Annotated in this window: 204 protein-coding genes (1 of these 204 running past the window's edge); 115 read left to right on the top strand and 89 right to left on the bottom strand. The window is 64.4% G+C overall.

What is annotated here, in order from left to right; all coding sequences use genetic code 11:
* Nucleotides 1–9: the 5' end (the start) of a formate/nitrite transporter family protein gene (locus tag VSR82_RS10390; RefSeq protein WP_410850321.1), read on the bottom strand. Its footprint begins 864 nt before the window's first position; 9 of the gene's 873 nt are visible here — the first part of the coding sequence; its start codon is at nt 7–9; the stop codon falls past the left edge of the window.
* Nucleotides 10–153: 144 nt separating this feature from the next.
* Nucleotides 154–813 carry a DUF892 family protein gene (locus VSR82_RS10385; RefSeq protein WP_429457231.1) on the bottom strand — a complete coding sequence of 220 codons (660 nt, stop codon included), beginning with the start codon at nt 811–813 and terminating at the stop codon, nt 154–156.
* A 555-nt stretch (nt 814–1,368) separates the two neighbouring features.
* On the opposite strand from VSR82_RS10385, the gene gltS reads away from it, so the two are divergent.
* The 9 genes from gltS to phaC all read left to right on the top strand — a co-directional run bounded on the left by gltS (nt 1,369) and on the right by phaC (nt 11,180).
* The gene (gene gltS / locus VSR82_RS10380; RefSeq protein ID WP_429457233.1) at nt 1,369–2,571 is read left to right on the top strand and encodes a sodium/glutamate symporter; all 1,203 of its coding nucleotides are present in this window, start codon (nt 1,369–1,371) and stop codon (nt 2,569–2,571) included.
* 25 nt (nt 2,572–2,596) lie between these two features.
* Nucleotides 2,597–3,457 (top strand): class I SAM-dependent methyltransferase, encoded by an 861-nt coding sequence (locus tag VSR82_RS10375; protein ID WP_429457235.1) that lies wholly within the window; start codon nt 2,597–2,599, stop codon nt 3,455–3,457.
* Between the two features lie 83 nt (nt 3,458–3,540).
* Nucleotides 3,541–4,005 carry a hypothetical protein gene (locus VSR82_RS10370; protein ID WP_368584708.1) on the top strand — a complete coding sequence of 155 codons (465 nt, stop codon included), beginning with the start codon at nt 3,541–3,543 and terminating at the stop codon, nt 4,003–4,005.
* A gap of 123 nt (nt 4,006–4,128) precedes the next feature.
* Nucleotides 4,129–5,133, top strand: a complete 1,005-nt coding sequence (locus tag VSR82_RS10365; RefSeq protein WP_429457237.1) for an AraC family transcriptional regulator — start codon at nt 4,129–4,131, stop codon at nt 5,131–5,133.
* Between the two features lie 212 nt (nt 5,134–5,345).
* Entirely contained in the window at nt 5,346–7,148 is a 1,803-nt protein-coding gene (locus VSR82_RS10360; protein ID WP_498857668.1) for an acyl-CoA dehydrogenase, read from the top strand.
* Between the two features lie 69 nt (nt 7,149–7,217).
* A complete protein-coding gene (locus tag VSR82_RS10355) occupies nt 7,218–7,967 on the top strand; it encodes an electron transfer flavoprotein subunit beta/FixA family protein (RefSeq protein ID WP_368624054.1) in 750 nt (249 codons plus the stop codon).
* Nucleotides 7,968–7,980: 13 nt separating this feature from the next.
* A complete protein-coding gene (locus tag VSR82_RS10350; protein ID WP_429457242.1) occupies nt 7,981–8,928 on the top strand; it encodes an electron transfer flavoprotein subunit alpha/FixB family protein in 948 nt (315 codons plus the stop codon).
* Nucleotides 8,929–8,952: 24 nt separating this feature from the next.
* Nucleotides 8,953–9,423 carry a MaoC family dehydratase gene (locus VSR82_RS10345; RefSeq protein ID WP_368587144.1) on the top strand — a complete coding sequence of 157 codons (471 nt, stop codon included), beginning with the start codon at nt 8,953–8,955 and terminating at the stop codon, nt 9,421–9,423.
* A gap of 14 nt (nt 9,424–9,437) precedes the next feature.
* Nucleotides 9,438–11,180: a class I poly(R)-hydroxyalkanoic acid synthase gene (gene phaC, locus VSR82_RS10340; protein ID WP_429457244.1), complete on the top strand. Its 1,743-nt coding sequence runs from the start codon at nt 9,438–9,440 to the stop codon at nt 11,178–11,180.
* 72 nt (nt 11,181–11,252) lie between these two features.
* Here phaC and VSR82_RS10335 read toward each other — a convergent pair whose 3' ends face one another.
* Nucleotides 11,253–12,254: an AraC family transcriptional regulator gene (locus VSR82_RS10335; RefSeq protein WP_368587142.1), complete on the bottom strand. Its 1,002-nt coding sequence runs from the start codon at nt 12,252–12,254 to the stop codon at nt 11,253–11,255.
* A 241-nt stretch (nt 12,255–12,495) separates the two neighbouring features.
* On the opposite strand from VSR82_RS10335, the gene VSR82_RS10330 reads away from it, so the two are divergent.
* The 9 genes from VSR82_RS10330 to VSR82_RS10290 all read left to right on the top strand — a co-directional run bounded on the left by VSR82_RS10330 (nt 12,496) and on the right by VSR82_RS10290 (nt 21,317).
* The gene (locus tag VSR82_RS10330) at nt 12,496–13,551 is read left to right on the top strand and encodes a beta-keto acid cleavage family enzyme (protein ID WP_368587141.1); all 1,056 of its coding nucleotides are present in this window, start codon (nt 12,496–12,498) and stop codon (nt 13,549–13,551) included.
* Between the two features lie 154 nt (nt 13,552–13,705).
* Nucleotides 13,706–15,028, top strand: a complete 1,323-nt coding sequence (locus VSR82_RS10325) for an MFS transporter (protein ID WP_410850327.1) — start codon at nt 13,706–13,708, stop codon at nt 15,026–15,028.
* A gap of 107 nt (nt 15,029–15,135) precedes the next feature.
* The gene (locus VSR82_RS10320; RefSeq protein WP_368587139.1) at nt 15,136–16,116 is read left to right on the top strand and encodes a quinone oxidoreductase family protein; all 981 of its coding nucleotides are present in this window, start codon (nt 15,136–15,138) and stop codon (nt 16,114–16,116) included.
* 10 nt (nt 16,117–16,126) lie between these two features.
* Nucleotides 16,127–16,975, top strand: coding sequence for a TauD/TfdA dioxygenase family protein (locus VSR82_RS10315; protein WP_368587138.1), 849 nt, complete (start codon nt 16,127–16,129; stop codon nt 16,973–16,975).
* Between the two features lie 18 nt (nt 16,976–16,993).
* On the top strand, nt 16,994–17,560 hold the full coding sequence (locus VSR82_RS10310; RefSeq protein ID WP_410850329.1) for an RBBP9/YdeN family alpha/beta hydrolase: 567 nt from the start codon (nt 16,994–16,996) through the stop codon (nt 17,558–17,560).
* 32 nt (nt 17,561–17,592) lie between these two features.
* On the top strand, nt 17,593–17,949 hold the full coding sequence (locus VSR82_RS10305; RefSeq protein WP_429457250.1) for a Rieske (2Fe-2S) protein: 357 nt from the start codon (nt 17,593–17,595) through the stop codon (nt 17,947–17,949).
* A gap of 50 nt (nt 17,950–17,999) precedes the next feature.
* Entirely contained in the window at nt 18,000–19,625 is a 1,626-nt protein-coding gene (locus VSR82_RS10300) for a 3-(methylthio)propionyl-CoA ligase (RefSeq protein WP_368587135.1), read from the top strand.
* Between the two features lie 138 nt (nt 19,626–19,763).
* Entirely contained in the window at nt 19,764–20,909 is a 1,146-nt protein-coding gene (locus VSR82_RS10295; RefSeq protein ID WP_429457252.1) for a porin, read from the top strand.
* Between the two features lie 30 nt (nt 20,910–20,939).
* Nucleotides 20,940–21,317: a BON domain-containing protein gene (locus VSR82_RS10290; RefSeq protein WP_410850332.1), complete on the top strand. Its 378-nt coding sequence runs from the start codon at nt 20,940–20,942 to the stop codon at nt 21,315–21,317.
* 54 nt (nt 21,318–21,371) lie between these two features.
* Here the strand turns inward: VSR82_RS10290 and VSR82_RS10285 are convergent, their stop codons facing one another.
* On the bottom strand, nt 21,372–21,815 hold the full coding sequence (locus tag VSR82_RS10285) for a VOC family protein (RefSeq protein ID WP_429457254.1): 444 nt from the start codon (nt 21,813–21,815) through the stop codon (nt 21,372–21,374).
* A 241-nt stretch (nt 21,816–22,056) separates the two neighbouring features.
* On the opposite strand from VSR82_RS10285, the gene VSR82_RS10280 reads away from it, so the two are divergent.
* From VSR82_RS10280 to VSR82_RS10265, 4 genes are all read left to right on the top strand, one after another.
* Complete coding sequence (locus VSR82_RS10280; RefSeq protein WP_429457256.1) at nt 22,057–22,848, top strand: DUF899 domain-containing protein; 792 nt, start codon at nt 22,057–22,059, stop codon at nt 22,846–22,848.
* Between the two features lie 142 nt (nt 22,849–22,990).
* Complete coding sequence (locus VSR82_RS10275; protein WP_429457258.1) at nt 22,991–23,845, top strand: CPBP family intramembrane glutamic endopeptidase; 855 nt, start codon at nt 22,991–22,993, stop codon at nt 23,843–23,845.
* A gap of 91 nt (nt 23,846–23,936) precedes the next feature.
* Nucleotides 23,937–24,362, top strand: coding sequence for a DUF1801 domain-containing protein (locus tag VSR82_RS10270; RefSeq protein ID WP_429457260.1), 426 nt, complete (start codon nt 23,937–23,939; stop codon nt 24,360–24,362).
* 225 nt (nt 24,363–24,587) lie between these two features.
* A complete protein-coding gene (locus VSR82_RS10265) occupies nt 24,588–26,321 on the top strand; it encodes an IlvD/Edd family dehydratase (protein ID WP_368587129.1) in 1,734 nt (577 codons plus the stop codon).
* A 91-nt stretch (nt 26,322–26,412) separates the two neighbouring features.
* On the opposite strand, the gene VSR82_RS10260 is transcribed toward VSR82_RS10265, so the two are convergent.
* The 5 genes from VSR82_RS10260 to VSR82_RS10240 all read right to left on the bottom strand — a co-directional run bounded on the left by VSR82_RS10260 (nt 26,413) and on the right by VSR82_RS10240 (nt 32,763).
* A complete protein-coding gene (locus tag VSR82_RS10260; RefSeq protein ID WP_429457262.1) occupies nt 26,413–27,468 on the bottom strand; it encodes a serine hydrolase domain-containing protein in 1,056 nt (351 codons plus the stop codon).
* A 43-nt stretch (nt 27,469–27,511) separates the two neighbouring features.
* Nucleotides 27,512–28,804: an MFS transporter gene (locus VSR82_RS10255; protein WP_368587127.1), complete on the bottom strand. Its 1,293-nt coding sequence runs from the start codon at nt 28,802–28,804 to the stop codon at nt 27,512–27,514.
* 281 nt (nt 28,805–29,085) lie between these two features.
* A complete protein-coding gene (locus VSR82_RS10250; protein ID WP_429457264.1) occupies nt 29,086–30,267 on the bottom strand; it encodes a porin in 1,182 nt (393 codons plus the stop codon).
* A 331-nt stretch (nt 30,268–30,598) separates the two neighbouring features.
* The gene (locus VSR82_RS10245) at nt 30,599–31,714 is read right to left on the bottom strand and encodes a succinylglutamate desuccinylase/aspartoacylase family protein (RefSeq protein WP_368587126.1); all 1,116 of its coding nucleotides are present in this window, start codon (nt 31,712–31,714) and stop codon (nt 30,599–30,601) included.
* A 266-nt stretch (nt 31,715–31,980) separates the two neighbouring features.
* Nucleotides 31,981–32,763: an ABC transporter substrate-binding protein gene (locus VSR82_RS10240; protein ID WP_013091296.1), complete on the bottom strand. Its 783-nt coding sequence runs from the start codon at nt 32,761–32,763 to the stop codon at nt 31,981–31,983.
* Between the two features lie 650 nt (nt 32,764–33,413).
* Between VSR82_RS10240 and VSR82_RS10235 the strand changes: the two genes are divergently transcribed.
* Together VSR82_RS10235 and VSR82_RS10230 are read left to right on the top strand one after the other, a co-directional pair.
* Complete coding sequence (locus VSR82_RS10235) at nt 33,414–34,643, top strand: extracellular solute-binding protein (RefSeq protein WP_429457267.1); 1,230 nt, start codon at nt 33,414–33,416, stop codon at nt 34,641–34,643.
* Nucleotides 34,643–36,481 carry a diguanylate cyclase domain-containing protein gene (locus VSR82_RS10230; RefSeq protein ID WP_368587124.1) on the top strand — a complete coding sequence of 613 codons (1,839 nt, stop codon included), beginning with the start codon at nt 34,643–34,645 and terminating at the stop codon, nt 36,479–36,481. Before VSR82_RS10235 ends, VSR82_RS10230 begins: the two co-directional genes overlap by 1 nt.
* Before the next feature lie 10 nt (nt 36,482–36,491).
* Here VSR82_RS10230 and VSR82_RS10225 read toward each other — a convergent pair whose 3' ends face one another.
* From VSR82_RS10225 to phnG, 7 genes are read right to left on the bottom strand one after another with little or no spacing between them, the layout of a single operon-like run.
* Entirely contained in the window at nt 36,492–37,625 is a 1,134-nt protein-coding gene (locus VSR82_RS10225) for an alpha-D-ribose 1-methylphosphonate 5-triphosphate diphosphatase (RefSeq protein ID WP_368587123.1), read from the bottom strand.
* A gap of 36 nt (nt 37,626–37,661) precedes the next feature.
* The gene (phnL, locus tag VSR82_RS10220) at nt 37,662–38,438 is read right to left on the bottom strand and encodes a phosphonate C-P lyase system protein PhnL (RefSeq protein ID WP_368587122.1); all 777 of its coding nucleotides are present in this window, start codon (nt 38,436–38,438) and stop codon (nt 37,662–37,664) included.
* An 8-nt stretch (nt 38,439–38,446) separates the two neighbouring features.
* The gene (gene phnK / locus VSR82_RS10215; RefSeq protein WP_429457270.1) at nt 38,447–39,217 is read right to left on the bottom strand and encodes a phosphonate C-P lyase system protein PhnK; all 771 of its coding nucleotides are present in this window, start codon (nt 39,215–39,217) and stop codon (nt 38,447–38,449) included.
* Nucleotides 39,214–40,146, bottom strand: a complete 933-nt coding sequence (locus VSR82_RS10210; RefSeq protein WP_184227340.1) for an alpha-D-ribose 1-methylphosphonate 5-phosphate C-P-lyase PhnJ — start codon at nt 40,144–40,146, stop codon at nt 39,214–39,216. The genes phnK and VSR82_RS10210 overlap by 4 nt, the downstream gene beginning before the upstream one ends.
* Nucleotides 40,143–41,279 (bottom strand): carbon-phosphorus lyase complex subunit, encoded by a 1,137-nt coding sequence (locus VSR82_RS10205; protein WP_429457272.1) that lies wholly within the window; start codon nt 41,277–41,279, stop codon nt 40,143–40,145. Before VSR82_RS10205 ends, VSR82_RS10210 begins: the two co-directional genes overlap by 4 nt.
* Nucleotides 41,279–41,890 (bottom strand): phosphonate C-P lyase system protein PhnH, encoded by a 612-nt coding sequence (gene phnH / locus VSR82_RS10200; RefSeq protein WP_410850344.1) that lies wholly within the window; start codon nt 41,888–41,890, stop codon nt 41,279–41,281. The genes VSR82_RS10205 and phnH overlap by 1 nt, the downstream gene beginning before the upstream one ends.
* A complete protein-coding gene (phnG, locus tag VSR82_RS10195) occupies nt 41,890–42,396 on the bottom strand; it encodes a phosphonate C-P lyase system protein PhnG (RefSeq protein ID WP_429457275.1) in 507 nt (168 codons plus the stop codon). The genes phnH and phnG overlap by 1 nt, the downstream gene beginning before the upstream one ends.
* Before the next feature lie 180 nt (nt 42,397–42,576).
* Between phnG and phnF the strand changes: the two genes are divergently transcribed.
* The 3 genes from phnF to phnN are packed head-to-tail and all read left to right on the top strand — an operon-like array spanning nt 42,577 to nt 44,644.
* Entirely contained in the window at nt 42,577–43,335 is a 759-nt protein-coding gene (gene phnF, locus VSR82_RS10190) for a phosphonate metabolism transcriptional regulator PhnF (protein ID WP_429457277.1), read from the top strand.
* Nucleotides 43,332–44,096: a DUF1045 domain-containing protein gene (locus VSR82_RS10185; protein ID WP_429457279.1), complete on the top strand. Its 765-nt coding sequence runs from the start codon at nt 43,332–43,334 to the stop codon at nt 44,094–44,096. Before phnF ends, VSR82_RS10185 begins: the two co-directional genes overlap by 4 nt.
* Entirely contained in the window at nt 44,093–44,644 is a 552-nt protein-coding gene (gene phnN / locus VSR82_RS10180) for a phosphonate metabolism protein/1,5-bisphosphokinase (PRPP-forming) PhnN (RefSeq protein WP_368587114.1), read from the top strand. Before VSR82_RS10185 ends, phnN begins: the two co-directional genes overlap by 4 nt.
* A 15-nt stretch (nt 44,645–44,659) precedes the next feature.
* Here the strand turns inward: phnN and VSR82_RS10175 are convergent, their stop codons facing one another.
* Nucleotides 44,660–45,568 (bottom strand): LysR family transcriptional regulator, encoded by a 909-nt coding sequence (locus VSR82_RS10175; protein ID WP_498857667.1) that lies wholly within the window; start codon nt 45,566–45,568, stop codon nt 44,660–44,662.
* 111 nt (nt 45,569–45,679) lie between these two features.
* Here VSR82_RS10175 and VSR82_RS10170 point away from each other — a divergent pair, with 111 nt between their 5' ends.
* Nucleotides 45,680–46,870 (top strand): M20 aminoacylase family protein, encoded by a 1,191-nt coding sequence (locus tag VSR82_RS10170; RefSeq protein WP_410850349.1) that lies wholly within the window; start codon nt 45,680–45,682, stop codon nt 46,868–46,870.
* A gap of 59 nt (nt 46,871–46,929) precedes the next feature.
* Here VSR82_RS10170 and VSR82_RS10165 read toward each other — a convergent pair whose 3' ends face one another.
* Nucleotides 46,930–47,754 carry an IclR family transcriptional regulator gene (locus VSR82_RS10165; RefSeq protein WP_176124671.1) on the bottom strand — a complete coding sequence of 275 codons (825 nt, stop codon included), beginning with the start codon at nt 47,752–47,754 and terminating at the stop codon, nt 46,930–46,932.
* A 250-nt stretch (nt 47,755–48,004) separates the two neighbouring features.
* Between VSR82_RS10165 and VSR82_RS10160 the strand changes: the two genes are divergently transcribed.
* The 10 genes from VSR82_RS10160 (at nt 48,005) to VSR82_RS10115 (ending at nt 57,664) form a co-directional block, all read left to right on the top strand.
* Nucleotides 48,005–48,709, top strand: coding sequence for a FadR/GntR family transcriptional regulator (locus VSR82_RS10160; RefSeq protein WP_368587110.1), 705 nt, complete (start codon nt 48,005–48,007; stop codon nt 48,707–48,709).
* A gap of 72 nt (nt 48,710–48,781) precedes the next feature.
* Entirely contained in the window at nt 48,782–49,672 is an 891-nt protein-coding gene (gene ltnD, locus VSR82_RS10155; protein ID WP_429457286.1) for an L-threonate dehydrogenase, read from the top strand.
* A gap of 15 nt (nt 49,673–49,687) precedes the next feature.
* Nucleotides 49,688–51,061 carry a 3-oxo-tetronate kinase gene (gene otnK / locus VSR82_RS10150; RefSeq protein WP_498857666.1) on the top strand — a complete coding sequence of 458 codons (1,374 nt, stop codon included), beginning with the start codon at nt 49,688–49,690 and terminating at the stop codon, nt 51,059–51,061.
* Nucleotides 51,058–51,720, top strand: a complete 663-nt coding sequence (otnC, locus tag VSR82_RS10145; RefSeq protein WP_410850351.1) for a 3-oxo-tetronate 4-phosphate decarboxylase — start codon at nt 51,058–51,060, stop codon at nt 51,718–51,720. The genes otnK and otnC overlap by 4 nt, the downstream gene beginning before the upstream one ends.
* 61 nt (nt 51,721–51,781) lie before the next feature.
* The gene (gene otnI / locus VSR82_RS10140; RefSeq protein ID WP_429457290.1) at nt 51,782–52,582 is read left to right on the top strand and encodes a 2-oxo-tetronate isomerase; all 801 of its coding nucleotides are present in this window, start codon (nt 51,782–51,784) and stop codon (nt 52,580–52,582) included.
* A gap of 33 nt (nt 52,583–52,615) precedes the next feature.
* The gene (gene denD / locus VSR82_RS10135) at nt 52,616–53,596 is read left to right on the top strand and encodes a D-erythronate dehydrogenase (protein WP_429457292.1); all 981 of its coding nucleotides are present in this window, start codon (nt 52,616–52,618) and stop codon (nt 53,594–53,596) included.
* A gap of 369 nt (nt 53,597–53,965) precedes the next feature.
* Nucleotides 53,966–55,168 carry a 3-oxoadipyl-CoA thiolase gene (gene pcaF / locus VSR82_RS10130; RefSeq protein WP_410850354.1) on the top strand — a complete coding sequence of 401 codons (1,203 nt, stop codon included), beginning with the start codon at nt 53,966–53,968 and terminating at the stop codon, nt 55,166–55,168.
* Between the two features lie 254 nt (nt 55,169–55,422).
* Nucleotides 55,423–56,001, top strand: a complete 579-nt coding sequence (locus VSR82_RS10125) for a hypothetical protein (RefSeq protein WP_429457295.1) — start codon at nt 55,423–55,425, stop codon at nt 55,999–56,001.
* Nucleotides 56,002–56,273: 272 nt separating this feature from the next.
* Nucleotides 56,274–57,221, top strand: coding sequence for a hypothetical protein (locus tag VSR82_RS10120; protein ID WP_429457773.1), 948 nt, complete (start codon nt 56,274–56,276; stop codon nt 57,219–57,221).
* 14 nt (nt 57,222–57,235) lie between these two features.
* Nucleotides 57,236–57,664 carry a hypothetical protein gene (locus VSR82_RS10115; RefSeq protein ID WP_429457297.1) on the top strand — a complete coding sequence of 143 codons (429 nt, stop codon included), beginning with the start codon at nt 57,236–57,238 and terminating at the stop codon, nt 57,662–57,664.
* On the opposite strand, the gene VSR82_RS10110 is transcribed toward VSR82_RS10115, so the two are convergent.
* Nucleotides 57,656–58,153 (bottom strand): GNAT family N-acetyltransferase, encoded by a 498-nt coding sequence (locus VSR82_RS10110; RefSeq protein ID WP_410850356.1) that lies wholly within the window; start codon nt 58,151–58,153, stop codon nt 57,656–57,658. The genes VSR82_RS10115 and VSR82_RS10110 overlap by 9 nt on opposite strands.
* A gap of 13 nt (nt 58,154–58,166) precedes the next feature.
* On the bottom strand, nt 58,167–59,375 hold the full coding sequence (locus VSR82_RS10105; RefSeq protein WP_429457299.1) for a sensor histidine kinase: 1,209 nt from the start codon (nt 59,373–59,375) through the stop codon (nt 58,167–58,169).
* Nucleotides 59,376–59,593: 218 nt separating this feature from the next.
* On the opposite strand from VSR82_RS10105, the gene VSR82_RS10100 reads away from it, so the two are divergent.
* Nucleotides 59,594–59,953, top strand: coding sequence for a response regulator (locus VSR82_RS10100; protein WP_410850357.1), 360 nt, complete (start codon nt 59,594–59,596; stop codon nt 59,951–59,953).
* Between the two features lie 29 nt (nt 59,954–59,982).
* Here the strand turns inward: VSR82_RS10100 and VSR82_RS10095 are convergent, their stop codons facing one another.
* Nucleotides 59,983–60,885, bottom strand: coding sequence for a LysR family transcriptional regulator (locus VSR82_RS10095; RefSeq protein WP_410850358.1), 903 nt, complete (start codon nt 60,883–60,885; stop codon nt 59,983–59,985).
* Nucleotides 60,886–60,992: 107 nt separating this feature from the next.
* Here VSR82_RS10095 and VSR82_RS10090 point away from each other — a divergent pair, with 107 nt between their 5' ends.
* The gene (locus tag VSR82_RS10090) at nt 60,993–61,868 is read left to right on the top strand and encodes an aldo/keto reductase family oxidoreductase (protein ID WP_429457302.1); all 876 of its coding nucleotides are present in this window, start codon (nt 60,993–60,995) and stop codon (nt 61,866–61,868) included.
* Here VSR82_RS10090 and VSR82_RS10085 read toward each other — a convergent pair whose 3' ends face one another.
* Nucleotides 61,869–62,777, bottom strand: coding sequence for a LysR family transcriptional regulator (locus tag VSR82_RS10085; protein ID WP_429457304.1), 909 nt, complete (start codon nt 62,775–62,777; stop codon nt 61,869–61,871). It abuts the gene before it with no gap.
* 70 nt (nt 62,778–62,847) lie between these two features.
* Between VSR82_RS10085 and VSR82_RS10080 the strand changes: the two genes are divergently transcribed.
* On the top strand, nt 62,848–63,672 hold the full coding sequence (locus VSR82_RS10080) for an NAD(P)H-dependent oxidoreductase (RefSeq protein WP_368585841.1): 825 nt from the start codon (nt 62,848–62,850) through the stop codon (nt 63,670–63,672).
* 155 nt (nt 63,673–63,827) lie between these two features.
* On the top strand, nt 63,828–64,688 hold the full coding sequence (locus tag VSR82_RS10075; protein WP_368585840.1) for an alpha/beta hydrolase: 861 nt from the start codon (nt 63,828–63,830) through the stop codon (nt 64,686–64,688).
* 22 nt (nt 64,689–64,710) lie between these two features.
* On the opposite strand, the gene VSR82_RS10070 is transcribed toward VSR82_RS10075, so the two are convergent.
* Nucleotides 64,711–66,003, bottom strand: a complete 1,293-nt coding sequence (locus VSR82_RS10070) for an aspartate carbamoyltransferase (protein WP_013091330.1) — start codon at nt 66,001–66,003, stop codon at nt 64,711–64,713.
* 435 nt (nt 66,004–66,438) lie between these two features.
* Here VSR82_RS10070 and dapA point away from each other — a divergent pair, with 435 nt between their 5' ends.
* Entirely contained in the window at nt 66,439–67,332 is an 894-nt protein-coding gene (gene dapA, locus VSR82_RS10065) for a 4-hydroxy-tetrahydrodipicolinate synthase (protein ID WP_429457307.1), read from the top strand.
* Here dapA and VSR82_RS10060 read toward each other — a convergent pair.
* Nucleotides 67,325–69,409 carry a putative bifunctional diguanylate cyclase/phosphodiesterase gene (locus tag VSR82_RS10060; protein ID WP_429457309.1) on the bottom strand — a complete coding sequence of 695 codons (2,085 nt, stop codon included), beginning with the start codon at nt 69,407–69,409 and terminating at the stop codon, nt 67,325–67,327. The genes dapA and VSR82_RS10060 overlap by 8 nt on opposite strands.
* A 153-nt stretch (nt 69,410–69,562) precedes the next feature.
* Nucleotides 69,563–70,018: a rhodanese-like domain-containing protein gene (locus VSR82_RS10055; protein WP_429457311.1), complete on the bottom strand. Its 456-nt coding sequence runs from the start codon at nt 70,016–70,018 to the stop codon at nt 69,563–69,565.
* A 108-nt stretch (nt 70,019–70,126) separates the two neighbouring features.
* Here VSR82_RS10055 and ftrA point away from each other — a divergent pair, with 108 nt between their 5' ends.
* The 3 genes from ftrA (at nt 70,127) to VSR82_RS10040 (ending at nt 72,552) form a co-directional block, all read left to right on the top strand.
* Complete coding sequence (gene ftrA / locus VSR82_RS10050) at nt 70,127–71,086, top strand: transcriptional regulator FtrA (protein ID WP_410850363.1); 960 nt, start codon at nt 70,127–70,129, stop codon at nt 71,084–71,086.
* Nucleotides 71,083–71,259, top strand: a complete 177-nt coding sequence (locus VSR82_RS10045; RefSeq protein WP_368585835.1) for a hypothetical protein — start codon at nt 71,083–71,085, stop codon at nt 71,257–71,259. The genes ftrA and VSR82_RS10045 overlap by 4 nt, the downstream gene beginning before the upstream one ends.
* Before the next feature lie 75 nt (nt 71,260–71,334).
* Nucleotides 71,335–72,552 carry a DUF2252 domain-containing protein gene (locus VSR82_RS10040; protein ID WP_429457314.1) on the top strand — a complete coding sequence of 406 codons (1,218 nt, stop codon included), beginning with the start codon at nt 71,335–71,337 and terminating at the stop codon, nt 72,550–72,552.
* 186 nt (nt 72,553–72,738) lie between these two features.
* Here VSR82_RS10040 and VSR82_RS10035 read toward each other — a convergent pair whose 3' ends face one another.
* The 3 genes from VSR82_RS10035 to VSR82_RS10025 form a co-directional block, all read right to left on the bottom strand.
* Nucleotides 72,739–74,217, bottom strand: a complete 1,479-nt coding sequence (locus tag VSR82_RS10035) for a DASS family sodium-coupled anion symporter (RefSeq protein ID WP_429457316.1) — start codon at nt 74,215–74,217, stop codon at nt 72,739–72,741.
* 52 nt (nt 74,218–74,269) lie between these two features.
* Nucleotides 74,270–75,217, bottom strand: coding sequence for a lactate/malate family dehydrogenase (locus VSR82_RS10030; protein ID WP_368585832.1), 948 nt, complete (start codon nt 75,215–75,217; stop codon nt 74,270–74,272).
* Between the two features lie 128 nt (nt 75,218–75,345).
* Entirely contained in the window at nt 75,346–76,338 is a 993-nt protein-coding gene (locus VSR82_RS10025; RefSeq protein ID WP_429457318.1) for a cupin domain-containing protein, read from the bottom strand.
* Between the two features lie 96 nt (nt 76,339–76,434).
* On the opposite strand from VSR82_RS10025, the gene VSR82_RS10020 reads away from it, so the two are divergent.
* Nucleotides 76,435–77,679: a DUF1479 domain-containing protein gene (locus tag VSR82_RS10020; RefSeq protein ID WP_429457320.1), complete on the top strand. Its 1,245-nt coding sequence runs from the start codon at nt 76,435–76,437 to the stop codon at nt 77,677–77,679.
* 82 nt (nt 77,680–77,761) lie between these two features.
* Complete coding sequence (locus VSR82_RS10015; RefSeq protein WP_368585829.1) at nt 77,762–77,917, top strand: hypothetical protein; 156 nt, start codon at nt 77,762–77,764, stop codon at nt 77,915–77,917.
* Between the two features lie 787 nt (nt 77,918–78,704).
* Here VSR82_RS10015 and VSR82_RS10010 read toward each other — a convergent pair.
* The 3 genes from VSR82_RS10010 to VSR82_RS10000 are packed head-to-tail and all read right to left on the bottom strand — an operon-like array spanning nt 78,705 to nt 79,970.
* Nucleotides 78,705–78,974 (bottom strand): hypothetical protein, encoded by a 270-nt coding sequence (locus tag VSR82_RS10010; protein WP_368585828.1) that lies wholly within the window; start codon nt 78,972–78,974, stop codon nt 78,705–78,707.
* Nucleotides 78,955–79,473 carry a DUF2778 domain-containing protein gene (locus tag VSR82_RS10005; protein WP_429457324.1) on the bottom strand — a complete coding sequence of 173 codons (519 nt, stop codon included), beginning with the start codon at nt 79,471–79,473 and terminating at the stop codon, nt 78,955–78,957. The genes VSR82_RS10010 and VSR82_RS10005 overlap by 20 nt, the downstream gene beginning before the upstream one ends.
* An 11-nt stretch (nt 79,474–79,484) precedes the next feature.
* Nucleotides 79,485–79,970, bottom strand: a complete 486-nt coding sequence (locus VSR82_RS10000) for an Hcp family type VI secretion system effector (protein WP_429457326.1) — start codon at nt 79,968–79,970, stop codon at nt 79,485–79,487.
* Between the two features lie 489 nt (nt 79,971–80,459).
* On the opposite strand from VSR82_RS10000, the gene VSR82_RS09995 reads away from it, so the two are divergent.
* From VSR82_RS09995 to glnA, 15 genes are all read left to right on the top strand, one after another.
* A complete protein-coding gene (locus VSR82_RS09995; protein WP_429457328.1) occupies nt 80,460–81,878 on the top strand; it encodes a GH1 family beta-glucosidase in 1,419 nt (472 codons plus the stop codon).
* A gap of 94 nt (nt 81,879–81,972) precedes the next feature.
* The gene (locus tag VSR82_RS09990; RefSeq protein WP_368585825.1) at nt 81,973–83,211 is read left to right on the top strand and encodes an ABC transporter substrate-binding protein; all 1,239 of its coding nucleotides are present in this window, start codon (nt 81,973–81,975) and stop codon (nt 83,209–83,211) included.
* A gap of 8 nt (nt 83,212–83,219) precedes the next feature.
* Nucleotides 83,220–84,176 (top strand): carbohydrate ABC transporter permease, encoded by a 957-nt coding sequence (locus VSR82_RS09985; protein WP_368585824.1) that lies wholly within the window; start codon nt 83,220–83,222, stop codon nt 84,174–84,176.
* The gene (locus VSR82_RS09980; protein ID WP_410850371.1) at nt 84,173–85,090 is read left to right on the top strand and encodes a carbohydrate ABC transporter permease; all 918 of its coding nucleotides are present in this window, start codon (nt 84,173–84,175) and stop codon (nt 85,088–85,090) included. The genes VSR82_RS09985 and VSR82_RS09980 overlap by 4 nt, the downstream gene beginning before the upstream one ends.
* A 3-nt stretch (nt 85,091–85,093) precedes the next feature.
* Entirely contained in the window at nt 85,094–86,254 is a 1,161-nt protein-coding gene (locus VSR82_RS09975) for an ABC transporter ATP-binding protein (RefSeq protein ID WP_498857665.1), read from the top strand.
* A 45-nt stretch (nt 86,255–86,299) separates the two neighbouring features.
* On the top strand, nt 86,300–87,352 hold the full coding sequence (locus tag VSR82_RS09970) for a LacI family DNA-binding transcriptional regulator (protein ID WP_410850373.1): 1,053 nt from the start codon (nt 86,300–86,302) through the stop codon (nt 87,350–87,352).
* 659 nt (nt 87,353–88,011) lie between these two features.
* Nucleotides 88,012–89,724 (top strand): SulP family inorganic anion transporter, encoded by a 1,713-nt coding sequence (locus VSR82_RS09965; RefSeq protein ID WP_429457332.1) that lies wholly within the window; start codon nt 88,012–88,014, stop codon nt 89,722–89,724.
* Between the two features lie 130 nt (nt 89,725–89,854).
* Complete coding sequence (locus VSR82_RS09960) at nt 89,855–90,547, top strand: phosphatase PAP2 family protein (protein ID WP_429457775.1); 693 nt, start codon at nt 89,855–89,857, stop codon at nt 90,545–90,547.
* A gap of 141 nt (nt 90,548–90,688) precedes the next feature.
* Nucleotides 90,689–92,290: a methyl-accepting chemotaxis protein gene (locus VSR82_RS09955; protein ID WP_429457334.1), complete on the top strand. Its 1,602-nt coding sequence runs from the start codon at nt 90,689–90,691 to the stop codon at nt 92,288–92,290.
* Entirely contained in the window at nt 92,244–92,615 is a 372-nt protein-coding gene (locus VSR82_RS09950; RefSeq protein ID WP_498857664.1) for an FmdB family zinc ribbon protein, read from the top strand. The genes VSR82_RS09955 and VSR82_RS09950 overlap by 47 nt, the downstream gene beginning before the upstream one ends.
* Before the next feature lie 473 nt (nt 92,616–93,088).
* Nucleotides 93,089–93,715, top strand: coding sequence for a hypothetical protein (locus VSR82_RS09945; RefSeq protein ID WP_498857663.1), 627 nt, complete (start codon nt 93,089–93,091; stop codon nt 93,713–93,715).
* Nucleotides 93,716–94,057: 342 nt separating this feature from the next.
* Nucleotides 94,058–94,222 carry a hypothetical protein gene (locus tag VSR82_RS09940; RefSeq protein WP_429457338.1) on the top strand — a complete coding sequence of 55 codons (165 nt, stop codon included), beginning with the start codon at nt 94,058–94,060 and terminating at the stop codon, nt 94,220–94,222.
* Between the two features lie 76 nt (nt 94,223–94,298).
* Nucleotides 94,299–95,465 carry a radical SAM protein gene (locus VSR82_RS09935; protein WP_429457340.1) on the top strand — a complete coding sequence of 389 codons (1,167 nt, stop codon included), beginning with the start codon at nt 94,299–94,301 and terminating at the stop codon, nt 95,463–95,465.
* Between the two features lie 203 nt (nt 95,466–95,668).
* Nucleotides 95,669–95,872, top strand: coding sequence for a hypothetical protein (locus VSR82_RS09930; protein ID WP_013091358.1), 204 nt, complete (start codon nt 95,669–95,671; stop codon nt 95,870–95,872).
* Between the two features lie 94 nt (nt 95,873–95,966).
* Nucleotides 95,967–97,472 carry a type I glutamate--ammonia ligase gene (glnA, locus tag VSR82_RS09925; protein ID WP_368585813.1) on the top strand — a complete coding sequence of 502 codons (1,506 nt, stop codon included), beginning with the start codon at nt 95,967–95,969 and terminating at the stop codon, nt 97,470–97,472.
* A gap of 18 nt (nt 97,473–97,490) precedes the next feature.
* On the opposite strand, the gene VSR82_RS09920 is transcribed toward glnA, so the two are convergent.
* Complete coding sequence (locus VSR82_RS09920) at nt 97,491–98,933, bottom strand: anion permease (protein WP_368585812.1); 1,443 nt, start codon at nt 98,931–98,933, stop codon at nt 97,491–97,493.
* Between the two features lie 103 nt (nt 98,934–99,036).
* On the opposite strand from VSR82_RS09920, the gene VSR82_RS09915 reads away from it, so the two are divergent.
* The 3 genes from VSR82_RS09915 to VSR82_RS09905 are packed head-to-tail and all read left to right on the top strand — an operon-like array spanning nt 99,037 to nt 102,605.
* Nucleotides 99,037–99,675: a 2Fe-2S iron-sulfur cluster-binding protein gene (locus VSR82_RS09915; RefSeq protein WP_410850379.1), complete on the top strand. Its 639-nt coding sequence runs from the start codon at nt 99,037–99,039 to the stop codon at nt 99,673–99,675.
* A 15-nt stretch (nt 99,676–99,690) separates the two neighbouring features.
* Complete coding sequence (locus tag VSR82_RS09910; RefSeq protein WP_429457343.1) at nt 99,691–101,340, top strand: FAD-binding protein; 1,650 nt, start codon at nt 99,691–99,693, stop codon at nt 101,338–101,340.
* A 20-nt stretch (nt 101,341–101,360) separates the two neighbouring features.
* The gene (locus VSR82_RS09905) at nt 101,361–102,605 is read left to right on the top strand and encodes a complex I 51 kDa subunit family protein (RefSeq protein WP_429457345.1); all 1,245 of its coding nucleotides are present in this window, start codon (nt 101,361–101,363) and stop codon (nt 102,603–102,605) included.
* A 23-nt stretch (nt 102,606–102,628) separates the two neighbouring features.
* Here the strand turns inward: VSR82_RS09905 and VSR82_RS09900 are convergent, their stop codons facing one another.
* The 7 genes from VSR82_RS09900 to VSR82_RS09870 form a co-directional block, all read right to left on the bottom strand.
* The gene (locus VSR82_RS09900) at nt 102,629–104,437 is read right to left on the bottom strand and encodes an SLC13 family permease (protein ID WP_429457347.1); all 1,809 of its coding nucleotides are present in this window, start codon (nt 104,435–104,437) and stop codon (nt 102,629–102,631) included.
* Between the two features lie 86 nt (nt 104,438–104,523).
* On the bottom strand, nt 104,524–106,185 hold the full coding sequence (ggt, locus tag VSR82_RS09895; protein ID WP_429457349.1) for a gamma-glutamyltransferase: 1,662 nt from the start codon (nt 106,183–106,185) through the stop codon (nt 104,524–104,526).
* Nucleotides 106,186–106,297: 112 nt separating this feature from the next.
* Nucleotides 106,298–106,516, bottom strand: coding sequence for an EmrB/QacA subfamily drug resistance transporter (locus VSR82_RS09890; RefSeq protein WP_176124777.1), 219 nt, complete (start codon nt 106,514–106,516; stop codon nt 106,298–106,300).
* A gap of 10 nt (nt 106,517–106,526) precedes the next feature.
* Entirely contained in the window at nt 106,527–108,161 is a 1,635-nt protein-coding gene (locus VSR82_RS09885) for an L-lactate permease (RefSeq protein ID WP_429457351.1), read from the bottom strand.
* Between the two features lie 247 nt (nt 108,162–108,408).
* Nucleotides 108,409–108,759 (bottom strand): hypothetical protein, encoded by a 351-nt coding sequence (locus VSR82_RS09880; RefSeq protein ID WP_429457353.1) that lies wholly within the window; start codon nt 108,757–108,759, stop codon nt 108,409–108,411.
* Between the two features lie 99 nt (nt 108,760–108,858).
* Entirely contained in the window at nt 108,859–109,497 is a 639-nt protein-coding gene (locus VSR82_RS09875; RefSeq protein ID WP_368585804.1) for a LysE family translocator, read from the bottom strand.
* Nucleotides 109,498–109,684: 187 nt separating this feature from the next.
* A complete protein-coding gene (locus VSR82_RS09870) occupies nt 109,685–110,560 on the bottom strand; it encodes a LysR family transcriptional regulator (protein WP_429457355.1) in 876 nt (291 codons plus the stop codon).
* A 159-nt stretch (nt 110,561–110,719) separates the two neighbouring features.
* On the opposite strand from VSR82_RS09870, the gene VSR82_RS09865 reads away from it, so the two are divergent.
* The 6 genes from VSR82_RS09865 to VSR82_RS09840 all read left to right on the top strand — a co-directional run bounded on the left by VSR82_RS09865 (nt 110,720) and on the right by VSR82_RS09840 (nt 119,942).
* The gene (locus VSR82_RS09865) at nt 110,720–111,154 is read left to right on the top strand and encodes a VOC family protein (protein ID WP_008918388.1); all 435 of its coding nucleotides are present in this window, start codon (nt 110,720–110,722) and stop codon (nt 111,152–111,154) included.
* A 411-nt stretch (nt 111,155–111,565) separates the two neighbouring features.
* Nucleotides 111,566–114,844 (top strand): efflux RND transporter permease subunit, encoded by a 3,279-nt coding sequence (locus VSR82_RS09860; protein WP_429457357.1) that lies wholly within the window; start codon nt 111,566–111,568, stop codon nt 114,842–114,844.
* 23 nt (nt 114,845–114,867) lie between these two features.
* Nucleotides 114,868–116,094: an efflux RND transporter periplasmic adaptor subunit gene (locus VSR82_RS09855; RefSeq protein WP_368585801.1), complete on the top strand. Its 1,227-nt coding sequence runs from the start codon at nt 114,868–114,870 to the stop codon at nt 116,092–116,094.
* The gene (locus VSR82_RS09850) at nt 116,094–117,659 is read left to right on the top strand and encodes an efflux transporter outer membrane subunit (RefSeq protein ID WP_429457360.1); all 1,566 of its coding nucleotides are present in this window, start codon (nt 116,094–116,096) and stop codon (nt 117,657–117,659) included. The genes VSR82_RS09855 and VSR82_RS09850 overlap by 1 nt, the downstream gene beginning before the upstream one ends.
* A 103-nt stretch (nt 117,660–117,762) precedes the next feature.
* Nucleotides 117,763–118,449 (top strand): heavy metal response regulator transcription factor, encoded by a 687-nt coding sequence (locus tag VSR82_RS09845; protein WP_013091374.1) that lies wholly within the window; start codon nt 117,763–117,765, stop codon nt 118,447–118,449.
* Complete coding sequence (locus VSR82_RS09840) at nt 118,446–119,942, top strand: heavy metal sensor histidine kinase (protein WP_429457362.1); 1,497 nt, start codon at nt 118,446–118,448, stop codon at nt 119,940–119,942. Before VSR82_RS09845 ends, VSR82_RS09840 begins: the two co-directional genes overlap by 4 nt.
* On the opposite strand, the gene dinB is transcribed toward VSR82_RS09840, so the two are convergent.
* The gene (gene dinB, locus VSR82_RS09835; protein ID WP_429457364.1) at nt 119,909–121,075 is read right to left on the bottom strand and encodes a DNA polymerase IV; all 1,167 of its coding nucleotides are present in this window, start codon (nt 121,073–121,075) and stop codon (nt 119,909–119,911) included. The two genes, VSR82_RS09840 and dinB, sit on opposite strands and share 34 nt — an antisense overlap.
* Nucleotides 121,076–121,353: 278 nt before the next feature.
* Between dinB and VSR82_RS09830 the strand changes: the two genes are divergently transcribed.
* The gene (locus VSR82_RS09830) at nt 121,354–122,934 is read left to right on the top strand and encodes an EAL domain-containing protein (RefSeq protein ID WP_498857662.1); all 1,581 of its coding nucleotides are present in this window, start codon (nt 121,354–121,356) and stop codon (nt 122,932–122,934) included.
* A 32-nt stretch (nt 122,935–122,966) separates the two neighbouring features.
* On the opposite strand, the gene VSR82_RS09825 is transcribed toward VSR82_RS09830, so the two are convergent.
* The 3 genes from VSR82_RS09825 to VSR82_RS09815 form a co-directional block, all read right to left on the bottom strand.
* Nucleotides 122,967–123,548, bottom strand: coding sequence for a YceI family protein (locus VSR82_RS09825; protein WP_368585796.1), 582 nt, complete (start codon nt 123,546–123,548; stop codon nt 122,967–122,969).
* Nucleotides 123,549–123,596: 48 nt separating this feature from the next.
* Nucleotides 123,597–124,172 (bottom strand): YceI family protein, encoded by a 576-nt coding sequence (locus tag VSR82_RS09820; RefSeq protein ID WP_429457368.1) that lies wholly within the window; start codon nt 124,170–124,172, stop codon nt 123,597–123,599.
* Between the two features lie 116 nt (nt 124,173–124,288).
* On the bottom strand, nt 124,289–124,852 hold the full coding sequence (locus VSR82_RS09815) for a cytochrome b (RefSeq protein ID WP_429457370.1): 564 nt from the start codon (nt 124,850–124,852) through the stop codon (nt 124,289–124,291).
* A gap of 262 nt (nt 124,853–125,114) precedes the next feature.
* Between VSR82_RS09815 and VSR82_RS09810 the strand changes: the two genes are divergently transcribed.
* Nucleotides 125,115–126,365: an arsenic transporter gene (locus VSR82_RS09810; protein ID WP_368585793.1), complete on the top strand. Its 1,251-nt coding sequence runs from the start codon at nt 125,115–125,117 to the stop codon at nt 126,363–126,365.
* Here the strand turns inward: VSR82_RS09810 and VSR82_RS09805 are convergent.
* Together VSR82_RS09805 and VSR82_RS09800 are read right to left on the bottom strand one after the other, a co-directional pair.
* A complete protein-coding gene (locus VSR82_RS09805) occupies nt 126,354–126,632 on the bottom strand; it encodes a hypothetical protein (RefSeq protein WP_368585792.1) in 279 nt (92 codons plus the stop codon). The genes VSR82_RS09810 and VSR82_RS09805 overlap by 12 nt on opposite strands.
* A gap of 336 nt (nt 126,633–126,968) precedes the next feature.
* A complete protein-coding gene (locus VSR82_RS09800; RefSeq protein ID WP_429457372.1) occupies nt 126,969–127,304 on the bottom strand; it encodes a hypothetical protein in 336 nt (111 codons plus the stop codon).
* 247 nt (nt 127,305–127,551) lie between these two features.
* Between VSR82_RS09800 and VSR82_RS09795 the strand changes: the two genes are divergently transcribed.
* From VSR82_RS09795 to VSR82_RS09785, 3 genes are read left to right on the top strand one after another with little or no spacing between them, the layout of a single operon-like run.
* Nucleotides 127,552–127,845, top strand: coding sequence for an EF-hand domain-containing protein (locus VSR82_RS09795; RefSeq protein WP_368585790.1), 294 nt, complete (start codon nt 127,552–127,554; stop codon nt 127,843–127,845).
* A gap of 23 nt (nt 127,846–127,868) precedes the next feature.
* Nucleotides 127,869–128,582: a response regulator gene (locus VSR82_RS09790; RefSeq protein ID WP_368585789.1), complete on the top strand. Its 714-nt coding sequence runs from the start codon at nt 127,869–127,871 to the stop codon at nt 128,580–128,582.
* Nucleotides 128,579–129,949, top strand: coding sequence for an ATP-binding protein (locus VSR82_RS09785; protein ID WP_429457376.1), 1,371 nt, complete (start codon nt 128,579–128,581; stop codon nt 129,947–129,949). Before VSR82_RS09790 ends, VSR82_RS09785 begins: the two co-directional genes overlap by 4 nt.
* A 36-nt stretch (nt 129,950–129,985) precedes the next feature.
* Here the strand turns inward: VSR82_RS09785 and VSR82_RS09780 are convergent, their stop codons facing one another.
* The 3 genes from VSR82_RS09780 to VSR82_RS09770 form a co-directional block, all read right to left on the bottom strand.
* Entirely contained in the window at nt 129,986–130,252 is a 267-nt protein-coding gene (locus VSR82_RS09780; RefSeq protein WP_368585787.1) for a hypothetical protein, read from the bottom strand.
* 151 nt (nt 130,253–130,403) lie between these two features.
* The gene (locus VSR82_RS09775; RefSeq protein ID WP_429457378.1) at nt 130,404–130,730 is read right to left on the bottom strand and encodes a transposase; all 327 of its coding nucleotides are present in this window, start codon (nt 130,728–130,730) and stop codon (nt 130,404–130,406) included.
* Nucleotides 130,731–130,869: 139 nt separating this feature from the next.
* Nucleotides 130,870–132,702 carry a sigma 54-interacting transcriptional regulator gene (locus VSR82_RS09770; RefSeq protein WP_429457380.1) on the bottom strand — a complete coding sequence of 611 codons (1,833 nt, stop codon included), beginning with the start codon at nt 132,700–132,702 and terminating at the stop codon, nt 130,870–130,872.
* A 391-nt stretch (nt 132,703–133,093) separates the two neighbouring features.
* Between VSR82_RS09770 and VSR82_RS09765 the strand changes: the two genes are divergently transcribed.
* Genes VSR82_RS09765 through VSR82_RS09740 form a run of 6 tightly spaced genes read left to right on the top strand, consistent with a single transcriptional unit; the run spans nt 133,094 to nt 137,886 of the window.
* Nucleotides 133,094–133,369: a phenol hydroxylase subunit gene (locus VSR82_RS09765; protein WP_368585784.1), complete on the top strand. Its 276-nt coding sequence runs from the start codon at nt 133,094–133,096 to the stop codon at nt 133,367–133,369.
* A gap of 49 nt (nt 133,370–133,418) precedes the next feature.
* Nucleotides 133,419–134,465, top strand: a complete 1,047-nt coding sequence (locus VSR82_RS09760) for an aromatic/alkene monooxygenase hydroxylase subunit beta (protein ID WP_498857661.1) — start codon at nt 133,419–133,421, stop codon at nt 134,463–134,465.
* Nucleotides 134,458–134,730, top strand: a complete 273-nt coding sequence (locus VSR82_RS09755; RefSeq protein WP_129957605.1) for an MmoB/DmpM family protein — start codon at nt 134,458–134,460, stop codon at nt 134,728–134,730. Before VSR82_RS09760 ends, VSR82_RS09755 begins: the two co-directional genes overlap by 8 nt.
* Nucleotides 134,731–134,762: 32 nt before the next feature.
* A complete protein-coding gene (locus tag VSR82_RS09750) occupies nt 134,763–136,382 on the top strand; it encodes an aromatic/alkene/methane monooxygenase hydroxylase/oxygenase subunit alpha (RefSeq protein WP_429457384.1) in 1,620 nt (539 codons plus the stop codon).
* Between the two features lie 36 nt (nt 136,383–136,418).
* Nucleotides 136,419–136,781 carry a phenol hydroxylase subunit P4 gene (locus VSR82_RS09745; protein ID WP_410851765.1) on the top strand — a complete coding sequence of 121 codons (363 nt, stop codon included), beginning with the start codon at nt 136,419–136,421 and terminating at the stop codon, nt 136,779–136,781.
* 40 nt (nt 136,782–136,821) lie between these two features.
* Nucleotides 136,822–137,886, top strand: coding sequence for an NADH:ubiquinone reductase (Na(+)-transporting) subunit F (locus VSR82_RS09740; RefSeq protein WP_429457387.1), 1,065 nt, complete (start codon nt 136,822–136,824; stop codon nt 137,884–137,886).
* Between the two features lie 49 nt (nt 137,887–137,935).
* On the opposite strand, the gene VSR82_RS09735 is transcribed toward VSR82_RS09740, so the two are convergent.
* The 8 genes from VSR82_RS09735 to bcsD all read right to left on the bottom strand — a co-directional run bounded on the left by VSR82_RS09735 (nt 137,936) and on the right by bcsD (nt 153,816).
* Complete coding sequence (locus VSR82_RS09735; protein ID WP_429457389.1) at nt 137,936–140,596, bottom strand: response regulator; 2,661 nt, start codon at nt 140,594–140,596, stop codon at nt 137,936–137,938.
* Between the two features lie 321 nt (nt 140,597–140,917).
* A complete protein-coding gene (locus tag VSR82_RS09730; protein WP_429457391.1) occupies nt 140,918–145,564 on the bottom strand; it encodes a cellulose synthase subunit BcsC-related outer membrane protein in 4,647 nt (1,548 codons plus the stop codon).
* Nucleotides 145,555–146,742 (bottom strand): cellulose synthase complex periplasmic endoglucanase BcsZ, encoded by a 1,188-nt coding sequence (gene bcsZ / locus VSR82_RS09725; RefSeq protein WP_429457777.1) that lies wholly within the window; start codon nt 146,740–146,742, stop codon nt 145,555–145,557. Before bcsZ ends, VSR82_RS09730 begins: the two co-directional genes overlap by 10 nt.
* A gap of 19 nt (nt 146,743–146,761) precedes the next feature.
* A complete protein-coding gene (bcsB, locus tag VSR82_RS09720) occupies nt 146,762–149,329 on the bottom strand; it encodes a cellulose biosynthesis cyclic di-GMP-binding regulatory protein BcsB (protein ID WP_429457393.1) in 2,568 nt (855 codons plus the stop codon).
* A gap of 3 nt (nt 149,330–149,332) precedes the next feature.
* Nucleotides 149,333–151,540: a UDP-forming cellulose synthase catalytic subunit gene (gene bcsA / locus VSR82_RS09715; RefSeq protein WP_368585978.1), complete on the bottom strand. Its 2,208-nt coding sequence runs from the start codon at nt 151,538–151,540 to the stop codon at nt 149,333–149,335.
* Complete coding sequence (gene bcsQ / locus VSR82_RS09710; protein WP_368585979.1) at nt 151,537–152,325, bottom strand: cellulose biosynthesis protein BcsQ; 789 nt, start codon at nt 152,323–152,325, stop codon at nt 151,537–151,539. Before bcsQ ends, bcsA begins: the two co-directional genes overlap by 4 nt.
* Nucleotides 152,322–153,188, bottom strand: coding sequence for a cellulose biosynthesis protein BcsP (bcsP, locus tag VSR82_RS09705; protein ID WP_498857660.1), 867 nt, complete (start codon nt 153,186–153,188; stop codon nt 152,322–152,324). Before bcsP ends, bcsQ begins: the two co-directional genes overlap by 4 nt.
* Nucleotides 153,189–153,360: 172 nt before the next feature.
* Complete coding sequence (gene bcsD / locus VSR82_RS09700; protein ID WP_429457397.1) at nt 153,361–153,816, bottom strand: cellulose biosynthesis protein BcsD; 456 nt, start codon at nt 153,814–153,816, stop codon at nt 153,361–153,363.
* Between the two features lie 626 nt (nt 153,817–154,442).
* Here bcsD and VSR82_RS09695 point away from each other — a divergent pair.
* A complete protein-coding gene (locus VSR82_RS09695) occupies nt 154,443–156,758 on the top strand; it encodes an EAL domain-containing protein (RefSeq protein ID WP_368585982.1) in 2,316 nt (771 codons plus the stop codon).
* Between the two features lie 51 nt (nt 156,759–156,809).
* On the opposite strand, the gene hpaI is transcribed toward VSR82_RS09695, so the two are convergent.
* Genes hpaI through VSR82_RS09660 form a run of 7 tightly spaced genes read right to left on the bottom strand, consistent with a single transcriptional unit; the run spans nt 156,810 to nt 162,769 of the window.
* Nucleotides 156,810–157,613, bottom strand: a complete 804-nt coding sequence (gene hpaI / locus VSR82_RS09690) for a 4-hydroxy-2-oxoheptanedioate aldolase (RefSeq protein ID WP_429457399.1) — start codon at nt 157,611–157,613, stop codon at nt 156,810–156,812.
* 10 nt (nt 157,614–157,623) lie between these two features.
* Nucleotides 157,624–158,427 (bottom strand): 2-oxo-hept-4-ene-1,7-dioate hydratase, encoded by an 804-nt coding sequence (gene hpaH / locus VSR82_RS09685; protein ID WP_429457401.1) that lies wholly within the window; start codon nt 158,425–158,427, stop codon nt 157,624–157,626.
* A 6-nt stretch (nt 158,428–158,433) separates the two neighbouring features.
* Nucleotides 158,434–158,832 (bottom strand): 5-carboxymethyl-2-hydroxymuconate Delta-isomerase, encoded by a 399-nt coding sequence (locus VSR82_RS09680; RefSeq protein ID WP_368585985.1) that lies wholly within the window; start codon nt 158,830–158,832, stop codon nt 158,434–158,436.
* An 18-nt stretch (nt 158,833–158,850) separates the two neighbouring features.
* Nucleotides 158,851–159,714: a 3,4-dihydroxyphenylacetate 2,3-dioxygenase gene (hpaD, locus tag VSR82_RS09675; protein WP_368585986.1), complete on the bottom strand. Its 864-nt coding sequence runs from the start codon at nt 159,712–159,714 to the stop codon at nt 158,851–158,853.
* A gap of 31 nt (nt 159,715–159,745) precedes the next feature.
* Nucleotides 159,746–161,203, bottom strand: coding sequence for a 5-carboxymethyl-2-hydroxymuconate semialdehyde dehydrogenase (gene hpaE, locus VSR82_RS09670; RefSeq protein ID WP_429457405.1), 1,458 nt, complete (start codon nt 161,201–161,203; stop codon nt 159,746–159,748).
* A 40-nt stretch (nt 161,204–161,243) separates the two neighbouring features.
* The gene (locus VSR82_RS09665; protein WP_429457407.1) at nt 161,244–161,999 is read right to left on the bottom strand and encodes a fumarylacetoacetate hydrolase family protein; all 756 of its coding nucleotides are present in this window, start codon (nt 161,997–161,999) and stop codon (nt 161,244–161,246) included.
* On the bottom strand, nt 161,996–162,769 hold the full coding sequence (locus tag VSR82_RS09660) for a fumarylacetoacetate hydrolase family protein (protein WP_429457409.1): 774 nt from the start codon (nt 162,767–162,769) through the stop codon (nt 161,996–161,998). The genes VSR82_RS09665 and VSR82_RS09660 overlap by 4 nt, the downstream gene beginning before the upstream one ends.
* Nucleotides 162,770–162,959: 190 nt before the next feature.
* Here VSR82_RS09660 and hpaR point away from each other — a divergent pair, with 190 nt between their 5' ends.
* The gene (hpaR, locus tag VSR82_RS09655) at nt 162,960–163,367 is read left to right on the top strand and encodes a homoprotocatechuate degradation operon regulator HpaR (RefSeq protein WP_176124839.1); all 408 of its coding nucleotides are present in this window, start codon (nt 162,960–162,962) and stop codon (nt 163,365–163,367) included.
* Between the two features lie 9 nt (nt 163,368–163,376).
* Here hpaR and VSR82_RS09650 read toward each other — a convergent pair whose 3' ends face one another.
* The 3 genes from VSR82_RS09650 to VSR82_RS09640 all read right to left on the bottom strand — a co-directional run bounded on the left by VSR82_RS09650 (nt 163,377) and on the right by VSR82_RS09640 (nt 166,239).
* Entirely contained in the window at nt 163,377–164,525 is a 1,149-nt protein-coding gene (locus VSR82_RS09650) for a DSD1 family PLP-dependent enzyme (protein WP_410851779.1), read from the bottom strand.
* Between the two features lie 34 nt (nt 164,526–164,559).
* The gene (locus tag VSR82_RS09645; RefSeq protein ID WP_429457411.1) at nt 164,560–165,234 is read right to left on the bottom strand and encodes an HAD-IA family hydrolase; all 675 of its coding nucleotides are present in this window, start codon (nt 165,232–165,234) and stop codon (nt 164,560–164,562) included.
* Between the two features lie 99 nt (nt 165,235–165,333).
* Nucleotides 165,334–166,239, bottom strand: coding sequence for a LysR family transcriptional regulator (locus VSR82_RS09640; protein ID WP_498857659.1), 906 nt, complete (start codon nt 166,237–166,239; stop codon nt 165,334–165,336).
* 118 nt (nt 166,240–166,357) lie between these two features.
* On the opposite strand from VSR82_RS09640, the gene VSR82_RS09635 reads away from it, so the two are divergent.
* Entirely contained in the window at nt 166,358–167,437 is a 1,080-nt protein-coding gene (locus tag VSR82_RS09635) for a hypothetical protein (RefSeq protein WP_368585993.1), read from the top strand.
* On the opposite strand, the gene aroQ is transcribed toward VSR82_RS09635, so the two are convergent.
* From aroQ to VSR82_RS09620, 3 genes are read right to left on the bottom strand one after another with little or no spacing between them, the layout of a single operon-like run.
* Nucleotides 167,434–167,871, bottom strand: a complete 438-nt coding sequence (gene aroQ, locus VSR82_RS09630; RefSeq protein WP_368585994.1) for a type II 3-dehydroquinate dehydratase — start codon at nt 167,869–167,871, stop codon at nt 167,434–167,436. The two genes, VSR82_RS09635 and aroQ, sit on opposite strands and share 4 nt — an antisense overlap.
* A 52-nt stretch (nt 167,872–167,923) precedes the next feature.
* Nucleotides 167,924–168,994, bottom strand: coding sequence for a Gfo/Idh/MocA family protein (locus tag VSR82_RS09625; RefSeq protein WP_429457416.1), 1,071 nt, complete (start codon nt 168,992–168,994; stop codon nt 167,924–167,926).
* 51 nt (nt 168,995–169,045) lie between these two features.
* The gene (locus VSR82_RS09620; protein WP_368585996.1) at nt 169,046–170,449 is read right to left on the bottom strand and encodes an MFS transporter; all 1,404 of its coding nucleotides are present in this window, start codon (nt 170,447–170,449) and stop codon (nt 169,046–169,048) included.
* A 283-nt stretch (nt 170,450–170,732) separates the two neighbouring features.
* Here VSR82_RS09620 and VSR82_RS09615 point away from each other — a divergent pair, with 283 nt between their 5' ends.
* The gene (locus VSR82_RS09615) at nt 170,733–171,689 is read left to right on the top strand and encodes a LysR family transcriptional regulator (protein WP_368585997.1); all 957 of its coding nucleotides are present in this window, start codon (nt 170,733–170,735) and stop codon (nt 171,687–171,689) included.
* Nucleotides 171,690–171,736: 47 nt separating this feature from the next.
* Here the strand turns inward: VSR82_RS09615 and VSR82_RS09610 are convergent, their stop codons facing one another.
* From VSR82_RS09610 to VSR82_RS09595, 4 genes are all read right to left on the bottom strand, one after another.
* Nucleotides 171,737–173,086 carry an MFS transporter gene (locus VSR82_RS09610; protein ID WP_429457419.1) on the bottom strand — a complete coding sequence of 450 codons (1,350 nt, stop codon included), beginning with the start codon at nt 173,084–173,086 and terminating at the stop codon, nt 171,737–171,739.
* 51 nt (nt 173,087–173,137) lie between these two features.
* Entirely contained in the window at nt 173,138–173,716 is a 579-nt protein-coding gene (locus tag VSR82_RS09605; RefSeq protein ID WP_429457421.1) for an isochorismatase family protein, read from the bottom strand.
* A gap of 45 nt (nt 173,717–173,761) precedes the next feature.
* On the bottom strand, nt 173,762–174,214 hold the full coding sequence (locus VSR82_RS09600) for a MarR family winged helix-turn-helix transcriptional regulator (RefSeq protein ID WP_410851785.1): 453 nt from the start codon (nt 174,212–174,214) through the stop codon (nt 173,762–173,764).
* Between the two features lie 121 nt (nt 174,215–174,335).
* Nucleotides 174,336–174,983 carry a VTT domain-containing protein gene (locus VSR82_RS09595; RefSeq protein ID WP_368586001.1) on the bottom strand — a complete coding sequence of 216 codons (648 nt, stop codon included), beginning with the start codon at nt 174,981–174,983 and terminating at the stop codon, nt 174,336–174,338.
* A gap of 153 nt (nt 174,984–175,136) precedes the next feature.
* On the opposite strand from VSR82_RS09595, the gene VSR82_RS09590 reads away from it, so the two are divergent.
* On the top strand, nt 175,137–175,664 hold the full coding sequence (locus VSR82_RS09590; RefSeq protein WP_368586002.1) for a GNAT family N-acetyltransferase: 528 nt from the start codon (nt 175,137–175,139) through the stop codon (nt 175,662–175,664).
* 92 nt (nt 175,665–175,756) lie between these two features.
* Here the strand turns inward: VSR82_RS09590 and VSR82_RS09585 are convergent, their stop codons facing one another.
* Together VSR82_RS09585 and VSR82_RS09580 are read right to left on the bottom strand one after the other, a co-directional pair.
* Nucleotides 175,757–176,815, bottom strand: a complete 1,059-nt coding sequence (locus VSR82_RS09585) for an alkene reductase (RefSeq protein WP_429457424.1) — start codon at nt 176,813–176,815, stop codon at nt 175,757–175,759.
* Between the two features lie 83 nt (nt 176,816–176,898).
* Nucleotides 176,899–177,201 (bottom strand): ArsR/SmtB family transcription factor, encoded by a 303-nt coding sequence (locus tag VSR82_RS09580; RefSeq protein ID WP_176107853.1) that lies wholly within the window; start codon nt 177,199–177,201, stop codon nt 176,899–176,901.
* A gap of 404 nt (nt 177,202–177,605) precedes the next feature.
* Between VSR82_RS09580 and VSR82_RS09575 the strand changes: the two genes are divergently transcribed.
* The 3 genes from VSR82_RS09575 to VSR82_RS09565 all read left to right on the top strand — a co-directional run bounded on the left by VSR82_RS09575 (nt 177,606) and on the right by VSR82_RS09565 (nt 186,908).
* A complete protein-coding gene (locus VSR82_RS09575) occupies nt 177,606–177,944 on the top strand; it encodes a hypothetical protein (protein ID WP_368586004.1) in 339 nt (112 codons plus the stop codon).
* A 451-nt stretch (nt 177,945–178,395) separates the two neighbouring features.
* Nucleotides 178,396–179,097 (top strand): DUF2968 domain-containing protein, encoded by a 702-nt coding sequence (locus tag VSR82_RS09570; RefSeq protein ID WP_368586005.1) that lies wholly within the window; start codon nt 178,396–178,398, stop codon nt 179,095–179,097.
* Between the two features lie 4,007 nt (nt 179,098–183,104).
* A complete protein-coding gene (locus VSR82_RS09565) occupies nt 183,105–186,908 on the top strand; it encodes a response regulator (RefSeq protein ID WP_498857658.1) in 3,804 nt (1,267 codons plus the stop codon).
* Between the two features lie 95 nt (nt 186,909–187,003).
* Here the strand turns inward: VSR82_RS09565 and VSR82_RS09560 are convergent, their stop codons facing one another.
* Nucleotides 187,004–187,792: an IclR family transcriptional regulator gene (locus VSR82_RS09560; RefSeq protein ID WP_429457428.1), complete on the bottom strand. Its 789-nt coding sequence runs from the start codon at nt 187,790–187,792 to the stop codon at nt 187,004–187,006.
* Between the two features lie 141 nt (nt 187,793–187,933).
* Here VSR82_RS09560 and VSR82_RS09555 point away from each other — a divergent pair, with 141 nt between their 5' ends.
* From VSR82_RS09555 to VSR82_RS09535, 5 genes are all read left to right on the top strand, one after another.
* A complete protein-coding gene (locus VSR82_RS09555) occupies nt 187,934–189,208 on the top strand; it encodes a Rieske 2Fe-2S domain-containing protein (RefSeq protein WP_498857657.1) in 1,275 nt (424 codons plus the stop codon).
* A 105-nt stretch (nt 189,209–189,313) separates the two neighbouring features.
* On the top strand, nt 189,314–190,096 hold the full coding sequence (locus VSR82_RS09550) for an SDR family NAD(P)-dependent oxidoreductase (protein WP_429457432.1): 783 nt from the start codon (nt 189,314–189,316) through the stop codon (nt 190,094–190,096).
* A 16-nt stretch (nt 190,097–190,112) separates the two neighbouring features.
* Nucleotides 190,113–191,072 carry a PDR/VanB family oxidoreductase gene (locus tag VSR82_RS09545; RefSeq protein ID WP_429457434.1) on the top strand — a complete coding sequence of 320 codons (960 nt, stop codon included), beginning with the start codon at nt 190,113–190,115 and terminating at the stop codon, nt 191,070–191,072.
* Between the two features lie 99 nt (nt 191,073–191,171).
* Entirely contained in the window at nt 191,172–192,431 is a 1,260-nt protein-coding gene (locus tag VSR82_RS09540; protein ID WP_429457436.1) for an MFS transporter, read from the top strand.
* A gap of 109 nt (nt 192,432–192,540) precedes the next feature.
* Nucleotides 192,541–193,647 (top strand): porin, encoded by a 1,107-nt coding sequence (locus VSR82_RS09535; RefSeq protein ID WP_429457438.1) that lies wholly within the window; start codon nt 192,541–192,543, stop codon nt 193,645–193,647.
* Nucleotides 193,648–193,665: 18 nt separating this feature from the next.
* Here the strand turns inward: VSR82_RS09535 and VSR82_RS09530 are convergent, their stop codons facing one another.
* The 5 genes from VSR82_RS09530 to VSR82_RS09510 form a co-directional block, all read right to left on the bottom strand.
* Nucleotides 193,666–196,269 carry an ATP-binding response regulator gene (locus VSR82_RS09530; RefSeq protein ID WP_429457440.1) on the bottom strand — a complete coding sequence of 868 codons (2,604 nt, stop codon included), beginning with the start codon at nt 196,267–196,269 and terminating at the stop codon, nt 193,666–193,668.
* Nucleotides 196,270–196,285: 16 nt separating this feature from the next.
* Nucleotides 196,286–197,518: a hypothetical protein gene (locus tag VSR82_RS09525; protein ID WP_498857656.1), complete on the bottom strand. Its 1,233-nt coding sequence runs from the start codon at nt 197,516–197,518 to the stop codon at nt 196,286–196,288.
* Between the two features lie 299 nt (nt 197,519–197,817).
* A complete protein-coding gene (locus VSR82_RS09520; protein ID WP_429457444.1) occupies nt 197,818–199,080 on the bottom strand; it encodes a phospholipase A in 1,263 nt (420 codons plus the stop codon).
* A 524-nt stretch (nt 199,081–199,604) separates the two neighbouring features.
* Entirely contained in the window at nt 199,605–200,396 is a 792-nt protein-coding gene (locus VSR82_RS09515; protein ID WP_498857655.1) for a phytanoyl-CoA dioxygenase family protein, read from the bottom strand.
* A gap of 60 nt (nt 200,397–200,456) precedes the next feature.
* The gene (locus VSR82_RS09510) at nt 200,457–202,460 is read right to left on the bottom strand and encodes a bifunctional DedA family/phosphatase PAP2 family protein (protein ID WP_429457448.1); all 2,004 of its coding nucleotides are present in this window, start codon (nt 202,458–202,460) and stop codon (nt 200,457–200,459) included.
* Nucleotides 202,461–202,607: 147 nt separating this feature from the next.
* Here VSR82_RS09510 and VSR82_RS09505 point away from each other — a divergent pair, with 147 nt between their 5' ends.
* Nucleotides 202,608–202,979: a hypothetical protein gene (locus VSR82_RS09505; RefSeq protein WP_429457450.1), complete on the top strand. Its 372-nt coding sequence runs from the start codon at nt 202,608–202,610 to the stop codon at nt 202,977–202,979.
* Between the two features lie 46 nt (nt 202,980–203,025).
* The gene (locus tag VSR82_RS09500) at nt 203,026–203,502 is read left to right on the top strand and encodes an OsmC family protein (protein WP_429457452.1); all 477 of its coding nucleotides are present in this window, start codon (nt 203,026–203,028) and stop codon (nt 203,500–203,502) included.
* 70 nt (nt 203,503–203,572) lie between these two features.
* Here VSR82_RS09500 and VSR82_RS09495 read toward each other — a convergent pair whose 3' ends face one another.
* Nucleotides 203,573–203,806, bottom strand: a complete 234-nt coding sequence (locus tag VSR82_RS09495; RefSeq protein ID WP_013091435.1) for a hypothetical protein — start codon at nt 203,804–203,806, stop codon at nt 203,573–203,575.
* A gap of 86 nt (nt 203,807–203,892) precedes the next feature.
* Nucleotides 203,893–204,363: an Lrp/AsnC family transcriptional regulator gene (locus VSR82_RS09490; RefSeq protein ID WP_368586022.1), complete on the bottom strand. Its 471-nt coding sequence runs from the start codon at nt 204,361–204,363 to the stop codon at nt 203,893–203,895.
* A gap of 156 nt (nt 204,364–204,519) precedes the next feature.
* On the opposite strand from VSR82_RS09490, the gene VSR82_RS09485 reads away from it, so the two are divergent.
* Nucleotides 204,520–205,200, top strand: a complete 681-nt coding sequence (locus VSR82_RS09485) for a LysE family translocator (RefSeq protein ID WP_410852252.1) — start codon at nt 204,520–204,522, stop codon at nt 205,198–205,200.
* A 53-nt stretch (nt 205,201–205,253) separates the two neighbouring features.
* Here the strand turns inward: VSR82_RS09485 and VSR82_RS09480 are convergent, their stop codons facing one another.
* The gene (locus tag VSR82_RS09480; protein WP_013091438.1) at nt 205,254–205,427 is read right to left on the bottom strand and encodes a DUF1289 domain-containing protein; all 174 of its coding nucleotides are present in this window, start codon (nt 205,425–205,427) and stop codon (nt 205,254–205,256) included.
* 139 nt (nt 205,428–205,566) lie between these two features.
* Between VSR82_RS09480 and VSR82_RS09475 the strand changes: the two genes are divergently transcribed.
* Nucleotides 205,567–205,893, top strand: a complete 327-nt coding sequence (locus tag VSR82_RS09475) for a YnfA family protein (protein ID WP_368586024.1) — start codon at nt 205,567–205,569, stop codon at nt 205,891–205,893.
* Between the two features lie 35 nt (nt 205,894–205,928).
* Here the strand turns inward: VSR82_RS09475 and VSR82_RS09470 are convergent, their stop codons facing one another.
* Nucleotides 205,929–206,441 (bottom strand): DUF1993 domain-containing protein, encoded by a 513-nt coding sequence (locus VSR82_RS09470; RefSeq protein WP_410852253.1) that lies wholly within the window; start codon nt 206,439–206,441, stop codon nt 205,929–205,931.
* A gap of 306 nt (nt 206,442–206,747) precedes the next feature.
* Here VSR82_RS09470 and VSR82_RS09465 point away from each other — a divergent pair, with 306 nt between their 5' ends.
* From VSR82_RS09465 to VSR82_RS09445, 5 genes are all read left to right on the top strand, one after another.
* Complete coding sequence (locus VSR82_RS09465) at nt 206,748–208,307, top strand: S53 family peptidase (RefSeq protein WP_429457456.1); 1,560 nt, start codon at nt 206,748–206,750, stop codon at nt 208,305–208,307.
* A gap of 79 nt (nt 208,308–208,386) precedes the next feature.
* Nucleotides 208,387–210,051 (top strand): S10 family peptidase, encoded by a 1,665-nt coding sequence (locus VSR82_RS09460; RefSeq protein WP_410852254.1) that lies wholly within the window; start codon nt 208,387–208,389, stop codon nt 210,049–210,051.
* A gap of 187 nt (nt 210,052–210,238) precedes the next feature.
* A complete protein-coding gene (locus VSR82_RS09455; RefSeq protein WP_498857654.1) occupies nt 210,239–210,910 on the top strand; it encodes a hypothetical protein in 672 nt (223 codons plus the stop codon).
* A gap of 71 nt (nt 210,911–210,981) precedes the next feature.
* Nucleotides 210,982–211,341: a hypothetical protein gene (locus VSR82_RS09450; RefSeq protein WP_429457460.1), complete on the top strand. Its 360-nt coding sequence runs from the start codon at nt 210,982–210,984 to the stop codon at nt 211,339–211,341.
* A gap of 393 nt (nt 211,342–211,734) precedes the next feature.
* Nucleotides 211,735–212,010 (top strand): RNA-binding protein, encoded by a 276-nt coding sequence (locus tag VSR82_RS09445; RefSeq protein WP_368586029.1) that lies wholly within the window; start codon nt 211,735–211,737, stop codon nt 212,008–212,010.
* 102 nt (nt 212,011–212,112) lie between these two features.
* Here VSR82_RS09445 and nadE read toward each other — a convergent pair whose 3' ends face one another.
* Nucleotides 212,113–212,973 carry an NAD(+) synthase gene (gene nadE / locus VSR82_RS09440; RefSeq protein ID WP_498857653.1) on the bottom strand — a complete coding sequence of 287 codons (861 nt, stop codon included), beginning with the start codon at nt 212,971–212,973 and terminating at the stop codon, nt 212,113–212,115.
* A gap of 417 nt (nt 212,974–213,390) precedes the next feature.
* On the opposite strand from nadE, the gene VSR82_RS09435 reads away from it, so the two are divergent.
* The gene (locus tag VSR82_RS09435) at nt 213,391–214,374 is read left to right on the top strand and encodes a L,D-transpeptidase (RefSeq protein WP_429457464.1); all 984 of its coding nucleotides are present in this window, start codon (nt 213,391–213,393) and stop codon (nt 214,372–214,374) included.
* A 42-nt stretch (nt 214,375–214,416) separates the two neighbouring features.
* Here the strand turns inward: VSR82_RS09435 and VSR82_RS09430 are convergent, their stop codons facing one another.
* Nucleotides 214,417–215,286, bottom strand: a complete 870-nt coding sequence (locus VSR82_RS09430; protein ID WP_368586032.1) for a DMT family transporter — start codon at nt 215,284–215,286, stop codon at nt 214,417–214,419.
* Nucleotides 215,287–215,372: 86 nt separating this feature from the next.
* Entirely contained in the window at nt 215,373–216,929 is a 1,557-nt protein-coding gene (locus tag VSR82_RS09425; RefSeq protein WP_429457467.1) for an ABC1 kinase family protein, read from the bottom strand.
* 256 nt (nt 216,930–217,185) lie between these two features.
* On the opposite strand from VSR82_RS09425, the gene VSR82_RS09420 reads away from it, so the two are divergent.
* Nucleotides 217,186–217,941 (top strand): DeoR/GlpR family DNA-binding transcription regulator, encoded by a 756-nt coding sequence (locus VSR82_RS09420; RefSeq protein ID WP_368586034.1) that lies wholly within the window; start codon nt 217,186–217,188, stop codon nt 217,939–217,941.
* A gap of 46 nt (nt 217,942–217,987) precedes the next feature.
* Here the strand turns inward: VSR82_RS09420 and VSR82_RS09415 are convergent, their stop codons facing one another.
* Nucleotides 217,988–218,194, bottom strand: coding sequence for a hypothetical protein (locus VSR82_RS09415; protein ID WP_410852262.1), 207 nt, complete (start codon nt 218,192–218,194; stop codon nt 217,988–217,990).
* 362 nt (nt 218,195–218,556) lie between these two features.
* Here VSR82_RS09415 and phnS point away from each other — a divergent pair, with 362 nt between their 5' ends.
* From phnS to VSR82_RS09375, 8 genes are all read left to right on the top strand, one after another.
* Entirely contained in the window at nt 218,557–219,648 is a 1,092-nt protein-coding gene (phnS, locus tag VSR82_RS09410; RefSeq protein ID WP_368586035.1) for a 2-aminoethylphosphonate ABC transporter substrate-binding protein, read from the top strand.
* Between the two features lie 101 nt (nt 219,649–219,749).
* Nucleotides 219,750–220,850, top strand: coding sequence for a 2-aminoethylphosphonate ABC transport system ATP-binding subunit PhnT (phnT, locus tag VSR82_RS09405; protein WP_368586036.1), 1,101 nt, complete (start codon nt 219,750–219,752; stop codon nt 220,848–220,850).
* The gene (locus tag VSR82_RS09400; RefSeq protein ID WP_368586037.1) at nt 220,828–221,790 is read left to right on the top strand and encodes a 2-aminoethylphosphonate ABC transporter permease subunit; all 963 of its coding nucleotides are present in this window, start codon (nt 220,828–220,830) and stop codon (nt 221,788–221,790) included. The genes phnT and VSR82_RS09400 overlap by 23 nt, the downstream gene beginning before the upstream one ends.
* A complete protein-coding gene (gene phnV, locus VSR82_RS09395) occupies nt 221,780–222,643 on the top strand; it encodes a 2-aminoethylphosphonate ABC transport system, membrane component PhnV (protein WP_368586038.1) in 864 nt (287 codons plus the stop codon). The genes VSR82_RS09400 and phnV overlap by 11 nt, the downstream gene beginning before the upstream one ends.
* Nucleotides 222,644–222,751: 108 nt before the next feature.
* Nucleotides 222,752–223,483: a phosphonate utilization associated transcriptional regulator gene (locus tag VSR82_RS09390; protein ID WP_429457474.1), complete on the top strand. Its 732-nt coding sequence runs from the start codon at nt 222,752–222,754 to the stop codon at nt 223,481–223,483.
* A 25-nt stretch (nt 223,484–223,508) separates the two neighbouring features.
* Nucleotides 223,509–224,789, top strand: a complete 1,281-nt coding sequence (gene phnA, locus VSR82_RS09385; RefSeq protein ID WP_429457780.1) for a phosphonoacetate hydrolase — start codon at nt 223,509–223,511, stop codon at nt 224,787–224,789.
* On the top strand, nt 224,786–226,237 hold the full coding sequence (gene phnY, locus VSR82_RS09380; RefSeq protein WP_429457476.1) for a phosphonoacetaldehyde dehydrogenase: 1,452 nt from the start codon (nt 224,786–224,788) through the stop codon (nt 226,235–226,237). Before phnA ends, phnY begins: the two co-directional genes overlap by 4 nt.
* Before the next feature lie 3 nt (nt 226,238–226,240).
* A complete protein-coding gene (locus VSR82_RS09375; RefSeq protein WP_368586041.1) occupies nt 226,241–226,801 on the top strand; it encodes a phosphonate degradation HD-domain oxygenase in 561 nt (186 codons plus the stop codon).
* Nucleotides 226,802–227,132: the final 331 nt, after the last annotated feature.

Below are 227,132 nucleotides of genomic sequence, written 5' to 3'. Positions count from 1 at the left end.
GCTTGCCATTCGCAATGCTCCAGGTTGATTGTCGCGATCGCCTTGCCGATAACGCTGACGGCGAAGCCACTCCGCTGTCCGATGCGGACCGCGCCGCAAAGGCCAAAGTGCTCACTTGGCGACGCGATTGCGCGTCTCGAATCCCACGTGTGTCTACCTTTTCGCTTCGTCGCGGTCCGCAGCAGAGCGGCCAAGGAATTGCGTGACCGTCTCCGGCAGGTGCTCAAGCAGCCACTTCGCCATTTCGATTTCCTGCGGCAGAATCTGCTCGCAAACCTGGCGGGTCTCGATGTCGCCCGCCGCGTTGGCTGCCGCGTCGGTGACGTTGATCAGCCGTTCATAGATGATCTTCGCGCGCGCTTCGGCCGCGATGTTCGAGCGCAGGTCCGCGGTCGGCTCGCCGATCGTGTCGATGTACGCGGCACTCCACGGGACGCCGCCGGAGTTCGTCAGCGGCGGTCCGCCGCCGTATAGCACCTGGGTCAGGTGACTGTCGTTGCCCGCGCCGTTGAGCTTGCGATAAAGCCCGGCTTGCTGCTCGACCGCTTCGGCGAGTTCCCCTTTCGCGCCGCGATTCAACATCGCGACGATCGAGCCGATGATCTCGAGATGGCTCAGCTCTTCGGTGGCGATATCGAACAGCATGTCCTTGCGCCCGGGGTCTTCTTCCGCAACGGCCTGGGTGAAGTAGCGCATCGCGGCGGGCAGTTCGCCTTGCGGACCGCCGAACTGCTCCAGCATCAGATTCGCGAGCCCGGGATTGGTCGTGCCGACGCGAACCGTGTACTGCAGGCGTTTGTCGTGCATGAACATCCGGACCTCCATTGGAGTTGGTAGTTGGGTCTTCCCTCCGCCGTGCCACGCATGCGGAGCGCCGTCGGCTGGACGGCGCGAATCTGTCTGCGCATGCCGCGTTCCTGCCCGCCTGACACGGGCTGCCAGGGCTTGCCCAAAGCAGGCGGGAAGCGTTGTAACAGGCTAGAGGTCCGCAGACCAACGTTGCGCGCACGTGCGAGCCGGCGCCCGCAGGAGGCGGTTCGCGAAGAGGACCATCGCATTGCGGGATTGCCGACCGCGCCTGAGCGTAGGGGGTTTACTCGTAGCGCCGATCGGCACTGATGCCATGCACGCAGCCAGCGGAGCCCTGTATGCGGGTGTTCTGGACGTTTTGCCACGCTCGGTCCCTGGTGCCAGAACCCACTCCCGGACCTCGCCGGATCCGCGAGCGTAGATAGCGCGGATAGAGGTTCGGTTCATTTCTCCCGTTGTGGCGCGACGTCATCGGCCGACTGCATTGCGTCAAGGAAAATCATACTTAGCCTGGACGGATTGGCTAAGATGTCGCAGGTTCGCGCTCGGAGGCCATTCATGACTGTCGGCGTATATGCCACGCTGGTCGCGACGTCGCTCGTGCTGCTGCTCGGCGAAAAGCTCGTGCAATGGATCGGCGTGCTGCGAACCTATTCGATTCCGGCGCCGGTGGCAGGCGGGCTCATCGTTGCGATCTGCGTGCTGATCACACGCATCACCACGCAAGTGCAGGTCAGGTTCGATTCGACGCTGCAGGCGCCGCTGATGCTCGCGTTCTTCTCGACGATCGGTCTGAATGCGCATCTGTCGAATCTGAAGGCGGGCGGGCCGGTGTTGATCCGCTTTCTGGCGGTGGTCAGCGGGCTGCTGATCCTGCAGAACGTGATCGGCATCCTGCTCGCGTTCGCGCTCGGCGTCGATCCGCTGCTCGGCATTCTCGGCGGCTCGGTCACGATGTCGGGCGGGCACGGCACCGGCGCCGCGTGGAGCCAGGTCTTCACCGAACGCCACGGGCTGGAGTCGGCGACCGAGATCGCGATCGGCTGCGCGACCTTTGGACTCGTGATGGGCGGCGTGCTCGGCGGTCCGGTCGCCCGTGTGCTGATGCGGCGGATCAGCGCCGACGAATTGCTGCGCGTGCAGCAGCTAGCGGACGAAACGCTGGTCTTCGAAGAGCCGAAGGCGGAGCAGGCCACCACGCCCGCCGCGATCATCACGACACTCGCGCTGATCTCGATCTGCCTCGCGGGCGGCGAAGTGTTTGCCGACTGGATCGCGGACACCGTGTTCGAATTGCCGACCTTCGTCTGCACGCTGTTCATCGGCGTGATCCTGAACAACGTGCTCGCGCTCATGCGTGTGCGGATCGACCAGCACGCGGTCGCGCTGGTCGGCAACGTCGCGCTCGCGCTCTTTCTCGCGATGGCGCTGATGCGGCTCGACCTATGGGAGCTTGCCGCGCTCGCGTTGCCGATCATCTCGATCCTCGCGGCGCAAACGCTGCTGATGGCGCTCTACGCGATCTTCATCACGTTCCCCGCGATGGGCCGCAACTACGACGCGGTCGTGTTGTGCGCGGCGCAATGCGGGCTCGGACTTGGCGCGACGCCGACCGCGATCGCGAACATGCAGGCGATCACGAACCGCTTCGGCCACTCCCATATCGCGTTCCTGATCGTGCCGATGACCGGTGCGTTTTTCATGGACATCGTCAATGCGATCGTGATCAAACTGTTTCTCACGCTGCCGTTTTTTCATTGAGTCCAGGCGAATACAGGCAAATATCATGAGCAATCAACCCCACATCGCACCCGACAGCACCGCCGCGCGCGTCGCGCTATGGCGTGCGCTGCACGTGCAGGCCGACGCGCCGCCGCACGTGCTCGAAGACGAAGTCGGCTTGCAATTGCTGGCTCCCGCCGAAGACTGGCTCAGCCGCGGCGACATGGACCTTCGGTTCACGCGGCCGTTTCGTGCGTCGATCGTCGCGCGCGCACGCTTTATCGAGGATCTGGTCGTCGAGCAGGCCGGGCGCGGTGTGGATCAATACGTGATCCTCGGCGCCGGTCTCGACAGCTTCGCGCAACGCCGGCCCGACATCGCGTCGCGGCTCACCGTGTTCGAGGTCGATCCGCCGGGACCGCAAACGTGGAAGCGTCAGCGGCTCAGCGAACTGGGTTACGGCCTGCCGGACTGGCTGCGTTTCGTGCCGGTCGATTTCGAAGCGGGCGACAGCTGGCGGCAGCGTCTGGTCGCCGAAGGCTTCGACGAAAGCAGGCCAGCCGTGGTCGTGTCGACCGGCGTCAGCATGTATCTGACCAGGGAGGCGAATGCGGCGACGTTGCGTGAAGTTGCCGGGCTCGCGCGCGGCTCGACGTTCGCGATGACGTTTCTGTTGCCGCTGGAGATGGCGGACCCGGACGTGCGCCCCGGACTCGAAATGGCGGAGAAGGGCGCGCGTGCGAGCGGTACGCCGTTCATCAGCTTCTTCATGCCGCAGCAGATGATCGACATGGCGCGTGAAGCAGGCTTTGACGACGCGCGGCATGTGTCCGCGGCCGATCTGACGCAGCGCTACTTCGCGGCTCGCACGGATGGGCTGCGCCCGCCGGGCAATGCGGAGGAACTGCTGGTGGCGAATAGTTAGGGGCCTCTGCGGTGGGTTGAATGCGTGACCGCGTTCCTCACGCGGCTATAATCGCGCTCGAACATGGCCTTCGAAGTCTACTCATGAAAAAGATCGCAGCCTTCGCACTCGTCGCATGCGCACTCGCCGCCTGCTCGTCGTCCCCGGAAAAGCAGGCGCAGCGCGCCCAGCAGGAAATCCTTCATAGCGAGCCGAACCTCCGCGCCGCGCAACGCGACGCGGTGATCGACTGCACACCGGCGAATTGCGATGCCGCGTGGGCGGCGACCAAACGCTATATCGAGCAGCATTCCGACACGCACGTGATCCGCGCGGACGCGGTCGCGATCGATACCGACGTGCCCGACGATTCGGGCAAAGCCGCTTTCTCAGCGACCCGCGCGAACAAGAGCACGGGCGGCGCGACACTGTCGCTGTTCGCGCAGTGCCGCGGCATGTATGGGCCCGACAGCGCGAAGGGCGACGACTATGACGAGTGCGCCGAGAAGATCCTGAAGACCCAGAACGGCTACCTGCCGTATCTGCGCTCGCACGCATCGGCGCAATAGGCGACCCGCTAGCGGAAAGCGCCAGGCCGCAAACCCGGCACTCGCGTAGCGATTCGCCGAACCCTCGCCACGATGCGGCGGGAGGCGCTATGCTGATGCGTCTTCGCCTCGCGGAACCCTGTCATGCAAGCTCCTGGCGCCACCGTACCGATCTCGCTCGTCAATGGGTTCGTCGGCAGCGTCGGGACGCGGCCTGATATCGTCGACCGGCATTTGTCCGGCGCGAATATCCCGCGCGCGCTGCTGAGCCAGCCTGGCGCGCGCGTCACCGAGGAACAGTTCTCGACGCTCTACCGCTCGCTCGCGATCGAACTCGACGACGAGATGCCCGGCGTTTTCTCGCGCCCGCTGCGCAGCGGTGCGCTCAAGTTTCTGTGTCTGAGCCTGCTGGATGCGCCGAACCTCGAAACCGCGATGCATCGGTTCGGCCAGTTCTTCCATCTGGTGCTCGACGACTTCCGTTTCGAATCGCGCCGCAGCGACCTCGTTGCGACGCTGGCCTTGCATCCGGGAAGCACGGGCGCGCAACCCAGCATGCTGGGCCAGGAGCTGATGCTGAAGCTCGCGCACGGGATCGCGTCCTGGCTGATCGGTCAGCGCATTGCGTTGCTCCAGGTGCAGTTCGCCTTCCCCCGTCCTGCTCACGCGCTCGAGTATCTTTATCTGTTTCCCGGACCGGCGAAGTTCGACTGCAATCAGACCTCGATGCAGTTCAGCAGTAGCTATTTCGATCTGCCCGTGCGCCAGCGCAAGGCGAACCTGCGCAGGTTTCTCGCTCGCGCGCCGGAAGACTGGATCTTCGTGTCGTTCAACGAGCAGCTGTTCAGTCATCGCGTGCGGGAACATCTCGCGTCCCGGCTGCCCGACATCCCGTCTATCGAAGAGGCGGCGGAAGGCCTGCACTGTTCGGTCAGAACGCTGTGCCGTCATCTTGCCGCCGAGGGCACGGCGTTCCAGGTGCTCAAGGACGAATTGCGCCGCGACATCGCGATCCAGCGCCTGACCGGCACCCACGAGCCGATCGCCATCATCGCGGGCGACGTCGGCTTCGGCGACCCCACCGCATTCCATCGAGCGTTCCGTCACTGGACCGGCAGCACCCCGGCGGCCTATCGCCGGGGTGGCTGATCTCGTCGTATCAATGCGTCGATAGCACCCGCCGACGCACTTCCCACGGGGCGCTTACTTCCTCCGACGTGGCCAGAGATGTCAATAGATCGTCCGGTTTGGACAACCGGGCAGGGCCTCTCCGACGCTACGATTCAGCCATACGTTACCCCGGCCGCATCGGTGCCACACGGGTGACTTTCCCTACGGACTATCTGATCGGAAGAATGGTAATGAGCTACGTCGCGCCTCTCAAAGACATGCTGTTTGCAATCACGGAACTGGCCGGAATCGACCAACTGGCGGGCCTGCCCGGCTGCGAGGACGCGACCGCCGATACCGCCCGTGCGGTGCTCGAAGAGGCCGCGCGCCTGCACGAAGGCGTGCTCGCGCCGCTGAACGTCGACGGCGACCGCAACCCGAGCACCTGGAAGGACGGCGCGGTGACCGCCACGGCCGGTTTCAAGGATGCGTTTCGTCAATTCAGCGAAGGCGGCTGGCAGGGTTTGCAACATCCGTCTGAATACGGCGGCCAGGATCTGCCCAAGCTGCTGTCGACGCCCTGCATCGAAATGCTCAACGCCGCCAACCTGTCGCTCGGGCTGTGCCCGCTCTTGACCGACGGCGCGATCGAAGCGCTGCTGACGGCGGGTAGCGACGAACTGAAGCAACGCTACGTGCCGAAGATGATCTCCGGCGAGTGGACCGGCACGATGAACCTGACCGAGCCGCAGGCGGGCTCCGACCTGTCGCTGGTGCGCACCCGCGCCGAGCCGCAGGGCGACGGCTCGTACCGGATCTTCGGCACGAAGATTTTCATCACCTGGGGCGAGCACGATATGACGGAAAACATCGTGCATCTGGTGCTCGCACGTACGCCGAACGCACCGGAAGGCGTGAAAGGCATTTCGCTGTTCGTCGTGCCGAAGTTCCTCGTCAATGAAGACGGTACGCTCGGCGAGCGCAACGACGTGCACTGCGTATCGATCGAACACAAGCTCGGCATCAAGGCGAGCCCGACGGCCGTGCTGCAGTTCGGCGATCACGGCGGCGCGATCGGGCAGCTCGTCGGCGAGGAGAACCGCGGTCTGGAGTACATGTTCATCATGATGAACGCGGCGCGTTTCGCGGTGGGCGTGCAGGGCGTGGCGATCTCGGATCGCGCGTACCAGCAGGCTGTTGCGTATGCGAAGGAGCGCGTGCAGAGCCGTCCCGTGGATGGCTCCGCGAAGCAGTCTGTCGCGATCATCCAGCACCCGGACGTGCGCCGCATGCTGTCGACGATGCGCGCGCTGACCGAAGGCGCACGCGCGCTGGCCTATGTGTCGGCGTCGCATTGCGATCTCGCGCATCGTCATCCGGACGGCGCGACGCGTGCGAATCATCAGGCGATCTACGAATACCTGGTGCCGATCGTGAAGGGCTGGAGCACGGAGATGTCGCTGGAGGTGACGAGTCTCGGCGTGCAGGTGCACGGCGGCATGGGCTTCATCGAGGAAACCGGCGCCGCGCAGTTCTACCGCGACGCGCGCATTCTGCCGATCTACGAAGGCACGACGGCGATCCAGGCGAATGACCTCGTCGGCCGCAAGACCATGCGCGACAACGGCGAGGTGGCCGGGACGCTGCTCGCGCAGATCGACGCGACGCTGGCCGCGGTGCAAGGGCACCCCTCGTATGGTTCGAGCGCGGCTTTCCAGGCGATGCACCGTCATCTGTCCGCCGGCCGCAACGCGTTGCACAGCGCGGTGCGTTACGTGGTCGAGAACGTCAAGCGCGATCCGAATGCGGTGTTCGCGGGCAGTGTCTCTTATCTGATGCTCGCGGGCATCGTGCTCGCGGGTTGGCAAGTCGCCCGCTCGCTCGTGCTCGCCGCCGACAAGCGCGATGAAGACCCGGGCTTCTACGACGCGAAGATCGCGACCGCGCACACCTACGCGACGCAGGTGCTGCCTCGTGCAATCGCGCTCGAAGCGACGCTTCGCGGCGCTCGCGATGGCGAAGGCGCGCTGGCGCTGCGCGAAGACCAGTTCTGATCGATCAACGGACGTAATGTCATTCAAGACGATAGGGCTCGGCCCTATCGGTGTGGGAAGGAGAGTGTTGTGAGAGTTCTTGTAGCAGTCAAGCGAGTGGTCGACTACAACGTGAAGGTCCGCGTGAAATCGGACGGTACGGGCGTCGATATTGCGAACGTGAAAATGTCGATGAATCCGTTCGACGAAATCGCGGTTGAAGAAGCCGTGCGTCTGAAGGAAGCGGGCGTCGCGACCGAGGTGATCGCCGTGTCGGCCGGTGTGACGCAGTCGCAGGAAACGCTGCGCACCGCGCTCGCAATCGGCGCGGACCGCGCGATCCTGATCGAATCGAACGAAGACCTGCAGCCGCTGGCCGTTGCCAAGCTGCTCAAGGCGCTGGTCGACAAGGAACAGCCGCAGCTGGTGATCCTCGGCAAGCAGGCCATCGACGACGACTCCAACCAGACCGGCCAGATGCTCGCCGCGCTCGCGAACCTGCCGCAGGCGACGTTCGCGTCGAAGGTGGTCGTGGCGGACGGCAAGGCAACGGTGTCGCGCGAAGTGGATGGCGGCGCGGAAACGCTGTCGCTGACGCTGCCGGCCGTGGTCACGACCGATCTGCGCCTGAACGAGCCGCGCTACGTGACGCTGCCGAACATCATGAAGGCCAAGAAAAAGCCGCTCGAAACGGTGAAGCCCGAAGACCTCGGCGTGGATGTCACGCCGCGTCTGAAGACGCTGAAAGTCGCCGAGCCTCCGAAGCGCTCCGCCGGTGTGAAGGTGCCGGACGTAAAGACGCTGGTCGAGAAGCTGAAGAACGAAGCCAAGGTGCTGTGAGGAGACGCAAGAAATGACGAATCTGGTAATTGCAGAACACGATAACGCGTCGATCAAGGCCGCGACGCTGAATACGATCGCAGCGGCACAGAAGATCGGCGGTGAGATTCACGTGCTGGTCGCGGGGCATAACGCGCAGGCTGCTGCCGATGCCGCAGCGAAGATCGCCGGCGTCAGCAAGGTACTGCTCGCCGACGCGCCGCAACTCGAAGCGGGTCTCGCGGAAAACGTCGAAGCGACGGTGCTGACGCTTGTGCAGGATGCGGCCAGGAACTACACGCACATCCTTGCGCCGGCTACCGCGTACGGCAAGAACGTCGCGCCGCGTATCGCCGCGAAGCTCGACGTCGCGCAGATCAGCGACATCACCGCGGTGGACAGCGCCGACACGTTCGAGCGTCCTATATACGCGGGCAACGCGGTCGCAACGGTTCAATCTCAAGACCCGATCAAGGTGATCACGGTACGCTCGACCGGCTTCGACGCCGTCGCGGCCGTTGGCGGCAGCGCAGCGGTCGAGAAGATCGAAGCCGCAGCCGACGCCGGCATCTCGCAGTTCGTGAGCCGCGAAGTGACGAAGCTCGATCGTCCGGAACTGACGAGCGCGAAGATCATCGTGTCGGGTGGCCGGGGTCTCGGCAATGGCGAGAACTACACGAAGGTGCTCGAGCCGTTGGCCGACAAGCTCGGCGCGGCACTGGGCGCATCGCGCGCAGCCGTCGACGCGGGCTTCGTGCCGAACGACTATCAGGTCGGCCAGACCGGCAAGATCGTCGCGCCGCAACTGTACGTCGCGGTCGGCATCTCGGGTGCGATCCAGCATCTCGCCGGTATGAAGGACTCGAAGGTCATCGTCGCGATCAACAAGGACGAAGAAGCGCCGATCTTTAGCGTGGCCGACTACGGCCTCGTCGGCGATCTGTTCACCCTCGTGCCGGAACTCGAGCAGGCGCTCGGCTAACCGCCCCCAGCAAGCGGAATAATCATGAATGAGCTTAACGGATACGATTTCGAAGACCTGCAACTGGGCATGAGTGGCCGGTTCGCCAAGACCATCACGGAGGCGGACATTCTGTTCTTCGCGAGCGCGTCGGGAGACATCAACGCGGTTCACATCAACGAGCAGTTTGCGCAAACCACACCCTTCAAGGGGCGCATCGCCCACGGCATGCTGACCGCCAGCATCATCTCCGCGGCGCTCGCGGGCCAGCTGCCCGGTCCGGGCACGATCTATCTCGGCCAGAACCTGCGCTTCAAGGCGCCGGTCCGACCCGGCGATACCGTGCAGGCCGAAGTGACCGTCAAGGAACTGATCCACGACAAGCGCCGCGTGGTGCTGTCCACCGTTTGCACGGTCGGCGGCAAGGTGGTGGTCGACGGCGAGGCGACGGTGATGCCGACAAGCTGCCGCGACCGTGTCGTCGAGGACGCGGCTTGCGTCGCCAGCGAAGCATGATAGCGAGCCCCGCCATGAGAATGCCATTCAGCATGCCACACGAGTTTTCCACGGGCTGGGTCAAGGCCGGCTTCGATTTCTGGCGTTTTTCGCCGCTCAAGGAAGAATTCGATGCGTCGGTGCCTGACACCGACGGCTCCGGCTTCGATTTCGCCGGGCCGTTCGCGCGAGGCTCCGTGACCCACACGAGCGCCCACTACCTTCAAAAGCAGGCGCAACTGTGGAGCGATGCCGTCGCCGGATTGATCGGCGGGCGCACGGAGTTGAAGGCGGTCGCCGAACCCGAGCAGGGAGACCGGCGCTTTCACGCCGACGACTGGTCCAGCAACGGCTGGTACAGTCTTCTGAAACAGAGCTATCTGATCAATGCGAGGGCGCTCGCGGACTTCGTCGAAGCGAGTACGCTCGACGAAAAAGGCAAGCACAAGCTGCGCTTTTTGATGCGCCAGTTCATCGACTGCGCCAGCCCCGCGAATTTCCTCGCGACGAATCCCGAGGTCCTCCGGGAGGCGGTGGAATCGGGTGGCTCGAGCCTGCTGTCGGGCGTCACGCATCTGCTCGACGATCTGGGCAGCGGCTCGATTTCGATCACCGACCGAAGCGCATTCGAAGTGGGCCGCAGCGTGGCCACGTCCAGCGGCGCGGTGGTCTATGAAAACGATCTGTTTCAGCTGATCCAGTACGATCCGTTGACGCCGAAGGTCGCCGCGCGGCCGCTCGTGATCATTCCGCCGTGCATCAACAAGTTCTACATTCTGGATCTGCAGCCCGAGAATTCGTTCGTGCGCTTCGCCTCCGAGCAAGGCCTGACGGTGTTCGTCGTGTCGTGGCGCAACCCGCAGCAGGACATGGCGCAGACCACGTGGGACGCCTACCTCGAGGACGGCGTGATGCAGGCGCTCAAGGTGGCGCGTGAGATTAGCCGGGCCGACCAGGTCAATGCGTTGGGCTGGTGCGTGGGCGGCACGATGCTGTCGTCGGCGCTGGCGGTCATGCGTGCGAACGGCGAGGACTCGGTGGCGAGCCTGACACTGTTGACGGCATTGCTCGACTTCACCGACCCGGGCGATCTCGGCGTGTTCATCGACGAGCAGGGCGTGGCGATGCGCGAGCACACGATCGGTCGCGGCGGCCTTTATCCTGGCCGCGAACTCGGCTTCGTATTCCAGGCGCTGCGTGCCAACGATCTGATCTGGCCGTATGTCGTGAACAATTACCTGAAAGGCAAAGCCCCAGCCGCGTTCGACCTGCTGTACTGGAACGCGGACACGACCAATCTGCCCGGCCCGATGTACAGCTTCTATCTGCGCAACATGTACCTCGAAAACAGTCTGCGCGTGCCGAACAAACTGACGTTCTGCAACACGCCGGTGGATCTCGGCAACGTCGATATCCCAAGCTATCTGATGGCGGCCGAGGAAGATCACATCGTGCCGTGGCGATCCGCCTATCAGTCGACGCAACTACTTGGTGGTCAAACCGAGTTCGTGCTCGGGGCAAGCGGCCATATCGCGGGTGTGGTCAATCCAGCGTCGAAGAACAAGCGCAGCTACCGGACCAACGATACCTGCAACGAGAACGCCGACGAGTGGCTCGCGACGTCGGTTCAGCAGCGCGGCAGCTGGTGGAATCACTGGATCGAATGGGTCAAGCAGCATTCCGGAGAGCAGGTCGAGGCGCGCACCAAGCTCGGCAATCGGAAGTACAAGCCTATCGAGAGCGCGCCGGGCCGCTATGTGAAGCTTCGCGCGGAATGAGCGGATGGCGACAGCGCGTGCGGCAATGACGGAGTGTGATGTTCAGTGCATCACACTCCTTTTTTTTCGTCGTCACTTCGCATGGCTCGCGCGCCAGTCGCGCGGCGTCATATGGAAGCGCGACACGAACCAGTTCGTGAACGATCCCTGTTGCGCATAGCCGAGCAGCGCCGACACACGTCCGATCGGGTAGGTCGGATTGCTCATGTAGCGCACGGCGAGTTCGCCGCGGACTTCCTCGACCTGATCCGAAAAGCTGGTGCCGGCCGAACTCAACTGCCGTTGCATGGTGCGCACGCTCAGATGCAGATAACGTGCGACCAGCTCGGCGTTCGCCTGTTCGAGCGGCAGCAGCAGGTAGATCGCCTTGCGCACTTCGAGCGCGGCCGATTCCGCGGCGCTCGCGTTCTTCGGAGAGGCGAGGCTCTCCGCATAGCGCACGAGTTCAGGATCGGCCAGCGGATTCGGGTAGTCGAGATCGGCGCTCGCGCAGACGAAGCCATTGAAGTCGCTGCCGAACTGCAGCGGACAGCCGAAGAAGCGTCGATGGAACGTCAGGTCCTTCGGTGCGGCGTGTGTGAAATGGAGCTCGCGCGGTTTCCAGAACTTGCCGAGCAGAGCACTGGAGTGCCGCGCGAGCACGGCGAGCGCCAGTTCGATCGCCTGCTTCGTCGGGGTACCCGGTTCGACGACGAGTTCCTCCCGAATGGTGACCGTTTTGTCCGCGTCCTCGACGTACACCGCCAGCGCTTCGTTGAGCAGATGACGGTATTCGGCCGCGGCCAGCAAGACTTCGCGCAGCGTGCGTTTGTGCGCGAGCAGGACATTGATTACGCCGCTGCCGAAGGTCTGCCGCGTTTCCGCCATTTGCAGCGCGAGGGTCGGGCACGACGCCTTTTCGGCCGTCATTTCGAGCAGCCGGCAACAGGCGGTGGCCGATACGCGATCGTCCGGATTCGCGAGCGCGCCGGCATCGATGCCGGCCTGTTTCGCGAGCTCGACCGGATTCAGTCCGAGCCGTCGCGCCACTTCGAAATAACCGCTCATGGCCACCGACGTCACCATCGTTTCCATCGTAGTTTCTCCGGACGATTCAAACGCTGAGTCTTTTTCTTGTCATTAAACGCTTGCTTCGCGCAATTATTGGTGTTAACGCGCAGTGGCACGAATCGCTAAAAGGATGGCGTCCAATCATAAAAGTGTAGCGCTTGATTCCCGTATCGTGTGCACATGTCGTTCGATGTGTTCCAGCAAATTTTCATGCGACCTCGCGATAGCGGAACACCGTCACTCACAACTGGATGGAGGCAATCAAATGCAATTTCTCGACGATTCGCTGCACCCTGAGAATCAGGACAAGGTAGTCATCACCACCGCCCCTTACGGCCCGGAATGGATGCCCGCGGACTTCCCGGAAGACATCCCCGTGACGATGGACCAGCAGATCCAGAAGGCCGTCGATTGCTACAACGCCGGCGCCACGGTACTGCACCTGCACGTGCGCGAACTGGACGGCAAGGGCTCGAAGCGCCTGTCGAAGTTCAATGAACTGATCGCGGGTGTGCGCGCCGCTGTGCCCGACATGATCATTCAGGTCGGTGGCTCGATCTCGTTCGCACCGGAAGACGACGGACAGGCCGCGAAGTGGCTGTCCGACGATACCCGCCATATGCTGGCCGAGCTCGATCCGAAGCCCGATCAGGTGACGGTCGCGATCAATACCACGCAGATGAACATCATGGAGTTGCTCTATCCCGAGTATCTGGCGGGCACCTCGCTTTCCAACCCTGCGTTCATGGCCGCCTACAGCGAAATGACGGTTCCGGCCGGTCCCGCATGGGTCGAGGAGCATCTGCGCCGCCTGCAGGCTGCGGGCATCCAGCCGCACTTCCAGCTCACCGGCATTCACGCGCTCGAAACGCTCGAGCGCCTCGTGCGCAAGGGCGTCTACAAGGGCCCGCTGAACCTGACGTGGATCGGCATCGGCGGTGGCTTCGACGGCCCGAACCCGTTCAACTTCTTCAACTTCGTGCATCGCGCGCCGGATGGCTGCACGCTGACCGCCGAGTCGCTGCTGAAGAACGTGCTGCCGTTCAACATGATGGCGATGTCGATGGGCCTGCATCCGCGCTGCGGCATCGAGGACACGATCATCGATCAGCACGGTAAGCGCTTCACGTCGGTACAGCAGATCGAACAGTGCGTGCGCGTCGCGCGCGAACTGGGCCGCGAAATTGCCACTGGTAAAGAAGCCCGCGAGATCTATCGTATTGGTGTGCAGTACGAGACGGTCGAAGAAACGCTCAGCGCCAACGGCATGGCGCCGAACCGCCAGGCCGGCGTCAGGAACCTGCCGCTTCGCGCGGCGTGAATGCCAGGAGCCCGGGCCGACGCGTTGGCCGAGGCCGGGCTTCATGGGTAACGCTCCCGCTGGATAGCGGGAGCAGATAGCTGAATCCATAACAGGTCGTCGGCCCAAGCGGGCAAGGCGGCCGCCACGGAGTCAGCGTGGAAGGAGACTAAACATGCTCGTTCAGCATGCAGCGCCCACGGCGGGCGAAGTTAAGGCAGCAAAGACGGATGTGCGCGCTTATGCGTGGGTGGTGTTTGCGTTGACGGTCGGATTGTTGCTTTCCGACTATATGTCGCGGCAGGTGTTGAATGCCGTGTTTCCGCCGCTCAAGGCGGCATGGAATTTGTCCGATGCGCAGCTGGGTTCGCTCAGCAGCGTGGTCGCGCTGATGGTCGGTGTGCTCACATTTCCACTGTCGGTGCTGGCCGACCGCTGGGGCCGCGTGAAGAGCATCGTGCTGATGGCGGCGATGTGGAGTCTCGCGACGGTGGGCTGCGCGATCTCGGCGAACTACGGACAGTTGCTGCTGGCGCGTGCCTTCGTCGGAATCGGTGAAGCGGCTTATGGCAGTGTCGGCATCGCAGTTGTCCTGAGCATCTTTCCGGTGCGGCTGCGCTCCACGCTGACCGGCACCTTCATGGCCGGCGGCGCGTTCGGCTCGGTGCTGGGCATGGCGCTCGGCGGCGCGGTGGCGGCTCACCTCGGCTGGCGCTCCGCATTCGGCGCGATGGCGGCGATGGGGATCGTGCTGGTCGTGATCTACCGCCTCGTCGTCACCGAAAAGCGTCTTGCGCCGCTGCAGCCGGCGAGCGTGACGAAGCAGACGCAAACGCGCGGCATGCGCATGAGCCTGCGCGAACTGATGAAGGGTTTGTTTTCGACGAAGTCCGTGGTGTGCGCCTATGTGGGCAGCGGTTTGCATCTGATGGTTCCCGCCGCTGTGTGGGCATGGATGCCGAGCTTCCTGAACCGCTACTACGGCATGGCCACCGGCAAGGCTGCGATGTGCGCGGCGGTGTTCGTGCTGGTGACCGGGGTGGGCATGGTGGTGTGCGGAAACCTCGCCGACCGGCTCAGCAAGAACGTGCGGGAACGCAAGTGGAGTGCCGCGATCACCTACTGCCTCGCCTGTTTCGTTCTGCTCGCGATCGGCTTCCACATGACGGCGGGGCCGTGGCAACTGGTCGTGATCGGCGTCGGCATGTTCTTCTGCGCCGGTGCGAGCGGCCCGTCGGGTGCGATGGTGGCAAACCTCACGCCGCCGACCATTCACGCCTCGGCGTTTGCGACGCTGACGCTCGCGAACAACCTGCTGGGCCTCGCACCGGCGGCTGTTCTGACGGGGATCATCGCCGATCGGATCGGATTGCTGGGCGCGTTGCAACTGGTGCCGTTCGCACCGCTCGTCGCGGCCGCCGCATTCATGATCGGCAAACGGAACTACTCGGGCGATCTCGATCGGCTGAACACGCTGCGCGAACAGGCCGCACGCTGACATCGGATGGTGCCGCGCGGACGGCGCGGAGAACGGAACCTGTAACTGCGCCGCGGGCGCAATGAATTCTGCGAAGTGCAGATCAAGCAAAGAATTGGAGAGTCAACATGGCAAAGGCAGTGCGCTTTCATGAAACCGGTGGTCCCGAGGTCCTGCGCTACGAGGACGTCGAAGTGGGCAACCCGGGTCCCGGTCAGGTTCGCCTGCGCCATCAGGCAGTGGGCCTCAATTTCGCCGACACCTACTTCCGCAGCGGCCTGTATCCGGTGCCGCTGCCCGCGGGGATGGGCGTGGAGGCCGCGGGCGTGGTCGAGGCCGTGGGCCCCGACGTCACGAACGTCGCGGTGGGTGACCGTGTGACCTACACGGGCTTCATCAACACGCTCGGCGCGTACAGCACCGAACGCCTGATTCCGGCCGCGCCGCTGATCCGGCTGCCCGATGCGATCGACTGCGAAACGGCTGCCGGCATGACCATGCGCGGCCTGACCGCCGCGTACCTGATGCGCCGCATTCACGACTTCAAGGTCGGCGACACGATCCTTCTGCATGCCGCCGCCGGCGGTGTCGGCCTGATCGTTTCGCAGTGGGCGAAGCTGCTGGGTCTGACCGTGATCGGCACGGTGTCGAGTGAGGCGAAGGGCGAGGTGGCCCGCGCGCACGGCTGCGATCACGTCATCAACTACAGCCGCGAAGACGTCGCGAAGCGCGTACGCGAACTGACCGATGGCGTCGGCGTGAACGTCGTGTTCGACAGCGTCGGCAAGGACACCTTCGAGGCTTCGCTCGATTCGCTGAAACGTCGCGGTCTGCTGGTTTGCGTCGGCACGGCCTCCGGCCCGATCCCGCCGTTCAATCCGCAACTGCTGGCAATGAAAGGCTCGCTGTATCTGACCCGCCCGGCTCTGGCCGACTACATCGCCGATCCGGCCGAGAAGGACGAGCTTGCCGGCGAAATCTTCGGGCTCATCGCGTCGGGACGCATCAAGATCGAGTTGAATCAGCGCTATGCGCTCGAGGACGCGGCGCAAGCGCATCGTGATCTGGAATCGCGCAAGACGACGGGTTCGTCGGTCTTCGTTATCTAAGGAGCTGGCCATGCGAGTCGAACAACTGACGTACTCGATCGGCGCGGAACTGACCGGCGTGAATCTCGCTCATGCGATCCATGACGACGGCCTGTTTGCGGAGATCCGCTCCGCGCTGCTGAAGCACCGGGTGCTGTTCCTGCGCGACCAGGACATCACGCGCGCCGAACACGTGGCGTTCGCGCGCCGCTTCGGCGAACTGGAAGACCATCCGGTCGCGGGCAGCGATCCGGAAAATCCGGGCCTCGTGCGTATCTACAAGACCCCGGACCAGCCCAACGACCGTTACGAAAACGCGTGGCATGCCGACGCCACGTGGCGCGAAAACCCGCAGTTCGGTGCCGTGCTGCGTTGCGTGGAATGTCCGCCCGTCGGTGGCGACACGATGTGGGCGAACATGGTCCTCGCCTACGAGAATCTGCCGGCGTACGTGAAGACGCAGATCGCGGACCTGCGCGCGCGCCACAGCATCGAGGCGAGCTTTGGTGCGGCGATGCCGATCGAAAAGCGTCTGGCGTTGAAGGCGCAGTTTCCGGACGCGGAGCATCCGGTCGTGCGCACGCATCCGGAAACGGAAGAGAAGGTGCTGTTTGTGAGCGCTTTCACGAGCCATTTCACGAACTTTCATACGCCGGAGCGGGTGCGCTTCGGTCAGGACGCGAATCCGGGCGCGGGCGATCTGCTGCGCTATCTGATCAGCCAGGCGTACATCCCCGAGTACCAGGTGCGCTGGCGCTGGCAGAAGAACAGCATCGCGATCTGGGACAACCGCAGCACGCAGCACTATGCGGTGATGGATTACCCGCCGTGCCATCGCAAGATGGAACGCGCCGGCATTATCGGCGACAAGCCGTACTGAACCAGTAAGTAGCTTCCCATGAATTACGAATTGAAACCGACCATTCTGATGGTCCCGGGTTTGCGCGACCACGTCGCCGAGCATTGGCAAACCCTGTTGCAGCAACGGCTGCCGAAAGCGCTGTCGGTGCCGCCGCTCGAGCACGACAAGCTCAGTTGCGAGGCACGGGTTGCGGCGCTCGATGCCGCGCTCGCGAGAATCGACGGCCCGGTCATTCTGGTCGCGCATAGCGCGGGTGTGATGATCACCGTGCAGTGGGCGGCGCGGCACCAGCGCGAGATTCACGGTGCGCTGCTCGCGGCGCCGGCGGACCTCGAGACGCCGATGCCGGCGGGCTATCCGGAGCTGGATACGCTCGAGCAGCACGGCTGGCTGCCGATTCCGCGCAAGCGTCTGCCGTTTCCGAGCATCGTCGGCGCGAGCCGCAACGATCCGCTCGCACGGTTCGAGCGGGTGCAGGAAATGGCGCAGGACTGGGGCAGCCGCCTCGTCGATCTCGGCGAAGTCGGGCACCTCAATCCCGCTTCGGGCTTTGGCGAATGGCCGATGGCGGAGACGCTGATTCGCCGGCTGGTGCTGATGTGACGCGGCCGGCGCCGGATCAGAAGGAGCCTGGGATGTCGCGTCGGATCGAGGTGGGTGTCGCCGGTGAACTCGCGCCGGGCCAGCGCAAGCTGGCCTTCATCGATGGCCGCAGCATCGTGCTGTTCAACATCGCAGGCACGCTTCACGCCATCGACAACACCTGTCCGCACAACGGGGCCGCGCTTTCGGGCGGTCAGCTGGAAGGCTGCATGTTGCGCTGTCCGGCGCACGGTCTGCGCTTCGACGTGCGCACCGGCTGCATGGCGGGAGCAGGCGGATTGAGTGTGACGACCTTCCCGGTCGAAATAGTGGATTCAAAGGTGGTGGTGAGTCTCGACGAGCCGAACGCGACGCCCTCGCATGAGCGAGCGGGCAGCGCGGCAACGTAAGGCCGGGTAGGCGAGATTCGAGACGCCACCACCAATCAGGAGACGGAAAAATGCAAGGCTTGATGATGCAGCAGTCGCTGCTGGTTTCCGCGCTGCTCACGCACGCGGAGCGCCATCACGGCGAACAGGAGATCGTGTCGCGACGCGTGGAAGGAGACATCCATCGTTATTCGTATCGGCACCTCGCGCAGCGCGCGCGCCGCATGGCCAACGCGCTGGCAACGCTCGGCGTCGGCCAGGGCGAGCGGGTCGCGACGCTCGCGTGGAACGGCTATCGCCACATGGAACTGTACTTCGCGGTGTCGGGCTCCGGGTCGGTGCTGCATACGCTGAACCCGCGACTGCACGTCGACCAGCTCGAATACATCATCGAGCATGCGCAAGATCGCGTGGTGTTCTTCGACCTGACGTTTCTGCCGCTGATCGAGAGCGTCGCGCCCCGGGTGAAGAGCCCGAAGGTATTCGTGGCGATGACCGATCGCGCGCACATGCCGCAAGCGGACGAGCTGGGCGGCATGCTGATGTGCTACGAAGACCTGCTCGAGCTGCACGACGACGTCTTTGAATGGCCGCTGCTCGACGAAAACAGCGCGTCGTCGCTGTGCTACACGTCGGGCACCACCGGCAATCCGAAAGGCGTGCTGTACAGCCATCGCTCTACCGTGCTGCACACCTACGCGGCGGCGCTGCCCGATGCGCTGAACTGTTCCGCGCGCGACGTGATCCTGCCGGTCGTGCCGATGTTCCATGTGAACGCGTGGGGACTGCCCTATATCGCGTGCATGGTCGGCGCGAAGCTGGTGTTTCCGGGTCCGGCGCTCGACGGCAAGTCGCTCTATGAACTGATCGAAACGGAACACGTGACACTGTCGGCCGGGGTGCCGACCGTGTGGCAGGGACTCCTCACGCATGTCGATGCGATGGGCGGCACCTTCTCGTCGATGCGACGCACGGTGATCGGCGGCGCGCCGTGTCCGACCGCGATGACCGAAGCGTTCCAGAAGCGCCATCGGGTCGAGGTGCTGCACGCGTGGGGCATGACCGAATTGAGCCCGATCGGCACGGTCTGTAGCTTCAAGGCGCATCAGCAGTCGCTGCCGATGGACGAGCAGTACCAGGTGCAGGCGAAGCAGGGACGTGCGCTGTTCGGCATCGATATGCGGATCGTCGGCACGCACGGCAATGAATTGCCGTGGGACGGCGATAGCGCTGGCGATCTGCAGGTGCGCGGCCACTGGGTCACGCAACAGTATTTCGGCGCCGACGTCGAGTCGCCGCTGTGCGACGGCTGGTTTCCGACCGGCGACATCGCGACCATCGACCGGCACGGCTTCATGCAGATCACCGATCGCAGCAAGGACGTGATCAAGTCGGGCGGCGAATGGATCAGTTCGGCGGCCATCGAAAACGTCGCGTATCTGCATCCGGAAGTCGCGACGGCAGTGTGTATCGCAGCACGGCATCCGAAGTGGGACGAACGGCCGCTGCTGCTGGTCGTGAAAAAGCCGGGCAGCGAGCTGGCCGGCGACGAACTGCTGTCCTTCTTCAACGGGCGGGTCGCGCGCTGGTGGACCCCCGATGCCGTGGTGTTCGTCGACACGGTGCCTATCGGCGCAACGGGCAAGGTGCTGAAGAACCAGTTACGCGATCAATACGGGAACTACTACCTGCCCTGACGCACGGCTTGCGCAGCAACGCAGTTCGATTCACGCAACAACGCGGCCGGGTACGCCCGGCGCACACAAAATCACCAATCGATTGAAGCGACCGCAGCATGGGCTTTGGCGCCACCGCCGGTACGCGAAGGAGACACAATGAAGTTAAAGACATGCAGCGCTATCGTGTTGGCCATTTTCGCCACCGCAGCTCATGCGCAGTCGTCAGTGACGCTTTATGGCGTGATCGATACGGGCTTCCTGTATCAGAGCACGTCGGCGGCCACCTTCCTGCCGCACGCGCCGAACACGGGCAAGATTTATCAGCTGAAGGACGGCGGTATCTATGCGAGCTTCTGGGGTTTGAAAGGCAGCGAGGACATCGGCGGCGGCTATAAGGTCAATTTCAAGCTGCAGGGCGTATTCAACTCCACGAACGGCAAGTTCGGTCTGTCCGATACGCCGGGCACCACCGCGATCTTCAACCAGTTCGCGACGATCGGCGTGTCCGGGCCCTTCGGTACCTTCGACGCCGGCCGGCAGATCATTCCGATGATCTACGCGATGGCGGAAACCGACGTGCGCGGCGCGCAGTATTTCGGCAGTATTCTGACCGCGTGGCTGGGCATCAATCAGGCGGCCGGCTGGCCGGGTACGAGCACGAACGCGCCGATCGGCGCGCTGTACGACAGCAACGCGCTCGTCTATAACTCGCCGAAATTCCACGGCGCGTCGCTTGCGCTCGAGTACGCGCCGGGCGGCGTCGCCGGTCATTTCCAGGGCGGCACGCGCGAGTCTGCCGTGGCCAGGTATTCGAACTACGGTCTGAATCTGTCCGCGGTGTATTACAACGGCCACGATACCAACCCGTTCCCGATCACGTACCCGGCGGCACCCGCCATCCCTGCGACCGGGCTGGCGAACAACCGTTTCTACTATTTCGGTGCGATGTACACGATCGCCGGATTTTCGGTGTCGGCCTCGTACGGCGCAGGCAAGAACCCGGCGCATAGCAACACCGCGGACTTCGAAATGATTTCGGGGGGCCTTGGCTACCAGTTCAATCCGCGTTTCAAGGTCACGTCGGGGTACTACTACCTGAAAGACAAGAACAACTCGGCGAACCATTCGAGCGAATTCGCGGTGGGTGCGGAATACAACCTGTCCCAGCGCACCAAGGCATACGCGCAGGTGGGTTATGTGGCCAACAAGGGGACCATGAACCAGACCATCATCTATGGCGCGCCGGTTGCGCCTGGCGTGTCCACCACGGCGGCCATGGTCGGCATCCGCCACAACTTCTGATTACGTCATCTATAACAACTGGAGTATTCGATGAAAAGCATTCAGGCACGCGCGTTGGCGATTGCCACATTGATTCTGGCCGCGTCGGGCAGCGCATGGTCGCAGTCGGGTCAGACGGCCAGCGCAGCTTCGGGTGCGCCCGCGATGTCAGCCAGCGCAGCCGCTCCCGTCAGCCCGAGGCAAGCGAATCGCGCGCTGCGTCGGCAGGTGTATGCCGCGATCGGCAAGCACAAGGAGATCAGCGCCGGCAATATCAGCGTCATCGCAAAGGGCGGTGCGGTGACGCTGAGCGGCACGGTCACCGACGCTTCCCAGATCAATCAGGTCGCGGAGATCGCGAAGGGCGTTCCGGGCGTGACTTCGGTGACCAACAAGCTCACCGTGCAAAAGCCGTTCGGCGGGCAGTAAAAAGAGCTCACGCAATCGGGGGGCCAAGCGCGAGCAGCCCACTGTCACAACCCGCTAGTTGTCGAACAGCGCCGTGTAACGGCGCTGCATCTCTTCAGGCGTGAGCGCTTCGATCTGCGCGCCGAGCTGCCATTCGTGGCCGAACGGATCGCGCACGGTCGCGGAGCGCTCGCCATAAAAATGATCGGTTAGCGGGAGGACCACGGTTGCGCCCGCTTTGACCGCTTGTGCGAATAGCTGGTCGACGTCGTCGCAGTGGATATGCAGCAGCACGCCCGGCCGGCTGTCGCCGCTCGGGCCGAGCATATCGTGCTTTGGATATTCATCGGACAGCATCACGATGGCGGGACCGATCTTCACTTCGGCATGGCCGATGCGGCCGCCCGGTTCGGTCAGGCGAAACTGTTCGACGCCGCCGAATGCCTGTGCGTAGAACTCAATCGCCTGCGCGGCATTGCGCACGCGCAGATAGGGGTAGACCTCATGGATCGCGCTCATCGTCACCTCCAGGTGGTGGGCGAATGATTCGTGGGACGTCATGGTCGTTGAGGCAGATTACATTAGAAACAGACAGCCGGGTTTGGCCCACCGTGAATCCGGAATCGCGTCACATTTGTCACTCCCATCAGTCGATGACCGGCGGCGTAAACTGAACCTTCATCAACAGCGAGCGATGCAAGGTGAGCGAATCGCCTTCCGACCCGAACGCACAGGACATCGCTCTAACCCGGAGGTTGCGATGACGACGAACAAGTCACCTGAGAAGAGTGGGAAAGATGGACAGCCTGCGATGAAGACGCCGCCGGTTGTGTCGCGGCAAGAGTGGGAGGCCGCGCGCGAGCAGTTGCTCGTCAAGGAGAAAGCCTTGACACGTGCCCGCGACGCGCTGGCCGCCGAGCGGCGTCGGATGCCATGGCTTGCCGTGGAAAAAACGTATGCGTTCGACGGGCCGCAAGGCAAAGTGAGCCTGCTCGATCTCTTCGAAGGCCGCCGTCAGCTGGTCATTTATCGCGCCTTTTTCGAGCCCGGCGTGCACGGATGGCCAGAGCATGCGTGCATTGGCTGCTCGCTGGGGGCCGATCAGGTCTCCCACCTTGCGCATTTGCACGCTCGCGACACGACCCTCGTGTACGCGTCCCGCGCACCGCAAGCCGACATCGCGCGGCTGAAGGCCCGGATGGGCTGGGAGATGATTCCCTGGTACACGATCACCGACAGTTTCGACGCCGACTTCGGCGTGGACGAATGGCACGGCCACAACGCGTTCATCCGGGACGGCGAGCGCGTGTTCCGAACATACTTGATTAACGGGCGTGGCGACGAGGCGATGGGCACGGTCTGGAGTTACCTCGACATGACGGCGCTCGGGCGTCAGGAGACGTGGGAGGATTCGCCGGAAGGCTACCCACAGAGCCGGCCGTACAAGTGGTGGAACTGGAACGACATGTACGTCCCCGGCGCGGCACCCGATCCGAAGTGGGTCGAGGTGTCGGATGCCGGCGAGGCCGCATTTCGGAAGCAAGACGAGTAGCGCCTGCGAATCGTCGCTCGGAGAAACGGCGTTCGCCAACGTACGGGCACGGCGGTTCTCGCGGTCCAGCGATACTTGAATGCTAGAGTCACGCTCGCACGCAAAGACAGCAATCACTGCAAGCCTGACTTCGAGCCTATCTATGTTCGCACTACCGTGGATCGCGATTTTTCTCGCCGCGCCGGCAACGTGGGCCAGCACGTTTCGCTGGCTCGGCGTCGGCCTGCTCGTGATCGGATACGGCACGGCGTTGGCGACCGGGCAGCTCGGCCCCTTGGCGAGCGTCGCCATTGGGCTGCTCGGCGTGGCCGCGTACGCGGTGTCGCCAACTCGCCCGCGTTACGTTCGATACGCTGGTCATCTGCTATTCGTCGCGCTCGCAATTGCGCTCAGCCTGCATTGGCTGCCAGGCTTTCATAACCCGCGCGTGATCGGCCCCGTGCATTTCACGCCGGATGCCGTGCCCTTCACGATGTACCTCAATTTCGACAAGCCGCTGATCGGCTTCTGGCTGTTGCTCGCCTTGCCGTGGATCCGGCCTTCGCACGCGCTGCGCACGTGGTTAGTCGCCGGCGTCGCCGGTTGGCTGGTCACGGTCGCGGCCTGCATGGCCGTTGCGTTGTCGCTGGGGATCGTCGGATCGGCGCCGAAGCGGCCCGCCGACAGCGTGCTGTGGTTGGTGAACAATCTCTTTCTCGTCACGCTGACTGAAGAGGCGTTGTTTCGCGGCTATCTGCAAGGCGGTCTCACGCGACTCTTCGCGCGCTGGCAAAGGGCGGACCTGCTCGCGCTATGCGTGGCGGCCGCGCTGTTCGGGCTCGCACATGGCGCGGGCGGATGGCAGTGGATCGTGCTCGGAGGTGTGGCGGGCATCGGCTATGGGCTTACGTATCGCTTCGGCGGATTATCTGCGGCGGTGCTCGCACATTTCGGGCTGAACGTGGTCCACTTTTTCTTCTTCACGTATCCGATGCTGCAGCCCGCGGGCAAGGTGTGAAACTACGCGGATCGGCCGTGCGCCAACCGCAAATCCAGGCGAAGATTATCAATGACTGGATCGTTTCTCCGTTTGCGAGGGCCACACTCCGATGAACGCATCCGAACGTATCGACGAACTGATCGCAGGACTCACCGACTGGCGCGGCGCGACCTTCGCTCGCATCCGTCAATGCGTGCTGGCGGCCGACCCGGCGATCGTCGAGGAATTCAAGTGGATGGGTAGCCCAGTCTGGTCGCGCGACGGCATGATCGCGGTCGCCAACGCGCACAAGGGTAAGGTCAAGCTGACCTTCGCGCATGGGGCGGGCCTGGCCGATCCGGACGGTTTGTTCAACGCGGGCCTCGAAGGCAACGCGCGGCGCGCGATCGACTTCTTCGAGCGCGACGAGGTCGACGAGCGCGCACTGAAAGCGCTGATCCGCGCCGCGATCGACTATAACCAAAGTCATCTGAAGAAGAACACGCGCGGCGCATTACCGAAAGCCGGCCGTAAGCAGGCGGCCGGCGAGGCCTGAAGCCGGCACGGTCTGCTCGCCGACCCCGGCGCGCCGCCAGCCCCGGCGGATCGATACCAGAACTGATATCAATATCGCCCAAAATATAATTGGAAAGATATCAACCCGCTCCGTACACTTCACCATCCCTGGACATTGAGCGGCAGCCTTGCGCCGTGGCGCCGGGTGGGCCGCTTCAGTCAAATATGCCGGTGAGGGTCCCGGCGCATGCATCAAGGACCTAGCATGTCGGAAAAAAAGCGGAAATTGCGCTCGGCCGAATGGTTCGGCACGGCTGACAAGAACGGCTTCATGTATCGAAGCTGGATGAAGAATCAGGGCATCCCGGACCACGAGTTCGACGGGCGCCCTGTGATCGGTATTTGCAACACGTGGTCCGAGCTGACACCGTGCAACGCGCACTTTCGCAAGCTCGCCGAGCACGTGAAGCGCGGCATCTACGAAGCAGGTGGCTTCCCGGTCGAGTTCCCGGTGTTTTCGAACGGCGAATCGAATCTGCGTCCGACCGCGATGCTCACGCGCAATCTCGCGGCGATGGATGTCGAGGAGGCGATCCGCGGCAATCCGATCGACGCGGTGGTGCTGTTGACCGGCTGCGACAAGACGACCCCCGCGCTCTTGATGGGCGCGGCGAGCTGCGACGTGCCGGCGATCGTCGTGACCGGCGGCCCGATGCTGAACGGCAAGCTCGACGGCAAGAACATCGGCTCTGGCACCGCCGTGTGGCAGCTGCACGAATCGCTGAAGGCCGGCGAGATCGACCTGCATCAGTTTCTGTCAGCCGAGGCGGGCATGTCGCGCTCGGCGGGCACCTGCAACACGATGGGCACCGCGTCGACGATGGCGTGCATGGCCGAAGCGCTCGGCACGTCGCTGCCGCACAACGCGGCGATTCCCGCGGTCGACTCGCGCCGCTACGTGCTCGCGCATATGTCGGGCATCCGCATCGTCGAGATGGCGCTCGAAGACCTGAAGCTGTCGAAGATCCTCACGCGCGAGGCGTTCGCCAACGCGATTCGCGTCAATGCGGCGATCGGCGGCTCGACCAATGCGGTGATTCATCTGAAGGCGATCGCGGGGCGCATCGGTATCGATCTGGAACTCGACGACTGGGTGCGCATCGGCCGCGACACGCCGACGATCGTCGACCTGATGCCGTCGGGCCGCTTCCTGATGGAAGAGTTCTATTACGCGGGCGGTCTGCCGGCCGTGCTGCGCCGGCTCGGCGAAGCGAACCTGCTGCCGCATCCGGACGCGTTGACGGTCAACGGCAAGTCGCTGTGGGACAACGTGAAGGACGCGCCCAACACCAACGACGAAGTGATCCGTCCGCTCGACAAGCCGCTCGTCGCCGATGGCGGCATTCGTGTGCTGCGCGGCAATCTCGCGCCGCGCGGCGCGGTGCTGAAGCCGTCGGCGGCGACGCCCGAGTTGCTCAAGCATCGCGGACGCGCGGTCGTGTTCGAGAACTTCGAGCACTACAAGTCGCGCATCGTCGACGAAACGCTCGACGTCGATGCGAACTCGGTGCTGGTGATGAAGAACTGCGGGCCGAAGGGTTATCCGGGCATGGCCGAAGTCGGCAACATGGGCCTGCCGCCGAAACTGCTGAAGCAGGGCGTGAAGGACATGGTGCGCATTTCCGATGCGCGCATGAGCGGCACCGCATACGGCACCGTGGTGCTGCACGTGACGCCGGAAGCGGCGGCCGGCGGCCCGCTCGCCGCGGTGCAGGACGGCGACTGGATCGAGCTCGATTGCGACGCGGGCACGCTGCACCTCGATATCAGCGACGCGGAGCTCGAGCGCCGTCTCGCGAAGCATGTGCCGCCCGAGCCGCCGGAAGGTGGCGGGTACCGGCGCCTGTATATCGATCACGTGTTGCAGGCCGATGAGGGGTGCGACCTCGACTTCCTCGTCGGTTGTCGAGGCTCCGCGGTGCCGCGGCATTCGCACTGACGCGCTGATCTGCCGTTGCAACCGTAACGGCTCGACCGATGACCATGCGGGCGATGCATTCGTGCATCGCCCGCATTTTTTTGATTCGTGGCTATCGGCCGAGGTTATCGACCGCGTCGAGCACCAGCCCGAAAAACTCGTTGGCCGAGGCCGGATTCAGCCAGCGCACGACCACCGTCATGCGCCGCTCCGGTTCGACCCACGTGAACGAACTGCCCGCGCCGATGCCGAAATAGCTCGACTCCGGCACGTTCGGGAACACCTTGCGCCCGGTGTTGAGCCACACGAGGTAGCCATAGAACGGCGCGATCGCGCACGGGGTGCGCATGCGCGCGATCCATTCGGACGACAGCACGCGCTGGCCGTTCGCGACGCCGTCATCGAGCAGCATCTGCGCGACCTTCAACTGATCGTTCGCGCTGACCGACATGCCGCCGCCCCAGTGCGTACCGCCCGGCACCGACTGCATGCGTCGCCCGTCGATTTCGACCCATGCGTCGTCGTAGCCGACCCATTGCCAGTTTTCGCTCGCACCCGTTGGCCGCATGATCGCTTCGCGAAACACCTCGGGCAGCGGCTGACGGAACAGATGCAGCAGCGCGAGCGAGAGCTGGTTGATGCGGACGTCGTTGTATTCCCAGTAGCTGCCCGGCCGTTGCAGCGGACGCGGGTCGCCTTTCTTGCCATCGGGCGGCGCGGCGAAATTGACCGCTCGGTAGTGATCCGCCTGATCCGACAAACCGAAGTAAGTGCCGCGCCATTCGCTGGTTTGCTGCAGCAGATGCGCCCAGGTGATCGGCGCGTTGTGTTCGTCGTCGAAGCCGATGTTGGGCACGCGCACGCGCACCGGCTCGTCGACGTCGGGCAACAACCCGCGATCGTGCGCGACGCCGGCGAGCAGCGCGAGGTACATCTTCGCGACGCTGAAGGTCAGATCGGCCCGATCCGGTTCGCCCCAGCTCGTCAGCACGCGGCCGTCGACAGCGATCGCACCCGATACCGGTCCGCGATCATGCACGGGACCGAGCAGCTTGTTCCATGGCGGCGGGTCGTTCAGGTGCACACCCCATGCGCCACCCACATGGCGGTCCCAAAGCGATTCATGATCCACCGCGAACTGCACGGCTTGCTGCAAACGGTCTTGCATGGATAAGGTCCTGTCGGTTCAACGAAGCTCGCTGGGCAGAGACTCAGCGTGCGTGCAGCCGCAGGCGTGCCCACATCACGGTGAAAAGGCTGAGCACGGCCGCGAGCATCAGATAGAGGCCGGGTGCGAGGTTATTGCCGGTTGCCGCGATCAGCGCGGCGACCGCGAGCGGCGTGAAGCCGCCGAACACGGTGGTGCCGATGTTGTAGCCGAACGCCATGCCGGTCGTGCGCGTGCGGGTTGGGAACAGTTCGGACATCATGGCCGGAATCGGCGCGAAGTAGCTCGCCTTCAGTATCGCGACCCACGTGACCGCGGCCAGCAACGAGCCGAGCGACGGATGCGCGTTCATCAGCATGAAGGCCGGGTAGACGGTCGCGAAGAACAGCACGCCGGCGCAGAGCATGATGCGCACGCGGCCCACCTTGTCGGACAGATGACCGACGATCGGCGTGAGCACCATCATGATCAGACCGGCCGCGAGCGTCGCGATGAAACCCGAAGACGGCGCGAGCCCGAGTTGCCGCGCCGCATAGGTCGGCATGTAGAGCAGCATGTAGTTGGCCGTGGTGGTCAGCACGAGCGCGCCGATCGACACGAGCACTTGTTCCTTTTGCGTCGCGAGCAGTTCTCGCACCGGCGCGGCGGATTTTTCCGCGCGCTCGAACTCCGGCGTTTCGTCGATGCGGCGGCGAATGTACAGCCCGACCGGACCAATCAGCAGGCCGAACAGGAACGGAATGCGCCAGCCCCAGCCTTCGAGTTGCGCGGTGCTCAGCGTGCTCGTCAACACCGCGCCGAACAGCGACGCGAGCAGCGTGCTCGCGCCCTGGCTCGAGAACTGCCAGCTTGCCATGAAGCCTTTGCGCTCCGGCGCATGTTCGATCAGAAACGCGGTCGAGCTGCCGAACTCGCCGCCCGCCGAGAATCCCTGCAACAGCCGCGACGCGAATACGCCGATCGGCGCGAGCACGCCGATCGCCGCATACGACGGCATCAGCGCGATCATGCCGGTGCCGAGCGTCATCATTGCAATCGATAGCGTCAGCGATGCCTTGCGGCCTTTGCGGTCGCTGAATGAGCCGAGCGCGAGCGCGCCGATCGGTCGCGCGAGATACGACAGCGCGAAGGTGCCGAGCGTGAGCAGCAGCGACACGGTGCGGTCGTGCACCGGAAAAAACGTTCGCGACAGCACGGCCGCGAAGTAGCCGTACACGACCAGATCGTAGAACTCCAGCGCGTTGCCGATCGAGGTCGCGAGAATCAGCCGCGATACGCTCGAGCGCGAGGTGTGCCGCGCGAGCGCGTCGGCGGTGGTGGCGGAGTCCATGCTCATATCGAAGTCCTCTGGCGGCGTTGGGAGGCGCGCTGGCAGTGTCGCGTGAGCGGGGCGGGCGCGGGATCGAAGCGTGTGACCCGATGTTGCGGTGGCCGATATTTATAGACAATTACAATATTTGGCAGATATCGTTGCCGAAAAGGCAAAGCGCGCAGCCTGCGTCGAATCCGGCGTTGCTCGACTGATTTCGCACGGCAAAAAGCAAAAGCGCCCCGTAGGGCGCTTTCCATCGATTCAGCCAGGCAGGGAACACGGGTTCCCCACCGCGAACCGTCTACTTAGAACTTGTGACGCATACCGACGCGGAACGCGAGCTGGTTGTCGGCGCCGACGCCCGACGTGCTGAAGTAGCTCGTGCTCGAACCGATCTGTGCCTGCAGGTCGCCACTTGCGGCGTTGTGGCCCGATGCGATTTGATAGATGCCCAGCAAGTAGACGTCCGTGCGCTTCGACAGCGCGTAGTCGCCGCTCAGGTTCACCTGGTTCCAGTGACCGACGTTAGCGCCGCTCAGATGCATGTACGTGTAGCCCGCGCCTGCCGTGATCGCCGGCGTGACCGCGTACTTCGCGCCTGCTTCGTAGGCTGCGAACGTGGTCGAGCCGCCCGAGATCGGGGCGAGGCGCGTGTTCGTGTACAGGGCCCACAGCGTCGCCGGGCCGAATGCGTAGCGGCCGCCAACGCCGAACGAGCGCAGATCCTGGATCTGGCCGGTGCCGAGCGACGGGAAGCTCACGTTAGCCAGCGAAGTCGAGAAGGCCGGCGATGCCTGGCCCGGGTAACGGATGTCCGTGTACGCTGCGCCGATGCCGAACGGGCCGTTCGCATAGTTCGCGCCGAAGCTGTAAGCGCGCGACGAACCCGCGACCGGTGCAGCCGACGTGCCCGTACCCGGCGTGCCGGCAAAGCCGCCCGCCATGTTCGAGAAGCCGTACATCGCGCCGAAGGTCAGGCCCGAGAAGTTCGCGCTGCTGAACTTGACCGAGTTGTTGATACGGCTCGACGTGAGCTGGTCGACGTCGTTGATGTGGTAAGCGTAGTTACCCGCGACGGTCAGGCCGCCGGTCGAGTAGTTCGAGCCGAGGTAGTCGGTCGAGAACGAGTACTGGCGGCCGAACGTCAGCGAGCCGATGTTGTTCTGCGACACACCGACATAGGCCTGGCGGCCGAACATCGCGCCGCCCTGGCCGGCGGTGCCGTTACCGCTGTTGAAGCCGTTTTCCAGCACGAACAGCGCCTTCAGGCCGTTGCCGAGGTCTTCCGTGCCACGCAGGCCCCAACGGCTGCCTTGTGCGACGCCGTCGTCGTACTTGGTCAGGCTGCTATGGCCGGTGGACGTCTTCGAGTTGTTCACGTAGCTGATACCGGCGTCGATCAGGCCGTACAGCGTGACGCTGCTTTGTGCGTGAGCGGCGGAGGCGAATGCGGCAACCGTAGCGGCGGTCAGGATTTTCTTGTTCAACATACTTCTCCGAGTTAGCGAATTTTGGCAATCGCGACGCGCTGCTCTGCGGCAACGTCGCGCGATGGCCGGCAATTTAAGGGAACGCTGAGTAAGGTATGTGACAGTGAAAAATTATTTCCACGGTGTCGTGCGGGCGCGACACTTCGCGTGTGCATCGGGGGGCGGGAGCGTCGGTGGCGGGGCCGGTCGATTGACCCTAGGAGCGAAGCGGGGCGTGTGGCAGCGGATCACCCGCCGGGCGGCGGGCGATCGGTTCCTTCGGCTGCTGCGTGAAAATTCAGTTACATGGCCGGCTGCGACGGCATCGGCGGTCGCAGCGGTTTTGGCGTCAGTTGCTCAGCAACGAGCCGCTGCGGAACGGCGTCGCGCCGGCGATGCGCGCGAACTCGAGGCCGGCCGTCGCGAAACGCGCCAGATGCCGCGCATACAACACGCCGGCCACGGTGTTTTTGATCGTGACGACGCGGTCCGTCAACGGATCGACGATGTCGGCGATTTCCTGGTCCGCGTCCACCCACGTGCCGACCGGGCAGCGATACACGAGCACGCCGCTGATCGGCGCGACGAGCGGCTCGGCGCCCGCGAGCGGCGTCGCCGCGAATTCGAGCGGCGGCAGCGGCGCCGGTTCGCCGTCGACCACGCCGCGCAGGGTCAGATACTCGATGATGGCCTGCGCGTCTTTTTCCGCGTACTGGTACGACACGTCGCGCTGGCCGCGCAGCTCGATCGTGACCGAGATGCCGCCGTTCGGGATCGGGAAGCGCTCGCCGAAACGGCCGCGCAGATCCGACCAGCAGAAGCTGTGGATCTCGTCGAACGGATTGCCGACCGAGTTCAGCGCGAGCAGCGACGCCTTCGCATCGATGTAGCGCGCGAGCGGTTCGACTTCGGGCCACAGGTCCGGATTGGTATACAGGTGCATCGCGGCTTCCCAGTCGCAATGCAGATCGAGCACGACGTCGGCGTCGTACGAAAGCTTTTGCAGCGCGAGGCGTTGCGAGCCGAGTTCGGTGGTCGGCTTCTGCGCGTCGAGCGCTTCGCGCATCGCCGCGCGGATGGCGGCGCGGTTCTCATCGATGTCGCTGGTCAGACGCGACTCGATGGTCGGCAGCACGAGTTCGGCGAGGTCGTAGAAGTTGCGGTTGAAGTTCTGCGCGCTGCCGGTTTCGAAGCGCCCGAGCATCTGGCCGAGCAGATGCTGGTTCAGGCCGATCGGATTGGGCACCGGCACGACCACGACTTCGCCGCGCAGCTTGCCCGCGGCTTCGAGCGCGGCCAGCTTGCGGCGCAGCGACCACGACACCAGCATGCCGGGCAGTTCGTCCGCGTGCAGCGACGACTGGATATAGATTTTCTGGCCGCCGCCGGAACCGTAGTGGAAACTCGTCAGTTCACGGGCGGTGCCAAGCGACGGGGCAATCAGCGGATGGGTCTGGGTTTGCATGGTTTTGACTTCGCGGCCTGTTCGAAGCAGCCGCGCTAGGTTGTTGATTGCAAGGGGAAAGGTGCGCGCGGGCCGCGCGCGAGGTCCGCGTGCGCGGACTGCGGCCACCTGTCTCCCGACGACCGCGTGTTGCACGATCTTAGCCGATATGCCGCACGATGTGGCTTCATGTGGCTAGATGTGGAGCCGCAAAACAAAACGGGCTCCGCATCGCGGAGCCCGTTTCGGACAAGCTGCCGGCGCGCCGTGCGGCGCGCGTGGGCAATTTAGCTGCCGTACACGTCGAAGTCGAAGTACTTCTTCTCGATCTTCTTGTAGGTGCCGTCCTTGATCATGTCGGCGATCGCCTTGTCGACCTTCGCTTTCAGATCGGTGTCTTCCTTGCGCATGCCGATGCCGGCGCCGTTGCCGAGGATCTTCGGATCGTCGAGGTTCTGGCCGACGAACGCGAAGCCTGCACCGCGCGGCGTCTTCAGGAAGCCCTGCTCAGCCTGCACCGCGTCTTGCAGCGCTGCGTCGAGACGGCCCGAGATCAGATCGGCGTAGACCTGGTCCTGGTTCTGATACGGCACGACTTTCGCGCCCTTCGGTTCCCAGTAGGTCTTCGCGTAGGTTTCCTGGATCGTGCCCTGTTCGACGCCAACCGACTTGCCCTTCAGCGATTCAGCGGTCGGCAGGATGCCCGAGCCCTGCTTCGCGACGAGGCGCGTCGGCGTGTTGAACAGCTTCGACGAGAAAGCGACCTGCTCGGCGCGTTGCGGCGTCATCGACATCGACGACAGCACGCCGTCGAACTTCTTCGCCTTCAGTGCCGGGATCATGCCGTCGAAGTCGTTTTCCACCCACACGCACTTCGCACCGACGCGCTTGCAGATTTCGTTGCCGAGGTCGATATCGAAGCCAACGAGCTTGCCGTCTGCGCCTTTCGACTCGAACGGGGGATAGCTGGCATCAACGCCAAAACGGATCGTCGACCAATCTTTAGCGTGTGCGCCAATGGAGACGGTGGCAATCAAGGCAACCGTCAAAGCCGCTAGCAGTTTTTTCACTGTTCTTACTCCTCGGTGTAGTTCAATTTCGCCCTCGGCGGTTGTGCCGCCTCGGGACGCCCGGCGCGACTCGCAAACGGGCATCTGGTCAGGATGCAAGCCGGGGTGGCCTGCAACGCGCGCCAAGCTTATCAGTTCAAAAATATTGGGAAGCTAGTAAAACACCGGATGGCGCAGGAGGAGGCCCTCTAGAGCGACGCGTGCGCCCAAGCCGATGTGACCGGATCGTACACCGTTGGTGGGGTTTGCGTAACACGGGTGCAATGCAGGAGCGGCAATACGGTGGGCCGGCGTACGTGACCGACCTGAATATACGGCGATTTTCTTGCGAGTTCGCCGAAAACCGGTTTGAAACGCGAGTTTGAAACGTGGATATCGTTAAAGCTCGCGGCTGAATCTGCCGTTAATTAACAGCGGCCTCGCGACCATTGGCTTACACGCTATTACCAGCGCCGATATTTTTGCGCGGCCGTTTCGAGGCTGTGCGAAAACCGAGGCTTTTGGCGCTATCATCGATGCTCCATGCGTAGGACGCCGACCGCCCGCGCAGGCGCGGATCGCATCGAAGCAAATCGTCGGACAGCCGTGAAGATTCAAATGCCGCGCATTTGCGCTAGATCAAAAGGCCTTTCTGCTCAACGGTGTTATTCATGCGCACGATGTCGTTCAAGGCGGATCAAACAGGCTGTTGTAAACAGACTTTCAAGCGACAAATCGCGAGCGTCGGCACGCGCGTTCGCGCGGCATTATTGCAGCGCCGTTTTTATGTCGGCTTTTTGTCGAGAATTACATCGGGATTTACATCGATTGGCGTATCCGGATTTTGGTGCGACGTTTTGCCCCGCGCGTTGCGGGTACTGACAGGCGCACTGCTGTGCGCGGGTTTTGCCTTGGCCACGCCCGCCGCGGCTGCCGACAAAGTGCTGCACGTCCTCGCATGGCCCGGCTACGCGGACCCGGATGTCGTGAAGGCGTTCGAAGCACGCTACGGAGCGAAGGTCGAGGTTACGCTCGTCGATTCCGACGAGGCGCTGTGGGCGCAGATGCACAGCAAAAACGAGCCGCCTTTCGACGTACTCGCCGCCAACACCGCCGAAATCCGTCGTTATACGCAGGCTGATCTGCTTGCGCCGCTCGATCTCGCGAGTCTGCCCAATACGAAGAAGCAGTTGCCGCGTTTCCAGGCGCTCGGCTCGATCGGCGGCTTGACGTCGGCGGGCAAGGTCTACGCGATTCCGTTCACCTATTCGTCGATGGGCCTCATCTACGATCGCAAGCAGATTCCGGTGGCGCCGCATTCGATGCTCGAACTGTGGAACCCGCGCTATCGCGGCAAGGTGCTCGACTTCAATAGCGCGCAGCACAACTTCTCGTTCACCGCGCTCGCGCTCGGCTATCCGCATCCGTTTCAGCTCGACCCCGCGCAGTTGCGCACGATCGCGCACAAGCTCGTCGATCTGCGCCGCAATCTGCTGACCTACTACACGCTGCCCGAGGAGGCGACCGCGTTCTTCATCCAGCACAAGGTCGCGCTGATGTTCGGCAACTACGGCACGCAGCAGGTGCAGTTGCTGCGGCGCGCGGGCGCCGACGTCGGCTATGTGATTCCGGACGAAGGCGCGCTCGCGTGGCTCGATTGCTGGTCGATGACGCGCGCGGCGAGCGACCAGCCGCTCGCGCTCGCGTGGATCAACTACATGCTCGAGCCGAGCGTGAGCGCGCTGCTGACGCAGCGCCAGGGGCTCGCGAATACGCTGACCGAGCCGGCCGAAGGCAACCCCGATGCGCACATCGTCTGGATCAGTCCGGTCGAGGATATCGACCGCCGCGAGCGATTGTGGACCCGCATCGTGTCGGGCGACCGTTCGGAGCGCTTCTGATGCTGCATCGCGGCCTGACCTTCAAGCTATCCGTGCTGCTCGCGTGCATCGGCGTGCTGGCGTCGGGCGCGACCGGCTATTACGCGTATCGCGCGAATCGCACGATGCTGGTCAACGAAGCGGAGCGTAGCCTGCAGACTTCGACGGAGCTGCTCGGCCAGCGCATCGCCGTGTCGATCGACGACGTCGCGGCGGACGCGCTCGTGCTGGCGACGATGCCGTCATCGGTGAGCGTCGCGCAGACCGACGACGGCATCGGCCCGAACCAGGGCCGCGAGCGGCTCGCGCAGGTGTATTCGAGCTTCATGCTGCACCACCCGGAGTATCTGCAGGTGCGGCTGATCACGCGGCAGCATCACGGGCTCGAGCTGATCCGTTTCGATCGCGACAGCGACGGCCTCGTGCGTGTACAGGGTGACGATTTACAGGAAAAAGCTCAGTTTCCCTACGTATTCGAAACGCTCGCATTTTCGGCGGGACGCATCTACACCTCGCCGATTTCGATCAATCACGAATACGGCACGCATGCCGCGCAAGGCAGGCCGACGCTGCGTCTGGGCACGCCGATCGCGGATGCGCGCGGCACCGTGGTCGGCGTCGTGGTGATCGACGTCGATCTGGCCGGCATGCTGCGGCGTTTGCAGAGCGATCTGCCGAGCGACTACCAGGTCTATCTGGCGAACGAGTGGGGCGACTTCCTGGTCCATCCCGACGCGTCGAAGACCTTCGGTTTCGACCGCGGCCGGCGCGTGCTGATGCAGGACAGCTTTCCGGTCACGAGGCAGCTGTTCGAGCAGCGGCGCAGCGAAGTGCTCGTCAATGGTCTCGCGCGGCCCGATGAGGCGCACGGGCGCGTGCTCGCGTTCGTGCGGCGGCCGTTCGGCGATTCGGAGGGCAATCGCTTCATCGTGCTCGGTCTGGCGAAGCCGCTCGAAGACGTGCTGAGCGGCGCGAATCAGCTCGGCACGCGGATCATTCGCATGGTGCTGGTGTTCAGCGCTTTGTCGGTACTGCTGGCCATTCTGTTCGCGCGAGCGCTGACCAAGCCGCTGCATCAGCTCGCGCATGCGGCGACGCATCTGTTCGCCGAACACGCGATGCACACGTTGCCGCTCAAACGCACCGACGAAATCGGCGTGCTCGCGCGCTGCTTCGAGCGTTTGCGCCGTGAAATCCGCGGGCAGATGGATGCGCTGCACAGCAAGCAGAGCGAGCTCGTGCATCTGGCCTCGCACGACGTGCTGACCGGCTTGCCGAACCGCATGCTGTTCATGCAGAAGCTCGAGAACGCGATCGAGGAGGCAAGGTTCCGTCGCGAAGGCCTCGCGGTGCTGTTCGTCGACCTCGACCGCTTCAAGCAGATCAACGATCAGTTCGGGCACTCCGTTGGCGACAAGGTGCTGGTCGCGGTCGCGCGCCGTCTGAAGGACGTGCTGTGTGCCGGGGACGTGGTTGCGCGGCTCGGCGGCGACGAATTCATCGTGCTGATCGAAGGGCAGCGCGCGGCGCAGATCACGCCCGATATCGCCGAGCACATCATGGATGCGCTGAATGAAACGCTGAGCGTCGACGGCAATAGCATGACGGTCGGCGCGAGCATCGGCATCAGCGAGTTCCCGCACGACAGCGGCAATGCCGAGGAACTGCTGCTGAACGCCGATGCGGCGATGTATGCGGCGAAATCGGGTGGCCGTTGCGCGTATCTGCGCTATCAGGATCTGCTCGCCATGCGGCTCCACGAACAGGCCGAGCAGACGCGGCTTGCCCACGCGCAGCTCGCGCAGGCGCATGCCGCGCGCGATGCGACCGAGGGGTGCGAGGAGGAGCCCACCGCGTGACGCGACCCACTCAAACGATCCGCACCCCGCCGCGATAAGTCGCGCGCGGCACCGGCAGCCTGTCGAGCATCGTCACGCGCACGAGATCCGCGCGCAAGCCCGGCTCGATCGCGCCGCGGTCCGTGAGACCGGCGGTGCGCGCCGGCTCGGCCGAGACCGTTGCCATCGCGCGCGGCAGCGACCAGCCCGCTTTTTCGACGAGATCGAACACCGCGGTCAGCAAGCTCGACGGCACGTAATCCGACGACAGAATGTCGAGCAGACCGGCGCGCGCGAGTTCGAGCGCCGACACGTTGCCCGAATGCGAGCCGCCGCGCACGATGTTCGGCGCGCCCATGATGGTGGCGATGCCGTGCTCGCGCGCGGCTTGCGCGGCGATGCGCGTGGTCGGGAATTCGGCGAGCACGATGCCCTCGGCCTTCGCCTGTTCGACGTGCTCGATCAGCGTATCGTCGTGGCTCGCGACCGGAATGCCGAGCCGCCGGCACCGCGCGACGATCTCGCGGCGATGCTCATCCGCGTAACGCTCCTGTTCGACCGCGAGTTCGGCGAGCGTGCTCGCGACACGTTCGTCGCTCATCTTGCCGTTGCGTTCCTGGAAGCGGCGCCATTGCTCGCGGTCGTGCCATTGGCGCTGTCCCGGCGTATGGTCCATCACCGACGCGAGCCGCAACAGCGGATGCGCGCACAGCGAATCGAATACCTCGAGCACGTCGGCGGTCGCGATCTCGCAGCGCAGATGCAGAAAGTGCTCGGCGCGCAGCAGTCGACGCGTGGACAGCCGCAGCAGCGACTCCGCGCATTGCGTTTGCACGTGGCGGTTACGCAGCCCAACGCTCGAGCGCGAGCCGATCGCGAGCGCGTCGAATACCGTCGTGATGCCGGCCGCGGCCACTTGCGCGTCGTGGATCACGAAAGCCGCGTCGGTATTCCACTCGACGCCGGGACGCGGCACGAGGTGCTTCTCGAGGTTGTCCGTATGCAGTTCGATCAGACCGGGCAGCAGATAATCGCCGTCCCAGTCTTCGGCGTTGCGCGCCGAACTCGCGCCGCGTTCGACGTCGCGAATCACGCCGTCCTCCACGCGCACGGTGCCAATGAATTCTTCATCTCGCGTCACGATGCGAGCGTTGCTGATCAACATCGACTTGCTCCGTAGTCAGTCGGGACTGGTGTCAATTTAATGCCGCAGTGGCGGCCGCAATTCCAGGCGGCGCGTCGCGACCTTGTTGCGGGTCTCTTCGTCGTGAAAGATACCAACGATCGCCGCGCCGCGCTCGCGCGCCTCGACGATCAGATCGGCCACAACGTCGCGGTTTTCGGCATCGAGCGAAGCGGTCGGTTCGTCGAGCAGCAACAGCGGATGTTCGGCGATCAAACCTCGCGCGATATTCACGCGCTGCTGCTCGCCGCCCGAAAACGTCGCGGGCGCGAGCGACCACAGACGTTCCGGCACGTTGAGCCGCGCGAGCAATTCAGCGGCGCGCGCGTTTGCTTTGGGTTCTGCGATGCCGTGCAGCACGAGCGGCTCGGCGACGAGCGCGAGCGTCGGCACGCGCGGAATCACGCGCAAAAACTGGCTCACATAGCCGACCACGCTACGGCGCAGACGCAGCACGTCACGCGGTTCCGCACCGGTGATCGTGACGGGCCGGCCCTGATCGCTGGTGTCGCGAATCGCGATCGAGCCGGTGCTCGCCAGATAGTTGCCGTACAGGCAGCGCAGCAGCGTGCTTTTGCCCGCGCCCGACGGCCCGACCAGCACCACGCATTCACCGCGCTCGACTTCGAGCGATACGTTCGCGAGCGCGTCGATTCGCGCGCCGCCCTGGCCGTGCAGCGTGAAAGTCTTGCCGATGCCGGTGGCGCGCAGCATCAGCGCCGCGTTGTCGGCGAAAGCGCGCTCGGCGTGACGTGCCGCGCTGCCCGCATCAATTACTACCTCAGTGGATTGCATTGTGAGCCTCAAACCGGCAGAACCGAGGAAACCAGCGTTTGCGTATAAGGGTGCTGCGGATCGTCGAGCACCTGGTCGGTCAGACCCGCTTCGACGACTTCGCCCGCCTGCATCACCATCAGCCGATGTGCGAGCAGACGCGCGACGCCGATGTCATGCGTGACGATCAGCACCGACAGATGCAGCGTCGACGTCAGCGTGCGCAGCAGATCGAGCAGACGCGCCTGCACGGACACGTCGAGACCGGCGGTCGGTTCGTCCATGAACACCAGACGCGGACTGGTGACGAGATTGCGCGCAATCTGGAGACGTTGCTGCATACCGCCCGAAAACGCAGCGGGGAATTCGTCGATGCGCGCTGGGTCGAGTTCGACGCGCTCCATCCATTGCGTGGCCGTGCGGCGAATCTCGCCATAGTGGCGCGCGCCGACCGCCATTAACGGCTCGCCGATATTGGCGCCGGCCGATACGCCGCTGCGCAGGCCGTCGCGCGGGTTCTGCTGCACGAAGCCCCATTCGGTGCGCATCAGCAGACGGCGGCGCGGCTCCGACAGCGCGCGCAGATCGAGCAGGTCGCCGTGCGACGCGGCGTAGTGCAGCGCGCCGCTATCGGCCTCGGTCTTCAGCGCCAGCGTGTTGAGCAGCGTGGTCTTGCCCGAGCCCGATTCGCCGACGATGCACAGCACCTCGCCGGGATACAGATCGAAGCTCACGTTGCGGCAACCGTTGCGGCCGCCGTATTGTTTGGTGAGCGCGCGGGCGCTCAGAAGCGGCGTCATGCGGATTCTCCTTCGCGTTCGGCGCGGGGCAGTGGTGCTTGCGGTTCGATCTCGCCGTCGCCGCGCCGCTCGTGACAGTAGTCGCTATCCGAGCACACAAACATGCGCGTGCCGGCGTCGTCGACGATCATCTCGTCGAGAAAGCTTTCCTTCGATCCGCACAACGCGCACGCGTGCTGCCACTTCTGCACTTCGAACGGATGATCGTCGAAGTCGAGACTGCGCACCGGCGTATAAGGCGGAATCGCGTGGATGCGGCGCTCGCGGCCCGCGCCGAACAGTTGCAGCGCGGCGTTCATATGCATCTTCGGATTGTCGAACTTCGGGATCGGCGACGGCGACGTCAGATAGCGATGATTGACGATCACTGGGTAGTCATACGTGGTCGCGATGCTGCCGTGATGCACGATGTCCTCGTACAGCTTCACGCTGATCAGCCCGTAATCGGCGAGCGCGTGCAGCTTCTTGCATTCGGCGACGCGCGGTTCGAGCCGGAACAGCGGCTCGGGCATCGGCACCTGATAGACGAGGATCTGCCGCTCGGTCAGCGGCGTTTCGGGAATCCGGTGCCGGGTCTGGATGATCGTCGCTTCGCTCGTGTGCCGCGTGGTCGCCACGCCCGTGGTGCGCGCGAAGAAGCGGCGAATGTTGACGGCATTCGTAGTTTCGTCGGAACCCTGATCGATGACTTTCAGCGTGTCCGTCTTGCCGATGATCGCGGCCGTCACCTGGATGCCGCCGGTGCCCCAGCCGTACGGCAGAGGCATTTCGCGCGACGCGAACGGCACCTGGTAGCCCGGCACGGCGACTGCCTTCAGCAGCGCGCGGCGCAGCATGCGTTTGGTCTGCTCGTCGAGATACGCGAAGTTGTAGCCGTGCGCGGCGCTGTCGTATGAGGTGTTTGCAACGGCGGTGTCGGGCGCGTTCATGCTGCTTGCTCCTTGTCGGTGGCATTGCCTGATTCATCGTTGCCGTGGTGCTGCGCGCGCAAGCGCCGCACCAGTTCCAGCTCCGCCTGGAAGTCGACGTAGTGCGGCAGCTTCAGGTGCTGCACGAAGCCCGACGCCTCGACGTTATCGCTGTGCGACAGCATGAATTCGATGTCCTGCGTCGGCGACGAGAGCGTCTCGCCGAGTTCTTCGGCACGCAGCGCGCGATCGACCAGTGCCATCGCCATCGCCTTGCGCTCCGAGTGGCCGAACGCGAGACCGTAGCCCTGCGTGAAGGTGGGCGGCACCGCGCTGCTGCCCGCGAACTGGTTGATCATCTGGCATTCGGTGACATCGATATCGCCGATGTCGACCGCTTCGCCGAGTTCGTCGAGGTCCATTTCGACCGCGATCGTGCCGAACCGAATCTCGCCGGCGAACGGATGCGAATGCGCGTAGCCGCGTTGCGTCGCATAGCCCATTGCGAGCAGAAAGCCTTCGTCGCCGCGCGCGAGGTTCTGCAGACGCGTCGCGCGGCTCGCCGGAAACGCGAGCGGTTCGCGCGACAGATCGCCGGGTTCCGCGCCATCCGGTGTTGGGCGCTCCTGTTCGATCAGGCCTTCCTTGTCGAGCAGCGAGACAACGCGCGGCATCGCTTCCGGCGCGGGCGGCTCTTGCGAGAGCGGCGCATTGCCTTGCGTCACGCGCTGCCGCGCGTCGTCGCCATCGGCGAGCAACGCGAAATCGAGCAGACGCTGCGTGTAGTCGTAGGTCGCGCCGAGCAACTGGCCACCGGGCAAGTCCTTGAAGGTCGCCGAGATGCGCCGCTCGACCTGCATCGTTTCGGTATCGATCGCGCGCGTATAGCCGAAGCGCGGCAACGTGGTGCGATACGCGCGCAACAGGAAGATCGCTTCGACCAGATCGCCGGCCGCCTGCTTGATTGCGAGCGCGGCAAGCTCCTCGTCGTAGACCGAACCTTCGGTCATTACGCGCGCGACCGCGAGCCGCAACTGCTCGCGAATCTGCGCGACGCTCAGTTCGGCGATCCGCGTATCGCCGCGGCGCGCTTTGTCGAGCAGACGCCACGACGCTTCGATCGCGCGTTCTCCACCTTTGACGGCAACGTACATCAGTTCACCTTCGCTTCAGTTGCGCGCGGCAAGCCGATCACGCGCGGGCCGCAAACCAGATAACAGTCGATGCCGCACGGAAACAGCGGCGCGAGCATCGCGCGCTCTTGCCAGAACCGTGGGGGAAGACCGGCCGGCGAAATCGTTTGGGTCTCCAGAATGCCGGGGCCGCTCAGCGTGACCGGGGCGCCGCCCGTCAGCGCGTCGACGCGGATCAGCAGCGTGGCCGATTGCTCGGGGGACTCGGCATTGCCGGGTGCGAAGCTTTCTAGCGACGGCAACGCGTCGGCATCGTGCACATAGACGAATGCGGCGTCGCCGGGCGCATCGACGAGCGGCGCGCCGGTATGAAAACGCAACGCCGACGCGAGCGCGGTATCAGGCTGCGCGAGCCAGACCGGTGTCGCGTAGTCGCAGAGCGTCAGCAGCGCAGCGAATGCAGCGGGTTCGACCGGCGTATTGCGCAACTCGGGCAGCACGTCACTGATCACGCCGATCGTGCCGGGCCGCGACAACGCGTCGAGCAGCGTGCGAAACACGGCCTGGGTATCGTGGACCGGGTCCGCGAAACCCGGCGTCAGGGTGGACAATGCAATCGGTGAATGTTCCATCAGTCGCCTCGCACCATCGTAAAGAATTCGACGCGCGTCGCCGCGGCGTCCTGCTGCTGTTGCGCGCGCCGTGCCTTCTGTTGCGCGGCGAACGGCTCGATCAATTGACGATGCAGGCCGTCGTGATGCTCCGGCATCTGCAGCAAGGCATCGGCGAGCGCGGCAAGTTCGGCGCGCCGGCGGTCGCGTCCCAAGTGGCAGGCCACGCCGACGGTGGCCTCGGCGTCGCCGCTGGCACGAAGGCGCAGCGTGGCGCGCGTGACCGTCGCTTCGCCGAGATTGAACGGATCGCCGCTGCCGCCGATGCGCCCGCGCACCATCGCGAGGCCGATTTCAGGGGGACGCAGCCAGTCGTAGGCGGGGATAGGGTGACCTTGCAGCGCGCGCTGCAGCGCGGCTTCGAGGTCGGCGCGCGGCGTGCGGGCCAGCACGGCCATCCAGGCGCGCCGCGCCGCCGAAGACACGGCAGGCAACGGCGCAGAGGGCGGAACGGAACTCGGGCTCATCGGATTTCCTGTTGATCCAGCGAGTGGACATTGGAGCATCTATTCATCTAAACGTCTAGACGTTTACAGGCGTAGTTGTCTCGACTGTCGTGCGCGGCGGACGTTTCATATTTCCATCACGGCTTGCGCACTACAATGCACGACATGGCGATCATTTGAACCGAAGGGAATGACAGCACCATGACATCGAACGACAGCGCGGCGCCGGCCACGATGCTCGAACGCGGCGCAGGCGTGGCCGTCTGGAGACAGATCGAACAGATTCTCGCCGCCGAGATCGCGGCAAGCGGATTCGGGGAAGAAGGGCGGCTGCCGAGCGAAGGTGAGCTGGCGAAACGCTTTGACGTCAACCGTCACACGGTACGTCGCGCGATGCTCGGCCTCGCCGCGCTCGGCCTCGTCAGCGTCGAGCAGGGGCGCGGCACCTTCGTACAGCCCGGCGCGATCGACTATTCGATCGGCCGCCGTACACGTTTCACCGAAAACCTGCGCCAACAACATCACGCGCCCGGCGGCACGATGCTGTCGGGCTCGCGCGTGAAAGCCGAGCCCAGCGTCGCGAAGGCGTTGGGTCTGCGCGCGGGCGCGGCGGTCTATCGGATCGAATCGCTGCACGAGTCCGACGGCGTGCCGCTTACGTTCGCGCGCAGCTGGTATCCGGCCGCGCGTTTTCCGGAGCTGCCGGAAGTCGTGCAACGCCTCGGCGGCACGACGAAGGCGCTGGCCGAATTCGGCGTGGACGATTATCTGCGCAAGTGGAGCCGCATCGGCAGCGTGCTGCCCGAGCCGGAGGTCGCGCGGCGGCTCAACATCAACCGTCAGCAGCCGGTGCTGTGGGTCGAGAACGTCGACGTCGATTTGCAAGGCACGCCGGTCAAATACGGCTTCACACATTTCGCGGCCGACCGTGTGCAACTGCTCGTGGAGCATGACCTGTGAGCGGCCCCGCATGGAGTGATGAAGCGCGCTTCGCGCTGTACTACGCGCCGTCGGGTGAATCGGCGTGGTGGCAGGCCGGCTCGACGTGGCTCGGCCGCGATGCGCAAAGCGGCGAGCGCTGCGCGCAGCCGCAGCCGCCTGGCCTGACGCGCCCGCTCGCCGCGTTGACCGACTCGCCGCGCCGCTATGGTTGGCATGGTACGCTGGTCGCCCCGTTCCGGCTCGGCGCCGGTATCACGCAGCACGACGTGCTTGCGGCCGCGCGCGCGTGGGCGCTCGCGCAACAGCCGTTCGCGTTGCCGGTGGAAGCGGCCACGCTGGGCGACTTCGTCGCGCTGCGACCGGCCGATGCAAATGGCGAGACGCGCATTCGCGAGCTTGCGTCGAACGCGCTGGAGTCGCTAGATGGGCTGCGCGCGCGACCGTCTGCGGCCGATCTCGAGCGCCGGCTCGCCGCACCGCTCAGCGAACGCCAACGTGCGTTGCTGCTGCAATGGGGCTACCCGTACGTGTTCGACGAGTTCCGTTTTCATATGACGCTGTCCAGCTCGCTAGCGGATGCCGACGAGCGCGCGACGCTGCTCGCATGGTGGCGTGAGCGCACCCCTGCGCTCGGGCCGCTCGCGGTCGATCAGGCCGCGCTGTTCGTCGAGCCGGCGCCGGGCGAGCCGTTCGTGCTGTGGCAGCCGCTGCCCTTCAGCGACGGCGCGCAACACGGCGATCGCAAGGAAAAGCAGCAAGACGAGGTGAGCAGCCAATGAATGGGCGTTTGATCTATGTGATGGGCCCGTCTGGCGCGGGCAAGGATTCGCTGCTGCAATTCGCGCGCACGCGGCTCGCCGGCGAGCCAGTCGTGTTCGCGCATCGTTACATCACGCGGCCGAGCGGCCATGGGGAAGTGCATGTCGCGCTGAGCGTCGAGGAGTTCGCCGCGCGCTCGGTGCTGGGCCTGTTCGCGCTCGAATGGTCGAGTCATTCGCTGCGCTATGGCATCGGCATCGAACTCGATGCGTGGCTCGCGCGCGGCTGCACGGTGGTCGTCAACGGCTCGCGGCAGTACCTGCAGCATGCGCTCGCGCGCTATCCCCGCGCGGAAGTGGTGCACGTGAGCGCCGCGCCGCATATTCTCGAAGCGCGGCTCGGCGCGCGAGCGCGCGAATCGTCGGAGCAGGTCGCGGCGCGGCTGGCGCGGCGTGCGCCGTTTGCGTTGCCGGCCGGCGTGCGCTGCACGACGATCGACAACTCCGGCACGCTCGAACAAGCGGGGCACGAGTTGATCACAGTGCTCAAGGAGCAGATGAGCGCGTAACGCAGTCACGCGGCCTTATTGCACGGCCTCCATCCGCTCCCGCGTGACCTGCCGCAAACACGCGACGAACTGCTGTACGGCCGGCGTCGGCAGCAGATCGCGTCGCGAGATGATGCTCAGATCGTAGTTCGGCAGCGCGTCTTCGATCTGCGCGACACGAATGCCGAGCGGCGCGACCCGCTGCGCGAGCGGCCGCGTGAAGCAACTGATCACGTCGGTCTGCGATACGAGCCCGAGCGTCACCGCAAACGACGACGGCGCGCGCAGCAGCCACTGCGGCAGCGGCAAACCATGCGCGCTGAACATCGCCATCATCACGCTGTGCGGGAAGTGATCGGCGCCGACCGTGACGATCCACTCGGCGTCGAGCAGTTCGGACAGACGCGTGACGTTCGCGAGCGGGTGCCCCGCGCGCATCGTGACGACGAACTGCGTCGAGTACAGCGGCACCTGTACCAGATCGTTATCCAATGCCTGAACGTGATGGATCGCCGCGAGATCGAGTGTGCCGTTGCGCAGACGCGCGAGCGCATCGGGCACCGTCACTTCCTCCAGATGCAGACTCACGAGCGGCATCTTTTGGCGAAAGCTCGACACCGCATGCGGAAGAACCGTCAGCGCGAGCGATGGCATCGTGCCGACGCTGACCTTGCCGGCCAGTTCTCCTTTCACCTGCTCGACGGCCTCGACGGTGCGGCGCATGTCGCCCAGCAACTGTTCGGCGCGCGGCAACAGCGCGAGCCCGCACGCGGTCAGCTCAATGCCGCGCACGCTGCGCACCATCAACTCCGCATTGAGCGCGCTTTCCAGTTCGCGAATCGTATGCGTGACGGCCGGCTGCGTGACGCCGAGTTCACGCGCGGCGGCGCGCAGGCTGCGGTGATGCGCGGCGGCGACGAAGGCCTGCAACTGCTGCAGTTTCATCAGGGTAACCCCGTATATAAGAGCCGTTAATCAGGGTGAAAAAAATAGCATCTTATTCGAACGAAACGGCATGGATATAGTGCGAGGCTACTCACTGGAGCCATGCAAACGATGAACGAGACCCCGCGTTTGACCGAAGTGTCCGATCTGGAACCCGCCGCCGCGAGCCTGCGCGAGATTCGCCATCACATTCATCACCATCCCGAACTCGCGTACGAGGAAGTGCGGACCGCGGCGCTCGTCGCGGAAAAGCTCGAACAGTGGGGCTGGCAGGTCACGCGCGGGGTCGGCAAGACCGGCGTGGTCGGCACGCTGAAGGTGGGCGACGGCAAGCGCAGCATCGGCATTCGCGCGGACATGGACGCGCTGCCGATCATCGAACAGACCGGCTTGCCGTACGCGAGCGGCACCCACGGCAAGATGCATGCGTGCGGCCACGACGGCCACACGACGATCCTGCTCGGCGCCGCACAACGTCTCGCGGCCACGCGCAATTTCTCGGGCACCGTGCATCTGTATTTCCAGCCGGCCGAGGAAAGCGGCATCGACAGCGGCGCGCTGAAGATGATCAACGACGGCCTGTTCGAGCGCTTCCCGTGCGACGCCGTGTTCGGCCTGCACAATCATCCGGGCGCGGAGCCGGGCATGCTGCTGTTTCGCAAGGGGCCGTTCATGTCGGCAGGGGACAAGGCGACCATCACGATCGAAGGCGTCGGCGGTCATGCGGCGCGTCCGCATCTGACCGTCGATCCGGTCGTGGTCGCCGCGAGCATCGTGATGGCGCTGCAGACGATCGTCGCACGCAACGTCGATCCGTCGCAGCCGGCCGTGGTGACGGTGGGCTCGATGCACGCGGGCACCGCGAACAACGTGATTTCGAGCAGCGCGCGGCTCGAACTGAGCGTGCGCTCGTTCAGCCCCGAGGTGCGAGAGTTGCTGAAGAAGCGCATCACCGAGCTGGCCGAGTCGCAGGCGGCGAGCTATGGCGGCAAGGCGCATGTCGAGTACATCGAAGGTTACCCGGTCGTCATCAATACGGACGCCGAAACGGATTTCGCGGTGCAGGTTGCGCGTGAGCTGGTCGGCGATGACAAGGTGATCGAGCAGACCGACATCCTGATGGGCAGCGAGGACTTCGCCTTCATGCTGCAGAAGCGGCCGGGCACGTTTCTGCGCATCGGCAATGGCATCGGCGAGGATGGTTGCATGGTGCACAACCCGCATTACGACTTCAACGACCACAGTCTGCCGATCGGCGCGGCGTTCTGGGCGCGGCTCGTGGAGCGCTATCTCGCGCAGTGAGCGATAAGAGTCGACGCGGTAGCGCGCAGCAAATGCGCGCTACCAGATAGCCGCGTGCGTCAGCCGCGCCGCGCGACCATCTCGGAGACCGTCTGCGCGGCTTGCTGCAGCGGTTCCAGAAACGCCTTCACCATCTGTTTGGCCGAATTGCGCTGCGCGTTGCCGCTGATGTTCATCGCGGCGATCACGCGGCCCTGGCGATTGCGAATCGGCGCGGACAGCGAAATCAAACCGCCTTCGAGCTCCTGATCGACGATTGCCCACCCCTGGCGACGCACCTGCTCGATTACCTTCTTCAACTCTTCCTTGTCGGTAACGGTGCGCGGCGTGTGTGCGTAGAGCGGCGACGAGTTCAGCGTCGCGTCGAGCGTTTCCTCGTCGAGCGAGGCGAGCAGCACGCGGCCCATCGACGTGCAGTACGCGGGCAGACGGCTGCCGATCGACAGGTTGATCGTCATGATCTTGTGAGTCGGCACGCGCAGCACGTAGACGATCTCGGTGCGATCGAGCACGGCCGCCGAGCAGCTTTCGTGCACCTGTGCCGACAGGCTTTCCATCACCGGTTCGGCGAGATTCCAGAACGGCATCGAGGTGAGGTACGCGAAGCCGAGGTCGAGAATCTTCGGCGTCAGACGGAACAGGCGTCCCTCGGCTTCCACGTAGCCCAGCGTTTGCAGCGTCAGCAGAATCCGGCGCGCGCCGGCGCGCGTGAGGCCGGTCGCCGCGGCGACGTCGGTGAGCGTCTGTTCGGGGCGCGTCGCGTCGAATGCGCGGATGACCGCGAGGCCGCGCGCGAACGACTGCACGTACGAGTCACCCGGTTTCTCCGGGGCCGGTTCGACGTTGGCGGGCGCGACGGAAGACGGCGGCAGGGCTTTGCTCATGGACCTTGATCGTGGTTGCAAAAGAGTGCGCGCGCAAGGCACGCGACGCGCGTTCGTTTCGATGCGGCGCCGCGCGTGGCGTTGCGGCGCAAAGGCGAGACGATAGCTTAAGCCTTCTATTTCGCCAAATAACGCCGATTCGTGCAAAAAACCCCAGGGTTTGCGTGGATGCGATTCGTGTCTCAAATTTGTATGATGACCCGATAACATGACCAGTTTGCGGCACCCGATCCAACCCAACCGATCCGCCATGTTCGACAAGATTCCCTCGCGCGCTTTGAGCGACACCGTCGCGCAGCAACTGCTGAAGCAGATCGACAAGGGCACTTTCGCGCGCGGCGCCAAGCTGCCGACCGAAGCCGTGCTCTCGGAACAGTTCGGCGTGAGCCGCACGGTGATTCGCGAGGCGCTGTCGCGGCTGAAGAACGAGGGGGTGGTCGAACCGCGCCAGGGCAGTGGCGTGTTCGTCGCTGGGCACGGCACGATCCGCCCGCTGCGGATCGACTACGCGGAAGCCGTCGAGCCGGGCTCGGTCGTGCAGATCCTCGCGCTGCGCCGCGCGATCGAGGCGGAGGTCGCGTCGGAAGCCGCAATGCGTCGCAGCGATGCCGACATGGCCGCGATCGACGCCGCGCTCGCTCAGATCGAGCGCGCGGTCGCCAATGGCGAAGACGGCGTCGCCGAAGACGTCGCGTTTCATCGCGCGATCGCGGCGGCGACGGGCAATCCGTATTTCCTGAAGACGCTGACGTTCCTCAATCAGTACCTCGAAGCGGGCACGGTCGTCACGCGCCGCAACGAGGCGCTGCGCGAGGACTTCTCGCGGCAGGTGCGCGAGGAGCACGCGGCGATCGCCGCGGCGATTCGCGCCGGCGATCCGATGGCGGCGCGCAATGCCGCGCAGACGCATCTGTACAACGCGGCACGGCGGCTTGCCGAGGCGGGCATCGCCTGACGCGCGGAAGGCGCGCGGTGATCCCGCCGCGCGCGAACGCACCAATGCAGCACCAATCCATAGAGGTCACGCATGTCGAGAAATGTCGGTGTCATCGGTTTGGGAGCCATGGGGCTCGGCGTTGCGCGTTCGCTGTTGCGCGCCGGCTTCAAGGTCCACGCGTGCGACTTGCGGCGCGACGTGCTGCAGGCGTTCGTCGCTGAAGGCGGCGTCGGCTGTGCGACGCCCGCGGAGCTCGGCGCGCAGTGCGAGGTCGTGATCACGCTGGTCGTCAATGCCGCGCAGACCGAGGCCGTGCTATTCGGTGAGCACGGCGCGCTCGCGGCGATGAAGCCGGGCGGCGTCGTGATCGCCAGTGCCACGGTCGCGCCGGAATTCGCCAGCGATCTCGGCAAGCGCGTCGAGTCGGCCGGTCTGCAGATGCTCGATGCGCCGGTGTCGGGCGGCGCTGCGCGCGCCGCATCGGGCGAGATGACGATGATGACGTCCGGTCCCGCAGCCGCGTACGCCGCGTGCGAGGACGTGCTCGCCGCGATCGCCGGCAACGTGTATCGGCTCGGGGCCGCGCATGGCGCGGGCTCGAAAGTGAAGATCATCAATCAGTTGCTGGCCGGAGTGCATATCGCGGTGGCCGCCGAGGCAATGGCGCTCGGCTTGCGCGAAGGCGTCGATCCGGACGCGCTATACGACGTGATCACGCACAGCGCGGGCAATTCGTGGATGTTCGAGAACCGCGTTCCGCATATTCTCGCGGGCGATTACACGCCGCTGTCGGCAGTCGATATTTTCGTCAAGGACCTGGGCCTCGTGCTCGATACCGCGCGTCGCACGAAGTTTCCACTGCCGCTGTCGGCGGCCGCGCATCAGATGTTCATGATGGCGTCGACGGCGGGCCACGGCGGTGAGGACGACTCGGCGGTCGTGAAGATTTTCCCCGGCATCGAATTGCCGGCGAAGCCATAAGCGAGGACGGTGCTCATGACGGCTCAAACGAAACCCGCGCTGCTCGGCTGCATCGCCGACGACTTCACCGGCGCCACCGATCTCGCCAACATGCTCGTACGCGGCGGCATGCGCACGGTGCAGACGATCGGCGTGCCGACCTCCAACGAAGCGCCGGGCGCCGATGCGCCGGGCGCCGCTGCGCCGGGCGCCGCTGCGCCGGGCGCCGCTGCGCTCGACGCCGATGCGCTCGTCGTCGCGCTCAAGTCGCGCACGATCCCCGCCGCCGACGCGGTCGCCCAATCGCTCGCCGCGCTCGCCTGGCTGCGCTCGCAAGGGTGCCGGCAATTCTTCTTCAAGTACTGCTCGACCTTCGATTCGACCGATGCGGGCAACATCGGCCCGGTGACCGATGCGTTGCTGAACGCGCTGTCCGCCGAGTTTGCTGAGCGCGCGTCGTTCACGATTGCGTGTCCCGCGTTTCCCGAGAACGGCCGCACGATTTTCCGCGGCCATCTGTTCGTCGGCGATGCGCTGCTCAACGAGTCGGGCATGGAGAACCATCCGCTGACGCCGATGCGCGACGCGAATCTCGTGCGCGTGCTGCAGCGGCAAACGCAGTCGAAGGTCGGGCTTGTGCGTTACGACCGGGTCGCGCAAGGCGATACGGCCGTGCGCGCCGCATTCGAAGCGCTGCGCGCCGACGGCGTGCGCATCGCGATTGCCGATGCGGTGTCCGACGCCGATCTGCATACGCTCGGCGCGGCCTGCGCGGACCTCGCGCTGATCACCGGCGGCTCCGGCGTCGCGCTCGGCTTGCCGGCCAACTTCCGGCGCGCGGGGCTACTCGGCGAGCAAACCCATGCCGCGCAATTGCCGCGCGTAGAAGGTTTGTCGGCGGTGCTCGCGGGCAGTGCGTCGAAGGCGACCAACGCGCAGGTCGCCGCCTGGTGCGCGACGCGGCCCGCGTTCCGCATCGATCCGCTCGCGGCGGCGCGCGGCGAGGACGTCGTCGGCGAAGCGCTCGAGTTCGCGCAACAGCGCTTCGTGCACGCCGAGCCGGTGCTGATCTATGCGACTGCATCGCCCGACGAGGTGCAGGCGGTGCAGCGCGAACTCGGCGTCAACGAAGCCGGGCATCTGGTCGAGAAGACGTTGGCATCGATTGCGCGCGGCCTGCGCGAACGCGGCGTGCGCAAGTTCGTCGTCGCGGGCGGGGAGACCTCGGGCGCGGTCGTGCAGGCGCTCGACGTGCGCATGCTGCGCATCGGCGCACAAATCGATCCGGGTGTGCCGGCCACCGCGACGACCGAAGCGGAACCGCTCGCACTCGCGCTGAAATCCGGCAATTTCGGCACCACGGACTTCTTCGACAAGGCGCTGCGTCATCTCGATGGAGCCGCGCAATGAGCGGCGCACCGGCACTTCACATCTCGGCCGAAGCGCGCGTGCGCGAGGAAATCTGCGCGGTCGGCGCGAGTCTGTATCAGCGCGGCTATACGGTCGGTAGCGCCGGCAACATCAGCGCGCGGCTCGACGATGGCTGGCTGATCACACCGACTGACGCGTGTCTCGGCCGCCTCGATCCCGCCGATATCGCGAAGGTCGACGCAAACGGCCACGCGATGTCGGGCGGCAAGCCGTCGAAAACGCTCGCGCTGCATCGCGGTATCTATGCGCGCAACGGCGAGGCGCGCGGCATCGTCCATACCCATTCGACGCATCTGGTCGCATTGACGCTCGCGGGCGTATGGAGCGAAGCGGACGTGTTGCCGCCGATCACGCCGTACTACGTGATGAAAGTGGGCCACGTACCGCTGATTCGCTATCAACGCCCCGGCGATCCGCAAGTGGCCGCGCAGATCGCCGCGCTGGCCGACCGCGTACGGGCGGTGCTGCTCGAACGTCTGGGGCCGGTGGTGTGGGAGCGCTCGGTCGCGCACGCGTCGTATGCGCTCGAAGAACTCGAGGAGACCGCGCGCTTGTGGCTGATGACGAATCCGCGGCCCGCGCCGCTCGACGCCGCCGCGATCGAAGAACTCCGTACCGCGTTCGGCGCGCGCTGGTAGCAGCGCGCATTACCGATGAACGTCATGCACCGTATCGGACTGTCTCAAAGGAGCTGTTGACATGCCTCGCTTCGCCGCCAATCTGTCGATGATGTACAACGAGCACGCGTTCCTCGATCGCTTCGCCGCCGCCGCGCGCGACGGTTTCAACGCGGTCGAATACCTGTTTCCCTATGAGTTCCGCGCGGCCGAGCTGAAGTCACGGCTCGACGCTCACGGTCTCACGCAGGCGCTGTTCAATGCGCCACCAGGCGACTGGAGCGGTGGCGAGCGCGGTCTGGCGTCGCTGCCGGGGCGCGAGGACGAGTTCCGCCGCAGCATCGATACGGCTCTCGAGTACGCGCGCGTGCTCGGAAATCGCAAGCTTCATGTAATGGCGGGGTTGATCGCCGGCGATCAGGCGGGCGAAACGCAACGCAAAACGCAACGCGACGTGTATCTGGACAACCTTGCCTATGCCGCGCAAGCCGCGCAAACCGAACGGATCACGGTCGTCATCGAACCGATCAATACGCGCGACATGCCCGGCTATTTCCTCAATCGACAGGACGACGCGCAAGCGATCTGCGCCGAAGTCGGCGCGCCGAATCTGAAGGTGCAGTTCGATTGCTATCACTGCCAGATCGTCGAGGGCGATCTCGCGATGAAGCTCAAGCGCGATATGGCCGGCATCGGTCATATCCAGGTTGCAGGTGTGCCCGAGCGGCACGAGCCCGACATCGGCGAGCTGAACTATCCGTACCTGTTCGATCTGATCGATGCGCTCGGCTACGACGGCTACATCGGCTGCGAATACCGGCCGCGCGCGGGGACCTCGGCGGGGCTTGGCTGGCTGAAGCCTTATCTCGATGCGGCGCGCTGACACTTTCCGACAACCACTGACGGACACGTAACCATGAAAGTACTGATCACCGGCGGCGCCGGTTTTCTCGGCCAGCGACTCGCGCGCGAACTGCTCGCACGCGGCGAGTTGAAAGATGCGCACGGCACACCGCAAGCGATTACCGGGCTGGTGCTGCTCGACGTCGTGCGCGCTCATGATTTCGGCGATGCGCGCGTGCATACCGAAGTCGGCGATATCGCAGAGCGCAGCGTGCTCGAACGCGTGATCGACGACCAAACCTCGGCGATCTTTCATCTGGCTGCGATCGTCAGCGGCCAGGCCGAGGCGGACTTCGATCTCGGTATGCGCATCAATCTCGATGCGTCGCGGCTGCTGCTCGAAGTCTGCCGACAGCGCGGGCATCAACCGCGCGTCGTGTTCACCAGCTCGGTTGCGGTCTACGGTGGCGATCTGCCCGCAGTCGTACAGGACGACACCGCGCTGAATCCGCAGTCGTCGTATGGCGCGCAGAAGGCGATCGCCGAGCTGCTGCTCAACGATTATTCGCGGCGCGGTTTCGTCGACGGCCGCGTGCTGCGACTGCCGACCATCAGCGTGCGGCCGGGGCGGCCGAATGCGGCGGCGTCGTCGTTTGCGAGCGGCATCATTCGCGAGCCGTTGAATGGCGAGGAGGCCGTGTGTCCGGTCGCCGGTTCGACGCGGCTGTGGCTGCTGTCGCCGCGCAAGGCGATCGACAGCCTGATCGCCGGCCTCGAACTCGATGGCGCCGCGCTCGGCAAGCAGCGCGTGCTGAATCTGCCGGGCCTGTCGGTCAGCGTCGACGAAATGATCGCGGCACTGCGCGAGGTCGCCGGCGAAGCGGTCGCGAGCCGCATCGTGCGGCAGCCGGACGAGCGCATCGAGAAGATCGTCGGCAGCTGGCCCGGCGCGTGGGATACATCGCGCGCCGAACGGCTCGGGCTCGCCGCCGAGCGCAACTTCGCGGATGTGATTCGCGGCTATATCGCCGACGAAGGAATCGAAGTTCGCTGAAGATCGCTCCCTTCGCGTATTCCCTGGTGTCGTTGGCACGGCTGCGGCCGTGCTTGACACGCTTTCGCGCCGACGCCTATTATCGAGCCTGTTTTGTTCGATATATGACCTTGTGTTCGTATATAGAACATAAGGGCGGGCAAGGAAGGCGCAACAGCCGTATCGGTCGTCACTCCCAAGCCCATCGTTCACGATCCTGCGCTAAGCTGCCTTGACGTATCGGCCGCCACACCGCTGCCGTTTTGCAGCTTCCCGCGCACGGCCGTCGGCCCCCCGGGCCGATGCCTCGGCGCATCGAACCGGCGTCGTCGGCGCAAGGCCGGCCGCGGCGCGGCGCAGCGCACGCAGCATCTCAACTGGAGACATCCCATGACCGAAGCATTCCTGTGCGACGCGATTCGCACCCCCATTGGCCGCTATGCGGGTTCGCTGTCGTCGGTGCGCGCCGACGACCTGGGCGCGGTGCCGCTCAAGGCGCTGATGGAGCGCAACAAGAACGTCGACTGGACCGCGATCGACGACGTGATCTACGGCTGTGCGAACCAGGCCGGTGACGACAACCGCAACGTCGCGCGCATGTCGCTGCTGCTCGCCGGTTTGCCGAAGGACGTGCCGGGCTCGACCGTCAACCGTCTGTGCGGCTCGGGCATGGACGCGATCGGCATCGCCGCGCGCGCGATCAAGTCGGGCGAAGCCGCGCTGATGATCGCCGGCGGCGTCGAAAGCATGAGCCGTGCGCCGTTCGTGATGCCCAAGGCGACCAGCGCGTTCTCGCGGCAAAACGAGGTCTACGACACGACGATCGGCTGGCGTTTCGTGAACCCGCTGATGAAGAAGCTGTACGGCGTCGACTCGATGCCGGAAACCGGCGAAAACGTCGCGACCGACTACAACATCAGCCGCGCCGACCAGGACGCGTTCGCGCTGCGCAGCCAGCAGAAGGCCGCGCGCGCGCAACGCGATGGCACGCTCGCGCAGGAAATCGTCGGCGTGACGATCGCGCAGAAGAAGGGCGATCCGATCACGGTCACGCAAGACGAGCATCCGCGCGAAACGAGCCTCGAAGCGCTCGCGAAGCTAAAGGGCGTCGTGCGTCCGGACGGCACGGTTACGGCCGGTAACGCGTCGGGCGTGAACGACGGCGCGGCCGCGTTGCTGCTCGCGAACGAAGACACCGCGAAGCGCTTCGGCCTGACGCCGCGCGCCCGCGTGCTCGGCGTGGCGACGGCGGGCGTCGATCCGCGCGTGATGGGCATCGGCCCGGCGCCGGCCACGCAGAAGCTGCTCGCGCGTCTGGGCATGAAGATCGACCAGTTCGACGTGATCGAGCTGAACGAAGCGTTCGCCTCGCAGGGCATCGCCGTGCTGCGCGCGCTGGGCGTCGCCGACGACGATCCCCGCGTGAACCCGAACGGCGGCGCGATCGCGCTCGGCCACCCGCTCGGCATGAGCGGCGCGCGTCTGGTGACGACCGCGACGTATCAACTGCAACGCACGCAGGGCCGCTTCGCGCTGTGCACGATGTGTATCGGCGTCGGCCAGGGTATCGCGATCGCTATCGAGCGCGTGTGATGCAGGTGTAGCGCGACGCACATCGCGCGCGGTTTGCGATCCGTTCATGCAACAGCCCCATCGTTCCCGCGATGGGGCTGTTTGCTTTTGCGCGCGGCCTCGCGCGTTCAATTCGCGTCCTATCGTTTGCACTAGTTGTCCTGAAGATGTGGAGTTCATGGAGGCGGGCACGAACACTGCGTAGCGCGAAGTCATTGCGCGGCGCTCATCATGACCGTCACGCCGGATCGAAACCCTTGTCGAGGAGAACGCGAATGAAGACAACGACGATAGGCGCAGCGTTGATGCTGGCGGCCGCGGCCACGACCCAGCCGGCGCGCGCGCAGGACGACATGGCGAGCACCGCCCAGGCGGTGCTCAGCGGGGCGCAGCCGGTGCATATGACGGCGGAGATCGTCGGCATCGATGCGGGCAACCGCGCGCTGACGCTGAAGGGCTCGGGCGGCAACGTCGCGATCGTGCTCGTCAGTCAGCAGGTTGCTGGCTTCGATCAACTGAAGATCGGCGATCGCGTCGACGTGCTCTACAAGAATGCGCTGCTCACGAAGGCGGAAAAGGTCAGCGGCGCGGGCAAGGCGATTCGCGAGCGAGCCGACAAGCAGAGCTATTCGCCGGCGTCGGGCGGTTACGAATCGGCGCGACAGACCGAGGTACTCGCGACCGTGCTGAAGATCGATCACAAACAGCGCCTCGTGACGCTGCGCGGCGCCTATCAGACACAGACGTTCCAGGCCGCGCCCGACGTCGACCTGAGCGACGTGAAGGTCGGCGATACCTTGCATGCGGTGTTCGTGTCGGCCGCCGCCGTGCAGGTGACGCCAGTGGGCCACTGAGCCGCTGAGATCGCGGCCCATTTCAGCGGCCGGAAATGTTTCGCAAACTATGTCGAGATATGTCGCGCCGCCCGACGAATGCCCGCAAAGCCTTGCTTGGCGGGCCCGAGTCGCGGTGAAACTGCGCGACATATCTTCCCTGATGATTTCCCCGATGTGTCCTTCTATAGTCCGTTCGTCGCCACGCGGCAATTACGCAAGTGGCCCGAATCCAGCAAGGACATATCGTGAAGAATCGTTCATTCGCAGGTTCCGACAAGGTCCGCGCCAGCATGGCGCGAGGCGCGTTGCGCAGGGCGGTGCTCGGCGCGGCCGCGGCCGTGCTCGCACTCGGCAGCGCATCGGCGTTCGCCTGGTCGGGTCATGGCACCGCGTACACGTCGCGCGGCGTCTATAACGGCGCGCACTACGGCTCGTGCGGCGGCGGTAGCTGTTCGCATGCGGGCAGCGTGGCTGGCCCCTATGGCGGCTTCGCGAGCAACACCGGCACGGTCACGCGCACGGCGCCCGGCCAGTTCTCGAACTCGGGTACCGCGACGGGCCGCTATGGCAACACGGTGCAGCACTCGGGCGACACCAGCTGCGCGGGCGGTACCTGCTCGCATACCGGCACGATGACGGGCCCCGACGGCAAAACGGCGACGACGTCTGGCGACGTGACGCGCACCGCGCCGGGCCAGTATTCGTCGTCGGGCTCGATCACCGGGTCGAACGGCAATACGGTCAATCATTCGGCGTCGACCAATTGCGCGGGTTCGACCTGCGCGCGCTCGGGCACGGTGACGGGGCCGGACAACAACAGCGTCTATCACTCGGGCACCGCGACGCGGGTCGCGCCCGGGGTCGTGACGACATCGACGAGCGTGACCGGCACGCAGGGTCACACGGTGACGTCGAGCGGTACGGTGGTCACAGGCGGCGTGGTGGTCGCAGGCGGGACCACGACGACGAGCGGTACGACCGTGGTCGTCGCGCCGAAGCCGGTGGTGGTCGCGCCGCCGCCTGCGCCGGTCGTCGTGCCGCCGCCGGTCGTGTACGTACCGCCGAAGCCCGTCGTGGTGACGCCGCCGCCGGCCTATGTTCCGCCGCCTCCGGTGGTGTACGTGCCGCCGCCGGCCGTCTACGTCGCGCCGCGTCCCGTGTACGTCGCGCCGCGGCCTGTCGTCTGGGTGCCGGGCCATTGGGTCGGGCGCGTGTGGGTGCCGGCGCATTGGGCCTGACGATGAGCGCGGCGATGCGAATCAGAACCCGCGTCGAGTCGTGGCGCTCACGTCGCGCAGCGCGGTGCGACGTCATGTGCGGCGCGGCGGGCCAGCACCCACCATCTGATGAGGCGGCGCGTCGTTGGCGAGCGGCGGAAGGGTCCGCGTGGCGCGCGCTCCGCAAAACGGCCGCACTCGCGACGATCGTCGTGGCGACGTTTTCGGCAATCCACGCAGTCATCGACACCAGCGACGCCAACGACGACCGTCGCGCGAATCCCGCCGCCAGCGCGACGAGAGACTGTTCCGCGCGCTACGCCGCGTTGCTCGACCTGGCCGAACTCGCGCGGCGTGACGGCAAATCGTCCGAGATCGTCGTGCGTGGATTGAGAGAGCAGAACGGCGCGATGAGGGAGTGCCTATCCGCAGGCTGGGTCAGGCCGGCACCGCGATCACATTGAACGCGGCCGCGTCAGATCGCATTCCAGAAAAATCGCGCCGGGGATCGGATTGAACACGTAAGCGTCGATCGGTTCGAAATCCAGCGATGCGTAGAGCCCGAGTGCCGCTTGCATAGTGGGCAGCGTGTCGAGACGCATGCGGCGATAGCCCGCTTCTTTCGCGGCCGCCAGGATACGCGTGGCGAGTTGCCGCCCCACATGCAGCCCGCGTCCCGCCGGACGCACATACAGGCGTTTCATTTCGCAGATGGTGTCGTCGATCGGACGCATTGCGACACAGCCGATGATATCGCCGGGATCGTCGCCCGAGCCGTTGCTCGCGAGCAGCACGCGGCCGCGTGGCGCTGCGAATTTGCCCGGCAGGCTGGCGAGTTCGTCGTCGAATTGCTGGAAGCAGAGATCGAAGCCGAGACTCTCCGCGTACTCGCGGAAGATGGTCCGTACGGCCTCGATCTGTTCGGGGAAGCGCGCAGTATGCAGATGGATCATGCGATGGGTCGGGTCATTGAACATGCAGCGGAAACCGGATCTCGAACGTGGTCCCCACGCCCTCGCGCGACGCAAACTCGATCTGTCCATCGAGCACGCGGCATAGCTCCTTGACGATCGCGAGCCCCAGACCCGTGCCAGGGATTTCCTCGCCGGCCGCGCGCTCGAACTCGTCGAACACGCGCTCCGCATCGGCGGGCGCGATGCCGACGCCGGTGTCGGACACGCGAATCGCCCAGTGTTCGACGCCATGCATCGCGAACTGGAATTCGACTTGTCCCGACTTCGTGTACTTGATCGCGTTGGACAACAGATTGACCGCGATCTGCTTGAGCTTCAGCCGATTCGACGTGACGACCGGCAGCGCCGCGTCGAACTCGCTGCGCAGCGCGAGTCCTTTCGCGTCGATCGACGGCTGCATGGAAGCGATGAGTTCGTCGAAGAGTTCGCGCAAATCGACGTCTTCGAGCACGAGTGTCGCCGCGTCGCCGAGCACGACCGAGTACTCGACCATCTGGTCGACCAGTTGCTTCATGTCGGCGGCCTGACGGTTCGCGAGTGTCAGCGCGGCATCGGCTTGCGACGGCGCTCGCTCGATCAGTTGCAGCGCGACCGAAAACGCGTTGAGGAAATTGCGCAGATCGTGCGCGACGCTGCGTGTGATCTGCATGCGCGAATCATACAGATCGCCGACCAGCCGTTGCTTGAGCGTCAGTTCGTCATTCGCGCGTTCGAGCCGGCCCGTGTATTCGTCGATCTTGCGATCACGCTCGCCGACCACTTCCTTGATCGACGCATACCTGACCACGCTGAATGCTTCGGCGATCAGACGCCGCGCGCGGCTCTCGTGGCGGCGCGTGCAAGTCCGGTCGCGTTCGACGAATTCTTCGAGCGCTCCGACGAGCACCTGCTCGAAGAGGTCCAGTTCGCGCACCAGCTCTTCGATCCGGTAGCCCTGCTGCCAACGGACATTGCCGTGCTTCTTCGCGTCGCGCTCGATCGATGATTCGGCGCGTTCGAGATCTTCCGCATCGAGCGCCATGCACAGCTGGTCGAGGATTTCCGGCATATGGTCGACCAGCTGTTGATAGGTGAGCTTGTCCGCTTCGACGAGATCGGCGTCGATGGCGACGGCATGCATCCATTGCCGCGTCAGACGGCCCCGTTCCGCACGGATGAAGTTGGCGAAATTGCGCAGCGGGCTCACGCGTCGGTCGGTCATGATGGATACCGGAATGGAGTTTCTACAACATACAAACACGCGAACGGTTCCGAACGCCTCGGTTCGGCGCGGGCACCGCAGACCTGTTTGCGCCGGCAATCGGCCAGGCATCCGATGTGCGCCGGCAACCCGCGTCATTATCCGCGCAATTGCCGCGTGTGGAACACCTCTTGCGAGACTCTGGTCAGACAAGAAGCAAGTTTCGTCAGCAAACCATGATGTATTCGATATTGCTGGTGGACGACGAACCGGAAATTCTAGCCGCGTGGCGGCTGATTCTGGAAAGCGAAGGGTATGAGGTGAGTTGCGCGAGCAACGGCGCCGAAGCGCTCGCCTGTGTCGTCGCTCACGTTCCCGACCTGATTGTTACGGACTGGATGATGCCGATCATGGACGGCGCGGAGTTGTGCCGCCGTTTGAAATCGATGCCGTTATCGGTCGACGTACCGATTCTGGTCCATACCGCGGTGCCGCCCTCGGACAGCGAAGCGCAGTACTGCAGCGCATGTTTGCTGAAGCCGATCGGCGCGGATCTGTTTTTGAGCACGATCGCGCAACTCTGCACGCCACGCTGCTGATACGGCACGATCACCGTCGTGTGTTCAAATCAACCGCGTGTTGAGTCGGCCTTCAGAAAATCGACGAACGCGCGCAGCGGCGCGGGCACATGGCGATGGCCGGGATAGTACAGAAAAGGCCCTGAAAACCGCTGCCACCACGGTTCGAGAATCGCTTCGAGCGCGCCGCTGTCCAGATGCGGGCGCAGCATGTCTTCGAACAGGTGAACGATGCCGAGACCCGCGACCGCGCCGCTGACCGCGAGGTCTATCGCTGCGCCGGGCCGCACCAGCAGCGGTCCGGTCGGATTCAATTGCAGCAGCTCGCCGTCGCGCTCGAAGTACCAGGTCGGCATCGCGCCGCTCGCGAACTGGCCGCGCAGGCAGGCATGCGCGAGCAGTTCGCTGGGATGCTGCGGACGGCCGTGCGCGTCGAGATACGCGGGCGACGCGGCGGTCGCGAAGCGCTGCACGCGCGCGCCGATCGGCACCGCGATCATGTCCTGCTCGAGGCGTTCGTCGTAGCGAATGCCCGCATCGCAACCGATCGACAGCACATCGACGAAACCATCCTCGACCACCACCTCGACGCGAATATCCGGGTACTGCTTCAGAAAGCGCGCGAGCACGTCGGGCAGCACGATGCGCGCGACGCTCGATGGCACGTTGAGCTTCAGCGTGCCGGTCGGCTTGTCGCGAAAGCCGTTCAGCACGTCGAGCGCCGCTTCCATTTCGCCGAACAGCGGCGTCAGCTTCTCGATCAGACGCAGCCCGGCTTCGGTCGGCGCGACGCTGCGCGTGGTGCGGTTCAACAGGCGCAGCCCGAGTTTCGTTTCCAGGCGTCGCACCGCGACGCTCAGACTCGACGCCGACACCCCGCTCACACGCGCCGCGTCGCGAAAGCCGCCGGCGCGGGAAACCGACACGAAGGCGGCCAGATCATTCAGTTCCATGACGATTGATTGTGCAGAATTTTGAACAACCCGTACACGTTAGACCGGTTTATTCAACAACGCAATTGCGGCGATACTGCCGCTCATCACTTCACAAGGAGATCGTGATGCCGAACTTCAGCTCCATCGACACTTTCGTGCTAGCCGGCCGCGCGGTGCGGCGCATGGGCTATGGCGCGATGCAGCTGGCCGGCCCCGGCGTGTTCGGGCCGCCGAAAGACCGCGCCGCGGCGCTCGCGGTGCTGCGCGAGGCCGTTACCTTGGGCGTCGACCACATCGATACCAGCGATTTTTACGGGCCGCACGTGACCAACCAGGTGATCCGCGAGGCACTGCACCCGTATCCGCGCGATCTGACGATCGTCACGAAGATCGGCGCGGTGCGCGACAGCGCCGGCGCATGGCTGCCGGCTCAGGAGCCCGCCGACCTCGAGCGCGCGGTGCACGACAATCTGCGCAACCTCGGCCTTGATGTGCTCGACGTAGTCAACCTGCGCGTGATGGGCAACGTGCACGAGCCGAGCGAGGGCTCGATCGAAAAGCAGGTCACGGCGCTCGCCGAGCTGCAGCAGCGCGGGCTCGTGCGGCATGTCGGCCTGAGCAACGTGACGGCCGCGCAGATCGCCGAAGCGCAGCGCATCACGAAGGTCGTGTGCGTGCAGAACCACTACAACCTCGTGCATCGCGACGACGATGCGTTGATCGATGCGCTCGCGGAGCAGGGCATTGCCTACGTGCCGTTCTTTCCGCTGGGTGGCTTTACGCCGATTCAATCGTCGGAGCTGTCGGAGCTTGCGCGCAAGCTCGAGGCGACGCCGATGCAGGTCGCGCTCGCCTGGCTGTTGCATCGGGCGCCTAACATTCTGCTGATTCCGGGCACGTCTTCGGTGGCACATCTGCGCGAAAATCTGCAGTCGGCGCAGTTGAAGCTCAGCGACGAAGTGCTCGATCAACTGGATGCGATCGGCGCCGAAAAGGGCTGATTACACCGACGCCGCAATAAACTCCCGCAACCATTGATGCGCGGGATCGCGATGCACACGCTCATGCCAAAGCATCGCCATCTCGTAGCCCGGCACCTCGACCGGCGGCTCGACCATCCGCAATGTGTCCGAGCCGCGCACGAGACGCGCGGGCAGCATCCCCACGAGATCGGTGCTCGCGAGCACCGACTGCATGAACAGAAAGTGCGGCACCGACAGCACGACCTTGCGCGCAAGCCCCAGCTTTGCGAGCGTCTCGTCGGTGACGCCGAAAAAGCCGCCGCCATCTGGCGATACGATCACGTGTTCGAGCTTGCTGAACTGCGCGAGCGTGGGTCGGCGCTTCAGCTTGGGATGACCCGCGCGGCCGACCAGTACGTAGCGCTCGGCAAACAGCACGCGGCGGCGCAAGCCTTCGGGCGCGCCTTCGCTCGTATGGAAACCGATATCGATGTCGCCCTGTTCGGCCTGGCGAGCGAGCCTTGGCGGCACCGCCTCGACGATCGCGAGACGCGTGCCGGGCGCCGCCGCGCGCAAGCCTGCCAGCATCGGCAGGATGATCGTCGACTCCGCATAGTCCGTTGCGGCAATGCGCCAGGTTTGCGTCGCCGCGGCCGGATCGAACGGGCTGGTTGGCGCGACCGCGCGCTGCAGTGCGTCGAGCGCTTCGCGTAGCGGCTCGCGCAGTTGCTGCGCTTTCGCGGTGGGCCGCATGCCGCGTGGTCCGGGCAAGAGCAGCGGATCGCCGAATACGTCGCGCAGTTTCGCCAGATGCACGCTGACCGACGGCTGCGAGAAGTTCAGCCGTTCGGCGGCGCGGGTCACATTGTGCTCTTCCAGCAGCACATCGAGCGTGACCAGCAGGTTGAGGTCGAGTCTTCTGAGATTAACCACGGCAATACCTGACATATTCGGAATTCATTTCCAATATACCTCGGCGATGACTATCGTGACTGTTTTCAGCCACGAAGGTCCCATCATGAACGTTCTTATCATCTATGCGCATCCCGAACCGAAGTCGTTGAACGGTTCACTGAAGGATTTCGCTGTCCGTCATCTCGAACGCGCCGGCCATACGGTGCAGGTGTCCGATCTGTACGCGATGAACTGGAAAGCGTCGCTCGATGCGCACGACACCCGCGAGCGTCACAGCGCCGAGCGCTTCTTCGCGTCGCTCGAATCGAAGCATGCGTTCGAGAACGGCTTGCAGAGCGAGGACATCGCGCGCGAGCAGGACAAGCTGAAGTGGGCCGATGCGGTGATCCTGCAGTTTCCGCTGTGGTGGTTCTCGATGCCGGCGATCATGAAGGGCTGGGTGGAGCGCGTCTATGCGTACGGTCTCGCGTATGGCGTCGGCGAGCATTCCGATGCGCGCTGGGGCGAGCGTTACGGCGAAGGCCGTTTCGCGGGCAAGCGCGCGATGCTGGTCGTCACGACGGGCGGCTGGGAGTCGCACTACAGCGCGCGCGGCATCAACGGTCCGATCGACGACGTGCTGTTCCCGATCCAGCACGGCGTGCTGTACTACCCTGGCTTCGACGTGTTGCCGCCGTTCGTCGTCTACCGCACGAGCCGTATCGACGACGCGAAGTATGCCGAGGTCAGCGCGGCGCTCGGGCGACGGCTCGACACGTTGTGGACGACCGCGCCGATCGCGTTCCGGCCGCAGAATGGCGGTGCATATGAGATCCCGGCGCTCACATTGCGGGACGATCTGGCGCCGGGGCAGGTTGGGTTTTCCGTGCACGTCGAAGATGTCGGCGTAGCGTGCGCAACGCAAGCGAACGAAGCGGCTGAAGCCTGACTGGATCGTATGCTTCGCTGAAATATGGCTGTAAGTCGCCATTGCTAGAGTCGTCGACGGACACAGGCCGAGGCGCGCCGGGACGGTGTTGTTCGGACGCCTGACGAAGGTATGCAGCCGGAAGCTAGCGGCAACGAGCGGAAGGGCGACCCACCATGAATCCAGTTCGTAGGTTCTGGCTCATTTTGATGCTGATCGCATCGCCGGCGTGGGCGTTCCAGGCGCGCGTCGTCACGATCCCGAGCGCGGCGATGCATCGTACGTTCGACGCCACCGTCGTGCTGCCCGATCAGTACGCGCGTGGCGACCAGGCCGCGCGCTTTCCGGTCGTCTATGTACTGCACGGCTCAGGCGGCGATTACACGGACTGGACCGCGAATTCGCATATCGGCAAGCTCGCCGATCGCTATCAGGTGATCCTCGTGATGCCCGACGGCGGCCGCGATAGCTGGTACATCGATAGTCCCGTCGATCCGCGCAGCCGCTATGAAACCTACGTGGGCACCGAAGTGGTTGGCTATATCGACGGCCATTTCCGCACCATCGCGACGAGGCAGGCACGCGCGATCACGGGCTTGAGCATGGGCGGATTCGGCGCGCTACGCATTGCGCTCGACATGCCCGACACGTTCGGCGCGGCGGGCAGCATCAGCGGTGCGGTGGACCCGCGCAGCAGCGAGGACGAGCCCGGCATCGCGCGGGTGTTCGGCGACCCGTCCCAACATGCGGACTTCTGGGATAGCGAGGCGATCGTCGCCAGCGCCGAGGATTTCGGCCGCGACCACATCGCCCTGACGATCGATTGCGGCGTGAACGACTCGCTCGTGCAATCGAACCGTCTGCTGCACGAGCGGCTCGTGGAACTCGGCGTGCCACACGATTACGCCGAGCGGCCTGGCGGCCATACATGGAAGTACTGGTCGAACGCGGTCAAATACCAGGTGCTGTTCTTTGCCGGCACGTTCAGGCAGGCGGCGCGCGAAATGCGTGACGCGCGCGCCGCGGCCGCGGCCTGAGGGGCGGACACAGCTGTCCGCGTCAATCGATTCCGTGAAACACCGCGTCGTCCGGGCCCAGGTAGACGGGCGGGCGCCACGTGGCATCGCGCATCGAATGCTGGACCTGTTTGTCGACGCCGAGCAGGACCGCGAAAATCGCCATCCGCACCGGAATGCCGTTGTCGGTCTGCCGGAAAATCGCGAGCCGTGAGTCGTGATTGAGGTCGGTGCTCAAATCGTTCGCGCCGGGCCGGCTGTCGCGCGGCAGCGGGTGCATGATCAGCGTGTCGGCGCCGCACATGCTATCGACGAGCGCCTGGTTGATCTGAAAGTCGGGCGTATAGCCTTCGAACGATTCGTCGGTGAAGCGCTCCTTCTGGATGCGCGTCGCATACACGACGTCCGCGCCGCGCAGACCGGTGCGCAGGTCATGCGTCTGTTCGATCACGTGACCGTTGCGCGAAATCTGCTCGATGATATAGCCCGGCATTTCGAGCATCGGCGGCGAAATCAGCGTGAACTTGATGCCGCGATACAGCGCCAGCAGCTTCACGAGCGAATGCACGGTACGTCCGTACTTGAGGTCGCCGACCAGCGCGATGTGTGCGCCGTCGACGATCTTGCCCAGGCGCGAGAACTCGCGCTGGATCGTGTATAGATCGAGCAGCGCCTGGCTCGGATGCTCGCCGGGACCGTCGCCGCCGTTGATCACCGGCACGTTGGTCGCGCGCGCGAATTCGGCCACGGACCCTTGCTCCGGGTGGCGGATCACCAGCGCGTCGACATAGCCGCTCATCACGCGGCTCGTGTCGTAGATCGATTCGCCTTTCGCCATCGACGAAAACGTGAAGCCGGTCGTGTCGCACACCGAGCCGCCGAGCCGGCAAAACGCCGCGCCGAAGCTCACGCGGGTGCGCGTGCTCGCCTCGAAGAACAGATTGCCGAGCACCGCGCCTTCGAGCACACGCGAGATTTTGCGGCGCCGCGCGATCGGCTGCATGATGTCGGCGACGCGAAACAGCGCCTCGACCGAGTCGCGCGAAAACTGATCGACCGACAGCAACTGCGGCTTGCCCTCGAACAGCATCTGGCTGGCGAGCGATTGCGAGTCTACGCTTTGCGTATATCCTTCGCCCGGCTCCGTATTGGCGACGATCTCCGACACGAAACGCTCGACGATTTCCGGCATCGCCCGCGATTCCTGCGAGTCGTCCGGCAGCAGCCACGTGTCCAGCGCCCGGCGTGACACGCCGATACGGTTAGCGAACGTATCGCGCGTCATATTCAGGCGACGCATCGCATCGCGTAGGAAGGCTTGTTGCGGAACGCTCATGAGGGCACCTGTCGCAAGTGTGGGGTCGGCGGGAGTCAGACAGCAAAACGCGTTGGTGTACGCGGTGCGTATATTAGTTTCCGGCGCGTAGATGTCAAGCGTTTTCCTGCGCGAGTTGCTTCGTGAGGCGCCTGAGGCCCCGCCGCGCGGGTTTCGCGGTTACACTGCGGTTCATGCACTCCGGCCCTATGTTCCCGCTCCGTTCGTCGATCTTCGCCCGCGCCGCTCTCGCGAGCGCGGCAGTCGCACGCGCGAACGGTGTTTCGCGTAACGTCGGCGCCAAAGCCAAAAAACAGCCGCTCATCTGACCGGAGCACGCTGTTCCGTCGTCAGATGCGACGGAACGACCGGTCGACCGCCCGCCTGCGGCTCTCTCCTGTGTTCTCCCTCGCACCGCTGACCGGATTCGATACGGTCGTCATCGAGGTAGCAAACATGTCTGATTTCTCGGGTATCTGGATTCCGCTGATCACGCCGTTCGCCGACGGCGCCGTCGATCATGCCGCGTTGCGCGCGCTGGTGCGTCGCTATGCGGACGCCGGCGTGGCCGGGCTCGTCGCGCTCGGCACGACCGGCGAGCCCGCCACGCTCGACGCCGCCGAACAGGACGCCGTGCTCGCGACGATTCTCGCCGCCGCGCAGGCCAACGCCACCGACGCGCAGCGGCGCGCGCTGCCGGTGCTGGTCGGCGTCTCGGGCAATCACACGGCGAGCATGCGCGCACGGATCGAGCAGTTGAATCTGTTGCCGATTGCCGGTGTGCTGATCGCCGCGCCGTATTACACGCGACCCGCGCAGGACGGCATCGTCGCGCATTTCAGCGCGCTGGCCGACGCGAGCGCGCATCCGGTCGTGCTCTACGACATTCCGCAGCGCACCGGCGTGCGGCTGGAACTCGACACGCTGCTGACGCTCGCCGCGCATCCGCGAATTCAGGCGGTCAAGGATTGCGCCGGTTCGCTCGACACGACGCTCGCGCTAGTTCGCGATGGCCGTCTGCAGGTGCTCGCGGGCAACGACCTCGAGCTCTTCTCGACGTTGTGCGCGGGTGGCAGTGGAGCGATCGCGGCGTCCGCGCATTGGCGGCCCGAGCGTTTCGTCGCGCTGTACCGCGCGTTGACAGAGGGCAAGCTCGACGAAGGAAGGCAAATTTTTCACGCGCTCGTGCCGCAGATCCAGCTCGCGTTCGCCGAACCGAACCCCGCGCCGGTGAAGGCGCTGCTCGCGGCGACGGGGTGGGTGCGCAATGAACTGCGTTTGCCGATGACGCGCGCGAGCGCGGCGTTGACCGAACGGCTCGTGGCGTTGGGAGAGACGCAGCCTAGATAGCCACTCCGCTCGCGCCCATCGTTCTGCTGCGGAGCATGGCGCCGAAGTCGTCGGCGCTGACTGGTTTGCCGAGCAGGTAGCCCTGCATTTCGTCGCACATCATCGAGCGCAGCTTGTCGAGCTGCGATTGGGTCTCGACGCCCTCGGCGACCACGTCCATTTCGAGTGAGTGCGCGAGCGCGATGATCGCCGACACGATCGCGCTGCCCGCCGCGCCGTTCGCGTCGAGACCATGGGTGAAGAAGCGGTCGATCTTCAGCTGCTTCACCTGAAAGCGCTGCAGATACGCGAGGCTCGAATAGCCGGTGCCGAAGTCGTCGATCGAGATGTCGAAGCCGCTCGCCTGAAACGCGCGGATCACCTCGACGGTGCGCGCGGCGTCCTGCATCGCGACAGTCTCGGTGATCTCGAACATGATCTGCTCGCACGCGACACCCTCGTTCCTGACGATCTCCTGGATCGTCTCGACGAGGTCCGGCTGCAGCAACTGACGCGGCGACAGATTGATCGCCACCTTCATCGCCGGCAGGCCCTGTTCGATCCAGCCACGAATGCGCCGGCAGGTCTCGCGCACGACCCAGTAGCCTATTTGCACGATCTGCCCGGAGCGCTCGGCGACCGGGATGAATTCGGCTGGCGTAAGCGCCCCCAGCTCCGGATCGTGCAAGCGGATCAGCGCCTCGGCGCCCGCGAGCGCTTCGCCGCCGCGCTGAAACTTCGGCTGGAACAGCAGCGAAAAACGCTCATTCGCGAAGGCGTCGTGCAGCACTTGCTGGATCTGCAGCGTGCGCGTGGCGGCCTCGTTCATGCTGCGCTCGAAGAAGCGGTAGGTGCCGCGGCCGGCGCGCTTCGCTTCGTACATCGCGGCGTCCGCGTGCTGGAGCAGCGTCTCGACGCTGTCGCCATCGCGCGGATAGAGTGCAATGCCGATGCTCGGCATGACCTGCAGCGGTTGTTCGTCGCTCCACGTGCCCTGGCGCATCCGCTCGAGCACGCCGTCGGCGAGCGCGGCCGCGTCGTCGCCGCTCGTGAGGTGTTCCGCGAGCACGACGAACTCGTCGCCGCCGAGCCGCGCGACGGTGTCGCTCGAACGCACGCATTGCTGCAGGCGTTGCGCGAAGGCGGACAGCACCGCGTCGCCGGCCGAGTGACCGAGCGAATCGTTGATCGTCTTGAAGCCGTCGAGATCCATGAACAGCACCGCGAACGACGTGCGCTGGCGGCGCGCGCCGCTAATCGCGCGCTCGATCCGCTCGGTCAGCGTCGCGCGGTTCGGCAGGCCCGTCAGCACGTCGAGCGTCGCGAGGCGCACGATCTGGCCGTTCAGCTTCGACACCGCGCCGAGCAGGAAGGTGGTGCGCACGTCGAAGCGCGACAGCATCAGCGTGACGATCAGCACCGCGAACGTGAGCAGGATCACCGCGGTGGCGAGCCATTGCGCGTCCATGTCGTTGGCCGCGCCGCAGATCGCACCGGGCGCGAAATCCGCGGCGCCCATCGCCGTATAGTGCATGCCGCTGATCGCGACGCCCATCACCAGCGCCGCGGCCAGACGTTTGCGCGCGATATGACGCTCGTGTTCGTTGCTGAGCGCGCGCGCCATCCACAGCGCGGCGCTCGATGCGCCGATCGCGATCGCGATCGAGGCCGCGAACCATACGGGCTGGTAGTGGATCGCGGGCGCCATGCGCAGCGCCGCCATCCCGGTGTAGTGCATGCCGGCGATACCGATTCCCATCACCACACCGCCCGCCAGCAGCCGGGCTGGCGTCAGGCGCTGCTGGGTGGTCAGGAAGAGTGCCAGATACGAAGCGCCGATCGCGAGCGCCAGCGAACAGGCGGTCAACGCGAGGTCGTAGCCGAGCGGGATGGGCAGCGAGAACGCGAGCATCGCGACGAAGTGCATCGACCAGATGCCGACACCGAGCGCGAGCGCGCCGCCGAGCCGCCAGGCATGCCGCCGGCGCGCCGAGGCGAGCAGGAAGATGCGGCCCGTCAGATCGAGCGCGGTGTACGACGCGAGCGTCGCAACCGCGAACGAAATCGCCACGAGCCATAAATTGTAGGAACTCTGCATGTTGGATCCGCCGCGCGAGGAATGCGGCTTGACATCTTATCGGCACTCTTCGCATTTTGTTTAACTTATTTGCGCGTGGCTAACAGGGGCCAAAACGGGCCGGCGGACCAAGGCGAATGCCGCACTGGACGGCTTGTCCGAGTGCGGACCGCGCTATGCGGCGGAGCGCGGGTCAGAAGCCGGATCGGCGTCGTGACGGCTGAGCGCGAAACCCTCGTCGAGCCAGCCGGTGACGCCGCCCGCCATCAGCTTGACGGGCCGCCCAAGCTGGGCGAGCCGCAGTGCGCCGCGCGCCGCGCCGTTGCAGTGCGGGCCCGCGCAATAGGTGACGAACAGCGTATCCGGCGCATAAGCCGCGAGCTTCGACGCGACGATCTTGCCGTGCGGCAAATTCAGCGCGCCGGGCACGTGGCCCTGCGCGAACAGCGCGGGACCGCGCACGTCGAGCAGCACGAAGCCGGGCGCGCCGCTCGCGAGCGCGGCGTGGACGTCGGCGCAATCGGTTTCGAAGCGCAGCGACGCGTGGAAGTGCGCGATCGCGGCGGCGCTGTCGGCGGCGGGAATCGCGGTGACGGCGTTCGGGGCGGTGGTGAGGTTGTCGTGGGTCATGGCAAGGAACGAGGAGTTGATCGGGTGGTCTGGTGGCCGAGTCGATTGTGGCGGGTGGCGGGTCACCCGGTAAGTGGCGTGATCGTCAATCTTCGGTAACATCGCGCCATGCACAATCATCTCGTCGTCGCGCTGGCCTATGACCGGCTCTGCACCTTCGAATTCGGCTGCGTGACCGAACTGTTCGCGCTCGAGCGTCCCGAGCTCGGCGTGCCGTGGTATCGCTTCGCGGTCTGCGCGGGCGAGCCCGGACCGATCCGCGCGGCGGGCGGCATCACGCTGGCCGCGCCGTACACGCTGAAGCTGCTCGCGAGCGCCGACACGATCGTGATTCCGGGTTGGCGCGATGCCGACGAAGTGCCGCCGGCCGCGCTGCTGCGGAGGCTTCGCGCGGCCTACGAGCGCGGCGCGCGGCTCTGCTCGATCTGCTCGGGCGTGTTCGTGCTCGCGGCGGCCGGCGTGCTCGACGGCAAGACCGTGACGACCCACTGGCGCTACGCGGACAAGTTGCAGCAGCACTATCCGCAACTGCGCGTGCAGCCCGAAGCGCTGTATGTCGATGAAGGGCAGGTGATCACGTCGGCGGGATCGGCGGCCGGGCTCGACATGCTGCTGCATCTGGTGCGGCGCGATCATGGCGGCGCGGTCGCGAATCGGGTCGCGCAACGGCTCGTGGTGCCGCCGCATCGCGAGGGTGGCCAGGCGCAGTTCGTGCCGCGACCAATGGCGCACGACGAAAGCGGACGGATCGCGAAGCTGATGGACTGGCTGCGCAGCCATGCGGCCGAGCCGCATACGCTGAGCTCGCTGGCCAGGCGGGCGGCGATGAGCACGCGCACGCTGCAACGGCAGTTCCGCGACGCGACCGGCATGGCGCCCTATGAATGGCTCGTCAGGGAGCGCGTCGCGCTTGCCCGTGAATTGCTCGAAGCGGCGACGCCGCTACCGATGGCGCGCGTCGCCGAGCGGGCGGGGTTCGGCTCGGAAGAGTCGTTGCGGCGGCATTTTCGTCGGATCGCGTTGACGAGTCCGGGAGCGTATCGGCGCAGGTTTGGCGGGGAGGGGTGAATGCGCGCGGAGCGCGGCCGCATCGGCGGCTGCGCCTGCAGCAGGAAATGTGGGCGGCGGTCAGGAGTGCGGCGGCCGCTCAGCCGACGCCGATCACGGCGCTCGTCATGACCGCGATCAACGACGTGCTCAACGCGCCGGGTTCGCTGCATCCGCACCGGACCCGGCATTGAATTCGCGGCACGCGCCGAGGTCACAGCAGCAGGCACGCAGCTCACGTCGAGCTTGCTCATTCAACGGAACCCGCTATGTCCGACATCGCAAAGATCATCGCCAGTTTCAACGCCGGGCGCGACCCCGAACGGCTCGCGATGAAATACAAAGCCATGCGCGGCTCGCCGTTCTTGTTTTTGCGCGGCACCTGTCATCTGTTCTATCAGCGACTGCCGCGCGCGAGCGTGCTCGACGACGCGCCGCACGTGTGGATCTGCGGCGACATGCACCTCGAAAATTTCGGCAGCTACAAGGGCGACAATCGCCTCGTCTACTTCGACAACAACGACTTCGACGAAGCCTGTCTCGCGCCGGCTCCATACGAGCTGGTGCGTCTGTTGACGAGCGTGCTGGTCGGCGCGGCCGATCTGAAGCTGAGCCGCGCCGAGGCGCTCGCGCTATGCCACACCGCGCTCGATGCCTACGGCGCCGCGCTCGCATACGGCAAGTCGCGCTGGATCGAAGCGGAGACCGCGACCGGCCTGGTGCGCGACCTGTTCGTCGCGCTCGCGAGCCGCACGCGCGCCGCGCATCTGGACCGGCGCACGGTGCTCAAGGGCAAGACGCGCATGCTGAAGGTAGACGGCAGGAAAGCGCTGCCCGTCAGTGATGAAAGACGCGCGGCCGTCGTGCGGTTCATGCAGCAGTTCGCGGCGACGGAGCCGAATCCGGACTTCTACCGCACGCTCGATGTCGCGCGACGCATCGCGGGCACGGGCAGTCTCGGTGTCGATCGCTACGTGATTCTGGTCGAGGGCAAGGGCTCGCCCGATGGCAACTACCTGATCGATCTGAAAGAGGCGCTGTCATCGTCGGTCAGTGCGCACGTGACGGCAACGCAGCCGAAGTGGCAGACCGAGGCGCAGCGTGTCGTCGAGGTGCAGCGGCGCAATCAGGCGGTCTCGCAGGCCTTTTTGCACGCGGTCGAATTCAATCAGCGCTCCTATGTGCTGCGCAGCTTGCAGCCATCGGAAGATCGCGTCGCGCTTGCCGATTGGGACGGCAAGCTGCCACGGCTCGAGGCGGTGATCAACAGCATGGCCGAGTTGAGCGCGTGGGCGCATTTGCGCAGCGGAGGGCGCCAGAAGTCGGCGATCGCCGATGATCTGATCGCGTTCGGCAGTCGGCGCGATTGGCAACTGCCGTTGATTGATCTGGCAACGCAGTGCGAGGCGCAGGTCGCGGCGGATTGGAAGGCTTATTGCGAAGCTTATGACCGAGGGAGTTTCGAGGCGAGCGGCGCGGGCAAGTAGGCGATCTTCGTGTCGCCGGCTGGCGAGAACGTCAGGGCCGCGGACGGCGTCGCGGTGATCGGCGCCGCTCGATGACGACCGGCGAACTCGCGCGAATCACGCCCGCTCGCGATTGACGAAGCGGGAAGCGCAGCAGAATCACATGTGCGCGGGCCGTCCGGTCCGCGCGTCGAAAGTCGCGTTGTCTCATACGTGCCCCAGCACCTTCCACCAAAGCGGTCCAACCACCAGCCAGGCGACCATGTAAAACAGGCTCATCAAAAAGCCCGCCTTCCACCATTCGCCCTGCGTCACGTAGCCCGCGCCGAACATGACCGGACCGGAGCCGATGCCATATTGCGTCAGGCAACCGTTCACATTGCTGAGAATGCCGAGCGAGACCGCGGCGACGAAGGGCGGGACGCCCGCGGCGACCATCAGCGCCATCGAAAGTGGAAACAGCGCGCTGATATGCGCGGTGGCGCTGGCGAAAAAGTAGTGAATGTAAACATAGATCACCGCGACCAGCATATAGACGGCCAGCATCGGAAAGCCCGCGAGATGCTGGCCGAATTCCTTGCCGAACCAGGCCACCATGCCATATTCGTTGAGCTTGGAGGCCAGCATGATGAGCAGGCCGATCCAGATCATCGTGTCCCAGGCGGACTTTTCGTTCAGTGCGTCCTGCCACGTCAGCACGCCGCTGATGAACAGCAACGACACGCCGATCGCCGCCGCGAGCGTCGCGCCGATGCCGAGATCGTCGCCGAATACCCACAGCACCAGCAGGCCGACGAAGATGCACGCCATGATGATTTCTTTGACCGAGATGGAGCCCATCGTTGCGAGCTCCCGTTGCGCGAGATCGGTCGCATCGGGGGTGCGTCTGACGTGCGGCGGTGCGATCCACAGCATCGCGATCGGAATCACGGCGAGGCACAGCAGACCGGGGATCGACGCCGCCAGCGCCCAGTCGAGCCAGCTGATCGACACGCCCTGGTCCGCGGCCAGCTTGACCGCCAGCGGATTGCCCGCCATCGCCGTGATGAACATACCCGCCGTGATGATGTTCGCGTGAAAGGCGCAGAGAATCAGATAGCGTCCCACCTTCGCGCGTGATTCTGGATCGTCGGCGTGACTGCCCAGCACTTCGGAAATCGCTCGCGTGATAGGCAACATCACGCCGCCCGCGCGCGCGGTGATGCTCGGCATCGCGGGCGAAATCACCAGTTCGGTCAACACGAGCCCGTAGCCGAGCCCCGTCGTGCGCTTTCCCAGCAATCGCATGAACAGAAGCGCGATGCGGCGGCCAAGGCCGGTCTTGATCACGCCGCGGGATATGAAAAACGCCAGCATCACGAGCCAGACGAGGTCGGTGCCGGTGGATCGCGTGACGTCGGCGAACGTCAGAACGCCGGCCAGCACACCGATGGTCGAGCCGATGATGGCAACCACCGACATCGGCAGCGGGGCGGTCATGATGCCCGCAATGGTCGCGACGAACACGGCGAACATATGCCAGGCCTTCGGCTGCAGACCGGCGGGCGCGGGCAAGAACCACAGCACGAGGCCGACCGCGATCGGCACCAGATATTTCCAGATGCCCGCCGGCAGTCCGACCGAGGGCTTCGGCGTGGCGGGCGGGGAGCTGGTGGGCTGTGAAACCTTGGCAGGTGTGGGAGCCATGTTGGACCTCGTGCCGGCGTTGCTGGGTCTTTTCGGAGTGCGCGGGAAAGCGTCACCGCTGGTGAAGCACGCTTTCCGTCGCCTCCTTGACGATGCGCGCGCTTCCCAGCAAGGCCTCGCGCTCGATAGGGTCAAGTTCAGGATAGGCGATCAGGCGCGCGCCCGCGCCGTTGACGACCATCGGCAGCGACACGCACACGTCCGGTATGCCTTCCACTTCGGGCTCGACGATGCCGACCGTCAGGATCAGATCGGTGTCGTGCACGATGGCCTCGCAGATCCTTCCTATCGCGCTGGCGATGCCGTAATGGGTGGCGCCTTTGCCTTCCTTGATGAGCTTCGCCGCCTCGTGAACGGAGCGCAGGATCAGATCCCGGCTGGCGGGGCCCAGCTCCTTGCCGTTCCTCGTCAGGAAGGTTTCGAGGGGCATGCCGCAGACGGTCGCGGCGGACCACTGGATCACCGCCGATTCGCCATGCTCGCCGAGCACATAGGCGTGAATCGCGGAGGCCACCACGCCGAGCCGTTCGGACAACAGGGAGCGCAGCCGCCCGGTATCGAGCGAGGTGCCGGTGCTGATGACGCGCTCGCGCTCGCAACGCAGCTGGTCGTAAACGGCGCCGGTCAGCACGTCGCAGGGGTTGGTCGCGATCAGGTAGATGGCTTCGGGCGCGAGCGGCGCGATGCGCCCGACGATTTCGCTCGCGATGTCCGCATTGGTTCTGGCAAGGTGCAGGCGCGTCTCGCCGGGTTTGACGCCGGCGCCGGCCGTGATCACGACGATGTCGGCGTCGCGCGCGTCTTCGTAGTCCCCTGCGCGGAACCGGCTGTGCCCCCAGAATGCCGCGGCGTGGGCGAGATCCAGAGCCTGTCCTTCAGCGCGCACCCGCGCGACGTCGATGATGACGACTTTCGCGCTCGGAATGGCCAACGCCACGAACAGGGCTGCCGATCCCCCAACCAGCCCCGCGCCGACGATAACGATCTTGGCCTGCCGCATCGCGAACCTCGCTAAGTTCGGGTTTCACCCCCGAAGCATAGTCGCACGCACGCATTTGCCATCAATCAGACCTTAGTCCTACACGGCGGCGGCGCGTCTTTTCTCCTGCGGCTCGCCGGGAAGTTCGCTCATTCGGACTGCCGGCCGGCACGTGTTGGCCGGGACGTTCGCTTGCCGTCTTCTTTGTTGCGGAGTCTCTGAAGAGAAGGCGAGCGCTCGGTGAGTTGCGGCGACATCTGTTGCTCGGCACGCCGCGCGCCGGCGAACTGGTGCCTGAATTCAACCGGTGTCATGGCCTTGGCGGCTTTGAATTGCCGGTTGAAATTCGCGACGTTCGCAAACCCGGAGCGCGTCGCAATGACGGAAATCGGCGCCTGTGTGGCCGTCAACATCCGGCACGCGTGGCCGATTCGCACACGCGTCACGTAGCGCCCGACGGTCTCGCCAAGATGCTGCGTGAAATGCCGCGTCAAAGAGCGCTCGGACAGCCCAGACGCCTTGGCAAGCGCGGAAAGCCGCAGCGGATGCGCGAACTGTGTCTCGATCAATGCGAGCGCGCGATTGAGCTGATCGGATTCGTAGCCAGTCGCTGCGCCGGTCCGCGCATCGAATGCGCTTGGGGACGCGAGCGGCGTGGCGGGAAGCGTCGACAGCAGGTCCAGCACGTCGAGCGCCGCCTGCAAGCGGTCGCGCGGTTTGTCGGACAGCAGGCGGTCCAGGTGTGCGCGCATGCGCGTGCCGGCTCCGTCTTCGAACGCGAGGCCGCAGGCCGCTCTGCGCAACAGGTCGCATAGGCCGTTGTATTCGGGGCAGACATCGGCGAGTCGCCGCAGCCACGCGCCGTCGAACCAGACGACGATCGCGACCTGCGGATGCGCCGCATCGATCGAGCGGTTCGAGGCCCACGTGTGCGGCAGATTCGGCGGCACCAGCACCAGATCGTCCGCACCGTAGGTCGCGACCGAGTCGCCGATGTACCGCTTGCCCTGACTGTTCATCGTCAGCGTCAGCTCGTACTCGGGATGGTGGTGCCATTCGAAAGGGATGCGGGGCAGCCGGCGGTGGTAAACCCTGACCGAACAGTCCCGGCCAAAATCCACATGTTCGAAAGCGGCTTTCATGTCCGAAATCGTCAAATCATTGACCGGATAGTATCACGCGCGCACTGCTCGTTCGCGTACGCTTCAAGCATCAGAAACCTCAATGGAGACGATGCAATGGCCTTGCAAATCGACGACCTGCCGGCAGCCACCCGTCAAGCGAAGCGCGAACTGCGAGCAATGCTGCCGAACTACCGTGAAGTGTTCGCCGACGTCGCGGCGGCGATGACGAAGGAGGCGGAGCGAATCGCCACACTACGTGATCGGGGCGAGCCTGTGATTCCGGAAATCCAGTTCGCCGACATCGTGGCGAACCGCGTCACCGACGAGCAGATCGCTCTCGTCAAAGCTCGCGGTGCCTGTGTGATCCGCAAGGTGTTCGACCGGTCGCTCGTCGAGCGATGGGATCAGGACATCGCGGAATACGTCGAGCGCAACGACCTCGACGCCAAGCTGCTGAATCGCGCGGAAGACAAGTACTTCGGCCAGCTCGCTTCGAGCAAGCCGCAAATCTACGGTGTGTACTGGTCGAAGCCGCAGGTACTCGCGCGTCAATCGATCGAACTCACGCAGGCCCGCGTGTTCCTGAACCGGCTGTGGCGCGCCGAGAGCGAAGGGCGCGTGCATTTCGATCCGAACCATGTGCCGGTGTATGCGGACCGCCTGCGTCGTCGGCCGCCCGGATCGGAATCGCTCGGATTGTCCGCGCATTGCGACGGTGGTTCGGTCGAGCGCTGGATCGAGCCGAATTTCCGCAAGGTCTATCGCGATGTGTTCTCGGGCCATTGGCGCGACTACGATCCGTTCGATGCCGCGTGGCGCACCGAAGTCGAGGAGATCGCTTCGCCGGCAGTCTGTTCGATGTTCCGCACGTTCCAGGGCTGGACCGCGCTGACGCCGCAAGGCCCCGGCGACGGCACGCTGCAATTGGTGCCGATGGCGAACTCGATGGTCTACATCCTGTTGCGCGCGCTGCAGGACGACGTCGCCGAAGACGATCTGTGCGGAGCGATGCCGGGTCGCGCGCTGTCGATCAAGTCCGAGTATCACGCGCCGCTGTTTCATGCGCTGTCGTCGATTCCGTTGATGCAGGCGGGCGATACCGTGTTCTGGCATAGCGACGTCATTCACGCGGTCGAAGACGCGCATCGCGGCAACGGTTATAGCAACGTGATGTATATCGCTTCGCTGCCGGCCTGTGCGAAAAACGATGCGTACCTGAAGCGGCAACTGCCGAGCTTTCTCGAAGGCAGGAGCCCGCCGGATTTTCCGGCGGATCATTTCGAAGTCGATTTCGTCGGCCGCGCGACGGCAGACGATCTCACCGAGCTTGGCCGTTCGCAGATGGGCTTCGATTTGTGAGCGCAAAGGGCATGGCCACCTCTTGATCGGGAGCAGAACTTGCTGTCATTTCAGCATGGCAACGACCCAAGGAGGACCGGCCATGGCCACTACACCGAACAAGGACGAAAACCCGATCCGGCCGGATCAGTCCGACGTCGTGCAGACGGATCTGCCCGACATCGGTCCATCGCAGGACCCGGACGAGCCGCCGCTCGATCCCGACATCGACCCCGATCGCGAGGACGACAAGCCGTAGACGAGCGCATTCGCTCGATAAATAGAACCGATGTGAAATGTGGGCGTGTCTGATAACCGCGCCATTTTTCCTCACGGCAGAATTGCCGCGCGAGTGCTGCGTCGCGGCGACTAACGCGCATAGCGAAATCAACGGAGACGGTGGTTTGCCGGTACGAAGCGTTCCGTGCCAACCTCGCTTACGGGGCGTCTCCTCGCACTCCACGACATGCACGCCAGCGACGTGAGCCTGAGTTGCATTCTGATGCACCCGGCTAGCAAATCAGAAACAATAAAAACGGTGAGGCAATTCAATGTCGACCAATTTTCCCACCTCTGCATTGCGCAAGACGATGGAAAGAGCCGGAAGAAAACGGAACCCGGCGCAGGCTTCGCCGTGATCGAGCGCTGACTTGAATCAGTCGTCGTCCGGTGCTTCTGCCGCTTCTGGCCGGAGTCGCGCGTCGCCGCTCATGATCTTCGGAAGCTCGGGAAAGTACACCTCGCAGCGCACCTGCCATTGGTGGCATTCCTGCGCGTGCAATCGGTTATCTCGCGGCCTGGATCCGTCATCGGGAAGTCGGCACCAAGCGATGCAACCAGCTTCGCGAGCCGGGAGCGGCCGCGACGTTTACAGCGCGTACAGGCGACCTCAAGATGCGTCGCGCGCGCAGCGACGTCACCGAGGGAAACGGAGCCGGTTTTCATGCGGGTCGGATGGCGGCGATGGGTTCAGAAAACAGCAGCGTAACAGGGTCGCGCGCATGCAATAACAGACCCGCGCGAAGCGGGTCCGGTTGTGCTGCTCATCAGGCACGCGAGCGACAGCGCCGCCAGACCCGGCATAACCTCATGATCGCGATATAGGCAAGCGCCGCAACCATCAGATCAACCAGAAGGATGAGCGGAATGTATAGGTCATCAGGGTCACGAATGCCGAGCCAGTTGGCGGCGTGCAACCAACCGCGCGCCTGACTCGCTGGCATGGGTATCGGGTAAGTGTGGACGTAGGGCACGGCAAGACAGAACAGGCCGACAAAGAGCGCCACCTTGAACAGCCTACGGACAAGTGTTGCCATAGATGATGACCTCGATTGTTCCGTATGCCTTCAGCCCCGAGTTACCGGTCGGAATCTTCCCGGTGCGCAGCAGCGCGGAGCGGATACGCATGAAATCGACATGGCTCGGCATGGTAATACAGCCAAGTGACTGACCCTGGCCACCTGCCGGATGCAACCGGAAGTTTCCACGCTTCACACCATTGACCCACGTGAAATCATCGATCAGACCATCATCGCGATAAAGTGCGAACCACTCGTTGTGATCGACCGGTGCGCCTATCGCTGAATTGACGGTGTCCTTTATCGAAGCCCATGCGCGAGACCCGACGCCGCCTGTAGGCCGGTCCACGATCCAGTACTTACCGGCAGGGATCGGACCGTTTGAGGGAACCATAGTGCAACCGCCGCGATTACGGTATTGCTCGTTTCCAGAATACGCGTTGAATGTGCCAATGCCATTCATCGTGAGCGGTGACAGCCATTTGTTATTGACAATGAATTTACCGGTGACCGCCATTGTCCCCCCGCTCAAGTGCGCTCATTCCATGAGTCGGTGTATTTGATATTGCCATCGAGATAGTGCCACGTGATCCGCTCATACATCATCGATACCGCCTCGACGTGATTGAGCGTGGACGCCTCTGCGAGTTTCGTATTAGCCATGCCGGGATTAATGCCGCACACCTTCGCCCCTTCGAGAAGCATCACGAAATACACTTCCTCTTTTCCCGCATCGTTGATGCGATACCACCTTATCTCGGCCGACTGAAGCGTTTGACCGGTCGCCACGGCCTTGTACAGATACGGCGTTGCGCGGTCGAATTCCTTTTCGAATGCAACCGGCGAGTGTGCGCGCGCGCCTGTGATCTTGCCGTTGGCAGCATCAACCGGCAGATTCACGCCGTGTCCGAAGCTGATAATTTCTATGCTTCCTTCGCGCTCCTGAACGGTTGACGAACCTTGGATGTTTGCGCCGCCATCATCTTTTAGCCACATATAAGCAGGAATCGGCATCTCGTGTTGTCCTCCCTTGATTGGTTGATACGCGTTACGCGAACCAACTTTTTAATCGGGAAAGAGAGTCCGGCGCAATGCGCAATCCATGCGGTGTTCATAATCTGACAATGTTTTACGTTCCTTTTACGTTTCTCTCAATATAAGTTTCGACAGATTCAATTCGCTCATCGCAATCGTCTTCCATACCTAAGTGGATAAGCCGATTGTCAACGATCTGGGTTTAGCGTTGAATGGCTGCTCGGAATTTTCGTCGAGGCCGCAACCATCCGCTGCAGTCGAACGACCTCGATGCGCTCCGCATAACCCTCGCACGGATGCGAGAAACCCTCTCCAGACAAACCCGGATTGCTGCTCCGATTTCGCCGCTGTTATCGTTCACTCGACAGTGTGGAAGCGCTTCCACTTAAGCGTTCACAGTAAGTTCGAACGAGAGCGCATCGAGTTCCACCACACCCGGTTCAACGACCTCATTGCAGGAGAGAATCCGTGGTAAACAACGCATCCGCAGTCGTCGACGCCGAACAATCCACCGCTCACGGCGACCCGCATTCCGATCCATTCACACCGCCCGCCGATTCGTCGCTATGGCGCCAGGATTTCCTGCTCGGCGCGGCCACCGCGTCGTATCAGATCGAAGGCGCGGTCAACGAAGACGGCCGCCTGCCGTCGATCTGGGACACGTTCTCGGCGACACCGGGCAAGGTGCTGGCTGGCGACACCGGTGCCGTCGCATGCGATCACTATCATCGTTGGGAACAGGACGTCGATCTGCTCGCGGGCCTCGGCCTCGAAGCGTACCGGCTGTCGACCGCATGGCCGCGTGTGATGGACGAAAACGGTGCGCCGAACCACAAGGGGCTCGACTTCTACAAGCGCCTGCTCGGACGGCTCAAAGAGAAGAACATCACGACTTTCGTCACGCTGTATCACTGGGATCTGCCTCAGCATCTCGAAGATCGCGGCGGCTGGCTCAATCGCGAAACCGCGTACCGTTTCGTCGATTACGCGGATCTGATGAGCCGCGAACTGCACGGCTTCGTCGATGCGTGGGCGACACTCAACGAGCCGTGGTGTTCGGCGTATCTCGGCTACGGCAACGGCCATCACGCGCCGGGACTCTCGAACGTGCGTTTCGCCGCGCAGGCCATGCATCATCTGCTGCTCGCGCACGGGCTCGCGATTCCGGTGCTGCGCGCGAACGATCCGCGCTCGCACAAGGGCATCGTCGCGAACGTCGGGCGCGGCACGCCGAATAGCGACAGCGCCGCCGACCATCGCGCGGCCGAACTGTTCGAAGTTCAGCACAACGCGTGGATTCTCGATCCGCTGTTCAAGGGCGAGTATCCGCAAGACCTGTTCGAGCTGTGGCCGGGCAGCGAGCCGCTGGTGCTCGAAGGTGACATGCAGACGATCAATACGCCGCTCGACTTCCTCGGCATCAACTATTATTTCCGCACCAATGTGGCGAGCGACGGTGCGCATGGATTCAAAGACGTGCCGCTCGAAGGTGTCGAGCGTACGCAGATGGGTTGGGAGGTTTACCCTGACGGTCTTCGCGATCTGTTGACCGGTTTCAAGGACACCTATGTCAATCTGCCGCCGATCTACATCACCGAGAACGGCATGGCATCGGACGACAAGGTCATCGACGGCCGTGTCGAGGACACACAGCGCATTTCGTTCCTGAAGCGCCATCTCGCCGCGGTCGATCAGGCGATCAAGGCGGGCGTCGACGTGCGCGGCTATTTCCTGTGGTCACTGATGGACAACTTCGAGTGGGCTTTCGGCTATGAGCGGCGCTTCGGCATCGTGCACGTCGACTACCAGACGCAGAAGCGCACGATTAAACGCAGCGCGGAGCTGGTGTCGAAGTTCCTCGAAGATCGCAATGCGCAGGCGCAATAAACACAATCAGAACGACGCAGCAACGATGTAAAACCGGGTGGAGCTGGTTGGTATTTCGACTTGACACACGGGCGCGGAGCCTGGAGGAGACGGAATGAACAGCAACAGAATGGTCTTGCGAGGCGTAGTTGCGGCACTGGCGCTGTATGGCGTCGTCGCGCACGCGGAGCCGCTCAAGGCTAATGTGATTCACTGGTGGACCTCGGGTGGCGAATCGGCCGCGATTCGTCAGTTTGCCGTCGCATACGACAAGGCCGGCGGCCAATGGGTCGACAACGCGGTGGCCGGCGGTGACCAGGCGCGCGCCACCGCGATCAACCGCATCGTCGGCGGCGATCCACCCACCGCCGCCCAGTTCAATACGTCGAAACAGTTCCACGATCTGATCGATCAGGGACTCCTGAATAACGTCGACGACGTCGCCGCGAAAGAAAACTGGAACGGCATTTTCCCTCAATCGATTCTCGACAGTATCCGCGTGAAGGGCCATTTCTACGCGGCGCCGGTCGACATTCATATGCCGGCATGGTTCTTCTACTCGAAGCCGGTGTTCCAGAAAGCGGGCATCGCGAGCGAGCCCAAAAGCTACGATGAATTCATCGCCGATCTCGGCAAGCTGAAGAGCGCGGGCGTGATTCCGCTCGCGTTCGGCGGTCAGCCGTGGCAGGAGAAGATCACGTTCGACGCGGTGCTCGCCGATGTGGGCGGCCCGGACCTGTATATGAAGGTCTATCGTGATCACGATCAGACCGCGGTGAATTCCGAGGCATTCAAGAAGGTGCTCGTGTCGTTCAAGAAGCTGCACGATTACGTCGACCCGGGCTCGCCTGGCCGCAACTGGAACGACGCGACCGCGCTCGTGACTTCGGGCAAGGCCGGCGTTCAGATCATGGGCGACTGGGCGAAGGGCGAATTCGTCGCGGCGAATCAGACCGCGGGCAAGGACTTCGGCTGCTTCCCGGGCTTCGGTCCGCGCTCGCCGTATCTGGTCGCGGGCGATGTATTCGTGTTCCCGAAGACCGACAGCGCGTCGGCTATCAAAGCGCAGAATCTGCTCGCCACGGTGATGACCTCGCCGTCAGCGCAGGTCGCGTTCAGCGCGAAGAAGGGCTCGATTCCGATCCGCTCTGACGTCGACGAAAGCAGCCTCGACGTCTGCGCCAAGGAGGGCATCGCGATCATGAAGGACAAGTCGCGTCAGTTGCCGAATCCGGAAATGCTGCTGTCACCGGATACGCAAGGTGCGCTGACCGACGTCGTGACGAACTTCTGGAACAAGAACCAGTCAGTCGACGACGCGCAGAAAGCGTTCGCCAGCGCGCTGAAGGGCTAGGCCTCGCCATGCACGCGCTCAAGCTGCCAGCCGAGGGTTCGAACCCACCGGGCAAGTCGCAACCCAGGCCGCGAAGCAAGCCGCTGAACCGGCGGTTTTCGATCGCGGTCTGGCTGGCCTTGCTGCCGATGCTCCTGACCGTCGTGTTCACGTATCTGGGCACGATGGTCTGGACCGCGCGCGTGTCGCTCAGCAATTCGCGCACGTTTCCGTCGAATGACTTCGCGGGTCTCACACAGTACGTGCGGCTGTTCCACAACGACCGCTGGCTGATGTCGCTGCAGAACATCGTGATTTATGGCGCGTGTTTCATCATCGCGTGCATGGTGATCGGTTTGCTGCTGGCGATCTTCATCGATCAGCGCGTGGTCGCCGAAGGCGCGTTGCGCACGGTGTTTCTGTATCCGTACGCGATGTCGTTCGTCGCGACCGGGCTCGTATGGCAGTGGATTCTGAATCCGTCGCTCGGTGCGCAGCAGGTGCTGCGCAACCTCGGCTTCCCGCATGCGCGCTTCGACTGGATCGTCGATCAGGACTGGGTCATCTACACGATCGTGATCGCGACCGTGTGGCAGGCTTCGGGTCTCGTGATGGCGCTGCTGCTCGCGGGCCTGCGCGGCATCGACGAAGAGTTGTGGAAAGCCGCGCGCATCGACGGCATTCCACGCTGGCGGGTCTACGCGAGCATCGTGGTGCCGATGCTCGGACCGTCGATCTCGACCGCGTTCGTGCTGCTGTTCGTGATGGTCGTCAAGCTGTACGACGCGGTCGTCGCGATGACGCAGGGCGGCCCCGGCACCGCGAGCGAAGTGCCGGCCAAATTCATCATGGACTATCTGTTCGGACGCGCGAATATCGGCCTTGCGTCGGCTGCATCGATCGTGCTGCTCGCGACGGTGCTCGCGGTTCTCGCGCCGTTCTTCTATGCACGCAGCCGTGCGGCGCTGCGCGGGGAGAGAGGATGAACACGCTCGATTCCACGCTCAAAGGCGGTCTGCCGCAGCGCGCGCGTACGCGGCCTCGCCGTTCGGTGTTCTCGCCGGCGCGCCTGGGCATCTACGCGTTCCTGCTCACCGCCGCGGTGTTCTTTCTGCTGCCGCTCTACGTGATGCTGGTTACGTCGGTCAAACCGATGAGCGAGATCCGCCTCGGCAATCTGCTTGGCTTTCCGGTGCATTTCACGCTCGACGCGTGGGTTGCCGCATGGCAGTCGGCCTGTACCGGGCTCGATTGCAACGGCATTCGCGTCGGCTTCTGGAACTCGGTGTGCATCGTCGCGCCGAGCACGGTACTGTCGATCATGGTCGGCGCGGTGAACGGCTACGCGCTGTCGTTCTGGCGGCCGCGCGGTGCGGGTCTGCTGTTCGGCGTGCTGCTGGTCGGCGCGTTCATTCCGGTGCAGGTGATGATCTATCCGCTCGTGCGCGTGCTCGCGAGCGTGCATCTGTTCAGCTCGCTGCCCGGCATCGTTCTGATTCACACGATGTTCGGCATGCCTGTGATGACGCTGCTGTTCCGCAACTACTACGCGTCGATTCCGCAGGAGCTGTTCAAGGCCGCGCGCATCGACGGCGGCAGCTTCTGGCGCATCTTCTTTCAGCTGATGCTGCCGATGTCCACTCCGATCATCGTCGTCGCGCTGATCATGCAGGTCACGAACATCTGGAACGACTACATTCTCGGCCTCGTGTTCGCGGGCACGAAGAATCTGCCGATGACGGTGCAACTGAACAACATCATCAACACGACGACCGGTGAGCGGCTCTACAACGTCAACATGGCAGCGACCATTCTGACGTCGATGGTTCCGCTCGCGGTTTATTTCATCTCGGGCCGCTGGTTCGTGCGCGGCATTGCGTCGGGCGCCGTCAAGGGGTAAGGCATGACAGACATGGCTAATACGATCGATGCGGCCGCCGTGCCGGGTGCAAGCGCGGGCGCCGCGTCCGACGCCGCGGCGCTCACGCACCCCGCCAATGTCGCGGTCCGCAATCTGACGATTCGGCTCGGCGCGAACACGGTGATCGAGAACCTCGATCTCGATGTGCTCGCCGGCGAGTTCGTCGTGCTGCTGGGGCCGTCGGGCTGCGGCAAGTCCACGCTGCTGCATAGCATCGCGGGATTGATCGACGTCAGCGACGGCAGCATCGAGATCGCCGGCGAGGACAGGACGTGGGCCGATCCGAAGGATCGCCGCATCGCGCTGGTGTTCCAGTCGTACGCGCTCTATCCGACCATGAGCGTCGAGCGCAACCTGTCGTTCGCGCTGCGCATCAACGGCACGCCGAAGGCGGAAATCGCAAGGCGTGTCGCGCGCGCGTCGGAGATGCTGCAACTGGGGCCGCTGCTCAAGCGCAAGCCGTCGCAGTTGTCGGGCGGTCAGCGCCAGCGCGTTGCGATCGGCCGCGCGATCGTGCGCGAAGCCGATGTGTTCCTGTTCGACGAACCGCTGTCGAACCTCGACGCGAAGCTGCGCACCGAGCTGCGCCGTGAGCTGAAGCAGCTGCATCACAGCCTCGGCGCGACGATGATCTACGTGACGCACGACCAGGTCGAGGCGATGACGCTCGCGACGCGCATGGCCGTGATGCGCGGCGGCGTGATCCAGCAGTTCGGCACGCCGGCCGAAGTCTATGCGCGGCCGAACAACCTGTTCGTCGCGACCTTTCTCGGCTCGCCGGCGATGAATCTGCTGAAGGGCACGCTCGAAACCCGCGACGGCGTGCTCCACTTTTGCTCCGGCAATGCGCAGATCGACGTGTCGGCATACGAGTTCACGCAGGCGCCCGAGCACGGTAAACCATGCGTACTCGGCGTGCGCGCCGAAGACGTGCATATCACGGCAGGCGCCAGCGAGCGCGCAAAAGTTTCGCTGATGGAGCCGATGGGCAACCACCGCGTGATCTGGCTCGACTATCATGGCGAACAGATCGCGTCGATCGATCAGACAAAAGCGCCGATTGCGGAGGATGACACCGTGGCGTTCTCGTTCGACGCCGCGCATGTCTCGCTATTCGACGAAGCGAGCGGCGCGCGCTTATAACGCCGCGGCGCGTCACGCGCGAAGCGGCTCGTCGAGACAGGCTTGATGGAGAACCGCGTGGCAACACTCAAGGACGTCGCGCAACTGGCCGGCGTGGGCATGTCGACCGCCTCACGAGCGATTTCCGGCAAGGGACCGATTTCAGCCGATGCCGCGGCGCGCGTGAAGGCGGCGATCGAGGCGCTGAACTTCCGCCCGTCGTCGATCGGCCGGGCAATGGCGACGCAGCAGCTCGGCATCATCGGCATCTTCGTGCCGACCTTCTTTGGTCCGTACTACGGCACGATCCTGAAGCAGACCGACACCGAGCTGCGCGCGGTCGGCCGGCATGTCGTGGTCGCGACCGGTTGCGGCGAGGTGTCGCCGCGCGAGCAGGCGATCGAGGCGGTGCGCTTTCTGATCGGCCGCGATTGCGACGGCGTGGTCGTGATCAGCCACGATCTGCACGACGAAGACCTGATCATGCTGCATGACATGCATCCGAAGATGGTGTTCCTGAATCGCGCGTTCGAGCAGTTGCCGGAAGCGTCGTTCAGCGCGGATCATCGGCGCGGCGGCGAACTCGCGGCGCGCACGCTGCTCGATCACGGGCATCGCGACATCGCGGTGATTTCCGGGCCCGCTACCGCGTCGGACAACGTGATGCGGATCGACGGCTTTTTCGCCGAACTCGCGCGAGCCGGCATTGCGCGCGACGACGTCCTGCTGATCGAATCGGACTTCTCGCCCGAAGGCGGCTACGCGGCCGCGCAGAAGCTGCTCGAGACACAGCGGCGTGTGACCGGCCTGTTCTGCGCGAACGACACGATGGCTGTCGCCGTGCTCGCGCGTTTTCACCAGGCGGGCATTTCGGTGCCGAACGACATTTCGGTGATCAGCTACGACGACGACTACTCGGCCGCGTACGCGGCGCCCGGGCTCACGTCGGTGCATATTCCGACCGGAGACCTGACGCAAAACGCGGTGCGCTGGCTGATCAACCAGTGTTACGGCACCACGTGGGAGATCTTCCGCGAGTTTCCGGTCAGCGTGACGATGCGCGAATCGGTCGGACCAGCGCCGATTCAGAAGAAAAATACCCATGGCGCAATGCGGTAGAAGGGTTTGACTAATCGTGGCGGTGTGATGTCTGGCGCGCGGATGCGCGCCGTCTCTTCTGTGTTATGCCGGCGCCGGTTGGAACTCGCGAATTGAATGGCGACGCGGCTACCCGCTATACGCGGCGAGGCTTTCCTCAGAGTCCCATCGATTTTTCGTCGTGTTTTTTCACGAGCGCCGTCGCGCGCTCATTCGCGTTTTCACTTACGGGTGTGACGGTCTTTTTAAGGTCGCCGTAATCCTTCGCAATACTGCTTTGCGGTTTTCCCTCATTAAACTTGCGTCAAATTTCTCTAAACTCCGCTGTAACAAGCTGTTACGGGGTGAGTGTGATGCTGGCCATCTTTCTGATCGCCTGTCCGATCGGCATCGCTGCGCTGTTTGGTTTTGCGCGCCATGTGGATCCGCAGACGGGACGTTTCAAGCGGTAGTTTTTCTTCGCGCGTTCTTTCCGCGGCCACGCCGTGGAGATTTTCGCTTTGCGATCAAGCATTCGTTAGTTTGTCGTTAATCTGAAAGGGCCAACCGTTTGCGTCCTTTCGGTTTGCTTTCTCGTTTCCGTTTCATCACTAGCCCGTTTTACCTTTCACAAGGCTTGCCTTGGCGTGCCGGTTCGCGGCACGATGCGCGATACCTTCGTTTTTGGGTCGGCATCGCATATGCAAGATTCTCTGCAGAAAATGGCGGCACGTGCCAGCGTGCTGAAGGGCATTCTTCCTTTGAGCCGGATTACGGCGGCGCGTGATGCGCTGGCCGGTGTGCAGCTTGCGTCGATGGATATACCGCAGGTGCTCGGCTATGCACGCATTGCCGGTATGCCGGCCGTCACAGGGCTCTACACGGTGTTTCTGCCGCTGATCGCGTTCGCGTTTTTCGGCGCGTCGCGGCATCTGGTCGTCGCTGCAGATTCGGCCACCGCGACGATCTTCGCGAGCCGTCTGGAGACGATGGCACCAGCGTCGAGCGCCGAATACGCGGCGCTCGCGGCGATGGTCGCGCTGCTGACGGCCGGCTTGCTGCTCGTCGCGCGCATCTTCAAACTCGGTTTTCTCGCCGATTTCCTGTCTCGCACGGTGCTGGTCGGCTTTCTCGCCGGCGTCGGCGTGCAGGTCGGCATCGCGATGCTCGGCGACATGCTCGGCGTGCCCGGACATGCGGCGCGCAGCGTAGATCAACTGCTGCTCGTGGTGAGCAAGGCCACCCAGATCAATCGGCCGACGCTGGCGATCTCGCTCTTCGTGGTGGCCGCGATTCTCGTTTGCAAGCGGTTCTGGCCGCGCCTGCCGGTGCCGTTGATCGCGGTCGTCGGAGGCATTGCCGCGAGCGACGTGTTCGGATTCGCCGCGCACGGCATCTCGATCCTCGGACCGGTGGAGGGCGGCTTGCCGCCGCTGCGGATTCCGCTGGTGACATGGCAGCAGATGCTCGATCTCGTGCCGGTCGCGGCGTCGTGCTTCGTGATGATCGTCGCGCAAAGCGCCGCCGCGAGCCGCGTGTTCGCCGAGCGCTATCACGAGCCGGTCGATACCAACGCGGACCTGCTCGGCATCGCGGCCGCCAACGCGGCGGCGGCGTTTTCCGGCGCGTTCGTCGTCAACGGCAGCCCGACGCAGACCGCGATGGCCGATCGCGCCGGCACGCGCAGCCAGTTCGCGCAGCTCGTGTTCGCTGCGGTCGTGGTGATCGTGCTGCTGTTTTTCAGCCGTTATCTGCAGTATCTGCCGCACTGCATCCTCGCGAGCATCGTGTTTACGATCGCGGTCGGCCTGATCAACGTGCAGTCGCTCTTTTCGATTCGCCGGGAAAGCCCCGGCGAGTTTGCGCTAGCGTTGTTCACGGCGGCGGCGGTCGTGCTGATCGGCGTCGAGCACGGCATTCTGGTCGCGGTCGCGTTGTCCTTGCTGCGTCACGTGCGGCACAGCTACCGCCCGCACACGATGATGCTCGCGCCCAACGGCGACGGCATGTGGGTGCCGGTGCCTGCGGTGCCCGGCATCGAGACCGCGCCGGGGCTGATCGTCTATCGCTTCGGCGCCGACCTGTTCTACGCGAACGATCATTTTTTCGTCGACGATGCGCGCCGCCTGATCGAGCACGCACCGAACGCCGTGCGCTGGTTCGTCGTCGATGCGAGCGCGATCACGGACGTCGATTATTCGGCGGCGCGCTCGGTGGGCGAGTTGTGCTCGGCGCTCAAGCGCGATGGGATCGAGGTGGTCTTTGCGCGGGTGAATCGCTATTTGCGCTCGGATATGGATCGGCATGGCATTACGCCGATCGTCGAGGAGCGCTGCATTTTCGGCACGCTGCATGAGGCGCTGAGCATGGCGGGGGTGGAGAAACCGCATGAGCAGGTGAAGGGGGCGCCATGACGGGGAGGGCGCGTGCGGTATCGGAGCGAGCAAAAAATTGATGGCAAACGTTGTCTACGCCTCATTTTTCGTCGCCTGGCTGGATTATGCTGATCTGTCGCTGCGATTAGCAGATATTAATTACAAAAACATGAACAGCTTCGATTCGACCATCGAAACATATCTGTCCAGCATACACTTCGGTCATTTCGCGACCCAATCGATACAAGCCATCGCCGACCTGTACACCTTTAAAGGGCTGGTATTGATTGCCGTGCTTTGGTGGATCTGGTTTCAACGAGACGAACGCGCCGAATGGCGGCGCGAAATAGTGCTCGCGACGCTTCTCAGCGGTGTCGTGGCGCTCTTCGTCGGAAGGCTGCTGGCGCACTGGCTGCCATTTAGAGTGCGTCCCATCTACAGCACCGAACTGCGGCTGCAGTTCGCGAGCGGCGCGACCAAGGCTGCGCAGTTGTCGGACTGGAGTTCGTTTCCAAGCGATCACGCCATGCTATGGATGGCGGTCGCCACCGGCATCTTCGTCGTGTGGCGGGGCATCGGCGTGCTGGCGCTTCTCTATACCGCGCTGTTCATTTGCCTTCCGCGCGCCTATCTCGGCTTTCACTATCCGACCGATTTGCTGGCGGGTGCCGCGCTGGGAATCGGGATCACGTTGATCCTGACACGCGATGCGATTCGCACGCGCTACGCGACCCCGGTGCTGCGATGGATCGAACGCTATCCGGGACCTTCGGCCATGCTCGCCTTCCTTCTATGTCTGCAACTGGTCACGCAGTTCGAAGAACTGCGTGCTCTGGCGTGCGGCGTGTTCAAGCATCTATGACCCGGCTGGCGCCTCACTGTCAGTGAACTGAGATTAGCGAGCAACCTCTATTGCCATCTCATGCAATATTCTGTCTAATTAAATCAGAATAAAACGTCCGATTCATTCGAATCGCTGACACAGTCGACGGGGGTTCACTTCATGCACTCTCTGCTGCCGCTCAAGGCCCAGGTGCGTCGTCACGCGCGCACGCTCGCCGGGTATTTTCCAGCTCCATTTACACGCGACGAATCAAGCTGTGTCGACATCCTCGGTGTGATGACGCCGAGGCTGCTGAACGGAGGCACGCTGCTGAACCTCAACTACGGCGAAGTGGACCGCTTCACCGACAAGACCCGCGCGACGGGCACCTTATTCGTCGCAATAGGCGAAGACTTCGTGCGCGTCGCGACTTCGGTCAAAAGGCAAACCGGCGAGCGAGCCGTGGGCACGGTACTGGACCGCTCGCACCCCGGCTATCGGATGCTGCGCAGCGGGCAGCCCTACACCGGTTACGCGACGCTATTCGGCAAGCAATACATGACGCGGTACGAGCCGATCCGGGACAGTTCCGGCGCCGTAATCGGCGCGCTGTACGTCGGCCTCGATGTCAGCGAGGTGTGGAACCTGTCGATCGGAGCGAGGCTCGCGCTGCTGACCCTCGCCGCGAATACCGTACTCCTGCTGGGCTATGGTCGGCTGCTGCAGGTAGTGGTCCTCCCGGACCCGGCGAGCCCCGCGGGGGCGTCGCCGCCTTTCCTGCCAACCGGCGTGATCGGCTTCGGGCTGCTCGGCGCGCTGGTGGTCAGCGCGCTCGTCTTCGTGACGACCCGGCGCGGTCTCGGCATGCAACTGCTCGAAGCGAAGGCCGCCGCGGAAAAACTGGCGGCCGGCGACTTGACCGCGCAGGTGCATGTGAGCCGTCGCGACGAACTCGGCCAGTTGATGCAGGCGATGAACGGCATCAGTGTCGGCCTGGCCTCGGTAGTCGGCAACGTGCGACGCGCGTCCGATATGATCGCGCTGGGCGCGCGCGAGATTGCCGCCGGCAACGCGGAGCTGTCGTCCCGCACCGAGGCGCAGGCCGGCTCGCTCGAGGAAACCGCTTCGACGATGGAACAATTGACTGCGATGGTCCGCGCCAATGCCGAACGCGCTTCGCACGCCAACCAGCACATCGCGTCTGCCTCCGATCTAGCGGTCAAAGGCGGCACCGTGGTGGGCCGTGTGGTCACCACCATGTCGCTGATCCGCGGCAGTTCACACAAGATCGTCGACATCATCAGCATGATCGATTCGATCGCTTTTCAGACCAACATCCTGGCTTTGAACGCGGCCGTCGAGGCGGCCCGCGCCGGCGACCAGGGGCGCGGCTTTGCGGTCGTCGCCGCCGAGGTGCGCAGCCTCGCCCAACGCAGCGCGATGGCCGCCAAGGAAATCAAGGCGCTGATCACGGATTCGGTCGGCAACGTCAATGCAGGCGGAGAACTGGTCGACCAGGCTGGCCGGGACATGACCGAAATCGTCACGGCCGTCGATAGTGTGGTCACCTTGATGGGTGAGATTACGCACGCGAGCAACGAGCAAAGTACCGGCATCGGCGAAATCAATCGCGCGATCGGACACATGGACGAGATGACCCAGCAAAACGTTGCTCTGGTCGAGCAGGTGGCAGCCGCGGCGGCCAGCATGCAGGAACAGGCGTCCACGTTGGAAGATGCGGTGCAGGTTTTTCGGCTGGTGGGTGACGGGGCAAACCGATAGTCGCGGTCAGTGCCGCAATCAGCGGGGCATCGGATTGAACGGCAATGCGCGACGTGTACGCGGACGTTTCCCGCACTTTCCTGCACTAGAATGGGTTATTGTCGACGTCGTAGACGTATCTGGTCAGCGCGACGTGCAGGATTCTCGTTGGAGGAATGCCATGCCGACCTACCGGTACAGGTGCGAGAAATGCGGTGAGATGTTCGAACATGCCGAGCATCTTGCTGAACATCAAGACGCTCATCCCGCTTGCCCGAAGTGCGGAAGCGAAAAGGTCCAGCACATACCCACGCCATTTGTGCCAAAAACGTCCCGAAAAAGCTGAAACCTGTCTTCGCGGTACTCGCGGACATTCGAACGTCGGTTCTCTCCTGCCGACGGATCTTCGCTCGCCGATTCTCGCCATCGCCTCGTGACGATTGGTAAGTTGGATGTGAGCGTGCAAAGCTGGAAACAGTTGAGATGTAAGCGCGCAAGTATCGTGCCGCCGATCGCATAGGAACCCGCGGCAGCGGCCCGGCAGAACTTGCCAAGAATGAATCCCAGCTTTGCAGCCACCAGTATCTGCTTACCGCTCAAGCCGTCCGGCCGCGCTGGCTGCCCCAGAGACCCGAAAGCGGGAGCAGTGCTTCAAATCCGACGAACCGTTGAAATAGCCCACGAATCGCCGAGGGCAGAAAAGAGTTGTGCACGAAAGACCAACGGACGAAAAGAAATCACTTTCGCACGGCCGAGCTTTTGCACGGGGCTGGGCCGACGTATGCTGGAAATCCAGGTGACTCGACTCTAATACTCGCCATGGATACGCGAGATGCGTTCGATATATCGCTGAGCGAAGTCGATTCGGCGTTCGAGGCCCTAGAACTTGCCCGTTCCACGTCGGGCGAGGATTCACTCGCTTACACCGAGGCGTGCGAGAGGTATCGCATTACGATTCTCAGGTGGAAGTCAATTTACGCGTTGCTGGTTGCCAATGGAGCGCGAACCATGATGCCAAACGTTGGTAAGGGACGGCGCCTGCTCGTCCTCCGCAGAGGACATGAGCCGATTGCCGAATCCCTCTTCGTTATCGCCCGGGTGCGAGGCTTCGTTTCCACGCTCGAGACGTGCGCTGATGCGGTACGGGGGCAAATCGTCAGCAACGCACAACTGACGGTGCTTGACGGCGACTGCCATCTTGCATCGAAGTTAAAAGCGATCGAGTTGATCAACAAGCACTGCCCGCAATGCCGGGTTGCGGTTCTGTCCAGTACGCTGTCTCCTTTCGCAGAGTGGCCGGGTGTCGATGCGGTTATCGACCGTGGCGCATCGCCAAGGCAGATGCTCGAGTGTTTCTGCCAACTGATTGATTCCTCCGAGTTCGACGACTGCGCTGTTCTTGCGCCCCCCCCCCCGATATTGGCCTATGGTCGGCATGATTCATAGCGCGGTTAGCTAGCACCGATTCAATCAGGCGTTTCGCGTGGTCCGCTGCTATTCAGCGTGTCCCGTTTCAGGCATCGGCTTCGCGTATTTCACGATGCCTGACCAAACCGGTAGTGAAGCTCTAACGATTTCAAATCAAACCGCTAGTGAATCCGCATTGCGTCAAGTTGCAACGTCGAGGCTGTTCCGCGGCTCGACGCTCGCGATGTTTCTGTCGGGACTCGGCACGTCAGCGGCCGCGCCGCGGATCGTTCTTTTCCTGGTGAAGGAACTTGGCGCCTCGCTGCCGTTGGCCGGACTCTCGAGCTTCCGAGCGCGTTGGCGACCGCATCGGCGATTTTCATGAGCTCGACGGCTCTGGCTTCGGCGCTAGGCGGCGTCGCCGGCGGTCTCGGGGTCAAAATGCTGGGCCTGCCGAATGTATTCCTGCTGCCAGCGCTGTTCGCTGGTATTGCCGCGATCGGACTCGCATTGACGGCACGCACCGAAAGCCGACGGCACGCGTAACAACGATCACGCTCAGCGCAGTGAGCGTATTCTATGAAGCCTCGTGACGAATTCATCGGCAGGCAGCGAGGGTCTCATGAATACGACAGAGCGGATCATCAAGTGGCGCGATCTACGGCATGTAGACGGCGCCGTCAGCGAACCGCGCAATCCGCTGCCCGCGGTGTGCGACGTATCGGTGACGAACGTTTGCAACGCCGCATGCGACTTCTGCGGGTTCTCTCGCGAGAAGAATCTGGCCGGACCGCGTCGCTATCTCGATCCTGATGAATTCGCGCGCGCACTGCCGATCCTGCGCAGACGCCGGATTCGTTACATGACGCTGCAAGGCGGCGAGCCGTTGGTTCATCCGCAGATCGCATCGCTGGTGGCTTCGGCCACCAGGGCCGGCATTCAGTGCGGTGTGATCACCAACGGCTGGTTTCTTCCGCGCCATATCAAGCAACTGGCGGAGGCCGGCCTCAAGCGCCTGCTGATTTCCATCGATAGCGCGGACATGCGCGAGCATGAGCACAACCGCGGCCTGCGCGGTCTCGAGGCCCGCATCCGCGAGGGCATCACGCAAGCTCATCGCTTCGGCATCGAGGTGTGCGCATCGATTACGGTGAGCCGTCTGGTCCGTTACGAATTGCTTCCCGAGACGCTCAACCGGCTCGGCTTCGATGCGGTCGTTTTTTCCTATCCGCGGCGCGAGGCGTTTGGATCGACTTCGCTCGTGTACGACGAAGATTCGAAACTCGTCGACCTGAACACCGACGAATTACTCGAAGCGTTGAGCGCGATCGCGCGCCTGAAGAAGCGCTTCCGTGTGATGGACCCGAGCGCCGCGCTGGACGAGGTCGCGCGCTTCGTGCGCGGTGAACGGCAACTGGTTCCATGTATCGGTGGCAGCAAGTACTTTTATATCGACTGGAACCTCGACGTCTGGCGTTGCGAGGCATGGCCCGAGCCGATGGGCTCCGTGTTCGACCTGGACCGTCTGCCCGATCAACGCGAACCCTGCAATGCCTGCATGATGGGATGCTATCGGCACGCCAGCATTCTGATGCACGGTGCGATCGCCGTGACCGATTCGGTGTACGCGCTGGGCCGGGGTCAGCTTCGGACTGCAGTCAGCTTGTTGTTCCAGCGCAGCGTCGCGTATTCGCTGTGGGCGCTTTCCGTTGAAGAATTGCCGCGAGCTTCGCTCATGTCGTTCGCAAGACGGCTGGGCGGACGCCGTTCCGCGCGGCAAACGGGTTAAGTTCGATTGGCGCGAACCGCATTCGGAATCCCGGCGTGCGGCACGCGATTTGGGAAGGCCATCGGAAGCGAGAAAACCGGCAACGGACCGATTCGATTGCCTAAGATCAAGTTACGCGCTCCGCGAGGAATGCACCGCGGCTCGCGAATGTCTTTATCGTCGCGCAGCCGTTTCCTGCGCGACTCTTCCACAAGGAGGTCACGATGAAATCAGACGACAAGGGCGACGTGCGCGCTTTCGTGCAAACGGCGGAGCAGGGTGGCGAGCATGTCTGGGTAATCACGCTGGTCGACTTCGCGGCCCGCGAGGTCAGACGCTCGCTCGTTTCGGACGAGACATATGCGACCGCCGCCGCTGCCAGAGATGCGGGGCAGGCCCATTTGAAGGGCTTGGAGCAGGACCGCTAGGCCCACTTACCGCCGCCTTGTTTTCGCCCACGGAAGTACTAACGTTGGACTATAAGTAAACCGGCGGTAACGGGGGCGCAAGAGGGCAAAGCTCATGGCCAGTACGCAAGGAAGCACCGGATCGCCGTTTGCGGCGTCCGTCGAAGCGGGCAGTTATCGCGTCACGCGACCGCAAAACGCAAGCGATGTGATCGACCTGCTGCAAAAGCGCGATATTCAGATCGTCGATCTGAAATTCACCGATCTGCCCGGCCTCTGGCAGCATTTCTCGATCACGCTCCCCGAAGTTCACGACGACCTGTTCAGCGCCGGCATCGGTTTCGACGGTTCATCGATCCGCGGCTTCCAGGAGATCCACGAGTCCGACATGCTGCTGCGGCCCGACCCGGCAACGGCCTTCGTCGACCCGGCTTGCGGCACGCCGACGCTGTCGATCATTTGCGACGTAGTCGATCCAGTTCTGCGACTACCGTATTCCCGCGATCCGCGCTACGTGGCGAAAAAGGCGGAGAACTACCTGCGCCAGACCGGCATCGCGACGACGTGTTATTTCGGGCCGGAGCTCGAATTCTTCATCTTCGACTCGATCCGCTTCGGCCAGGATCAGCACTGCGGCTACTACTACGTCGAGTCGGCCGAGGGCGACTGGACCACCGGCCGCGACGAGGGCGCATACGGCGGCGGCAACCTCGGCTACAAGCAGCACTATAAGGAGGGCTATTTCCCGGTGCCTCCTCATGACACGCTGCAGGAGATCCGCTCGGAAATCGCGCTGACGCTGCAGCAGGCCGGCGTGCAGATCGAAGTGCATCACCACGAAGTCGCGACCGCCGGACAGAACGAGATCGACATGCGTTTTGCGACGCTCACCCGCATGGCCGACAACGTGATGATCTACAAATACATCTGCAAGAACGTCGCGCGTCGGCACGGCAAGGTTGCAACCTTCATGCCGAAGCCGCTGTTCGCCGACAACGCGAGCGGCATGCATTGTCACCAGAGCCTGTGGAAAGACCAGCAGAACCTCTTTTACGACGCGGGCGGCTGGGCGCTGACTTCCGACATGTGCCGCTGGTACATCGGCGGATTGCTTCAGCACGCGCCCGCGCTGATGGCCTTTTGCGCGCCGACGACGAATTCGTACAAGCGCCTGGTGCCGGGATACGAGGCGCCCGTCAATCTGGCGATGTCGCAGCGCAACCGCTCGGCCGCGGCGCGCATTCCGATGTATTCGGATTCGCCGAACGCGCGGCGCGTCGAGTTTCGCTGTCCGGACCCGTCGGCCAATGCGTATCTGGCTTTCGCCGCGATGCTGATGGCCGGTCTGGACGGCATTGAAAACAAGACGGATCCCGGCGAGCCGCTCGATCGCAACATCTATGATTTGCCGCCCGAAGAAGCGCGCAATATACGGCAGGTGCCGGGCTCGCTCGAAGCGGCGCTGGCGGCGCTCGAAACCGACAACACGTTCCTGCGCAAAGGCGAAGTCTTTACCGACGACGTGATTCAGACATGGATCGACTACAAGCGCAGCCGCGAGATCGACACGATCAAATTGCGCCCGCATCCATGGGAGTTTTACCTGTACTTCGATATCTAGAAGAACAGGCCTCAAACTTCATAGCAGGATCGGCGCGCAAATCAGGAGAAATACCGCGATATAAATGACGCCGAAAATCAGCCCGAGTCTCCAGAAATCACCCGCAGGCAGATACCCGCTGCCGAAGTACACGGGGCTCGGCCCCGTTCCATACGGCGTCAGGATGCCCATGATCCCCAAAGTCAGCGACAGCATCAGCGCGAACGCCTCCATCGGCATGCCGGGAATGGTCGAGCCCACCGCCAGCATGACCGGCAGCATCGCCGTCGCATGGGCGGTGACGCTCGCGAACATGTAATGCGTGAAGAAAAAGATCAGCACGAGGACGATCGCGGCCTCCGTCGGGGGAAAGCCTGCCATATGAGTCGATATCGTCCCGGCGAACCATTTGACGAAGCCAGTCCTGCTGAGCCCGTCGGCGAGGGCGACCAGCGTCGCGAACCACACGAGGGTATTCCACGCCTGCTTGTTGCCGAGCATGTCGTCCCAGCTCACTACCTGGGTGACCAGCATCAGCGCGATCACCATCAGCGCCGCGGTCGTCGGATTGACATAGTCGTCCGCAAAGACCCATAACGCGAGGGCGATCAGTACCAGCACGGCGAGCATGATTTCCCGTCTGGTGAGCGGCCCCATCTCCTTCAGTTGCTGGGCAGCCCAGCTCGGCACTTCGGCGCTGTGCTTCACTTGCGGCGGATACAGCACGTAGGTCAGCAGCGGGATGGCCAGCAGCAGCAGGATGCCCGCGGGCGCAAAGGCCAGAAACCACTGCGTCCATTCGAGGTCGACGTCGACCGTTTTCTTGACGAGTTCCGCGGCGAGCAGATTGGGTGCGAGCGCGGTGAGGAACATCGAGCTCGTCACGCAGGTCGTGGCGATAGCGGTCCACATGATGTAGGAACCGATGCGCCGCGCCGACGGATCGTTCGGCTTCGAGTCGTAAAGCGGCGGCAAACTGCGAATCACCGGAAAGATCGTCCCGCCGCTGCGCGCCGTATTGGAAGGGGTAAATGGCGCGATCACGGCGTCCGCCACCATCACCGCATAGCCGAGCGTGAGGGTCCGGCGTCCCAGCGCCCGCACGAGCATCAATGCAATGCGTTTGCCGAGCCCCGTCTTCTCGTAGCCGAGGGCGAACATGAAGGCGCCGAAGATCAACCAGACGGTGCTGTTCGAGAAACCGGAAAGCGCCCAACTGAGGCCCGCGTTCGCAACATTGAAACCGGGCTTCGCGAGTTGCGCGGGACTGAAGAACACCCACTCGCTGAACACGGCGACGAGCGTCACCGCGATAAGACCGATCGCGGCGCCCGGAATGGGCTCCAGCATCAGCCCGACGATCACGCCCGCGAAAATCCCGAAGTAATACCACGCGTGCTGCGCGAGACCGGGCGGCGCGGGAATCAGTCCGATCACGATCGCCACGATCAGAGGAGCGACGGCCTTCCAGAAAGTTTTCATGCCATGCTCCATTCTCATAACCGTCCTTGTGCTAAGGTTTATATGACCTTTTTTGCGCGTTCGCCAGTGAAGTGTTCACGGCATGCAAGGAGAGTGCGAGGCCATGGTTCGCGTGAGTATCGAAGGGCGCGAGATTCAGGCGCCGGGCAATTGCTCGATTCTGCAGGCCATGGGGCATGCGGGGCAGACTCTCGTCGAGGGTGTCGGCTGCATGTCCCAGGGCGTGTGCGGCTCGTGCCGCGTGATGGTGCGACGCAGCGGCGAGCAGGAAGTCAAAACCGCGCTCGCCTGCGAGACCCTCGTCGAAGAGGGCATGCAGGTCGCCTTCCTCGATTACTTCACCGAGTCGGAGCGTCACCTGTATCGAATGGAAGAGATCAGCGACAGCTGGCAGGCGCTCGGCAAGATCGCCGAGATCTTCCCCGAAGCGGCGCATTGCCGTCATTGCAGCGGCTGCGATCGCGCCTGTCCGAAGGGGCTGGAGGTGCAGCGCGGCGTGAACCTCGCGGTCGAGGGCAATCTGCCCGCATCGAGCCAGGTGTTCGACGAATGCGTGATGTGCAACCTGTGCACGCTCGCATGCCCCGAGCATATCCGGCCCAACCATCTGGGTGTGTTCGTGCGCCGGATGATCGCGTCGCTTTCGCTGCGTCCGGCCAATCTGATGCGGCGGCTGCAGCAGATCGAGAGCGGCGAGCTGAAGATCGACTTCGATGCGCCTGGCGCTCGACCGCCGCGCTGACCGGAGCGAATCGTCATGTCCGCCGGCATACCCTACGAAACCGCGCGCCAGCGCTACCGCCCCGGGATGGCGGCCGCGCTCCGCGGCGACGACGTCCCGGTCGCTGAACTGCTGAAGGCTTATCACCCCGATCATGGGCCGCATGCGCGGGTCACGCTGAGTGTCGGGGTCAATCGCGGCGAGCCGTGTCAGCCCGATCTCGCGCGCCATCTGCAGGCTAACGCGCTGATCGATGATGTCGATATCGCCGGCGCACAGCTGATCACGACCGATGTGCTGGTAATCGGCGGCGGTGGCGGCGGCTGCGCCGCGGCGCTCACGGCGGCGAAGCAGGGCGCGCGCGTGATCCTCGCCACCAAGCTGCGTCTTGGCGACAGCAATACGGTGATGGCCGAGGGTGGAATCCAGGCGGCCATCGGCGAGGACGACAGTCCCCAACTGCACTTCGAGGACACGCTTCGCGCCGGACACTTCTGCGGCGAGCCCGAACTCGTGGCCCAGATGGTGATGGACGGCCCCGATGTGATTCGCTGGCTGATCCAGCTCGGCATGATGTTCGATCTGGAAGAGGAGCAGCCGCTTGGCGGCAATCTGATGCGCAAGAAACCCGGAGGCGCATCGGCGGCGCGCATTCTGTCGTATCGGGACTATACCGGCCTCGAAATGATGCGCGTGCTGCGCGAGGCAGTGGACCTCGATCCGGGCATCGAGTTGTGGAACCGCTGCCCTCTGGTCGAGCTGCTGTCCGACGAGCACGGCGGTTGCGCCGGCGCGGTGATCTACAACCTCGAATGGCGTACCTTCGTGCTGGTGCGTGCGCGCGCCGTGATCCTCGCCACTGGCGGCGCGGGGCGACTGCATCTGAATTCGTTTCCGACCTCGAACCACTACGGCGCCACCGCCGACGGCCTCGTGCTCGCCTATCGGATCGGCGCGCGCCTGCGCGAACTCGACTCGTTCCAGTACCATCCGACCGGCATCGCCTACCCGCACCATCTGGCGGGCGGCCTGATTTCCGAGGCGGCGCGCTCCGCCGGCGCGAGACTGCTGAACGGCGAAGGCGAACGTTTCGTCGACGAACTCAGGCCGCGTGACGTGGTCGCGTCGGCGATCCTGCGTGAGTGCGCACTAGGGCGCGGGATCGAGCGCGACGGCCAGGTCGGGGTGTTCCTCGATACGCCGACACTCGAACTCGAGCATCCGGGCATTCTGGCCAAACGCCTCGTCACGCTTCGCCATCTCGCTGACAAGTGCGGCATCGATGCCGCGCAGGAGCCCTTCCTCGTTTATCCCACGCTCCACTACCAGAACGGCGGCGTCGCGATCGACAAAGATGGCGCCACCAACGTCCCCGGCCTCTTCTGCGTCGGCGAGGTGACGGGCGGCATCCACGGCCGCAACCGCTTGATGGGCAACGCGCTGCTCGACATTCTGAGCATGGGCCGGCGTGCTGGCGCGAAGGCCGCGCAATCGAGGGAATGGGTGATGACGAACCGCGCCGGAATCGGTCACGTGCACGCGTGGCAGAGAGAGCTGACGCTGGCGGGACTGCCGCTTCACGTGAAAGCGCCGCAACTCTTTCCCGCCTATGCGCATTTCGATCTGCGAGTCGATGCGGGATTGCGCACGAGCGCGCGGAGCCGCGTGATCGGTGGCATCCGGTGACGCGAACCACGGAGCACGCGATGCAAACGCTGAATCAGTGCTTGATGAGGGACGATTTCCGCGTCGGCGCCGACCTCGATGCATGGTTCGCGCGCGGCGGCGGCGAGGGACTCGCCAAAGCGCTCGACGACCCGGAGACGATCATCGCCGCGCTCGCCGAGGCCGATTTGCGTGGCATGGGCGGCGCTGGCTTCCCCGCGCATCGAAAGTGGGCGCCGGTTGCGAGCGCCCCCGGCGGCGACAAGTACGTCGTTTGCAATGGCAACGAAGACGAGCCGGGCACCTTCAAGGATCGCTTTCTGCTCGAACACACACCGCATCAGGTGATCGAGGGCGCGCTGATTGCCGCAGTGGCGACGCGGGCCAACCATGTCGTCCTGTACGTGAATCCGCATCAGACGGGGTCGCTCGCAGCGACTCGCGAGGCGGTCAGGCAGTGGTCGGGGCACGCGCAATTCGCCGCTATCGAGCGTTGGATCGGTGCGCCGTTGTCGCTCGGCGTCGTGCCCAGCTCGGGCTTGTATATCGGCGGTGAGGAGACGGCGGTGATCGCGAGCGTCGAAGGCGGCTTTCCGTTTCCGCGGCGCAAACCGCCTTTCCCCGCCGAGCAGGGCGTGCACGGCGCGCCGACCATCGTCAACAACGTCGAGACGCTGGCCCACGTGCCCGGGATTCTGCGCCACGGCGCGCAGTGGTATCGCGAGCTCGGAGTGGGCAATGCTGCCGGAACCAAGCTCTATTCTCTTTCCGGCGACGTGCTGCGTCCCGGCCTGTACGAACTGCCGATGGGCACGAGCCTCGAGACGCTGGTGTTCCAGCACGGCGGCGGCATGCTGCAGGGCAAGGAGTTCAAGGCGGTCTTCACGGGCGGCCCATCGAACACGCTATTGACCAAGCGCGATCTCGACGTGGCGCTGGACTTCGACTCGGTGCGTCAACGCCGTTCGCGTCTCGGGACGGGCGCGATGATCGTGGTGTCGGAAGGCACGAGCATCGTGCGCAAGGTCGCGGACTACGTGAACTTCTTCGCTCAGGGTTCGTGCGGGCAGTGCCCGCCTTGCAAGGGCGGAACGTTTCAGATGATGCGGCTTCTGAACCGGCTCGACACGGGCCGCGGCGTGCGAGCCGATCTGGATGCACTGGAGAACCTGTGCCGCGTTCTTCCCGGCAGCGGGCGTTGCGGTTTGATCGACGGCGCGGTGACGGTGGTGGAGAGTTCCATCGATCAGTTCCGCGCGGAATACGAAGCGCTGTTGATGGCGTAGGGGCAGGGCGGCCGATATCGCGGCTAGAACGGCCAATACAACGGCGCAATGAACACGACCACCGCCATCGACCACAACACGATCAGCAGGCCGATCTTCCAGTAGTCGCCGAACTCATACGCGCCCGGGCCGTACGTGACGAGGTTGACCGGCGTGCTCATCGGCGTCAAGTGCGCCGCGCCCGCACCGAGCGCGACAGCGACGAGGAACGGCGTCGCCGACACGCCGAGTTCCTGCGCGGTGGCGACCGCGATCGGCACCGTCACGAGCGCCGCCGAGTTGTTCGAGATCACCTGGGTCAGCACCGCGGCCACGCAGAAGAGTCCCGCCAGCACCGCGCGCGGGCCGCCCGAGCCGACCGCCTGGATCACGTAATCACCGATCTGATACGCGAGCCCGGTGTTCGACATCGCGGTGGCGAGAGGAATCAGCGCACCGACCAGCACGCAGGTATTCCAGTCGATCGTGTACAGCTGGTTCAGTGTGATCACGCGCGTCAATACCATCGCGGTCACGCACATCAGCGTCGCCACCGCGGGCGGTACCGCGTTCGTCGCGAGCAGGATGACCAGCACCGCGAGGATCGCGAGCGCCTCGCGCGCGCCGCGACTCAGCGCGATGGTCTGGCGCCGTACCATCTGCGGAGAATCGACCATCAGTATCTGCGGGTCGGAGAAGTGTTTGTCGAGCGCTTCCCATGTGCCCCTGAACAGCAGATGGTCGCCCGCGAGCAGCGTGGTCGACGGCTCGGGGACGTTGTTGCCGCCGCGCTGTATCGCGAGCACGATCAGATCGCCTTCGTGCGTCGCCATGCCCGGAAACACGGTTTGTCCGATCAGCCCCGAGCGCGGTGGTATCACGACTTCGGCGAGACCCGACGAGCGATTGAACAGCGCATTCGTGACCGCCTGCGCTTCGGCGAGCGGCTCGCGAATCGCGAGATGCAAGTCGTTCGCGAGCCGGGCGATGCCTTGCGCGTCGCCGCGCACCAGCAGGTGATGGCCCTCGCTCGCTTCTTTCTGCGCGAGTTCGGCGCCTTCATCGTCGGTCAGGCCGAGCACGCTGACAGCGGGGTATCGCGACAGATCGATGCTGTCGAGCGTCTTACCGATCAACGGCGAGCCCGCGCGCACGCGCAGCCGGAACACGCCGTCCGCGAGCCGGTATTGCTCGACCAGCGTGTGCGCGTGCTGGCTGAAATCGGCCGGCAGCGAATTCGAGCTGCGCCTGGGCAACAACAGCGGGCCGAGTATCAGAATGATCGCAAGGGTGCCGGCGAACAACGGCAGACCCACGATCGACCATTCGAAGAAGCGGATCGGCGCGCCACCGAGCGCATCGGCCGCGCTCGATGCGATCACGTTGACCGGACTGCCGAGCAACGTGAGCTTCGCGCCGGTCAGGCACGCGATCGACACGGGCATCATCAGTTGCGACGGCGCGAGCTGGGTCCGCACGCAGATGATGACCGCGATCGGCAGCATCGCGACGACGGCGCCGTTCATGCCGATCAGCGCAGTGGATACCGCGGACAGGATCAGCAGCGACGCGATCAGTCGCTTGCGGCTGCTGCCCGAGTGGCGAATCAGCCACTGTCCCGCCCATGTGCCGACACCGGTCGTTTCGAGGCCGATGCCGATGCCGAGCAGCGCCGCGATGAACACGATCAGCGGATCGCCGAAGCCGCTCAACGCCTCGCGCATCGTCAGAACGCCGGTCAGATATAGCGCGATCAGCGACATCACCGCAACGACGGCGGCCGGCACCTTGTTCCAGATGAACAGCGCCATCGTCACGGCGAGGACCAGCGAGGTCACGATCATCGGGTTCATCTATTTTTCCCGTCGTATGGAGCCGCGGTGCGCGAGCGCGGCAGCCCCAACTGCCGGCCGTTTGCGGGAGCCGATATCAGTCCTCCTCAGTACCCGAGCGCGGCGCCGTCGCCGCGCGGATCGGCGCCTCCTTCGTAAAAGCCTTGGTGCCGATCCACAGCGATCGCGTGCGCGTGCCCCATGTTGTCGTTCCAGTCGGTGACCATCTGCACCGGCTGGCCGCGGCGCTTCAATTCGCGCACGACCTCGTCGGAGATGCGTCCCTCGAGCGACATGTTGCGCGACTTGGTACCCCACGTGCGGCCCATCAGCCAGCGCGGCGCCTCGATCGCCTGCTGCACGTCGTAGCCGAAGTCGACGATGCGGGTGACCAGCGCGGCCTGGGTTTGCGGCTGACCTTCGCCGCCCATCGAGCCGAACGCGAGGCAAGGCTTGCCGTCGCGGGTCATCAGTGCCGGGATCAGCGTGTGGAAAGTGCGCTTGCCAGGTTGCAGGCAGTTCGGGTGATGCTCGTCGAGCGAAAAGAACGCGCCGCGGTTCTGCATGATGATGCCGGTGTCCCCGCCGAGCACGCCGCTGCCGAAGTCGTGATAGATGGACTGGATCAGCGACACCACCATGCCGTCCTTGTCGGCCGCGCAGAAGTAGCAGGTGTCGCCGTCCGGCGCGCGGCGGTCGTGCGGATACTGATAGGCGATGCCGGGCGGGACCGTCGAGATGTCGAGCGCGCGTTCGGGGTCGAGCAGCTTGCGGCGTTCGTCGCAGTAGGCCTTCGTGATCAGCTGGTCGACCGGAATCGTGACGAAGCGCGGGTCCGTCAACCACTCTTCGCGATCGGCGAACGCGATCTTCACCGCTTCGGCGAGGTGGTGGTAGTAGTCCGCGGTGCCTTCGCCCCACGCGGTCACGTCGTAGCCTTCGATCAGGTTCAGGATCTGCAAGGGCGTAAAGCCCTGGGTGTTCGGCGGTAGCTCGTAGACCGTATGACCGCGATACGTCGTGCTGATCGGCGTGACCCATTCCGCGCGGTACGCGGCGAAGTCGACCGGTTGCAGCGGCGAGCCGGCGGCACCGACGCCGGCACAGATCCGCGCCGCGAGATCGCCTTCGTAGAAGCCGGCGCGCGGGCCCTGATCGGCGAGTTGCTGCAACGACTGCGACAGCGCGGTTTGCACGAGCTTCTCGCCGTCGGCGGGCACGCGGCCGCCCGGCATGAAGATCGCAGCCGTTTCCGGGTAGCGCGTGAGGATCGGCACGTCCTGCACGGTCCAGTCCGCGAGCGAGCGGGAGACCGGCACGCCGTCGCGCGCATAGCCGATTGCCGCCGCAAACAGGTCCGCCCAGTTCAGGCGCCCGAAGCGCTCGTGAGCGAGACGCCAGCCGTCGATCGCGCCCGGCACGGTCAGCACCGCCTGCGGGCCGCGCGCCGCGATTTCGTTGTCGATGGCGATGCCGCGATAGTGGGCGAGCGTCGCGCCTTGCGCCGCCGGTCCGCTCGCATTGATCGCGTGAATCTGTTCGCTGTTGCCGTCGGCGATCAGCCAGAAGCCGTCGCCGCCGAGTCCGGCCATGTGCGGATAGGCGACGCACAGCACCGCGTTCGCAGCGATCGCGGCATCGACCGCGGTTCCACCGCGTTGCAGCATCTCGACACCGGCCTGACTTGCCAGATAGTGCGGCGTGGCGACCATGCCATGCGGTGCGCGCGTGGGTGGGCGACCGGTACGAGGCCCATTAGGATGACTCATGGTGAAAAGCTCCCCTGAGGATGACCCGCCACAATGGCCCCGGCGCCCGATGCTTGCCGGGAGTGTGCGACGGCGAAGCAACTGCGGCGAAGGAACGGGCGCGCCGCTTCGATCAGGAAGCCCGATCGTCGAATTCGACGCCCGCGTCCCTGATCTTGTCGTTCGAGTGATCCATGAACCGCGTGATGATCGGCAACGCTCCGCCGGCGATCACGCAGAGCAGCCCCAGCCCCAACAGCAGCATGTTGCCGGTGACCGAGCCCCTGCTGGTGAGCGGAAAACCCGCGAACATCAGAAGCAGCGCCAGGGTTTCCGCAACGAGCTTGTCCATACGAGTCACCTCACGCGAATATCACGAGGAGGATCGTGCCGATGCCGGTCAGGATGGCGACGATGACCGTCCACGGAAGGGCCAGCTTCATCACCGCGCCCTCCTGTCCCTTGATGCCGCTGATGCTGGTGCCCAGCACGATATTGGCCGGGCCGATCGCGTTGCCATACGCGCTGCCGGCCGCCTGCGCGGCGATGATCGCTTCGGTCGGCAGCGAATGCAGTTGCGCGACATCGCTCTGCAGGCCGCCGAACAGTACGTTCGACGCGGTGCTGCTCGACGTCATGAACGCGCCCAACGCGCCGATCACGCTCGCGATGCCCGCATAGACGAGCGGCGGCGACACATCGGCGATACCGTGCGCGAGCACCTGGGTCTGGCCGCTATGGTCGAGCACCCGGCTCGTAACGAGGAAAGCGATGACCGGCAGCGATGCGGGCACGCCGTCGACGATCAGCGAGCGCCCCAGATTCTCGCCGCCATGCCGCGATTGCCACGCGCCGTAGAAGCCGTTCACGCGGTACACGATCCACACGACGATCGCGGAGATCAGCAGCATCGTCCCCGGGTGGGTGAACGGCGAGAACGGCGCGTAACGCTCGACGGCCGCGTTTCGCACGCCAAAGCCCGTGGTCACTTCGGGGAACGGCAGGCCGATGCGGAATTGCCGCATCGCATCGTTCAATGGGCCAATCAGCAGAATGCCCAAGGTAACGACCGTGAGCACGACATACGGCAGGAATGCCATGCCGAGACTCATCACCGGCTCTTCGGTTTCGGTCTGCATGCCGACGGCGGCCGGGTCCATCGCCGGACGATCCGGGACCTCGGCCGCGGGAACCGGCTCCCTGAACCGACGCCAGCGCGAAAGCGGATACAGGGCGACCAACGCGACGGTTGCGGCGAGGAACGTCGACAGTTCAGGGCTCAGGAACGCGAAGATCAACTGGCCGAAGCCGAGGATCGTGCCGAGGATCAGGACCAGTGGCCATCCGTGACGCACCGCGGCCCAGCGCCCGTATAGCCACACGATCAGCAGGCCACCGAAGTACGTCGGAATAAGCAGCAGCACACACGATTCGAAAGCGGCGCGTCCCACGTCCTGAATGTCGGCCACCTGCAACGTCGCGAGCCAGCCGACACCGAGGGTGCCGAAGAAGCGCGCCCATGCGTGCGCGATGATCGAGATGGCGGCGGCATGGACCGGTCTTACACCGATCGCGAGCAAAAGCGGTGCGACGACTGCAATTGGCGCGCCGAAACCCGCAATGCCTTGAAGAAAAGACGAAAATACCCAGCCGAGGCCTAGAATGACGAATAAATCATTGCGGCTGAAACGGGAAATGCCGTGTCGAAGTGCGTCGTAGCCGCCGGCCTGTTTGGTGATCTGATAGAGCAGAAGCGCCGGCCACATTACATAGAGAATGAATATGGCATCCCATACGCCTTTGCCACTGGCGACAGCCAAAGTCGTGATCGGGGTGCGGAATGCTAATACGGCAATCAGGCCGGCAACGAACATCGCGCCAGGGCCTGCCTCGGGCGCCCGCCAACGCAGCGGAACGAGAAAGACAAGCAAGGCGATGATGGAAAGTGTTGCCAGAATCCAGTGAATTAGATCGACCGGAAGGGTGATTTCATTCATCGTTGTCCCTCTCGCAGTTGATACGCCTCGAATGCTGTGAGGGGGCACTATTCTGTATGGCCCGAACTAATAATAGTTCGTTTTCTTAATGCCGCAAGTTGACTGCGAAAGCGCGGACTTATTGCACTGCGGAATTTATTGTTGGTTTATTGCGGCGGAATTTCGTCGGCGAAGGCGATGCGCCGGATTTGAATAAACGATAATTAACGTTTTTAAATCGTCGTGGCGGATGCGATCCTGTCGGGGTTCAATCGTCGACGAAATAATGACCGATGAAGAAACAGCCGCCCGCCAGCGCAGCGCCCAGCGCCGCGACCGTATAGGCAAGCCTGACACCGTGCCACAAGCTATCGAACCATTGATTCAACTGCGCCATCAGCACTGCCGCGTTGCCGCCGATTTGCTGTAGCTCGATCTGATAGCGCGGATCGACGATGCCGTACATCGCGACCGCGCTATCGGGCGGCGGCACGCTGACGTAGATCAGCACCGCGGCGATCAGGCTGACGACCAGGATCGCCGCACCGCAGAGATAGAGCCGCTTTTGCAGCGGCGAGCGTTGGGTGGAGGAAGGTGCGTCGTGATCGTTGCCGTTCATCGTTGCGTGGGTGGGTGCGCTAGCAGCCGTCGTGGAGGGAGCCGAGCCGCCAGTATCGCAGAGCGTGGACCGGGGGCGGCCGCGCGCGCCCGGGCCACGCTAGTTCTTTGACGTCAGCAGCTTGATCCCGGCAATCCCGAACATCACCGCGAGCGAGCCATCGAGCCAGCGCCGGATCGCCGCATAAACGCGCCGCGCGGATGCCGTCGAAAACAGCATTGCGTAGCTGCTGAACACCGTCGCGCCGATCGCCATGCAGCCCAGCACGACCGGCATCACGTGCGCGGCGCCGTGTACCGGCGACATCGCGAGCGACACGATCGACAGCCACACCAGCACCGCTTTCGGATTCGTCAGGTGCAGCAAAAGGCCACGCAGATAGAGCCGCCCGAGCGGTTCGTCGACGCGCGCCGCGCTCGCGGCCGGCTTGCCGGCGCTCCACGCCGAGCGCGCGGACTTGAAGCCGAGCCACAGCAGATACAGCCCGCCCGCGATCCGGATCGCCACGAGGCATTCCGAGTAGGTGGCGAGCACCGCCGACAGCCCGAGCGACGCGAGCAGCGCCCATGAGAACGAGCCCGACACGACGCCGAGCGCGAACACCAGCGCCGCGCGCCGGCCCGCGCTCATCGCGAGCGACATGATCGCGAGATTGCTCGGGCCAGGGCTCGCGGTGCCGACGAAATAGGCGCTGTAGGCGATCAGGACATCGGCGGTGAGCACAGGGCTAGCGATCATGGCGGGCAAATGTAAGGGCGGGGCGGGTGTTCGGCAATGCCATGCAACGCGCCACACGGCCGGTTGAATGAAGCAACGATTCTGAGCGCCGTCGCGCGCCGCTCACAGATACAGTTGCGCGTACGTGTGGCAGCACACTCGCTTCGCAGCCGAATCGAGCCCGCATCGAACGCGGCGCGCCAAACGCTCAACCGTGCGCCGCGCTCGCAATACACTCCGCCAACGCATCGGCGACCACCGGCCGGCTATGCCGCGGCCGCAGCACGAGCCCGATCTCGCGCTCCAAGGTCGCATCGCCGAGTTCGAGCGCCACGACGCTCGCCGGCCATTTGCCGAGCCCGGCCGTATTCGGAATCAGCGCGACACCCATGCCGCGCGCGACCAGTTGCACGATCGCCTGCAACTCGTCGAGCTCGACCGCATCGCGAACGCCGAGGCGCGCGCGCCGCAGAAAACGATCGACGAGCCGCCCGCCGAACGACGCGCGGTCGTAGCGGATGAACGGCTCGCTGCGCAGCAGTTCGCGCCACGAGCGGCCGCCGCGCGCGAGCTTTTTCGGCGCGAGCAGCACGAACGGTTCGGCGACCAGCGTGCGCCATTCGAGCTCCGACGGCAGCGCGAACGGCGGCTTGATGATGACGGCAAGATCGAGCTCGCCCGCGTCGACCTGACCGAGCAGCCCCAGCGACACGCCCGGCACCACGCGAATCCGCCAGCCGGGACGGTCGTCGCGAAAGCGCGCGAGCGCGTCGGCCAGCAGCGATACCTGCGCGGACGCGATCGCGCCGACCCGCAGCATGCCGCTTTCGGCGGCGCCGCCGCTGCGCTCGGAGAGCCGCGCGTAGAGCGTCATCATTTCCTCGGCGAGCGCGAGCGTTTCGCGGCCCGCCTCGTTGAGCGTCGCCGAGCGGCCGGTGCGGTCGAACAGCGGGAAGCCGAGTTCCTGCTCGAGCCGCTGCATCTGCGCGCTGACCGCCGATTGTGTGAGCCCGATGCGCGCGCCCGCGCCGGAAAACGTGCCGTACTGGCTGACGGCGATGAAGGTCTTCAACTCGCTGAGCATGATCGATCAATCGATTTTAGTGATGGTCAGGTCAAATATATATCGTTTCTCAACATTTTTATTCATGGTTAAACTTGGCTTTATCTGTGCCGATTGCCAACCGTGCAAGTCGCGCCAGTCGTCACCCATCCTCACACCCACCCAGCGAGTCTCCCTATCATGAGCGTTGCCGAAACCGCTTTGCCGCCGTTCCATCTGGCGTTTCCTGTTCATAGCCTTGCCGCCGCGCGCGAGTTTTACGGCGAATTGCTCGGCTGCCCGGAAGGGCGCAGTTCGGACGCGTGGGTCGATTTCAATTTCTACGGTCATCAGATCGTCGCGCATCTGGCGCCCGACGAAGTCGGTCACCGTCATACCAGCGCGGTCGATGGCGACGCGGTGCCGGTGCGCCACTTCGGCGCGGTACTGTCGATGGAGCAATGGCAGGCAGCCGCGGACAAACTGCAGAAGGCCGGCATCGAATTCATCATCGAGCCGCACGTGCGCTTCAAGGGCGAGGTCGGCGAGCAGGCAACGATGTTCTTCCTCGATCCGTCGGGCAATGCGCTCGAGTTCAAGGCGTTCGCCGATATGTCGTCACTGTTCGCCAAATAGGCGTCGCGGGCGTTGACGCCGGCACACGGATAGCTGCATATGAGAAGGCCGGTCGACCATTCAGGTTGACCGGCCTTTTTCGTTGAAGGGGAATGACCGCGCGAAGCAAAATCGCCCCGTGTTGCGAATTAAACTGGAAGCATGTTTCACAATATTTCGAACCAAAGCCGTGCCGCGAATCAGCAAACGTTCCATTAACAGCGCGTAAATTTATTCAACAAACGTTTGCGCCTCGCCTAATCCGCTGCAAATCCGGCGATTGCTTTGCGCCTTCAAAAATGGCGCATTTGCTTTCAACAAGCTTCCTGACAATTTCGCCATTCTCGCGCCATGCAGGCGTTGGTGCTACCGATCTAGCATAAGCGGAGATTCAATCCCTCCCTCCACCCGCATTTTCTCTGGCCCGTTTCAATGTGGATCGTCAACGTAGCGCTTAAGCGGCCATACACGTTCATCGTGATGGCGATTCTGATCGTGCTGGCGACGCCCTTCGTGCTGTTCACCACGCCCGTCGACGTGCTGCCGGAAATCAACATACCGGTCGTCAGCATCATCTGGACGTACACCGGGCTGTCGGCCGAGGACATGGCCACCCGCATCACGTCGGTCAACGAGCGCAGTCTGACCACGACGGTCAACGACATCGAACATATCGAATCGCAGTCGCTGCCCGGCATCGCGATCCTGAAGGTGTTTCTGCAGCCGAACGCGAACATCCAGACGGCCATCGCGCAGACGGTCGCGGTCGAGCAGGCGCAGTTGAAGCAGATGCCGCCGGGCGCCACCGCGCCGCTCGTCATCAGCTACTCGGCTTCGAGTATTCCGGTGATCCAGCTCGGTCTGTCGAGTCCGAAGCTCTCCGAGCAGGACCTGAACGACACCGCGCTGAACTTCCTGCGTCCGCAACTCGTGACGATTCCAGGCGCTGCCGTGCCGTACCCGTATGGCGGCAAATCGCGGCTGATCTCGGTCGACCTCGATACGCGCGCGATGCTGGCCAAGGGCCTGACGCCGGCCGATGTGGTCAACGCGTTCAACGCGCAAAACCTGATTCTGCCCACCGGCACGGCCAAGATCGGGCCGAAGGAATACACGATCGACATGAACGGTTCGCCGCCGACGCTGGAAGGCCTCAACGATATTCCGGTGCGCACCGTCAACGGCGCGACGACCTATCTGCGTGAAGTCGCGCATGTGCGCGACGGCTTCTCGCCGCAGACCAACATCGTGCGGCAGAACGGCCATCGCGGCGTGCTGATGTCGGTGCTGAAGAACGGCAACGCGTCGACGCTGTCGATCGTCGATACGTTGAAAGGCCTGTTGCCAGCCGCGCGCGCCGCGCTGCCGCCGGATCTGCAGATCACCGCGCTGTTCGACCAGTCGGTGTTCGTGAAGGCGGCGGTGCAGGGCGTGGTGCGCGAGGCGCTGGTGGCCGCCGCGCTGACCGCCGCGATGATCCTGCTGTTCCTCGGCAACTGGCGCAGCACCTGCATCATCGCGATCTCGATTCCGCTGTCCATCCTGTCGTCGCTGATCGTGCTGCACGCGCTCGGGCAGACCATCAACATCATGACGCTGGGCGGTCTCGCGCTCGCGGTCGGCATCCTGGTTGACGACGCGACCGTGACGATCGAGAACATCGAGCGGCACCTGCACATGGGCACCAATCTGCACGACGCGATTCTCGACGGCGCCGGCGAAATCGCGGTGCCGGCGCTGGTGTCGACGCTGTGTATCTGTATCGTGTTCGTGCCGATGTTCTTCCTGACCGGCGTCGCACGCTATCTGTTCGTGCCGCTCGCGGAAGCGGTGGTATTCGCGATGCTCGCGTCGTACATCCTGTCGCGTACGCTCGTGCCGACGCTCGCGATGCTGCTGATGGGCCACGCGCATAAGCCGAAGGCGGGCGCGAAACCGAATCTGTTCATGCGTCTGTATCACCGCTTCGACGCCGGCTTCGAGCGCATGCGCGCGGCCTACATCATGATCCTGAGCAGCCTGCTCGTGCGCCGCAAGGTGTTCGGCACGCTGTTCCTCGGTTTCTGCGTGCTGTCGATGGGCCTGTTTTTTGCGCTCGGCGAAGACTTTTTCCCGAGCGTCGACGCGGGCGACATCCGTCTGCACATGCGCGCGCCGACCGGCACGCGGATCGAGGAAACCGCGCGGCTCGCCGACGAGGTCGAGAAGGTGATCCGCGAAGTCGTGCCGCAGAAGGAACTGGGCACGATTCTCGACAACCTCGGTCTGCCGTATAGCGGCATCAACCTGTCGTACAGCAATGCGGGCACGATGGGCACGCTCGACGGTGAGATCCAGATCGCGTTGAACGAAGGCCACAAGCCGTCGCAGATCTACATGGACAAGCTGCGCACGATCCTGCCGCAGCGTTTCCCGGGCGTCGAGTTCTTCTTTCAGCCCGCCGATATCGTCACGCAGATCCTGAACTTCGGCCTGCCCGCCGCGGTGGACGTGCAGATCGCCGGCGCGAATCAGCAGGGCAACCTCGAGGTCGCGCGCAAATTGCTGAAGCAGGTGCGGCTGATTCCCGGCACCGTCGACACGCACATCCAGCAGAAGCTCGACGAACCGGTACTCGGTCTGCAGATGGACCGCACCCGCCTGCAACAACTGAACCTGACCGCAAACGACGTCGCGCAGAACGTGCTCGTTTCGCTGTCGGGCAGCTCGCAGACGTCGCCGGGCTTCTGGGTCAACAACAGGAACGGCGTCGAATACAGGGTTCAGGTGCAGACGCCGCAGTACCAGGTGTCGTCGATCGACGAACTGTTGCGCACCCCGGTGTCGGCCACAATGAACGGCCCGACGCAACTGCTCGGCAACCTCGTGCAGGTATCGCCGAAGAGCCAGTTCGCTGAGGTCTCGCACTACAACATCCGGCCGGTGATCGATCTGTATGTGAGCGTTGAAAAGCGCGATCTCGGCAGCGTCGCGAATCAGGTCGACAGGATCGTCAACGAGGTGCGCGGTACCTTGCCGCGCGGCAGCACGATCACCGTGCGCGGCCAGGTACAGACGATGCGCAGTTCGTTCTTTGGGCTCGGCATCGGCGTCGCGATGGCGATCGTGCTCGTGTATCTGCTGATCGTGGTGAACTTCCAGTCGTGGGTCGATCCGCTGATCATCGTCAGCGCGTTGCCGGCGGCGCTCGCGGGCATCATGTGGATGCTGTTCCTGACCGGCACCCATCTGAGCGTGCCGGCGCTGACCGGCGCGATCATGACGATGGGCGTCGCGACCGCGAACAGTATTCTGATGGTCGCCTTCGCGCGCCAGCGGCTTTCGGCCGGCGCGCCGCCGCTCACGGCCGCGCTCGAAGCCGGCGCGAGCCGGATCCGTCCGGTGCTGATGACCGCATTCGCGATGATCATCGGCATGATTCCGATGGCGCTCGGTCTCGGCGAAGGCGCCGAGCAGAATGCGCCGCTCGGCCGCGCGGTGATCGGCGGCTTGCTGTTCGCGACCGTGTCGACGCTGTTTTTCGTGCCGCTCGTGTTCGCGGGAATTCACTCGTGGCTCGCGCGCCGCCATCGCAACGGCGGCGGCGATGACGGTGGAAATGGCGGCGGCAACGGCGGCAATGGCGGTGGAACAGGCGGTGATCGCGGCCGAAGCAGCGGCCATAGCGACAGCCCCGCGCCTGAACACAGCAGTGCGGCGACGCCCGCGTGAAAGTTAAACGATGGTTGACTGAGATGACCGAAAAAACTCATGCATCGCTAGGGATCCCCACGCGGGAAACCGAACAAGGGGAGCACCTGCTGCCGCCGCGCCATCGCGAATGGCGGCACGCGAAGGTCGCGATCCTGATCGTGTTCGTACTGCTCGCGATAGGCACGCTGCGCACCGTGATCGCGAACGTGATGCAAAACCGCGAAGTCACGGCGACCGCGCAGCAGAACGCCACGCAGTACGTGAACGTCGTCACGCCGAAGCAGACCGACGGCGGCGGCAACACGCTGCTGCCGGGCACGTTGCGCGGCTATGTCGAGTCGCCGATCTATGCGCGCGCGACCGGTTATCTGCTGCACTGGTACGTCGATATCGGCGCGCGCGTGAAGCAGGGGCAATTGCTCGCCGAGCTCGATACGCCGGAAATCGACCAGGAACTCGCGCAGGCTCTGGCGCAGCGTCAGCAGATCAATTCGAGCCTCGCGCTCGCGAAGAGCTCGCTTGAGCGCTGGCAGCAGTTGCGCCAGCGCGATGCGGTATCGCAACAGGAACTCGACGAACGGCAAAGCACCTACACGCAGGACCTCGCGAATCTCGCCGCGGCCGATGCGAACGTCAAGCGTCTGCAGCAGCTCGAATCGTTCAAGCGGATCGTCGCGCCGTTTGCCGGCGTCGTCACGCAGCGCAACGTCGACGTCGGCGATCTGATCGACGCGGGCAGCGGCACGAGCCGGGCGTTGTTCGCGCTCGCGCAGTCGGACCCGTTGCGCGTCTATGTGCAGTTGCCGCAGGCCTACGCGCAGAACGTCTCGGTCGGGCAGAAGGTCGTGGTCACGCAGGCCGAGCTGCCGGGCCAGCAGTTCAACGGCACGATCACGCATATCTCCGGCGCGATCGACGTGCCCACGCGTTCGCTGCAGATCGAAGTGACGCTGCCGAATCCCGACGCGAGGCTGCGCCCCGGCGCCTACGTGCAGGTCGAGGTGCCGGCCGCCGCGCACGAACGCCTGACGGTACCGGGCAACGCGTTGCTGTTTCGCGCGGAGGGTCCGCGCCTCGCGGTCGTCGATGCGAAGGGCAACGTGAGCCTGCACAAGGTCGTGATCGCGGTGGACCTCGGACAGCAGCTCGAAATCGAAAGCGGTATCTCGCCGACCGATCGCATCATCATCAATCCGAGCGACTCGATCGCCGATGGCGATCACGTTCAGGTGCAGCCGCTGCCGAAGAACGGCAAGGAGGCGTCGTGATGTTCGCGGCTTCCCGCCGGGCGCGCCCACGTGGCACCGCGTTCACCGCGCTGAGCGCTTGCGCCGGCGCGGTATTGCTCGCCGCCTGCACGGTGGGTCCCGACTATCAGCGTCCGCGGGCCGAGGTGCCGCCCGAATGGCACACCGATTCGTTCTGGCGCGTCGCCGCGCCGTCGCATGCGCCGATTGCGCCGGACTGGTGGACGGGCTTCGCCGACCCGACGCTCGCGACGCTCGAAACCCAGGCGCTCGCGCAGAACCAGACGCTCGCCGCGGCGAGCGCGCACTACGAGCAGGCCAAGGCGACACTCGCGAACACCAGCGCGCAGCGCGTGCCGGAAGTCGATTTCTCGGCCCAGGCCTCGCGCTTTCGCATTTCGCACGACCGGCCGCTGACCAACTACGCGACACCGACTCAATCGACGGTACAGAACAACATCCAGCTCGGACCGACGCTCAGCTACGACACCGACCTGTTCGGCCGCATCCGTCGTGAGGTGGAGGGCGCGCAGGCGTCGGCCGAACAATCGGCGGACGATCTCGCGAACGCACGCCTCGTGCTGACGACCGATCTCGCCACCGACTACTTCTCGCTGCGTGAGCTCGACAACGAGATCGACGTGCTGAACCAGTCGGTGAAGCTGCAGCAGAAGGCGCTCGATTACGTGAACACCGAGCACGACCTCGGTTCGGTCTCGGGCCTCGACGTGCTGCAGCAGAAATCGCAGCTCGATGCGACGCGCGTGCAGGCGCAACTGCTGCTGAATCAGCGCGCGCAATTCGAGCATGCGATCGCCGCGCTCGTCGGCGTGCCGGCGCCGCAGTTTTCGATCGAGCCGAAGGTGCTCGACATCAAGCCGCCGACGGTGCCGCTCGGTGTGCCGAGCGACGTGCTGCAGCGGCGGCCCGACGTCGCGTCGGCGGAACGCGCGATGGCGGCCGCCAACGCGCAGATCGGCGTGGCCAAGGCCGCGTTCTTCCCGAGTCTGACGCTAACGCCGGGCATCGGCTGGGAGAGCACCGAGTTCGCCAATCTGCTGAGCGCGCCGACGCTGATGTGGACGCTCGGCGCGGCGGTCGGCCAGGTGATCTTCGACGGCGGGCGGCGCGCGGCCAACGTCAAGTTCGCGAGCGAGGGCTACAAGGCGACCGAGGCGAATTATCGGCAGACGGTACTGAGCGCGTTCCAGCAGGTGCAGGACGGCATCACCGGACTGTCGGTGCTCGATGGCGCGGCGAAGCAGTCGCGTGAGGCGGTCGAGGATGCGCAGCGGCTGCTGTCGCTCGCGAACGATCGCTATTCGGGCGGGCTCGTCGCGTATCTGAACGTGATCGACGCGCAGGAGTCGCTGCTGACGAGCGAGCGCACGGATGTGCAGATTCACGGGCAGCAGTTGACGCTGTCGGTGGCGCTGGTGAAGGCGCTGGGCGGCGGTTGGGATGGCGGCGCGCAAGGCAGTGCGATGGCCGCGAACGAGGCACATGCAACCGACGCTGCGGCGATGCCGCAGCAAGCGCCTGCCGGCGACGCGCAGCAGAAAGACATGCCGGCTCCGGCACGCTGAATCGCCGCGGCCGTGCTTCCATGCCGACGCAGTGGGGTCGGCGCGAAGAATCGAGGGCGTTCGTATAATGCAAGGTTGACAGCCATTAGTGGCGAGGACGCGAATGAAATTGCTGATTGTTGAAGACGAGCACAAGGTAGTGGACTACCTGCGCTCCGGTTTGACAGAGCAGGGCTGGGTCGTCGACGTCGCGCTCGACGGCGAGGAGGGCACGCATCTGGCCACCGAATTCGATTACGACGTGATCGTCCTAGACGTGATGCTACCCAAGCGCGACGGCTTCAGCGTGCTGAAGGCGCTGCGCATGCGCAAGTCGACGCCGGTCATCATGCTGACCGCGCGCGACCACGTGAACGATCGCGTGCGCGGCCTGCGCGAAGGCGCCGACGACTACCTGACCAAACCGTTCTCGTTCCTCGAACTCGTCGAGCGCCTGCATGCGCTTGCGCGCCGCACGCGTTCGCAGGAGTCCACGCTGATTTCGGTCGGCGATCTGTTCGTCGATCTGATCGGACGCCGCGCGACCCGCGACGGCGTGCGCCTCGACCTGACCGCGAAAGAGTTTCAACTGCTCAGCGTGCTCGCGCGCCGCCAGGGCGACATTCTGTCGAAGACCGCGATCACCGAGCTCGTATGGGACGTCAATTTCGACAGCCACACGAACGTCGTCGAAACCGCGATCAAGCGGCTGCGCGCGAAACTCGACGGCCCGTTCCCGTCGAAGCTGCTGCACACGGTGCGTGGCATGGGCTACGTGCTCGAAGTGCGCGAAGAGGCCGAGTCATCATGAACCGCTCGATTGCCCGCCGCCTTGCGTCGATGTTCGCGCTGGTGGCGCTGTTCGTTTTTACGCTCGTCGGCAGCGGGCTCTTTCTGGTGCTGCGCTCGCAGCTCGAACATCATCTGCGCGAGTCGCTCGACGATCGCACGCAGATCGCGCGCATCATCGTCTCTCACGCGGTGACGCCGGAAAAATGGCGGATGGCCCGCGAAAAACTCGCCGACATGACGCCGCACGACAGCAGCACCATGTACTCGGTGACGAGCGCGGAGCCGAACTTCCACTTCGGCACCCCGGTGCAGGGGGCCGTCAGGAAGAGCTGGCCCGGCGGCTACGCGCGCATCGCGCCAGAGGGCGGCGGCCCCGACATGTTGACCTCGACGGTGATCCTGCCCGCCAATGGCGCGCGGCCTGCGGTGCAGTTGCAGGTCGCGGCGAGCTATTCGCCGAACCTGCGCACGATGCGCGTGTTCGGCTCGGCACTCGCGGCGCTGTCGGCGCTCGGCAGTCTCGCGGTGCTGCTGCTCAGCTACTCGGTTACGCGCATCGGCCTCGCGCCGCTCACGCGTCTGACGCGCGACGCATCCGCGGTCAGCCCGAACAACCGCTCGCAGCGGCTCAATACCGCGTCCTTGCCGCTCGAACTGAACGATCTCGCCAACTCGTTCAACGGCGCGCTCGAACGGCTCGACGGCGCCTACGGCCGCCTCGAATCGTTCAACGCGGACGTCGCGCACGAACTGCGCACGCCGGTGACGATCCTGATCGGCCAGACGGAGGTCGCGCTGACGCGCAACCGCTCGGTCGACGATCTGCGTCACACGCTGCAATCGAACCTGGAAGAATTCGAGCGGATGCGCGCGATCATCAACGACATGCTGTTCCTCGCGCGCGCCGACCAGGGCGAACGCGCGACCGGCCTGATCGAGGTGTCGCTCGCGGCGGAAGTCGCGCATACGCTGGAGTTTCTGGAGATTCCGCTCGAAGAGGCGCGCGTGCATGCGAAGTTGCAGGGCGATGCGTACGCGCGCGTGAACCGCTCGCTATTCGGCCGCGCGTGCGCGAACCTGCTGATGAACGCGATCCAGCACTGCGAGCCGGGCGCGACGATCAGCGTGACGATCGCGCGCGGCGAAGGTGCGATGCGCGACCAGGTGCGCGTCGTCGTGGCGAATCCGGGGCAGCCGATCGCGCCGGACGTCCTCGAACATCTGTTCGACCGTTTCTATCGCGCGGAAGTCTCGCGCACCAATAGCCGTGAAAACCACGGCCTCGGACTCGCGATCGTTAAGGCGATCGCCGAGATGCATCGTGGCACCGTATCCGCGCACAGCGCGAACGGCATCAACACGTTTTCGTTTTCGGTGGCGGCGTCGGTGATGTCCACTTCCGGCGATATACCGGCCGCGCGTGCGAACGCGAGCGCGAATGCCAATACCAATGCGGCCGGCGTCGCCGCCGATACCGCCTACTCGTCGCTCGCGAAAGGCAAGTCGGCCTGAACCGGCTGGCGCGGCTTCAGCGCCTGTTCGCTGGCCGAGCTCAGCGTGCTGATGCGCACGCCCAATAGCCGCAGCTTGCGGTTCAACTGCACGCGTCGCAAACATTCGGTCGCGGCGCGGCGGATTTCGGTTGCGTCGGCGGTCGGTTCGTCGAGCGTCAGGTCGCGCGTGACGGTGCGGAAATCGTCGTAACGCAGCTTGATGCCGATCGTGCGGCCCACGTAGCCCTTACGCACCAGATCGTCGGCGACCCGCACGCAAAGCCCCGTAAACGCGCTGGATAACGCCGGCCGATCGTGACGCGGATGCAGATCGCGCTCGAACGTGGTCTCGCGGCTGATCGACTTCGGCTCCGATTCGACCACCACCGGCCGCTCGTCGTGACCCTGCGCGACTTCCATCAGCCACGCGGAATAGCTGCGCCCGAAATTGTCCTGCAACAGCCCGGCGTCGGCGGCGGCCAGATCGCCGACCGTCGCGAGGCCGAGCGCGGTCAGCTTCTCCGCCGCCTTCGGGCCGATGCCGTTGACCTTGCGCACCGGCAGCGGCCACACGCGCAGCGGAATGTCGGCCGGCGTGAGGATCGTCAGGCCGTCGGGCTTGTCGAGTTCGGAGCCGATCTTCGCGAGCAGCTTGTTCGGCGCGACGCAGATCGAACAAGTGAGACCAGTGGCCTGATGAACGGCCTCCTTGATGCGCCGCCCGATGTCGGCCGCTTCGCCCGGCAGCTCGGTCAGGTCGATATAGATCTCGTCGATGCCGCGATCCTCGATACGGTCCGTGAACGTTCGGACGGCCGCCTTGAAGAGGCGCGAGTAGTGGCGATACGAATCGAAGTCGGTCGGCAGCAGGATCGCGTCGGGCGCGAGCGCGGCGGCCTTCATCATGCCCATCGCCGAAAACACGCCGAGCGCGCGCGCCTCGTACGTCGAGGTGGTGACGACGCCGCGGCCCGCGTAATCGCGCAGCTTCGCGAAGCGCTTGCTGCCGTCTTCGAGCAGTTGCGGCGCGCTGTTGCGGCCGCCGCCGATCACCACCGCGCGGCCGCGCAGTTCCGGATAGCGCAGCAGTTCGACGGACGCGTAAAACGCGTCCATATCGAGGTGCGCGATGCGGCGGGATGGCGAATTCATGGGAATCGAAGCGGGCGATGGTAATGAACGAAAGCGGTGACGGCGCGCGTCGCGACGCCGCCAGGCCGTAATGGTACCTTGCCGGGCGCGCCACTGGTCGGGCTCGCCGCGGCTGGCCGCATGCGTGGCATTCAACCGCAATGTTGAAAAAGCGGCTCCAGTAACTATTCTTCACACTGAAATCCGCAGGTTGCGTGGCGGGTCCAGGCGGGGCCGCAACCGCTGCAGCCGATTTCGCCGCGACCGTTCACCACCGGGCTCGACAGATGATCAAGCGCATGTCGCTGATTTCGGCGTATATCGCACTCGGCTGCGCCGCAACGGTGCTGCCGGTCCTGATCAGCATCTATATCGCGAACGAAGACGTCGCCCGCCGCGAGCAGAGAGACTTGAACCTTTACGCGGAAAAGGCCGTGATGCGCACGGAACTGGTCACGTATCAGGGCTTTGCCGCGATCGCGGACCTGCAGGCCGAGCACGCCGAGCCGTGTTCGCCGGAATATCTAAGACGGGCTGCCCACGTGATCTTCAACTACCGCTACGTGCGGGACGCGGGCGCGTACGGCGACGGGCGCTATCTTTGCTCGCCGCTATTGGGCGACGTTCGCGCGCAGGATGTCGAACTGCCGCCGCCGCGCTGGCGCAGCAACGACGGCTACCTGATCTGGTTTCAGCAAAAGAATCCGCTCAGCGACTTGCGCGAGGATATCCAGATCGGGCGCAACGGCGAGTACGTGTCGATCGATCCGCAGTCATATGTCGATGTGATGGACCCAGCGGGACGGCCAATCGCTACGATCAACACGGAGATAAATTCGATCGTTGCACTGTCGACCGGCGCTGACGCCGACGAGATGCTGCATGCATGGAAGCAGGCGGGGCGCGTCGATAGCGATGAATGGAACTACGCGGTGGCACGCTCGGAGACTCGCGCTCTCGGTGTCGTCGTCAAAGGCCGGCGCACCAGCCTGCTCAGGGACTGGCCCGGCCTGCTGGCGACGTGGCTATCGATCGGCGTCGCGATGGGCGCCGCGTTCGGCTGGTTCGCATTCAAACGGATCTCGCGGCAGGTGTCGTTAGAGGCCTCGCTCGAATGGGCGATCTCGCAGAAAACCATCGACGTCGTCTATCAGCCGATCATGAATCTCGCGACCAGTGAATGCGTCGGCGTCGAAGCGCTGGCCAGATGGAATCTGAACGGACGCGATATCTCGCCGAATATCTTCGTTGCATTGGCCGAACAGCACGGCCTGATCCAGTCGCTGACCGACCTCGTGTTCGATGAAGCGCTCCAGGATCTGACAGAGCTATTGCGTTCGCGGCCGTCGTTCTACGTGTCGATCAACGTCAGCGGCGAGGATCTGCGCACGCCGCGCTTTCTGAACCTGATCAACGCGAGGCTCGCCGGAACCGGCCTGCGTCCCGCGCAAATCAGGATCGAAGCGACCGAGCGCAGTTTTCTGAACGCCGATGTGACCCGGCAGACGATCGCGGCCTTCCGAAGCGCCGGCCACCCGGTCTATATCGACGATTTCGGCACCGGCTATTCGAGCCTCGCCTATTTGCAAACCTTCATGATCGACGTGCTGAAGATCGACAAATCGTTCGTCGACACGATCGCCCAGGACGCGGCGTCGAGCATCGTCGCGCCGCATATCATCGAGATGGCGCACGAATTGGGGGTGGAAATCGTCGCGGAGGGGATCGAGCGCAGCGAGCAGGTCGAGTATCTGGTGCGCCGGGGCGTTCAGTACGGGCAGGGGTGGCTGTTCGCGAAGGCGATGCGGCGCGAGGAACTGCTCGCGTGGCTCGAGGCGCGCCGCGCGTCGCACGCGCCGGCGCAGCCCGCGATCCAGTAGTTCGGCGCCCGGCCGGGCCGGGCGCGATGCGCTTACTGCTTGATGCCTTCGGCCTGGATATGCAGCGTGGTCTTCATGTTGAAGCCGTACGCCTTGCCGAAGTCGATGCCGAAATCGTCGCGATTGAACGTCGCGACCGATTCGGTGCCGCACACTTCGCGCTTGAGCATCGGGTGCTGGATGCACTTGAACGATTCGATCTTCAGGTTGACCGGCTTGGTGACGCCGTGCAGCGTCAGCGTGCCGATCACTTCGACCGGCTTGTCGCCGTCGAAGCGGATCTGCGTGCCCTTGTAGGTCGCGGTCGGGAACTTCGCGGTGTCGAAGAACTTGTCACCGACCAGCTCCTCGTTGAGCTTGTCGTTGCCGATGCCGACCGAGCTCAGATCGATCGTCGCCTCGACCGTGCCGGTCTTCGCCGCGCGATCGAGCACGACGGTGCCGTTGGCTTTCTGGAACTTGCCGCGCCAGATCGACAGGCCGCCGAAATGGTCGGTCTCGAAGCTCGGCGACGTGTGCGTCGGATCGAGCAGATAGGTCTCGGCGGCAGCCATCGCGTTGAACGAGCATGCGGCGGCGAGCGCGCCGGCGGCGAGCAGGAGGGATTTCTTCAAGTTGGACTCCAGGGGTCTAAAGGTAATGCGGTGCTGCTGTGTTGAACGTTATTTCTTTGCCGCGACCAGGTGAAATTTGATGACGACTTCGTCGGCGACCACCGACGTGTCCTTCCATTCGCCGGTGCCGACGTCGAACTGCGTGCGCTTGATCGGCAGCGAGCCGTCGAAGGTTTGCGTGGTGCCCTGGCTCGCGATCACGACCGGCACGACGACCGTTTGCGATTTGCCCTTGATGGTCAGCTTGCCGGTCACCTTGTACTGGTTGCCGCCGGCCGGCGCGATCGAGCTCGACACGAAGGTCGCGCTCGGGAACGCGCCGCTGTCGAACCATTCCTTGCCTTGCGCCTGCTTGTTGTAGTCGTCGGCGCCGAGGTCGTAGCTTCCGGTGTCGATCGACACGTTGGCGCTGCCCGCGGCGGGCTTCGCCGGATCGAAGTTCAGTTGCGCGGAGAACTTCCTGAACTTGCCGTCGACCGGCACGTTCATCTGTTTGGTCGTCGCGATGACGCTGCTTTTCGCGAGGTCGACGTCGGCGTGCGCGAGGTTCGCGCCGATGAGCGCAAGCGCCGCGAAAGAAGCGAGCGCCGCGCGATGAGCGGAGAGATAAAAGGGTGTCTTCATGATGGTACGCATCCTATCCGAGCTTCGCGGCCTGATTGCACACCGCGAGGAATTTGATTGCCAACCAGTCGTAACCAATCGACAGGCGTTATGCCTTTCTTCAAGCTGTCATGTCGTTATGCATGGGTCTTCAGAAACGGCACCATGCGTGCGAGCAAGCCGTCGCGATCGACGAACTGATGCTTGAGCGCCGCGAGCACATGCATCAGCACGAGCGCGAGCAGCGTGTAATTGAGCAGCACGTGCACGGTGCGCAGCGTGGCCTTCAGCGCCTGATCGGGACCGATGATGGTCGGCAGCGGCACGATGCCCAGATACACGACCTGAATGCCGGCCGCCGAGCTGTAGAAGTAGCCGGACAGCGGAATCGCGAGCATCAGCAGATACAGCAGGCCGTGCACCAGATGCGCGGCGGCCCTCTGCCATGCGGGCGTCGCGGCATCGAGCGCGGGCGCGCGGTGCGTCGCGCGCCACAGCACGCGCAGCAGCGCGAGCGCGAACACGGTCACGCCGATCCATTTGTGCCACGAGAAGTATTTGAGCTTCGTCGGCGTGAAGCCTGGGATATCCGTCATGATCCAGCCGATGTAGAAGCCGCCGATCATCAGCGCGGCGATCAGCCAGTGCAGCGCGATTGCGGCGCCGTGGTAGCGCGTGGGAGCGTGAGCGTGTGTTCGCATCGTGGTTTGTCTGTTGCTGGCGAGTAGCCGTGTGGGAATGCGGATGGTAGGGAGGTCAATAGAAACTGAATAGGGGGTGCGCGGGAACAGATTGTTTCCTCGTTGATGTTAATTGTGTTGAAAGACATGCGCGTGGCAACGCACGCCGGCTGCTATGGCCCGGTTGCTGCGACAACCGCTGTGGTAACTTGTTGCGCCGAAATAACAAGGTTGCGCGTGCTTTGCGCGGCCATCGACCCAACCCATTGTCAGGGCTCAAGCTGTGAATCCTGTTTTTCTTTCCTGGGGCATTGCCGTGCTCGCCACCGCCGGGGTGATCACCCGGCCGTTCAAATGGCCCGAAGCCGTGTGGGCCGTCGCGGGCGCGGTGCTGCTCGTCGTGCTCGGCCTGTTGCCCTTGCATCTCGCGATCGAAGCGATCGGCAAGGGCACCGACGTCTATCTGTTCCTGATCGGCATGATGCTGCTCTCCGAAGTCGGCCGCCGCGAAGGGCTGTTCGACTGGGTCGCGGTGCTCGCGGTCAATCATGCGCGCAGTTCGCCGCGCAAGCTGTTCGTGCTCGTGTATCTGTTCGGCGTGGTGATCACCGCGTTTCTTTCCAACGACGCCACCGCCGTCGTGCTGACACCCGCCGTGTTCGCGGCGGCGAAGAAAGCGAAGACGCCGCCGCTGCCGCTGCTGTTCGTCTGCGCGTTCGTCGCCAATGCGGCGAGCTTCGTGCTGCCGATTTCGAATCCGGCCAACATCGTGCTGTACGGCAATCACACGCCGCCGCTGGGACCGTGGATGCTGCGCTTCGCGCTGCCGTCGGTGCTGTCGATCGGCGCGACCTTCGTGATGCTGCGCTGGACGCAACGCGACGCGCTCGCTGGCGTCTGCGAGGCGAATCTCGACGCGGTCGAGCTGTCGGCAAGCGGCAAGGTCGCCCTCGCGGGCATCGCGGTGACGGCCGGCGCGCTGCTGACGGTCTCCGCGTACGACATCCAGCTCGGCATGCCCACCGCGATCCTCGGCACGCTGACCGCGCTCGTCGTGCTGATCAAGGAGCGCAAATCACCGCTGCCGATGATCCGCGAAATTTCGTGGAACGTGTTGCCGCTCGTCGCCGGGCTGTTCGTGCTGGTCGAGATGCTCGATCACACCGGCGTGATCAGCACGTTCGCGGGTGCGCTGCGGCGCGCGACCGAACACAACGAAATGGAAGCGGCCGCGTGGGCTGGCACGAGCATCGCGGCGCTCAGCAATCTGATCAACAACCTGCCGTCCGGACTGATCGCGAGTTCGACCGTGATGCAGGCGCAGAGCCCGGAACGGGTGATCGACGCGTTCCTGATCGGCGTCGACCTCGGCCCGAACCTGTCGATCAGCGGCTCGCTCGCGACCATTCTGTGGCTCAACGCGATTCGCCGCGAAGGCGAAGACGTCGGCTTCATGAAGTTCCTGAAGGTCGGCGTGCTGGTGATGGTGCCCGCGCTCGTGCTGGCGCTTGGGGCACGGATTCTAACGGGCTGACGGGACGCCGGACCGGCCCTCGATCCGCGGGCTCGCGCGGGAGCCGACGCGTGTCGCGCCGGCGAGCTGGTCCAGTTGCGCGCCGACCGAGCGCAGCCTCGCTTCGAGGTGAGCGACGCGCTGACGTTGCGCGGGCACCATCGACGACCGGTTCAACGCATGCAGCCGGCGATGCCAGTACGACAGCGGAAAGCGGTCGCGCGCTGAAAGCGCATTGAAAACGACTTCGAGGTGGGCAATTTCCCTGTCGATATCTTGGTAACTCATCGCAAAGGTCCAGGAAAAGATTGGGGATAGAGGCGCGCGAACCTAAAAAGGGAGCAAGCTCCGTTCCATCCCGCCTTAATCTAGTCAAAATCAGCCGTGACGGCGCGAAGCGCCAGATCGGGCGCGCGCCTCGCGCGCTGCGCGATGGTAAGAAGCGGCAAACTCCATGCAAGCTTTACGCGCGACGCCCCACGCGCCGCGGCGGCGCTCTACCTTTCAACCAGACAACGGGAATTCACCAGGCGTGCGCGCCAGGCGCGTGTCCTATGCTGAGTCAACGGCGTGGCCCGGCCGTGGGCGATCGGAACCGCCCGCGCGAGGACCCTGAACGCATTTTCAATGCGGCACGATCACCAGCGGTTGCGCATAGCTGACCGTCGGTGCGGGCACCACCGCATAGTTGGGCGCGGGCGGCACGACCGCAGCGGCGGCTGAGGCGTTCGCCGGTTGTACGGGCGGCGCCGCGACGATGGTCGCGGCCGCCACCGGAACGGCGACAGGCGGCGCCGACACGTACACGGGATTGATCGGCACCGGGTAGTAGACCGGCCGCGGCGGCGGCGCGTAGACCACGGCGGCCGGCAGATACACGACGACTCTCGCGTAGGCAGCGGAAGAACAGGCGAGACCGATGGCGGTGAAAGTCGAGGCACAGGCGAGGCGGATACTCATTTGGGACTCCTGATGCGGGAAAGCCGACGGACGGCAGACGGAACGATACGCAGCAGGCCCGCGAAACGAAACCGCAAACTCATTTCATTCGATGTCACGCTGCACCGGCACCCGGCGCCGTGACATGATTCGACACGATTCTTGAATTGCGATCGCGCGGCGTCTGACCAAGAATTCGGCCTGTCATCGAAACGGATCGCGGCACCCAGCCAGGCGACGGTCGATGTTCCAACCGAAGGAGTCAGTCATGAAGAAGTTGCTCGCCACCGTGCTGCTGTGCTGCGCGTCCACCGTCACGTTCGCTCAGGCCGCCGCGCCGCAAGGTATCAGCCAGCAGCGCATGGAGCGCATGGAGCAGCAGTTGCAGATGCGCTTTTCAACCGCGAACACCACGCACGACGGCAAGCTGACCCGCGACCAGGCGGCGGCCGGCATGCCGATGCTCGCGCGTCATTTCGATGAGATCGACACGCAGAAGGCCGGCTACATCACGCTGCCGCAGATCGAGGCGTTCATGCAGGAACGCGGCGCCGCACACTGAGCGGCTCGGACAGGAGCATTCGAATGGAACGCCCCGCCAGGATCATCGTGCTCGACGACGAAGCCGAGCTGCGCAACATGCTGCTGCGCTTCCTGCGCGGTCACGGTTTCGACGTGCGCGCGGCCGAAGACGGCAAGCGTCTGAACCGCTACCTGGAGCGCGAGCCGTTCGATCTGCTGATCCTCGATCTGATGATCGGCGAAGAGGACGGCCTGGAGATCTGCGCGAAGCTGCGCGCGCAAGGGCAGACCTTGCCGATCCTGATGCTGACCGCGAAGGGCGATCCGCTCGATCGCGTGACCGGCCTCGAAACCGGCGCCGACGACTACCTCGCGAAACCGTTCCTGCCGCGCGAGCTGGTGGCGCGAATCAACGCGCTGCTGCGCCGCCAGAAGATGGCCGCCGGCGACGTCACGGTGACCTCGCAGCGCGTGCGTTTCGGCGACTTCACGCTCGACGTCGGCAAGCAGGAGCTATCGCGCGCGGGTGAGCCGCTCGAGATTCATTCCGCGCAGATGCTGCTGCTGGTCGCGCTCGCGTCGTCGCCGAATCGCGCGGTGAGCCGCGACAATCTGCTCGCGCGAGCGCGAGGGCGCGACCATGACGCGCTCGATCGCAGCATCGACGTGCAGGTGCTGCGGCTGAGGCAGATCGTCGAGGACGACCCGTCGAAGCCGCGTTTCATTCGTACCGTCTGGGGCGTCGGCTATATGCTCGTCGCCGATGTGGAATCATGATGCGCTCACTGTCACGCAGGCTGCTGCCGCGCACGCTGCTCGCGCGCAACATCGCGCTGTTGATCGCGCTCGTGATGCTGAGCCAGATCTGCTCGATCGTCGTGCTGCTGCATTACGTGCAGCGGCCGCGCGTCGAGCGCGCGGCGGCCGTGTTCGCGACCTACGTGACGACGCTCGACAACCTGCTCGCGGCCACTCCGCCCGCCTCGCGCGCGGCGCTGACCGCGCGTCTCGACGCGCGCGAGCAGTTGCCGCCCGAAGCGACCGACACGCCGCCGCACGATCTGTTGCACGCGTATCGCACCTATCAGCGCGGCGTGTTCATCGACAGCCTGCAGAAGCACCTGCCCGCGGATATGCCCGCACGCTGGCAGACCGAGGGCGCTCAGCGGCTGTGGATTCGCATGCATGGATCGCTTGCCGGCGCCGGCAACGCGGCGGGTTTGGCGAGCGCGCCGTACTGGATTGCGCTGCCGGTTCCCGAGGACGCGCAGGGCAGCGGCCTCGAAGCGGCGATCTTTCTGTCGTTGGGTCTCGGCGTGCTCGCCGCGCTCGCCGGCTATGCGATCCAGCTGCATCTGAACGAACCCTTGCACGAGCTCACGCAAGCAGCGCGGCGCGTAAGCGCCGGCGATCTGCCCGCGCCGCTGCCGACCGACGGCCCCGCAGAAATCGCCGCCGTGGGCAGCGCTTTCAATCAGATGACGCGCGCGTTACAGGACGCCGAAGCGACGCGTGCGTTGATGCTCGCGGGCATCTCGCACGACATCCGTACGCCGTTGACGAAGCTGCGCCTGTCGATGGCGATGGCGATGCCGCAGGGGGCCGACAGCAGCTTCGTGATCGCCGCCGAATCGTATCTGGATCAGATCGAGACGATCCTGCAGCAGTTCATGGACTACGCGGGCAGCGGCGAGCGCGAGGAAGCGCAGCCCGGCGATCTGAATGCGCTGATCGAACGGCTCGCGGGCGACTTCGCTGGGCTCGGGCACGAGTTCGAACTGTCGCTGGGCAGTTTGCCGGCGGTTCCCTATCGGCCGGTCAGCATGATGCGGCTGCTGATGAACCTGATGCAGAACGCGATCGTCTACGGCGGCAGCGGGCTTGCAGTACGCACGTGGGCGAAGCAGGACACGGTGACCGTCGCGGTCGCCGATCGCGGCAAGGGTTTGACGGCAGAGGAACTGGAAAAGCTGAAGGCGCCGTTCCAGCGCGGCCGCAATGCGCGTGCGCACAGCGGCGGCACGGGGCTGGGGCTGTCGATCGTCGAGCGGATCGCACGGCTGCATGGCGGCGGCCTGCAGTTTCATCCGCGCGAAGGGGGCGGCCTCGAAGTGTGGGTCGTATTGCCGGTCAAGGCGGCATAACCGCGCAACGGAGGGAGGGTGCGGTGTTGTTGCCGCTCACTCGCGATCGAGCCACGCGTCGAGCCCAACGCGAAACGCGACGCCCGCGATCACCGGCACGGTCAGCATCAGGATGATGCCGAAGTTCGGGATCTCGTCGCCGTACATGATCGGGTTGTACAGCACGACGCCCGACACGATCGCGAACATCGCCACGCCAATGGCGACCATCAGGAGATTGCGCACGGACAGGGACAGCGTCTTGCGCTTCGGCTTGTTGTTCGTGTCGTGAGCGCCGGGTGCTTCGTCGTGTTGGGCAGGCATGATGGTTCTCGTGGCAAAAGATGCGGCATCGGAAGCGGCCGCGGTGGATACCGCGCCCGGCATCATACCCGCGCGCACGGCTGATGCAGTTGGCCGCGCCGTCGCGGGTACCCATCCTTACCCACAATATATGCCATTCCAGGCCACGATTTCAGGCGTCGGCTTGCGGCCCCGCCGAAGGCGCCGCGTCCGCGCACGATGCCGATGCGAGCGCGCAAGCGCTCAGGCCCAGCTCGTCGAGAATCGCGCTCATCAAGCCGGTGCGGCGCCATTGCAGCCACCTGATGTAGCACGTCTGCGACGGCGGAAACGTGCCGGGCAGCCGATGCCATTTCTCGTTGCGCGTGACGATCCACAGAATCGCGTCCAGAATCTCGCGCGGAGGACGCGCGGGCCGGCCCAAACGTTTCTTCGGGTCCTGCTGGAACAGATGACTGATGCGCGCCCACGCGTCATCGGAAAGAGGAAGATCTAACATGCCGCCAACGCCTAACTGACCGGTTCCCGGCGATCTTACGGTTTGGGCGGTTCCTTCTAATTCCGGATTTACGCGTGGTTTGGCCCGCTGAACCGCCAATTGCTTCGCCTCCGATGATGCTAGCGTTGCATTCGGCGGCCTACACCCGCAGCCCGCGACTCTTCAGCCGATAAACCAGCTGCGGCCGCGTAATCCCCAGCGTGCGCGCGGCCGCCGACAAATTGCCCTGCGCGCGCTGCACCGCGCTTTTCAGCAGTGCGGTTTCGATATCGTCGAGCGAGGTCGGATCGATGTCGCCGCTCGCGCCCATCAGCAGATCGTTCACTTTTCTGACAACGCGTTCCGCTTCGCCGCTGCCGCCCGCCTGCTGATCGAGCAGCGAGCCCGACGGCATCAGCGAGCCGTTGGTGCCGAGGCCGAACATCTGCGCGTCGATGGTTTCGCCGCTCGTGAACAGGTGGCCGATGTCGATCGCCCCGCCGTCCGGCGCGAGAATCACGCCGCGCTCGACCAGGTTCTCCATCTCGCGGATATTGCCGGGCCAGCCGTAGCTCAATAGCGCATCGAGCGCGCGGCCGGTGAAGCCGGTCACGTCGCGCCCGTGACGTTCGCGGTATTTGTGCAGCATGTGATTGAGCAGCACCGGCAAGTCCTCGCGCCGCTCGCGCAGCGACGGCACGCGAATCGGAAACACGTTGAGCCTGAAATACAGATCTTCCCTGAAGCGTCCGGCGCGAATCTCGTCCTTCAGGTCGAGGTTCGTCGCCGCGATCACACGCACGTTGACGCGGCGCGTCTGCGTATCGCCGACCCGTTCGATCTCGCCTTCCTGCAACGCGCGCAGCAGCTTGCCCTGCGCGGTCAGGCTCAGAATGCCGATCTCGTCGAGAAACAGCGTGCCGCCGTCGGCACGTTCGAAGCGGCCCGGCCGGCTGTGTGTCGCATCGGTAAAGCCGCCGCGCTCGACGCCGAACAGCTCCGACTCGACCAGCGCCTCCGGGATCGCCGCGCAATTGACCGCGACGAACGGACCGTCGCTGCATGCGCTGATCCGATGCAGCGTACGCGCGCATACTTCCTTGCCGACGCCGCTCTCGCCGAGAAACAGCACGGTCGCGCGCGTGTTCGCGACGCGCCGGATCATATGGCAGACGGCATTGAAACCGGGCGACGCACCGACCATGTTGTCGTCGCCGAATGCGGTCGGCGTGGGCGGCGGGGTGCCGCCGAGCAGGGCGACGGCTGGGGCGTGCCTGGCCTCACGTTTGACCGCCGCGGCCGACAGCCCCTGCGTGAAGGACTGCGCCTGCATGAAGCGCAGATCGTCGGCGGCTTCGTCGCCCCATTCCTCGACCGGCTTGCCGACGATCCGGCATTGCGATTGCCCGAGCGCGCGGCACTCGACCTCGCGATAGATGACCGGGCGTCCAATGAACACGCTCGTATAGCCCGACGCATAACCGATCTGCGTCCAGCACACGGGCTCCGCACCGATTCCGTAGATACGGATGTGCTCCTCGTCTTCCGCGCAGTTCTTCCAGATGAACTCGCCGTAGTACTGGCCTTTCTCGACGTCGATTTCGAGCCGCACCGGCTCGACCACGGTCATGCCTTCGAGCATGTGCAATTGCGGGCCGACCGCGAACATTTCGGTAATCGAACTATCCGGACGCGCCTTGCGCGCGAGTTCGGCGTCGCGTGCACCCGAGTTGTAGCCCATGCGCGTGAGCAGGCCGCGCGCCGCGTCGATACCGAGACTGTCGATCAGCTCGCGACGCATCACGCCGACCGAGCCCGTGTGCACGAGCAGCATGCGCTGATCGCCGAGCCAGATGCGCCCGTCGCCGGGCGCGAAGTGCAGCCGGGACATCAGGTCCGCGATGTCTGGATAGCGCAGGCTGTCCACACAGTCGCCCTTGGGCGAGACCATCGACATGCGCGGGCTCGCCGCGGGCTTGCTTCGGGTGGCCATCTCAATTCGTCTCCAACTGCTTGTCTATGTGGATTGCCGGCAAATGCCGGCCGTCAGTATGCAATGCCACGCGCGGTGCTGTATCGCGAATCGCGCGACGAGCGCCTCCGGGTGTTCCCTGATAACGAATTGATCGGTTGCGCAACGCGTGCAAGCGGCCGTTTCGATCATTTGATCGAGCCCGCGCCCGCGCGCGTTTCGCCGCGCCTGCGCCGCGCGAATCGCCGCTCTATGTTTGGGCATTGATTCACAAGGGATTGTGCGCCTTTCGCCGCACGGAGCGCGGTCTTTCCGGGTTCGTTGGCATAGCAGTTGCGTTAATAGGCGCGCTGCCGCCGATTTGAACCAAAACGTGCAGTGACGGATAACGCAAAACCATCTGGAGACACTGATGCCCTCGCATACACCCCACGCCGAACCGGTCTCGCGACCCTTCGACGTCACGCGGCGCTATGTCCGCGTGCGCGAGCAGCGCGACGACGGTTTCGTCGAGTTCGATTTTTCGATTGGCGATCCTGGCCTGAGCGTCGAGCTCGTGATGAGCGCTCACGACTTCGCGTCTTTTTGCGCGAATCATCGCGTGTGCCAATTGAGCGACGACGAAGCCGCGGCGCTCGATCTCGAACAACTGAAGTGGCGCTACGGCGAGCCGGGTGTCAGCGAATGAAGCGCGCATGACCGTCGAAGGCCCCGCATAACAGACAAGGAGACACCGCATGCAGATCGACATCAAGACGTCCTCGGTTCAGCAGATCCGCCAGACTTTCTCGCACGTCGCGAGAAGGCTCGGCGCAGACAAACCGGCGTCGCGCTATCAGGAAGCGACGCTGGAGCTGCAGCCCGAAGACAACTTTCATTATCGCCCGCTGTGGCAGCCGGACTTCGCGCTCTACGACAAAGGCCGCACGGCGATCCGCATGAACGACTGGTACGCGTTCAAGGACCCGCGCCAGTACTACTACGGCGCGTACACGATCGCGCGCGCCCGGCAGCAGGATGCGATGGAAAAGAACATCGAGTTCGTCACGCGGCGGCGTCTGCTCGCCGACTTGCCCGACGACGCGAGAGCGCGGATCGCCGCGCTGATGGTGCCGCTGCGCCATATCGAATGGGCGGCCAATACCAACAACTGCTTCGTGACCGGTTACGGCTGGGGCACCGCGATCACGCAGGCGACGATGTTTCATGCGATGGACCGGCTCGGCATCGCGCAGTACCTGTCGCGTATCGGTCTGCTGCTCGATGGCAATTCGGGCGCGTCACTGGTCGTTGGCAAGGCGCATTGGCTCGACGATCCGCTGTGGCAGGCCCTGCGCCGGCTGGTCGAGGACATGATGGTCGTGCAGGACTGGTTCGAAACCTTCGTCGCGCAGAACGTCGTGCTCGATGGTCTGCTGTATCCGCTCGTGTATCGGCATATCGACCAGCGTCTGTCGCGCGACTACGGCGCGGCAATCGGCATGTTGAACGAGTTCGCGAGCACCTGGTACGACGAAACGAGCCGCTGGGTCGATGCGACGTTGAAGACCGCGGTGGCGGAGTCGACGGATAACGCTGTGCTGCTCGGCCGGTGGATCGCGCAGTGGCGCTCGCGCGTGCTCGATGCGCTGTGCCCGCTGGCGTTGGAAGCGCTCGGCGCGGACGAAGCCGAAGCGGCGTTCGCCGATATCGCCCAGGCGTTCGATGCGCGCATGCGGAAGCAGGGCGTGCCGCTCGTGGCGGAGCACGCAGAACAGCAAACCGGGGAGGCCAAACATGGCTGATTCCGTATTCATCGCGTTTCAGGCCAACGACGACTCGCGCCCGATCATCGAGGCGATCGAGGCGGACAACCCGCACGCCGTCGTCAACGCGTTTCCGGCGATGGTCAAGATCGACGCGGTCGGTCGGCTCGTGATCCGGCGTGAGTCGATCGAGGAGCGCATCGGCCGCGACTTCGATCTGCGCGAGCTGCAACTCAATCTTATTTCGCTCGGCGGCAACATCGACGAGACCGACGACGAATTCATTCTCGAATGGAAGGCCTGAGCGGCCGCGATCAATCGCATGGGAGACGCACGATGAGCACCACGAATACGACGCCGAAAAAACTGAGCATCAAGGAAAACTACGCGATGCTGACGCGCGGCCTTGGCTGGGACACGACCTATCAGCGGATGGACGAGGTCTTTCCATACGACCGTTTCGAAGGCATCAAGGTCCACGACTGGGACAAATGGGAAGACCCGTTCCGTCTGACGATGGACGCCTACTGGAAATATCAGGGTGAAAAGGAACGCAAGCTGTACGCGATCATCGACGCGTTCCAGCAGAACAACGGCCAGTTCAACGTGACGGACCCGCGCTATATCAACGCGCTGAAGCTGTTCCTGACCGGCGTGAGTCCGCTCGAATATGCGGCGCACCGCGGCTTCGCGCTGGCCGGCCGCAACTTTCGCGCCGCCGGCGCGCGTATCGCGTGTCAGATGCAGGCGATCGACGAGCTGCGTCACGCGCAGACACAGGTTCATACGATCAGCCATTACAACAAGTTCTTCAACGGCTTTCACGACTTCAAGCACATGCACGACCGGGTCTGGTATCTGTCGGTGCCGAAGTCGTATTTCGAAGACGCGATGAGCGCCGGCCCGTTCGAGTTCGTTACCGCGATCTCGTTCTCGTTCGAATACGTGCTGACCAATCTGCTGTTCATGCCGTTTATGTCGGGTGCCGCCTTCAACGGCGACATGGCGACGGTGACGTTCGGCTTCTCCGCGCAGTCCGACGAATCGCGCCATATGACGCTCGGACTCGAAGTGGTGAAGTTCCTGCTCGAACAGGACCCGGGCAACGTGCCGATCATCCAGAAGTGGATCGACAAATGGTTCTGGCGCGGCTACCGGCTGCTGACGCTCGTCGCGATGATGATGGACTACATGCTGCCGAAGCGGATCATGTCGTGGCAGGAAGCATGGGAAACCTACTTCGAGAAGAACGGCGGCGCGCTGTTTCACGACCTCGAACGCTACGGCATTCGCATGCCGAGGTATCACGAGGTCGCGTCGAAGGAGAAGGATCGCATTTCACACGAGGCGTGGGGCATCTTCTACAACTACACGCACGCGGCGGCGATGCACACATGGATTCCGTCGGATGACGAAATGAACTGGCTCGCCGAAAAGTATCCGGCGACGTTCGACAGGCTGTATCGTCCGCGCTTCGAGTACTGGCGCGAGCAGCAGCAAGCGGGCAAGCGCTTCTACAACAACACGCTGCCGATGTTGTGCCAGGTCTGCCAGGTCCCGATGGCCTTCACCGAGCCCGACGATCCGACCAAAACCTGCTACCGCGAAAGCGACTATCTCGGCAACAAGTATCACTTCTGCTCGGACGGCTGCAAGGACATCTTCGACAACGAGCCGGAGAAATACGTTCAGGCCTGGTTGCCGGTGCATCAGATCTATCAGGGCAACTGCTTCGAGAAAGACGCGGACCCGAGCGCCGCCGATTTCGATCCGCTCGCCGAAGTGCTGCGCTATTACCACATCAACGTCGGCGCGGACGGCCACGAATTCGAGGATTCGCCCGACAGGAAGAACTGGCTGCGCTGGACCGGCAAGCCGAGTCACGGCGGCGAAGGGACCAAGGAAAGCGCGACCGATACCGCATCGCAAAGCACGCCGGCCGCGCAGGCTGCGTGATTCGCCCACGCCAACCGAATACCAAGGAGACACACCATGTCAGTTATCGCGCTCAGAGAAGGCTACACGGGCGAAGTGAAAGACCGGGAGGAGAACTTCCACGGCAACCGGCTGCTGTTCATCGGCTGGGAAGATCATTTGATGTTCTGTGCGCCGCATTGCATTCCGGTGCCGCCGACAATGACGTTCGCGACGCTCGCGAACGACGTGCTGCCCGGCATCTATTCCGCGCATCCCGACTGGGAGAAGGTGATGCTCGACGATATCGAATGGTTCCGCTCGAACGAGCGCTTTACGCCCGTGTTCGATCGGACGCTCGAAGAAAACGGCTTGCGTCACAAGGCGCTGATCCGTTTTCGCACGCCGGGTCTGACCGGCATTCGCGGATCGTGCAGCTAGGCCGCGGGTTCACCGGATCAGAGAAACAGGAGACGCTGACATGAGCTACCAGCTAACCATCGAGCCGATCGGCCATACGATCGAGATCGCCGAGGAACAGACCATTCTCGACGCCTGCCTGCGCGCCGGCGTCTGGCTGCCGCACGCGTGCTGCCACGGTTTGTGCGCGACCTGCAAGGTGCAGGTGGTCGACGGCGAGATCGAGCACGGCAATGCGTCGCCGTTCGCGTTGATGGATTTCGAGCGCGACGAACGCAAGTGCCTCGGGTGCTGCGCGACCGCCCAATCGGATCTGACGATCGAAGCCGATATCGACGAGGACGCCGACGCGCGCCACTTCCCGGTCCGCGATTTCACCGGCCGCGTGAAGGACAGCATCGATCTGACGCCGACGATCAAGGGCATCTTCGTCGAACTGGACGGCGACGGCATCGAGTTTCAGGCGGGGCAGTACGTGAACGTGCACATTCCCGGCGAGGACACGCCGCGCGCGTTTTCGCTCGCCGGCAAACCGGGTTCGTCGACGCTGATCGAACTGAACGTGCGGCGCGTGCCGGGCGGCAAAGGCACCGGCTATCTTCACGAAGCGCTGAAGCCCGGCGACGCGCTGCGTTTCAGCGGTCCGTTCGGCCGCTTCTTCGTGCGTGCGTCGGACCCGCAGCCCGTGATCCTGATCGCGGGCGGCTCGGGATTGTCGAGTCCGCGTTCGATGCTGCTCGATCTGCTCGAACAGGGCGACACGCGGCCGATCACGCTGGTGTACGGCGCGCGCGATCGCGCGGAACTGTACTACCACGACGAGTTCGCCGAGCTTGCCGAGCGGCACGCGAACTTCACCTATGTGCCGGCGCTGTCGAACGAGGCCGAAGGCAGTGCATGGGAGGGTTTTCGCGGCTTCGTCCACGAGGCCGCGAAGGCGCATTTCGGCGGCGATTTTCGTGGCCACAAGGCGTATCTGTGCGGACCGCCGGTGATGATCGAAGCGTCGATCCGCGCGCTGATGCAGGGGCAGTTGTTCGAGCGCGACATCTACACGGAGAAATTCCTCAGCAATGCGGACGGCGCCGAAGCGCTCGCGAAAAGCCCGTTATTCCGGTCGATCTGAAGCATCATGAAGACACCTACGCCGCGGCGGCAGAGGTTCGGTATTTAGATCAGGACGTCGCTTCGGTGTGATCGAGCCATTGCGCGAACTCGTGCCGCAACTGCGCGATATCGAGCGGCTTGCCGAGCAGCCGCGCACCCGGAATCGCCGCCCCGATCTCCGCGCTGCGACCGTAGCCCGACACCAGCAGCACGCGGATTGCGGGCTGCACTTGCCGCACGGCGCGCGCGAGTTCGTCGCCGGACATACCGGGCAGCGTGAGGTCGGTCAACAGCACGTCGTAGCGTTGCGCGGTCGCGAGCGGCAGCGCTGCTTCCGCGCTCGCGACCGCGGTGCACGCGAGACCTAGCGCGCCGAGCAGTTCGCCAAGCGCCTCGCGCGATTCGCTGTCGTCCTCGACGAACAGCACGCGTGCGGCTTCCTGGGCCGCGCGCGGCTGGGTCGCCTTTGGCGGCTTTTTCTTCGGCTCTTTTTTCGACGTTTTCTGCGGTGCCTTCGTGACGCCGTACGTGTTGACGGCTTCGTACGCCGCGGGCGGAACGCATGCGGCGATACCCGCTTCTCGCATCTCGGCCGCGCGGTCCGCGCTGGCGGCGCCCGCACGTAGAACGTTGCGCACCATGCGGGCGAGATCGTCGCGCCGGTACGGCTTCGATAGCAGCGTGATACCCGCGTCGAGCTTGCCGTGGTGGACGATTTCGTCGCGCGTATAGCCCGATGTGAACAGCGTGGGCAGAGGCGGCATGCGCGCGGCCGCGCGTTGCGCGAGCTCGACGCTCTTCAGCTTGCCGGGCATCACGACGTCGGTAAACAGCAGATCGATCGGCATGTCGCTGTCGATAAACTCGAGCGCCGCGTCGCCGTTCGATGCGGTCAGCACCTTATAGCCGAGCTGCGCGAGCATTTCGACCGCGGTCAGCCGCACGTCGGCATCGTCCTCGACGACGAGTATCGTTTCGCCGCCGCCGACCGACGCCGCGGTGCCGTCGACGGTCTCCGGCGTCTCCGCCTCGCAGCAGCGCGGAAAGAACAGCGACACCGTCGTGCCGCGTCCCACTTGGCTTTCTATCGACACCTGTCCGCCGCTTTGACGCGCGAAGCCGAACACCATGGACAGGCCAAGGCCGGTGCCGTGGCCGTCGGGCTTGGTCGTGAAGAACGGTTCGAACACGTGTTGCAGCACTTCGGGCGGCATCCCCGAACCGGTGTCGGCAACCGAGAACTCCACGTATTCGCCGGGCGACAGGTCGGGTTTGCCGCGGCAGAACGCGGCGTCGAGCGTGCGGTTGGTCGCGCGCACGGTGAGCACACCGTCGGCGCGCATCGCGTCGCGTGCATTGATCGCGAGATTGAGCAGCGCGTTTTCGAGCTGGTTGCGGTCGACCTGCACGTTCCACAGATCGTCGCTGAGCACCGTGTCGATCCGCACCGTTTCGCCGAGCGCGCGGTGCAGCATTTCGCTCATGCCGGTCAGCAGGCGGCGCGGATTCAGCACGGTCGGCGACAGCGGCTGACGCCGCGCGAACGCGAGCAGATGCGCGGCGAGCTTCGCGCCGCGTCTGACGGCATCGGTCGCGGCGGAGAGACGCCGCTGGGTGACGGGGTTGTCGTCGGCGTCGGCGGCGAGCATCTGCAGATTGCCGTTGATCACTTGCAGCACGTTGTTGAAGTCGTGCGCGACGCCGCCCGTCAGGCTGCCGATCGCTTCCATCTTCTGCGCCTGGCGCAGCTGCTCCTCGGCGAGCGCGCGCGCCGCGATCGAATCGGCGACGCGCTGCTCGAGTGTTTCGGTCAGCTGAAGAAGCTGCTGTTCGGCGATCTTGCGCTCGTGAATGTCGATCAGCACGCCCGGAAAACGCGTGGGTTCGCCGTGTTCGTCGAACTGGCAGCGGCCGTTCGCCTGCACCCACATATAGCCGCCGTCGGGACGCCGGATCCGGTACTCGGCGCGAAACGGCTCGCCGCTGCGGATCGCTTCGGCGGTCAGGCGGTCGTTGAGCTCCTGGTCGTCGGGATGGATGATCTGCGTGGCGGCATCCCGCGCGACGCCTTTCAACGCTGTATCGCGCCCAAATGAAAAGGTGCGCGCGAAGCGTTCGTCGCCGGTGACCTCGCCCGTGCGCACGTCGAGCACCCAGGTGCCGAGCACCGCGCCGGTGTTCAGCGCAAGCTGCAGGCGTTCGTTGGTCTCGTGCAGTTCGGTTTCGGCTTGCTGGCGCAGGCGCTCGGTGAGCACGCGCCCGGTGGTTTCGACGACCATCGAGAGCACGCCGGCCGGCGCGCCGCTGTCACCCGCGACGGGGCTGTAGTACAGATCCATCCACACGTCTTCCGGCTTGCCGTCGCGCAGCAGCACGAGCGCCTTGTCGCGATACGACAGCGTGCCGCCGGCGAGACAGGTGACCATGACATGACGGTTGAAGTCGGCCACTTCCGGCCAGCCGTCTTCGACCGGACGGCCGAGCAGATACGGATGCCGGCCGCCCGCGAAGACCGCATAGGCGTCGTTGTAGATCATGTAGCCGGGCTCGTCCCACAGCAGCACGAGCGGCATCGGCGACGCGAGCATCGTCAGGACCGTCGAGTTCAGACTGCGCTGCCAGTTTTCGATCGCGCCGAGGCTGGTCGCACGCCAGTCGAATTCGCTGATGCGTCGCGCCATCTCGCCGCGCCAGCCGGCGCAGCCGTAGTCTTTTGCCGGAAAAGGCATGCAGCGCTCCACCTGAATTCACGTCGAAAATGGTCGGCTCGGGCCCGAAGCTTCGAGGGCTTCGGACAGCCTCGCGAGCTGCAATTATTGTATGGCACATCGCCGTACCGTTGATGCGTTCGAGAACGCTATTCGGGGTTTTGCCAGGTAAGCAGCCATGTCCGAAAACGTACCGATTCGGCACGTCGTTCGATGCATGGGCAACATTTACCGCGAGGCGCGTTTGCAGCGCAGCGAAAGCGGAAGAAGCGCCCGCTTTTCCGGCGTGGATCGATACGCGACGTACGCGCTATGCGAGGCAATGCGAATGAACGTGGGGCGTCAGTTGGACAACGACAGATACTGCGAGGTCAACGGCACCGGCGGGAACGGCTGCAAACCGGTCTGCTTGTTGAAGCTATAGCGCACGTACACGGCCGCAAGCCACTCGCGATATTCATAAGCGTTGCCGAACGACGCGGTTGCCCCGACCGCGAGCTGCGGCGCGAGCTGATATTCGCCGACGCCGCTGATCGAATACGACACGCCGGTCTTGCTCTGCCCCGGGTAGACGGCGGTCAGACCGTTGCCGAGGGCTTGCGCGGCGGCGGCCGCGTCGCCCTGGCGCGACGAGCCGTCGTTCAATGGGAAGTAGTTCGACGCATCCTCGCGGTAATGCTGCACGCCGATCGAGCCTTTCACGTCGTACGTAAACAGGCCTGCGCGGCCCGACCATTCGACCGGCAGATTCAGGATCACGTACTGCTGCGGACTGAAGTAGCCGCCCTGGCCGTACGTGAAGAACGACAGATTGCGGTTGTAGCCCATGATCGTCGTGTTCACGCCGACCGTCAGCGTCTGGTCGGCGTCTTTCAGCAGACGCGTGTAGACGCCGCCGCCGCCCTTGACCGCGTTGTTGCTCGGCACGTTGTTGCCCATGTAGTGCTGATACGACGCGTTCACGTACAGGCCGCTCGTGCCGTCGTCCCACGCGAGGCTGGCGCGCGCGCCGGTCGACGTGACGCCGCCCCATTCGAGGCCGGCGGCCGCATCGCGCGCGCCCGCATACGACAGCAGGCTGTCCGTCACCGCGCGCCGCGCGACCGCGATCGAGTACGACACCTTGTCGGTGATGCCGCCGTTGTATTGCGCGCCGCCGACGATGTTGGTCTCGCGAAAGCCGATCGGCGTCACGCCGATATCGCCGCTGATGCTGCGGCTGTCGTAGCCGACCGACAATCCCACGCCGCTCGCGGTCTGGCTGCCATAGTTGTTGGTGCCGTTTACCGCGGCGTTCTTTGACGAGTCGGTCGAAAGCCCCGCGCCGAAGCGCGCGAGCGTCGACGTACTGTTCGACGCGGTGCCGGCGTCGAGCGTGACCGGGGTCGCGGTCACGACCACGTGACCGTTGCCCGCCTTGATGCGCCCCTGGATCGGCGCCTCGATGTCGGTCAGCGACGACAGGCCGTCCTCGCCGACGCGATTGCGGAAGATCAGGCCGCCCGACACGGTGCTCGACTGCTCGCGATTGATCTGCGCAAGCTCCTCGGCGACGCCGAGCGTCTGCGCGTTTGCGACGTTCGGCTGCGGGTTGTTCCGCGCGCTGCCGCCGGGCGGGTAGTACGGCTGTGCATAGCCGGCCGGCGGTTGCGGAATGTACGGCTGCTGCGCGTAGTAGCCCTGGTTCGGGTATGGCGGCTGCGGTTGATAGGGCTGCTGCTGCGGGTACGGCTGATACGGCTGATACGGCTGCGCGTAGCCCTGTTGCTGCGGATACGGCGGCGGTTGCTGCGCATAGACCGGCGCCGGCTGGCTCGTTTTCGCGGTGCTCTTCTTCGTGTTCTTCTTCGCGCTGGTGCGGGTCGATCCGTATGGCAGCGGCGTCGCCGACGCGGCGTTGGCCTGCGCTTCGCGCGCGGCCGGCGACATCGGCCATGGAGTGGCCGCATAGCCGTCCTGCGCGCCGTAGGGCTGCTGCGGATACGCCTGCTGCTGCGCATAAGGCTGCGGCTGCGGATAACCCGCGTTGTACTGCTGCTGCGGCATCGGCTGCATCGGCGCTGGGCCTTGCCCCGGATAAGGCTGCAACGGCGTGCCCGACTGGCTCGAGCCATAGGATTCCTGGCCGTAGCCGCCGACCTCGGCGGCGGAGCGGGGCGCTCCATATGGTGCGGCGACGGGGGCGGGCTGCACGGCGGGCGCGTTATAAGGCGTCGCGGCGGGCGCCGTATAAGGCGCGACATACGGCGCGGGCGGAGGGGGCGGCGGATAGTTCGGCACGGTCTGCGTCGGCGAGGAAGACTGCGTGTTCAGGAACGGAAGCGCGGGACGCGCGCCATTGTCGGTGTCGCTCGAAGTCGCGATCGCCGTCTTGCCTTCGAAGGGATTGGTGCCCGGCAGCGGCGTCGCGCCGATCTGGCTCATCGCCGCTTCCCAGCCGCGCGGCACGTTGCTGCCTGCGGTTCGGGGCGCGTTCGCGACCAGCGGCGTATTGGCCGCGACCAGCGAGCGTTGCAGATAGGTCGACGCGAGCGACAGATTGCCTTGGGCGCGATACATGCGGCCCACCGTCGCGAGCACGCCCGGATCGTTCGGTGCGAGGGCGAGCGCCTGGTTCGCGAGCGTTTCGGCGTAGCTGAACTGCTTCGAGCCGGCCGCGGCCGAGATCGCCGCCTGCAGCAGGCTCAGGTCGTCGGGGCGACGCTGCAGCGCGACGCGAAAGCTCGTGAGCGCGTTGCGGTCGTCGCCCGCGCTCGCGTACATGCGCCCGAGCGCGGCCTGCAGGTCGGGGTTGTCGGGCATCGCGGCGAGCCATGGCGCGATCACCTCGTAGGCGCTTGCGAGATCGCCGCGCAGGCGTACCGCATCGGCCTGCCGGATGACGATGCCAAGATTCAGGTTGTCGAAGTCGGTGCGCTGCTGCGGCGTCAGCTGCGTGGTCTGCAACTGGCGCATCACGTTGCCGAGCTCGACCTGCTGGCCTGCCGCGGACAGAATGCCCGCGTACTGCAGCAGCAGATCGGTATTGCCGGGCGCCGCGCTCATCGCGGCGCGCACGAGACCCAGCGCGCGGGTCGAATCGCCGGCCTGCTGGTACGCGCCGGCGATCACGCCGATCAGCTCGGGGTTGTTGCCGGCCACCGGCTCGGCGGCGCGCAGGGTCGCGATGGCCTGCTGCGTCTGGCCGTTCTTCGCCATGCGCGTCGCGAGATCGGCCTGCTGATGCACCCACAGCCGATGCTGCAAGGTCGTCATCGCGTCGGTGCGCTGCGCGGGCGCAATGCGGTCGAGCTGCGCGAGACCGGTCGACCAGTCCTGCGTTTCCGCCGACAGCAGCGCACTCGCGTACAGCGCATCGGTCATGTCCGGATGGGTGGCGAGCAGGCCGTCCATCATGCTGCGCGCATTCGCGACGGCGCCCTGGCGCACGTAGATGCGCGCGAGGTCGAGCCGCAGCCACGGATCGTCGGGCTTGTTCAGCAGCGCGTCTTCGAACAGGCTGCGCGCGGTGCCGAGGTCGCCGCGCGCTTCGGCCGCGCGTGCCTGCGCCGCCTGCGCATCGCCGCGCAAACGGTCGATGCCGCCGACCTTCGCCTGTTGCTCCGCGTTCAGCTGATTGGCGAATTGCAGCGCTTCGTCGGCGCGGCCCTGTGCGGCGAGCGCGCCGACGAGGCCGCGAATCGCGTCGGGGTTGTCGGCCTGGCGGCGCAGCGCCATCCGGTACGCCTGCTCGGCGCCGGCCGGGTCGCCGGTCTGAAGCAGCATTTCGCCGAGCTGCACCTGCGCGGTCACGTCCGAAGGATTCAGCGCGATCGCGCGCTCGAACAGCGCCTTCGCCTTCGCGAACTCGCCGTTGCTGCGCGCGCCGATCGCTTCGCTCGTGTAGGTCCAGTAGGTCGCGCTGTCGAGCGCGGTTTTCCAGCGCGCCGGATTGGGGCCGCGCGAGGCGCGCTCCAGGTAGTTGCGCGCGTCCGCGAATCGCTCCTGCTTCAGCGCGGCGATGCCCATGCCGCCGAGCGCGTCGGTATCGTTAGGACTGTTTGCGAGCACCGACGAGAACCTGGCGCGCGCGGTCACGACGTCGTCGCGGTCGAGCGCGGCGAAGCCCTCGGCGATCACGCGGCCGCGCACGTCGGCGGCGGCGTTTTGCTGCGCGCGGGCGCGCGCCGCGGCGTCCTGCTGCACCATCGATTCGTAGCGCGCCTTTACCGCGGCATCTTCACCGGCGGTCTGGAAAAACGATTCGTACAGCGCGGCGTCGGAGGGCCGCGCGTCGAGCCACAGCAGCGCCTGGCGCCAGCTCTTTTTCGCCGCCGCGCCGACCGAGGTGTCGCCCGCGAGCTTCTGCAGCCGCGCGATACCGTCGCGCCGCGTGACGTCGCGATAGGTCAGATGCTGCGCGTACGCGAGTGCGAAGCGCGGGTCGTTCGGGTTGTCGTGCGCGAGCTGTTCGAGGCCGCGGCGCGCTTCGTCCCAGCCCTGCGGCGTCGCCGACAGCGCCTGGTAATACTCGAGCTGCAACTGCGGCGTGGCGGGCTTGCCGGTCAGCGCGCGCTGATACTCCTGCACCGCGCTCGCGCTTTGGCCGGCTTGCGCGAGCCGGCGCGCTTCGTCGATCGTCTGATCGCGCGGGCTGGCCTGGCCCAGCCGGCGGCCGAGCTCATCGAGATTCGGATAGTTCGGCGCGGCCGCCTTCAGCCGCGCGAGGTATTGCTGCGCGCCGGCGCCGTCCTTGCGGTCGGCCAGCACCATGCCCATGCCGAACAGCGCGTCGGGCTGCTTCGGATCGATGCTGAGTACCTTCTGCCAGGCCTGCTCGGCGAGATCGCCGCGCTGATGCGACTGCCAGTACTTGCCCTGATCGATCAGCACGCTCAGCGGGTCTTTGCTCGCCTGCGCGAGCGCATCGGGCGCGGTCGCGGCCACGCAGTAGACCACGCCGACGGACAGCGCGATGCGCAGCGACACGGCGAGAGCGTTCAATCGCATGCCGCCCTCCAGGCGGGCACGAGGCTGCCGGCTTCATCGAAGCGGTAGCGGCCATCGATGAACCCCGTGCCGAACAGACCCAGCACACGATCGTAGTACACCGGTTCGCGGCCCGGCACGCTCGCGTCGAGCGCGGCGAGCCGCGTGCGCGCGAGTCCGAGGCCATGCTCGTCGCCCAGCGTCTTGAAGTACGGCGCGAGCGCGCCCCAGTAGCTGAGCGGGCCTTCGCCGCTCGACGCGCCGGTGGTCGACGACACCTTCTCCGGCGGGAAACCGTTCTGCGCGACCTTCGCGCGCATGCCGCCGAGCGCGCCGAGCCACGGCTTCGCGAGCGGATCGGCGGGCGACGCGAGGCCGGCCCACAGATAGACGCGAATCGCGTCGTAGCTGCCGACATCGCCGTTCTTCGGATCGACCGCGAACCGGCCGTTCTGCCACGCCGCCCAGTCGGGCGCGAAGCCTTGTGGCGAGACGGTTTTGACGAACTGATAGGCGTTGTCGGCGAGCTTGGCCCACGGGCCGTCCGGCACCTCGTGCGCGAGCGCGCGCAGCACCGGTAGCGGCAGATAGCTCGGATTCAGACGCGTGACGCTGCCGTTCCTGAAACCCTGCGCGCCCGGCAGCAGCATCGGCCCGAGACCGGACAGGTTCGCGACTTCGTCGTGCGCGATGCGCTCGGCGAGTGCCTGACCGAGCTGCGTGTAGGCGGGGTTGTGCCACAGGCGGCCGGCTTGCAGCAGGTCATAGGCGATCCAGAGATCGGAATCCGATGCCGAATTCGGATCGAGCACACCGTACGAGCCGTCCGGCTTTTTGCCCCATTGCCATGCGGGCAGGCGCAGGTTCTGCGGATCGAACTGATCGCCCGCGAGATTCGCGCGGGTCCAGCCGAGCAGCTTGTCGAAGGTCGCGCGGTCGTTGGCGACCAGCGCGAAAAAGAGCGCGTAGGACTGGCCTTCCGAGGTGGTCTGCTGGGTCGGTGTCGAGTAGTCGATCACGCGGCCGTCGGCCTGCACGAAACGTTGCACGAAGGTTCGCCACGCGCTCCAGTCACCGCAGGCGGCGGCGTTCTGCGCGGCCTGCGCGGTGCCGCTCGAAGCCGCAAGACTCGCCGACGCCGCGATGCCGATACCGAGCGCCAGCGCAAAAGAGGTCCTTCTGTCGATCCGGAACCGCATACGAGTCATATCCGTTCCATCAGTCCTTCAGTCGACGCGCGGCAAGCGCGCGCAGCGTCCGGTAGCACAGGCCCGCGATGATCAGCGCGGCGAGCACGCCGCCGAACAACAGCAGCAGCGGATGCGACGACAGCGCCCAGCGCAGATACTCCTGCGGCGACAAATGGCCGACATAGTATGCGGAGCCGTTCGACGTGATGGTGACGTCGCGGCCATGGATCACGGCCATCGCGCCTTGAATCTTCGGCAGCACGTCGGCGTCGAGCAGCGCCGCGGACAGGTCGGCGTCCGACGGACCGGCCGCGCTGATCAGCGCAACCGCGCTGCGGCCGCTCTGCAGCGGCGACTCGAAGCCGGTCAGCAGCGCGGCGCCGCTCGAGCTGACCATCGTCAGATCGGCGCGCGCGGGTGTGCGCTCGACGCCGCGCTCGCCATGCCACCAGTCGCGCAGCTTGAACACGAGGTCGGTGAGCTGGAACGTGTGCGCGTCGCCGTTACTGGAGAACGGCATCGACTTCGACCAGCGCTGCAACAGCCGCTGCTTGCCGGGCGCGCCGAACACCAGCAGGTCCTTGTCCGCGAAGTGGTCGACGTCGGCCGCATGGGTGACGGTCACCCCGGCGACCGGAAAGCCGGTCGATTCGCCCATCCGGCCCATCGTCAGCAGATACAGGCTGTAGTCGCTCGGGTCCGGGGCGTCCGGCAGCACGACGGCGGTCTCGGACAGATCCGCCATCCGCGTGAACGGGAAGCCGCTGTTGGCGAACGCGGCCAGGTCGGGCAGCGCCATGTAGTGCGGGAACGACGACAGGTCGATCGTCGAGTTCGGATCGATCGCGCCGACCACGTTCTGCAGCAGGCGGCCCGCGCATTCGCCGGTGTTCGGGATGTCGTAGTAGAAGTGCAGGCGCAGCTGTGTGCGCGGCGTCATCAAGAGCGGCGGGATGCGGATGTTGCGGCGCGCGTCGGCGGTGCCGTCGGGCATGATCAGGTTGAAGTAGCGGCTCATCTCGAACACCGAGGTCGAGCGTGCCGGAATCGGCAGCGCCTGCACGAAGCCGTTGTTCACGCTGATGTTCAGCGACGAGCGGTCGCGCGCCGGCCGCACCGTGTAGCGGTAGCGCAGGTTGATCGGCGCGCCGCGCGTGTGCCACATGAACAGATCGGGCGCCACACGCATGTTGATGCGCACCGCGTCGGCGTCGTAGCCGAACACGGTCAGGTCTTTCGGATCGGCGAGTTCGCCGAAGCGCACCGCGCGGTCGGTCGCCAGCCAGTTCGGCGCGTCGTACGGCACGCGCGGCGTGATCGCGTTCAGCGACGTGATCGTCGCGCTCGCGCCGGACAGCGTGCTATGGCCGATGCCGAGCGACTTCGCGGCGGTCTTCAGCTCGGCCTCGTCGCGGCCGAGCACGAGCAGCAGCTTGCCGCGCGCGTTCGCGTCGCGCTCGACCACCGCGATGGTCGGCCCGGTAATCTCGGGAATCGTCACGCCGGCTGGATGCTGGTCGCTGGTCGCGAACACGACCGCGTTGCCCGACAGCGGCGGGCTGTCGAGCTGGGTCGGAAACAGCGCGCCGCGATAGCCGGCGAGCGAGCCGAACCACGACGCGACGATGCCCGCGGCTTCGAGCGTGCCGTTGCCGGGTTTCTGCGCGAACACGAACGGCAGTTCGAGGCGGCGCACGTCGCGGCGGTCGAAGAACGGCTGCGGCAGCGCGGCCAGTTCCGCCTTCGTCGGGAGCGACGCGTAGCTCAGGTCGAGCGAGCTCGCGTTGCTGATCGTCGCCCACAGCGACGAGTTCGCGGGGTCTTCGCAGGCCGTCGTGTAGTGGCCGATCAGTTGCAGGTTCAGGTGATTGAAGTCGGTGATGAAGCGCGGATCGATCGTGATGTCGCGCGCGACCAGCATGCCGGCCTGCTCGTGCGGCAGCGGCAGCGTGGCGGCGACCTCGCCGTTGATCAGGACCTTCAGTTGCGACAGGTTCGCCAGCAGCGCGGGCGAATAGCTGTAGATCAGATGCAGCGTCGCGCCGGTCACGACTTCGTCGCCGCGCACCGAGAACGCAATGCCGTTCTGGCCGTCGACGCCGCGCAGTTGCAGCGGGTCGAGCGCGCCGAAGTCCGCAAACGTTAGCGTTTGACGGCGGCCTCCGGGCACCAGCGTGCCGGGCTCGGCGGTGGTCGGCGTGCGCATGCCGAGCGCCTTCACCGACGAGGCCGCGAGCGCGGGCGTCGGCGTGGCGAGCTGGTCCTGGGCGATCGCGTTCGGATCGAACGGCACCGCCGCGCTCGGCGCGGGCACGTTGCCGACACCGGTCGCGACTTGCGGGCTTTGCGCCGCGCCGGCGGTTGCGGCGGCTGCCGGGGCCGGCTTGGATGCCGGGGCGGCAGCCGGTGCAGCCGCGTAAGCGAGCGGCACGAACGACGCCAGCGCGGTCTGCAGCGCAAGCCAGCAGGCGACGCCTCGCATGATTCGCCGCGAGTGTCGCGAGCCGTGGAGGGCGAACAGACGCGATTGGGGTCCAGTGCTGTTGCGCCCGTGAGCCGGGTGTTCGATCTTGTCGTTCGGCATCCGGTAGCCCATAGATCAGTCTTTCGTTTTTAGCTTCTTGACGTCCGCGGGACGGCTTTTGATCGAACTGCGCAAGTCGTCGTATAGATGCTCGAACAGACCCGCGATGCCGCGCACGCCGACCCTCAGCACATGCGACAGGCCGCGCAGCGGCGTGTCCGTCTCGCGTCCCTCGGCCCAGCCGGTCCACGCGTCCGCGCGGGCGAAGGTGGTCTTCACGAACTCGTACTCCTGTTCGGGCGACATCGACGAAAAGCGCAGGCCCACGCGGCCCGGCTCGGTAAAACTGACGGTGGCGGGAAACGCGTACTCTTCGTCGCCGCGAAACAGCGACACGGTCACGGGCTCCTGCATCGGCACTTCGATCTTGCCGGGCAGCGCGACACCGACGCCGCCTTCCGAGTAGTCGATCGTTTCGCACGCGAGCGTGCGGCCGGTCGAGAACTTCAGCATCACCGGCATCTTCATCGCGACGCGGGGCACCGCGCGGATCTGGCGGCGCTCGCTCGCGGCGGCCACGCTCGCGCCGAGGATCAGCATGTTGTAGCTGGTCCACGCGAGATTGAGCAGCGTGGTCTCGACGATGCTGCGCACGTGCCAGTTCAGATAGATGTGCACGAGACCCACGAGGAAGCCGAGCAGGTTCAGCAGCAGCAAAAACAGGTACGGCCGCGAGATCGACCAATCGAAATAACTCTTCTCGATCACGCCGCCCTTGGCCGTCACGTTGAACTTGCCGAGCTTCGGATTGATCAGCGCGAGCAGCGTCGGCGCGGTGATGTACGACGCGAGCACCGACTCGTACACCTCGGCCCAGAACGAATGGCGGAACATCCGCTGCATCCGCGAGTTCGTGATGCTCGCGTGCATCATGTGCGGCAGCGCGTAGATCGCGATCGTGCTGGCCGCCGCTTCGATCACATGCGCGCCGAAGAACAGGTACGACAGCGGCGCGGTCAGGAACACGAGACGCGGCACGCCGTAGAAGAAGTGCATCATCGCGTTCAGATAGCACAGGCGCTGGCCGATCTTCAGCCCCTTGCCGGTCAGCGGATTGTCGATGCGGAAGATCTGCGTCATGCCGCGCGCCCAGCGGATGCGCTGGCCGATGTGGCCCGACAGGCTTTCGGTCGCGAGGCCGGCGGCCTGCGGAATCGCCAGATACGCGGTGGTGTAGCCAAGGCGGTGCAGCTTCAGTGCGGTGTGCGCGTCCTCGGTCACGGTTTCCACCGCGATGCCGCCGATCTCTTCGACCATGTTCCGGCGCAACAGCGCGCACGAGCCGCAGAAGAACGTCGCGTTCCACAGATCGTTGCCGTCCTGCACGAGGCCGTAGAACAGTTCGCCTTCGTTCGGCACCTTGCGGAAGGTGCCGAGGTTGCGCTCGAACGGGTCGGGGGAGAAGAAATGGTGCGGCGTCTGCAGCATCGACAGCAGCTTGTCGCGCAGGAACCAGCCGAGGCCGATCTGCAGGAACGAGCGGGTCGGGATGTGATCGCAGTCGAAGATCGCGAGGTACTCGCCGGTCGTGATCTTCATCGCCTCGTTGATGTTGCCGGCCTTCGCGTGACGGTTGTTCGTGCGGATCGTCCAGTTCACGCCGACTTCCTCGCAGAACGCCTTGAACTCGGGGCGGCGGCCGTCGTCGAGCACATGGATCGACATCTTGTCGGCCGGATAGTCGAGCGCGAGCGCCGCGTAGACGGTCGGCTTCACGACCGCGAGCGGCTCGTTGTAGGTCGGGATGAATACGTCGACGGTCGGCCACTCGTCGCGATTGGCGGGCAGCGGCATCGGCTTGCGCTTGAGCGGCCACGCGGTCTGGAAGTAGCCGAGCATCAGCACGAGGGTCGCGTAGAGCTCGGCGGAGACGAGCAGCAAACCCCAGGCGGCGTCGAGCGGCCGCTCCCAGGCGGTCGTTTCGGTCAGACGCCAGTACATGTAGCGGCCCGACGCGACGATCGACAGCATGATCATGACCATCGTCGCGTAGCGGCCTGGCAGACGGCGAAACATCAGCGCGAGCACGAAGCACAGCGTCGCGAAGGTCAGCTGCTGATAGAACTCGAGCGGCACCGTGAACACGAAGTAAAGCATGTACAGCGCGAGCAGCGTGACGAGCCCGGTGACGATGCGGCTGTTCCAGAAGTTCGCTTCGATGAAGCGCTCGAACCGTGAAGGCTCGCCGCCCTCGGGTTCGCGGGAGGAGGCTGGGCTGCTCATGCGACGTTCCTCGGCTGGGCGGCGATCGCGTCGAGCGCCGCCATGAGCCACGCGCCGCACGCGCGCAAATCGGCGGCGGCCTGACTCAGCGGATCGTAGTGGATCAGCGTCGTGTCGCAGGCGAGCGCTTCGCTGACGCCTTCGTCGAGATGGATCACGCCGGGGAACACTTTGCCGGCGAGCATCTGGCGCAACACCTTCAGCACGTCCTTGGTCAGCTGGCGCGACTGGTCGATCTGGTTGACCACGTAGCCGACGCCGCCGAAGTCCGCACGCGGCGCCGCATAGGTTTCGATCAGCCGCTCCATGTGCGGGATCGCCGCGTACGACGCGGCGTCAGCGAGCACGATGTTCAGCGCGAAGGTGGCCGCGCTCAGCGCGGTTCGCGCGTAGACCGACGAGCCGGGCGGCGTGTCGATGATGACGATGTCGGACGCATCGAGCCGCAGGTTCTGCAACGACTGCGCGAGCCATTGCGGATGCTGGTCGATATGCGCCTCGAGGCGGCGGCGGTCATCTTCCAGCAGCGCGCCGTACGGCAGCACGGTCACGCCGTCGATGCCGTCGAACATCACCGTTTGCCACGGGTTGCCGGAGAGCGTTGCACGCGACACGCCGTCGACGCTGTCGAGCGGCACCCCGAAGTGCAGACGCAAGGCGTTCTGCGGATCGAGATCGAGCGCGATCACGCGCCGGCCGCTGTTGGCCAGCACGGAGGCGAGGTTGGCGGCGAGGGTGGTCTTGCCGACCCCGCCTTTGGCGGATACCACGGCAATGACTTTCATGGCCGACGCGGACCGTTGGTGAGCCACGACGGGAAGCCGCCGCGCGCGGGGCCGGCGGGTGGCTGGGCGCCTTGCACGGGCGTGCCGCGCAGACGGTCGAAGAGCGAGTTCAGCGACGTGGGCTGGGGCTGGGCCGCAGGCACGGCAGCTTGCGGCCGCGTGGATGGGTTCTGCGCGGCGAACATCTTGCCGAGGATCGACGGTGGCTGGGCCGGATGCGCGGGCGGGGCGGTGTAGGTGGGTTGCGTGGCCTGTAGCGGTGGCAACGGCGCTGCCGGTGCGGCGCTGACGCTGGGTGCGACCCATGCGGGTGCGATCGGTGGAATCGAGGTTTGCGACGCTGCCGGAGCCGGTGCGGAGACCGGCGGGATCGGCGCGATAGGCGCGATAGGCGCGATAGGCGCGATAGGCGCGTTAGGCGCGTTAGGCGCGTTAGGCGCGGATGGGGCGGCAGCCGGCACGCCCGGCGCGGCAGCCTCGTCGGTTTCATCAGCGGTACGGAAGCGCGACGCGCCACTCGGCGCCGCCGGCTGCGCGGGACTCACCGGCACAGGAGGAATGTCACGCCGGTGATGGCGCGTGAAGAGCGGCGCCTTCGCCCGCGTCACCGATGCCATGTCCTTCGGCGTCGTGTCCTCATGGACGGCGACGGGCCGTGGCGCCACGCTCGCCGGCGGCTGCTGTTTCGGGTCGCGAAGCTGGCCGATCGCCGGAATCGCCGGTTGCGTCAGATCGAGCGTGACGAGCAGCGGCCAACGGGTGCGCGCGGTGCGCGCGTCGTTCTCGCGACCGATCTCCTGGTACGCATTGGCGTCGCCGCCGAATTGCTCGAACAGTTTTTCGATGTCGTTCGATGAACTCATGATGCCGCCGTCCGGTACATACCGTGCATTGCCCCGAGCCGATTCCTCGGAGCGCTGTTATTTGAACTGCCTTCCCTGCTTCCACGCGTCGGCTGTATCGACGTCGCACATTTCTTGCATTACTACCGCACTGTCTTGAACCTGGTATGTCGTTCTTCAGAGCCGCTGATGCTCAGGCCGGATGACGGCCGAGGCGGAATTCGAGCGAGCTGTCCTCGCCGAACGCGCTCGTCTGCACGACCGACAAACCCTGCGCGCCCAACGCGCTCAACCAGGTTTGATACGCGCCTTCGAGAAACGCCGGCGTCCAGGCGAGCGCCGCTTCGCCGAAGGCCGGCAGCGGCGCGCAATAGTGAATGATGCGCAGCGACTCGGCCTCATCGGCGAGTGCGACGTATCCCCAATCCATCTGATGCCAGTAAGAGTTCAACACCTGCTGGAGCTCCGCCGTCGATCCGCAGGCGGGCAGCGGATGCGCGAGCGCGAAACGGTTGCCGACGCGATGCATCAGCTGACGCAATTCGTCGCGTCCGATTTGCGCCTCGAACTCGCTCGCCAGTGCGCTCAGCATGCCGCGCCATTGCGGTGAGATCTGGCGTTCAAGCAGATAGTCGAGGATTGGGACCATGTTTTCCGGAAGTGGTCGCTACCTGTTGCTCATTCGCAAACGTTTGAGCAATTGAGCAGCGGAGTCGTTCGGCAATCGCGTGCCGCGCCATTTACGTCATTTATGCCCGATTGTCTGCATTGCGGCACACTCGTCAGAAGTCTACTTAAGACACTGGCTTTTAGCCACATTCCGTTGCTCAGCATATGCGTTTATTGATGCGCATTCGAGACACATGAATTACGTAATTTTTGCTGCTTCAATAAAAATTGAAACGTTTGCTTGTGCTTCGCGCACAAAAAGCTTGCGCAGCAATAGTCGCATTCGCCGACAATTCCGGCACGCTTTGAGCTTAACGCTCTAAATGATGCATTTGGCGGGTGCTAAATCGTGCGAATAGCATTGCGCAATTGCCTGAAACCGTAATGAAAGTTATCGTCGCTTGCTGGCAATGGCCGAGCACGAGCTTCGATTCAAAATAATTCGCAATGGGTAGGCGGCCAAAGCGGCGGGGCGCGATCGAGTGATGGCGGTGTAGTCGAGCGCATAGCAATTCATGCGTCGTTTCACGTTAGCCATAAATGTTTATCGAACGTTTGCCGATAACCATTGGCGGAGTGACCGGAAACCCAGCCTGATCAGCCTCTATGTCTGCCATCCCAACGCAGCACCTGTCCCAGCCGAGTATGCGTGAGCGCTTTCACCGGCGCTCGCTCGAGCATCAGCGGCCGCTTGCGCTCATGAAGCTGGGCTTCACGGTGCTGGCGTTCCTGTCGATGGTGGCGGCGCGCGAACTGGTCAGCGCACCGTCCGCGCCGCTCGTGTACCGGCTACTGTGCGCGGTCGTGCTTGCTCTGCTGGTACTGGCGATCCCGTGCACGAAATCGACGGCGCTGTTCGGCGCGATTTGCGTCGCATACGAGCTGGTGCTGATCGGCGGGCTCGTGCTGAACGCGCAGGGCCTTGCAAATCCGTTGCCGTGGCTGTTGCCCGCGTTCGTCGTGATACCGATTTGCGCGGCCCCGATATGGCTCACGCCCGCGCATTTCGCCACCGGCAGCGCGCTGTTTTACGCGGTGGCCATCGCGCTGCTGCGCGGCAAAACTCATGCGCCCGAGGTCGACGTGGCCGTGTGGACGTGGGTCATCGCGATCGGCGCGCCGACGACGGCGGTGTTCCATTTCGCCTTCTACCATTTCCGGCGCAATCACTTTCTGCTCGAAAGCCAGCTCGCGCAACTCGCCGCAACCGATTCGCTGACCGGCCTGCAAAACCGCCGCTCGTTCGTCAAGCACGCCGAGGGACGACTCGAGACGCTGGCGCCGGGCGCGCGGATCAGCGCGATCTTTCTCGACATCGACAGCTTCAAGTCGCTCAACGACCGCTTCGGCCATGCGGTCGGCGACCACGCGCTGTTTCAGGTCGCTCAGGTGCTGAAGGACGCGGTCGCGCTTTACCACAGCGTGAGCCGCATCGGCGGCGAAGAGTTCGCGCTGCTGATCGACGACGACCTCACCGGCGCGCTGCAATTCGCCGAGCGGCTGCGCCTCGACATCGCCGCGATCGAACGGCCGGACGGCAATCTGACCGCGAGCTTCGGCGTGGCCGAGCACCGGCGCGGCGAAAGCTTCATGGTGCTGCTCGATCGCGCCGACGAAGCGTTGCTGCGCGCGAAGCAGACGGGCCGCAACCGTGTCTGCGCCGAGCGCGCGCGGCCGTTCGACGCGCTGCAGCCGCCGTTCGACGACGTGCTTGCGCCGCGTTACCGCTGGGAAGACTTCTATCTGATCTCGCACTTTCAGCCGCTCTACAGCCTGTCGCATCAGAAGCAGGTCGGCTTCGAGGCGCTGCTGCGCGGCGAGCACGACGACGGCACGCTGGTGCCGCCGGTCGTGATGTTCGCGCCGAAGCCGTCGAGCGACGAAGGCGCGCTCGACCGCGCGAGCCACGCGGTCCATCTCGGCAACGCGCGCCGCGCGCTGCCCGGCGATGCCTGGCTGTTCCTGAACATCTTGCCGTCCACCTTCGTCGCCGACGGCTATGCCGATCAGTTGACGAAAATCGTGCGCGCCGCGGGGCTCGAACCCGAGCGCGTGATTCTGGAGATCCTCGAATCGCATGGCGGCAGCGTCGACGAGATGTCGCGCGCGGCGGCGCGCTATCGCCAGCACGGCTTCCTGATCGCAGTCGACGACTTCGGCGCGGGCCAGTCGAACCTCGACCGGCTGCTGCGGATCCGGCCGGACATCGTGAAGCTCGACGGCGAGCTGATTCGCGCGACCACGCACGGCACCCAGCAGCCGATCCTGCCGAAGCTCGTGTCGCTGCTGCATCAGGCGGGGATGCTAGTGGTCGTCGAAGGTGTCGAGACGACCGACGAGCTGATTCTCGCGGTCGAGTCGAATGTCGATTTCGCGCAGGGCTATCTGCTCGGCCGGCCCGCTGTCGAGATCGCGCCGCCCGAGTCGGTGCACCGCCAGATCGACGATGCATTCGACGTGATCGCGCAGGGCCGCGCGCATCAGTATGCGTTGTTCGAATCCGAGTTGGAGCCGTACCGGGTCGAACTGCGGCGCGCGGCCGACGGCTTGCGCGCCGGCGTCACGATGGACGACGCGTTCGCGCTGCTCGCGACCTTCAAGCGCTGCATCAGCTGCTTCCTTCTCGACGATACCGGCCGCCAGATCGGTCACGAGGTGCGCGGGCCGGCATGGTGCAAGGACGCCGCGTCGCTGCAGCCGGTCGCGAATCCGCGCGATGCGCGCTGGGATCATCGGCCGTACTTCCGCAATGCGGTGCTGCTGCCCGGCGAGGCGATCACCAGTAATCCGTATCTGTCGCTCGCGAGCGGGCGACCGTGCATCGCGGTGACCCTGGCCGTGCATTTGGCGAGCGGGCGCTGTGTGATGGGGGTCGAGCTGGATTGGTCGGCGCGAGGCTTGCCCTGGCCGGCGGGGGAGTAGGGGAAGGCCGCGAGCGCGGGGCGGGTGAGGCGGCCCGCGGCTTTTGTTGCGTCAATATCCGCCTTTGACCCGCGGCGCGATCGCCGCCGTGGTTTTGTACGACGCGGCGAGCTCCGCGGCCGCGCGGCTCAGCAAGCCGGTGTCCGTGCCCACCGCGACGAAGCTCGCGCCCGCTGCCAGATATTCGGCCGCCAGCGCGGGATCAAGTGCGAGCACGCCCGCCGCCTTGCCGGCGCCGCGCACGGTTTCGATGCCGCGGCGAATCGCGTCGCGCACGCGTGCGTCGCCCGGTTTGCCGAGCAATCCCATCGACGCGCTCAGATCCGACGGCCCGAAAAACACGCCATCGACGCCATCCACGCGCGCGATCTCCGCGAGATTGTCGAGGCTCTGCACGGTCTCCGCCTGCACGATCACGCATAGTTCGTCGGCAGCGGTGTTCAGATAGTCGGGCACACGATTCCAGCGCGACGCACGCGCGAGCGCGCTGCCGACGCCGCGGATACCCTGCGGCGGATAACGCGTGGCCGCGACCGCATCGAGCGCCTGCGCGGCCGTGTCGATCATCGGCAGCAGCAGCGTTTGCGCGCCGATGTCGAGCAACTGCTTGATCAGCGCGGCGTCGCTTTTCACCGGCCGCACGACCGGATGCGACGGATACGCAGCGACCGCCTGCAGCTGCGACAGCGTGCTGCGCACGTCGTTCGGCGCGTGCTCGTTGTCGATCAGCAGCCAGTCGAAACCGGCGGTGGCGAGCAGCTCGGTCACGTAGGCGTCGGCGAGCGCGGCCCACAAGCCGAACTGCGGCTTGCCGTCGGCGAGCGCGCGTTTGAAGGGGTTGGTCGGCAAGGACATGTCGTTGCTCTCAGATGAAGTTCAAACCGATGCCGCCGAGCGGGCCATAGTCGACGTGGAACGTGTCGCCCGCGCGGGCCGGAATCGGGCTCGTGAATGAGCCGCTCAGGATGACGTCGCCCGCGTTCAGTGATTCATCGTACGGAGCAATCTTGTTGGCGAGCCACGCGACGCCGGTGGCCGGATGGTTGAGCACCGTCGCCGCGAGCCCGCTTTCCTCGACTGCGCCGTTCTTGTACAGCAGCGCGCCGACCCAGCGCAGGTCGACCTCGAGCGGACGCACGGGCCTGCCCCCGAGCACGACGCCTGCGTTGGCGGCGAAGTCGGAGATCGTGTCGTAGACCTTGCGCGGCGCGCGCGTTTCGCGATCGAACTGCTCGATGCGCGCGTCGATGATTTCGATGGCCGGCGTTACATAGGCGGTCGCGTCGAGCACATCGAACAGCGTGACGCCTGGGCCCTTCAACGGTTTGTTCAGCACGAACGCGAGTTCCACCTCGACGCGCGGCGCGATGAAGCGATCCGCGCGAATGTCCTGGCCGCTGTCGATGAACATGCTGTCGAGCAGCGGCGCGTAGTCGGGTTCGTCGATCTGCGACGAGCGCTGCATCGCGCGCGACGTCAGGCCGATCTTCCTGCCCTTGATCACGTGGCCTTCGGCGAGTTTCAGCTTGACCCACTCGCGTTGAATCGCGTAGCCGTCCTGTACGGTCATCTGTGGATACTGTGCGGAAAAATGGCGCAGCTGCGTGCGGGTCTTTTCCGCGTGATCGAGTTGCGCGGCGAGGTCGCGAATGGTTTGTTCGTCTAGCATGATGTGTCAGCGCTTGAGCCGCGCATGCAGATTGTTGTGTTTCCAGGTGCCCGCTTCGCTGAACTCGTTGATTTCGAGCGACAACGCGAGCCCCTGCCGTTCGAACTCAGTGGCGAAGCACTGCTTGATCAGCGCGAACAGCGCGTCGCCGGTCGCCTTCTTGACGGCCTCCGAGCGACCCGCGCCGATCTTCAGGTTTGCGTGCAGGAACGCGGCGTCGGGACGCCCGTCGGCGATGCAGTACTGGTCGCAGCGCAGTGCGCGCACGCGAATGCCGCCGAGCGGATAGACCCGCTCGCCGTTATCGCGCTGCGCGTCGAGGCACTGCGCGAGGTCTTTGCAAAGTTCGCCGAGCCGTTGAGCATCCGCGAGGTTGGCGCTGTATTCGAGTGTCAAGTGAGGCATGGCGATTCCTCGCGAGTGTCAGACAGGTAGCGGCGTGACCGGGAAGATCGCGTTGATCTGACCGGTGCCCGAACTGCCGAAATAAGGCGTGATGACCTCGACCTTGCCGTCGTAACGGTCCCAGCCGAGCGCGCCTAGCAGCATCGCCGTATCGTGCATGCCGCCTTCGCCCCAGCATTTCTCGTTGTAGAGCGGCAGCATGTCGCAGAAGGTCTTCCAGTCGCCGGCTTCCCACATGCGCACCACGCTGCGATCCATCTGTTCGAGGAACGGGCTCCAGACTTTGTGCAAGAACTGATCGGCGGTGCCGTTGTTCGCGAAGTGATGCGACAGCGAGCCGCTCGCGAGAATGGCCACGGTACCGTCATAGCGTTCTTCGATGGCCTTGCGCACCGCGAAGCCGAAGCGCGCGCTGGTCGCGAGGTCGTGCCACATACACCAGCCCGCCACCGACACCGTCTTGAAGTGCTGATCGCTGTTCATATAGCGCATCGGCACCAGCGTGCCGTATTCGAGTTCGAGCGTGGTCGCGCTGTGCGCGCGGCTTTTCACGCCCATTTCGTTGGCGACTTCTGCGATCAGCTCACCGAGCCCGACATTGCCCGGGTACGCGTACGGCATGTTCCTGATGAAATGCGGCAGCTCGTTGCTCGTGTACACGCCTTCGAATTTGGGCGCGCAATTTATGTGGTATTCGCTATTCACGAGCCAGTGCACGTCGAACACGACGATCGTATCGACGCCGAGTTCGCGACAGCGTCGGCCGATTTCGTGGTGTCCGTCGATCGCGGCCTGACGGCAACCCTTGTGCGGACCGTCGAGCTCGGATAAATACAACGACGGCACGTGTGTGACTTTTGCTGCCAGCGCGAGTTTGCCCATCGCGGTCTCCCAGGTTTTTTCGATGTCGCTGTTAGATGCCCCAGCGCGGAATATGATGCGAGCCGAGCGACACGCAGACGTTCTTCGGTTCGAGGAATACCTCATAGCTCCACGTGCCGCCTTCGCGGCCCACGCCCGACGCTTTGGTGCCGCCAAACGGCTGACGCAGATCGCGCACGTTCTGGCTGTTCACAAAGCACATGCCCGCTTCGACGGCGGCCGCCACGCGCAACGCGCGGCCCGTATTCTCGGTCCAGATATAGCTCGACAGACCATACGAAATATCGTTGGCGAGACGGATCGCCTCGGCTTCATCGTCGAACGGAATCAGGCACGCGACCGGTCCGAAGATCTCTTCCTGAGCGATGCGCATGCGGTTGTCGACGTCGACGAACACGGTCGGCGTGACGAAGTTGCCGTGACGCAACGCGTCGGGCAAGTCGGGCGCATCGAGGCCGCCGCACGCGAGCGTCGCGCCTTCCTTCGGGCCGAGCTCGATATAGCTGCGTACTTTCGCGAGATGCCCCTGGCTGATCATCGGGCCGACGATCGTGCTGTCCGCGAGCGGATCGCCCACCGTCAGACGCTTCGCGCGCTCGATAAAGCGCTCGGCGAAGTGCGCGTAAATGGAGCGCTGCACGAGAATGCGCGAGCCGGCGGTGCAGCGCTCGCCGTTGTTCGAAAAGATCATGAACACCGCGGCATCTAGCGCGCGTTCGAAGTCGGCGTCGTCGAAGATCACGAACGGCGATTTGCCGCCCAGCTCCATCGAGAACTTCTTCAGGCCCGCGGTTTGCACGATGCGATTGCCGGTCGCGGTCGACCCGGTGAACGACACTGCGTGCACGTCGCGATGCGCGACCAACGGTTCGCCCGCTTCCTTGCCGTAGCCGTGCACGACGTTCAGCACGCCCGCCGGAATGCCCGCTTCGAGCGCGAGCTTGCCGAGCATCGAGGCGGTCAGCGGCGACAGCTCGCTCATCTTCAGCACGGCGGTATTGCCGAACGCGAGGCACGGCGCGACCTTCCAGGTGGCCGTCATGAACGGCACGTTCCACGGCGAGATCAGCGCGCACACCCCGACCGGATGAAACAGCGTGTAGTTCAGATGCGACTCGGTCGGGTACGTGTGGCCGTCGACGCGCGTGCACATCTCGGCGAAATAGCTGAAGTTGTCGGCCGCGCGTGGCACCAGTTGCTTGCGCGTCTGCGAGATCGTCTGACCGGTGTCCTTCGTTTCGGTCTCCGAGATTTCCGGCACGTGCTTCGTGATCAGCTCGCCGAGCTTGCGGATCAGTTTCGCGCGTTCCGCGGCGGGTTTCGCGGCCCAGACGGGGAACGCGCCTTTGGCCGCTTGCACGGCCGCATCGACTTCTTTCGCGCCGCCGCGCGCGACTTCGGCGAGCACTTCCTGCGTGGCTGGATTGACGGTTTCGAAGTAGTCACTCGAGGTGCACATCTCGCCGTTGATCAGATGGTCGATCGGCATTGCGTTGTCCTTTTGCTGTTCGCTGGTTTTTTGCTGTCCATCAGAGGCCGAAGTCCGCGTCCGATGCGATCGTGTTGACGAGGCGGCCGAGGCCGTCGATCTCGCACACGACTTCATCGCCCGCGTTGACGTTGACGATGCCTTCGGGCGTGCCGGTCAGGATCACGTCGCCGGGCGCGAGCGTCATGAAGCCGCTCAGGTATTCGATCAGCGCGGGGATGTCGGTGACGAGATCGCGCGTATTGCCGCACTGCTGACGCGCGCCGTTCACGAAGGTGCGCAGCTCGAGTTGCGTGACGTCGGCGATGTCGGCGGCGTCGACGAACCAGGGGCCGAGCACCGTGCCGCCGTCGCGATTCTTCACGCGCAGATTCGGGCGATAGTAGTTTTCGAGGTAGTCGCGAATCGCGTAGTCGTTCGCGATCATGTAGCCGGCCACGTGCTGCATCGCGTCTTTACGCGCGACGTTTTGTGCGGTTCGCCCGATCACGACCGCGAGCTCGCACTCGTAGTGCATGAACGTGACGCCGGCGGGGCGGCGCGTGACGCCGCGATGGCCGAGTACCGTGCCCGGTCCCTTCAGGAACACCAGCGGTTCTTCCTGCTTGCTGAACTGCAACTCCTTCGCGTGCTCCGCGTAGTTCAGCCCCAGCGCGAAGATCGTACCGACTTCAATCGGCGCGAGCCAGACCACTTCGTCCTCGCGACGCACGCGACCGTCGGCGAGACGGACACCCTGCTCGTGCGGATACGCTTCGTGAATCGCTCCCGCATAGGCGACGCGGCCGCGCATCATGATTGTTCTCCATGGTGTTGATCGACGCGCACGAACGAGATGGTCAATGGCGGCAGCGTGCCGATCGACAGCGTGGCCGTATCGCCGACATGCGCGACAGGCGAGCCATGCCGCACGCCCAGGGTCAGCACGTCGCCCGCGTTCAGCGTCATGAAGTCGGTGACGTCGGCGAGCAATTGCGCGACGTTGCGCACCGACGATGCGGTGCTCGCTACAAACGGTTCGGCACCGTTCAGCGATATGGCGATGTCGAGCCGATCCGGCGCGGCGACATGGCGGGCGGCGACGAGCGCGGGTCCGATCACGCAGAAGCCGTCGCGTGCGCGCAGCCGTACGTTGGGCCGATACACGTTGGTGTGCGGCACGCTCAGATCGCCGACCAGCGTATAGCCAGCGATATAGTCCGCCGCGCGCTCGACGCCGACGCGCGTCGCGGTCCGGCCGATCACGATGCCGAGCGATGCGCCGACCTCGACGCCGAGCGCGTCATCCGGCACGACCACGCGCGCCCGATGTCCGGCCAGCGTATTGCGCGGCTTCAGATACAGAATCGGCGCTTTCGGCGGCGCCTTGTACGGTGCCGCATGCACTGCGTCGCCCAGCGCGTTCAAGGCGGCGCGATCGTTAAGCAGGACTCCGTACACCGCGCCGCTGACCGGCGCGCGACACGCGACGCCGCGCGCGAGCAACGCGGCCGCGGCGTGCGCGTCGACGTCGCGAGGCAGCGCGTCGCCTTCGGGATGCAGTAGATGATCGGCAAGGGCAAACATATATTCGCAGCCTCGTGGCGAAAGTTCGGCGAAAACACTAAGATGTTAGTAGTATCCTGCTTGATATGATTGACGGTCAATAGGCTGTCAGTTGATCGCGGGTTTTCCCGTAAGCTTCGACAGCTTTTCTTTCCGATTTCTTGCCAACATGTCCGCTGCGTCCACCCGAGTTTTGCACCGCAATCTGCCGATGCTGTTATTACGCGCTCGCGAAAAAATGATGGAGCGCTTTCGTCCGTTGATCACTGCGCACGGACTCACCGAGCAGCAATGGCGAGTGATTCGCGCGCTCAACGAGCACGGCCCGATGGAGCCGCGCCAGATCTCCGACATCTGCACGATTTCGAGCCCGAGCATGGCCGGCGTGCTCGCGCGCATGGAAAGCATGGAGCTCGTGACGAAGGAACGTTTCGCGGAGGATCAGCGGCGCGTACTCGTGTCGCTGACGGATACGAGCATCGAACTGGTACGCGTGATTTCGAAGGATCTCGAGGCGCACTATCGCGAACTCGAGCGCAAGGTGGGACCGGAGATCGTCGAGCGCGTATATCGCGCGGTCGACGATCTGCTGGCGGGGTTGTCGGAAGAGGATGAGTGACGCGGTGGCTTACCAGCCGTAAAACCTCTGCCACGCGACGCTGCTGCCGTCCGGCGCGACCGCGTGATACTCGGGGAACTGCGCGCCGGTCGCGCACGCGTGGTTCGGCAGGATGCGCAGTTTCATACCGATCGGAAAGCGCTGCGCGATGTCGTCGCTCTGTGCATCGGCTTGCGGATCGGCCTGAGCCGCCGCAAGAATCCCGTGCTCCTGGTTGGCGCCGCTCACGACATAGCCCGGCAGCAACGTGCCATTGAGCAAACACGGCTGCCCATAACCGAAATCGTGCGACTGCCGCGAGGTGCCGCGATCGCGGCTTAGCGCCATCCAGCCCGCGTCGAGAATCGCCCAGCCTTTGTCTTCCTGATGACCGATCACGGTCGTGAGTACGCTGAGCGCGATGTCGTCGAGCGTGCAGACGCCCACGTTGTGCATGACCAGATCGAACAGCACGTAGACGCCGGCCCGCACCTCGGTGACGCCTTCGAGATTCCGTGCGGCGAGCGCGGTCGGCGTCGAACCGACGCTGACCGCTGGACACGCGATGCCCGCTTCGCGCAGCCGCTCGGCGGCGCGCACGCAGCCCGCGCGCTCCTGCTCCGCGAGCGCGGCGAGCGCTTCGGGCGTATTCAACTCATAGCTCGAACCCGCATGAGTCATCACGCCGCCGACCTTCACACCGTTCTCGTGCAGAATCCGCCCGACGTCGAGCAGCGTCTGCTGTTCAGGCTGGATTCCCGAGCGATGGCCGTCCGTATCGACCTCGATCCAGACCTCGAACGTTTCGCCGTGCTGGTCGCCGAACGCGGCAAGCGCCGCGGCGGCGGTCGGGTTGTCGACCACCAGCTTCAGATCGCAGCCCTGACGACGCAGCGCGAGCGCGCGCGGCAGCTTCGACGGAACCATGCTGACGGCGTACAGGATGTCGTGGACGCCGGCCGCGTAGAACGCTTCGGCTTCTTTCAGCGTCGATACCGTAATGCCGCGCGCGCCGGCGGCGATCTGCGCGCGCACGACGTCGATGCACTTGGTGGTCTTCACGTGCGGCCGGAACGCGACGCCGAGCGTATTCATCCGCCCTTGCATGCGCGCGATGTTCTTCTGCATCCGGGCGACGTCGATCAACGCGGCCGGGGTTTCGATCTGTTCGAGTTTCATGCTTGCACCTGAGGAACGAGGTGAGGTTTTAGGTTCAATGGCGACGCTCGCGGGCAAAGCTTGCGAGCCACGGCACGAGCCCGTCGAGCGATGCCGCTTCGACCTCGGGCGCTTGCGCACCCGCAACGAGCGGCAGGCCGACCCGGTTGTGCCAGTAGGTCCGCAGACCCACGGCCGCGGTGCCGAACATGTCGTAGCTCGACCCGGCGACGAACGCGGCGCGCCGCGGTTCGACGCCGAGTTTGTCGAGCGCGAGACGGTACGGGAGCGGGTCCGGCTTGTAGACGCCGGCTTCCTCGGCGGTCACGATCGCGTCCCAGCGCACGGGCAACAGCGCGGACGCCTGCAAGCCGAGCCGCGTGGAGCAGTTGGTGACAACCGCGAGCTTGCAGTGCGGCGCGAGCGCACGCAATGCGTCGAGCGCGCCCGGCCATGGCGTCAGATTCAGCCAGTCCGTTTCGAGCGCGTTCGCGGCCGCTTCGGACAGACCGACTTGCGTGGCGGCTTTCCGCACCAGTTGTTCGTAGGGGACGTAACGGCCGCAGCCGTACGTCAGACGCAGATAGGCGGCACGCCAGGCGCGACCCGCTTCGTCGGAGCCTGCCGCGCGGTTCCACGAGGTCCACGAGTCGAGCAGGGCGGTGAGCAGGTCGAACAGGACCGCGTCGGGGTAGGCGGGGGTGTCGGTGGCGTGGGCGGCAGCAGTCATGATTGCATGTGGGCCGGCTGTTGAAGATGAGTCGACTATAGGTTTTCGATAGGACGTCAGCGTTCAGGGGGGATGACTCTTAGATTCAGACTAACTGAATCATCGCCGCCACGGTGGCAGCGGCCTGAAGCGGCTTTGCAGATACTGCATGAAATGGCGCGTGCGCGCCGGCAGCCCCGTGCGCTGATGCGTGAGCGCGATCACGTTCGCATCCGGCGCTTTCCAGCCCGGCAGCACACGCACCAGTTTGCCCTTCGCAAGATCGTCTGCGACGTCCCATTCGGAGCGCAGAATCACGCCACGCCCCTCACAGGCCCATTGGCGGATCACGTCACCGTCGTTGCAGCTCAGATGCGCGGATACGCGCACGCTGCGGCGCGTGCGGCCCTTGCTGAACTGCCACAGCGACACGTCCTCGTTGTTTTCGCGCAGCACGATGCAGGGCAGCCGGCTCAACGCTTCCGGCGATTCGGGTTGGCCGATTCGCTTGACGAGTGCGGGCGCCGCGCAGACGAAGCGCGCGTTCGGCGCGATCATATAGCCGATCAGGTTCGACAGCGGCAGCTCGCCGATATGCACGACGATATCGAAGCGATCGAGCGTTTCGGTCAACGGCCGGTCCGACAGCGTCAGCGCGACGTCGATATCGGGGTTCTGCTGCTGGAACTCGCCGATCAGCGGCGCCAGATGGCGTCGTCCGAAACCGAGCGGCGCATTGATCTTCAGCGTGCCGACGAGGCCGCCGCGGCGCGTTTGCAGATCGTCGAACAGCGCGTCGAACTGCGCGATCAGATCGGCGCCGCGCTCGCACAGCAGCAGGCCTTCGTCGGTGAATTGCAGGCGGCGCGCGCTGCGGTTCACGAGCTGCGCGCCGAGCTTCTTTTCGAGTTGCTGCAAACGCTGCGTGATCGCCGACGGCGACAGCGCGAGCCGCCGCGCGGCGGCGATCAGACTGCCGCTCGCGCGCAGTGTGAGCAGGAAGCGTATATCGGCCGAATCGTTCATGAGGGCGAGGTGAGTGCATTGGCGGAAGCGTGGAATCTCGCAGCATAATGCGTCCCGCTCGATCACAGGGTAAAGTGGCGCTTCCGGTCTATTGATTCAATCATTGGAAAAGAAGTCCATGTCGTTGCCTCATGAGTCGTCCGCGAACGACGCAGCGCCCGATACTCCGCTGAAACAGGCGGTTTTTCTGCACACGGGCTGGCGCAGCGCGGGCACGTGGGTGTGGTCGCGGCTGCGCGAACTCGAAGGCGCGGCCGGTTTCTACGAGCCGCTCAGCAACGTGCTCGCCGATCTCAAACTGGCCGACGTGCCCGCGTCGCGGCCGACCTTGACCTCGGGTCACCCGCCGCTGGCCGCGCCATACTTCGACGAATACCGGCCGTTTTTGCGCGAAGACGCGCGCGGCGTCGCGGGTTACGACCGGCGTTTCAGCATCGATCGCTTTACCCGCGAGCCGGATGCGACGTTCCCGTCAATGCAGGCCTATCTGCGCGCGCTGAGCGCACACACGGTCGAGCAGGGCCGCGTGCCGGTGTTCAAGTTTTGCCGCACGGGCGGTCGTCTGCCGTGGCTGAAGCGCGCGTTTGCCGAGGCGCTGCACGTGGGTGTGCTGCGCAATCCCGCGTCGCAGTTCGCGTCGGGTTGGCTGCTGCGGCAGCAATGGAGCAATGCGTTTTTTGTCGCCGCGCCGTTTCGCGTGCTCGGTCTGAATCAGATCGATCCGCTGGTGAGCGAGGCGATCGGCGTGTGCGGCGTGCGGCTGCCGCCGCTGCCGCCGATGCCCGATGACGCATATGCGCTCGCGTGCGAGCAGTTCGCGCGCACGGTGGACAGCGACAACGCGTATCGCGCGTTCATTGCGTTGTGGATTCTCTGCGCGCTGCGCATGGGTGAGGGCGTCGATCTGCTGATCGATATGGAGCGGCTCGGCGAGTCGCGCGACTACGCGAGCGGCCTGAGCGCCGCGTTCGACGCGCAATGCGGCTTGTCACCCGACTTCACGAGCGCGCGCGATCTGGTCGTTGAAACGCGGCGCAGCGCGGCGCGCATGACGGGCATCGACGGCGGCGCGTTGCGCGCCGTGCACTCCGCCGCGCTGAAATTCCTGAAGGCGCAGCCGGGTATCGACCCGGCGTTCGTCGAGGTGGTCCGCCAGAAAATGGTGCTGGCCAACGAGTTGACCGAAACGTGGCGCTAGCCCGCCGCCGACACCGCCGCGCGCAGCCCGAGCAGATAGCTGTCCACGCCGAAGCCGCAAATCTGCCCTTTGACGATCTCCGCGAACACCGACTGATGGCGGAACGCCTCGCGTGCGTGAATGTTCGACATGTGGATCTCGACCACTGGCACCGTCAGGATCGCGAGTGCGTCGCGAATGCCATAGCTGTAGTGCGTCCACGCGCCGGCGTTGATCAGCACGCCGTCGGCGTTGTCGGTGAACGCCTGGTGAATGCGCTCGCACATCGCCGCTTCGCTATTGGTCTGAAAGCTCTCGACCCGCACGCCGAGCTCGTCGCCGAGCGCGCGCAGCCGTGCGTCGATTTCTTCGAGCGTGATCGTGCCGTATTGCGCGGGATCGCGCTTGCCGAACATGTTGTGGTTGATGCCGTGCAGCATCACGAATGTTTTCATAGAGCCATCCTGAGTAATCAACTGTGAAATATCGGCGCCAATTCGGCTTGTTTTAGTGGACCGCCGCCGCGACAGCGCGGGTCGTATCGACGACCGCACCGGTCTTCGCCGCTTCGACGATCGCCTCGGTGATACGCAGATTCTGCAAACCGTCCTGCGCGCTGACGAGCGGCGGCTCCTTGCCGTGAATCACGCGCACGAAATGCTCGAGCTGCAGCTTTAGCGGGTCGTCGCGCGTCATCTCGGCGACGCTGACGTCGAACGGCTTCCACCACGAGCGGTCCGCGGCTTTGGCGTAGGTCTTCAGGCGCATCGTCGGTACCGCGAGCGAGCCGAAGGTGCCCGCGATCACGTAGCAGTCTTCGTCCGGATACGACGGATAGGCCTTGTTCTCTTGCGACGTTTGCTCCCAGCTGCGCGCGCTGGCGGCGGTATCGGACAGCATGAAGCTGCCGAGCGCGCCGTTCGCGAAACGCAGGTTGATCGCGACCGTATCCTCGACCGGAAAGCCGCGCGTCGCATGCGACGAGAAAGCCTGCACGGCGACGATGTCGCCGCACAGCATGCGCAGGTTGTGCACCTCGTGAATCATATTCAGCAGGATCGGACCGCCGCCGGGCTGGCGCCGCCAGTCGGCGTCGGCGAAGTACTCGTCGGGTTTGAAGAACACCGCGCTGCCCATCACCGCGACGAGCTTGCCCAGCCGCCCCTCGTCGATCAGCTGCCGCGCGCGCGCCATGATCGGACTGTGCGCGCGATGATGACCGATCAGCAGCGGCACGCCGCTGCGCGCCGCGTCGGCGGCGAGCGTTTCCGCTTCGTCGACGCTCGGCGCGATCGGCTTTTCGAGCAGCGTCGGCACGCGCGCCGCGAGGCAACGCGACGCGTGTTCGACGTGCAGCTGGTTCGGCGTCGCGAGAATCACGCCGTCGGGGCGATCGCGTTCGAGCAGTTCGTCGAGCGTGCGGAACAGCGGCACGCCGGCCTCGGCCGCGAGCGCGGCGGCCGCCGGCGATGGATCGACGATCGCCGACAGCGTGCACGCGTCGCTTTGCTGCGCGACCGCCATATGAGCGCGGCCGATGTAGCCCGCGCCGGCGACTGCGATCCGGGTGCTGGTCATGAGCGGGTTCCCTGAAAGTGCTGGTTAAGGCGCGCTAGCCGGCAAGCGGGCTCAAGCAACGGCTTTTTTTCCCGCGGCCATGCTTTGCGCGCGCATCGCGTCGTAGCTGAGCTTGTCCATCGGCACGGCATTCTTTTCGCCGAGGTCGCTGAGACGCACACGGAAGTTCTCGCGCGCGCTCCATGCGGAGATCGCGCATACGATCGTGATGCCGAACGTGATCGCGCCGATCGTCAGCGGCACGTTGTGCGATCCCGGCGGCGCGACGTAGGCGAACAGGGCTGGCAGCAGCGCGGTGATCGTCGTGCCGATGTTCTGGCCGATCGCCATCGCCGAGACGCGCGAACGCGTCGGGAACAGTTCCGGGTAGAAGCTCGGGAAGATCGCGTTGTAGCCTTGATAGATGACGCCCCACATCAGGATCGACATCACCATCGCGAGCGGCACGTTGTGGATGCTGATCGCGTACAGATACGCAAAAGAAAGCAGCCCTGCCCCGAGCGCGCCGACGATGATCGGCAGACGCCGCCCGATCCGGTCGGATAGGTTGCCCACGTACGGAATCACCAGCACCGCGACGATGTTGCCGATCACCGGAATCCACAGATACAGGCTTTTCGAAAAGCCGATCCCGTACGACGGCTGCACCGCGTACGCCGCACCAAAAATCGTCGCGACGACCGGGATCACGTTCATCAGCGAGCACAGCACGACGCGCAGCATGTCGCGCCAGTTGTACTTGAACGCTTCGACGATCGGCGAGCGCGGCACACCGCCGCTCGCGCCTTCCTTCTCGAACGCGGGCGTTTCGTGGACTTCGCGGCGGATGATGTAGCCGGCGATCAGCACGATCGCGCTGAGCAGGAACGGAACGCGCCAGCCCCACGAGTTGAACGATGTGTCGTCCATGTAATAGGCGAGCGGCAGGAATACGGCGGCGGCGAGAATCTGGCCGGCCTGCACGCCTTGCAGCGTGAAGCTCGCGTAATAGCCGCGTCGTCCGAATGGCGCGTGCTCGAGGATCATCGAGCTGGCGCCCGAGATTTCACCGGCGACCGCGAAGCCCTGGATCAGCCGCAGCACGACGAGCAGCACCGGCGCGAGAAAGCCGATCTGGTGATAAGTCGGCAGCAAGCCGACCGCCATCGTCGACAGACCCATCAGGAACATGCAGAGCAGCAGTACGTTCTTGCGCCCGTGGGTATCGCCCCAGTGCCCGAGCACGATCGCGCCGATTGGCCGCGCGACGTAGCCGACGCCGTAGGTTGCGAGCGATGCGACGATCGCGATCTTCGGGTTGCCGGAAGGGAAGAACAGTTGAGGAAAGATGAGCGCGGCGGCCTGCGCATAGATGAAGAAGTCGTAGTACTCGAGTGCCGAGCCAATCCAGCCGCTGGCGGTTGCCTTGCGCGCCTGCGAGCTATGCCCGCCACTTGCCGATGCGTTCGTTTGCATGTCGTCTCCTGAATGGGAAATGTTTTTGTCAGCTTCTACGGCTGAATCATTGGCGCTTTTAAACGGGCACCGCGCAAGCCAGGATTTTCCTGATCTCGTTGCCGCGGTGCAGCACAACGGTATGGATCGACGCATGTCATACGCCGCCGCGGCACACTGCGGGTTAACCACGGCCTGAGTGCGCCGGGCATTGCATTGGACCGCCGTTCAAACGACCGGCCCTTGCCCAAGCCATCCGTTGCAGCTAGGGTAATAGCGTTATGCGCCGACACAATGCGTCCAGATGCAAAATCAGAATGCGCTCACAGCCACGAATGAATCCTTCCTGCGCGATCTGCAGCTGTTCTGTCATATCGCGCGGCGCGGCAGTTTTGTCGCGGCGTCGACGGAGATGGGGCTGTCGCCGTCGCATGTGAGCAAGCGCATCGCCATGCTCGAAGCCGGTCTCGGCGTGAAGCTGTTTCAGCGCACCACGCGCCGCGTCAGCGTGACGAGTGACGGCGAAGCCGCGCTGCAATGGGCGCAAAAAATTCTCGATGACGTGCAGGGCATGGCCGACGCGTTCGCCTATCGCCGCACCGAGCTGAGCGGTCTGTTGCGTATCAGCACGAGTTTGCGGCTCGGCCGCAAGCACGTGTCGCCGATTCTCGCGATGCTGCGCGAGCGCCACCCGAACCTCGAAATCTGGCTCGAACTGCTGGATCGGCGCGCGGATGTGGTCGGCGAGAACTTCGATATCGACGTGCGCGTGGGCGAAGTCCAGGAGCCGCATCTGATCGCGCACAAGATCGTGGAGAGCGCGCGGATTCTGTGCGCGTCGCCGGCTTATCTCGAGCAGCACGGTGCGCCGGTCGAACTCAACGATCTGACCGGCCACGATTGCCTGCTGTTTCGCGGCCGCGACGACCGCTTCGGAGTCTGGCGTCTCAGCGGGCCGCACGGCGAAAAGAGCGTGAAGGTGACGGGCACGGTCGCGTCGAATCTGAGCGACATCGTCGTGCAGTGGGCGAAGCAGGGCTACGGGATCGTGATGGTGTCGGTCTGGGACGTGGCCGAGAGCCTGCGCGCGGGCGAACTGGTGCGTGTGCTGCCCGACTATCAGCAGTCCGCCGATGTGTGGGCGGTGACGGCCGAGCGCTTGTCGTCGTCGGCGCGGATTCAGGTGTGTATCGAGTTTCTCAGGGAGCAGCTGACACGCGGACCGTATGCACTGGTGACGCGCGGCGTGGGCGGACTCTGAGCTGCGCATGCCCGGGTCCCGGGTCCGGCGCCCCCACGCTTGCGTGTTTACACGCTCGAAGCCGTATCCTCTTCCGCCGCGTCGAGCTCGCTGCGTTGAAGCGTCGTGACGGAGTCGCGAACGACCGTCGTGGCCGTGACGGGCCGCGGGTCTTCGATGCTGTAACGCAGGCGCCAGCCTTCACGATAGAAGCGCAACTGCCGGTAGCGCATCAGATAGACAAGACCGACGAGCGCCGCGCCGAAGCCCGATGCCGCGCCGACGCCGAGCGCCCAGCGCGGGCCGAAACGGTCGGCAACCCAGCCGACCACCGGCGCGCCGAGCGGTGTGGTGCCGAGCGCGATCGCGAGCAGGATCGCGATGACGCGGCCGCGCATCGCGGGCTCGGTGGTCAGTTGCACGAGGCTATTGGTCGAGGTGGTGAAGGTCTGCGTCGACACGCCGATCACGACCAGCACGATCCCGAACAGCACATAGTTGGGCATCAGCGCGGCTGTCGTGCAGCCGATGCCGAATATCGCCCCTGCGCTGAGCAGCAGCCCGATCGTGGGCCGCGCGCGGCGCGCGGCGAGCAGTGCGCCGGTGACTGAGCCGATTGCCATCGTCGAACTGAGCAGGCCGTACTCGCTGGCGCCGGCACGGAACGCGGTGACGGACATCGTCGAGATGAAGATCGGGAAGTTCAGGCCGAAGGTGCCGATCAGGAACAGCATCAGGAGCGCCGCCTTCAGATCGGGGCGGGTCCACACATATTTGAAGCCTTCGACGAAGCTGCCGCGCGAGCGCACATTGCGCGGCTTGATATGCAACTGGTCGAGCCGCAGCATGCGCAGCGCGCCGAGCACCGCGACGAACGACAGTGCATTGATCAGAAACACCCAGCCGCTGCCCACCGACGCGATCAGCAGACCGGCGACTGCCGGGCCGAGCATACGCGCGGCGTTGAACGACGTGGAGTTCAGCCCGACCGCGTTGGCCAGATCGCGCTCGCCGACGAGGTCGGATACGAAGGTCTGGCGCGCGGGGGAATCGAACGCGGTCACGCAGCCGAGCAGCCCGGCGAACACGTAGACCTGCCATAGCTGCACGAGCCCCGTGACCGTGAGCAGACCGAGCGCCAGTGCCAGCGTGCCCATTGCCGCCTGCGTCACGAACAGCAGCTTGCGGCGATCGAAGTGATCGGCCGCGTAGCCGGTGAGCGGCAGCAACAGCATCTGCGGGCCGAATTGCAGCGACATCACGATGCCCACCGCCGTCGCGTTGTGATGGGTAAGCTCGGTGAGCACGAGCCAGTCCTGCGCCGTGCGCTGCATCCACGTGCCGATGTTCGAGACGATCGCGCCGCTCGCCCAGACACGATAGTTGAATATGCGCAGCGAACGGAACGTGGTGCTCACGACAGGGGTGTCCTCAATGCGGGGTGGACTGCATGCGGGTAGTGACTCGCGTCAAGCCGGGCTTGAAGCGCGCGAGCGTTCGAGCAGATCGAGCACTTCCTGCGTCGTGCCGGTTTCGCCCAGGCGCGGGAAGATGCGCGTGATGCTGTTGGTGTGCGCGTCGGCGTTCAGATCGGTCATCGCGTCGACGACGAGCGTGACGTTCAGGCCGGCCTCGCTCGCGAAACGCGCGGTCGATTCGACGCCGATGCTGGTCGCGACACCGACGAGCACCACTTGCGTGACGCCTTGCTGTTGCAGATACGAGGCCAGATCGGTGTTCGTGAAGGCGCCCCACGTGCGCTTCGTGACCAGATGGTCCGACGGCTGCTGCTTCAGTTCGGGCAGCAGATCGGCGAAACCGGCCGGGAAGTCGGCGGAGTGGCGACCCTGCTCGGTGCGGCCCGGTGCACCGGCGGTGACGTTCACGAGCACCACCGGCAGGCCGTGGCGGCGGAACGCGTCGAGCAGCGTAACCGTGCGTTCGACGATCTCACCGGCCGAATAGGGCGCGGTGGGCAACGCGACGACGCCGCGCTGCAGATCGACGACGACCAGTGCGGTTTTGGCATCGAGAGTAGTGAGTGCCATGAAGTGCTCCTGCGAGTGGCGGGACGCGCGTGCGCGCATCGCGAGTTACAAATCGACGAGGCGTTTCAGCAGATCGACGCCCGTCGCGAGCTGTTGCTGTTCGGCTTGCGTGAAGCGCGTTTGAATCGTGCGGCACAGCCAGTCTTCGCGCGCCGCGCGGCTCGCCTTAACCTTCTTGCGAAAGGACGGAGTCAGCGACAGAACCGTCTGCCGTCCATCGTTGGGATCGGGCGCGCCGTTGACGAGCCCCGCGGCTTTCAATGCCGCGAGCGTTTCTCCCATCGACTGCGGACGCATGCCGTGCGCGCGCGCGAGCGCGGTGACCGTGGCCGGGCCTTCGCGTTCCAGCAAATTCAGCACCTGCACCTGCGACGGCGTGAAGTCGCCGACATGCGACTCCTCGCGCAGACGCCGGCGTAGCTTGCCCACCAGCACGCGCAGGTCTTCGGCCAGCGTATGGAGTTCTTCCGGCGTACCGGAAAGAGGGGATTTGCTCATGCGATGAGCTCGTGCGATGACATGATGTGAAGGTATCCTGCTAAGGTTACCTTCGTACCTCGCCTGGGTCAAGGTCTTAGGTGGCGGGACCCCGTACGCGAGGGCAGCGCCACGATCGCGCTCAACGCGCCCGCATCCGCCGGTTGAAAAAACGCCATACCGCGGCGCCGGCCAGCATCGCACCGCCGAGCGCGAGGCCCAGCAACACCAGCGAACTCAGATGCTCGCGCACCACCGGCACGTTGCCGAACAAATAGCCGGCCGCAATCAGCGACACGATCCACAGTGCCGCCCCGGCGGTGACGAACGTGACGAAGCGCGAGAACGTCATTTGCGACACGCCGGCGGCGAACGGCGCGAACGTGCGCACCACCGCGATGTAGGGTGAAAGCAGGAAGGTCAGGCGGCCGCGCGCCTCGCTGAACGCGTGGGCGCGGCTCAGCGCATTGCGGTTGAGCCAGTAGTAGTTGCGGGTGTAGACCTTGTCGCCGACCGCGTGGCCGATCGCGTACCCGACGATGCTGCCGGCCACCGTCGCGACGAACAGCGCGGGCGCGATGATCCACACGTTCAATGCGCCGGTGGCCGCGAGCGCGCCGCAGATGAAGATCAGCGGATCGCCGGGCAGAAAGAACAGCGGCAGAAATGCGAACTCGACGAACACGACGACGAACAGCAGCGCGTAGATTGCCGTGCCGAATTGAACGATAAGCGCGCTCAGGTGCTGGTCGAGGTGCAGCGCGATCTGCAGCACATTCATCAGGTTCATGTTGGCATGAGCCTCAGGTGGCGTTCGGAACTGATGAGTGTAGTCCCGCGCGCGTGGGTGCAGGTGCTTGCGCGACGAGTTTATGTCGTTTGACGCTTGTCGATGTTGCCGCGCCGATGTCAAACTCGGGTGGTCTTCATCAGATGCAATGCCATGTCGCGCGAGTCCGCCATCACCTTCCGTTTTGCCACGCCGCACGAAGCGGAAACGATTCGCGCCATCGAATTCGAAGCGGGGCTGCGTTTCGTCAGTGTCGGCATGACCGGAATCGCCGACGCACCGCCGATGGCGCGCGAGGTCGTCGAGCGCAAGATCGAAGCGCGCGAGATCATCGTCGCGCTCGACCAGCACGAGGTTTGCGCGGGCTTCGTGATGTTCGAGCCGCAGCCGGCGCGCATCTACGTTCAGGAGCTCGACGTACTGACCTCGCACGCGGGCAGGCGCATCGGCGCGGCATTGATCGAAGAGGTCGCGCGAATCGCGCGCGCGCGGCATTTGGCGCAACTGGTGCTGTCGACGTATCGCGACGTGCCGTGGAACGCGCCGTACTACCGGCGGCTCGGCTTTCGCGAGCTCACCACGTCGGAACTCGACGCGGCATTGCTCGCGCGGCGCGACGCGCATATCGCGCGCGGGCTCGATGAGTCGAAACGGGTATTCATGCGGCGCGATCTGGCCTAGCGCGCAAAAAAGCGGCGGGCGTGGCTGAAATTCAGTCACGCCCGCCGATTTGTCATTTCATGCAGCGGACATGGGCCCGCTGTCACTGCCGATTACACCGTTTCCAGCGCCGGATAATCGGTGTAGCCGGCTTCGCCGCGCGCATAGAACGTCGCCGGAACCGGCGTGTTAAGCGGCGCATCTTCCGCGAAGCGGCGCACCAGATCCGGATTCGCGATGTACAACTTGCCCCAGGCCACCGCATCCGCTTCACCGGCGTCGAGCACCTGCTGCGCGGTTTCCTTCGTGAACTTCTCGTTCGCGATGTACGGGCCGCCGAACGCTTTCTTCAGCTGCGGGCCGAGGCGGTCGTCGCCGAGCGCTTCACGCGCCGCGATAAACGCGATCTTGCGCTTGCCGAGTTCGTGCGCGACATAGCCGAACGTGGCGGCCGGATCGGAATCGCCCATCGTATGCGAGTCGCGGCGCGGCGCGAGATGCACGCCGACGCGGTTTGCACCCCACACGCTAATGCAAGCGTCGGTGACTTCTAGAAGCAGACGCGCGCGGTTCTCGATCGGGCCGCCATAGATATCGGTACGCTTGTTGGTGCTGTCCTGCAGGAACTGGTCGAGCAGATAGCCGTTCGCGCCGTGCACTTCGACGCCGTCGAAGCCCGCGGCCTTCGCGTTTTCCGCGCCCTTGCGGAATGCTTCGACGACACCGGCGATTTCGTCGAGCTCGAGCGCGCGCGGCGTCACGAACGGACGCTCGGGCCGCACGAGGCTCACGTTACCGCCGGCCGCGATCGCGCTCGGCGCGACCGGCAGCTCGCCGTTCAGGAACACCGGGTCCGAAATACGGCCGACGTGCCACAGCTGCAGGAAGATCTTGCCGCCCGCGTCGTGCACGGCCTGCGTGACGAGCTTCCAGCCTTCAACCTGTTCCTGCGACCAGATGCCCGGCGTATCCGCGTAGCCGACGCCTTGCGGCGTGACCGACGTCGCTTCGCTGAGGATCAGGCCGGCGCTCGCGCGTTCGGCGTAGTAGCGCGCCATCAGCGCGTTCGGCACGCGAATTTCCTCGGCGCGCTGACGCGTGAGCGGCGCCATGATGATGCGGTTCGGCAGCGTGATATCGCCAATTTGCAGCGGATCGAAAAGAGTCGGCATAAGAGTTCACCTTTGGCGGCGGGCAGGGCCCGAGCCTCATAAAACTGCGTGAAAAAGGAAACGCGGCGATGCGAGTGCGGTACTCAGAGCGTGGTGTTCATGTATTCGAGAAACGCCTGAATGACGGGCTCGTTGCGTTTGAAAAACACCCATTGACCGACCCGTTTCGACGTGACGAGCCCCGCGCGCTGCAAAGCGGCGAGGTGCGCCGACACGGTGGACTGCGACAGACCGCAGCGCGCGTCGATCTTGCCCGCGCACACGCCGTGGTCGAGCGGCAGCTCCTGATCGGCAAAATGCGCTTGCGGCTCGCGCAGCCAGCCGAGAATCTCCCGGCGGACCGGGTTGGCCAGCGCTTTGTGGATCGCGTCGAAATCGGGCGTCATGTGGATGGTTTCAGGTGGTTCGATAAGCCGCACGCTGTATCACGTGCACAACATGCATCGCTACGGAACGAATTATATATCGGATCTTCACGATATGGGTGAAAGCACTACCCTGAATGGGGCGATAGGTTTCGACAAGACAAAAAAGTTGAAACTTCGCGAAAAGCGAAGTTGTTCGGCCGGATTGCGGCGAACGCGCTCGTTTCGATTCGCATTGCAATAGGGCGAAACTCCTTTTGATCCAATCGCCCTCGCTCTCTCCGATTATCTCAATAATCGGATTTGGCCGATATTCTCGGCTAACGGTAGTCCATAACCTAGCGCTTATTCTTACTTGGGCGTGTCGTGCGAAAGGATTACATTTTGTCAGTCAGGTTTTCGGTGCGTTTGAAGCAATGTCATTCATGCCTACCCTGTTTATTCCGACTTTGAGGTTTTGGAACGATGCGGTTGCCGTATCTACGGAATACGTGCGCAATCGCTCGTACATTAAAGCGAGTCAGTTCGTACATTCCCACTTCAACTCCCCGGCGTCCGCCGTGTTGCTGTTCGGCATGGTTGCCTTGCTGGGTGCGTCGGCCTGGGTGGCGGTAACGGAGATGGTCGGTCGCGCGAACGCATCCGGCGCAATGCAACCGAGCCCGGCGTTGGACATGGCTGTGTTGGCTCCGAAAAAGTTGGTTAGCAAGACCGCCAATAATCAGTTGTCCGACGCTGCATTGCTTGTCATGTCGGAGTCCTAGAGTGGTTCATCCGCAGGGCGGATCGAAGACTCTGCGCGATACCTTGGAGCGCGCCGGCGTGCCGATCGAAGTACGGGAGCAAACCAAGAGCATTTATGCCTGTCGGCTTGACCTTACCGCTCCGCGCAGAAGGGCGAAACTTTCATTTTCTCTTCGCGCTGGACGAGGCAACCATACAGGGTAAGGCTGTTCGGCATCGAAGTGATACATATAATTCGGGAAGGACAATTCAAAGTCGCCTTTATCCACCACCGCTTCGCCTAACAATTCGTTGATGAAATATCGAATCCCTAAGCAATATTCGGAGCGATGGCGCGTTGGGTATCGCGATAAGACCATCAAAAGCCGCACCAATTTGCAGATTTCGTAACACGTTCCGACCGAAGCCCGTGACGTTGTTTCCAACATGACATTCATTGGTGAGAATTCAACTCACATAGGAGAAGTTGCGATGAGGTACTCTTTTTTTCTGCGGCTGACTGCTTTGCTTGCCCTTGGGTCGTCGTCCATGTATGTGGAGCTGGCCTTGGCGCAGGAGCGCGAGGCTCCAGTCGTCGGCACGCGACCCGCGATGAGCGCGCTGACAGCGCAACCGGCCACACCCGCATCTGGAGCATCATCTGGCGCAGCGGCCGACAGCGACGTGCAAGGCTATGTCGCCGAACTGATCCAGATGATTCACGACGCGAAGCTGACGGAGTTGCGGACGACGTACAACGGTAGTTACGGCGCAACGCTCTTCTTCTATCCCCAGGAAATGACATACTACGTTGCGTTGTTTCAGGATCGCCACTTCTGGCGTGTTATCAAGTCGCAGGACGAGGCACGTGCCGAAGCAATCTATGCAGGCTTCGTGCAGCAGACTGCGCAATTGGCAGAAGTCGAAATTCGTCGCACGCAATTGGAAGCGCAAAACGCGTTTCTCAATCGAGGGCTCGCGCAGTCAGCGGACCGCGCGCGGCGTCTGCAGGCCGATCTGGACGTTGCCCGCACGCAGCAGGCGCAGGTCGACGATCGTCAGCGTCGAATGCAGGCCGAGGCCGCTGTACTGCGCGCGGAAAAGGTGCAAGCGCAGGCGCAATTGCGCGAACTGCAACGTCAGGTCGATACACTGCAAAGGCAGAATGAAGCCGGTTTGCCGGGCGCAAAATAGATCCGCCAGCAATCTTGCAAGCCCGCGCTCGATGGCTTCCTCCTCATGCTTGCTTCCGGGACCCGATACAACGAACACGAGGTATTTAGGACGTTTCTTATTATTTTGCTGAGTGTTTTGAGGAGTTGCCTGATCCTTCCTCAGCGTTAATAGGTCTAGGATCTATCTACGGTGCAGATTAAGGATGCGAGTGGCGATAGAGCGTGCGTTAGTACTTGCGACCGACCAGTGTCAGGTCTGTCCAAATCGGACCGAGGTGTGGGCTCTTCTTGCCGAGTGGTCTTATGCAGTTCATTGTTCCGCGTGCACGAGATTATGGGCAGGGTGAATCCATTGAGGATATCCGCACAGGCAGGGGCGTCGTAAGGTGATACCCGGAATCGATGGATGCGTAAAACTCCAGCTACGGCTTACCGCTAACACATTCGTTCCAAAAACGAACTTTGAATCATCAAATATAGCGCGCATTGCTAGGCATTTGATACCACATTAGTGGATGGGTCTCGCGAACCACCGTTTCGACACACCTCCATGCGCTCATGAAATTTTGCCGTGAGGCGTTGCGAGAAAACCGATGTTGACGATTCCCCTTACTGCAGTCGAGGGCACGATGGCGTTGCCAAGTTCACGACCGTTTGCAAGCCTGCCCGCTTCTTTTGGACACGAATGGATGCCACTGCCTTCTCGCGTTAGTTTGCGTCCTGAGGTCATCGGATTCTATGGCGCGTTGTCACGAACGTTCTGTCTAAGTGCCGTAGCAATCAGATCGATGTGCCGGTGGGAGCAGCTGCGCCCTGAATCGAGCGCGCGCTTCCATGCCGATGTTGACTCACCAGCGGGCTTGGTCACTCCCGCGGCAAGTGCACCGAAACCAGCGTCCGGATGCATCGAGGCGCCGCACGGACAGCCCCGTTTAATACGCCGACGGGTAATCGCAGAGCGCGTAGTTGCAACGGGCGGAATAGTGCTCGCGGCATGGATTGCGCTGAGGGCCATGTCGGTTCCTCCCGCGCAGACCGTTGCAGGGGGTGATGTCACCCCTTTGGTGACTGTACCGTCGGCTCCCATTTCGGCGCAAATGGAGGCGTCGATACCGGTGAAAGGAAGTTCAGCCGCCCTTTCGCGCAACTACGGAAACGAAGCCGCGAGCAGGAATATTAGTTCCGCTAGAGAATCGGTATCTCAGCGTATTGGTGCAGTTACCGTTCGTCGGGGTAACGGCGGTGCGGCTCGCCCGGCAGTTCGCCCCGCTGCGACATCAGCAGCAGGGCATCATTCACCGTCCTCGACGAAATGGGCCGCGGTCGATCACTATGCATCCGCCGCAACCGGGGTACGCCTGCTCCCAAGCGACGGCGTGCCGATTTCGTCATGGGCGGTGCGAGCGGACGACTCTGGCTGGATGGATAAAATGCAACATCGTCGTATCACGGATGTGCCTGGGCGATTCGCCGGGTAAGCATGGGTCATTGAGTTGATGATGTAGACAACCCACTCCTCGTGCGCTGCGCGTCGGCAATGGAAACGAGAAGAACATCATGAGATGTACGGTTCGGTCCATGACAAGCTCATTGTTGAGGTGAATACAAGTGCTGTCATGTCGCCGCGGAAGTAGTCGGCAACTTTTCGCAATCAGGCGGCGCCTTCACTCGCAGAAGCATTGAATTCGATTGGCAATGCAGGCGTTCTGTCCGTGACTGGCGACGAGCCGGCCGGCGTCATCCGCCACTGAATGGAGGCGAGCGCGTTGTCAGATGGAGCCGAGATACAACGTGGTGCGTAGCCCCTCTCGCATTGACGTTCCAATCAAAAAATGTCCGAAAACCGATCGGACCAGCGAGGCTCACTTATCCATGGTGTAACGACGCGCTCTTGTCCGAGGCCTCGGCTAAGACACCGCCCTATTGAAAGACGGCTAATAGGAATGGGCCCATTTCGTTTCTACATATTTTAAGACGTGCCCTGTTTTTGCAGTTGGATTGAATCCGTAAAATTCTGGTTGATGTCATCGCTTCACGCTCGGATGGGCCAGCGGCGCAGCGAACGGATGTTTGGGATGCAATCTAACGCCTTCTCTGACATGCGAATGGCAACATTGCGAACTTGCGAAATTGAGTCAGCGAAATCGCCGATTGTCTACATCTGAGCACAGAGGCAATCGAATCGCGGAAAAATGCGTAGATCTACAAACTTGGTACCTATGGGATGGCGACTTGGTGCGCTACGGAATAGAGAAAAGATTCTGTCCGGAACCTGTGTCTTACTGCGGCGCGTCAAATCGGGACGATGCATGAATTTCCCGATTTTTAATGCGAATTAAAGGCAAATTCATTTACGTGGCCCGAGAATCAAGTTTTATAGATGATCGAATGTTATAAACCTCCGTTGGGTTCGATGAAGTTGCAATTTTTGCAGCCGGGGAAAACCACGAGTGAGAAAAAGTGATGAAACAAGACAGATTCGCAAGCATAAGAGAATTGCTAATCAGGTTCGCGAAACTTTCCCGGCGTCAGCAGAGTGATTTTCTGTCCACCGTAACCGATTTCATGTTCGAGTCGCCAAAATCAAAAAAGCAGATGCTTCTTGAATGGGAAAGACAGTCCATCTGCCGGGACTCGCGATTGGTTGGAAAAAACGGAGATTAGCAAACGCTGTTCGCGGTTGTGCTCGATACAGTCGGGCCAAAGGCAGGTGCGCCGATGTGGTTCGTCAAGCGAAATGTGCTGACCCGGGGCCGAATAGAGCCAGTGCGCAGCACGGCGAACAGGACGTTGCAGCCTTGCCGTGCCGGCGCGAGGGGGGCGTTGCTTTGGCGCTGGGCCGGAGCGATCTTGCTGCCGTAACACGTTCGATAGACAGATCTCGCAAGACCGCGAAGGCGCACAGGAGCAAAGCGCACTTGGGTATTCTTGCTGCCTCGTCTGGACAGACGCCGCCGATCGAAGAGCCTGAATCTTAGGTAACTGGCGCGAAGTCAGCAAAGTTGGCCATCGTCAATTCGTCTCGCTCACCAGCAGCGATGGATAGCGCACCCCGGGTCTCGCGACGCTAAGGGCTGGGCCCGCTGCGAAACCGGCAAAGCATATGTCCTGTCGAACACGCCCCCAGAGCTTTTCCTCCTACGCGTCGCGTTGCGCACAGCAATCCTGCCCCGGTGCGCGGGTCCGTCAAGGCAATCGTTCTCAACCGTCTACCGCGGATCTCGGCGCGCGGCAAGTTCACATCAACCGGTAGCTCACACAATAGAACGCCGACAGCGACGAAGATGTCCGCCGCATGCCCTGACAGTTGCCGCCTCCATTTCGCGATCTGGTTCTGACGCACATCAAGCTGCTACTCCCGCTCGACCAGTGTCTGCGCCCCTTTGACCGTTCCGCTTCGAATGCCGCAATCGTGTTCGTCGGGTCTTCTTTGTCATCTTCCAGGTCTTGGTGCCGACGTTGTCTCGGGGTTCACAGCTGGGGAATTCCATCTATCGAGCTCTGCGAAGTGTTGGTGGAAATTTTTGTGCCTTTTTAATTGATTTTCCATTGCGGGAAAGTCTCGCGATCAGCGGATGAGTAATTTATCGACAGAGATCTCGTTGCGGCTTTGTCCTATGTTCAATTTGGCGACTTTAGGACGAGGCTGATTATATTCGTTGCGCAATAAAAATAAGATTATCTGGGATTTCGGCTAGGAACAAGTCGGTTTATTTCCTGCGTCATTGATAATTTTTTGATGATTTCGGCATGTCGATTTCACATTTACAGGCATCGCGACTGTGATGCAGGCCTGAATAGCGCTTTGCGCTTATCGGAAAGTAAATTCGTAAATAAGTGACAAATTTCAGTGCTGAAGGAAATTAAGTTTTTTATCACGGTGGTCAAAGGTGCGGACGGTGAACGCGGACGGCGCCGGCTTGGCGCCGAACTAAAACGCGAGCGGCACGACGGTCATCAACTTGGGTGACGCGGTCGCCACATAGCCGCATACGTGAATCTATTTTTTTGAACTGGAGAATATTGATGAACAAGTCGTACAGGAGTATTTGGTGCGAGAAGACCGGCACTTTCGTTGCCGCGGCCGAGACCAGTCGGGCAAAAGGTAAGAAGCCTTCGTCGGGCGTCGTCGCCACCGCGATTGTGTCTGCTGTGGGCGTGGCCGCATTCATGGCGCCGCAGATGGCGCTGGCGTTGACCCATGGCTCGAGCTTGGTCCTGTGTAACCAGTCTGCAAACTCAGGGGGGGGCTATAGTTGGGGGCCGGGCGGCACAAGCAAGCAAGTCGGTTGTGGTCCTGGCTCTAATCCCTTCGGTGATGGCACCCAGTCTTTCCAGCTCGGCAATGCCGGCAACGACAGCGGCGCCGCTAACGGTGAAGCGCAGACCGCCTATGTCGCAGGATTCTCCGATGGCACCCTGGTGCTGGGTGGGACCAACGGCGTCCACGTGCGTGCCGAAATGGATCTCGACAATCACACAATAACGAATCTCAAGCAAGGCGCAGTGTCGGCGACCAGTAAGGACGCGATAAATGGCTCGCAGCTGTACGCGACGAACCAGTCGATCGCCAACCTGGATGACCGGGTGACGAACGTGTACGAGAAGGGCACGAAGTACTTCCACGCGAATTCGACGGGTACGGATTCTTCGGCGACGGCTCAGGACGCGGTGGCGATCGGTGTGGGCACGGTGTCGGCAGGCGACTACGCCACGGCGGCTGGTCCTTACGCTAAGGCATCAGAATTCGGTGCCACGGCGCTTGGTAATGTGGCTAAAGCGCTTGGATCCAAGTCCACGGCGATTGGTTTTAACACGAATGCGACAGGCGCCGCCGCCGTGGCGCTTGGTGATACGGCAGGCGCGACAGGTGAGTTCTCACTGGCGCTGGGTGCGCGCGCCGCTGCAACGCATGCGAATTCGGTAGCGCTGGGCGCAGACTCGACGACCTCGGCTGCGGTGAGTCCGAGCGGCACGTCCATCCGCGGCACGAACTACTTCTTTGCCGGTTCGAATCCGATTGGCACGGTGAGCGTGGGCAGCGTGGGTAACGAGCGCACGATCACGAACGTGGCCGCGGGTCGCCTGAGCGCGACGAGCACCGATGCGGTCAATGGTTCTCAACTGTATGCGACCAACCAGGCAATTGAGCAGATCAGCCAAAATGGCGCCGGCGGCGGGACGGATGCGCTGGCGGTGCATTACGACGATGCCGCGAAGGGCACGGTCACGCTGGGTGGTGCCAGCAATGGCACGAAGATCAAGAACGTGGCCGCAGGTGACCTGTCGTCGACGAGCAAGGACGCGGTGAATGGCTCGCAGCTGTACGCGACGAACCTGCAGGTGGGGCAGAACACCACGTCGATCACCAACCTGAACGAGAAGGGCACGAAGTACTTCCACGCGAATTCGACGGGTACGGATTCGTCGGCGACGGCTCAGGACGCGGTGGCGATCGGTGTGGGCACGGTGTCGGCAGGCGACTACGCCACGGCGGCTGGTCCTTACGCTAAGGCGTCTGAATTCGGTGCCACGGCGCTTGGTAATGTGGCTAAAGCGCTTGGATCCAAGTCCACGGCGATTGGTTTTAACACGAATGCGACAGGCGCCGCCGCCGTGGCGCTTGGTGATACGGCAGGCGCGACAGGTGAGTTTTCACTGGCGCTGGGTGCGCGCGCCGCTGCAACGCAGGCGAATTCGGTAGCGCTGGGCGCAGACTCGACGACGTCGGCTGCGGTGAGTCCGAGCGGCACGTCCATCCGCGGTACGAACTACTTCTTTGCCGGTTCGAATCCGACTGGCACGGTGAGCGTGGGCAGCGTGGGCAAGGAGCGCACGATCACGAACGTGGCCGCGGGTCGCCTGAGCGCGACGAGCACCGATGCGGTCAATGGTTCTCAACTGTATGCGACCAACCAGGCAATCGAGCAGATCAGCCAAAATGGCGCCGGCAGCGGGACGGATGCGCTGGCGGTGCATTACGACGATGCCGCGAAGGGCACGGTCACGCTGGGTGGTGCCAGCAATGGCACGAAGATCAAGAACGTGGCCGCAGGTGACCTGTCGTCGACGAGCAAGGACGCGGTGAATGGTTCGCAGCTGTACGCGACGAACCTGCAGGTGGGGCAGAACACCACGTCGATCACCAACCTGAACGAGAAGGGCACGAAGTACTTCCACGCGAACTCGACGGGCGCCGATTCGTTGGCGCTGGGCAAGGACTCGGTGGCAATCGGTATGGGTGCTGTGTCGAACAACGCGAACGACGTGGCGTTGGGCGCAGGCTCGACGACGTCGGCTGCGGTGAGTCCGAGCGGCACGTCCATCGGCGGCGCGAACTACTTCTTTGCCGGTTCGAATCCGATTGGCACGGTGAGCGTGGGCAGCGTCGGTAAGGAGCGCACGATCACGAACGTGGCCGCGGGTCGCCTGAGCGCGACGAGCACCGACGCAGTCAATGGCTCGCAGCTGTACGCCACGAACCAGCAGATGGACCAGTTGAGCCAGGACATCAAGAATGGCGCAGGCGGCGGGACGGATCCGCTGGCGGTGCATTACGACGATGCCGCTAAGGGCACGATCACGCTGGGCGGTGACAGCAATGGCACGAAGATCAAGAACGTGGCCGCAGGTGACCTGTCGTCGACGAGCAAGGACGCGGTGAATGGTTCGCAGCTGTACGCGACGAACCAGTCGATCACCAACCTGGATGACCGGGTGACGAATATCGCAACGAACATTTTCGAGAACGCGATCAAATTCACCGCCACGGGCGATGTACTGCTCGAGGTCTACCTGAAGGATGACACAGCCGTCGATTCTCCGATCGTGATCGGCGTCAGCGACACCGGCATCGGCATGACCCCGCAGCAGCAGGAGACGCTATTTCATGCTTTCACACAGGCCGATTCGTCGATTGCGAGGCGTTACGGCGGAACAGGCCTCGGACTCGCGCTCTGTTTGCGCCTGACTGAATTGATGCATGGCACGATTTGGGTGAAAAGCGAGTTGAATGCCGGAAGCACCTTTGTCGTGACCTTGCCCATTCCGGTGAGTGCAGCCACCCCGGTCAGCGCAGCAGGACATACCAAAGCCGAATCGAAGTCCAGCGAGATCGACACACACGCCATTCAGATCCTCGTCGTCGACGATCAGCTCGCCAACCGGGAGTTGCTCGTCGCGCAACTTGCTACGCTGGGATACGAGGCCGATATGGCCGATAGTGGCGGGGCGGCATTGCGGCGCTTCAACGAGCGCCACTACGATCTGGTGCTGACCGACATCAATATGCCGGGGATGGACGGGTATGCGCTCGCGCGGTGCCTTCGTGCCCAAAGCGAGACGCTGCCGATCATCGCGATTACCGCTCACGTCGCGGCAGAAGAGCGCGCGCGATGCGCGAACGCCGGAATCGACGAGGTCCTGCTCAAACCTGTCCTGCTAGACACGATGGACGCGACCGTGCGGCGACTGGTCGACGAGGCCGGCAGGCGCCCCGCGAATGCCACGTTGGCGAGGCGCGACATCTCGCAAGGGCCATTGCCCGAGCACATCCATGCCGCGATGACTCAGACGCTGAAGGATTCGCTTCGGGAACTGCACGCCGCCATTGAACTTGGGGATATGAAAACGGTGCTCGCCCAACTTCATGCGGTACGCGGATCTTTCGCGATGATTCAGGAAACCGAAGCGGCGAATGCTTGCGCACAGATGGAGCAGCAAGCCAGAAATAACGACATCGCTGCCGTCAAGGATGGGCTCGATCGTTTCGAGCCACTTGCTTATTCGGCGCTCGCGCGGCGCGTCATTGCCGTGCAGTCCGGCGCATGAGTCTCGGCGTCGGCGCTGAGTCAGCGGGCGCCTGAACAGAGCGTCGACTTCTCCGACGACTCTTCAGGCGTTGGCCAATACCTTCGATGCCGATTTCACCGGCGCGCCGCGACCGGCACCCGTCCAGTTTCCCCTTGATGCCCCAGCGCGCGCGACAGATTGCCCACCTCTCGCTTGAGCAACGCCGCGAACTGCGCGACGCGCTCATCGGTTACGCGCACACTCGGCCCGAAGATGCACACCGAACCCGCCACCTGGTTCGCGCCGTTGAAGAACGGCGCGGCCACCGCGACCGCACCGGCGATCAGCTCGTGATGGCTGGTGCCGAAGCCCTTTGCGCGGACCGCATCGAGATCGGCGGCGAGCGTCGCGACGTCCTGATTCGGATCGGTCAGATAGCGCCGCAGATCGTCCTCTGACAGCGGCATCTGCGAAAGAATCGTGCGGCCGCTCGCGCCGAGCACTAGCTTCTCGCGATAGCCGACCCCGCGCCGGAAGCTGAGCGGCTGCGGACTTTCCAGTTCGGCCACGCAAATCCGGTAGGTGCCCTCCGGCACGAACAACGCGACCGTCTCAGACGTCGCTTCCCAAAGCTCGCGCAGCATCGGCTGCGCGAGTTGCGCGATCGTATTGTTCGCCATCCACGCGTGCGCGACTTGCGCGACCGAACTGCCGAGCCTGAAGCGCTGCGGCTCGCCGGACGACGCGAGAAAGCCGTTCTGTTCGAGCGTATTCAGCAGCCGGTACAGCGTCGGCCGGCTCAGGTCCACGCGGGTCAGCAACTCCGCAACGGTCAGTTCCTTGTCCCCGGGGCGGAACGCCAGAAGAATTTCTAGCGCCCGCTCGACTGCTCGCACATTTTCGTGCGGCTTTTTCTCTTCCATTTGAAATTTCCTTTCCACGTCGGTCCGCGTCGATTGCACATTGTAGTGAAAGTCCCTATCGCAACGAACTTGACGCAAATCAATCTGTCCGTACAATGAGATCACATTCTCACACAACGGACAACCGGATTCGGAGGAATTATGGACAAGAGCATGTCGGAGACGCTGGTTCGCACTGGCCCGGGCACGGCGATGGGTAATCTGATGCGCCGCTACTGGGTGCCGGTGCTGCTCGCGAGCGAAGTCGCGGAGCCGGATTGCCCGCCGGTGCGCGTGCAGATCCTCGGCGAAAAGCTGCTGGCCTTTCGCGATTCCGAAGGCCAGCCGGCGCTGATCGACGAGTTCTGCTCGCACCGCGGCGTGTCGCTGTACTTCGGCCGCAATGAGGAGAACGGCATTCGCTGCTCGTATCACGGCCTCAAATTCGACCGCAACGGCAACTGCGTCGAAGTGCCGTCCGCACCGCAGGCGTGCAAGCACATGGGCATCACCGCGTATCCGTGCATCGAACGCGCGGGCATCGTGTGGGCGTACATGGGGCCGAAGGACCGCCAGCCGGCGCCGCCGGATCTCGAGTGGTGCAACCTGCCGGAGAGCCACGTGTTCGTATCCAAGCGGCTGCAGGAATCGAACTACCTACAGGCCATGGAAGGCGGCATCGACACGAGCCACGTGTCGTACGTGCACCGCTACGAAGTCGACGATGATCCGATGCACCAGGGCACGAAGGCGCTCGACTACATCAAGGCGGACGGCAACGTGATGTTTGAGATCGAGAAGCAGCCGTTCGGCCTCACGCTGTTCGGGCGCCGCAACGGCGAGCCGGATTCGTACTACTGGCGCGTCACGCAGTGGCTGTTCCCGTGGTACACGCTGATCCCGCCGTTCGGCGACCACTCGCTCGCGGGCCACGTGTGGGTACCGATCGACGATCACAGCTGCTGGGCGTGGAGCATCAACTTCCGTCCGGACCGTCCGCTCGACGAGCAGGAACTGGCCGACCTGAATGCCGGCAAGGGCATTCACTGCGAGTACGAGGAGGGTGGCTCGTTCCGTCCGAAGGCGAACAAGGACAACGACTATCTGATCGACCGCAAGGCGCAGAAGGAAAAGCGCGCGTACTCGGGCGTGTTCGGCTTCGCGATGCAGGACGCGTCGCTGCAGGAAAGCATGGGTCCGATCCAGGATCACAGCAAGGAAAAGCTGCTGCCGACCGACCGCGCAATCGTAATGGCGCGCCGCATGATGTACGAGGCGGCAACCGCGCTGGTGCCCGATACCGATCCGCCCGCGATCGACGCCGACCAGCAGCGCGTGCGCGCGGCCGGCGTGCTGCTGCCGCGCGATCAGAAACCACAGGAATGGGCGGTGATCCATCTGCACGACGGCAAGGACCAGCCGATCTACACGATCTGATGCACGGCGGGGCCGGACTTCGTTTCGGCTCCGCGTGTCGTCACCTGGTCCGACTGGACCTTCTGCCCATTCCGCAAAAGGAGGCCGGCTGCGCGCCGGCAAGCAATGCAGCAACGTAAAAGACTCGAAGACAAGGTCGCGCTGATCACTGGTGGCGGAGGAGGCATCGGCGCCGCCACCGCGCGCGTGTTCTGCTCCCAGGGCGCCGCGGTGGTGCTCGTCGATGCGAATCCGGAGGCGCTCGCGCGCGTCGCGGACGAACTGAAAACGGCCGATCCGTCCGCGCGTGTCGAGACGTTCGCGGCAGACGTGTCGGATGACGCCGATGCGGTGCGCGCGGTGCAGTTCGCCGCCACTTCGTTCGGCCGGCTCGACGTGCTGGTGAACAACGCGGCGATGCGCAACTACAGCGCGCTCGCCGACGCGACGCCGGCCGAGTGGCAGGCGATGGTGTCGGTCAATCTGGTCGGCACGTCGAACTATTGCAGGGCGGCGCTGCCGTTCCTGCGTCGCGCGGGCCGCGCGAGTATCGTCAACGTATCGTCGTGCTATGCGGTGACCGGCCGCAAGGGCATGGGCCTGTACGACGCGACCAAGGCCGGCATGCTGGCGATGACCCGCACGCTCGCGTTCGAGGAGACCGCGAACGGCGTGCGTGTGAACGCGATATGCCCCGGTTCGACGCTGACCGGATTCCACGTGAACCGCGCCATTGCAGCAGGCAAGAGCGTCGAAGCGCTGAAGACCCAGCGCCAGGACACGTCGCTGATAGGCCGCTGGGCATCGCCCGAAGAGATCGCATGGCCGATCCTATGGTTCGCGAGCGACGAGGCGTCGTACATCACGGGCACGACGCTGATGGTCGACGGCGGCCTGTCGGCGATGTGAGCGGAGGAGAGGTGGCATGAACATGACCGATTCCACGCTGATGGTGCGGGTTGCCGCACGGCGCGACGAAGCCGACGGGATCGCCGGCTTCGAGTTCGTCGATGTCAACGGACGCGAGCTGCCGCCGTTCGAGGCGGGCGCGCACATCGACGTCTACGTGCCGGGTGGGCCGGTGCGGCAGTACTCGCTGTGCAACGCGCCTCACGAGCGTCACCGGTATCAGATCGCGGTGTTGCGCGACGCCGATTCGCGCGGCGGCTCGCTGCGCATGCACGACGCGGTGAACCAAGGCGACGCGATCCGCATCGGCGTGCCGCGCAATCATTTCCCGCTCGCCCGGCACGACGCGAAGCCGCTATTGCTCGCGGGCGGCATTGGCGTCACGCCGATTCTCTGCATGGCGGAGCAGCTGGCAGCGATGGGCGCGGCGTTCGACATGCATTACTGCGCGCGCTCGAAGAGCCGGGCAGCGTTCGTCGAGCGAATCGCCGCGTCGTCGTGGGTCGACAACGTGCAATACCACTTCGACGACGAGCACGGCATGCTCGATCTGAACGCACTGCTGACAGTTGGCGCGGACCGGCATCTGTACGTGTGCGGTCCGCAGGGCTTCATGAACGCGGTGCTCGACACGGCGCGCTCGCTCGGCTGGAGCGACGATCGTCTGCATTACGAATACTTCGCGGCGGCGCAGCCTGCCGGCGACGGCGGCTCGTTCGACGTGCGGCTCGCGCGCTCGGGCCGCGTCGTGTCGATCGCGGCCGATTGCACGGTCACGCAGGCGCTCACGGCGGCGGGCGTCGACGTGCCGGTGTCGTGCGAGCAGGGCATTTGCGGCACCTGCATTACGCGGGTGCTCGAAGGCGAACCCGACCACCGGGATCTGTACCTGTCGCCTGAGGAGCAGGCCCGCAACGATCAGTTCCTGCCGTGCTGTTCACGTGCGAAGTCGAGGGTGCTGGTGCTCGATCTGTAACGGCAATCCCCGGCGCCGGTCACAGCAGGCGGCCGGCGCCTTATCCATCAGAAAGAAAGAAAACGGGCGGCCGCTGGCACGCTCGGCATTGGAGGAGTCATGGAGAAGAATCTGGCGTCGTCGGAGGGCATGTCCGCGAGCGTCTGGGCCACGAACGCCGCACGGGAGGCGAGTAGCGCCGACACGAACCCGTATCGCTGGGTCGCGCTGTTCATCGTCTGGGCCGCGTTTCTGCTCAGCTATGTGGTCCGCGTTGCGTGGAGTACGGTGGCCGCGCCGGTCGGCGCGTCGCTCGGCATCAGCGTGTCGATGCTCGGTGCGTTCGTGACCGCGTTCTACGCGGGCTATGTGCTTGCGAACGTGGTCGGCGGCATGCTGACCGATCTGCTAGGCGGTCGCGCGATGCTCACGCTCGCGCTGCTGCCCCTTGGCGTGCTCACGTTCACCTTCGGCTATACGCATTCGCTCGCCTTCGGCATCGTGATTCAGGCGGCAATGGGTTTCGCGGCGGGCGCCGACTATTCGGCCGGCATGAAGATCATTCCCGCATGGTTCACGCGCGACCGGGGCCGCGCAATGGGCCTCTACACGACCGCGACGTCGCTCGCCGTCGTGATCGCGAACGCGGTCGTGCCGTCGTTCTCAGCGCGGCACGGCTGGTCGAACGCATTCCATATGCTCGGCATCGTCACGTTCGCGTGGGGCGTCGTCACGTTGCTGCTGCTGAAGAACCGGCCGTCGAACGAAGCGAAGCCCGCGCGCAACAGCCTGCAGGACATGCTCGGCCTGTTGCGCAACCGGAACCTGATCGCGCTGTCCATCGCGGGCTGCGGCGGCTTGTGGGCGACCGTCGGCTTCGCCGCATGGAGCAACGCGCTGATGACGCGGCAATACGGCATTGCGCCGATCGTCGCCGGATCGATCGTCGCCTCGTTCGGCATCGGCGCGGTGATCGCGAAGCCGACGCTCGGCTGGATCTCCGATCTGCCCGGCGTGTCGCGGCGGATGATGTCGATCGGCTGCCTGATCGCGTTCACGATCGCGCTGCTGGTGTTCGGCTACTGCTCGACCGCGCATCAGTTCTATCTGGTCGCGCCGATCCTCGGGGCGTTCTCGTTCGGCTATCTGCCGGTGCTGATGGCACAGGTCAGCGACGCATCCGGCAAGCGCCTCGCCGGCGCGAGCGCCGGCTGGACCAATGCGATCTGGCAGTCCGGCAGCGCGGTGTCGCCGATGGTGGTCGGCTCGCTGTATGGCGCGAGTCATTCGTTCATGCTCGCGCTCATCACGCTCGCGGTCGGACCCGCCATCGCGGTCGTCGCAATGTGCTTCGTCAATCCGCACATCGCACGCGAATGACCGACTCTCTCCGGTAGCCGCCGCGGCCACGCGCCGGCTACCGCGACCACAGAGATCGAACGATCACGCTTTCGCAGCACAAAACAACTCAATTTCCAGCAGGAGACACATGGTGACGCACAAGCCTCTCGCCAGGCCGTCGAAGGTCCTTTTTGCATGTGGTATTGGTATCGGCATCAGCGGCGCGGCGCATGCGCAGTCGTCGGTCACGCTGTACGGCATCGTCGACTCGGGGGTGACCTACGTGACTCACGCCGTCACGCCGCAGGGATCGTCGGGCACCCAGGTCGCGCTCGGCACCGGCAACCGGCAGAATTCGCGTTGGGGTTTCACCGGCAAGGAAGATCTCGGCAACGGACTGCGGGCGATTTTCACGCTCGAATCGGGCATGGCGATGAACACCGGCGCGCTGCAGCAAGGCGGCCGGCTGTTCGGCCGGCAGGCGTTCGTCGGACTCGAATCGGATCGCTACGGCGCGATGATGCTCGGCCGGCAGATGACGCCGATGTACCGCTACTTCCTCGCTCTCGATCCGCTCGGTTATTCGAGTTACGGCCTGTCCGCGCAGGACGCGCAGTTCGTCGGTCGGGCGGACAACGCGGTGTCGTATCTCGGCCATGTGGGACCGTTCGAGCTGAACGCGCTCTACAGCTTCGGCTATGACGCAGTCAGCTCCAACGTGCCGGTGGCGGGCTCGTTCCGCGTCGGCAAGCAGTACGACATCGGTGGACGCTACGTGCAGGGGCCGCTCAATCTCACGTTCGTGTACGAGCAGCGCCAAGGCTCGGTGATCGCGACATCGGGCGACAGCGAGCGGCGCTACGTGGCCGGCGGTTCGTATGCGATCGGCAAGGCGACGCTGTACGGCGGCTACGAATTGCTGCTGAACGATGTCCCGTCGACGCTCACCGCCTCGCCGCCACAGTCGATGGCGTTCGCGGGCGTGCGCTACAAGGCGACGCCGGCGCTGGACCTCGCAGCCGCGACTTACTACCATGCGTATCGCCACGTCGACGCGCACGCTTTGAGCACCGGTGTCAACGCGGACTACTGGCTATCGAAGCGCACCGCGCTGTACACCGACATCACCTATGTGATCAACAGCTCGAAGGCCGCGCTGAGTGCGACGGGATGGGCGACTTCGGTCGCGACGACGACCGTGAAGACCGGCGCGAACCAGCTGGCGGTTGCGATCGGCGTGCTGCACAAGTTCTGACGGCGGCGGCGCGCGCGCTCAATCGCTCAGCGCATCGCGATGATCGCGCCGGCCTTTCGCCGACGCGTAATATCGCTGCAACGCGTCGGTCGAGCGCGCGCCCAGCGTGCGGATCTGCACGAGCCAGTCGGTTTCCACTGGCCACTCACCGCCGATCACGCGTGGATAGATCTGCCGCGCATAGCGATGCAGTGCCTTCGCGCCGATGTTGCCGCTGACGCCAAGCAGCGCATGCAAGCTCGCGTGTGTCGCCTTGATATCGACAGCCGCGCTGTTTGCCGCGAGCCGCGCGACGAGCGAGCGGATCTGTTCGATGCCGTTCAGGAACGATTCGTCGAGCAGATCGAGCGAGACCAGTTCTTCGAGGTGCGGCTCATCGAGCAGGCTTTCTTCGGCGATGGGGGCGGCCGCGTGCGCGCTCCCAGTTGGGGCCAATGCCACCGGCGTCGCGGCAAAATCCGTTTGCGCGCTTTCGCCCGCGGTTTGCATGATCCGTTGTGAAGATGGAGAGTCCGCAATCGGCGCGCTGCGTGTGCCGAACTGCCGCGCGAGACATGCGTACAGCGAGCCGGCCTGCACCGGCTTGATCAACACCTCGTTCATCCCGGCGGCAAGGCAAGCCTGCGCCGCTTCGGCATCGGTGTGACTGGTCAGCGCGATGATAGGCAGCGTCGCGTAGGCATCGGTGCGCGCGCGAATCGATTTCGTCGTCTCGATGCCGTTCATGCCCGGCATGTTCACGTCCATCAGGATCGCGTCGATGAAGCCGTCTTCGTGCAGGTTGGTCAGCACCGCCTGACCGTGGTCGGCCTCGACGACGCTCGCGCCGCAGCGCTCCAGATAAGCCTTCGCGACCAGCCGGCTGTAGGTGTCGTCGTCGGCGATCACGAAGGTTCTGCCGGCGAAGCTGTCGGGCAGCTCGCCCGGCTGATGCCGCACGCCGTTGTCGAACAGGGCCTGCACCGCGGTGATCAGCTCCTGCACACTCGACGTCTTGCCGATGATCTCGTCCATCCCGGCGCGCCGCGCACGCAGCCGCACCGCGTTGCCCGGTTCGGCGGTATAGGCGGCGATCAGCACGTTGCGGTTCGGGCAGTCCCGGTCGGCGCGGATGCGCTCGGTCGTCGCGTAGCCGTCCAGATCGGGCATGCTGATGTCCATCAGCACGAGGTCGTAGAGCGGCGCGCGCCGCAACGTGGCGAGCGCAAGCTCGCCGCCCGACGCCTCGCTGACATAGGCGCCGGCCTTGGTCAGCACGCGGCGGGTGCGGGCGCGCAGCGTGGCGTCGTCGTCGACGACGAGCACGCGTTTGCCCTTGAACGCCGGCATCGCGCGTTCGAACAGGCGCCGCTCGTGCTCCGCGACCTCGTCGGCCGCCACCGGTGGAAAGCGCAGCGTGAATGCGGTGAACTTGCCGAGTTCCGATTCGCAGTCGATGCTGCCGCCGAACGCGCGCATCGCGCGCTGGCAGTACGCGAGCCCGAGCCCGGTGCCGCCCGAGTTGCCGGCCGTGCGAAACGGCTCGAACAGATGCTGCAGGATCTCCGCCGCGATGCCGGGGCCGGTGTCGCGCACGATCACCGAGTCGGTATCGACGGTCAATGTCAGCGTCGCCTGCGGATACGCGACGATGTGATGCAGCGCGTTCTTGATCAGGTTGAACAGCGTGAACAGATAGACCGTCTCGTCGACCTTGAACACGAAGTCGCGGTTGACGACGACGCTCACCTTCGCGCGTTCCTTGTCGTTGTCGAAGCCGTATTCGGCGAGCGCCTTGCGCGTGGTCGCGCCGGCATGCAGGTAGCTGAGACTATCCGGGCGGATCGATTTCGCGGCGACTTCGTCGAGCGTCATCGCGATGATGCGCAGGCCGCGCTCGATCGACAATTGGCCCTGCGCGAGATGGTTGTACATCAGCGAGGCCGTGCCGTCGGTGAGCGTCGGCGCCGCGCCCGCCCTGTTCGCCGAGGGCAACGCTTCCTCGACGCGGTCGAGCACGTGCCGCAATTGGCTCAGCGGATTGCGCATCTCGTGCGCGATGGAACCCGCGAGCGCCTGCAACGCGCGGTTCTTTTCGACGAAGATGCGTCCCTTGCTGATCGCGTGACTGAACGCCATGCTGCACAGCACGACCACCGGCAGCAGCGCGAGGTTGGACTTGTCCTCGGCGCTGAGAACGACCGGCGTCGGCGCACTCAACACGCCGGCAAGGCCGCCGGAAAACACGCCGATTCCGATGCACGTTATCAGCAGCAGCGGGTTGTCGATACACAGCGCCAGAATGAAGATCATCATGACCTCGGTCATCATCCACATCGTGGAGAAACCGTTTCTGACGGTCAGGAACGTGCAGACGAACGGCAGCACGTAAATCAGGCAGCAATGCCAGTAGATCAGCAGCGCGGGGTTGTAGCGCCTCGGCCAGCGCGCCTGAAACAGCAGCGGAACGCAGACGGCCGCCGCGCTGAGTCGCAGCAGCAGGTTGTCGTAAGGCTGCGGAAGGAGGTAGGTCCAGACAATGTAATAGATGGGGTGACACAGGAGGCCGAGTGCGCCTCCCCATCGAATCGCGAACCTGCTTCTTTCCAGCATGTCCCGCATACTTTCGCGCGGTCTCGCCATCAGGCCTCCGAGTTCATCAGGAACCCATCATTTCATGCGTATTGAATTGTTGTGCTGCGACGCCTTCGGCGAGCGAATCGCCGTTCTTGCCGTGAAACGGTCCGACCGAAAAGCCGTACTTCTTCAGGAGACCATGAGTATAAGAGACCGACCATACGGGCGGGCTACCGATGATGAAATCGGATGCGATGCCTTCTTGCCACGCGGAATAGCCTTCGGCAAAGCAGGTATAGCAGTCGCGGGTGGACGGCAGCCGGAACGGGAAAGCGGTGTCGAGTTCAGCGGGTCCACGCGCGAAGCATTCAATATAGAGCGTATGACCGCGAGAAGCGAGTTCCGCTTCGACGCTGGCCGCGCGCGGATGCGAATCGTCGATCCAGAATTGCGCGCGTTTGAGATCGGCGGCGCTCAGGTAAGGCACGCTCGTGCTGCTCGCGAGGATTGCGCCGTCGAAGTCGGGCAGCGGCGTGTCGAGGCTGAACGTATGCACCGATACTTTCGATTTGCCGAGCAGGTCCGACGCGAGCAGCTCGTTCGCCTGATCGGTCAGCAGGTTGATCTTGTCCGGCAGATCGATCAGCACCAGTTCCTTCGGCGCGTCCTTGTACAGCAGATACTTCGCGACCGTCGTGCCGAGCCGGCCGGCCGCGCCGAACAGCGCGAGCTTCGTGTTGCCGAATTCGAGGTCGAGCTGTTGGCAGCAATGCATCGCCCAGTCCTTCAGCATCGCCGCGGTCGCCGCGTGGCCGGTCGTGATGTGAGGCGGCTTGACCGGCCGGGGCAGCGCGCCGTAGTTGCATGCGTACGGCGTCGACGCGCCCATCGCGACCATGTTCAAGCCCGCCTTTCTGGCGAGCTCCAGCGCCGGAAAGAATTGCGTCGCGCGAAAGCGCTTGATGCCGCGCGGGCTGCCGAGCCACATTTCGAGCGGCACCGGGCAGGCGATATTCGCGCCGATCACCTGCGAGCCCGAATAGATCGGCGAGGCGATGAAAGGCTTGGTCTTCCACAATTCTTCTTCGAACGATTCGCTGCGTTCGCGAACGTTGTGAAAAGAAAATGAAAGGGTCTCCCAATCGGTCGCGTGAAACAGAAAGCCGACTCCCCCCTGACGGGCCGGCAGGCTATCGCGGATCTGTTCCGGGTGAATTTCGTGCTTGAGCGCAAGCGGTGCACTATTCCGATGCAAAAGAAGTCCGGTTGGCTCGTTTGAAACGGTCGACAGGTCTTTAAGGAGAGCGGTTTTCATTGGTTTTTCCTTGGTTTTGATTAGACGCTGGAAAAGTCAGCGCGCGGCGTGGCCAGCCGGTTGGACCGGCGACCCTTCAACTCTAGAGAAATCCGCACCGATATGCCCGTCTGTTCGTGCACACAGCATTCACGAGCGGATTTAAGACGGGTTGCCCGCCGGGTGGGAATCGGCTCTGGGCAATCTTTTGAAAGAATTACGGCAGGACTTTCGAGGTATTACGGCACGTCGTGCGCCGTCCTCGAATGGCAAAAGGGCCGCTCGGCGGCCCTTTGCTTGCATCTCCGGCGAATTCCGGATTAGCGTGTGATGCTATAGCCGATTCGCGCAATCCAGCGATGCTGGTTGTAGTCGAGAATGTCCTCGCCATAACCGCTAAAGAAGCCGAGCCATACGTAACCGCCCCAGCGGCTGTTGATCAGCTTCGCCAATGGATAGGTGAACTGCGTATCGATGCTGCCTTTGCCGCCTTTCGTTCCTTTGCGCAGCGTCGTGTCCAGTTGCGCGCCATCGGGGCTGCCGTAGATGAACCGCAGATCCACGTAGCCGCGGTAGTCGGCGATGTCATGGTTCTCGCCGGCGATGTGCGTATAGTAATAAATCTTCGGCTCGATGGTCAGATGGTAGCCGTTGATGTCGCCGAAATCCCAGATCGGCTTCAGGAACACATAGTCGACGCCGCGCGATTCCGGACCGTCGCGTCCATTCGATTCGTGCTCGTAGCCGGCCATCACGCCCATTCTGCTCCACCACTTGCTCTTCCAGCCGGTGTCTTCGAGGTAGTAGAAGAGGGCGGGCAAATAACTCGTGTCGCGGAACGGCGACGAGTACTCCTCGATAGCCCACAGCGAGGTTTGTGTATAGCCGAAGTACAGGTTGTCCACGAATCTACGCGAGCGCGGGTCGTCTGGAATGACGAGGCGGAACTTGAAGCTCAGCTGGAATTTCGCGAGATTGTCGCCATCCTGGCCCCAGCCATCGGCGAAGTACATCGGCTCGTAGGCGGAGAAGCGGCTCAGGAAAGTGTTGATTTGCGGCACCGGCGCATCCGGCCGCGACGGTGCGGGCGACGACGCGATCAGGCTCGACGACGACGGTGCGCCGCTCATGGTGCCAGCCGCCGTCGTTCCCGTCGTTGCATTTGCGCCCCCGGCCGACGCGAGCGCCGCTTCCTTGCCGGAGCGCGGCGGATGCGTCAGCAACACGTACGATGGCGACACGTCGAGATCCGGCACGTCGATCTGCATCGCGCCGCGCGCCCATTCGGGCCAGGTGCCGGTATAGCGCACTGCCTTCAGTTCGCCGGCGGCGAGCTTCAGGTGCTCGGGTGCGCCGCTCTCGCGCGTGAGCGCGAGCGCCAACCGGCGCGGTATCAACTCGGTATTGCTGATCGCGATGTTCAATTGCGCCGGCACGTCTACTTCGGTGCCGCCGGGCAGATCGCCGGCATAGACGATCGTCACTTCGAGCGGACTGCTCGATAGCGCTTCGCGCGGCGGACGCAATACGGAAACGCCAGCGAAGCTATACGCGCAGTAGCCGGCGAGCACCAGCGCGCTCATGCAAAGCGATAACCGGGGAAGAAGCCTGGACAACGAGCGGGAAAGCGAGCCGTAAAGCGGACTTGACGATAATCGGGAACCACGCGAGCGGCTGCTGCGTATGGCGGACTGGCGGTCTTTCTTCACGCGAGGTATCGATCGATTCCGCACACGGAGCTCCTGGTGGTCTACGAGTTCAGGTCGCAATAAGACGATAGCGTTAAAGCATGAATTTGGGTAGAAAATCAGGGTCCGCGTGTCTCGTTGCGGGAACGGCGGTGCATGCCGATTCCCGCTAACTGTTTTTTTGCCTATTCTGCCAGCGCTATTTCGGATTGCGTGAGTGGAAAAATGAATTAGGAGCGCTATGGGTGCAAATAGCGCGGCAGAAGTGCGGATGATGCGGGCGTGTCGTTGCATTTGCGCAACGAAGGTTTAAATGTCAAATCGCGTGTCACTCGCAATCCGATGTAATTGCGCGTCAATTGGCGATTCGCTTTCGTGATAATTCGTTGCGCGGTCAATGCGGCGAATGAATACTTACTTCAATAGGCGAATTTCCGGTATTGCTCCGGCGCGAACGCATTGTCGAGTTCGCCTACGCGCGGCATATGGCGCAGCAGGCGTTTCGCGCGTGGTGCCAATTGCTGATAGACGGAGTCGGGTACGTCGATGCGGACTTCCGGTCGGAAATACCAGCTGCGGCTATAGCCGATCACGACCATCGGACGCGGCAGCTCGGTGCGGTTCGGCGTGCCGCGATGGAGCGCGCGCACGTCGCGAATCATCACGTCGCCGAGTTCCATCGTGATCGCATGCAACGGCAGGCGGCCGTCGCGCCACGCGTTCAGCGCGTCTTCGGCGCGCATCCGATGCGTACCCAGCGTCGTTTCGAAGGGGCCGTTCTCGAGCGTGACGTCACATAACGGAAAGTTGACCGCGAGCTGGAACGACGGGGTCTCCGCTTCGCCGTCGAACAGCGCGGGTGTGTCGCGATGAATCTCCTGATACGTCGAGCCGTTCAACGGCGTGTCGGTGGCTAGTTGGCACATCACGGGGTCGTCGCCGGCCACGCGCTCGACGATGCCGAGCACGTCCGGATCACAGAAGATCGACTGATCGGCGAATACCCCCGTGAAAGGCAGCGTGACGTAGTGCCGGCTTTCGCCGCGCACGGCGGTCGCCTGCGCGGCGATCTGCTGTTGCAGCAATGGCGCGAACGCGTCGCGCCATGCGAGCAGCGTCGCCTTAGGGAAGTGCTGGCGCAGAACGACCATGCCGTCGCGTTCGAAGGTCGCTGCGTAGTCGTCGAGTTGTTCGGTCGAAAAGCGGCCCACGGTTGTCTCCTTTATCGAATCGTTGAGTCGGGGGTTGCCTGAGTAGCCTGCATATGACGCTCATTCCCTCGGCGAGACGAGCAGCGACACCGGCACGCCGTGACAATCGACTTGCGCGAGGACCGTCGCGCCGAGCTCTTCGCCCAACCTGGCGCGCGAGTCGATCGGCGTTCCATTGCGGTCGATGCGCAGAATGTTCAGCGGCCAGGACGGCCGGCTCAGCCGCTCGTGCGCGAACGCGCCGACCCACAGCGGCGCCGCGGAAGTGCCGTTGCCGACCGCGTAACCGCTCGGCCAGAAGCGAAGCACGTAACGTTCCTCGCGCGATTCGCCAGGCCGCATGAAGACCAGCGACGACGGCACGCCATTGTTCAGCTTCGGCAGTACCGGCAGCGCCGCCGCCGCGACATCGGGCGAGGCGAGCGACAGCAGGCTGTGCGCGGACACGTCGGTGCCCTCGACCCAGCCCCGCGCGCGCAGTAGCTCGCGGATCGAAGCGGGTTCGGAGACCCATTGCAACGTCAGCGGCTCCTTGCGATCGCCGCCCATGTCGGAGCGATAGCACGGCAGCCGCCGCCACTCGGAGCGCTCCCACTGCGCCTGCGTGAACTGCACCGGTGGTGGTTGCGGCGCGCTGTTCGGCGGCGCCGGCATGGCGACGCCGAGCTGCAGGCCGACGCTGAGCACCACCACCGCGAGCACCACGAGCGGCATGAAACGGCGCGGCGGCGGCGGCCGCGGATGCCGCCAGATCGCCGTAAGCGCGATCAGCGCGACCCACACATACGCGAGCGCCGCGCCGCCGATCGCGTCGGACACCCAGTAGCGGCCGAAGTACACGCCCGCAAGCGCGACCACGATCACGACGATGATGCTCGCACCGGCAACCAGCACGCCTTCGAGCTTGTCGACGCGACGCGCGAGCAGAAACGCGAGAAAGCCGTAGACGATCACCGTCGCGGCGACGTGATTGCTCGGAAACACGAAGTGGCCTGCCATCAACTCATTGGGCGGGGCGCGGCGCATCGCGAGTTGCAGGCCGAGAATCAGCAACTGCGAAAATACGACCGCGGCCAGCCAGTAGGTGATCGTGCGCCAGCGCCTCTCCCATACCATCCACAGCGCGACCGTGACGACCAGCGCGAGCAGCGTGATGCCGCTGCCGAGCGTCCCGAGCGCCGCGAGTACCGTGTCGCCCCACGGCGTGCGCACCGATTGCAGAAAGTGATAGACGGACAGATCGACGGTGGTCAACGGATCGCCGCTGACGACGTCTTCAAGGACGCCGAAGAAAAGCGCGCCGGCCACCAGCACGATCAGCGACGTCACGAGCAGATGGGTCGCATCGGGCGTGTCGGGGTCGAGCATGCGGCGCGCGATGCGGCCGAGCGGCCCCGGATGTCGGCATGCCCAGCTGCCGAGATGACGGCCCGCCGCGCTCGACCATGCATTCGCGTGCGATACGAGGAATCCCGCGCCGCGAAAGCTGAGCCACACGATGCACACCAGCATCGCGATGATCACGACGAGACGGAACGACACCGCGCCCGCGAGCAGCACCGACGCGCCGAACACGACGCCGGGCAGGATGTGCGCGGGTGCCCACAACAACGCGGACAGCACGTTGATCGCGAGGAAGCGCAGCGGCCGCATGCCCATCATGCCCGCGACGACCGGCACGATCGCCCGCAATGGGCCGATGAAGCGGGCGAGCACGACGCTCTTCGCGCCATGCTTCAGAAAGAAGCGCTGGCCCGCGTCGAGCACGCCGGGGTGTGCGCGGAACGGCCACAGCGTGACGATACGCTCCTTGTAGCGATCGCCGAGCCAGAAGCTGGCGCCGTCGCCGGCGACCGCGCCGACGATCGCCCACACGAAGACCCAGGCAAGGCTCAGCGAGCCGGTGCCGGTCAGCGCGCCGGCGAGGAACATCGCGGTACTGCCTGGAACGAAGGTGCCGATGACGGCGATGGATTCGAAAAAAGCGGCGAGGAACACGACCGCGAGCATCCACGTCGAGTGGCCGGCGAGCAGATGCAAAAGTTGGCTGTAGGCGTGCTCCATCGTGCGCGATCGGCCGTTTGGGCGAGACGACCGATCATAACGCGCACGGGCAAACGGTGGGCGCGGGCGGAGGCGCTTCTGCAGCGGTCGGACGATCGGCTCAGAATAGATATCGTGGCTCGGCGGATCGATGCGCTAGGGGGAGCTATGAAGACAGCAACAGGTGGGATCGTGTGGTCGGCGTTGCTCGTGACGCTGTTGACGGCGGGGGGCGCAGGGACGGTCGAGGCTCAGCAATTGGGCAGTCCTGGCGGCAGCCAAACCGGAGCCCGTGCGGGCTCCGGCGCGGGCAGCGGCAATGCGGCTGCCGGCGGTGCAATGGGCATCGGTACCGGCGTCAGTCCGAGTGCGATGCCGGGGCCCGGCATGTCGGCCGGTGGCTCGTATGGGCTCGGCTCCGGTGGCGCGACCGGCTCGGGCGGCGCGCTCAACAACATGCGCGCGAACGGTACGGCGCTCTACATGAGTCCCGACCCGCGCGCGCCGAACGTGACCGGCCGCGCGGCGCCGCCGCGCTAGGGGCGGCGTATAGAATGCAGATCCGATCCGACCACAGGGGAAGCGAATGGCACACGGCGAGCACAAGTACCACGTATCGGTGCAATGGACCGGCAACCGCGGCAGCGGCACCTCCGGCTACCGCGACTACGGCCGCGATCACGTGATTTCTTCCGACGGCAAGCCCGACATTCCGGGTTCATCGGACGCGGCGTTTCTCGGCGACGCGACGCGCTGGAATCCCGAGGACCTGCTGGTCGCGTCGGCGAGCGCGTGTCACAAGCTTTGGTACCTGCATCTGTGCTCGGACGCGGGCATCGTGGTGCTCGACTATCGCGACGACGCCGAAGGCACGATGCTCGATTCCCCTCACGAAGGCCGCTTTTCGCAGATCGTGCTGCGCCCGCGCGTGACGATCCGCGCGGGCGGCGACGTCGAGCAGGCCATGCATCTGCATCACGTCGCGCATCAGAAGTGCTACATCGCGAACTCGGTCAACTTTCCGATTCTCTGTGAAGCGGTGGTGGAGACGGATGCACGTTGAGGCGCGGGCGGCGGCGCCTGGCATGCGAGCCGGCTGGAGAGTGGGGCGCCGGTCAGACGCTCGCTAGCGCTCAACGATTGCCGTCGAGCAGATCGCCGAGCAGTTCGTCGAACGCGGCTTGCGCGTCTTCGAGTTCCTGCAGCGCGGCGTCGAAAGTCTGCAACGCAAATTGCGAGGGTTTGCCGCTGCCTGCCGGCGGGAATTGCGATTGCAGCGACGCGAACGCCGTCTGCACACGCTTGGTGGCGGTCAACACGCGTTCCATTGCGGCGGTTTCTTCGGCTCGCGCCTTGTCGTGATCCATGAGAACTCCGGGGTCGTCGGGTTGCGTCGGAACGGCTCGCGCCGCTCCAAAAGGGGACTAAAGGGGTGACTATGCCACGTTCGCGTTCAGGACAGCGGCAGACCGCCGAACGCTTTCACTTCGCGCAATGACAAGGCCGATTCCACCGACGTCACGCCCGGCAGGCTGCGCAGTTCATCGCGCATGAAGGTGCCGTAGTCGTCGAGGTCGCGCGCGACGATCTGCAGGATGTAGTCGGCGCTGCCTGACACGTTATGGCACGACAGGATACGCGGGATCGCCTGCACCTCGCGCTCGAAGCGCGTCGCCACCACGCGGTCGTGCACCGCGAAGCGCACCAGCACGAAGGCGACCACGCCCAGACCGAGCCCAGCGCGCGACAGCACTGCGCGGTAACGGTCGATGTAACCATCGTTCTCCAGACGTTTCAGACGGCGCGCGCACGGCGTCTCGCTGAGGCCGACCATGTCGGCGAGACGCGCAACCGACATGCGGCCGTCGTTTTGCAGCGCGGCGAGAATCGCGCGGTCGGTTTTGTCGAGATCGTCGGCGGACATGGTGGGGAGCTGGTTTCTGGTGGTTGGTGGAAGGCGCCATTGCGTAGGAAAATATTAGCGCATTCCGCTATTTTTGGATTAGTCTTGGCCGAAAATCGCCAGCAAACCCTCCGTCTCCGATAGCAAGATGGAGCCTCGAACAACAAGGAGGCTCCGATGATTTCCGCTCACCTGCTGGCCGTCTACGTGGCGGCATTGATCGTCGTTTATGCGGTGCCCGGGCCGGACATGGCGCTGATCCTGCAAACCAGCATCGCGCGCGGCGTGCGCAGCGGCTTCGCTGCCGCCGCGGGGCTCGGCGTGTCGCGCGCGACGCACGTGACGCTGTCGGCGTGCGGCATGGCGGCGCTGCTGCGCAACGCGCCGTGGCTGTACGACGCGGTGCGTTATGCCGGCGCGGTCTATCTCGCGTGGATCGGGATTCAGATTTTCCGCTCGCCCGGGTTCGCACTGCCCGCCGGTGCACGTGACAAACAAGCGGCCGGCGCGTCGCGAGTGGAATCCACTCCTTCGAACGATGCGGATAGAGGGGCGCGGCCGTTGCGGACCGCGTTCGTCAAAGGTCTGCTGACCAATCTGCTGAACCCGAAGGCGCTGCTGTTCTGCTCGGTGCTGTTGCCGCAATTCGTGCGGCCGGAAGCGGGGCCGGTGGCGTGGCAGATGATCGAGCTCGGTGTCGTGCTGCTCGCGATCGGCGCATGCTTCGACGCGTTGTATGCGATCGGCGCCGCGCGCATCGCCAACTGGATGCGCGCCCATCCTCTGGCGCAAACGCTGCAACGTTGGACGTTTTCGGCTGCGTTGATCGGCTTCGCGCTGCGGCTTTCGCTGGATTGACCCTCGAGGCTGGCGTCAGATTGCGTGAGCGGCCGAGCGGCGATGTCCGCCGCTCACTTCTTCAGCTTGCGCTCGCGCCGCGGCCGGTCCTCGATAATTTTCTTGCGATGCTTGTCCTTCATTTTTTTCCAGCTTTTGCATTCGTCGCGCGTGCGCATACAGCCGATGCAAAGGCCGGTTTTGTCGTCGAACTTGCAGATATCGACACAGGGTGATGCGATGCTCATGACCGGTGGCCGTTCGAGTTGAAGTGGCGCGACTGTCGCACGTGCAGCGCGCACGATGCCAAGTGATTGTGTTAATAAAGCCGATAGCGCAGCCGCCGCGCGCACGCGCGGCGACACAATCACCTTCTCACGTTCGTCGATGAAAACTTTCCTGCTGTATGTCGTGACCGCTATTGCCGAGATCCTCGGCTGTTACCTGCCCTGGCGTTGGCTAAAGGAGGGCGGCTCGGCGTGGCTGTTGCTGCCCGGCGCGGCAAGCCTCGCGCTGTTCGCCTGGCTGCTGACGCTGCATGGCACCGCCGCGGGCCGCGTGTATGCGGCCTATGGCGGCGTGTACGTGGCGGTGGCGATTGCGTGGCTGTGGGTCGTGGACGAGGTGCGGCCCACGCTATGGGACACGGCAGGCGCCGCGCTGACGCTGGCCGGCATGGCGGTGATCGCATTCCAGCCGCGCCTGCACGTGTGAGCGGGGCGCCGCGATCGACGACCCACCCGCTCCCTTTACTGCTGCATCCCGCCCAGATAATCGAGCTTACCGAGCTCGACCCCGTTATGACGCAGGATGTCGTACGCGGTCGTCACGTGGAAAAAGAAGTTCGGCAGCACGAAACCGAACAGATACGACGCTCCCGTGAACTCGATCGGCCCCGGCCGCAATTTCAGCGTGATGGTGCGGCTCTCCGAGCCGTCGATCTGCGCCGCGTTGAATTCCTTCAGGTAATCGATCGTCTTCTGGATACGGGCCCGCAGTTCATCGAAAGTCTGCTCGACGTCCTCGAACTTCGGCGGCTCGACGCCGGCGAGGCGCGCTGCGCAGCCCTTCGCGGTATCGCTCGCGATATACACCTGGCGCACGAGCGGCAGCATGTCCGGCGCGAGCCGGGCATTAGTGAACACCGACGGTTCGATCTGCTTCGCGGCGGCATGCGCCTCGGCCTTGCCGAGGATGGCCTGCAGGTTGGTGAGGCCGCGAATCAGCACTGGCAGTGATGCTTGATACATCGAAATTGACATGGGTTCCTCTGATTTCTCGATCGTGCGCGCAGGCGGCGCGCGCGGCAATGAAACGGCGGGAATGCCGCTCCAGCATCATAGCGTGTCGCATCCGCGCCGCGCATTAGCCATCCGGACGACTGCCGCGCGCGTCGGAACTGTGTTCGAATACCTGGGTCGGACGCTTGGACGAAGTTCTTGAACAACCCCTGCCGCGTATCGCGCAAACGATGCGCTTCGTGCAGGCGCGTGGCGTGCTTGCCCCCGCCGGGCCGCGCGGTCGTGCATGACCGTGTGCGAAGCCACGCTAACAGGAGAGTCGACACCATGGTCAGCAAGCATCCATTGCCGGGCAGCGAGCGTAAGGTCGCGCAGGGCACCACGGTCATCGGGCAATGCGATCCCGCCGAGCGGATCGAGGTTTTCGTGATGCTGCGCCGCCAGCAGCAGGCGCAGTTCGACGCGTTGATGAAACGCATCCAGGCCGGCGACGCGAGCGTGAAGCCGCTGTCGCGCGAGGCGCTTGCCCAGGACTACGGCGCCGCGCCCGATGACATCGCGAAAGTCCGCGCGTTCGCTGCCGCGCATGGGCTCACCGTCGTGCGCGAGGACCCGGCGGCGCGCTCGGTGGTGCTGAGCGGCACGATCGCGCAATTCCAGAGCGCGTTCGAGGTGAAGCTCGAACGCTACCAGCACCACTCGGCTGGCCAGTTCCGTGGCCGCACCGGCACCATCAGCGTGCCGGACGACCTGCGTGGCGTCGTCGAGGCGGTGCTCGGGCTCGACAACCGGCCGCAGGCGCGACCGCACTTTCGTATCCGGCCGCCGTTCGTGGCGGCGCGCGCGCAGCAGGAGTCGTTCACGCCGCCGCAGCTGGCGTCGCTCTACCAGTTTCCGCAAGGCGACGGCGGCGGCCAGTGCGTCGGCATCATCGAGCTCGGCGGCGGCTACAACACGTCGGACCTGAAGACCTATTTCTCGAGCCTCGGCGTCAGCGAGCCGACCGTGACCGCGGTCAGCGTCGATCAGGCCGGCAACAAACCGAGCGGCGACCCGAACGGGCCGGACGGCGAGGTCACGCTCGACATCGAGATCGTCGGTGCGATCGTGCCGCGCGCAACCATCGCCGTGTACTTCACGCCGAACAGCGACGCCGGCTTCATCGACGCGGTGAGCCGCGCGGTGCACGACACGACCCACAAGCCGTCGGTCATTTCGATCAGCTGGGGCGCGCCGGAGTCGGTGTGGACCAGCCAGTCGATGAATGCGCTTAACAGCGTGCTGCAATCGGCGGCGGCGCTCGGCGTGACAATCTGTGCGGCTTCCGGGGACAGCGGGTCGAGCGACGGCTCGGGCGGCGGCGACCAGGTCGACTTCCCGGCATCGAGCCCATACGTGCTCGCCTGCGGCGGCACGCACCTGAGCGCGTCCGGTTCGGCGATCACGCGTGAGGTCGTGTGGAACGACGGTGCACAGGGCGGTGCGAGCGGCGGCGGCGTCAGCGCCGCGTTTGAGTTGCCGGCGTGGCAGCAGGGTTTGTCGGCCACGATGACGGGCGGCGGCAGCCAGCCGCTCAGCGGGCGCGGCGTGCCGGACGTCGCGGGCGATGCCTCGCCCTTGACCGGCTACGACGTGCTGGTCGACGGAACGCAAACGGTGGTGGGGGGCACCAGCGCGGTCGCGCCGCTGTGGGCGGCGCTGATCGCGCGCATCAACGCGGCGAAGGGACAGCCGGTCGGCTTCGTCAACGCGAAACTGTACAAGGCGGCGGGCGTCTGCAACGACATCACCCAGGGCAACAACGGCAGTTTTGCGGCGTCGAAGGGGTGGGACGCCTGCACGGGCCTGGGCAGCCCCAATGGCGGGAAGGTGGCGGGCGCACTATAGTCTGCAACACAGCGCATAACACAACAACAAGACGTAAGAACGAGGACGCACGGCAATAAAACGAACCCTTGGAGCGATCATGACGAATACAGAATCAGCTTCCGGTAGCCAGCATTCGCCGCACAACACGCATGCCACGGCCTCGGCTGGCGCGTCCACCGCCACGAGCACGCCGCACAAAGCCGGCGACCAGCCGTTCTTCGACCCGGTCGCCTATGGCAACGGCCCGGACGATTCGGTTACCGATACGGTCGAGACGGCCGCGATCACGCATCATTCGGTGACCATCGGGGGGCACAACATCAACTACACGGCAACGGCGGGCCACCTGGTGATCGTCGATCCGAGCAGTTCGCAGCCGTCGGCGAGGATGTTCTACGTCGCGTTCACGCAGGACAACCAGAAGGAAGAGACGCGGCCGGTCACGTTCTTCTATAACGGCGGGCCGGGATCGTCGTCGGTGTTCGTGTTGCTCGGCTCGTTCGCGCCGCGCCGCATCAAGACGTCGATGCCGGGCTTCACGCCGCCGGCGCCATATTCGCTCGAAGACAATCCGGACAGCCTGCTCGACAAAAGCGACCTCGTATTCATCAACCCGGTCGGCACCGGCTACTCGGCGGCGATCGCGCCGAAGAAGAATCGCGACTTCTGGGGCGTCGATCAGGACGCGGACTCGATCAAGCAGTTCATCAAGCGGTTTCTGACCAAGAACAACCGCTGGAATTCGCCGAAGTATCTGTTCGGCGAGTCCTACGGCACGGCGCGCAGCTGCGTGCTCGCGTACCGGCTGCACGAGGATGGCGTCGATCTGAACGGGGTGACGCTGCAGTCGTCGATTCTCGATTACACGCAGTCGGGCAACCCGGTTGGCGCGCTGCCCACGGCGGCCGCGGACGCGTGGTATCACAAGAAGCTCGGCGTCGCGCCGCGGCCGACCGATCTCGGCACGTTCGCCGAGGAGGTCGCGCAGTTCGCACGCACCGACTACCTGGCCGCGCTGCGCAAGTTCCCGACCACCGACACCGCGACCGTCGAAAAACTCAGCGAATACACCGGTATCGACAAAACGACACTGCTCGCGTGGAGCCTCGACATCGCGGGCTACGACAGCCGCGGCAATTCGCTGTTCCTGACCACCTTGCTGAAGTCGCAAGGCCTCGCGCTCGGCGCCTACGACGGCCGCGTGACCGCGATCGACACCGGCATCGCCGGCAAGATCGACCCGAACTCCGGCGGCAACGATCCGACGATGACCGCGGTCAGCGGCGTCTACACGACGATGTGGAACGTGTATCTGAACGAGCAGTTGAAGTACACGTCGAATTCGTCGTTCACCGACCTCAACGATCAGGCGTTCAAGTACTGGGATTTCAGCCATATCGATCCGACCGGCGCGCAGAAGGGCGTCGACTCGAAAGGCAACATCATTCTGTACACGGCCGGCGATCTTGCGGCCGTGATGGCGCTCAATCCCGACCTGAAGGTGCTGTCGGCGAACGGCTTTTTCGATTTCGTCACGCCGTTCTATCAGACCGTGCTCGACCTGCAGCAGATGCCGCTGGTCAGTCAGCAGGTGCGGCAGAACCTGTCGGCGCGGTTCTATCCATCGGGGCATATGGTGTATCTCGACGGCGGTTCGCGCACCGCGCTGAAAGCCGACCTCGCAAAGATGTACGAAGAGACGGTGTCGAACGCACAGGCGCTCGGGCGGATCCGCGCGTTGCAGGCGCGGGTGGCGAAGTAGCGGAGGTGGTGGGGCGTCGCGGCTCATCGCGACGTCGCGTCGTGCTGGTCTGCTCTGGCTCGCGGCGGCTGCCGCGAGCCGGCAAACGGCGCGCCGCCATGTCGGGCTTTTATACTCATCCAGATTGAATATGTTTTAATTGCCTTGCGAGTTGAACTACCGCGTGCCGCCGCCGGCGCGCACACGAATGAACGCAGGCATCGCAGACACGCATCGGCGCGGTCTTCCCCGCGACACCACCAGCAGCAATGACCCGGCCAACGCGCCGCGGCTCGGGCGCAAGAGCGTTCTTCGCTCGCGCGTGCGCATCACGCAACGTGCGCTGCTCGTTATCGTCGGCGCACTGCTGGCGCTGCGCATCGGAGAAGCCACCGCGCAACCGCGCGCCGTCCTCGACGACCGCGTGACCCAGCAGTCGATCGGCCGGACGATTTGTCGCCCCGGCTATGCGGAAACCGTTGCGCCGCCGTTCGACGAACTGATGGCGCACAAGGACCGCATGCTTGCCGCGCGCGGCATCGATGTGGATGACAGCGCCGCGTTTGCGCTCGACCGGCACGTGCCGATCATGCTCGGCGGCTCGCCCGATGCGCCGGCCAATCTCGATCTATTGCCGTGGGCCGGCCCGCAGGGCGAGCGCCGCAAGGCTCGCGCGGCGGCGATGCTCAAGCGCTGCGTCTGCGAAGGCAAGCTGAGTCTCGCGCAGGCGCAAGCGGCGATCGTCGGCAACTGGTCGGCGGTGTACGCGGGTTTCGGCCAGGCCTCGTGCGACGTGAGCCGCCTAGACGTCTCGACTGACGACGACGGCGTCGACAGCGAAGACAGCCGGCGCGGCGACGCGCACGAGCGCGGGCGTTGAGCGCGTCCGCGCTTGCGCAGTCGTCGCGGAGCCACGGTTCGCTGCCCTCTCATTTTTTTCGGAGAAACACGATGACCTATTTCCGTCTCGCCGCCGTTGCGCTGACGATCGGTTGCCTGAGCGGCAGCGCAGCCGCGGTTGCTGCGGTTGCCGCCGCGCCCGCGCATTGCGCGCGCGCCAATGAGCTCGAGATTCGCGGCGACGTGCCCGCGGCGCTCAGCTTCGACGTATATCGGCAGCTGCGCCCGCTGGATGCGCGGCGAATCGCGCTGTTCGAGGCCGCCGGCGAAGTGAAGCGTCTGCCCGACGGCCAGCCGGTATGTCAGATCGCCGACGACGGCGTCGACGATCCTTCCGCGGTGCTGGTCCGACTGCCGCACGGTAAGAATGCTTGGTGGGTGAGCGCGGAGAACGTGCAAGCGGCCGACTGATCGGCGCGATCAGGCCGCCTTTGCTCACTTCGATGCGTCTCGCGTGCCGGGCATGCAAGCTGCTGAAGCAGCCGATGTTTTCCGGGATCGGCGCGACTGATTCAGGTACAGTGCATTGACGGGGGTTGTTTCGCCGTTGCCTACGACACTGCGTCACAGTGTGTTCGCTGTCGAAGCGGGCTATCCTGACAACAGGATGAAACTTGCACAGGAGATTGGAACGATGGCCTTCTTTTTGTCATTGCTCGCTATGGGGTTGGCCGGCGCGACCGGCGTCGTCGCACTTCGCGCACTGGCCGCGGCTCAGACGAAGCAGCGTGTCGCGCTGCGACCGGTGCGTATCGCCAGCTCAGACCGACGGGCTGACCGGCAGGCACGGCGAGGGTAGTCCGCATGAACCTGACCGTGCGCAATATCGCCGAATCGTGCAGCGAGCAGGACGTGCGGGAATTTTTGAAGCGCGAACTCGGCCACTACGCGAAACACGTCGAGGTGGTGGACGCCGGCAAGCCCAACGCCTACGCGACGGTGGAACTCGACGCGAGCGTGCCGTATGTCGGCGACGTGATCGCGCGGCAGATTCACGGCAAGCATCTGGGCGGCCAAGCGCTCGAAGCGAGCGCCGATCTGTTCAGCGACGACCCGCCGCCGGAGCAGCGAGCGCCGTAGGCGGTTCAGTAAGGCCGATTCTTTTCGAAGGCGGTGGACCTGCGCAACGTTGCGCGCCGGTCCACCGCCTTTATTCGTTTGAGAGCCGCTTGCGCTGCGTCATCATTGCCCATCCGGCGACGCCTGCCAGTCGAATGGGGTGTACGGCAGCGCCCGCTTGTGACGCGTCGCGTTGTAAAACTGCAGCACCACGTCACGCACGGTATCGCTGACCGGCTTGCCTTCGAGGAAATCGTCGATCGCGTCGTACGGGATGCCGTACGCGTCTTCGTCGGGACGAAGCGGCCGCAGCATCTCGAGGTCGGCGGTCGGCACCTTGTGCGCCAACGAGTCGGGCGCGCCGAGCGTATGTGCGAGCGCGCGCACGCGGCGCTTGCTGAGCCCGGCGAGCGGCAGCACGTCGGCGCCGCCGTCGCCGAACTTCGTAAAGAAGCCCATCACCGATTCAGCCGCGTGGTCCGTGCCGATCACGACACCGGCGCGCGCACCCGCCACCGCGTATTGCGCGATCATCCGCTGGCGCGCCTTGATATTGCCGTGCACGAAATCCCGCTGTGATTCGTCCTTGAACGACACGCCGCTTTTATCGAGCGACTCGAGCATCGCATCGGCGGGGGGTTTGATATCGATAGTCAGATTTTCGTCGGCGCGAATGAAACGTAATGCCTCCAGCGCATCCGCTTCATCGCGCTGTTTGCCGTAAGGCAGACGGACCGCGACGAAACGCGCGTCGTAATGGTTCGCCCGTAAACGCTCGACCGCGAGTTGCGCGAGACGCCCGGCCGTCGTCGAATCGACGCCGCCGCTAATGCCGAGCACATAAGTTCTCAGGTGGCTGTTGCGCAGATAGTTCGCCAGAAAATCGACCCGGCGCTCGATTTCGCGGCTTGCGTCGAATTTAGCGGTGACGTGCATTTCGGCCGCGATGCGGGCCTGGCGGGCGGCGGGATCGGATGGAGCCATGATCGTTGTTGTCCTCGCGGGAGAAAAAGCGGTTGAAACGGCGTGAAACAGATTGAAAGCCGGCTGAAAAACCGTTTGAGTATCGGGATCTACCACCGTATTCGGGCGATCTTTCGTCCGAAAATGAAATCGTCCTTCGCTTTCGTGGCCTGATTTTCCGATGACCGATTTAATTGCGAATTAATTGCATTTCACTAATGCGTCGATTGCGGGGAAATAGCCATCGATTTGAAGAGGTCGCAAGTTAGAGGGTATATTCATCGACACGCGTCAATTCGCTGAGTAACATCGATCGTACCGAACGCCACAGGGATCCGGCGTGTCAATCAATAATAATCATGTTTGTTTCAGGACGCGATGAGATACCCAGATCGGCGTGGCCAGCCTGGATTGAACCACCTGAGGATTTGCGCTTGGATGTGCGCAATCGTCATATCGGCAGGTGCCGGCGCGATAGCGGCGCAGGTTCATGCAGCGGTGACCGGTACTGCTCAGTTGCCCGCATCCGCAACATCGGCGGTGCATACGGTGAATGCGACCACTTCGGCGCAAGCGTGGAATGGCGTGAGTCAGCCGTTAGGCACGATCGACGCCGCCACCGTCGCCGCGCCCGACGCGGCCGGCATCGTCGATCCGCGTCGCGCGTTTCTGCTGCGCGACGTCTTCGCGCAGGATGTGACGCGCCGGCTCAGACTGCCCGCCGCGGAGCAGCGTGCGTACGCCGACCGTCTGGAGACGGCGCTCAACGAGAACGAGCTTGGCAATGTGTCGGGCGAGTACGTAGTGCTCGTCGATCGCAACGCGAACGTGCAGGCGCTCCTGATTTACTTCCGCGCGGTGCCCGCCGACGACTGGCAGATGATAGGCGCATCGCCGGTATCCACCGGACGGCCAGGCGAGTACGACCACTTCATTACGCCGCTCGGCGTGTTCGAACATACGCCCGACAATATGGATTTCCGCTCCGAGGGCACAGAGAACGAAAACCACATTCGCGGTTATGGCCGGCGCGATATGCGTATCTTCGACCTCGGCTGGGCCCAGGGGGAACGCGGCTGGGGCAAGGGCGGCATGTCGCAGATGCGTTTCCAGATGCACGCGACCGACCCCGATCGGCTAGAACCACTGCTCGGTATTCGCCATTCGAAGGGCTGCGTGCGAATTCCCGCGTCGCTGAACACGTTTCTCGATCACTACGGGATTCTCGACGCGGAATACCAGCAGCTCATTGATTCGGGCCAGTCGTTGTGGGTGCTGAAAAGCGATCGGCAGATCATGCCGTGGGCGGGGCGTTTTATCGTCGTCGTCGATTCGCAGCGCAAGAGCCGGCCAGCGTGGTCGCCAGTCCCCGGCGCGGTCGCGCGCGCAAAGATGCCCGCGCACGCGGATACGGCGGACTGACTGGCGCCTTGTCCTTGTCGCAATACCAGCGCGGGGCGCCCCTCACGACCTCGCCAACAACACGCCAGCCAGCGCGACCGCGAACCCGGCAATTTGCACGGGCAGCAGCGTCTCGCCGAACCCGAGATAGCCTTCGAGCGCCGCAAGCGGCGGCGCGAGAAACAGCAGCGCGGTCGCGCGCGAAGCATCCCCGCGCCGGACCATCCAGACGAGCAACGTGACGCTGATGCCGGACAGCATCACGATGCCCCATGCGAGCGATCCCCACAGCGTCGGCGACGCGATCCAGCGATGCTCGCCGAGCGCGAGCGCCAGCACCCCCGCGACGACAGCCGCGCCGACGTTCTGCACCGCGCTTGCGCTGCGAATATCGGCCTTGGCGAGCGAGGTCTTCTGGAACAGCGTGCCCGCCGTGATCGCCCCCACCGCGACGATCGATATCAGCACGACCAGCCACGCCGGTGCGTTGCCGTGCGTGGGCGGCGTCGCGGCAGCGAGCTTCGGCGCGAGCACCAGCACGACGCCGGCGAGGCCGACCGCCATGCCGCACCAGCCGCGCCGCGACAAGCGCTCGCCGAACAGCGGCGCGGCGACGGCGGCCGTCGCGAGCGGCTGCAGCGCGCCGAGCAAGGCCATAACGCCCGCGCTGAGACCTTGCGCGACGGCCCAGTAGCCGGCGCCGAGATAGACCCCTTGCAGCAGTGCGCCGGCGGTCAGGTGCTTGCCCAGGTTACGTCCGGTCGGCCATGCCGAGCGCGCGGCGAGCGCGGCCAGCGCGAAGATCAGCGCGGTGCCGCCGAAACGGGCCAGCAGAAACAGATTGGGATCGGCGTAAGGCGTGATCGCGCGGGCGACCACGAAACCGGTCGACCACAGCACGACGAACACGGCGGCAACAAAGGTGGCGAGCATCGGGGCGGCAGGAGGTTAAAAAAGCCGCCATGTTGGCCCCATGCGCGGCGCGCGTCTTGTTCAAAGCTGCAATGCGCGCGGGACCGTCACCACGCGATCAGCGTCATCCCCGCTCCGAGCGCGCCGCCGCAGACCACGCACGCCCACAACAGCCAACGCGTGCGCCGGTATTCGCGCGCGAGATCCGCGAGCAGTTGCGCGTTCTGCTGCGGCGTACCCGCGCGATCGTGCTGCTGCAGATAGCGCACCGCCAGTTGCGGCACGCGCGGCAGCATATGCGCGAGATGCGGCAGCTCGTGTGACAGCCGCTTGAGCCAGCCGCGATGATCGAGATCGCGTCGCGCGATATCGGCAAGCACGCCACGTGCGATGTTCCACGTATCGACGCCCGGATGCAGTGTTCGCGCGAGCATCTCCGCCTGCTGGAACGAGCGCTGCGCGGTCGCGAGCTGGCCCGACACCTGGCCGTCGAACGGTTGCACGCCGTGCAGCAGATGATGAAACAGCGAACCCGCCGAGCGATCCTCGGGCGCCGCCGCGAAGTGCGCTTCGGCGCGCGTGCGCAGTTCGGCTTCGAGCATCTCGGGGCGCGTGTCGTCCGGCACGTGGCCGGCCTCGCGATGCATGTCGGCGAGCCGCGCGTAGTCCTGGTCGAACAACGCGGTCGCGCCGTGCACGAAGAACTCGCGCTCGCCGCTCGACAGCGTCGCCATGATCGAGAACTCGGCGAGCACGAGGCGCCCGAGCGTGTCGGGCTCGATGCTGACGCGCACGCGGCGCGCATCGAGCGTCGCGTGGAAGAAGCCATGCTCGAATGCCTGCTCGGTGACCACCTCGACGATATGCGCGGCGAGCGGCGCCAGCTTGATGCCGTGCGCGTGCAGGCCGGGCAGGTCGCTCGCGGGCAGCGTATTGACGCGCTGCATCGTCAGCGTGTGATCGGTGCACAGCTCCCAGATCACGTCCGGCACGACGATGCGCTTGTCGCCGTCGAAATGGTGGCCGGTCTGGCTCAGGTTCGCGGCTTCGGCGCGCAGGTCGAAGCGGCGCAGGATGTCGTCGGTGAAGGTTTGCGCGAGCGCGCGCAACTTCATCCGGCGCGCGACGCGCGACAGCTTTTCGAGCCAGCGCGCGACCCAGCGCAATAGCGCGAGCTCATCGCCGATCTGTTGCAACTGTTGCGCGCGCACGAGCTTGACGGCGACCTCGTAGTGACCTTTGACCGGCACCGCGAGCCGCGCGAAATGGGTCTGCTCGGCGAAGCCGCTGCGCACCGGCACGAGGTCGACCGCGCTGAACAGCTCGCCGAGCGGCCGGTTGAACGCGCGCGTCAAGGCCAGCGCGGAGTCGTCCGGCGACAGCGGCGCTTCCATGTGATCGATGGCGTCCAGCGCGTCGTGCAGCGTGCCGCTCGCGAGCTCGGGGCGAGTGGCGAGCGTCTGCGCGAAGCGGCTCGCGAGCGGACCGAGCGCCGGCAGCAGGCCATGCAACTGCGCGCCGCTGCGCTCGGACGCATGCACGCGGCCGATCAGCTCGATCATCCAATGCAGCTTGTGGTCGGGCGGGGCGGCGAGCCAGATCAGGCGCGCGCCGTAACGTAGCGCATGGAACAGCAGCAGTAGACGGCGAAACAGTGGCGGCATCGGCGGTTCGGTTGACGGGCGAGGCGTTGTGCGTGGGACTCGGCCGGGCAGCGGCGTGGTGTTGCCCGCATGGCCGAAGAGTCCAGCCGTCAAGGTTAGCAGGTCGGCGCGGTGGCGGGCGTGTTCGCGTGCAGGGGCGGCTCGTCGCAACCTGAGCGCGCGATGAGTGCGCCATCAGCGCAACCTGCGCGCCCGCACCAACAACGCACAGTACGCGTAATACAATACGGCGGCCTTCCTCAACCACGGCGCACAGATGCTCGCAGAACAACGTCATCAATACATCCTCGCGCAAGTCGCAAAGAACGGCGCGCTGTCGGTCGCTGAACTGGTGCGCGAACTGAACGTATCGCGCGAAACGATCCGTCGCGACCTCAACGCACTGGCCGGCCGCGGCCTGCTCGTGACGACCCACGGCGGCGCGTTGTCGAGCGATCGGCGCGAGCCTGATCTCGATACGCGCGAAGCGGAGAACGCAGGCGCCAAGCGTGCGATCGGCGAGCGCGCGGCCGAGTTCGTGCCGGACGGCGCGTCGCTGATCATCGATTCCGGCAGTACCACGCAGGCCGTCGCGCGGGCGCTGCTCGACCGGCATCGGCTGACGGTCTACACGAACGACTGGCGCATCGCGCTGCTGCTCGGCCGACGCAACGACAATCGTGTGACGCTGCTCGGCGGCGAGTTGTCCGATATCGAGGACGCGACCTTCGGACTCGACACGGTCCACCAGGTCACGCAGTACCACGCCGATTTCGCGTTCATCGGCGCGGGCGGGATTTCCCCGGACGGCTATCTGACCGACTACAGCCGCATGGCGGCCGAAGTGCGCAGCCGCATGATCGCCGCGGCCGACCTGGTGGTGGTCGTCGCCGATCATTCGAAGTTCGGACGCGTGACGCCGGTGCGCATCAACGGTATCGAGTCGGCGCGGTATCTGGTCACTGAACTGGCGCCCGAGCGCGCGCTGGCGAAGGCGATCACCGCGCATGGTCCGGAGATTCTGATCGCGTGAGACGGCTACTCGCGCTGAACGCCATTCCTCACCCGCCAAAATCTAACTAAAAAAAGCCGCGGGATTCGCTCCAGAAATTGGAACGGCCGGGCACAATACGCGCCGTTGTCAGGAGCGCGTCCACCGCAGCCGAGGCAACCGCCGGGCCCGCGACGCGCACGGCCAGCGCGCCGTGCGAGCACCGCGTCCGCGAGCAGCCCCGCACCTTCGCAATTTTGTCGATGCATCGTGCATACATCGTCATTTTCGCCATGTACGATCCACACGGGATCGGCGCGCGGGGTTTCATTTTGGGCGGCGCGACGAATTCCTTCGGTTGGCTTGAATTGGCAATTTGTGTCTTTTTTTGGAATTCGGCAAAATCGTCACGGCCCTGTCATCGAAACCTGTGATTCTTCCCGTGCCCGCTCAGGCGCGGCAGGCAGCGCGGGTGTCGGAGACGGGCTGTCAGTCAGGCTGGGCGAGAAGCGGCAAAGTTGTCGGCAATCTGCAATCCACGACAGACCGGCGCGGCAACCGCAGCGGGCAACGCCAGGCGGCGCGTGCCGCCGTTCAATCACTACAGGTATGGGGTTATCCCGACCGTCTGGTTTTTAGCCTTTCGGAGAGAGCGACATGAAAAAGACGAATTCCCTTCACGCCGCGGCCGGTCTCGCGCGCAAACTGCTGCCGGCGCTGGTCGCCGCCGCAGCGTTCGGCGGTGCCGCGATGCAGGCTCATGCGGCCGACGCCGTCGTGCTGTACACGGCCGACGGCCTCGAAAATCTGTACAAGGATGTGCTGCCTGCCTTCGAAAAGAAGGAAGGCGTGAAGGTCAATATCGTCACGGCGGGTAGCGGCGAAGTCGTGAACCGCGCGACCATCGAGAAGGATCAGCCGAAGGCCGATGTGCTCGTGACGCTGCCGCCGTTCATCCAGCAGGCCGACCAGAGCGGTCTGCTGCAGGCGTACCAGAGTGCCAACTACAAGAACGTGCCGGCCATCGCGAAGGCGCCGAACGGCGCATGGGCCACCTTCGTGAACAACTACTTCTCGTTCGCGATCAACCCCGAAGTCACGAAAAACCAGCCGAAGACGTTCGCGGACCTGCTGCACCCGGACTTCACCGGCAAGGTCGCCTATTCCAATCCGGCGACCGCCGGCGACGGCATGGCGGTGATCATTCTGACCTCGTCGCTGATGGGCGAAGACAAGGCGTTCGACTATCTGAAGAAGCTCGAGCAGAGCGCCAAGTTCCACACCAAGGGCACGGGCTATCTCGACGTGCTGCTATCGCGTAACGAGATCGCGGTCGCCAACGGCGATCTGCAGATGGATCTCGACGACGCGGCCAACGGCGGCCTGTCTCTGAAGCCGGTGTTCCTCGCCGCTACGCCCGGCGGCCAGCCGACCACGTTCCAGCTGCCGTACGCGATCGCGTTGATCAAGAACGGTCCGAACCAGGCCGAGGGCAAGAAGCTGATCGACTATCTGATGTCGACGGAAGTGCAGTCGAAGGTGCCGGACGTCTTCGGCATTCCGGCGCGCAGCGACGTGCCGCTCGCGGGCAAGAACGGCGAAACGGTCAAGCAGGCGATCAGCGGCGTCAAGCTGATTCCGGTCGACTGGAATCACGTGATGGCGAAGAAGGCCGACTGGACCGCGCGCTGGAAGAGCGACGTGATCGGTTCCTCGGGCAAAGAGACCGAAGTGGTCAAGCCGAAGTAAGTGACTCAGATAAGCAACGTCTGACGTTGTCGGTCCAGGCGGCGCTTCGCAGCTACTGCGCGGCGCCGCATCAGCATTAATTCTGTTGGAGGACGACCCCGGTGAATACGGCCAGTCTCGCTCACCCCGCCGCGCCAGGCGCTCCGCTGGATGCGCTCGACGCCGCGCGTTTGGACGCGCCGGGCGGCGTGCAGATCGATCACCTGACGGTGCGCTTCGGCGCGCGCACGGTGCTCGACGATCTGTCGTTGACCATCCAGCGCGGCGAGTTGCTCACCGTGCTCGGCCGCAGCGGCTGCGGCAAGACGACCTTGCTGCGCTTCATCGCGGGCTTCATCGAGGCCGACGGTCTGGCCGGCACGCTGACGGTGGCCGGCCGCGATCTGACGCACGTGCCGCCGCACAAGCGCAACCTCGGTCTGCTGTTCCAGAGCTACGCGCTGTTTCCGCATCTGACGGTATTCGAGAACGTCGCGTTCGGTTTGCGCGCACGGCGGATTCCGGCGCGCGACGTCGCACGCCGTGTCGCCGAGGCGCTGAAGCTCGTGCAGCTCGGCGATGCCGGTCACGTGATGCCGGCGCAACTGTCGGGCGGCATGCAGCAGCGCGTGGCGCTCGCCCGCGCGCTCGTGATCGAGCCCGACGTGCTGCTGCTCGACGAACCGTTGTCCGCGCTCGACGCCAATCTGCGCGCGTCCGTGCGTTCAGAACTGAAAGCGCTGCACGAGCGTCTGCCGAATCTGACGATCGTCTGCGTGACGCACGATCAGGACGATGCGCTCGTGCTGTCCGACCGTACGCTGCTGATGCGCGACGGCCATATCGCGCAGCTCGGCACCCCGCAGCAGCTGTACGACACGCCGGTCGACGGCTTCGTCGCGCGCTACCTCGGCGCGGCCAATCTGCTGCCGCCGCAGGTCGCGTTCGGCATGGACGACGCGCGCCACAACGAGCGCGAACGTGTCGCGTGTCTGCGTCCGGAGGCGCTGCGCATCGTGCCGCTCGGCGAGGGGCAACTGCACGGCGCGATCGCGTCGGTCGAGTGGTATGGCGCGGCCTTGTCGGTATCGGTCGTGCTCGATGCGCTGCCGAACGATCCCGTGCTCGTCACGATGCAGCGCGGCCTCGGCCTGACGCCGGAGAAGGGCGCGCGCGTTTCCCTGCGTTATGAGGCTGGCGATGTCGTCCTTATCAAGCCCTGATACGTCCAATCCGCTCGACCTCGCCGCGCAAGCGGAAGTCGAAGCCGCCGCCGCACGCCGTCTCGCGAGCGCCGCGGCGCATGCGGCCGCGGTGAAGCGGCGCGAGCGTCTCGCGCAATGGCATCTGCTGTTCATTGCGGTCGTGGTGCTCGGACCGCTCGTCATCTATCCGCTGGTGCGGCTCGTGATGCTGAGTCTGACCGGCACGCACGGCCTGTCGGGTCACGCGTACGTGACGTTCTTCGGCAACCCCGAAACGCGTGGCGTGATCGGCACCACGCTCGGCATCCTGTTCGCGAGCGCGAGCCTCGCGTCGCTGCTCGGCGTGGCGCTCGCGTCGCTGCTGTTCTTCAAGCCGTTTCCCGGCGCGCGCATGGTCACGCGCTTTCTCGAACTGTTCGTCGCGTTCCCTTCGTTTCTGGTCGCCTTCACGCTGATCTTTCTGTACGGCTCGCAGGGCTCGGTCAGCATCGGGCTGCAGCGGCTGTTCAATCTGCAGGCGCCGCCGCTCGACTTTCTGTTCGGCATCGGCGGCGTGATTCTCGCGGAAGTGGTGTTCTATACGCCGTTCGTCGTGCGTCCGACGCTGGCCTCGTTCGCGCTGCTCGACCAGCGGCTGATCGAAGCCGCGCGCAGCCTCGGCGCGAACGGCCTGATGGTCGCGTTCAAGGTGATCCTGCCGCTCGCGTGGCCGGGTATTGCAGCGGGCACGATCCTGTGTTTTCTGCTGACGTTGAACGAGTTCGGCATTCTGCTGGTGCTCGGCAGCGCCCATCTGATCACGCTGCCGGTCGCGATCTATAGCGCCGCTACCGTCGATCTCGATCTGCCGACCGCAGCCGCCGGCGCGGTCGTGATGCTGCTGATGTCGTTGTCGCTGTACGCGTTGTACCGGCGCGTCAATAGTCGCAAGGTGAAAGGAGCCGGTCATGGCCGTTGAACTCGATCCGACCGTGCTGCCGGTCATGCACAAGAAGGGCCGGCCGGTGCGGCACAGTCTCGTCGTGCGACTGTTCGGCGGTCTTTTTCTCGGCTTCGCCGCGCTGCTGTGCTTCTGGCTGTTCGTGCTGCCGGTGCTGGTCGTCGCGCTATCGAGCGTCGCGTCGCACTGGTCCGGCACGATCCTGCCCGACGGCTTCAGCATGCGCTGGTTCGAGCGCCTCGGTTCGAGCGACTTCGACGCGCTGACCACGAGCCTCGAAGTCGGCATGGGCGTCGCGGTGCTCGGCACGATCCTCGGTTTGTGGCTCGCGCTCGCGCTCGAAGGACGCGACCGGCGCGGCCTCGGCGCCATCGTCGACACGATCGCGATGATGCCCAACGGCGTGCCGAGCGTGGTGCTCGGTCTCGCGGTGCTGATCGCTTATCACAAGCGGCCGCTCGATCTGTCGAGCTCGGCGGCGATCGTCGTGTTCGTGCAGCTCGCGCTGGTGCTGCCGTTCTGCTACCGCTGCGCGGCCGCCGCGCTGCGCCCGGAGCTGACCGTGCTGCGCGAAGCGGCCGCGAGCCTCGGAGCGCCGCCGTCGATGGTGCTGCGCCGTGTCGTGTTGCCGCAACTGGTGCCGGCGATCCGCGCGAGTCTCGCGCTCGGTTTTGCGCTGTCGCTCGGCGAACTCGGCGCGACGCTGACCGTGTATCCGCCGGGCTTCGCGACGGTGCCGATCGTTGTCGTCGGGCAGGTGGAGCGCGGCTATTACCTGCCGGCTTCGGCGCTGTCGCTGATTCTGCTGCTGGTCTCGCTGGTCGCGCTGCTGTTGATCGCGGCGCGCGCTCCGCGTCGGCGGATCGACTGACCTGGCTGACACGGCTGATTCGCGGGCGATTTGCTTGACCTGAAGCATGCACACTGCCGGTGGGCATTCGATGTCGGTGTGGCAAAATTTGTCAGAGTGACCGAATATATGCAATCTGCTTCCGTCGATCCAATCGAGGTCGTGCGCCGCCATTCGCTGACGACGCTGGTGCGCGACGAGATCGAGCGGCATATCGTCGACGGCACGCTGGCGCCGGGCGACAAGCTCAACGAAGCCGATTGGGCGGCGCGCTTGCAGGTGTCGCGCGGGCCGGTGCGCGAGGCGTTTCGCGCGCTGGAGCAGGCGGGGCTCGTGCGTACCGAGAAAAATCGCGGTGTGTTCGTGCGGACGGTGTCGCTCGCGGAAGCGGACGAGATTTACGCGGTGCGCGCGGTGCTCGAAGAGGCGGCGTGCCGGATGCTCGCGGTCAGCATCGACGCGGGCAAGCTCGCGGTGCTGCGCGATTGCGTCGATGCGATGCGCGCCGCGCTCGCATCGCACGATCACGATGGGTATGCGCGCGCGAACGTCGCGTTTCACGATGCGCTGGTCGCGGCGGCGGGTAACACGAAGTTGTACGACACATATCGCAGGCTCGTCAGCGAGTTGAGCCTGTTTCGGCGAGCGGCGCTGGTCGTGCAAGGCGATGCGATGGCGCGCTCACTCGCCGAGCACCGCGCGATTCTGACCGCGCTCGCATCACGCGATGCCGAGCAGGCCGCGCAGTTGATGCGCGCGCATGTGCAGGGCGGCTTGCAGCGCGCCCATGCGGCGTGCGATGCGGCGCACGAACAGCGCCTCCCGGCAACCGCGGGCGCGGCCGGCTCGCGCGGGCGATGAGGCCTTGGCAATGACCACCCCTGGAATGGAAAACCACGCGATGACACACCCCGAGCAGCGCACGATCGAAGTCAACGGCCGGAGCTATCGGCTGCCTTCGCAACCGACGGTCGTCGTCTGTGTCGACGGCTGCGAGTTCGAGTATCTGGAAGCGTCGGTCGCGGCCGGTGTGGCGCCTTTCATCGGCTCGATGCTCGAAGGCGGTGCGGCGTTTCGCGGCGACTGCGTGATTCCGTCGTTCACGAACCCGAACAACCTGTCAATCGTGACCGGCGTGCTGCCGTCCGTGCATGGGATCTGCGGCAACTACTTCTGGGACACCAACGCGAACAACGGCGCGGGCGCGGCGGTGATGATGAACGACCCCGCCTACCTGCGCGCGCCCACGCTGCTCGCGGCCGCCGCCGACGCGGGCGCCGCGGTCGCCGTCGTCACCGCGAAGGACAAACTGCGCGGGCTGCTCGGCTCGCAGTTGAAGGGCATCTGTTTTTCGGCGGAGAAAGCCGACAAGGTGACGGTCGAGGAAAACGGCATCGACGACGTGCTCGATCTGGTCGGTCTGCCGTTGCCGGACGTGTATAGCGCGGGGTTGTCGGAATTCGTGTTCGCGGCCGGCGTGCGGCTCGCGCAAACGCGCAAGCTCGACCTGATGTATCTGTCGACCACCGACTATATCCAGCACAAATGGGCGCCCGGCACCGAAGGCGCGAACGCCTTCTACGCGATGATGGACGACTATCTCGCGAAGCTCGACGCGCTCGGCTGGGTGATCGGCCTCACCGCCGACCACGGCATGAACGCGAAGCACGATCCGCAAACCGGCGAGCCGAACGTGATCTATCTGCAGGACTTGCTCGACGACTGGCTCGGCGCATCGACGACGCGCGTGATTCTGCCGATCACCGATCCGTACGTCGTGCATCATGGCGCGCTGGGTTCGTTCGCGACCGTCTATCTGCCGCGCGAGCTGGATGCAGCATCCGTGATTGCGCGGATCGGCCGCCTGCCGGGAATCGAAGTCGTGCTCGACCGAAACGCAGCGTGCGTGCGCTTCGGGCTGCCCGAGGATCGTATCGGCGATCTGGTCGTGATCGGCACGAAGCATGTCGTGCTCGGCACGCGGCGCGACGAGCACGACCTGTCCGGGCTCACCGTGCCGCTGCGCTCGCATGGCGGGATTTCCGAGCAGGAAGTGCCGCTGCTGTTCAACCGGCGTGTTCAGCCAGCGGCCAGTGGCGGCGAAGGCAAGCGGCTGCGCAACTTCGATATCTTCGACGTTGCGCTCAATCGCTTGTCGACATCATGAACCCGGTGCTGCGGGACCATCCGGGGTTCCGCGCCGAAGCGCTGCGGCTGGGCGGCGAGCGCGCGACGCGCGCCCGCACGCTCGACGTATTCGATCCCTATACCGGCATGCGCGTCGGTACCGTGCCGCTCGCCAGCATCGACGACGTGCGCGCCGCGTTCGACTACGCGCTCGCGTATCGGCCGACGCTGTCGCGCTACGAGCGTTCGCAGATTCTGGAGCGCGCGGCGGTGCTGCTGCGCGAGCGCATCGAACAGGCGTCGGATCTGATCTCTCTGGAGTCGGGGCTGTCGAAGCAGGATTCGCGCTATGAGATCGGCCGCGTTGCCGACGTGTTCCGCTTTGCGTCATTCGAGGCGTTGCGCGACGACGGTCAGAGCTTCTCGTGCGATCTGACGCCGCATGGCAAGAAGCGTCGCGTGTTCTCGCAACGCGAACCGCTCGCGGGCGTGATCGTCGCGATCACGCCGTTCAATCATCCGATGAACCAGGTCGCGCACAAGATCGCGCCGGCCATCGCGACGAATAACCGCGTGGTGGTGAAGCCGTCGGAGAAGGTGCCGCTGTCGGCGCTTTATCTGGCCGATCTGCTGTATGAGGCGGGGCTACCCGCGCCGATGCTGCAGGTGCTGACCGGCGACCCGCGCGAAATCGCCGACGAGTTCATTACGCACGCGTCGGTCGAACTCGTCACGTTTACCGGCGGTGTCGCGATCGGCAAATACATTGCGACGAAGGCCGGATATCGGCGCGTCGTGCTGGAGCTGGGCGGCAACGACCCGCTGATCGTGCTCGACGACGCGGATCTCGAGCGGGCGGCGACCCTTGCGGTGCAAGGGTCGTACAAGAACTCGGGGCAGCGCTGCACGGCGGTCAAGCGGATGCTCGTGCAACAGCGCGTCGCGGCGGAGTTCACGGAGCGGGTCGTCGAGAAGACGCGCGCGTGGACGTTCGGTGATCCGTTCGATGCGTCGAACCAGATGGGCACCGTGATCGACGCCGCCGCCGCACAACTGTTCGAGGCGCGCGTGAACGAGGCGGTGGCCGCGGGCGCGCGCCTGCGCATTGGCAACGAGCGCAGCGGCGCGCTGTATGCGCCGACGGTGCTCGACAACGTCGATCCGTCGATGACGCTCGTGCGCGAGGAAACCTTCGGGCCGGTGTCGCCGATCATCGCGTTCGATACGCTCGACGACGCGATTCGCATCAGCAACGGGACGCCGTTCGGGCTGTCGTCGGGCGTGTGTACGAACCGGCAGGACGCGATCACGCGTTTCATTAACGAGCTGCGCGTGGGGACCGTCAACGTCTGGGAAGTGCCGGGCTACCGGATCGAGCTGACGCCATTCGGCGGCATCAAGGATTCCGGGCTTGGTTACAAGGAAGGCGTTCAGGAAGCGATGAAGAGCTTTACCAATCTGAAGACGTTTTCATTACCTTGGGAGTGACCCGTGGCATTGAGTCTCGACGATATCCGTGCGCTTTTCGAGCGGCACGGCAGCCTCGCATATAGCGGCGAACCGGTGACGCAGCTGGAGCACGCGTTGCAGAGCGGCGCGCTGGCCGAGGCGGAAGGCGCGAGCGACGAACTGGTCGCCGCGGCGTTTTTGCATGACCTCGGACATCTGCTGAACCTGCAAGGGGAGACGCCGACGGAACGGGGTGTCGACGATCTGCATCAGTATTTCGCCTTGCCGTTTTTGCGGCCGGCGTTGTCAGATGCCGTGCTGGAGCCGATTCGTCTGCACGTCGACGCAAAGCGCTGCCTGTGCGCGATCGACGCCGCGTATTTCGGCCAGCTTTCCGCCGATTCGGTGCGCAGCTTGCAATTGCAGGGCGGGATCTTTAGCAGGGAAGAGGCGCAGGCATTTATGCAGAAGCCGTACGCGGAAGACGCGATGCGTTTGCGCCGATGGGACGATCGCGCGAAAGAGAGGGATCGCGCGACGCCGGGGATCGACCATTATTTGGCCGTCGTCGAACGGGCGATGCGCGCGCATGCGACTGCGTGAGGCGAGGTGTTTTTGGGGGCGCGGCAGGTTGCGGGTGGAGCGTGAAAATATCGCTTGCAAGTCGCATTGGCGGCGACTAGAATTCCGCTCTTTCGTGCTCCGGACACCGGAGCGCGGGGAAGCGGGAAGCCTTTATGGCGAGGGCTTTAGCGGCGTGAGCAGGTTAAGCGGGTGATAAAAACCTGTTGACGATCCGGCGGAAGTTCTCCATAATCTCGTTTCTCTGCTGCAGACGCAGCGACGCAAACGAAGCGGTGCCGGGTAGTGGTGGTTCAGGCGCGGCGGGTTGGGCGGATCGATCTTTAAAAACTAACAGCCGATAAGTGTGGGC

Source organism: Burkholderia sp. JPY481 (genome assembly GCF_038900515.1).
Lineage (GTDB): Bacteria > Pseudomonadota > Gammaproteobacteria > Burkholderiales > Burkholderiaceae > Paraburkholderia > Paraburkholderia youngii.
This window is presented reverse-complemented; position numbering and strand designations above follow the sequence as displayed.

What these genes read in the sequence shown, in the direction of transcription:
- VSR82_RS10385 (WP_429457231.1), bottom strand. Translation starts at nt 813, where the DNA reads ATGTTCATGCACGACAAACGCCTGCAGTACACGGTTCGCGTCGGCACG.
- phnV (WP_368586038.1), top strand. Translation starts at nt 221,780, where the DNA reads ATGGCCGTTGAACTCGATCCGACCGTGCTGCCGGTCATGCACAAGAAG.
- VSR82_RS10090 (WP_429457302.1), top strand. Translation starts at nt 60,993, where the DNA reads ATGCCGAACTTCAGCTCCATCGACACTTTCGTGCTAGCCGGCCGCGCG.
- VSR82_RS09520 (WP_429457444.1), bottom strand. Translation starts at nt 199,080, where the DNA reads ATGAGCGCGCTGGTGCTCGCCGGCTACTGCGCGTATAGCTTCGCTGGC.
- otnI (WP_429457290.1), top strand. Translation starts at nt 51,782, where the DNA reads ATGCCTCGCTTCGCCGCCAATCTGTCGATGATGTACAACGAGCACGCG.
- VSR82_RS10350 (WP_429457242.1), top strand. Translation starts at nt 7,981, where the DNA reads ATGACGAATCTGGTAATTGCAGAACACGATAACGCGTCGATCAAGGCC.
- VSR82_RS10345 (WP_368587144.1), top strand. Translation starts at nt 8,953, where the DNA reads ATGAATGAGCTTAACGGATACGATTTCGAAGACCTGCAACTGGGCATG.
- VSR82_RS10305 (WP_429457250.1), top strand. Translation starts at nt 17,593, where the DNA reads ATGTCGCGTCGGATCGAGGTGGGTGTCGCCGGTGAACTCGCGCCGGGC.
- VSR82_RS09665 (WP_429457407.1), bottom strand. Translation starts at nt 161,999, where the DNA reads ATGATGCGCGGCCGCGTCGCCTATGCGGGAGCGATTCACGAAGCGTAT.
- VSR82_RS09575 (WP_368586004.1), top strand. Translation starts at nt 177,606, where the DNA reads ATGCCTACCCTGTTTATTCCGACTTTGAGGTTTTGGAACGATGCGGTT.
- VSR82_RS09625 (WP_429457416.1), bottom strand. Translation starts at nt 168,994, where the DNA reads ATGACCAGCACCCGGATCGCAGTCGCCGGCGCGGGCTACATCGGCCGC.
- VSR82_RS09765 (WP_368585784.1), top strand. Translation starts at nt 133,094, where the DNA reads ATGCCCTCGCATACACCCCACGCCGAACCGGTCTCGCGACCCTTCGAC.
- VSR82_RS09545 (WP_429457434.1), top strand. Translation starts at nt 190,113, where the DNA reads ATGAACATGACCGATTCCACGCTGATGGTGCGGGTTGCCGCACGGCGC.
- hpaH (WP_429457401.1), bottom strand. Translation starts at nt 158,427, where the DNA reads ATGCTAGACGAACAAACCATTCGCGACCTCGCCGCGCAACTCGATCAC.
- VSR82_RS09460 (WP_410852254.1), top strand. Translation starts at nt 208,387, where the DNA reads ATGACGAATACAGAATCAGCTTCCGGTAGCCAGCATTCGCCGCACAAC.
- VSR82_RS10010 (WP_368585828.1), bottom strand. Translation starts at nt 78,974, where the DNA reads ATGGCAACACTTGTCCGTAGGCTGTTCAAGGTGGCGCTCTTTGTCGGC.
- VSR82_RS10375 (WP_429457235.1), top strand. Translation starts at nt 2,597, where the DNA reads ATGAGCAATCAACCCCACATCGCACCCGACAGCACCGCCGCGCGCGTC.
- VSR82_RS10255 (WP_368587127.1), bottom strand. Translation starts at nt 28,804, where the DNA reads ATGAGCATGGACTCCGCCACCACCGCCGACGCGCTCGCGCGGCACACC.
- VSR82_RS09950 (WP_498857664.1), top strand. Translation starts at nt 92,244, where the DNA reads ATGCGGTGCAGGTTTTTCGGCTGGTGGGTGACGGGGCAAACCGATAGT.
- VSR82_RS09390 (WP_429457474.1), top strand. Translation starts at nt 222,752, where the DNA reads ATGCAATCTGCTTCCGTCGATCCAATCGAGGTCGTGCGCCGCCATTCG.
- VSR82_RS09510 (WP_429457448.1), bottom strand. Translation starts at nt 202,460, where the DNA reads ATGGAGCACGCCTACAGCCAACTTTTGCATCTGCTCGCCGGCCACTCG.
- VSR82_RS09830 (WP_498857662.1), top strand. Translation starts at nt 121,354, where the DNA reads ATGTCGCTGATTTCGGCGTATATCGCACTCGGCTGCGCCGCAACGGTG.
- VSR82_RS10000 (WP_429457326.1), bottom strand. Translation starts at nt 79,970, where the DNA reads ATGCCGATTCCTGCTTATATGTGGCTAAAAGATGATGGCGGCGCAAAC.
- otnK (WP_498857666.1), top strand. Translation starts at nt 49,688, where the DNA reads ATGACGGCTCAAACGAAACCCGCGCTGCTCGGCTGCATCGCCGACGAC.
- VSR82_RS09990 (WP_368585825.1), top strand. Translation starts at nt 81,973, where the DNA reads ATGAACAGCAACAGAATGGTCTTGCGAGGCGTAGTTGCGGCACTGGCG.
- VSR82_RS09840 (WP_429457362.1), top strand. Translation starts at nt 118,446, where the DNA reads ATGAACCGCTCGATTGCCCGCCGCCTTGCGTCGATGTTCGCGCTGGTG.
- VSR82_RS09860 (WP_429457357.1), top strand. Translation starts at nt 111,566, where the DNA reads ATGTGGATCGTCAACGTAGCGCTTAAGCGGCCATACACGTTCATCGTG.
- VSR82_RS09730 (WP_429457391.1), bottom strand. Translation starts at nt 145,564, where the DNA reads ATGCGATTGAACGCTCTCGCCGTGTCGCTGCGCATCGCGCTGTCCGTC.
- VSR82_RS09565 (WP_498857658.1), top strand. Translation starts at nt 183,105, where the DNA reads ATGAACAAGTCGTACAGGAGTATTTGGTGCGAGAAGACCGGCACTTTC.
- VSR82_RS09645 (WP_429457411.1), bottom strand. Translation starts at nt 165,234, where the DNA reads ATGACTGCTGCCGCCCACGCCACCGACACCCCCGCCTACCCCGACGCG.
- VSR82_RS09760 (WP_498857661.1), top strand. Translation starts at nt 133,419, where the DNA reads ATGCAGATCGACATCAAGACGTCCTCGGTTCAGCAGATCCGCCAGACT.
- hpaE (WP_429457405.1), bottom strand. Translation starts at nt 161,203, where the DNA reads ATGCCGATCGACCATCTGATCAACGGCGAGATGTGCACCTCGAGTGAC.
- VSR82_RS10085 (WP_429457304.1), bottom strand. Translation starts at nt 62,777, where the DNA reads ATGTCAGGTATTGCCGTGGTTAATCTCAGAAGACTCGACCTCAACCTG.
- VSR82_RS10320 (WP_368587139.1), top strand. Translation starts at nt 15,136, where the DNA reads ATGGCAAAGGCAGTGCGCTTTCATGAAACCGGTGGTCCCGAGGTCCTG.
- VSR82_RS09425 (WP_429457467.1), bottom strand. Translation starts at nt 216,929, where the DNA reads ATGCCGCCACTGTTTCGCCGTCTACTGCTGCTGTTCCATGCGCTACGT.
- VSR82_RS10015 (WP_368585829.1), top strand. Translation starts at nt 77,762, where the DNA reads ATGGCCACTACACCGAACAAGGACGAAAACCCGATCCGGCCGGATCAG.
- VSR82_RS10165 (WP_176124671.1), bottom strand. Translation starts at nt 47,754, where the DNA reads ATGAGCAAAGCCCTGCCGCCGTCTTCCGTCGCGCCCGCCAACGTCGAA.
- VSR82_RS10275 (WP_429457258.1), top strand. Translation starts at nt 22,991, where the DNA reads ATGTTCGCACTACCGTGGATCGCGATTTTTCTCGCCGCGCCGGCAACG.
- VSR82_RS09740 (WP_429457387.1), top strand. Translation starts at nt 136,822, where the DNA reads ATGAGCTACCAGCTAACCATCGAGCCGATCGGCCATACGATCGAGATC.
- VSR82_RS10035 (WP_429457316.1), bottom strand. Translation starts at nt 74,217, where the DNA reads ATGGCTCCCACACCTGCCAAGGTTTCACAGCCCACCAGCTCCCCGCCC.
- VSR82_RS10235 (WP_429457267.1), top strand. Translation starts at nt 33,414, where the DNA reads ATGCGCACGATGTCGTTCAAGGCGGATCAAACAGGCTGTTGTAAACAG.
- VSR82_RS09955 (WP_429457334.1), top strand. Translation starts at nt 90,689, where the DNA reads ATGCACTCTCTGCTGCCGCTCAAGGCCCAGGTGCGTCGTCACGCGCGC.
- VSR82_RS10225 (WP_368587123.1), bottom strand. Translation starts at nt 37,625, where the DNA reads ATGTTGATCAGCAACGCTCGCATCGTGACGCGAGATGAAGAATTCATT.
- phnA (WP_429457780.1), top strand. Translation starts at nt 223,509, where the DNA reads ATGGAAAACCACGCGATGACACACCCCGAGCAGCGCACGATCGAAGTC.
- VSR82_RS09595 (WP_368586001.1), bottom strand. Translation starts at nt 174,983, where the DNA reads ATGAACCTGATGAATGTGCTGCAGATCGCGCTGCACCTCGACCAGCAC.
- ftrA (WP_410850363.1), top strand. Translation starts at nt 70,127, where the DNA reads ATGCACAATCATCTCGTCGTCGCGCTGGCCTATGACCGGCTCTGCACC.
- VSR82_RS10110 (WP_410850356.1), bottom strand. Translation starts at nt 58,153, where the DNA reads ATGATCCATCTGCATACTGCGCGCTTCCCCGAACAGATCGAGGCCGTA.
- VSR82_RS09790 (WP_368585789.1), top strand. Translation starts at nt 127,869, where the DNA reads ATGGAACGCCCCGCCAGGATCATCGTGCTCGACGACGAAGCCGAGCTG.
- VSR82_RS09445 (WP_368586029.1), top strand. Translation starts at nt 211,735, where the DNA reads ATGAACCTGACCGTGCGCAATATCGCCGAATCGTGCAGCGAGCAGGAC.
- VSR82_RS09560 (WP_429457428.1), bottom strand. Translation starts at nt 187,792, where the DNA reads ATGGAAGAGAAAAAGCCGCACGAAAATGTGCGAGCAGTCGAGCGGGCG.
- VSR82_RS09495 (WP_013091435.1), bottom strand. Translation starts at nt 203,806, where the DNA reads ATGGATCACGACAAGGCGCGAGCCGAAGAAACCGCCGCAATGGAACGC.
- VSR82_RS09600 (WP_410851785.1), bottom strand. Translation starts at nt 174,214, where the DNA reads ATGAGCAAATCCCCTCTTTCCGGTACGCCGGAAGAACTCCATACGCTG.
- VSR82_RS09855 (WP_368585801.1), top strand. Translation starts at nt 114,868, where the DNA reads ATGACCGAAAAAACTCATGCATCGCTAGGGATCCCCACGCGGGAAACC.
- VSR82_RS09695 (WP_368585982.1), top strand. Translation starts at nt 154,443, where the DNA reads ATGTCTGCCATCCCAACGCAGCACCTGTCCCAGCCGAGTATGCGTGAG.
- VSR82_RS10270 (WP_429457260.1), top strand. Translation starts at nt 23,937, where the DNA reads ATGAACGCATCCGAACGTATCGACGAACTGATCGCAGGACTCACCGAC.
- VSR82_RS09850 (WP_429457360.1), top strand. Translation starts at nt 116,094, where the DNA reads ATGTTCGCGGCTTCCCGCCGGGCGCGCCCACGTGGCACCGCGTTCACC.
- VSR82_RS10325 (WP_410850327.1), top strand. Translation starts at nt 13,706, where the DNA reads ATGCTCGTTCAGCATGCAGCGCCCACGGCGGGCGAAGTTAAGGCAGCA.
- VSR82_RS10280 (WP_429457256.1), top strand. Translation starts at nt 22,057, where the DNA reads ATGACGACGAACAAGTCACCTGAGAAGAGTGGGAAAGATGGACAGCCT.
- VSR82_RS09935 (WP_429457340.1), top strand. Translation starts at nt 94,299, where the DNA reads ATGAATACGACAGAGCGGATCATCAAGTGGCGCGATCTACGGCATGTA.
- phnH (WP_410850344.1), bottom strand. Translation starts at nt 41,890, where the DNA reads ATGGAACATTCACCGATTGCATTGTCCACCCTGACGCCGGGTTTCGCG.
- VSR82_RS09815 (WP_429457370.1), bottom strand. Translation starts at nt 124,852, where the DNA reads ATGCGAACACACGCTCACGCTCCCACGCGCTACCACGGCGCCGCAATC.
- ggt (WP_429457349.1), bottom strand. Translation starts at nt 106,185, where the DNA reads ATGAGTCATCCTAATGGGCCTCGTACCGGTCGCCCACCCACGCGCGCA.
- VSR82_RS09555 (WP_498857657.1), top strand. Translation starts at nt 187,934, where the DNA reads ATGGACAAGAGCATGTCGGAGACGCTGGTTCGCACTGGCCCGGGCACG.
- VSR82_RS09880 (WP_429457353.1), bottom strand. Translation starts at nt 108,759, where the DNA reads ATGAACGGCAACGATCACGACGCACCTTCCTCCACCCAACGCTCGCCG.
- bcsP (WP_498857660.1), bottom strand. Translation starts at nt 153,188, where the DNA reads ATGAGTTCATCGAACGACATCGAAAAACTGTTCGAGCAATTCGGCGGC.
- hpaR (WP_176124839.1), top strand. Translation starts at nt 162,960, where the DNA reads ATGCTGTTATTACGCGCTCGCGAAAAAATGATGGAGCGCTTTCGTCCG.
- VSR82_RS09875 (WP_368585804.1), bottom strand. Translation starts at nt 109,497, where the DNA reads ATGATCGCTAGCCCTGTGCTCACCGCCGATGTCCTGATCGCCTACAGC.
- VSR82_RS10030 (WP_368585832.1), bottom strand. Translation starts at nt 75,217, where the DNA reads ATGCGGCAGGCCAAGATCGTTATCGTCGGCGCGGGGCTGGTTGGGGGA.
- ltnD (WP_429457286.1), top strand. Translation starts at nt 48,782, where the DNA reads ATGTCGAGAAATGTCGGTGTCATCGGTTTGGGAGCCATGGGGCTCGGC.
- VSR82_RS10070 (WP_013091330.1), bottom strand. Translation starts at nt 66,003, where the DNA reads ATGAGCGTTCCGCAACAAGCCTTCCTACGCGATGCGATGCGTCGCCTG.
- VSR82_RS09755 (WP_129957605.1), top strand. Translation starts at nt 134,458, where the DNA reads ATGGCTGATTCCGTATTCATCGCGTTTCAGGCCAACGACGACTCGCGC.
- VSR82_RS09650 (WP_410851779.1), bottom strand. Translation starts at nt 164,525, where the DNA reads ATGAAACTCGAACAGATCGAAACCCCGGCCGCGTTGATCGACGTCGCC.
- VSR82_RS09940 (WP_429457338.1), top strand. Translation starts at nt 94,058, where the DNA reads ATGAGCTCGACGGCTCTGGCTTCGGCGCTAGGCGGCGTCGCCGGCGGT.
- VSR82_RS09800 (WP_429457372.1), bottom strand. Translation starts at nt 127,304, where the DNA reads ATGAGTATCCGCCTCGCCTGTGCCTCGACTTTCACCGCCATCGGTCTC.
- VSR82_RS10285 (WP_429457254.1), bottom strand. Translation starts at nt 21,815, where the DNA reads ATGAGCGCGATCCATGAGGTCTACCCCTATCTGCGCGTGCGCAATGCC.
- VSR82_RS09775 (WP_429457378.1), bottom strand. Translation starts at nt 130,730, where the DNA reads ATGTTAGATCTTCCTCTTTCCGATGACGCGTGGGCGCGCATCAGTCAT.
- VSR82_RS10260 (WP_429457262.1), bottom strand. Translation starts at nt 27,468, where the DNA reads ATGCAAGACCGTTTGCAGCAAGCCGTGCAGTTCGCGGTGGATCATGAA.
- phnG (WP_429457275.1), bottom strand. Translation starts at nt 42,396, where the DNA reads ATGAGCCCGAGTTCCGTTCCGCCCTCTGCGCCGTTGCCTGCCGTGTCT.
- VSR82_RS09890 (WP_176124777.1), bottom strand. Translation starts at nt 106,516, where the DNA reads ATGGACAAGCTCGTTGCGGAAACCCTGGCGCTGCTTCTGATGTTCGCG.
- VSR82_RS10040 (WP_429457314.1), top strand. Translation starts at nt 71,335, where the DNA reads ATGTCCGACATCGCAAAGATCATCGCCAGTTTCAACGCCGGGCGCGAC.
- VSR82_RS09635 (WP_368585993.1), top strand. Translation starts at nt 166,358, where the DNA reads ATGTCGTTGCCTCATGAGTCGTCCGCGAACGACGCAGCGCCCGATACT.
- VSR82_RS10370 (WP_368584708.1), top strand. Translation starts at nt 3,541, where the DNA reads ATGAAAAAGATCGCAGCCTTCGCACTCGTCGCATGCGCACTCGCCGCC.
- VSR82_RS10245 (WP_368587126.1), bottom strand. Translation starts at nt 31,714, where the DNA reads ATGCAAACCCAGACCCATCCGCTGATTGCCCCGTCGCTTGGCACCGCC.
- VSR82_RS09400 (WP_368586037.1), top strand. Translation starts at nt 220,828, where the DNA reads ATGTCGTCCTTATCAAGCCCTGATACGTCCAATCCGCTCGACCTCGCC.
- VSR82_RS10020 (WP_429457320.1), top strand. Translation starts at nt 76,435, where the DNA reads ATGGCCTTGCAAATCGACGACCTGCCGGCAGCCACCCGTCAAGCGAAG.
- VSR82_RS09660 (WP_429457409.1), bottom strand. Translation starts at nt 162,769, where the DNA reads ATGTTTGCCCTTGCCGATCATCTACTGCATCCCGAAGGCGACGCGCTG.
- VSR82_RS09985 (WP_368585824.1), top strand. Translation starts at nt 83,220, where the DNA reads ATGCACGCGCTCAAGCTGCCAGCCGAGGGTTCGAACCCACCGGGCAAG.
- dinB (WP_429457364.1), bottom strand. Translation starts at nt 121,075, where the DNA reads ATGAATTCGCCATCCCGCCGCATCGCGCACCTCGATATGGACGCGTTT.
- VSR82_RS10300 (WP_368587135.1), top strand. Translation starts at nt 18,000, where the DNA reads ATGCAAGGCTTGATGATGCAGCAGTCGCTGCTGGTTTCCGCGCTGCTC.
- VSR82_RS09525 (WP_498857656.1), bottom strand. Translation starts at nt 197,518, where the DNA reads ATGAAAACCGCTCTCCTTAAAGACCTGTCGACCGTTTCAAACGAGCCA.
- VSR82_RS09435 (WP_429457464.1), top strand. Translation starts at nt 213,391, where the DNA reads ATGTGCGCAATCGTCATATCGGCAGGTGCCGGCGCGATAGCGGCGCAG.
- bcsB (WP_429457393.1), bottom strand. Translation starts at nt 149,329, where the DNA reads ATGGGCTACCGGATGCCGAACGACAAGATCGAACACCCGGCTCACGGG.
- phnK (WP_429457270.1), bottom strand. Translation starts at nt 39,217, where the DNA reads ATGACGCCGCTTCTGAGCGCCCGCGCGCTCACCAAACAATACGGCGGC.
- VSR82_RS10330 (WP_368587141.1), top strand. Translation starts at nt 12,496, where the DNA reads ATGCAATTTCTCGACGATTCGCTGCACCCTGAGAATCAGGACAAGGTA.
- pcaF (WP_410850354.1), top strand. Translation starts at nt 53,966, where the DNA reads ATGACCGAAGCATTCCTGTGCGACGCGATTCGCACCCCCATTGGCCGC.
- VSR82_RS09480 (WP_013091438.1), bottom strand. Translation starts at nt 205,427, where the DNA reads ATGAGCATCGCATCACCCTGTGTCGATATCTGCAAGTTCGACGACAAA.
- VSR82_RS09615 (WP_368585997.1), top strand. Translation starts at nt 170,733, where the DNA reads ATGCAAAATCAGAATGCGCTCACAGCCACGAATGAATCCTTCCTGCGC.
- VSR82_RS09475 (WP_368586024.1), top strand. Translation starts at nt 205,567, where the DNA reads ATGAAAACTTTCCTGCTGTATGTCGTGACCGCTATTGCCGAGATCCTC.
- hpaD (WP_368585986.1), bottom strand. Translation starts at nt 159,714, where the DNA reads ATGGGCAAACTCGCGCTGGCAGCAAAAGTCACACACGTGCCGTCGTTG.
- VSR82_RS10315 (WP_368587138.1), top strand. Translation starts at nt 16,127, where the DNA reads ATGCGAGTCGAACAACTGACGTACTCGATCGGCGCGGAACTGACCGGC.
- bcsZ (WP_429457777.1), bottom strand. Translation starts at nt 146,742, where the DNA reads ATGCGGTTCCGGATCGACAGAAGGACCTCTTTTGCGCTGGCGCTCGGT.
- VSR82_RS10205 (WP_429457272.1), bottom strand. Translation starts at nt 41,279, where the DNA reads ATGTACGTTGCCGTCAAAGGTGGAGAACGCGCGATCGAAGCGTCGTGG.
- VSR82_RS10080 (WP_368585841.1), top strand. Translation starts at nt 62,848, where the DNA reads ATGAACGTTCTTATCATCTATGCGCATCCCGAACCGAAGTCGTTGAAC.
- gltS (WP_429457233.1), top strand. Translation starts at nt 1,369, where the DNA reads ATGACTGTCGGCGTATATGCCACGCTGGTCGCGACGTCGCTCGTGCTG.
- otnC (WP_410850351.1), top strand. Translation starts at nt 51,058, where the DNA reads ATGAGCGGCGCACCGGCACTTCACATCTCGGCCGAAGCGCGCGTGCGC.
- VSR82_RS10075 (WP_368585840.1), top strand. Translation starts at nt 63,828, where the DNA reads ATGAATCCAGTTCGTAGGTTCTGGCTCATTTTGATGCTGATCGCATCG.
- phnL (WP_368587122.1), bottom strand. Translation starts at nt 38,438, where the DNA reads ATGCAATCCACTGAGGTAGTAATTGATGCGGGCAGCGCGGCACGTCAC.
- VSR82_RS09505 (WP_429457450.1), top strand. Translation starts at nt 202,608, where the DNA reads ATGAAGACAGCAACAGGTGGGATCGTGTGGTCGGCGTTGCTCGTGACG.
- VSR82_RS10115 (WP_429457297.1), top strand. Translation starts at nt 57,236, where the DNA reads ATGCGAATCAGAACCCGCGTCGAGTCGTGGCGCTCACGTCGCGCAGCG.
- VSR82_RS09490 (WP_368586022.1), bottom strand. Translation starts at nt 204,363, where the DNA reads ATGTCCGCCGACGATCTCGACAAAACCGACCGCGCGATTCTCGCCGCG.
- VSR82_RS09920 (WP_368585812.1), bottom strand. Translation starts at nt 98,933, where the DNA reads ATGAAAACTTTCTGGAAGGCCGTCGCTCCTCTGATCGTGGCGATCGTG.
- VSR82_RS10100 (WP_410850357.1), top strand. Translation starts at nt 59,594, where the DNA reads ATGTATTCGATATTGCTGGTGGACGACGAACCGGAAATTCTAGCCGCG.
- VSR82_RS09485 (WP_410852252.1), top strand. Translation starts at nt 204,520, where the DNA reads ATGATTTCCGCTCACCTGCTGGCCGTCTACGTGGCGGCATTGATCGTC.
- VSR82_RS09865 (WP_008918388.1), top strand. Translation starts at nt 110,720, where the DNA reads ATGAGCGTTGCCGAAACCGCTTTGCCGCCGTTCCATCTGGCGTTTCCT.
- VSR82_RS10365 (WP_429457237.1), top strand. Translation starts at nt 4,129, where the DNA reads ATGCAAGCTCCTGGCGCCACCGTACCGATCTCGCTCGTCAATGGGTTC.
- VSR82_RS10095 (WP_410850358.1), bottom strand. Translation starts at nt 60,885, where the DNA reads ATGGAACTGAATGATCTGGCCGCCTTCGTGTCGGTTTCCCGCGCCGGC.
- dapA (WP_429457307.1), top strand. Translation starts at nt 66,439, where the DNA reads ATGTCTGATTTCTCGGGTATCTGGATTCCGCTGATCACGCCGTTCGCC.
- VSR82_RS10360 (WP_498857668.1), top strand. Translation starts at nt 5,346, where the DNA reads ATGAGCTACGTCGCGCCTCTCAAAGACATGCTGTTTGCAATCACGGAA.
- VSR82_RS09470 (WP_410852253.1), bottom strand. Translation starts at nt 206,441, where the DNA reads ATGTCAATTTCGATGTATCAAGCATCACTGCCAGTGCTGATTCGCGGC.
- VSR82_RS09965 (WP_429457332.1), top strand. Translation starts at nt 88,012, where the DNA reads ATGCAAGATTCTCTGCAGAAAATGGCGGCACGTGCCAGCGTGCTGAAG.
- VSR82_RS09535 (WP_429457438.1), top strand. Translation starts at nt 192,541, where the DNA reads ATGGTGACGCACAAGCCTCTCGCCAGGCCGTCGAAGGTCCTTTTTGCA.
- VSR82_RS09910 (WP_429457343.1), top strand. Translation starts at nt 99,691, where the DNA reads ATGTCCGCCGGCATACCCTACGAAACCGCGCGCCAGCGCTACCGCCCC.
- bcsA (WP_368585978.1), bottom strand. Translation starts at nt 151,540, where the DNA reads ATGAGCAGCCCAGCCTCCTCCCGCGAACCCGAGGGCGGCGAGCCTTCA.
- VSR82_RS09870 (WP_429457355.1), bottom strand. Translation starts at nt 110,560, where the DNA reads ATGCTCAGCGAGTTGAAGACCTTCATCGCCGTCAGCCAGTACGGCACG.
- VSR82_RS09455 (WP_498857654.1), top strand. Translation starts at nt 210,239, where the DNA reads ATGAACGCAGGCATCGCAGACACGCATCGGCGCGGTCTTCCCCGCGAC.
- VSR82_RS10005 (WP_429457324.1), bottom strand. Translation starts at nt 79,473, where the DNA reads ATGGCGGTCACCGGTAAATTCATTGTCAATAACAAATGGCTGTCACCG.
- VSR82_RS09570 (WP_368586005.1), top strand. Translation starts at nt 178,396, where the DNA reads ATGAGGTACTCTTTTTTTCTGCGGCTGACTGCTTTGCTTGCCCTTGGG.
- aroQ (WP_368585994.1), bottom strand. Translation starts at nt 167,871, where the DNA reads ATGAAAACATTCGTGATGCTGCACGGCATCAACCACAACATGTTCGGC.
- phaC (WP_429457244.1), top strand. Translation starts at nt 9,438, where the DNA reads ATGAGAATGCCATTCAGCATGCCACACGAGTTTTCCACGGGCTGGGTC.
- VSR82_RS09905 (WP_429457345.1), top strand. Translation starts at nt 101,361, where the DNA reads ATGCAAACGCTGAATCAGTGCTTGATGAGGGACGATTTCCGCGTCGGC.
- phnF (WP_429457277.1), top strand. Translation starts at nt 42,577, where the DNA reads ATGACATCGAACGACAGCGCGGCGCCGGCCACGATGCTCGAACGCGGC.
- VSR82_RS09640 (WP_498857659.1), bottom strand. Translation starts at nt 166,239, where the DNA reads ATGAACGATTCGGCCGATATACGCTTCCTGCTCACACTGCGCGCGAGC.
- VSR82_RS09465 (WP_429457456.1), top strand. Translation starts at nt 206,748, where the DNA reads ATGGTCAGCAAGCATCCATTGCCGGGCAGCGAGCGTAAGGTCGCGCAG.
- VSR82_RS10310 (WP_410850329.1), top strand. Translation starts at nt 16,994, where the DNA reads ATGAATTACGAATTGAAACCGACCATTCTGATGGTCCCGGGTTTGCGC.
- VSR82_RS09915 (WP_410850379.1), top strand. Translation starts at nt 99,037, where the DNA reads ATGGTTCGCGTGAGTATCGAAGGGCGCGAGATTCAGGCGCCGGGCAAT.
- VSR82_RS09845 (WP_013091374.1), top strand. Translation starts at nt 117,763, where the DNA reads ATGAAATTGCTGATTGTTGAAGACGAGCACAAGGTAGTGGACTACCTG.
- VSR82_RS09930 (WP_013091358.1), top strand. Translation starts at nt 95,669, where the DNA reads ATGAAATCAGACGACAAGGGCGACGTGCGCGCTTTCGTGCAAACGGCG.
- VSR82_RS10105 (WP_429457299.1), bottom strand. Translation starts at nt 59,375, where the DNA reads ATGACCGACCGACGCGTGAGCCCGCTGCGCAATTTCGCCAACTTCATC.
- VSR82_RS10160 (WP_368587110.1), top strand. Translation starts at nt 48,005, where the DNA reads ATGTTCGACAAGATTCCCTCGCGCGCTTTGAGCGACACCGTCGCGCAG.
- VSR82_RS09580 (WP_176107853.1), bottom strand. Translation starts at nt 177,201, where the DNA reads ATGACGCCCGATTTCGACGCGATCCACAAAGCGCTGGCCAACCCGGTC.
- phnS (WP_368586035.1), top strand. Translation starts at nt 218,557, where the DNA reads ATGAAAAAGACGAATTCCCTTCACGCCGCGGCCGGTCTCGCGCGCAAA.
- VSR82_RS09415 (WP_410852262.1), bottom strand. Translation starts at nt 218,194, where the DNA reads ATGGCGAAAATGACGATGTATGCACGATGCATCGACAAAATTGCGAAG.
- VSR82_RS10120 (WP_429457773.1), top strand. Translation starts at nt 56,274, where the DNA reads ATGGCGCGAGGCGCGTTGCGCAGGGCGGTGCTCGGCGCGGCCGCGGCC.
- VSR82_RS09795 (WP_368585790.1), top strand. Translation starts at nt 127,552, where the DNA reads ATGAAGAAGTTGCTCGCCACCGTGCTGCTGTGCTGCGCGTCCACCGTC.
- VSR82_RS09975 (WP_498857665.1), top strand. Translation starts at nt 85,094, where the DNA reads ATGACAGACATGGCTAATACGATCGATGCGGCCGCCGTGCCGGGTGCA.
- VSR82_RS10290 (WP_410850332.1), top strand. Translation starts at nt 20,940, where the DNA reads ATGAAAAGCATTCAGGCACGCGCGTTGGCGATTGCCACATTGATTCTG.
- VSR82_RS09900 (WP_429457347.1), bottom strand. Translation starts at nt 104,437, where the DNA reads ATGAACCCGATGATCGTGACCTCGCTGGTCCTCGCCGTGACGATGGCG.
- VSR82_RS09970 (WP_410850373.1), top strand. Translation starts at nt 86,300, where the DNA reads ATGGAGAACCGCGTGGCAACACTCAAGGACGTCGCGCAACTGGCCGGC.
- VSR82_RS09960 (WP_429457775.1), top strand. Translation starts at nt 89,855, where the DNA reads ATGAACAGCTTCGATTCGACCATCGAAACATATCTGTCCAGCATACAC.
- VSR82_RS09450 (WP_429457460.1), top strand. Translation starts at nt 210,982, where the DNA reads ATGACCTATTTCCGTCTCGCCGCCGTTGCGCTGACGATCGGTTGCCTG.
- VSR82_RS09820 (WP_429457368.1), bottom strand. Translation starts at nt 124,172, where the DNA reads ATGAAGACACCCTTTTATCTCTCCGCTCATCGCGCGGCGCTCGCTTCT.
- VSR82_RS10060 (WP_429457309.1), bottom strand. Translation starts at nt 69,409, where the DNA reads ATGCAGAGTTCCTACAATTTATGGCTCGTGGCGATTTCGTTCGCGGTT.
- VSR82_RS10055 (WP_429457311.1), bottom strand. Translation starts at nt 70,018, where the DNA reads ATGACCCACGACAACCTCACCACCGCCCCGAACGCCGTCACCGCGATT.
- VSR82_RS09620 (WP_368585996.1), bottom strand. Translation starts at nt 170,449, where the DNA reads ATGCAAACGAACGCATCGGCAAGTGGCGGGCATAGCTCGCAGGCGCGC.
- VSR82_RS09805 (WP_368585792.1), bottom strand. Translation starts at nt 126,632, where the DNA reads ATGAGTTACCAAGATATCGACAGGGAAATTGCCCACCTCGAAGTCGTT.
- bcsQ (WP_368585979.1), bottom strand. Translation starts at nt 152,325, where the DNA reads ATGAAAGTCATTGCCGTGGTATCCGCCAAAGGCGGGGTCGGCAAGACC.
- VSR82_RS10170 (WP_410850349.1), top strand. Translation starts at nt 45,680, where the DNA reads ATGAACGAGACCCCGCGTTTGACCGAAGTGTCCGATCTGGAACCCGCC.
- VSR82_RS09430 (WP_368586032.1), bottom strand. Translation starts at nt 215,286, where the DNA reads ATGCTCGCCACCTTTGTTGCCGCCGTGTTCGTCGTGCTGTGGTCGACC.
- VSR82_RS09420 (WP_368586034.1), top strand. Translation starts at nt 217,186, where the DNA reads ATGCTCGCAGAACAACGTCATCAATACATCCTCGCGCAAGTCGCAAAG.
- VSR82_RS09750 (WP_429457384.1), top strand. Translation starts at nt 134,763, where the DNA reads ATGAGCACCACGAATACGACGCCGAAAAAACTGAGCATCAAGGAAAAC.
- VSR82_RS09585 (WP_429457424.1), bottom strand. Translation starts at nt 176,815, where the DNA reads ATGCCGACTCTTTTCGATCCGCTGCAAATTGGCGATATCACGCTGCCG.
- VSR82_RS09745 (WP_410851765.1), top strand. Translation starts at nt 136,419, where the DNA reads ATGTCAGTTATCGCGCTCAGAGAAGGCTACACGGGCGAAGTGAAAGAC.
- VSR82_RS09550 (WP_429457432.1), top strand. Translation starts at nt 189,314, where the DNA reads ATGCAGCAACGTAAAAGACTCGAAGACAAGGTCGCGCTGATCACTGGT.
- VSR82_RS09680 (WP_368585985.1), bottom strand. Translation starts at nt 158,832, where the DNA reads ATGCCTCACTTGACACTCGAATACAGCGCCAACCTCGCGGATGCTCAA.
- glnA (WP_368585813.1), top strand. Translation starts at nt 95,967, where the DNA reads ATGGCCAGTACGCAAGGAAGCACCGGATCGCCGTTTGCGGCGTCCGTC.
- VSR82_RS10210 (WP_184227340.1), bottom strand. Translation starts at nt 40,146, where the DNA reads ATGAACGCGCCCGACACCGCCGTTGCAAACACCTCATACGACAGCGCC.
- VSR82_RS10125 (WP_429457295.1), top strand. Translation starts at nt 55,423, where the DNA reads ATGAAGACAACGACGATAGGCGCAGCGTTGATGCTGGCGGCCGCGGCC.
- hpaI (WP_429457399.1), bottom strand. Translation starts at nt 157,613, where the DNA reads ATGTCCTTGCCGACCAACCCCTTCAAACGCGCGCTCGCCGACGGCAAG.
- nadE (WP_498857653.1), bottom strand. Translation starts at nt 212,973, where the DNA reads ATGGCTCCATCCGATCCCGCCGCCCGCCAGGCCCGCATCGCGGCCGAA.
- phnN (WP_368587114.1), top strand. Translation starts at nt 44,093, where the DNA reads ATGAATGGGCGTTTGATCTATGTGATGGGCCCGTCTGGCGCGGGCAAG.
- phnY (WP_429457476.1), top strand. Translation starts at nt 224,786, where the DNA reads ATGAACCCGGTGCTGCGGGACCATCCGGGGTTCCGCGCCGAAGCGCTG.
- VSR82_RS10335 (WP_368587142.1), bottom strand. Translation starts at nt 12,254, where the DNA reads ATGGAAACGATGGTGACGTCGGTGGCCATGAGCGGTTATTTCGAAGTG.
- VSR82_RS10295 (WP_429457252.1), top strand. Translation starts at nt 19,764, where the DNA reads ATGAAGTTAAAGACATGCAGCGCTATCGTGTTGGCCATTTTCGCCACC.
- denD (WP_429457292.1), top strand. Translation starts at nt 52,616, where the DNA reads ATGAAAGTACTGATCACCGGCGGCGCCGGTTTTCTCGGCCAGCGACTC.
- VSR82_RS09980 (WP_410850371.1), top strand. Translation starts at nt 84,173, where the DNA reads ATGAACACGCTCGATTCCACGCTCAAAGGCGGTCTGCCGCAGCGCGCG.
- VSR82_RS09735 (WP_429457389.1), bottom strand. Translation starts at nt 140,596, where the DNA reads ATGCCTTTTCCGGCAAAAGACTACGGCTGCGCCGGCTGGCGCGGCGAG.
- VSR82_RS09540 (WP_429457436.1), top strand. Translation starts at nt 191,172, where the DNA reads ATGGAGAAGAATCTGGCGTCGTCGGAGGGCATGTCCGCGAGCGTCTGG.
- VSR82_RS09590 (WP_368586002.1), top strand. Translation starts at nt 175,137, where the DNA reads ATGTCGCGCGAGTCCGCCATCACCTTCCGTTTTGCCACGCCGCACGAA.
- VSR82_RS09885 (WP_429457351.1), bottom strand. Translation starts at nt 108,161, where the DNA reads ATGAATGAAATCACCCTTCCGGTCGATCTAATTCACTGGATTCTGGCA.
- VSR82_RS09770 (WP_429457380.1), bottom strand. Translation starts at nt 132,702, where the DNA reads ATGGCCACCCGAAGCAAGCCCGCGGCGAGCCCGCGCATGTCGATGGTC.
- VSR82_RS09530 (WP_429457440.1), bottom strand. Translation starts at nt 196,269, where the DNA reads ATGGCGAGACCGCGCGAAAGTATGCGGGACATGCTGGAAAGAAGCAGG.
- VSR82_RS09500 (WP_429457452.1), top strand. Translation starts at nt 203,026, where the DNA reads ATGGCACACGGCGAGCACAAGTACCACGTATCGGTGCAATGGACCGGC.
- bcsD (WP_429457397.1), bottom strand. Translation starts at nt 153,816, where the DNA reads ATGGTCCCAATCCTCGACTATCTGCTTGAACGCCAGATCTCACCGCAA.
- VSR82_RS09785 (WP_429457376.1), top strand. Translation starts at nt 128,579, where the DNA reads ATGATGCGCTCACTGTCACGCAGGCTGCTGCCGCGCACGCTGCTCGCG.
- VSR82_RS09605 (WP_429457421.1), bottom strand. Translation starts at nt 173,716, where the DNA reads ATGGCACTCACTACTCTCGATGCCAAAACCGCACTGGTCGTCGTCGAT.
- VSR82_RS10025 (WP_429457318.1), bottom strand. Translation starts at nt 76,338, where the DNA reads ATGAAAGCCGCTTTCGAACATGTGGATTTTGGCCGGGACTGTTCGGTC.
- VSR82_RS10175 (WP_498857667.1), bottom strand. Translation starts at nt 45,568, where the DNA reads ATGAAACTGCAGCAGTTGCAGGCCTTCGTCGCCGCCGCGCATCACCGC.
- VSR82_RS10265 (WP_368587129.1), top strand. Translation starts at nt 24,588, where the DNA reads ATGTCGGAAAAAAAGCGGAAATTGCGCTCGGCCGAATGGTTCGGCACG.
- VSR82_RS09780 (WP_368585787.1), bottom strand. Translation starts at nt 130,252, where the DNA reads ATGCCTGCCCAACACGACGAAGCACCCGGCGCTCACGACACGAACAAC.
- VSR82_RS10230 (WP_368587124.1), top strand. Translation starts at nt 34,643, where the DNA reads ATGCTGCATCGCGGCCTGACCTTCAAGCTATCCGTGCTGCTCGCGTGC.
- VSR82_RS09945 (WP_498857663.1), top strand. Translation starts at nt 93,089, where the DNA reads ATGGATACGCGAGATGCGTTCGATATATCGCTGAGCGAAGTCGATTCG.